The 201,433-nt window shown below is 73.0% G+C and carries 188 protein-coding genes, 1 tRNA gene, 1 pseudogene and 1 riboswitch (1 of these 191 cut by a window edge); of the genes and pseudogenes, 109 read left to right on the top strand and 81 right to left on the bottom strand.

From position 1 onward, the window contains the following. Together ACIO5E_RS30695 and ACIO5E_RS30690 are read right to left on the bottom strand one after the other, a co-directional pair. Positions 1–210, bottom strand: a pseudogene (locus tag ACIO5E_RS30695) (N-acetylglucosamine-6-phosphate deacetylase); the annotation flags it as partial. Then, the gene (locus ACIO5E_RS30690) at positions 207–1,154 is read right to left on the bottom strand and encodes an ROK family protein (protein WP_400674091.1); all 948 of its coding nucleotides are present in this window, start codon (positions 1,152–1,154) and stop codon (positions 207–209) included. The gene ACIO5E_RS30690 and the pseudogene ACIO5E_RS30695, both read right to left, overlap by 4 nt. A gap of 291 nt (positions 1,155–1,445) precedes the next feature. Between ACIO5E_RS30690 and ACIO5E_RS30685 the strand changes: the two genes are divergently transcribed. Beyond that, the gene (locus ACIO5E_RS30685; protein WP_400674089.1) at positions 1,446–2,726 is read left to right on the top strand and encodes an extracellular solute-binding protein; all 1,281 of its coding nucleotides are present in this window, start codon (positions 1,446–1,448) and stop codon (positions 2,724–2,726) included. A 52-nt stretch (positions 2,727–2,778) separates the two neighbouring features. On the opposite strand, the gene ACIO5E_RS30680 is transcribed toward ACIO5E_RS30685, so the two are convergent. Then, the gene (locus tag ACIO5E_RS30680) at positions 2,779–3,129 is read right to left on the bottom strand and encodes a cupin domain-containing protein (protein WP_400674087.1); all 351 of its coding nucleotides are present in this window, start codon (positions 3,127–3,129) and stop codon (positions 2,779–2,781) included. A gap of 67 nt (positions 3,130–3,196) precedes the next feature. Between ACIO5E_RS30680 and ACIO5E_RS30675 the strand changes: the two genes are divergently transcribed. Further along, on the top strand, positions 3,197–3,457 hold the full coding sequence (locus ACIO5E_RS30675; protein ID WP_400674084.1) for a DUF3263 domain-containing protein: 261 nt from the start codon (positions 3,197–3,199) through the stop codon (positions 3,455–3,457). A gap of 31 nt (positions 3,458–3,488) precedes the next feature. After that, positions 3,489–4,328 (top strand): trehalose-phosphatase, encoded by an 840-nt coding sequence (otsB, locus tag ACIO5E_RS30670; RefSeq protein ID WP_400674082.1) that lies wholly within the window; start codon positions 3,489–3,491, stop codon positions 4,326–4,328. Positions 4,329–4,434: 106 nt separating this feature from the next. Here the strand turns inward: otsB and ACIO5E_RS30665 are convergent, their stop codons facing one another. Both ACIO5E_RS30665 and ACIO5E_RS30660 read right to left on the bottom strand, forming a co-directional pair. Then, positions 4,435–5,901 (bottom strand): trehalose-6-phosphate synthase, encoded by a 1,467-nt coding sequence (locus ACIO5E_RS30665; RefSeq protein ID WP_400674080.1) that lies wholly within the window; start codon positions 5,899–5,901, stop codon positions 4,435–4,437. 50 nt (positions 5,902–5,951) lie between these two features. Beyond that, entirely contained in the window at positions 5,952–6,953 is a 1,002-nt protein-coding gene (locus ACIO5E_RS30660) for a glucosyl-3-phosphoglycerate synthase (RefSeq protein ID WP_400674122.1), read from the bottom strand. A 172-nt stretch (positions 6,954–7,125) separates the two neighbouring features. Next, a riboswitch (SAM riboswitch) is annotated at positions 7,126–7,263 on the top strand. A 17-nt stretch (positions 7,264–7,280) separates the two neighbouring features. Between ACIO5E_RS30660 and thrC the strand changes: the two genes are divergently transcribed. From thrC to ACIO5E_RS30635, 5 genes are all read left to right on the top strand, one after another. After that, positions 7,281–8,561 carry a threonine synthase gene (thrC, locus tag ACIO5E_RS30655; protein ID WP_400674078.1) on the top strand — a complete coding sequence of 427 codons (1,281 nt, stop codon included), beginning with the start codon at positions 7,281–7,283 and terminating at the stop codon, positions 8,559–8,561. Positions 8,562–8,599: 38 nt separating this feature from the next. After that, positions 8,600–8,878, top strand: a complete 279-nt coding sequence (locus ACIO5E_RS30650) for a MoaD/ThiS family protein (RefSeq protein ID WP_400674076.1) — start codon at positions 8,600–8,602, stop codon at positions 8,876–8,878. Between the two features lie 616 nt (positions 8,879–9,494). Next, positions 9,495–9,698 (top strand): cold-shock protein, encoded by a 204-nt coding sequence (locus ACIO5E_RS30645; RefSeq protein ID WP_030289665.1) that lies wholly within the window; start codon positions 9,495–9,497, stop codon positions 9,696–9,698. Positions 9,699–10,044: 346 nt separating this feature from the next. Continuing rightward, positions 10,045–11,667, top strand: a complete 1,623-nt coding sequence (groL, locus tag ACIO5E_RS30640; RefSeq protein ID WP_280678804.1) for a chaperonin GroEL — start codon at positions 10,045–10,047, stop codon at positions 11,665–11,667. A gap of 125 nt (positions 11,668–11,792) precedes the next feature. Next, on the top strand, positions 11,793–12,149 hold the full coding sequence (locus tag ACIO5E_RS30635) for a hypothetical protein (protein WP_400674073.1): 357 nt from the start codon (positions 11,793–11,795) through the stop codon (positions 12,147–12,149). Between the two features lie 12 nt (positions 12,150–12,161). On the opposite strand, the gene ACIO5E_RS30630 is transcribed toward ACIO5E_RS30635, so the two are convergent. After that, the gene (locus ACIO5E_RS30630) at positions 12,162–13,133 is read right to left on the bottom strand and encodes a DUF5996 family protein (RefSeq protein ID WP_400674070.1); all 972 of its coding nucleotides are present in this window, start codon (positions 13,131–13,133) and stop codon (positions 12,162–12,164) included. A gap of 242 nt (positions 13,134–13,375) precedes the next feature. Beyond that, positions 13,376–14,071 carry a hypothetical protein gene (locus ACIO5E_RS30625; RefSeq protein WP_400674067.1) on the bottom strand — a complete coding sequence of 232 codons (696 nt, stop codon included), beginning with the start codon at positions 14,069–14,071 and terminating at the stop codon, positions 13,376–13,378. 66 nt (positions 14,072–14,137) lie between these two features. Between ACIO5E_RS30625 and ACIO5E_RS30620 the strand changes: the two genes are divergently transcribed. From ACIO5E_RS30620 to ACIO5E_RS30610, 3 genes are read left to right on the top strand one after another with little or no spacing between them, the layout of a single operon-like run. Next, positions 14,138–14,515 carry a PadR family transcriptional regulator gene (locus ACIO5E_RS30620; RefSeq protein WP_400674065.1) on the top strand — a complete coding sequence of 126 codons (378 nt, stop codon included), beginning with the start codon at positions 14,138–14,140 and terminating at the stop codon, positions 14,513–14,515. Further along, positions 14,512–15,525, top strand: a complete 1,014-nt coding sequence (locus tag ACIO5E_RS30615) for a hypothetical protein (RefSeq protein WP_400674062.1) — start codon at positions 14,512–14,514, stop codon at positions 15,523–15,525. The genes ACIO5E_RS30620 and ACIO5E_RS30615 overlap by 4 nt, the downstream gene beginning before the upstream one ends. A gap of 55 nt (positions 15,526–15,580) precedes the next feature. Beyond that, entirely contained in the window at positions 15,581–16,267 is a 687-nt protein-coding gene (locus ACIO5E_RS30610) for a copper homeostasis protein CutC (protein ID WP_400674060.1), read from the top strand. A 49-nt stretch (positions 16,268–16,316) separates the two neighbouring features. On the opposite strand, the gene ACIO5E_RS30605 is transcribed toward ACIO5E_RS30610, so the two are convergent. Next, the gene (locus ACIO5E_RS30605) at positions 16,317–18,344 is read right to left on the bottom strand and encodes a HelD family protein (protein ID WP_400674120.1); all 2,028 of its coding nucleotides are present in this window, start codon (positions 18,342–18,344) and stop codon (positions 16,317–16,319) included. Between the two features lie 368 nt (positions 18,345–18,712). Here ACIO5E_RS30605 and ACIO5E_RS30600 point away from each other — a divergent pair, with 368 nt between their 5' ends. Continuing rightward, positions 18,713–18,916, top strand: coding sequence for a hypothetical protein (locus tag ACIO5E_RS30600; protein ID WP_400674057.1), 204 nt, complete (start codon positions 18,713–18,715; stop codon positions 18,914–18,916). 37 nt (positions 18,917–18,953) lie between these two features. Here the strand turns inward: ACIO5E_RS30600 and ACIO5E_RS30595 are convergent, their stop codons facing one another. Both ACIO5E_RS30595 and ACIO5E_RS30590 read right to left on the bottom strand, forming a co-directional pair. Further along, a complete protein-coding gene (locus tag ACIO5E_RS30595) occupies positions 18,954–20,591 on the bottom strand; it encodes a DNA repair helicase XPB (protein WP_400674054.1) in 1,638 nt (545 codons plus the stop codon). A 232-nt stretch (positions 20,592–20,823) separates the two neighbouring features. After that, positions 20,824–21,888: a tetratricopeptide repeat protein gene (locus ACIO5E_RS30590; protein WP_400674051.1), complete on the bottom strand. Its 1,065-nt coding sequence runs from the start codon at positions 21,886–21,888 to the stop codon at positions 20,824–20,826. A gap of 28 nt (positions 21,889–21,916) precedes the next feature. Between ACIO5E_RS30590 and ACIO5E_RS30585 the strand changes: the two genes are divergently transcribed. Together ACIO5E_RS30585 and ACIO5E_RS30580 are read left to right on the top strand one after the other, a co-directional pair. Continuing rightward, the gene (locus ACIO5E_RS30585; RefSeq protein ID WP_400674048.1) at positions 21,917–22,429 is read left to right on the top strand and encodes a hypothetical protein; all 513 of its coding nucleotides are present in this window, start codon (positions 21,917–21,919) and stop codon (positions 22,427–22,429) included. Beyond that, complete coding sequence (locus tag ACIO5E_RS30580) at positions 22,426–22,677, top strand: hypothetical protein (protein ID WP_280678786.1); 252 nt, start codon at positions 22,426–22,428, stop codon at positions 22,675–22,677. Before ACIO5E_RS30585 ends, ACIO5E_RS30580 begins: the two co-directional genes overlap by 4 nt. Positions 22,678–22,697: 20 nt before the next feature. Here ACIO5E_RS30580 and ACIO5E_RS30575 read toward each other — a convergent pair whose 3' ends face one another. Next, positions 22,698–25,199, bottom strand: coding sequence for a helicase-associated domain-containing protein (locus ACIO5E_RS30575; RefSeq protein ID WP_400674045.1), 2,502 nt, complete (start codon positions 25,197–25,199; stop codon positions 22,698–22,700). Between the two features lie 635 nt (positions 25,200–25,834). Between ACIO5E_RS30575 and ACIO5E_RS30570 the strand changes: the two genes are divergently transcribed. Next, positions 25,835–26,485 (top strand): hypothetical protein, encoded by a 651-nt coding sequence (locus tag ACIO5E_RS30570; protein ID WP_400674042.1) that lies wholly within the window; start codon positions 25,835–25,837, stop codon positions 26,483–26,485. Between the two features lie 36 nt (positions 26,486–26,521). On the opposite strand, the gene ACIO5E_RS30565 is transcribed toward ACIO5E_RS30570, so the two are convergent. After that, on the bottom strand, positions 26,522–27,172 hold the full coding sequence (locus ACIO5E_RS30565; RefSeq protein ID WP_400674040.1) for a TetR/AcrR family transcriptional regulator: 651 nt from the start codon (positions 27,170–27,172) through the stop codon (positions 26,522–26,524). Positions 27,173–27,278: 106 nt separating this feature from the next. On the opposite strand from ACIO5E_RS30565, the gene ACIO5E_RS30560 reads away from it, so the two are divergent. Next, entirely contained in the window at positions 27,279–27,947 is a 669-nt protein-coding gene (locus ACIO5E_RS30560) for a hypothetical protein (protein WP_400674038.1), read from the top strand. A 222-nt stretch (positions 27,948–28,169) separates the two neighbouring features. After that, positions 28,170–28,667 carry a hypothetical protein gene (locus tag ACIO5E_RS30555; protein ID WP_400674036.1) on the top strand — a complete coding sequence of 166 codons (498 nt, stop codon included), beginning with the start codon at positions 28,170–28,172 and terminating at the stop codon, positions 28,665–28,667. Between the two features lie 57 nt (positions 28,668–28,724). Here the strand turns inward: ACIO5E_RS30555 and ACIO5E_RS30550 are convergent, their stop codons facing one another. Further along, the gene (locus ACIO5E_RS30550; protein ID WP_400674034.1) at positions 28,725–29,441 is read right to left on the bottom strand and encodes an antibiotic biosynthesis monooxygenase; all 717 of its coding nucleotides are present in this window, start codon (positions 29,439–29,441) and stop codon (positions 28,725–28,727) included. 250 nt (positions 29,442–29,691) lie between these two features. On the opposite strand from ACIO5E_RS30550, the gene ACIO5E_RS30545 reads away from it, so the two are divergent. Further along, positions 29,692–30,648, top strand: a complete 957-nt coding sequence (locus ACIO5E_RS30545) for a phosphatidylinositol-specific phospholipase C (RefSeq protein ID WP_400674031.1) — start codon at positions 29,692–29,694, stop codon at positions 30,646–30,648. 204 nt (positions 30,649–30,852) lie between these two features. On the opposite strand, the gene ACIO5E_RS30540 is transcribed toward ACIO5E_RS30545, so the two are convergent. Next, positions 30,853–31,212 carry a nuclear transport factor 2 family protein gene (locus ACIO5E_RS30540; RefSeq protein WP_400674028.1) on the bottom strand — a complete coding sequence of 120 codons (360 nt, stop codon included), beginning with the start codon at positions 31,210–31,212 and terminating at the stop codon, positions 30,853–30,855. A 71-nt stretch (positions 31,213–31,283) separates the two neighbouring features. On the opposite strand from ACIO5E_RS30540, the gene ACIO5E_RS30535 reads away from it, so the two are divergent. Beyond that, positions 31,284–32,162, top strand: a complete 879-nt coding sequence (locus ACIO5E_RS30535; RefSeq protein WP_400674026.1) for a LysR family transcriptional regulator — start codon at positions 31,284–31,286, stop codon at positions 32,160–32,162. Positions 32,163–32,166: 4 nt separating this feature from the next. On the opposite strand, the gene ACIO5E_RS30530 is transcribed toward ACIO5E_RS30535, so the two are convergent. Continuing rightward, the gene (locus ACIO5E_RS30530) at positions 32,167–32,754 is read right to left on the bottom strand and encodes a TIGR03086 family metal-binding protein (RefSeq protein ID WP_400674023.1); all 588 of its coding nucleotides are present in this window, start codon (positions 32,752–32,754) and stop codon (positions 32,167–32,169) included. Between the two features lie 72 nt (positions 32,755–32,826). Here ACIO5E_RS30530 and ACIO5E_RS30525 point away from each other — a divergent pair, with 72 nt between their 5' ends. Continuing rightward, positions 32,827–33,669 carry a DUF6597 domain-containing transcriptional factor gene (locus ACIO5E_RS30525; protein ID WP_400674021.1) on the top strand — a complete coding sequence of 281 codons (843 nt, stop codon included), beginning with the start codon at positions 32,827–32,829 and terminating at the stop codon, positions 33,667–33,669. On the opposite strand, the gene ACIO5E_RS30520 is transcribed toward ACIO5E_RS30525, so the two are convergent. From ACIO5E_RS30520 to ACIO5E_RS30505, 4 genes are all read right to left on the bottom strand, one after another. Continuing rightward, complete coding sequence (locus ACIO5E_RS30520) at positions 33,632–34,603, bottom strand: ABC transporter substrate-binding protein (protein ID WP_400674018.1); 972 nt, start codon at positions 34,601–34,603, stop codon at positions 33,632–33,634. The two genes, ACIO5E_RS30525 and ACIO5E_RS30520, sit on opposite strands and share 38 nt — an antisense overlap. 68 nt (positions 34,604–34,671) lie before the next feature. Then, positions 34,672–35,478, bottom strand: a complete 807-nt coding sequence (locus ACIO5E_RS30515) for an ABC transporter ATP-binding protein (protein WP_400674015.1) — start codon at positions 35,476–35,478, stop codon at positions 34,672–34,674. Continuing rightward, positions 35,478–36,545 carry a FecCD family ABC transporter permease gene (locus tag ACIO5E_RS30510; protein ID WP_400674013.1) on the bottom strand — a complete coding sequence of 356 codons (1,068 nt, stop codon included), beginning with the start codon at positions 36,543–36,545 and terminating at the stop codon, positions 35,478–35,480. Before ACIO5E_RS30510 ends, ACIO5E_RS30515 begins: the two co-directional genes overlap by 1 nt. Continuing rightward, entirely contained in the window at positions 36,542–37,573 is a 1,032-nt protein-coding gene (locus tag ACIO5E_RS30505) for a FecCD family ABC transporter permease (protein ID WP_400674011.1), read from the bottom strand. The genes ACIO5E_RS30510 and ACIO5E_RS30505 overlap by 4 nt, the downstream gene beginning before the upstream one ends. A 99-nt stretch (positions 37,574–37,672) precedes the next feature. Between ACIO5E_RS30505 and ACIO5E_RS30500 the strand changes: the two genes are divergently transcribed. Next, on the top strand, positions 37,673–38,299 hold the full coding sequence (locus tag ACIO5E_RS30500) for an HAD family hydrolase (protein ID WP_400674008.1): 627 nt from the start codon (positions 37,673–37,675) through the stop codon (positions 38,297–38,299). 83 nt (positions 38,300–38,382) lie between these two features. Here the strand turns inward: ACIO5E_RS30500 and ACIO5E_RS30495 are convergent, their stop codons facing one another. After that, a complete protein-coding gene (locus ACIO5E_RS30495; protein ID WP_400674006.1) occupies positions 38,383–38,619 on the bottom strand; it encodes a hypothetical protein in 237 nt (78 codons plus the stop codon). Between the two features lie 472 nt (positions 38,620–39,091). On the opposite strand from ACIO5E_RS30495, the gene ACIO5E_RS30490 reads away from it, so the two are divergent. Beyond that, complete coding sequence (locus tag ACIO5E_RS30490) at positions 39,092–39,475, top strand: cold-shock protein (protein WP_280678754.1); 384 nt, start codon at positions 39,092–39,094, stop codon at positions 39,473–39,475. A 23-nt stretch (positions 39,476–39,498) separates the two neighbouring features. Here the strand turns inward: ACIO5E_RS30490 and ACIO5E_RS30485 are convergent, their stop codons facing one another. The 4 genes from ACIO5E_RS30485 to ACIO5E_RS30470 all read right to left on the bottom strand — a co-directional run bounded on the left by ACIO5E_RS30485 (position 39,499) and on the right by ACIO5E_RS30470 (position 43,148). After that, the gene (locus ACIO5E_RS30485; RefSeq protein ID WP_400674003.1) at positions 39,499–40,350 is read right to left on the bottom strand and encodes a 1,4-dihydroxy-6-naphthoate synthase; all 852 of its coding nucleotides are present in this window, start codon (positions 40,348–40,350) and stop codon (positions 39,499–39,501) included. Continuing rightward, the gene (locus ACIO5E_RS30480; protein ID WP_400674001.1) at positions 40,343–41,107 is read right to left on the bottom strand and encodes a futalosine hydrolase; all 765 of its coding nucleotides are present in this window, start codon (positions 41,105–41,107) and stop codon (positions 40,343–40,345) included. Before ACIO5E_RS30480 ends, ACIO5E_RS30485 begins: the two co-directional genes overlap by 8 nt. A 10-nt stretch (positions 41,108–41,117) precedes the next feature. Further along, complete coding sequence (locus tag ACIO5E_RS30475; protein ID WP_280678748.1) at positions 41,118–41,648, bottom strand: hypothetical protein; 531 nt, start codon at positions 41,646–41,648, stop codon at positions 41,118–41,120. 72 nt (positions 41,649–41,720) lie between these two features. Further along, complete coding sequence (locus ACIO5E_RS30470; protein WP_400674118.1) at positions 41,721–43,148, bottom strand: MFS transporter; 1,428 nt, start codon at positions 43,146–43,148, stop codon at positions 41,721–41,723. A gap of 457 nt (positions 43,149–43,605) precedes the next feature. Between ACIO5E_RS30470 and ACIO5E_RS30465 the strand changes: the two genes are divergently transcribed. Both ACIO5E_RS30465 and ACIO5E_RS30460 read left to right on the top strand, forming a co-directional pair. After that, positions 43,606–44,487 carry a DUF3027 domain-containing protein gene (locus ACIO5E_RS30465; RefSeq protein WP_400674115.1) on the top strand — a complete coding sequence of 294 codons (882 nt, stop codon included), beginning with the start codon at positions 43,606–43,608 and terminating at the stop codon, positions 44,485–44,487. A 157-nt stretch (positions 44,488–44,644) separates the two neighbouring features. Further along, a complete protein-coding gene (locus tag ACIO5E_RS30460) occupies positions 44,645–47,941 on the top strand; it encodes a sacsin N-terminal ATP-binding-like domain-containing protein (RefSeq protein WP_400673999.1) in 3,297 nt (1,098 codons plus the stop codon). 4 nt (positions 47,942–47,945) lie between these two features. Here ACIO5E_RS30460 and ACIO5E_RS30455 read toward each other — a convergent pair whose 3' ends face one another. From ACIO5E_RS30455 to ACIO5E_RS30445, 3 genes are read right to left on the bottom strand one after another with little or no spacing between them, the layout of a single operon-like run. Beyond that, entirely contained in the window at positions 47,946–48,203 is a 258-nt protein-coding gene (locus tag ACIO5E_RS30455; RefSeq protein WP_400673996.1) for a DUF6332 family protein, read from the bottom strand. 57 nt (positions 48,204–48,260) lie between these two features. After that, positions 48,261–50,753: an HAD-IC family P-type ATPase gene (locus ACIO5E_RS30450; protein WP_400673993.1), complete on the bottom strand. Its 2,493-nt coding sequence runs from the start codon at positions 50,751–50,753 to the stop codon at positions 48,261–48,263. A 52-nt stretch (positions 50,754–50,805) separates the two neighbouring features. Then, positions 50,806–51,129 carry a DUF2530 domain-containing protein gene (locus tag ACIO5E_RS30445; protein ID WP_400673990.1) on the bottom strand — a complete coding sequence of 108 codons (324 nt, stop codon included), beginning with the start codon at positions 51,127–51,129 and terminating at the stop codon, positions 50,806–50,808. Positions 51,130–51,290: 161 nt separating this feature from the next. On the opposite strand from ACIO5E_RS30445, the gene ACIO5E_RS30440 reads away from it, so the two are divergent. Then, a complete protein-coding gene (locus tag ACIO5E_RS30440) occupies positions 51,291–52,751 on the top strand; it encodes an NCS2 family permease (protein WP_400673987.1) in 1,461 nt (486 codons plus the stop codon). A gap of 75 nt (positions 52,752–52,826) precedes the next feature. Here the strand turns inward: ACIO5E_RS30440 and ACIO5E_RS30435 are convergent, their stop codons facing one another. Continuing rightward, positions 52,827–53,276, bottom strand: a complete 450-nt coding sequence (locus ACIO5E_RS30435) for a VOC family protein (RefSeq protein ID WP_400673984.1) — start codon at positions 53,274–53,276, stop codon at positions 52,827–52,829. A gap of 131 nt (positions 53,277–53,407) precedes the next feature. Between ACIO5E_RS30435 and ACIO5E_RS30430 the strand changes: the two genes are divergently transcribed. Both ACIO5E_RS30430 and ACIO5E_RS30425 read left to right on the top strand, forming a co-directional pair. Then, the gene (locus ACIO5E_RS30430) at positions 53,408–54,331 is read left to right on the top strand and encodes a DUF4231 domain-containing protein (RefSeq protein ID WP_280678735.1); all 924 of its coding nucleotides are present in this window, start codon (positions 53,408–53,410) and stop codon (positions 54,329–54,331) included. A gap of 241 nt (positions 54,332–54,572) precedes the next feature. After that, positions 54,573–56,285: a hydrogenase maturation protein gene (locus tag ACIO5E_RS30425; protein WP_400673981.1), complete on the top strand. Its 1,713-nt coding sequence runs from the start codon at positions 54,573–54,575 to the stop codon at positions 56,283–56,285. Between the two features lie 359 nt (positions 56,286–56,644). Here ACIO5E_RS30425 and ACIO5E_RS30420 read toward each other — a convergent pair whose 3' ends face one another. Together ACIO5E_RS30420 and ACIO5E_RS30415 are read right to left on the bottom strand one after the other, a co-directional pair. Next, on the bottom strand, positions 56,645–57,451 hold the full coding sequence (locus ACIO5E_RS30420) for an MHYT domain-containing protein (RefSeq protein WP_400673978.1): 807 nt from the start codon (positions 57,449–57,451) through the stop codon (positions 56,645–56,647). Between the two features lie 279 nt (positions 57,452–57,730). After that, positions 57,731–58,126, bottom strand: coding sequence for a VOC family protein (locus ACIO5E_RS30415; protein WP_280678729.1), 396 nt, complete (start codon positions 58,124–58,126; stop codon positions 57,731–57,733). Positions 58,127–58,421: 295 nt separating this feature from the next. On the opposite strand from ACIO5E_RS30415, the gene ACIO5E_RS30410 reads away from it, so the two are divergent. Together ACIO5E_RS30410 and ACIO5E_RS30405 are read left to right on the top strand one after the other, a co-directional pair. Continuing rightward, the gene (locus ACIO5E_RS30410) at positions 58,422–58,856 is read left to right on the top strand and encodes a MarR family transcriptional regulator (protein ID WP_280678727.1); all 435 of its coding nucleotides are present in this window, start codon (positions 58,422–58,424) and stop codon (positions 58,854–58,856) included. Between the two features lie 392 nt (positions 58,857–59,248). Then, complete coding sequence (locus ACIO5E_RS30405; protein WP_400674113.1) at positions 59,249–60,538, top strand: MFS transporter; 1,290 nt, start codon at positions 59,249–59,251, stop codon at positions 60,536–60,538. A 67-nt stretch (positions 60,539–60,605) separates the two neighbouring features. Here the strand turns inward: ACIO5E_RS30405 and ACIO5E_RS30400 are convergent, their stop codons facing one another. Beyond that, entirely contained in the window at positions 60,606–61,142 is a 537-nt protein-coding gene (locus tag ACIO5E_RS30400) for a GNAT family N-acetyltransferase (protein ID WP_400673973.1), read from the bottom strand. Between the two features lie 45 nt (positions 61,143–61,187). Here ACIO5E_RS30400 and thpR point away from each other — a divergent pair, with 45 nt between their 5' ends. After that, positions 61,188–61,775, top strand: a complete 588-nt coding sequence (thpR, locus tag ACIO5E_RS30395; protein ID WP_400673970.1) for an RNA 2',3'-cyclic phosphodiesterase — start codon at positions 61,188–61,190, stop codon at positions 61,773–61,775. Between the two features lie 268 nt (positions 61,776–62,043). Here the strand turns inward: thpR and serC are convergent, their stop codons facing one another. Together serC and ACIO5E_RS30385 are read right to left on the bottom strand one after the other, a co-directional pair. Then, positions 62,044–63,162 (bottom strand): phosphoserine transaminase, encoded by a 1,119-nt coding sequence (serC, locus tag ACIO5E_RS30390; RefSeq protein WP_400673968.1) that lies wholly within the window; start codon positions 63,160–63,162, stop codon positions 62,044–62,046. 137 nt (positions 63,163–63,299) lie between these two features. Beyond that, positions 63,300–64,400: a citrate synthase 2 gene (locus ACIO5E_RS30385; RefSeq protein ID WP_280678719.1), complete on the bottom strand. Its 1,101-nt coding sequence runs from the start codon at positions 64,398–64,400 to the stop codon at positions 63,300–63,302. 416 nt (positions 64,401–64,816) lie between these two features. On the opposite strand from ACIO5E_RS30385, the gene pdxH reads away from it, so the two are divergent. The 9 genes from pdxH to ACIO5E_RS30340 all read left to right on the top strand — a co-directional run bounded on the left by pdxH (position 64,817) and on the right by ACIO5E_RS30340 (position 77,734). Continuing rightward, on the top strand, positions 64,817–65,449 hold the full coding sequence (gene pdxH, locus ACIO5E_RS30380) for a pyridoxamine 5'-phosphate oxidase (RefSeq protein WP_400674110.1): 633 nt from the start codon (positions 64,817–64,819) through the stop codon (positions 65,447–65,449). Between the two features lie 200 nt (positions 65,450–65,649). Next, positions 65,650–65,841, top strand: coding sequence for an FxSxx-COOH cyclophane-containing RiPP peptide (gene fxsA, locus ACIO5E_RS30375; protein WP_280678717.1), 192 nt, complete (start codon positions 65,650–65,652; stop codon positions 65,839–65,841). A 161-nt stretch (positions 65,842–66,002) separates the two neighbouring features. After that, positions 66,003–67,415 (top strand): TIR-like protein FxsC, encoded by a 1,413-nt coding sequence (locus tag ACIO5E_RS30370; RefSeq protein ID WP_400673963.1) that lies wholly within the window; start codon positions 66,003–66,005, stop codon positions 67,413–67,415. Further along, the gene (fxsT, locus tag ACIO5E_RS30365) at positions 67,405–71,418 is read left to right on the top strand and encodes an FxSxx-COOH system tetratricopeptide repeat protein (protein WP_400673960.1); all 4,014 of its coding nucleotides are present in this window, start codon (positions 67,405–67,407) and stop codon (positions 71,416–71,418) included. Before ACIO5E_RS30370 ends, fxsT (ACIO5E_RS30365) begins: the two co-directional genes overlap by 11 nt. Before the next feature lie 140 nt (positions 71,419–71,558). Further along, a complete protein-coding gene (locus ACIO5E_RS30360) occupies positions 71,559–72,785 on the top strand; it encodes an FxsB family cyclophane-forming radical SAM/SPASM peptide maturase (RefSeq protein WP_400673957.1) in 1,227 nt (408 codons plus the stop codon). Between the two features lie 3 nt (positions 72,786–72,788). Further along, positions 72,789–73,889 (top strand): aKG-HExxH-type peptide beta-hydroxylase, encoded by a 1,101-nt coding sequence (locus ACIO5E_RS30355; protein WP_400673954.1) that lies wholly within the window; start codon positions 72,789–72,791, stop codon positions 73,887–73,889. A gap of 359 nt (positions 73,890–74,248) precedes the next feature. Further along, positions 74,249–74,434 carry a hypothetical protein gene (locus ACIO5E_RS30350; RefSeq protein ID WP_280678708.1) on the top strand — a complete coding sequence of 62 codons (186 nt, stop codon included), beginning with the start codon at positions 74,249–74,251 and terminating at the stop codon, positions 74,432–74,434. Positions 74,435–74,490: 56 nt separating this feature from the next. Next, positions 74,491–76,875 carry an FxsB family cyclophane-forming radical SAM/SPASM peptide maturase gene (locus ACIO5E_RS30345; RefSeq protein ID WP_400673951.1) on the top strand — a complete coding sequence of 795 codons (2,385 nt, stop codon included), beginning with the start codon at positions 74,491–74,493 and terminating at the stop codon, positions 76,873–76,875. A 151-nt stretch (positions 76,876–77,026) separates the two neighbouring features. Further along, a complete protein-coding gene (locus ACIO5E_RS30340) occupies positions 77,027–77,734 on the top strand; it encodes an aminoglycoside N(3)-acetyltransferase (protein ID WP_400673948.1) in 708 nt (235 codons plus the stop codon). A 95-nt stretch (positions 77,735–77,829) separates the two neighbouring features. Here the strand turns inward: ACIO5E_RS30340 and ACIO5E_RS30335 are convergent, their stop codons facing one another. Beyond that, positions 77,830–78,348, bottom strand: a complete 519-nt coding sequence (locus ACIO5E_RS30335; protein ID WP_400673945.1) for a pyridoxamine 5'-phosphate oxidase family protein — start codon at positions 78,346–78,348, stop codon at positions 77,830–77,832. A gap of 157 nt (positions 78,349–78,505) precedes the next feature. On the opposite strand from ACIO5E_RS30335, the gene ACIO5E_RS30330 reads away from it, so the two are divergent. The 5 genes from ACIO5E_RS30330 to ACIO5E_RS30310 all read left to right on the top strand — a co-directional run bounded on the left by ACIO5E_RS30330 (position 78,506) and on the right by ACIO5E_RS30310 (position 81,950). Next, positions 78,506–78,832: a PadR family transcriptional regulator gene (locus ACIO5E_RS30330; RefSeq protein ID WP_400673942.1), complete on the top strand. Its 327-nt coding sequence runs from the start codon at positions 78,506–78,508 to the stop codon at positions 78,830–78,832. After that, the gene (locus ACIO5E_RS30325) at positions 78,829–79,185 is read left to right on the top strand and encodes a DUF1048 domain-containing protein (RefSeq protein ID WP_400673939.1); all 357 of its coding nucleotides are present in this window, start codon (positions 78,829–78,831) and stop codon (positions 79,183–79,185) included. Before ACIO5E_RS30330 ends, ACIO5E_RS30325 begins: the two co-directional genes overlap by 4 nt. Position 79,186: 1 nt before the next feature. After that, positions 79,187–79,513 (top strand): DUF1048 domain-containing protein, encoded by a 327-nt coding sequence (locus ACIO5E_RS30320; RefSeq protein WP_400673936.1) that lies wholly within the window; start codon positions 79,187–79,189, stop codon positions 79,511–79,513. Positions 79,514–79,628: 115 nt separating this feature from the next. Further along, entirely contained in the window at positions 79,629–80,375 is a 747-nt protein-coding gene (locus ACIO5E_RS30315; RefSeq protein WP_400673933.1) for a phosphotransferase family protein, read from the top strand. A 339-nt stretch (positions 80,376–80,714) separates the two neighbouring features. Next, positions 80,715–81,950, top strand: coding sequence for a cytochrome P450 (locus tag ACIO5E_RS30310; protein WP_400673931.1), 1,236 nt, complete (start codon positions 80,715–80,717; stop codon positions 81,948–81,950). Positions 81,951–82,015: 65 nt separating this feature from the next. Here the strand turns inward: ACIO5E_RS30310 and ACIO5E_RS30305 are convergent, their stop codons facing one another. The 5 genes from ACIO5E_RS30305 to ACIO5E_RS30285 all read right to left on the bottom strand — a co-directional run bounded on the left by ACIO5E_RS30305 (position 82,016) and on the right by ACIO5E_RS30285 (position 85,271). Then, complete coding sequence (locus ACIO5E_RS30305) at positions 82,016–82,138, bottom strand: hypothetical protein (RefSeq protein ID WP_400673928.1); 123 nt, start codon at positions 82,136–82,138, stop codon at positions 82,016–82,018. A gap of 75 nt (positions 82,139–82,213) precedes the next feature. Continuing rightward, on the bottom strand, positions 82,214–82,672 hold the full coding sequence (locus ACIO5E_RS30300) for a hypothetical protein (protein WP_400673925.1): 459 nt from the start codon (positions 82,670–82,672) through the stop codon (positions 82,214–82,216). Between the two features lie 364 nt (positions 82,673–83,036). Continuing rightward, positions 83,037–83,933, bottom strand: a complete 897-nt coding sequence (locus ACIO5E_RS30295) for an aldo/keto reductase (protein ID WP_400673923.1) — start codon at positions 83,931–83,933, stop codon at positions 83,037–83,039. Beyond that, a complete protein-coding gene (locus ACIO5E_RS30290; RefSeq protein WP_400673920.1) occupies positions 83,930–85,117 on the bottom strand; it encodes a cupin domain-containing protein in 1,188 nt (395 codons plus the stop codon). Before ACIO5E_RS30290 ends, ACIO5E_RS30295 begins: the two co-directional genes overlap by 4 nt. A 13-nt stretch (positions 85,118–85,130) precedes the next feature. Next, the gene (locus ACIO5E_RS30285) at positions 85,131–85,271 is read right to left on the bottom strand and encodes a hypothetical protein (RefSeq protein ID WP_400673918.1); all 141 of its coding nucleotides are present in this window, start codon (positions 85,269–85,271) and stop codon (positions 85,131–85,133) included. 122 nt (positions 85,272–85,393) lie between these two features. Here ACIO5E_RS30285 and ACIO5E_RS30280 point away from each other — a divergent pair, with 122 nt between their 5' ends. Beyond that, positions 85,394–86,875 carry a helix-turn-helix transcriptional regulator gene (locus ACIO5E_RS30280; RefSeq protein ID WP_400673915.1) on the top strand — a complete coding sequence of 494 codons (1,482 nt, stop codon included), beginning with the start codon at positions 85,394–85,396 and terminating at the stop codon, positions 86,873–86,875. Positions 86,876–86,938: 63 nt separating this feature from the next. Here the strand turns inward: ACIO5E_RS30280 and ACIO5E_RS30275 are convergent, their stop codons facing one another. From ACIO5E_RS30275 to ACIO5E_RS30265, 3 genes are read right to left on the bottom strand one after another with little or no spacing between them, the layout of a single operon-like run. Further along, positions 86,939–87,133: a DUF397 domain-containing protein gene (locus tag ACIO5E_RS30275; RefSeq protein ID WP_400673913.1), complete on the bottom strand. Its 195-nt coding sequence runs from the start codon at positions 87,131–87,133 to the stop codon at positions 86,939–86,941. Between the two features lie 60 nt (positions 87,134–87,193). Further along, positions 87,194–87,388: a DUF397 domain-containing protein gene (locus ACIO5E_RS30270; protein ID WP_400673911.1), complete on the bottom strand. Its 195-nt coding sequence runs from the start codon at positions 87,386–87,388 to the stop codon at positions 87,194–87,196. A 2-nt stretch (positions 87,389–87,390) separates the two neighbouring features. Then, positions 87,391–88,260, bottom strand: a complete 870-nt coding sequence (locus ACIO5E_RS30265; protein WP_400673908.1) for a helix-turn-helix domain-containing protein — start codon at positions 88,258–88,260, stop codon at positions 87,391–87,393. A gap of 165 nt (positions 88,261–88,425) precedes the next feature. On the opposite strand from ACIO5E_RS30265, the gene ACIO5E_RS30260 reads away from it, so the two are divergent. The 5 genes from ACIO5E_RS30260 to ACIO5E_RS30240 all read left to right on the top strand — a co-directional run bounded on the left by ACIO5E_RS30260 (position 88,426) and on the right by ACIO5E_RS30240 (position 95,824). After that, positions 88,426–88,794, top strand: a complete 369-nt coding sequence (locus ACIO5E_RS30260; RefSeq protein WP_280678682.1) for an ATP-binding protein — start codon at positions 88,426–88,428, stop codon at positions 88,792–88,794. Continuing rightward, positions 88,791–89,042, top strand: coding sequence for a hypothetical protein (locus ACIO5E_RS30255; RefSeq protein ID WP_400673905.1), 252 nt, complete (start codon positions 88,791–88,793; stop codon positions 89,040–89,042). Before ACIO5E_RS30260 ends, ACIO5E_RS30255 begins: the two co-directional genes overlap by 4 nt. A 301-nt stretch (positions 89,043–89,343) precedes the next feature. Further along, a complete protein-coding gene (locus tag ACIO5E_RS30250) occupies positions 89,344–90,711 on the top strand; it encodes a TIR-like protein FxsC (RefSeq protein ID WP_400673903.1) in 1,368 nt (455 codons plus the stop codon). Beyond that, the gene (gene fxsT, locus ACIO5E_RS30245; RefSeq protein ID WP_400673901.1) at positions 90,708–94,715 is read left to right on the top strand and encodes an FxSxx-COOH system tetratricopeptide repeat protein; all 4,008 of its coding nucleotides are present in this window, start codon (positions 90,708–90,710) and stop codon (positions 94,713–94,715) included. Before ACIO5E_RS30250 ends, fxsT (ACIO5E_RS30245) begins: the two co-directional genes overlap by 4 nt. A gap of 116 nt (positions 94,716–94,831) precedes the next feature. Then, positions 94,832–95,824 (top strand): 2-hydroxyacid dehydrogenase, encoded by a 993-nt coding sequence (locus ACIO5E_RS30240; protein WP_400673899.1) that lies wholly within the window; start codon positions 94,832–94,834, stop codon positions 95,822–95,824. Positions 95,825–95,873: 49 nt separating this feature from the next. On the opposite strand, the gene ACIO5E_RS30235 is transcribed toward ACIO5E_RS30240, so the two are convergent. From ACIO5E_RS30235 to ACIO5E_RS30225, 3 genes are all read right to left on the bottom strand, one after another. Beyond that, a complete protein-coding gene (locus ACIO5E_RS30235) occupies positions 95,874–96,728 on the bottom strand; it encodes an alpha/beta fold hydrolase (protein ID WP_400674108.1) in 855 nt (284 codons plus the stop codon). A 23-nt stretch (positions 96,729–96,751) separates the two neighbouring features. After that, a complete protein-coding gene (locus ACIO5E_RS30230; RefSeq protein ID WP_400673896.1) occupies positions 96,752–97,651 on the bottom strand; it encodes a DUF4231 domain-containing protein in 900 nt (299 codons plus the stop codon). Positions 97,652–97,871: 220 nt separating this feature from the next. Beyond that, complete coding sequence (locus ACIO5E_RS30225) at positions 97,872–98,636, bottom strand: sugar isomerase domain-containing protein (RefSeq protein WP_400673894.1); 765 nt, start codon at positions 98,634–98,636, stop codon at positions 97,872–97,874. Between the two features lie 221 nt (positions 98,637–98,857). Between ACIO5E_RS30225 and ACIO5E_RS30220 the strand changes: the two genes are divergently transcribed. After that, positions 98,858–99,556 (top strand): metal-dependent transcriptional regulator, encoded by a 699-nt coding sequence (locus ACIO5E_RS30220; RefSeq protein ID WP_400673892.1) that lies wholly within the window; start codon positions 98,858–98,860, stop codon positions 99,554–99,556. Positions 99,557–99,994: 438 nt separating this feature from the next. On the opposite strand, the gene ACIO5E_RS30215 is transcribed toward ACIO5E_RS30220, so the two are convergent. Next, positions 99,995–100,705, bottom strand: a complete 711-nt coding sequence (locus ACIO5E_RS30215; RefSeq protein WP_400673890.1) for a bifunctional DNA primase/polymerase — start codon at positions 100,703–100,705, stop codon at positions 99,995–99,997. A 306-nt stretch (positions 100,706–101,011) separates the two neighbouring features. On the opposite strand from ACIO5E_RS30215, the gene ACIO5E_RS30210 reads away from it, so the two are divergent. Together ACIO5E_RS30210 and ACIO5E_RS30205 are read left to right on the top strand one after the other, a co-directional pair. Next, positions 101,012–102,388 carry a transcriptional regulator gene (locus ACIO5E_RS30210; protein WP_400673888.1) on the top strand — a complete coding sequence of 459 codons (1,377 nt, stop codon included), beginning with the start codon at positions 101,012–101,014 and terminating at the stop codon, positions 102,386–102,388. 172 nt (positions 102,389–102,560) lie between these two features. After that, complete coding sequence (locus ACIO5E_RS30205; RefSeq protein WP_400673886.1) at positions 102,561–103,739, top strand: hypothetical protein; 1,179 nt, start codon at positions 102,561–102,563, stop codon at positions 103,737–103,739. A gap of 50 nt (positions 103,740–103,789) precedes the next feature. On the opposite strand, the gene ACIO5E_RS30200 is transcribed toward ACIO5E_RS30205, so the two are convergent. Then, positions 103,790–105,088, bottom strand: a complete 1,299-nt coding sequence (locus ACIO5E_RS30200; RefSeq protein ID WP_400673884.1) for an ABC transporter substrate-binding protein — start codon at positions 105,086–105,088, stop codon at positions 103,790–103,792. Between the two features lie 174 nt (positions 105,089–105,262). Between ACIO5E_RS30200 and ACIO5E_RS30195 the strand changes: the two genes are divergently transcribed. Beyond that, the gene (locus ACIO5E_RS30195) at positions 105,263–105,778 is read left to right on the top strand and encodes a hypothetical protein (RefSeq protein ID WP_400673881.1); all 516 of its coding nucleotides are present in this window, start codon (positions 105,263–105,265) and stop codon (positions 105,776–105,778) included. Positions 105,779–105,930: 152 nt separating this feature from the next. Next, complete coding sequence (gene purU, locus ACIO5E_RS30190) at positions 105,931–106,797, top strand: formyltetrahydrofolate deformylase (RefSeq protein WP_400673879.1); 867 nt, start codon at positions 105,931–105,933, stop codon at positions 106,795–106,797. A gap of 27 nt (positions 106,798–106,824) precedes the next feature. Here purU and ACIO5E_RS30185 read toward each other — a convergent pair whose 3' ends face one another. Together ACIO5E_RS30185 and ACIO5E_RS30180 are read right to left on the bottom strand one after the other, a co-directional pair. After that, on the bottom strand, positions 106,825–108,021 hold the full coding sequence (locus tag ACIO5E_RS30185) for a zf-HC2 domain-containing protein (RefSeq protein WP_400673877.1): 1,197 nt from the start codon (positions 108,019–108,021) through the stop codon (positions 106,825–106,827). After that, complete coding sequence (locus ACIO5E_RS30180; RefSeq protein WP_400673875.1) at positions 108,018–108,722, bottom strand: sigma-70 family RNA polymerase sigma factor; 705 nt, start codon at positions 108,720–108,722, stop codon at positions 108,018–108,020. The genes ACIO5E_RS30185 and ACIO5E_RS30180 overlap by 4 nt, the downstream gene beginning before the upstream one ends. A 611-nt stretch (positions 108,723–109,333) precedes the next feature. Here ACIO5E_RS30180 and ACIO5E_RS30175 point away from each other — a divergent pair. Further along, positions 109,334–109,807 carry an ATP-binding protein gene (locus tag ACIO5E_RS30175; protein WP_400673873.1) on the top strand — a complete coding sequence of 158 codons (474 nt, stop codon included), beginning with the start codon at positions 109,334–109,336 and terminating at the stop codon, positions 109,805–109,807. Positions 109,808–110,313: 506 nt separating this feature from the next. Here ACIO5E_RS30175 and ACIO5E_RS30170 read toward each other — a convergent pair. Then, positions 110,314–111,285, bottom strand: a complete 972-nt coding sequence (locus tag ACIO5E_RS30170) for a GlxA family transcriptional regulator (protein WP_400673871.1) — start codon at positions 111,283–111,285, stop codon at positions 110,314–110,316. Between the two features lie 123 nt (positions 111,286–111,408). Here ACIO5E_RS30170 and ACIO5E_RS30165 point away from each other — a divergent pair, with 123 nt between their 5' ends. The 4 genes from ACIO5E_RS30165 (at position 111,409) to ACIO5E_RS30150 (ending at position 115,073) form a co-directional block, all read left to right on the top strand. Further along, the gene (locus tag ACIO5E_RS30165) at positions 111,409–112,725 is read left to right on the top strand and encodes an MFS transporter (RefSeq protein WP_400673869.1); all 1,317 of its coding nucleotides are present in this window, start codon (positions 111,409–111,411) and stop codon (positions 112,723–112,725) included. Between the two features lie 116 nt (positions 112,726–112,841). Next, a complete protein-coding gene (locus ACIO5E_RS30160; protein ID WP_400673867.1) occupies positions 112,842–113,369 on the top strand; it encodes a GNAT family N-acetyltransferase in 528 nt (175 codons plus the stop codon). A 121-nt stretch (positions 113,370–113,490) separates the two neighbouring features. Beyond that, positions 113,491–113,835 carry a DUF4229 domain-containing protein gene (locus ACIO5E_RS30155; protein ID WP_400673864.1) on the top strand — a complete coding sequence of 115 codons (345 nt, stop codon included), beginning with the start codon at positions 113,491–113,493 and terminating at the stop codon, positions 113,833–113,835. Positions 113,836–114,092: 257 nt separating this feature from the next. Continuing rightward, positions 114,093–115,073: a LacI family DNA-binding transcriptional regulator gene (locus ACIO5E_RS30150; RefSeq protein ID WP_400673862.1), complete on the top strand. Its 981-nt coding sequence runs from the start codon at positions 114,093–114,095 to the stop codon at positions 115,071–115,073. 101 nt (positions 115,074–115,174) lie between these two features. Here the strand turns inward: ACIO5E_RS30150 and ACIO5E_RS30145 are convergent, their stop codons facing one another. After that, entirely contained in the window at positions 115,175–116,383 is a 1,209-nt protein-coding gene (locus tag ACIO5E_RS30145) for an MFS transporter (RefSeq protein ID WP_400673859.1), read from the bottom strand. A gap of 423 nt (positions 116,384–116,806) precedes the next feature. Between ACIO5E_RS30145 and ACIO5E_RS30140 the strand changes: the two genes are divergently transcribed. Beyond that, complete coding sequence (locus ACIO5E_RS30140) at positions 116,807–118,153, top strand: dicarboxylate/amino acid:cation symporter (protein ID WP_400673857.1); 1,347 nt, start codon at positions 116,807–116,809, stop codon at positions 118,151–118,153. A 183-nt stretch (positions 118,154–118,336) separates the two neighbouring features. Continuing rightward, positions 118,337–118,876, top strand: coding sequence for an RICIN domain-containing protein (locus ACIO5E_RS30135; RefSeq protein WP_400673854.1), 540 nt, complete (start codon positions 118,337–118,339; stop codon positions 118,874–118,876). A 242-nt stretch (positions 118,877–119,118) separates the two neighbouring features. Here ACIO5E_RS30135 and ACIO5E_RS30130 read toward each other — a convergent pair whose 3' ends face one another. Next, positions 119,119–119,322 carry a cold-shock protein gene (locus ACIO5E_RS30130; protein ID WP_031063656.1) on the bottom strand — a complete coding sequence of 68 codons (204 nt, stop codon included), beginning with the start codon at positions 119,320–119,322 and terminating at the stop codon, positions 119,119–119,121. Between the two features lie 346 nt (positions 119,323–119,668). Here ACIO5E_RS30130 and ACIO5E_RS30125 point away from each other — a divergent pair, with 346 nt between their 5' ends. From ACIO5E_RS30125 to ACIO5E_RS30095, 7 genes are all read left to right on the top strand, one after another. Then, positions 119,669–120,643 (top strand): menaquinone biosynthetic enzyme MqnA/MqnD family protein, encoded by a 975-nt coding sequence (locus tag ACIO5E_RS30125; RefSeq protein WP_400673851.1) that lies wholly within the window; start codon positions 119,669–119,671, stop codon positions 120,641–120,643. A gap of 130 nt (positions 120,644–120,773) precedes the next feature. Continuing rightward, on the top strand, positions 120,774–122,528 hold the full coding sequence (locus ACIO5E_RS30120; RefSeq protein WP_400673849.1) for a serine/threonine-protein kinase: 1,755 nt from the start codon (positions 120,774–120,776) through the stop codon (positions 122,526–122,528). A gap of 112 nt (positions 122,529–122,640) precedes the next feature. Then, positions 122,641–123,861, top strand: a complete 1,221-nt coding sequence (mqnC, locus tag ACIO5E_RS30115; RefSeq protein ID WP_400673846.1) for a cyclic dehypoxanthinyl futalosine synthase — start codon at positions 122,641–122,643, stop codon at positions 123,859–123,861. 16 nt (positions 123,862–123,877) lie between these two features. Then, entirely contained in the window at positions 123,878–124,537 is a 660-nt protein-coding gene (locus ACIO5E_RS30110; protein ID WP_400673844.1) for an imidazolonepropionase-like domain-containing protein, read from the top strand. Positions 124,538–124,785: 248 nt separating this feature from the next. Then, on the top strand, positions 124,786–125,373 hold the full coding sequence (locus ACIO5E_RS30105; protein WP_400673842.1) for a hypothetical protein: 588 nt from the start codon (positions 124,786–124,788) through the stop codon (positions 125,371–125,373). A 160-nt stretch (positions 125,374–125,533) separates the two neighbouring features. Further along, positions 125,534–126,229 (top strand): demethylmenaquinone methyltransferase, encoded by a 696-nt coding sequence (locus ACIO5E_RS30100; RefSeq protein ID WP_400673840.1) that lies wholly within the window; start codon positions 125,534–125,536, stop codon positions 126,227–126,229. A gap of 187 nt (positions 126,230–126,416) precedes the next feature. Beyond that, positions 126,417–127,706, top strand: a complete 1,290-nt coding sequence (locus ACIO5E_RS30095) for a geranylgeranyl reductase family protein (RefSeq protein WP_400674106.1) — start codon at positions 126,417–126,419, stop codon at positions 127,704–127,706. On the opposite strand, the gene ACIO5E_RS30090 is transcribed toward ACIO5E_RS30095, so the two are convergent. The 3 genes from ACIO5E_RS30090 to ACIO5E_RS30080 form a co-directional block, all read right to left on the bottom strand. After that, a complete protein-coding gene (locus tag ACIO5E_RS30090) occupies positions 127,703–128,092 on the bottom strand; it encodes a MazG-like family protein (protein ID WP_400673838.1) in 390 nt (129 codons plus the stop codon). The genes ACIO5E_RS30095 and ACIO5E_RS30090 overlap by 4 nt on opposite strands. Positions 128,093–128,259: 167 nt before the next feature. Next, positions 128,260–128,919 (bottom strand): peptidylprolyl isomerase, encoded by a 660-nt coding sequence (locus ACIO5E_RS30085; protein ID WP_400673837.1) that lies wholly within the window; start codon positions 128,917–128,919, stop codon positions 128,260–128,262. A gap of 126 nt (positions 128,920–129,045) precedes the next feature. Next, positions 129,046–129,792 (bottom strand): TetR/AcrR family transcriptional regulator, encoded by a 747-nt coding sequence (locus ACIO5E_RS30080; RefSeq protein ID WP_400673835.1) that lies wholly within the window; start codon positions 129,790–129,792, stop codon positions 129,046–129,048. 94 nt (positions 129,793–129,886) lie between these two features. On the opposite strand from ACIO5E_RS30080, the gene ACIO5E_RS30075 reads away from it, so the two are divergent. Further along, entirely contained in the window at positions 129,887–130,552 is a 666-nt protein-coding gene (locus tag ACIO5E_RS30075) for a CatB-related O-acetyltransferase (protein ID WP_400673833.1), read from the top strand. Between the two features lie 174 nt (positions 130,553–130,726). Beyond that, positions 130,727–131,680: a DMT family transporter gene (locus tag ACIO5E_RS30070; RefSeq protein ID WP_400673831.1), complete on the top strand. Its 954-nt coding sequence runs from the start codon at positions 130,727–130,729 to the stop codon at positions 131,678–131,680. A gap of 13 nt (positions 131,681–131,693) precedes the next feature. Here the strand turns inward: ACIO5E_RS30070 and ACIO5E_RS30065 are convergent, their stop codons facing one another. Continuing rightward, positions 131,694–132,266 carry a hypothetical protein gene (locus tag ACIO5E_RS30065; RefSeq protein ID WP_400673829.1) on the bottom strand — a complete coding sequence of 191 codons (573 nt, stop codon included), beginning with the start codon at positions 132,264–132,266 and terminating at the stop codon, positions 131,694–131,696. Positions 132,267–132,460: 194 nt separating this feature from the next. On the opposite strand from ACIO5E_RS30065, the gene ACIO5E_RS30060 reads away from it, so the two are divergent. The 20 genes from ACIO5E_RS30060 (at position 132,461) to ACIO5E_RS29965 (ending at position 156,467) form a co-directional block, all read left to right on the top strand. Beyond that, positions 132,461–133,597 carry a sensor histidine kinase gene (locus ACIO5E_RS30060; RefSeq protein WP_400673827.1) on the top strand — a complete coding sequence of 379 codons (1,137 nt, stop codon included), beginning with the start codon at positions 132,461–132,463 and terminating at the stop codon, positions 133,595–133,597. A 25-nt stretch (positions 133,598–133,622) separates the two neighbouring features. Further along, positions 133,623–134,312, top strand: coding sequence for a response regulator (locus ACIO5E_RS30055; RefSeq protein ID WP_400673825.1), 690 nt, complete (start codon positions 133,623–133,625; stop codon positions 134,310–134,312). Positions 134,313–134,909: 597 nt separating this feature from the next. Continuing rightward, positions 134,910–135,269, top strand: coding sequence for an NADH-quinone oxidoreductase subunit A (locus ACIO5E_RS30050; RefSeq protein ID WP_030060100.1), 360 nt, complete (start codon positions 134,910–134,912; stop codon positions 135,267–135,269). 101 nt (positions 135,270–135,370) lie between these two features. Then, entirely contained in the window at positions 135,371–135,925 is a 555-nt protein-coding gene (locus ACIO5E_RS30045) for an NADH-quinone oxidoreductase subunit B family protein (protein WP_280678608.1), read from the top strand. Beyond that, a complete protein-coding gene (locus ACIO5E_RS30040) occupies positions 135,922–136,650 on the top strand; it encodes an NADH-quinone oxidoreductase subunit C (RefSeq protein ID WP_400673821.1) in 729 nt (242 codons plus the stop codon). Before ACIO5E_RS30045 ends, ACIO5E_RS30040 begins: the two co-directional genes overlap by 4 nt. After that, positions 136,650–138,050 carry an NADH-quinone oxidoreductase subunit D gene (locus ACIO5E_RS30035; protein WP_400673819.1) on the top strand — a complete coding sequence of 467 codons (1,401 nt, stop codon included), beginning with the start codon at positions 136,650–136,652 and terminating at the stop codon, positions 138,048–138,050. Before ACIO5E_RS30040 ends, ACIO5E_RS30035 begins: the two co-directional genes overlap by 1 nt. Before the next feature lie 17 nt (positions 138,051–138,067). Continuing rightward, positions 138,068–138,802, top strand: coding sequence for an NADH-quinone oxidoreductase subunit NuoE (nuoE, locus tag ACIO5E_RS30030; RefSeq protein WP_400674103.1), 735 nt, complete (start codon positions 138,068–138,070; stop codon positions 138,800–138,802). Continuing rightward, complete coding sequence (nuoF, locus tag ACIO5E_RS30025; RefSeq protein ID WP_400673817.1) at positions 138,802–140,163, top strand: NADH-quinone oxidoreductase subunit NuoF; 1,362 nt, start codon at positions 138,802–138,804, stop codon at positions 140,161–140,163. Before nuoE ends, nuoF begins: the two co-directional genes overlap by 1 nt. Next, positions 140,160–142,742 carry an NADH-quinone oxidoreductase subunit G gene (locus ACIO5E_RS30020; protein WP_400673815.1) on the top strand — a complete coding sequence of 861 codons (2,583 nt, stop codon included), beginning with the start codon at positions 140,160–140,162 and terminating at the stop codon, positions 142,740–142,742. The genes nuoF and ACIO5E_RS30020 overlap by 4 nt, the downstream gene beginning before the upstream one ends. Next, the gene (gene nuoH, locus ACIO5E_RS30015; RefSeq protein ID WP_400673812.1) at positions 142,739–144,067 is read left to right on the top strand and encodes an NADH-quinone oxidoreductase subunit NuoH; all 1,329 of its coding nucleotides are present in this window, start codon (positions 142,739–142,741) and stop codon (positions 144,065–144,067) included. The genes ACIO5E_RS30020 and nuoH overlap by 4 nt, the downstream gene beginning before the upstream one ends. Before the next feature lie 6 nt (positions 144,068–144,073). After that, positions 144,074–144,676, top strand: a complete 603-nt coding sequence (gene nuoI / locus ACIO5E_RS30010; RefSeq protein WP_400673810.1) for an NADH-quinone oxidoreductase subunit NuoI — start codon at positions 144,074–144,076, stop codon at positions 144,674–144,676. A gap of 5 nt (positions 144,677–144,681) precedes the next feature. Further along, on the top strand, positions 144,682–145,587 hold the full coding sequence (locus ACIO5E_RS30005; RefSeq protein ID WP_400674100.1) for an NADH-quinone oxidoreductase subunit J: 906 nt from the start codon (positions 144,682–144,684) through the stop codon (positions 145,585–145,587). Beyond that, positions 145,584–145,883 (top strand): NADH-quinone oxidoreductase subunit NuoK, encoded by a 300-nt coding sequence (nuoK, locus tag ACIO5E_RS30000; protein WP_195911268.1) that lies wholly within the window; start codon positions 145,584–145,586, stop codon positions 145,881–145,883. The genes ACIO5E_RS30005 and nuoK overlap by 4 nt, the downstream gene beginning before the upstream one ends. A gap of 13 nt (positions 145,884–145,896) precedes the next feature. Continuing rightward, positions 145,897–147,810: an NADH-quinone oxidoreductase subunit L gene (gene nuoL, locus ACIO5E_RS29995; protein WP_400673807.1), complete on the top strand. Its 1,914-nt coding sequence runs from the start codon at positions 145,897–145,899 to the stop codon at positions 147,808–147,810. A 37-nt stretch (positions 147,811–147,847) separates the two neighbouring features. Continuing rightward, the gene (locus ACIO5E_RS29990) at positions 147,848–149,467 is read left to right on the top strand and encodes an NADH-quinone oxidoreductase subunit M (RefSeq protein ID WP_400673805.1); all 1,620 of its coding nucleotides are present in this window, start codon (positions 147,848–147,850) and stop codon (positions 149,465–149,467) included. 11 nt (positions 149,468–149,478) lie between these two features. Beyond that, entirely contained in the window at positions 149,479–151,101 is a 1,623-nt protein-coding gene (nuoN, locus tag ACIO5E_RS29985) for an NADH-quinone oxidoreductase subunit NuoN (protein WP_400674098.1), read from the top strand. 303 nt (positions 151,102–151,404) lie between these two features. Beyond that, positions 151,405–152,415: a polyprenyl synthetase family protein gene (locus ACIO5E_RS29980; protein WP_400673802.1), complete on the top strand. Its 1,011-nt coding sequence runs from the start codon at positions 151,405–151,407 to the stop codon at positions 152,413–152,415. Positions 152,416–152,520: 105 nt separating this feature from the next. Continuing rightward, positions 152,521–153,183 carry a response regulator gene (locus tag ACIO5E_RS29975; protein WP_400673800.1) on the top strand — a complete coding sequence of 221 codons (663 nt, stop codon included), beginning with the start codon at positions 152,521–152,523 and terminating at the stop codon, positions 153,181–153,183. 327 nt (positions 153,184–153,510) lie between these two features. Then, the gene (locus tag ACIO5E_RS29970; protein WP_400674096.1) at positions 153,511–155,415 is read left to right on the top strand and encodes a 2-oxoacid:acceptor oxidoreductase subunit alpha; all 1,905 of its coding nucleotides are present in this window, start codon (positions 153,511–153,513) and stop codon (positions 155,413–155,415) included. Then, positions 155,412–156,467, top strand: coding sequence for a 2-oxoacid:ferredoxin oxidoreductase subunit beta (locus tag ACIO5E_RS29965; RefSeq protein WP_400673798.1), 1,056 nt, complete (start codon positions 155,412–155,414; stop codon positions 156,465–156,467). The genes ACIO5E_RS29970 and ACIO5E_RS29965 overlap by 4 nt, the downstream gene beginning before the upstream one ends. A 72-nt stretch (positions 156,468–156,539) precedes the next feature. Here the strand turns inward: ACIO5E_RS29965 and ACIO5E_RS29960 are convergent, their stop codons facing one another. The 3 genes from ACIO5E_RS29960 to ACIO5E_RS29950 form a co-directional block, all read right to left on the bottom strand. After that, positions 156,540–156,920, bottom strand: a complete 381-nt coding sequence (locus ACIO5E_RS29960) for a VOC family protein (RefSeq protein WP_400673796.1) — start codon at positions 156,918–156,920, stop codon at positions 156,540–156,542. 170 nt (positions 156,921–157,090) lie between these two features. Further along, a complete protein-coding gene (locus ACIO5E_RS29955) occupies positions 157,091–158,719 on the bottom strand; it encodes an LCP family protein (RefSeq protein ID WP_400673794.1) in 1,629 nt (542 codons plus the stop codon). Then, complete coding sequence (locus ACIO5E_RS29950) at positions 158,712–159,161, bottom strand: DUF6542 domain-containing protein (RefSeq protein ID WP_400673791.1); 450 nt, start codon at positions 159,159–159,161, stop codon at positions 158,712–158,714. Before ACIO5E_RS29950 ends, ACIO5E_RS29955 begins: the two co-directional genes overlap by 8 nt. Before the next feature lie 295 nt (positions 159,162–159,456). Between ACIO5E_RS29950 and ACIO5E_RS29945 the strand changes: the two genes are divergently transcribed. Continuing rightward, positions 159,457–160,098: a TetR/AcrR family transcriptional regulator gene (locus tag ACIO5E_RS29945; protein ID WP_400673789.1), complete on the top strand. Its 642-nt coding sequence runs from the start codon at positions 159,457–159,459 to the stop codon at positions 160,096–160,098. 27 nt (positions 160,099–160,125) lie between these two features. On the opposite strand, the gene ACIO5E_RS29940 is transcribed toward ACIO5E_RS29945, so the two are convergent. The 4 genes from ACIO5E_RS29940 to ACIO5E_RS29925 all read right to left on the bottom strand — a co-directional run bounded on the left by ACIO5E_RS29940 (position 160,126) and on the right by ACIO5E_RS29925 (position 165,335). Further along, complete coding sequence (locus tag ACIO5E_RS29940) at positions 160,126–160,656, bottom strand: GNAT family N-acetyltransferase (RefSeq protein WP_400673786.1); 531 nt, start codon at positions 160,654–160,656, stop codon at positions 160,126–160,128. 141 nt (positions 160,657–160,797) lie between these two features. Beyond that, positions 160,798–161,487, bottom strand: coding sequence for a hypothetical protein (locus tag ACIO5E_RS29935; protein WP_400673783.1), 690 nt, complete (start codon positions 161,485–161,487; stop codon positions 160,798–160,800). 236 nt (positions 161,488–161,723) lie between these two features. Next, positions 161,724–162,275: an RICIN domain-containing protein gene (locus ACIO5E_RS29930; RefSeq protein WP_400673781.1), complete on the bottom strand. Its 552-nt coding sequence runs from the start codon at positions 162,273–162,275 to the stop codon at positions 161,724–161,726. 111 nt (positions 162,276–162,386) lie between these two features. Beyond that, positions 162,387–165,335, bottom strand: a complete 2,949-nt coding sequence (locus ACIO5E_RS29925) for an AfsR/SARP family transcriptional regulator (RefSeq protein ID WP_400673778.1) — start codon at positions 165,333–165,335, stop codon at positions 162,387–162,389. Between the two features lie 131 nt (positions 165,336–165,466). On the opposite strand from ACIO5E_RS29925, the gene ACIO5E_RS29920 reads away from it, so the two are divergent. Beyond that, a complete protein-coding gene (locus ACIO5E_RS29920) occupies positions 165,467–166,924 on the top strand; it encodes a BTAD domain-containing putative transcriptional regulator (protein ID WP_400673775.1) in 1,458 nt (485 codons plus the stop codon). A 104-nt stretch (positions 166,925–167,028) separates the two neighbouring features. Here the strand turns inward: ACIO5E_RS29920 and ACIO5E_RS29915 are convergent, their stop codons facing one another. Together ACIO5E_RS29915 and ACIO5E_RS29910 are read right to left on the bottom strand one after the other, a co-directional pair. After that, the gene (locus ACIO5E_RS29915) at positions 167,029–167,511 is read right to left on the bottom strand and encodes a hypothetical protein (RefSeq protein WP_400673772.1); all 483 of its coding nucleotides are present in this window, start codon (positions 167,509–167,511) and stop codon (positions 167,029–167,031) included. A gap of 295 nt (positions 167,512–167,806) precedes the next feature. Next, entirely contained in the window at positions 167,807–168,007 is a 201-nt protein-coding gene (locus ACIO5E_RS29910) for a DUF397 domain-containing protein (protein ID WP_400673770.1), read from the bottom strand. A gap of 131 nt (positions 168,008–168,138) precedes the next feature. Between ACIO5E_RS29910 and ACIO5E_RS29905 the strand changes: the two genes are divergently transcribed. Both ACIO5E_RS29905 and ACIO5E_RS29900 read left to right on the top strand, forming a co-directional pair. Further along, entirely contained in the window at positions 168,139–168,339 is a 201-nt protein-coding gene (locus tag ACIO5E_RS29905; RefSeq protein ID WP_400673767.1) for a hypothetical protein, read from the top strand. Between the two features lie 102 nt (positions 168,340–168,441). Then, the gene (locus ACIO5E_RS29900; RefSeq protein WP_400673764.1) at positions 168,442–168,846 is read left to right on the top strand and encodes a DUF3052 domain-containing protein; all 405 of its coding nucleotides are present in this window, start codon (positions 168,442–168,444) and stop codon (positions 168,844–168,846) included. Between the two features lie 100 nt (positions 168,847–168,946). Here the strand turns inward: ACIO5E_RS29900 and ACIO5E_RS29895 are convergent, their stop codons facing one another. Both ACIO5E_RS29895 and ACIO5E_RS29890 read right to left on the bottom strand, forming a co-directional pair. Next, positions 168,947–169,600 (bottom strand): CatB-related O-acetyltransferase, encoded by a 654-nt coding sequence (locus tag ACIO5E_RS29895; protein WP_400673761.1) that lies wholly within the window; start codon positions 169,598–169,600, stop codon positions 168,947–168,949. A gap of 264 nt (positions 169,601–169,864) precedes the next feature. Next, complete coding sequence (locus ACIO5E_RS29890) at positions 169,865–170,581, bottom strand: chitinase (protein WP_400673758.1); 717 nt, start codon at positions 170,579–170,581, stop codon at positions 169,865–169,867. A 257-nt stretch (positions 170,582–170,838) separates the two neighbouring features. Here ACIO5E_RS29890 and ACIO5E_RS29885 point away from each other — a divergent pair, with 257 nt between their 5' ends. Then, positions 170,839–172,773 (top strand): tetratricopeptide repeat protein, encoded by a 1,935-nt coding sequence (locus tag ACIO5E_RS29885; RefSeq protein WP_400673755.1) that lies wholly within the window; start codon positions 170,839–170,841, stop codon positions 172,771–172,773. Here the strand turns inward: ACIO5E_RS29885 and ACIO5E_RS29880 are convergent. Next, the gene (locus ACIO5E_RS29880) at positions 172,770–172,994 is read right to left on the bottom strand and encodes a DUF6011 domain-containing protein (protein ID WP_280678541.1); all 225 of its coding nucleotides are present in this window, start codon (positions 172,992–172,994) and stop codon (positions 172,770–172,772) included. The genes ACIO5E_RS29885 and ACIO5E_RS29880 overlap by 4 nt on opposite strands. A gap of 40 nt (positions 172,995–173,034) precedes the next feature. On the opposite strand from ACIO5E_RS29880, the gene ACIO5E_RS29875 reads away from it, so the two are divergent. Further along, positions 173,035–173,808 carry a TetR/AcrR family transcriptional regulator C-terminal domain-containing protein gene (locus ACIO5E_RS29875; RefSeq protein ID WP_400673752.1) on the top strand — a complete coding sequence of 258 codons (774 nt, stop codon included), beginning with the start codon at positions 173,035–173,037 and terminating at the stop codon, positions 173,806–173,808. Between the two features lie 39 nt (positions 173,809–173,847). On the opposite strand, the gene ACIO5E_RS29870 is transcribed toward ACIO5E_RS29875, so the two are convergent. Beyond that, positions 173,848–174,243 (bottom strand): winged helix-turn-helix transcriptional regulator, encoded by a 396-nt coding sequence (locus ACIO5E_RS29870; RefSeq protein ID WP_400674093.1) that lies wholly within the window; start codon positions 174,241–174,243, stop codon positions 173,848–173,850. A 160-nt stretch (positions 174,244–174,403) separates the two neighbouring features. Between ACIO5E_RS29870 and rarD the strand changes: the two genes are divergently transcribed. Further along, entirely contained in the window at positions 174,404–175,372 is a 969-nt protein-coding gene (gene rarD, locus ACIO5E_RS29865; RefSeq protein ID WP_400673749.1) for an EamA family transporter RarD, read from the top strand. Here the strand turns inward: rarD and ACIO5E_RS29860 are convergent. From ACIO5E_RS29860 to ACIO5E_RS29850, 3 genes are read right to left on the bottom strand one after another with little or no spacing between them, the layout of a single operon-like run. Next, the gene (locus ACIO5E_RS29860) at positions 175,362–176,252 is read right to left on the bottom strand and encodes an ABC transporter permease (protein WP_400673746.1); all 891 of its coding nucleotides are present in this window, start codon (positions 176,250–176,252) and stop codon (positions 175,362–175,364) included. The two genes, rarD and ACIO5E_RS29860, sit on opposite strands and share 11 nt — an antisense overlap. Then, entirely contained in the window at positions 176,239–177,345 is a 1,107-nt protein-coding gene (locus ACIO5E_RS29855; RefSeq protein ID WP_400673743.1) for an ABC transporter ATP-binding protein, read from the bottom strand. Before ACIO5E_RS29855 ends, ACIO5E_RS29860 begins: the two co-directional genes overlap by 14 nt. Positions 177,346–177,348: 3 nt before the next feature. Then, positions 177,349–178,647 (bottom strand): outer membrane lipoprotein carrier protein LolA, encoded by a 1,299-nt coding sequence (locus ACIO5E_RS29850; protein ID WP_400673740.1) that lies wholly within the window; start codon positions 178,645–178,647, stop codon positions 177,349–177,351. A 197-nt stretch (positions 178,648–178,844) separates the two neighbouring features. Between ACIO5E_RS29850 and ACIO5E_RS29845 the strand changes: the two genes are divergently transcribed. Further along, positions 178,845–181,418, top strand: a complete 2,574-nt coding sequence (locus ACIO5E_RS29845) for a bifunctional FO biosynthesis protein CofGH (protein WP_400673738.1) — start codon at positions 178,845–178,847, stop codon at positions 181,416–181,418. Positions 181,419–181,592: 174 nt separating this feature from the next. After that, the gene (locus ACIO5E_RS29840; protein WP_400673735.1) at positions 181,593–182,708 is read left to right on the top strand and encodes an ADP-ribosylglycohydrolase family protein; all 1,116 of its coding nucleotides are present in this window, start codon (positions 181,593–181,595) and stop codon (positions 182,706–182,708) included. 153 nt (positions 182,709–182,861) lie between these two features. Here ACIO5E_RS29840 and ACIO5E_RS29835 read toward each other — a convergent pair whose 3' ends face one another. The 3 genes from ACIO5E_RS29835 to ACIO5E_RS29825 form a co-directional block, all read right to left on the bottom strand. Continuing rightward, entirely contained in the window at positions 182,862–183,071 is a 210-nt protein-coding gene (locus ACIO5E_RS29835; RefSeq protein ID WP_400673733.1) for a DUF397 domain-containing protein, read from the bottom strand. Continuing rightward, complete coding sequence (locus ACIO5E_RS29830; protein WP_280678519.1) at positions 183,071–183,931, bottom strand: helix-turn-helix transcriptional regulator; 861 nt, start codon at positions 183,929–183,931, stop codon at positions 183,071–183,073. The genes ACIO5E_RS29835 and ACIO5E_RS29830 overlap by 1 nt, the downstream gene beginning before the upstream one ends. Positions 183,932–184,523: 592 nt before the next feature. After that, entirely contained in the window at positions 184,524–185,270 is a 747-nt protein-coding gene (locus ACIO5E_RS29825; protein ID WP_400673730.1) for a GPP34 family phosphoprotein, read from the bottom strand. Between the two features lie 298 nt (positions 185,271–185,568). Between ACIO5E_RS29825 and ACIO5E_RS29820 the strand changes: the two genes are divergently transcribed. After that, a complete protein-coding gene (locus tag ACIO5E_RS29820; protein ID WP_400673728.1) occupies positions 185,569–187,920 on the top strand; it encodes a hypothetical protein in 2,352 nt (783 codons plus the stop codon). A gap of 89 nt (positions 187,921–188,009) precedes the next feature. Here ACIO5E_RS29820 and ACIO5E_RS29815 read toward each other — a convergent pair whose 3' ends face one another. Beyond that, a complete protein-coding gene (locus ACIO5E_RS29815) occupies positions 188,010–189,542 on the bottom strand; it encodes a glycosyltransferase family 39 protein (protein WP_400673725.1) in 1,533 nt (510 codons plus the stop codon). A 330-nt stretch (positions 189,543–189,872) separates the two neighbouring features. Here ACIO5E_RS29815 and ACIO5E_RS29810 point away from each other — a divergent pair, with 330 nt between their 5' ends. The 6 genes from ACIO5E_RS29810 (at position 189,873) to ACIO5E_RS29785 (ending at position 196,222) form a co-directional block, all read left to right on the top strand. After that, positions 189,873–190,007 carry a hypothetical protein gene (locus ACIO5E_RS29810; protein WP_400673722.1) on the top strand — a complete coding sequence of 45 codons (135 nt, stop codon included), beginning with the start codon at positions 189,873–189,875 and terminating at the stop codon, positions 190,005–190,007. A gap of 302 nt (positions 190,008–190,309) precedes the next feature. After that, positions 190,310–191,755 (top strand): hypothetical protein, encoded by a 1,446-nt coding sequence (locus ACIO5E_RS29805; RefSeq protein ID WP_400673720.1) that lies wholly within the window; start codon positions 190,310–190,312, stop codon positions 191,753–191,755. Between the two features lie 126 nt (positions 191,756–191,881). Further along, positions 191,882–193,171: a transglycosylase family protein gene (locus ACIO5E_RS29800; RefSeq protein WP_400673717.1), complete on the top strand. Its 1,290-nt coding sequence runs from the start codon at positions 191,882–191,884 to the stop codon at positions 193,169–193,171. A gap of 350 nt (positions 193,172–193,521) precedes the next feature. Further along, positions 193,522–193,594, top strand: a tRNA-Arg gene (locus ACIO5E_RS29795). Between the two features lie 1,014 nt (positions 193,595–194,608). Continuing rightward, positions 194,609–195,178, top strand: a complete 570-nt coding sequence (locus tag ACIO5E_RS29790) for a hypothetical protein (RefSeq protein ID WP_400673714.1) — start codon at positions 194,609–194,611, stop codon at positions 195,176–195,178. Positions 195,179–195,694: 516 nt separating this feature from the next. Next, on the top strand, positions 195,695–196,222 hold the full coding sequence (locus tag ACIO5E_RS29785; protein ID WP_400673712.1) for a hypothetical protein: 528 nt from the start codon (positions 195,695–195,697) through the stop codon (positions 196,220–196,222). A 40-nt stretch (positions 196,223–196,262) separates the two neighbouring features. Here ACIO5E_RS29785 and ACIO5E_RS29780 read toward each other — a convergent pair whose 3' ends face one another. The 3 genes from ACIO5E_RS29780 to ACIO5E_RS29770 form a co-directional block, all read right to left on the bottom strand. Continuing rightward, positions 196,263–197,129, bottom strand: coding sequence for an arylamine N-acetyltransferase (locus tag ACIO5E_RS29780; protein WP_400673709.1), 867 nt, complete (start codon positions 197,127–197,129; stop codon positions 196,263–196,265). 178 nt (positions 197,130–197,307) lie between these two features. Continuing rightward, positions 197,308–198,177 (bottom strand): carbon-nitrogen hydrolase family protein, encoded by an 870-nt coding sequence (locus tag ACIO5E_RS29775; RefSeq protein WP_400673706.1) that lies wholly within the window; start codon positions 198,175–198,177, stop codon positions 197,308–197,310. Between the two features lie 43 nt (positions 198,178–198,220). Then, the gene (locus ACIO5E_RS29770) at positions 198,221–199,033 is read right to left on the bottom strand and encodes a phosphatase PAP2 family protein (protein WP_400673703.1); all 813 of its coding nucleotides are present in this window, start codon (positions 199,031–199,033) and stop codon (positions 198,221–198,223) included. Between the two features lie 427 nt (positions 199,034–199,460). Here ACIO5E_RS29770 and ACIO5E_RS29765 point away from each other — a divergent pair, with 427 nt between their 5' ends. Together ACIO5E_RS29765 and ACIO5E_RS29760 are read left to right on the top strand one after the other, a co-directional pair. Beyond that, positions 199,461–200,432, top strand: a complete 972-nt coding sequence (locus ACIO5E_RS29765; protein ID WP_280678498.1) for a sigma-70 family RNA polymerase sigma factor — start codon at positions 199,461–199,463, stop codon at positions 200,430–200,432. 189 nt (positions 200,433–200,621) lie between these two features. Then, positions 200,622–200,858, top strand: coding sequence for a hypothetical protein (locus tag ACIO5E_RS29760; RefSeq protein ID WP_400673699.1), 237 nt, complete (start codon positions 200,622–200,624; stop codon positions 200,856–200,858). A gap of 12 nt (positions 200,859–200,870) precedes the next feature. Here ACIO5E_RS29760 and mscL read toward each other — a convergent pair whose 3' ends face one another. Then, complete coding sequence (gene mscL, locus ACIO5E_RS29755; RefSeq protein WP_400673696.1) at positions 200,871–201,290, bottom strand: large conductance mechanosensitive channel protein MscL; 420 nt, start codon at positions 201,288–201,290, stop codon at positions 200,871–200,873. 30 nt (positions 201,291–201,320) lie between these two features. Beyond that, positions 201,321–201,433: the final stretch of a hypothetical protein gene (locus ACIO5E_RS29750; RefSeq protein ID WP_400673693.1), read on the bottom strand. The gene runs 151 nt beyond the window's last position; 113 of the gene's 264 nt are visible here — the last part of the coding sequence; its start codon lies off the right edge, out of view — the gene reads right to left on this strand; it ends in the stop codon at positions 201,321–201,323.

Below are 201,433 nucleotides of genomic sequence, written 5' to 3'. Positions count from 1 at the left end.
GGAGGCGCCGCCGCCGCCGTGGACGTGCAGGTCGACGAAGCCGGGGACGACGGTGTAACCGGTCAGGTCGAGGTCGCCGGGTTCGCTCTCGCCGCGGAGGCCAGCGATGCGGTCGCCCTCGACGGCCAGGCGGTCGCCCTCGACGACGGCGCCGGGCAGGACCAGCCGGGCCCCGGTCAGCGCGGTACGGTCACGGTCCGCGGTGGTCACGCGGTCACCTCCATGGAGAGCAGATCCCAGGCGAGCAGGCCCGCGCCCAGGGACGCGGCGGTGTCTTTGAGCATGGCGGGTACGACCTTCGGGGGCATCTGGAAGGTCAGGCGCTCGGTGACCGCCGTGCGCAGCGGAGCGAAGAGCGTGTCGCCGGCCTCGGCCAGCCCGCCGCCGACGATCACCGTGGACGGGTCGAGCAGGCTCTGGGCGAGCACGATCCCGTCGGCCAGGGCGTCGACGGCGCCTTGCCAGACCGCGAGCGCGCGGTCGTCCCCGGCGTCCACCGCGGCGGCGCAGGATGCCGCGTCGGCGTCGGGGTCGCCGCTGGCCGCGGCCCAGGCGCGGGACACGGCGGAGGCGGAGGCGAGCGTCTCCAGGCAGCCGCGGGCGCCGCAGCCGCACTGCGGTCCGCCCGGGCGGACCACGACGTGGCCGATCTCGCCGCCGTAGCCGTGGGCGCCGGCCTCGATCCGGCCGCTGATGCCGATGGCGCCGGCGATGCCGGTGCCCAGCGCGACGAACAGAAAGCGGTCGACGCCCCGGCCGGCGCCGAGCCGGCCCTCGGCCAGGCCGCCCGAGCGCACGTCGTGGCCGAGCGCGACGGGGATGGCGGTGTCGTCGGGGCCGGCCAGGCGCTCGCCCAGCAGCTTGCGCAGCGGGAGGTCCCGCCAGCCGAGGTTGGCCGAGTAGACCGCGATGCCGTTCCTCTCGTCGATCGTGCCCGGGACGGCCACGCCGGCCGCGAGCGGAGCGACGCCGAAGCGGCTTCGGCCCTCGTCCGCCAGGCCGGCGGCGAAGTCGAGGATGGCGGCGACCACGGCGTCCGTGCCGTGCTCCCGCCCGGTCGGTCGGCGTGCTTCGAACAGCACGGAGCCGTCCTGGGCGAGCAGCGCGGCCTTCATGCCGGTGCCGCCTACATCGAGTGCGATGACGTGCTTCACGGAGGACAGTTTCCCTTGGTCGGGTAGAAGAGGTCTAGTCCAGTTGTCGGATTGGTCTGGTCCAAACGAGGTGAGCTTTGTCGCAGATGAGTGCGGTGTGCGGGGCTTTGTGCCGGACGCCGGACGTTCACTTTCTGTTGCGCATCGTGCAATGACCTCCGCACTTCGATAACTACTCGGCGGGTGCGGCGGAGTGGTGTGGACCACTGCCCGGTGGATTTGGCAGTGTTGCGCGTCCCCCTCCCGGATTTCCCCGTCCGGACGCAGTTCTCCCTGAAGGCGGTACCCGCGTTGAACAGGCGCGCCCACGTTCCCACCCGCGTCCTCGGTGCCGCGCTGGCCGGAGCACTGGTGCTCACCGCCGTCAGCGCGTGCGGCGGGCAGGACGGCGGGCCGGTCACCCTCAAGCTGGTCGCCGCCGACTACGGGGAGAGCGCCGAGACCAGCTCCAAGCTGTACTGGGACGAGGTCGTGCGCGGCTTCGAGGCCGCCAACCCCGGCATCAAGGTCGACGTCGAGGTGGACAGCTGGACCGACATCGGCAAGAAGGTCGACGACATGATCGCGGCCGGCAAGTCCCCCGACCTGCTGCAGACCGGCGGCTTCGCCGACCAGGTCGCCGCGGACCGGCTGTACCCGGCCGCCGACGTGCTCTCGATGGACACCCAGGCCAAGTTCCTGGACACCTTCGCGCACGCCGGCCAGGTGATCGGCACCCAGTACGGCATCCCGTTCGTGTCCTCCTCCCGGGTGCTCTTCTACAACAAGGCGATCTTCCGCCAGGCCGGCATCACCCAGCCGCCGACCACCTGGAACGAGCTGCGCCAGGACGCCGAGAAGATCAAGGCCAAGGTGCCGGGCGTGACCCCGTACGGGCTGCCGCTCGGGCCGGAGGAGGCCCCGGCCGAGTCCATGCTGTGGACGCTGAGCGGCGGCGGCAGCCTCTCCGACGACGTCGGCAACTACACCATCGACAGCGCCCAGAACCAGGCCACCTTCGGCTGGCTGAAGAACAACCTGGTGAGCACCGGGCTGACCTATCCGGACCCGGGCAAGATGAACCGCACCCCGGTGTTCCAGGACTTCGCGGCCGGGAAGGTCGCGATGCTGAACGGGCACCCGACGCTGCTGCGGATGGCCACCGCCGGGAAGATCGACTTCGGGACGGCGGCGATCCCGAAGAAGGACGGCGTGGGCAAGACCGGCAGCCTCGGCGTCGCGGACTGGATGATGGCGTTCAAGGCCAACGGGCACAAGAACGAGATCAAGAAGTTCCTGTCCTTCGTCTACACCCGCGACTACCAGCTGAAGTTCGACGAGCAGTACAACCTGCTGCCGGTCACCCAGGACGCGTTCACCCAGATGACCTCGGACCCGAAGCACGAGGACCTCAAGCAGTTCGCGGTCGGGCTCACCAACGCCAGCTTCTACCCGTTCGGGGACCCGGCCTGGGGCGAGGTCAGCAACCGGATCAAGGCCGGGATCGGCGAGTCCGTCACCGGGGACCCGAAGCAGGTGCTCACCGGGCTGCAGGACGCGGCGGTCAAGGAGGCGGCCCGGGTCCGCAAGTGAACCCGGGCCGGGGGGCTGAGGCGGCTGAGGCGTCCGAGGGGTTTCGGGGCTCTCAGGGGAGGGTGATGGCGTAGGCCTTGCGGAGCGTCTCGTGGACGGTCCAGGTGGTCCGGTCGCCCTCGCGCAGCACGGCGCAGTCGCCCGGGCCGACCTCCAGGGTCGGGCCGCCCTCGATCTCGATGGTGGCCCGGCCGCTGAGCACCACGAACATCTCGTCCGCCTCGGTGTCGGTGACCACGCCCGGGGTGATCTGCCAGATGCCGCGCAGCTGGCGGCCGTCGGGGGACTCGGACAGGACCCGGCCGGAGACCTCCGGGGTGCCGGAGACGATCTGGGCCGGGTCGAGCGGGTCGGGTTCGAGGTCGGCGGTGGGGATGTGCACGGCGAAGCTGGGCGTGGTCATACCGCCGACGCTAGCCGGGGCGGCCGGGCGCCGGGGGGCGCAGAGTGTGTCGGGCTCACGCGCGAGAATGACACTCCGTAGTGACGGCGGAGGTGGCCTGGTGGGCGAGCTGAGTGAGCGGGACCTGGCGGTGCTGGCCCTGGAGGGGCGGCAGTGGCGGACGGCCGGGGCCAAGGAGCGGGCGATCCGGGAGGAGCTGGGGCTCTCCTCCACCCGGTACTACCAGCTGCTGAACGCGCTGCTGGACCGGCCGGAGGCGCTGGCGCACGCCCCGGTGCTGGTGAACCGGCTCCGGCGGATCCGGGAGGCCCGGCGGGCCGCGCGGTAGCGGGCCGGGGCCACGGGGTATGGGCTCGGGCATGGGCTTCGAGGAGATGGTGACGCCGACCACCGACGCCGGCCGGGACGGCCTCCGGGCGATCCTGGCCGGGCCGGATGACGCGGTGATCGCGCTGGACTTCGACGGGACGCTGGCGCCGATCGTCCCCGATCCGGACCGGGCCAGGGCGCATCCGGGGGCGGCGGCCGCGCTGCGGGCGCTGGTGCCGCTGGTGCGGGCCGTGGTGGTGGTGACCGGGCGGCCGGCCGCGCTGGCGGCGGAGTACGGCGCCTTGGCCGGGCTGCCCGGGGTCGTGGTGCTCGGGCACTACGGCGCCGAGCGCTGGGAGGGCGGCGAGGTGACCGCGCCGCCGGTGCACCCCGGGGTGGCCGGGGCACGGGCGGCGCTGCCGGGCCTCCTGGCGGCGGCGGGGGCGCCCGAGGGGACGTGGGTGGAGGACAAGGGGCGCTCGCTGGCGGTGCACACCCGGCGTACGGCGGCACCGGAGGAGGCGCTGGAGCTGCTGCGGGCGCCGGTCGGCGAGCTGGCGGCCGGGCACGGGCTGGTGGTGGAGCCCGGGCGGCTGGTGCTGGAGCTGCGGCCGCCGGGGGTGGACAAGGGCGCGGCGCTGACCGGCTTCCTGCGCGAGCGCGGGGCCCGTTCGGTGCTGTACGCGGGGGACGACCTCGGGGACGTGGCGGCCTTCGCGGCGGTGGAGAAGCTGCGCGGTGAGGGGGTGGCGGGGCTGCTGGTGTGCAGTGGAGCGGTGGGGGACGCGCCGGTGCGCGAACTCGCCGACCGGGCGGACCTGGTGGTCCCGGGCCCGGCCGGCGTGGTGGGGCTGCTGGCGGCGCTGGGGGAGGCCCTCAGCTCGGGTTGAGCCGGGTCACCGCACGTCGAATCGGGTCACGGCGCGTCGGGCCGGGTCACCGCACGTCGAGCCGGGTCACCGCACGTCGAGCCGGGTCACCGCGCGTCGAGCTGGTTCACAGTGCGTTGAGCTGGTCGAGGAACCACTGCTGCGGGGGCAGCGCGGTGGCCGCCGCGGCGAGCCGCTTGGTGCGGTCGGCGCGCTCCTCCGCCGGCATGGTGAGGCCCGCGTGCAGGGCGTCGGCGGTGGCGATGACGTCGTACGGGTTGACGGTGAGCGCGTCCTCGGCGAGTTCGGCGTACGCGCCGGCCTCCCGGGAGAGCACCAGGGCGCAGCCGTGGTCGGAGACCACCGGGACCTCCTTGGCGACCAGGTTCATGCCGTCCCGGATCGGGTTGACCAGGGCCACGTCGGCGAGCCGGTAGGCGGCCAGGGAGCGCGGGAAGTCGTCGTCGACGTGCAGGATCAGCGGCTGCCAGCCGGGGGTGGCGAACTCCTCGTCGATCTCCCGGGCGAGCCGGCGCACCTCGTCGGTGTAGGCGCGGTACTCGGCGAGGTCGGTGCGGGAGGGGTAGGCGAAGGCGATGTGCACCACCCGGTCGTGCCACTCGGGGCGGGTGCGCAGCAGGTGCCGGTAGGCCTGGAGGCCGCGGACGATGTTCTTGCTCAGCTCGGTGCGGTCGACCCGGACGATGGTGCGGCGTCCGCCGACGGCCTCGCGGAGGGTGGCGAGACGCTCGTCGACGTCCGGGCGGTGGGAGCGTTCGCGCAGGAAGTCGGCGTCGGCGCCGAGCGCGTGGACGCCGAGGTGGGTGGTGCGGCCGGCGTGGGTGACGGTCATCGCCTCGTGGTCGACCTCGGCGCCGAGCAGGTCGGCGCAGCAGTCGGCGAAGGCCAGGGCCCAGCGGCGGGTGAGGAAGCCGGCCCGGTCGGCGCCGAGGATGCCGGTGAGGACGGCCTCGGCGACGTCGTCGGGCAGCAGCCGGAAGTACGCGGGCGGGGCCCACGGGGTGTGCGAGAAGTGGCCGATCCGCAGGTCGGGGCGGAGGGCGCGGAGCAGGGCCGGGGTCAGCGAGAGGTGGTAGTCCTGGACCAGCACGGCGGCCCCGGGTGCGGCCTCGGCGGCCAGCGCCTCGGCGAAGGCGGTGTTGTAGGCGCGGTAGGCGGCCCACTCGGTGCGGAACCCGGCGTCGAAGACGGGGGCGGTGGGGGTGGCGTAGAGCAGGTGGTGGACGAACCAGAGCGTGGAGTTGGCGACGCCGTTGTAGGCGCGGGCGAAGGTTTCGGGGTCGATGTCCAGCATGCGGACGGCCTGGCCGCCGACGTCGTGCCCGGCGAGGTCGAGCCGGCCGTGCGGGGCCTGTCCGGCGGCCTGCCGGTCGGCGGCGCCGAGGGCGGCGCAGACCCAGACGGCGTCGGGGTCGTCGATGGCGGAGAGGCCCGAGACCAGGCCTCCGCCGCCGCGTCGGAGGGTCAGCGTGCCGTCGTCCGAGGTGCTGAACGACACCGGTCCCCGATTGGATGCCACCAGGACGGGGGCGGTGCCGGTCGCACTCGAACGTTCGGTCGTGAGATCGCCCATGGTTGGTACGTTGCCGTGGCTCCGGTGTGGCAAACCCTTTCGGCGGGCGTTCAGTGCCGGGTCGCGTACTCGGGCACGGTGTGCATCGGGGGGCGTTCGAGGGCGGTCACCGGGTGGGTGTGGGCGGTGAACTCCCGGGTCTGCGGGTCGCGGGTGAACTGGGTGAGCAACGGGTGGACCAGGTCGGCGGAGGCCTTCAGCCGGTGGGTGCGGTCGAGGCGCTCCAGGGCGGTGCGGTAGATGGTCGCCGCCATCCGGCCGAGGGCCTGGCCGTCCTGGTGCCGGTGGTGCCGGACGCCGACGTCCACCTGGGCCAGGGCGTCCAGCCCGACCGTCTCCAACGCGTCGACCAGCAGGCCGAGTTCGACGCCGTAGCCGGTGGGGAAGGGGAGTCGTTCGAGCAGCGCGCGGCGGGCCGCGTACTCGCCGCCGAGCGGCTGGACGAAACCGGCGAGTTCCGGCCAGTGCAGGTTGAGCAGCGGGCGGGCCACCAGTTCGGTGACCCGGCCGCCGCCGGACGGGACGACCGCGCCGTCGCCCGCGCCGGAGCCGCCGACCGACACTTCGAGCGGCCGGTCGTACATGGCCTTGACCAGCTGGATGTCCGGTTCGGTGAGCAGCGGGCCGAGGATGCCGGAGACGAAGGTCGGGTCGAACTCGCGCAGGTCGGCGTCGACGAAGCAGACGATGTCGCCGCGGGTGACCAGCAGCGAGCGCCAGAGCACCTCGCCCTTGCCCGGGGCGGCGGGCAGCCGGGGCAGGATCGCGTCGCGGTGCTCCACCCGGGCGCCGGCCCCGGCGGCGACGGCGGCGGTGGCGTCGGCCGAGCCGGAGTCGACCACGACGAGTTCGTCGACCAGCGGGAGGCGCTCCATCAGCTCGCGGCGGATGGTGCGGACGATGTCGCCGACGGTGGCCTCCTCGTCCAGCGCGGGCAGCACCACGCTGACCGTCTGGCCGGTCCGGCGCTTGGCCTCCAGGAGGGCGTGCACCGGCCGGTCGGCCGCGCTCCACGAGCGGCGGCGCAGCCAGGACGCCGCCTGGGGGAGCAGCGCGGGGGTCGGTTCGGCGGGCACGGGACTCTCCTCGGCGGGGTCGGGTGGGACGCGCCATCTCGCGTGGCGGACGATCCCTTTCGGGGTTGACGCCTTCGGATACAGTCTTCGTACAGCGGTCGGACCTTTGCACATCGGGGTCGCCGTTCAGCGCCACCACAACTTCACAAGCTCATCCAGAGGGACTGAGGGAACGGCCCGTTGACGTCCCGGCAACCTTCTCGCGCGGCTGTCCGTCGACAGGCCCCCCGCGGGACAGGTGCCAATTCCGGCCTGTGGCGCGACCGTGCCACGGGGAAGATGAGGAGAGAGGCCTCCGCCATCATGGCTATCGACACCGTCGCACCCGCTTCCGTTGACCTCGGCCCCGCCGCCGCGCTGTCCTGTCGCGAGTGCGGCACCCGCTTCCCGCTCGGTCCGAGCTTCGCCTGCCTGGAGTGCTTCGGCCCGCTGGAGATCGCGTACGAGTTCGGTGGCGAGGACGCCGAGGCGCTGCGCCGGCGGATCGAGGCCGGTCCGTCCTCGATCTGGCGCTACGCGCCGCTGCTGCCCGTCCCGGCCGACGTCGCCACCAAGCCGAACCTGAACCCGGGTTGGACCCCGCTGGTCAAGGCGGACAACCTGGGCCGCGAGCTCGGCTTCACCGCCCAGCTGCACATCAAGGACGACTCGGGCAACCCGACCCACTCGTTCAAGGACCGCGTGGTGGCCTGCGCCATCGAGGCCGCGCGGGCGTTCGACTTCACGACGCTCTCCTGCTCCTCCACCGGCAACCTGGCCGGCGCGGTCGGCGCGGCGGCCGCCCGGGCCGGTTTCAAGTCCTGCGTGTTCATCCCGCACGACCTGGAGCAGGGCAAGGTCGTCATGGCCGGGGTGTACGGCGGCGAGCTGGTCGGCATCGAGGGCAACTACGACGACGTGAACCGCTTCTGCTCGGAGCTGATCGGCGACCCGGCCGGCGAGGGCTGGGGCTTCGTCAACGTCAACCTGCGCCCGTACTACGGCGAGGGCTCCAAGACGCTGGCCTACGAGATCTGCGAGCAGCTCGGCTGGCGGCTGCCGGAGCAGATCGTCATCCCGATCGCCTCCGGCTCCCAGCTGACCAAGATCGACAAGGGGCTGCAGGAGCTGATCAAGCTCGGCCTGGTCGAGGACCGGCCGTACAAGGTCTTCGGCGCCCAGGCGGCGGGGTGCTCGCCGGTGTCGGCCGCCTTCAAGGCCGGCCAGGACGTGATCCGCCCGGTCAAGCCGGACACCATCGCCAAGTCGCTGGCGATCGGCAACCCGGCGGACGGCCCGTACGTGCTGGACATCGCCCGGCGCACCGGCGGCGCGGTCGAGGACGTCACCGACGCCGAGGTGGTGGACGCGATCCGGCTGCTGGCCCGGACCGAGGGCATCTTCGCCGAGACCGCGGGCGGGGTGACCGTCGGTGTGCTGAAGAAGCTGGTCGAGACCGGCCAGCTGGATCCGGCCAAGGAGACCGTCGCGATCAACACCGGCGACGGCCTGAAGACCCTGGACGCCGTGGCCGACTCCGGGATGACCGCCGTGATCCGCCCGACGCTGGCGTCCTTCCGCGACGCCGGTCTCGCGTCCGCCTGAACCCCCCACCCCGCTGGGTCGCACCCGCTAGGAGAGCCATGAGCGCCAACGTCCGTATCCCCACCATCCTGCGCACCTACACCGGCGGCGCCGCCGAGGTGGCCGCCGAGGGCGCCACCCTGGGCGAGGTCATCGCCGACCTGGAGAAGAACCACGCGGGCATCTCGGCCCGCATCCTGGACGACGCCGGCAAGCTGCGCCGCTTCGTCAACGTCTACGTGAACGACGACGACGTGCGCTTCGCCGAGGGCCTCGCGACCGGCATCACGGACGGCGCCAGCGTCTCGATCATCCCGGCGGTGGCCGGCGGCTGCTGAGCCGCGACCCCCGCCCCGGCGGCGCCCGCCCGCGCCGACCGGACAGGCCCTGGTTTCGACCGGCCGTCCCGCGTACGGAATTGCGTTCTCCGTGCGCGCGGGCGGCCGGTCGCATTTCGGCGGGAATATTTCGGGGTCGAGTCGGAGTAGAGTGTGGCTCGGTTGGGAACAGGGCTTCCCCTCATCCCCGCCCGTGAATCGCCGGAGTTCGTCCGGCTGCTGGGACCGGCTGCTGGGACCGGCCGTTGAGACCGACCGGGTGCGGGACCGTGAAACATGTCAGGCAGATGTCAGAATTCCCGCGGGGATTTGTTGTAATCCGTCCGCTATGTCCGGCGTGAAATGCCGAATTCCTCCCGGTTTGGCCCGTCCTGTCCTTTGGTGTGGTGCCGGAATTCCCCGCAGCTGACCCTGTTGCAGAGGGCGTCGATCCGGATACATTCAGCCGCGGTCGACGTAATCACCCGCTCACGGGGCGCCGTCAGGCGCCCTCGCGGAGGATTGCGGCGTGCACGGCTGCGCCCAGGGGGGGTTCCCCGGGCCGGCCTTCAAACCAGACCCGGGCCCGCGACCTGCGGGCGCGTGAAGGGCCAGCACAGCACTAGGGGAGTTCGGAATGGCTCAGGGCACCGTCAAGTGGTTCAACGCGGAGAAGGGCTACGGCTTCATCGCGGTCGACGGTGGTGCGGACGTCTTCGTCCACTACAGCGCGATCCAGATGGACGGCTACCGCACCCTCGAGGAGGGCCAGCGGGTCGAGTTCGAGATCTCCCAGGGACAGAAGGGCCCGCAGGCGGACATGGTCCGCGCGGCGGTCTGACCTTCCTTCTCCTCCAGGAGCTCGGCACGGCCCACGGCTGGTGACCACTCGCTTCTCGGCGGGCCCGTACGACACGCGTCGTACGGGCCCGTCGGCGTTCCCCGGCGGGGAGTTGCGGGGCCCGGCGGGGGCGTGCCCGGCGGCTCGCGGGATCGCGATTGGGCTTGCACTCGACCACCCGGAGTGCTAATCATTGGCGTTAGCACTCACAGCGTGAGAGTGACAGCGGACCGGGTCGGTGAGGCCCCCGGGAGCGGTAGGGGAAAGGACCCCCGCACACCAGGGCCGTCCGTCGCGGGCACCCCTTGGTCCGAGCAGTCGACCGTGTCCCGGAGGACCACTTCTGATGGCCAAGATCATCGCCTTTGATGAGGAAGCTCGCCGCGGCCTTGAGCGTGGCATGAACCAGCTCGCCGACGCAGTGAAGGTCACGCTCGGCCCCAAGGGTCGCAACGTCGTGCTGGAGAAGAAGTGGGGCGCCCCCACGATCACCAACGACGGTGTCTCCATCGCCAAGGAGATCGAGCTCGAGGACCCCTACGAGAAGATCGGCGCGGAGCTCGTCAAGGAGGTCGCCAAGAAGACCGACGACGTCGCGGGTGACGGCACCACCACCGCCACCGTGCTGGCCCAGGCCCTGGTTCGCGAGGGTCTGCGCAACGTCGCCGCCGGCGCCAACCCGATGGCCCTGAAGCGCGGCATCGAGAAGGCCGTCGCCGCCGTCTCCGACCAGCTGCTGGCCCAGGCCAAGGACGTGGAGACCAAGGAGCAGATCGCCTCCACCGCCTCCATCTCGGCCGCCGACACCCAGATCGGCGAGCTCATCGCCGAGGCCATGGACAAGGTCGGCAAGGAAGGCGTCATCACCGTCGAGGAGAGCAACACCTTCGGCCTGGAGCTTGAGCTCACCGAGGGCATGCGCTTCGACAAGGGCTACATCTCCGCCTACTTCGCCACCGACCTGGAGCGGATGGAGGCGTCCTTCGAGGACCCGTACATCCTCATCGCCAACTCCAAGATCGGCTCGGTCAAGGACCTGCTGCCGCTGCTGGAGAAGGTCATGCAGAGCGGCAAGTCGCTGGTCATCATCGCCGAGGACGTCGAGGGCGAGGCCCTGTCGACCCTGGTCGTGAACAAGATCCGCGGCACGTTCAAGTCCGTCGCCGTCAAGGCCCCGGGCTTCGGCGACCGCCGCAAGGCCATGCTCGGCGACATCGCCATCCTCACCGGTGGCACCGTGATCTCCGAGGAGGTCGGCCTCAAGCTGGAGAACGCCGGCATCGACCTGCTGGGCCGCGCCCGCAAGGTGGTCATCACCAAGGACGAGACCACCATCATCGATGGTGCCGGTGACGCCGACCAGGTCGCCGGTCGCGTGAACCAGATCCGCGCCGAGATCGAGAACAGCGACTCGGACTACGACCGCGAGAAGCTCCAGGAGCGCCTCGCCAAGCTGGCCGGCGGCGTGGCCGTCATCAAGGCCGGCGCGGCCACCGAGGTGGAGCTCAAGGAGCGCAAGCACCGCATCGAGGACGCCGTCCGCAACGCCAAGGCCGCCGTCGAGGAGGGCATCGTCGCCGGTGGTGGCGTCGCGCTGCTGCAGGCCGGTGTCGCCTTCGACAAGCTGGAGCTGGACGGCGACGAGGCCACCGGTGCCAACATCGTCAAGGTCGCGCTGGAGGCCCCGATCAAGCAGATCGCGACCAACGCCGGCCTGGAGGGTGGCGTCGTGGTGGAGAAGGTGCGCAACCTCCCCGCCGGTCACGGCCTGAACGCCGCCACCAACGAGTACGTCGACCTGGTCGCCGCGGGCATCATCGACCCGGCCAAGGTCACCCGCTCCGCGCTGCAGAACGCCGCCTCCATCGCGGCGCTGTTCCTCACCACCGAGGCCGTCATCGCCGACAAGCCGGAGAAGGCCGCCGCGGCCGCCGGCGGCGGCATGCCGGGCGGTGACATGGACTTCTGATCCCGCTGGGATCGGACGGTTCGGATCGTTCGCGAGGGCGGTCTCCCCGACGGGGAGGCCGCCCTCGCGGCGTTCGGGAGCCTTCGCGCGTTCGGGAGCCTTCGTGTGTTTGGGAGAATGGACGGATGGCTGCTGACGACATCGAGACCGCTCTGCACAACGCCCGGGCACTGATCCTGGCCGACCTGACCGCCCGGGACGTGGCGGAGGCCACCGTGGTGTCGCTGGTGGAGCAGGCCGTGACGCACCGGCGCTGGTGGCTGGAGCAGTGGCCGGACGGCACCGACTACGTGCTCGGGCTCGTCGCCCAGGACGTCCAGGACGCGCTGCTGGAGGCGTACGGGCGCTGGCCGCTGTGCGCCGAGTGCGCGGCCGACGGTGACCCGCACGCGCTGAGCGTGGAGCCGGAGCTGGGGCCGGAGCCGCACTGGGTGTGCGGCAAGCAGGGCGCGGTGGTGGCGCCGGTGGGGAAGCTGGCCTAGTAGTCCTCCGAGTCAGGAATCCCGACCTGAGTCGGCCGTGCTGGTACCGGACGAGCGCGGGCGGGTTTTGCTCATGTACCAACCCTCGACGCGGGGGCCTACGAGGTCGGACGGCCAGCCCGCCGTCTCGACGGCGGCATCGTAGACGGCGTCACCGAACGCCACAATGCCCTGGTGCGGGTCCGCTGTCTCCCTGAGCTTGGCCCACGGCAGACGAACCAGACCGGCGTCGGGATGCCAGGCGGCGCCCTCAACACCCCAGGACCGGCCCCCGAGACCGTCCGGCTGGGGCCAGATGTACGCGTACATGCCGACGTCCGGCGCCTGGGCATCCCCGAAGGAGAATCCCACCGACACGTACGCGTCGAGCTGGGCGTTCTGCATGAACGGCGGCTGGTGGGGCGTCGGCACGGTGGGCTGCGCCCGGTAACGCGTGGCGGACAGGTCGAAGCCGCCCCACATCACACCGACCCGGGGGCGGTATCCCAGGAAGGGGGCCTGCCACGCCTCGAGCCCGTCAGCGGCGAGGTTCAACGCTGTCCAGATCAGCCGGGCCGCGTCGCCGTCCCAGGTGCGTTCGACGTGATCGTCCTCGAAGTGCGGCGGGGCATCCGGAATCTCGCAGATCAACGAGCTGCGCGGTCGGTGTATGCCGAGCTCGTCCGCCGCATCGCAGAAGGACGCATAGAACATGGCGACTGATCCCTTGGACAACGGGACCGTCCGCGAGCCATTGTCGGACTCGATGACCACGCCACCGTCGAGCAGGCTGTAGTGCACCGAGAAGGTCACGCCTCGCTGCCGAAGGGTTGGCGTACTGAGCCCCCGGGGGGTGACATCGAGGACGATGTTTCCCCAGCCGACTTCGAAGGGCTCGTCGAGGGTGTACTTGCCTGCGACCTGCACCACCCGGTTCACGTAGTCGACCATGGGCGCCAGATCCTCATGGACCAGCATCGGCCACGTACTGACACGTTCGCTCACGGAGAGCCTCCCAGCGTGTCGATGGGATCAGCGGGAGGGGACGTCAGGTGCCGCGCCCGCTCCCCCGTGCAGCGTCGGGCGGGCCTCGGACACCGAACTGCGATCCAGTACCCAATTCTCACACGCAGGTCAGGGTCCTGCCCGGTCGGTGTCGCCGGGCGTCCGACCGACATGCTGGGCCAGCAGCCGGGATGCGGTGGTCGACCGAAGAGTTCGGTCCGCCTCGGCCCGGGCGCGCTGCATCACGAAACCCAGGCGGGTTGCAGGTTACCGAGACACGCTCCCTGGAGGCCGTCGAGTTCGGTCGCCAGGTTGGCGCGGGCGGGGGCGTCGAAGCGCGCGTGGGCGGCCGGGGTGCGGTAGAGCGCGGGGAGCGCGAGCAGCTGTCGCAGGATCGCCGAGCGCCCGGCGCGGAAGTCCGGTTCCGGGACGAACGCGTACTCCGCGCGGACGGCGGCCGCGTACGCCGCGTACGCCTCGGGGGTGCCGCCGAGGACGGCGAGGTCCGCGTCGCAGAGCACCTCGCCGTCGCGGTCGCCCGGCTCGGGGTGGTGGTCGACGGTGAGCAGGACCAGCCGCTCGACCTCGGCCACCCGGGCGGCGGGCAGGCCGGCGGCGGTCAGCGCGCGGACGGCCAGGGCGGCGCTGCGCTCCTCGTTCTCGGAGCGGTCGGGCCGGTAGACGGCGTCGTGGAACCAGGCGGCGAGCCGGACGGTGTCCGGGTCGTCGGCGTGCCCGGCGAGGTCGTCGACGTGTCGCAGGACCGCGTGCAGGTGCTCGGGGGTGTGGTAGCGCCGCTGGGGCTCCGACCAGCGGCGCAGCAGCTCGCGGCCGTACGGCTCGGGGTCGGTCGTGGCGGCGCGGCGGTGCAGCAGCGCCGTCCACTCGGCGAGCAGTCCGGGGAGCGGTCCGGCGGTGAGGTCCTCGGTGGTGGGCATGGGGGACATTGTGGCGGGCGGGCCGGGCACTGGACCTATAGGTAGGTTGACGATATATGTAGTCGTATGACAGAACGCTCGATGCAGGAGCCGACGCTACTGCTGCTCACCGCGCTGGCGGACGCCCCCAGACACGGCTACGCCCTCATCCAGGAGATCGCCGCGATTTCCGACGGTCGCGTCAAGATGCGCACCGGCACCCTGTACGGCGCCCTCGACCGACTGCTCCAGCAGGGGCTGATCGAGGTCGCCGCCGAGGAGGTCGTGGACGGGCGGGCGCGGCGCAGCTACGCGCTGACCGACGCCGGCCGGACCGCGCTGGCCACCGAGGCGGAGCGGCTGCGGGCCGTCGCCACCGAGGCCGAACGCCGGCTCGCCAACGTCCGGTTGGCGATGCAGGCGGGGCCGAAGGGCCTGTTCACGAGGAGGGGGTTCTTCGCATGACCACGCCGACGATGGGGACACCGGCCGCCGCGCTGCGGGCCGTGCTGCAGCTCTACCCGGAGTACTACCGGCGGGAGCGGGGCGAGGAGATGGCCGCGGTGTTCGCCGACACCACGGCGGAGGCGAACCGGTCGACCGTCGCCCGCGAGGTGTTCGACCTGGCCCTGTACGGGCTGCGGGTGCGGCTCGGGCTGACCGGCTCCTCGATGAGCGGGCGGGTGCTCGCGCTGGCCGCGCCGATGGCCGCCGGGGCGCTGGCCGGCGCGGGGCTGCTGCCGTGGGTCGCCGATCCGGACCAGGCCGCCTGGCGGCTGACCTGGGACCACTCGTACAACACGTACGCCATGACCATCGCGCCGCCGGTGATCGCGCTGCTGCTCGGGGTCGCCGCCCTGCTGGGGCGCTGGACGGCGGTGCGGGTCATCGCGGGGATCCAGGCCCTCTTCGCGCTGGCCACCCTGGCGAAGGCCGCCGTGGCGCCGGGCTTCGTCGACGTCTGGTGGGTGGGGTTCACCGGCATGACCACCCTGCCCGCCGTAGCCGCCGCGCTGTTGCTGTTCGCGGCGCCGACGGAGTTGCTGCCCAGGGCCGGTTGGCGTGCCGCGGGGCTGGTGCTGGCCTCGGTGGTCGGCGGCGGGGCGCTGGTGGCGCTCCTGCGCTGGGACGACTCCAGCTTCCCGCTGGACGTCCAGTGGTTCGCGGTGCTGCTGATCGTGCCGGTGCTGCTGACCTTCAGCGCGCGGCGCGGGCGGGTGGCGCCGGCGGCCGTGGGGGTCGCGATGCTGTCGCTGACGACCTTCGCCGGCCTGTTCAACGTCTGGCGCACGTCCGGCGGGATCTCGATGACGCTGCTGATGTCGGTGCCGGTGGTGCTGCTCCTGGTGGCGGCCGCGAAGGCCGTGCGCCGGATCGGGACCGGCGGCGGGGTCGGCGGGGGGACCGGCGGAGGTGTCGGCGGAGTCGGCGGAGACGCTGACGGGGGCTCTGGGAACGGGCGCAGCCTGGCGTGACCGGAAGACGACGCAGGGCTCGCCGGGGCCGGTCGGATGTGGCAGGCTGTCTGATATGTCTAGACCAATTTTCGAAGTCATCGCGTTGACGCCCCAGGATGCCCGGGCCGCCGAGTCGGGCGGCGCCGACCGGCTCGAACTGGTCACCGACATGGCCTCGGACGGGCTCACCCCGTCCGTCGAGGACTTCGCCCGGATCAGGGCCGCCGTCGGCATCCCGCTGCGCGTCATGCTCCGGATCCGGGACGGCTTCGCCCCCGGCGACCTGGACGACCTGGCGGCCCGCGCCGCCGTGCTGCGGGCCGAGGGTGCCGAGGAGTTCGTCCTCGGCTTCCTCGGCGCCGACGGCGCGGTCGACCTGGCCGCCACCACCGCCGTCGCCGAGGCGGTGGCCGGCTGCCGCTGGACCTTCCACCGGGCGATCGACCACAGCGCCGACCGGGCCGCCCTGCGGGCCGCCGTCGGCGCGCTGCCCGGGCTGGACACCTTCCTCACCTCGGGCGCGGCCGCCGGGGTCGACGCCGGGCGCGAGGTGCTGCTGGCGGAGCTGGCCCGTGCGGGCGAGCCCGGGTACGGGCAGCGGATCCTGATCGGCGGCGGCCTGCGGGCCGAACACCTGAAGGGGCTGCGGGCCGAGGGCTTCGACGCCTTCCACGTCGGCGGCGCGGTGCGGGCCGACGGCTGGCGGACGTCGGTGGACGCGGCCAAGGTGGCCGAGTGGCGGGCGCTGATCGACGCCTGAGCGCGTCCCGGGAGGGGCCGGTCCCGTTCGCGGGGCCGGCCCCCGCCGTCTACCGGCGCAGCTGCTCGGGCAGCGGTTCGCCGTGCAGCACCGTCAGGCCGGAGACGGCCCGGGTGAGCGCCACGTACAGCCGCCGCAGGCCGGTCCGCTCGTCCGGTTCGCCGGCGATCACCGCGGCCGGCTCGTCCAGCACCACGTAGTCGTACTCCAGACCCTTGGCCAGCGAGGCCGGGACGAGCGTCAGCCGGGCCTCGGCGCTGGTCTCGGTGCCGGGGGACAGGTACGGCAGGCCGGCCTCGGCCAGCGCCTCGGCGAGCACCGGGATCCGGGCGTCGGCGGCGATCAGCCCGGTCGAGCCCTCGTGCTCCAGCGCCTCCTGGCAGGCCGCGAGGACGGCGGCCACGGACTCCCCGTCCGCGACGGGGCGGATCGTCAGCGAGCCCGGGGCGTCGCGGACCGAGGTCGCCGGGGCCAGGCCCGGGGCGATCGCCGGGAGCAGCCGGGAGGCGTACGCGATGACCTCCTCCGGCACCCGGAAGCCCTTGGTCAGCTCCTCGACGTGGGCGTCCGGCTTGCCCAGGTGGTGCAGCGCGTCCGGCCAACTCGCCGTCGCCCACGGGGTGGTGCCCTGGGCGAGGTCGCCGAGGACGGTCGCCGAGCCGGTGGTGCAGCGGCGGCCGACCGCGCGGTACTGCATCGGGGAGAGATCCTGCGCCTCGTCCAGCACCACGTGCCCGAGCGAGGGGGTGCGTTGCACCAGGTCCGTCACCTCGTCGACCAGGACGGCGTCGGCCTGCGTCCAGCGGGCCGTCTTCACCGAGCGCCCCGGCTTGGGCCAGCGCACCGCCTGCTGCTCGTCCGCGGTCAGCACGCCCTCCGCGCAGGCGGCCAGGAACTCCGGATCGGAGAGCAGCCGCAGCACCAGCTTGGCCGGATCGACCGCCGGCCAGCACTCCTTGACCATGGCCTTGACCGCGGCGTTGCGGGCCACCGCGTCCTGCACCCGGTCGTCCGGGGCCTCGCCGCCCTGCTCCATCTTCAGCAGCACGGCGTGCGCGATCCGCTGCGGCAGGGCGTCCCTGGCGGCGCCGTAGCGGATCTCGCGGCCCTTCAACTCCTCGATGATCTCCACGAGTTCGTACACCGGAACACGCCAGCGGCGGGAGCCGCGGACCACCACGCAGGGCTCGGTGGGCAGCGCGATGCCCGCCCGCACCGCCCGGCGCAGCACCTCGGCCATCCGCGCGTCGCCCTTCAGCCGGGCCGCCTGCGGGTCGTCCTCGCCGCGCACCTCGACGTGCCCGACCAGCTGCTGCACGGTGGCCTGGGCGACGTCCAACTCGCCCAGGGCCGGGAGCACCTGCTCGATGTAGGAGAGGAAGGCGTTGTTCGGCCCGATCACCAGCGTGCCGGTCCGGGCCAGCCGCTCGCGGTGCGCGTACAGCAGGTACGCGACGCGGTGCAGGCCCACGGCCGTCTTCCCGGTGCCGGGGGCGCCCTGGACGCAGATGGTGCCCGTCACGTCGGAGCGGACGATCTCGTCCTGCTCGGGCTGGATGGTGGCGACGATGTCGCGCATCGGGCCGACGCGGGGCTTCTCGATCTCGGCGGCGAGCAGGGCGGAGGCGGTGTCCGTCTCCGCCGGGTCGCTGAGGTGCTCGTCCTCGTAGGCGGTGAGCTCACCGCCGGTGTAGCCGAAGCGGCGGCGGCGCTCGACGTCCAGCGGTTCGGTGCGGCTGGCCCGGTAGAACGGCTGGGAGACCGGCGCGCGCCAGTCGATCACCATCGGGTCGCCGTCGGCGTCGTGGACGTGCCGGCGGCCGATGTAGAAGCTCTCGCCCCCGCCCGCCCGTCGCCCGCCACCGCCCTTGCCCGGCGCGCTTCGCGCGGCACCTTCCCTTTCGCTCAGCTCCTCGCTGATCGCGTGCAGGTAGTCCAGGCGGCCGAAGAACAGCGGGGTGTGCGAGAGGTCGGCGAGGGCGGCGATCCGGGCCTCGATCTGGTTCTGGAGGACGGCGGCGGACACCCAGGTGCCGGTCACGTCGCGCAGGTCCAGCGACTGGACGTCCTCGCGCATCGCCCGCAGCGCGGACCGGGAGGCGGCCAGGTGGTCGCGTTCGCGCTGGAGGGGGTCGGTGGTGGGGGTGGCGGGCACAGCGAACCTTCCCGGCTGCCCCGGAACCGGGCGCAGCGGATCGATGGAGCTCACAGTGGGTACAGCCGACCGGTTGCCGTGCGGTCGGCGCCTCCCCCGGCTGCCTGCGCGACTTCAGCAGGTACCACGGTTCGGGAGGGGGCAGACGGACGATCTTAGACCCGCGTGCCTCAGGGTTCCAGCCCCGCAGGTCTCGGGGTTCTCCGTACACCGGGAGGACGACCTCCGGCTCGGCGGGTACGGCCTTTGGGGTGATGTGTCCGGCGTGTCCGGTACCTACTGTGGGAGACATGAGCACCGTACACGCGGCGCCGCGAGTGCCGACCCAGAAGTCCGTCCCGACCGTCCCGACCGCCCCCGCCGGCTCCACCGCCGTCACCGCGCCCGGTGGCCGCCGCCGGGGCCCCCTGGTCACCGCCGTCCGCAACCTCGGCATCGCCCTGGACACCGCCGCGCGCGTGGTCTTCCTCGGGCGCGACGGTGTCCGGTACTGAGCCTGCTCACCGGCCTGCCGGCGGATGGTGAGCCCGACTACAGCACGTCGTCCGCGTCGATGATGCGGTACGCGTAGCCCTGCTCCGCCAGGAAGCGCTGCCGGTGGGCGGCGAAGTCCTGGTCTACGGTGTCCCGGGCGACCACCGAGTAGAAGTGCGCCGAGTGGCCGTCCGCCTTGGGGCGCAGGACGCGGCCCAGGCGCTGGGCCTCCTCCTGGCGGGAGCCGAACGTCCCGGAGACCTGGATGGCCACGGTGGCCTCGGGCAGGTCGATCGAGAAGTTCGCGACCTTGGAGACCACCAGGACGCCGATCTCCTTGTTGCGGAACGCGTCGAACAGCTTCTCGCGCTGGGCGTTGCTGGTCTCGCCCTTGATCACGGGCGCGTCCAGTACCTCGCCGAGCTCGTCCAGCTGGTCGATGTACTGGCCGATGATCAGCGTCTGGTCCTTCTCGTGCTTCTTCACCAGCGCCTCCACCACCCGCCGCTTGGTCGCCGTCGTGGCGCAGAAGCGGTAGCGCTCCTCGGGCTCGGCGGTGGCGTAGGACAGGCGCTCCGAGTCGGTCAGGGTGACCCGCACCTCGCAGCAGTCGGCGGGCGCGATGTAGCCCTGCGCCTCGATCTCCTTCCACGGCGCGTCGAAGCGCTTGGGCCCGATCAGGCTGAACACGTCGCCCTCGCGGCCGTCCTCGCGCACCAGCGTCGCGGTCAGGCCCAGGCGGCGGCGGGCCTGCAGGTCGGCGGTGAACTTGAACACCGGCGCCGGCAGCAGGTGTACCTCGTCGTAGACCACCAGGCCCCAGTTGCGGGCGTCGAACAGCTCCAGGTGCGCGTAGACGCCCTTCCGCTTGGTGGTCATCACCTGGTAGGTGGCGATGGTGACCGGGCGGATCTCCTTGCGCGTCCCGCTGTACTCGCCGATCTCGTCCTCGGTGAGCGAGGTGCGTTTGACCAGCTCGTGCTTCCACTGGCGGGCCGAGACGGTGTTGGTGACCAGGATCAGCGTCGTCGACTTGGCGTGCGCCATCGCGGCCGCGCCGACCAGCGTCTTGCCGGCGCCGCAGGGCAGCACCACGACGCCCGAGCCGCCGTGCCAGAAGCCCTCGACGGCCTGTGCCTGGTACGGGCGCAGCCGCCAGCCGTCCTCGTCCAGCTCGATCGGGTGCGCCTCGCCGTCCACGTACCCGGCGAAGTCCTCGGCCGGCCAGCCGAGCTTGAGCAGCACCTGCTTGATCTGGCCGCGCTCGGAGGGGTGCACCACCACCGTGTCCGGATCCACCCGGGCGCCGACCAGCGGGACGATCTTCTTGGAGCGCAGCACCTCCTCCAGCACCGGCCGGTCGGTGGTGGTGAGCACCAGCCCGTGCGTCGGGTGCTTGAGCAGCTGGAGCCGCCCGTACCGGCCCATGGTGTCGGCCACGTCCACCAGCAGCGCGTGCGGCACCGGGTAGCGCGAGTACGTCACCAGGGCGTCCACCACCTGCTCGGCGTCGTGCCCCGCCGCCCGCGCGTTCCACAGCCCGAGCGGCGTCACCCGGTACGTGTGCACGTGCTCGGGCGCGCGCTCCAACTCGGCGAACGGCGCGATGGCGCGACGGCAGTCGGCGGCCTTGGGGTGATCGATCTCCAGAAGAAGAGTTTTGTCGCTCTGGACGATGAGCGGTCCGTCGTTCACACGCGTCCCTTTTCGGCGGGTTTGCTTGGGCCCGGATGCGGTCGCCCAAACCTCCAGTCTGCCGCATCGGAACCGATGCCGTGCCGGCCTTGAGCGCCAAGGCCATCGGCTCCTGCCCCGGTGGTGCGTTCGCCCGGTCTTGTGTCGAAGACGCGTGACACGAGTGAGGGAATCCTCGTCGCCGACCTCTTGGAAGACTGGTCTTCCCGACCCCGGGCGACCCGGGTGGACGTCATTCTCCCTTGGTCCTGATCAGGATTCTTCTGGTCTCCTCTGCGACGAGCAGGTTCTCCTCGTCGTTGGTTTCCTGGAGGACGGCTTCGGCGACGGTGACGGCTTCCAGGGCCCTCTCGACCTGACCGGCATCCCCGAGTGCCTGGGCAAGGGCGCAACGTGCGACGGCTTCGCCGTGCCGGTCGCCGCTGGCCCGGTAGCACTCGACCGCGTTCTCGCCGGCGGCGATCGCTTCGTGCGGCCGCTGCATTCCCCGCAGAGCAGTGGCCAGATTGGCGAGTGCCATGCCCTCCTCCGGTCGGCTGCCGAGAGCGCGGAATCCTTGAACGGCGAGCTCAAGCGAGGTAGCGGCGTCAGCGAACCGGTCGGCGTGGATGAGCGCGAGGCCGAGGTTGTTCCGGGCCAGCGCCTCGCTGTGGGGGGCACGCGTCCGGCGGAGGGTTTCGATGGCGCCCTCGTGCGCATCGATCGAGGCGTCCAAGCGGTCCATCCGGCGCAGAACGAGGCCGAGGTTGGTGAGTGCCATACCCTCGCCGTGGTGATCGCCGACCGCTCGCAGAATGGCCACCGCCCGGGTGAGCACGACCGCTGCGTCGTCGTGGAGCCGGAGTTCCATGAGCACCAGCCCGAGATCGACCAGCGTTCCGCCTTCGCTGCCGACATCTCCGAGCAGCCGGTAACGGGCGACAGCCTGTTCAAGGGCGTCGCGAGCCTCCCCGAATCGTCGCAACCCGGTGTACGGAACACCCAGATACCTCAGAGCATCCGTCTCGGCGGTTGATGATCCGGCCGCACGGGCGGCATCCAGGGCGGCGAGGCCGATGGTGATCCAGTCTTCGAAATACCGATGGTGATGGAGGTATCCGCTCAGCGACAGGAGCAGGTCCCAGGGGGCTGACCGGTGCCCCAGGTCCCATGCGTTCCTGGCCGCGGCAACGAGGTTGTTGCGTTCGTCGTCGAGCCAGCCGTGCGCTTCGCCGACGGTGGTGAAACGAGGAGTGAGCGGGGGCAGCGAGGCCAGCCACCTGCCCGCCGCCCTGGATGTCTCCACGTAGTGGTTCAACAGTCGGTCCACAGCTGCTGCCCGTGCGTTGCGGGAGATCGGCGAGCAGCGCGGAAACGATGCGCAGGGCCAGGGGGAGGAAGCCGCAGAGCCGCACCAGCTCGGTGGCATCGTCGGGTGCGCGGTCGACCCGTTTGTCGTCCGTTCCGCGAGACGTTTGAAGGGCTCTGCCGAGGAGCTGCACGGCGTCACCCTCGGTGAGCACGGAAAGGTCGTACAGCCGGGCGTCGAGACCAGCCAGAATGTGCCGGGACGTGACGAGAGCAGGGATGCGGCTGTCGGCGGGCAGCAGCGGTTCGACCTGTTCCGCAGTGTCGGCGTTGTCCAGCACCAGCAGGACGCGGCGGCCCTGGTCCGCATACGACGCCAGTACCGAACGGTAGAGACGGGTCCGACCCTGCACGTCGGAGGGCACGTGCTCATCGGGAATGCCGAGGGCCCGCAGAAGGAAGCCCACGGCGCTGTGCGGGGTGATCCGGCGTGCGGTCCGGCAGCTGCTGTGAGTGACCGTGGTGCGGGTCGCTCGTTGAGCCGGGCATGAAGAAGTCGAAGCGCGTTCTCACCGCTCTCGCCCTGATGGGCACGGCCTTCGCGGCCACCGCCTCGTCCGCCGGTTCCGCGCACGCCCTCGCGGGGATCGGGGAGGGGCCCGGCGGGCTGCTCGCGGCGCCCGGATTCCTGATCGCCGACCAGGTCGGTGGCGGCTCGCTGCCGGTCGGGCAGGGGGAGATCGGCAGCCTGGCGGACAAGGCGGTCAAGGAGAAGATGAAGGAGTCGCAGGGGCACTGAGCCCGGTCCTGCCGCCGGGGTTACTCGTCGAGCTCCGCGACGCCGGTGATGCGGTGGAGGGCGAAGGTGCGGAGCTCGTCGGCGTGGTGGTCGAAGGCGGTGACGAAGCCGCCTTCGACCTTGACCGGGTCGATGATGCGCTGGCTGGCGATGCCCTCGGCGTTGAGGTAGCCGATCCACATGCGTTCGCCGAGCAGGACGGCGGTCTGCAGGGCCGCCAGGGTCTCGGCGGCGGCGGTGCGGGGGAGTTGGCGCGGGTCGGGGGCGGGGTCGCGGCGGCTGGCGGTGGCGGCGCGGTCGCCGGCCCGGATGGCCTTGATGGCGGCGGCGAGCAGGGTGTCGTCGGGGGTGGGCGGGCCGTCCGGGACGGGCGTGGGAGCCGTGCGGGGCGGGGTGCGGTGGCTGTCCGGGCGGGTGATCAGGACGTCGCCCTCGGCGGACTCGGCGGCCGGGGCGTAGCCCATGGTGCGCAGGGCGGCGAGCAGGACGTCCGGGGCGGCCTGGGCGGCGAGGACGGTGGGGGCGAGCAGCCGCAGTCGCAGGTCGGCGGAGCGGCGGTCGGCGAGGACCTCGTTCAGCAGGGCCGGGTCGTCGCAGCGCAGGTAGGAGGAGGCGGCGCCGACCCGCAGGATGCCGTGCCGGCGGGCGACGTCGTCGATCAGGTAGGCGAGCGGCTGCGGGACGGGCGTACGGGAGTGCTGCTCCAGGAAGGTCCGCAGGTCGGCGGCGGTGCGTCCGGCGTCCAGGGCGCGGCGGACGGACACCGGGGTGAAGCGGTAGACGGTGGCGCCGCCCTTGGACTCGATGTCGGCGCACAGGGCGAGGGCCTGGGCGAGCGGGGTGAGCAGCGGGCCGGGGGCGATCGCGGTGAGGTCCGGCTGGAGGATCACGTGGTCGAGCGGCTGCGGCAGCAGCGGGGCGAGCACCTCGGCCGGGTCGGACTCGGCGGTGAGCAGGGCGCGGGCGGGGGCGGCGAGGGCGCCGCGGCCGGTGACGCCGAGGAGTTCGGCCTCGGCGAGGGTCCAGGTGGTGAGGTCGTCGCGCAGCTCGTGGCCGTCCGGGCCGGTCGGCCCGCCGCGCAGCGGGCGCTGCCAGCGCAGGGTGGGCAGGAGTTCGGCGGCGGTGGCCGGGGTGCCGGGCGGGAGCTCGGCGAGCAGCGCGAGGGTGGCGCGGCGGACGGACGGGGCCAGGGTGCGGTCGAGTTCGGGGCCGAGGGCGGCGCGCGGCTTGCCCTTGCCGTCCGGGGTGCCGGTGAGGGCGGGGACGCGGGTGGCGGCGAGCCAGGCGCGGGCGAGGGCGGACCAGCGCTCGGCGGTGTCCTGCTGGAGCCAGGTGTCGTAGGCCGGGGTCGGGGCCCAGCGTTCGTCGGCCTCGCCGTCGGGGGCCAGTAGCCCGGCGGCGTAGGCGAGTTCGAGCCAGAAGGCGGCCTGCTGCTCGGTGGTCTCCAGGGCCTGGGCGGTGCGCTTGAGGTCGCGGACGCCGAGGCCGCCGGCGCGCAGGGTGAGCGGCGGGGTGAGGCCCCAGAGGTCGAGGAGTTCCTCGACGGTCTTGACGGCGGTGTGGGCCTGGCCGGCCGCCGCGCCGTCCACAGCCTGTGGATCGCGCGGGGCGGCGGCCGGGGCGGGCTCGGGCTGGACGGGTTCGACGGTGCGGTGGGTACGGCCGCCGCGCAGGTGCAGGGCGAGTTCGCGGGGCAGGACGACGCTGCCCGGCCCGCTGGGCAGCAGCAGGCCGCGGGCGAGCAGCCACTCGACCGGGCTCTGCGCGTCCTCGGCGGTGACCGGGCGGGTGGCGTCCGGGACGGTGCCGGTGGGCGGGCCCCAGACCAGCCGCTCCAGCAGCCGCAGCGCGGCCTCGGGGGCGGTGTCGAGCAGCGCCGTGCAGCGGGCGCGGTCGTTCAGCAGGGCGGTGAGCGCGGCGACGGCGGTGACCGGGTCCGGTGTGGCGGGCTGCCCGGCGGAGGTGAGCAGCTGCTGCAGCCGGGCCGGGGACATGCCGATGGTCGCGTCGGCGAGGGTCGGGCCGAGGCCGGTGCGGCCGGGGTTCGCGGCCGTCGGGGCGAGTGCCTCGCGGACGGCGAGGACCAGCCGCAGGCCGTTGTCCGGGCCCCAGACCAGCGCCCGGTCCCGCAGGGTGGCGATCGCCCGGGGGAGGGCGGCGGTGACGGCGGCGCGGTCGGCGGGCGTCAGCGGGGTCGCGCCGGGGTGCGGCTTGACCTTGGCCGGACCGGTCAGCAGGGTGCGGACGGTGGCGATGCCGGTGCCGTCCGGGGTGGTGGCCAGGGCCTCGGCGACCTGGAGGGTGAAGCGGTCCAGGCGCTCCAGGGCGCGCAGCGCCGAGGCGCGGGAGGAGAGCCGGGCGGACAGCTGGGTGAGGTCGCCGGGGACGGGGTTGAGCAGGTCGGGGCGGGAGCGGAGCAGGGCGGCGAGCGCGTCGTCGGGGCGCGCGCGCAGCTCCTCGGCGAGGGTGCGGGGGCCGGCGGCGGACCTGCCCTGGCGTTGAGGGCCCTGCTGTGTGGTCATTCGACCTAGGTTAGTCGGGTGTGCGGACGGTGGGGTGTCCGTCCGGCGGCGTGCGGTGGTGTGCGCGTGGGGTCCGTCGTCTAAACCCCCGCCTGCGCGCCGACGCTCCCCCAGCCTTCGGCCGGGAGGTGCCCCCGTCCTCCTCCGCGCGATTCGCGCGCCCCGACGCCGGCCCGCCCGTCCTCCGGGCGGACGACGGGGGTTCGAAGACGGGTCCTGGACTCGCGTGGGCGGGGGCGGGGTGGGTAGCGTCACGGCCGAGGGTGGTTCGGTGGGCCGGGGTTCGGGCGCGAGGCGGGGTGTCGGTGATGACGGACGGCGAGTGGTGGCGCAAGAGCGGGCCGTGGAGCGACCGTTCGGGGGGTGGGTCGGGTTCGTCGGGCGGGTCCGCCGGGCGGCCTGGCGCGTCCGGTGACGGCGGCGGCTCCGGTGCTTCCGCTCCTTCTGGTGCCTCCGACGCGGACAGCGTGTACGACTCGGCCCCGCCGGCCGGTGGGACTCCCTCCGTACCGCTGGACCCGCCCCGGCCGACGCGCGCCCCTACGGCCGGCGCTCCGCCCGTAGCGCTGGACAAGCCGCCCGTCGGCGGGCCGATCGGCGGGGTCGAGGACGATCGCCCGCTTCCGCCGCCGCAGGTGTACAGCTCGGGTGCGAACGGCTGGGACCTGGTGCTGCTCAACTTCTCCGACTCGCCGCAGGCCCCGCCGAAGCAGATCCCCGAGCAGCGCGCCGGGGATGGGGCGGCGGCCGGGGCGGAGGGCGCGAAGGCCGCCGGGCCGGCGGGGGCGGCGCCCCCGGGGAAGGGCAGAAAGCAGCGGAAGGCCAAGGCGCAGGCGGCCGCCGCCGGGAAGGCCAAGGCGCAGCCGTCCGCCCCGGCCGCCCAGGCGGGTGCGGGCGCCGGTACGGGTGCGGGCGCCGGAGCCGGTGCCCGCAGGCCGTCCCTGCTGGTCCTGCTCTCCTGTGCCCTGCTGGTCGGCGGCGCCGCGATGAGCTTCTTCCCGGCCATGCTGATCGGCTGGGGCCTCGGCTATCTTTCCCGCCAACTCTCCGACCTGATGCGCAAGTTCGCCATCCTCGGGGTCCCGCTGATCACGATGAGCGCGGCCACCCTGCACGCCATGCAGGCCAAGCCGGGCGCCCAGGGCGGCGCCGGCGTGCAGGCCGGCGCGCAGCTGACCCAGATCAGCTGGTCGGCGGCCCCGGGCGTGCTGCGCCTGTCGGCGGTGCTGTCGGCCGTGGTCCTGCTGCTGCTGAGCCTGCGCCGCCAGCCGCCGCCGAAGGGCTGAGGCCCGGGCGGCGGCAGGCAGCGGCCGAAGGCCGGCCTACCGCTCCGCGCTCGGCTCACCGCCCGGGATGAGGGCGGCGAAGCCGGTGCAGAGCAGGCGGATGCTCTGCGCGTACTTCTCGTCCTGGTCGAGTCTGGGGATCAACCCGCCCATGATCAGCGGGAACTGGGTGCACAGCTCGGCGTAGAGCTCGGCGGAGACCGCCGGCGTCGGCGGCTGGTTCTGTTCCTGGAGCACGAAGCCGGTGGCGTGGCTGAGCAGGGTGTCGGCGGCGGTGCCGCAGTGGGCGGCGGGCAGACCGGCGTCGAGGAGGGTGCGCAGGAGGCGTTCCATCAGGGAGAGGCCGCCGGGGCTGAGGACTCCGGGGCTCTCGGCGAGCAGCAGGGCTCCGCCGGGGTGCTGGCGGATGCTGTGGCGCAGGGTGGCGGCCTGGACGTCGATCCGGTCCTGCCAGGTGGCGGTGGGTGGGAGGGCGGCGAGGGCTTCGGTGCCGGCGTCGTAGGCCTGGCGGCAGACCCGGTCGGCCATCAGCGTGAGCAGCTCGTCCTTGCCGCGCACGTGGTAGTACAGGCTGCCGGCGTGGGCGTCGAGGCGGTCAGCGACCTGGCGCATGGACAGGTTGTGGTACCCGACCTGGGCGAACACGGCCATGCCCGCGTCCACGATGCGCTCCTTGGTGAGCTTCATGGCCACCACCGTACAACGTTTTCCAACACCGTTCGAAAACTGTGCTAGCTTTGCTTCGCCGGGTTTTCGAACGGCGTTGGAATACTCGGATGGGGGAGGGGCAGTCATGGGGGCGATCCTGTTCAACGTGACCACGGCCGCGCTGATGGTCATGATGGTCAACTGCGGGCTCGGCGTGGTCGGCCGGGACACCCTGCGCGGGCGGCCGATCCCGTGGGCGGCCGTCGCGCTGACCGCGATCGCCGTCGGCGGCGTCCTGCTCCAGCTGCTCTGGTCCGGCGCGATGGACGCGCTCGACGCCGACCCCGCCAAGTCCGGCTGGTGGCGCGAGTTCACCTCGGTGTTCATGCAGAACGGCGGCCTCGGCGGCGGCCTGTGGAACCTCGCCACCCTCGCGGCCGTCGCCGCGCTCGCCCAGTGGTACTGGGGCGGCCCGCTCACCCTCGGCTTCTTCCTCGCCGGCATCCTGCTGCCGGGCCGGATCGACAGCCTGCTGGGCTTCGGCGACGGCCCCAGCACCGACCCCCGCAACTTCGCCGGCAGCTCCGGCGCCACCTACTTCCTCGGCGCCACCCTGGCCATCGCCTTCCTCACCCGCACCCGCCTCCCCAAGGAGCTCGCCCTGGCGATCGGCGTCCCGGTGCTGGGCCTGGCCATGTGGCTCACCCAGGACAACGGCCACGGCCTGGTGGCGGTGTACGGCTTCGCCCTCGGTGCGGTGGCCTGGGCGGCCCGCCGCCGGCTGACCCGTCCGGCGGCCGAGCAGACGGCCTGACGGCTCGACGGCCTGACACCGCTCACCGTAGGTGCCCCGGCCCCGGGCGCCGCCACGACCTGGACGACCAGGCGGTGGCGGCGCCCGGGGCCGTTTCGCATGAGACGACGGCATCGCCCGGCGCCCGGCGCCCGGCGCCCGTGCGGGACAAACCCTCGGCGCCGCAGTGTCGTTGGCGCGGTGTGTACTGGTTCCCGACCCGCCCGCGACCCGGAGGTGCCGATGGCCCGCCTGTACGTCCGTCCCGGCCTCGACCCCGACGAGCCGGACGCGCCCGTGGCCGTCCTGCTGGTCGACCCGGACGGCACCCCCGGGGAGCGCGCCATGGAGCGGCTCGGCGCGTACTGCTACGAGGGCGACGGGGTGTTCTACCTGGTGCAGACCGACGGTTGGGCCGAGCACGCACGCCAGGGCGGCCGGCTGGCGGTCGACATCGCCGTCTACCCGGCCGCGCTGAAGGCGGTGGACGTCGACCCGGCCGACTTCCCACTCCGCTCGACCGTCGACCCACGGGCCGTCCTGGTCCTGCACGCCGAGACGACCGTCGACCCGGAGTCGGACGTCCAACTCTCCGAGGGCACGGCCGTCTTCACCTGCGCACGGCCCGGTGCCACGCTCGACGACGTCCTCGCCTCGTCGGAGGACTGGCCGATCGTCCTCGCGCCGCCGCCCGAGGAGCTCCAGGAGGACGACCCGGAGGACGACCCGGACGACGAGTGAGAGCGCGGCGCGAGGCCTCAGGGCTCCAGGCGGCGCGGCGCCGCGAGGATCCGGCGGTCAGGGCCGGTCGGCCGGCCGGCTCCCGCGCGTGACGCTGCCCTCGAAGGTGTAGCGCCTGAGGCCCAGGGGCTCGATGCCAGGCGTGTTCCGGACGCGGTCCCAGGCCGGACCGCGGCCGATGCTGCCGCCCCCGGCCGCCACGGACTCGCGGTGGGACTCCTCGTCCACCCACTCCGCGTAGTTGAGGATCCGGGTGCCGTCCGTGCTGATGTGGAAGTGGCCGGAGATCCCGCCGGGGTGAAGCCGCTCGCCGCTCTCCTCCAGCGCGTCGAAGACGGTGTCGACCCAGGCGCGGGCCCGGTCGGGTCCGTCCGCCCCGATGCTGACGGCGACGATGCACCCGGGCGCCCGGTGCTCGCCGCCGCCGATGCCGCCGCTGCGGTACAGCCGGTAGCGGACCAGCCCGGGACGCTCGATGCCGGGCAGTTCGTCGTCGATCGCCCGGACCAGGCCCGGACGGTGGGCGCGGGCGAACTCCAGGTGGGCTTCGTCGGAGGTCCACTGCGCGTAGAAGAGCACGCTGTCGCCGTCGGTGCCGGCGTACGCGTTGAGCGACAGGAAGGCCTCCGGCACCGGCAGGTTCCGCCAGGCGTCGAGGGTGGCCCTGATGACGGCCCGCTGGCGCTCGGGCGTACCGACCAGCCACTCGCTGACCAGGATCGTGCCGGCGTCGGGTCGGGTGAGCTCGGGGTAGGTGCTCGTCGAAGAGGTCATCTGCTCACTGTGATTCCTCGAGCGAACTTGAGGTCAAGGCCCTTGGGGCGGCGGCGCTCCCGGCGGACGTGGGTCGGCGCGCTGAGGGCGGCTTTCGGCCAGCCCAACCGTCTCTCCTGAGACATCGGGAGCGGGAAGTCGGATTCGCCGACCTCCCACTCCTAACATGGTGAACCCACCGACGCCGCAGGCGCGTTCGAGGAGTTACAGCGCAAGTTGCAGCCGATCGGAAGACCTAAGGGGCCACGCCATGGGCATCGCACGTCGTGATCTTCTCAAGTTCGGAGTCGGCGGCGCGGCTGCCGTCGGGGGCCTGCTCGGCCTGCCGTCCACCGGCTGGGCGGCCGCAGGCTCCGCGACCACCCCGCGCGGGCTGCCGACGGACAGTTGGATGAGCTACCTGGACGCGAACCAGTCCCTGCTCAACCTCACCATCCCGGGCACCCACGACTCGTGCTGCGAGAACCCCGCGTACGGCACCGAGTGGTCGCACACACAGAACTGGGGCATCCCGCAGCAGTTGCAGCAGGGCGCCCGCTTCCTCGACATCCGGTGCAACGGCCTGCAGGGAGCGCCCAACGAGCTCGGGATCTACCACGCCGACAACTACCAGTACATCCGGCTCCAGGACGTGCTCGACCAGTGCCGGTCCTTCCTCCAGGCGCATCCCGCCGAGACCGTCGTCATGCGCCTCAGGAACGAGCGCGCCGGCGGTCAGGCGCTCGACGACGTGGAGTTCCAGCGGCGGATCAACTACTACCTGAACGACCTCGGCTACCGGAGCCTGTTCCACTTCTACGGCTGGCCCACGGTGGGCGCGGCCCGGGGGAAGATCGTCCTGCTCGCCGACTTCGCCAACCCGTGGGGCCTGATCAACTGGTCCAGCGGCCAGAACGACTACTTCGACACGCAGGACGCCTGGGAGATCGGAGGAAGTGACCCCCTGGGTGCGAAGGGGAAGCTCATCGTCGCCCAGTTCGACAAGGCCTTCCTCAACCCGAACTACGCGAAGATGTTCGTGAACTTCCTCAGCTACGCCGGCGGGTACTGGCCCAAGACCAGCTCGCAGTCCCTCATGGACAACTCCATCTACCCGTACCTGAACGCCCGCACCCAGCAGCGCGCCAGGTTCGGCATCGTCCCGATGGACTTCCCGGACTTCCACGTGAACGTGCTGCAGATGCTCATCGACAAGAACTTCGTCTAGGCCCTCGGCCCGTACCGGCGCTCCGGCCGCAGCCCCTCCGTGCGGAGGCCCGCCCGACGAGGACGCCTGACCGCACAAGCCGAGGAGGGCCGTCACCGCCCCTGGCGATCACGGCCCTCCTGCTCCCTGCGAACGCATAAGACCGACCGGCACATGGTGGGCGTCGCGACGCCGCCCACCATGTGCCGGTCGGTCCAAGCCTGCTCAGCGGCCGAACCCCGCCAGCAGCCCGCGCGGGTCGAAGGTCACCCGGATCCGAGCGATCTTCCCGTTCTCCACGTGCATCCAGTTCGCCGTCGGCGCCGGCGGCGCGATGCTGGTGCACAGGTCGAACCAGGTGATCACCTCGTCGCCCTCGGCGACCCGGACCTTCACCTCGATCCTCTCCAGCACCTGCCCGAGCCCCTTCAGCCCGGCCAGCGCCTCCTCCACCCCCGAGGCCGTACCCATGGCCCCGACGAAGTCGACGTCCTCGGCCAGCAGCCCCCGCATGGTCTCGAAGTCGCCCGCCTCCCAGGCCTTGAAGTACGTCTCGGCAATCTCACGCGCGGTGTTCGTCGTCATGCCTCCATCCTCCCGGCGACCTCTCCCATCCGTCTAACACATAGATCGGATGCCAGCTATCATCCTGAGCTATGGAGATGCACCAGCTGCGCTACTTCGCCGCCGTCGTCGACGAGGGCTCCTTCACCGCCGCCGCAGCCCGGCTGCACGTCAGCCAGTCCGGCATCAGCACCCAGGTCGCCAAGCTCGAACGGGAGTTGGGCCAGCAGCTCCTCGACCGCTCCGGCCGCCGCGTCCAGCTCACCCCCGCCGGCGAGGCCATCCTGCCGCTCGCCAAGGACGCCCTCGCCACCCTCGAAGCCATCCAGCACACCGCCGCCGAGTTCGCCGACGCCGTCCGTGGCCGCGTCCGGCTCGGCATGATCATGGGCTGCTCGATCCCGCCCTTCCTCGACGTCGTCGCCGACCTCGGCCGCACGCACCCCGGCATCGAGCTGAGCCTGCACGAGGGCGATTCCGACCTCCTCCAGTCGCAGATCGTCTCGGGTTCCCTCGACCTGGCCCTGATCGGCTTCACCGGCGAGCCCGGCCCCGGCCTGGACGTCACGCTCGTCGTCGACGAGCCGATCGCCGCCGTCGTCCCCGCCGGACACCCCCTCGACCGGCCGTCGCTCCAGCTCGCCGACCTCCGCTCGTCGAAGATCCTCTGTCTCTCCCCGGGCACCGGCATCCGCGCCGCCTACGACCGCTCCTGCCTCCAACTCGGCCTCGACCCGCGCGTGGACATCGACGCCAGCTCCCCGGCCACCCTCCTCCGCCTCGCCGAACGCGGCGCGGGCGTCGCCGTCCTCAGCCCGTCCTCCGCCGCCGGGGAGGGCCTGCGGGCCGTCCCGATCAGCGACGCGCCCGCCCGCGCCCGCCTCGGCCTGGTCGCCCGCCCCGACCAGCACTCGCCCGCCGTACGCCTGCTCCGCTCACGCCTGCGGACGTCCCTGCTCGGCGCCCGCTGACCGCTCAGCCGCCCCAGCGCGGATCGCGCCCCGAGGCGGCCAGCGCACGGTCCAACGCGGGTGCGCCCTCCGGTACCGCCACCGCCTCGGCGAAGCCCCCGTACCGGCGGTACAGCTCGGCGTTCTCCTCGACGATCGCCAGCACCAGCAGGGCGAGCTCCTCGTCGACGTCGATCCGCCCGCCGACCGCCCGGGCGACGTCCCAGCCGTGCAGCACGAGCTCCGCGATCAGCATCCGGGCGATGCCCACCGCCGGGACCGGGGAGCCGCCGAGGTCGACGTCCCCCTCCCAGGCGGCCGGGTCGGCCCAGGCCGCGACCGCCCGGTCCAGCTGCGCCGCGTAGTCGGCGGCCCAGCCGGGGTCGGCGGCGAAGTCGTGGTCGACCAGCTCCTCGGGCAGTTCGGTGCGGCGGGCCCGGCGCTCCAGGCCGTGCGAGGTGTAGAGCACCCAGTGGTTGACCAGCGCGCGGGTGTCGAACTCCGGGCAGGGCGTCGGACCGTCCAGCGGCCTTTCCGCCGGAACAGCGTCGGCGACGCGGGCGGCGGCCGTCGTGGCGCGGAGCAGGAAGGGCAGCATCGGGTGATCGTTCATGCCCCGATCCTGCGCCGGGCGCCGTCACCCGGTCTTGAACAAACGCGACGGCCCGCGCCCTAACCTGGCCGTATGGACTCTCCCGACCTCGGCCGCGGCGTGCTCCACCCCGCCCGCGCGGCGGAGGTCATCACCGTCGACCGGCTCGAACCCGCGCCCGCCGTGGCGCGCTTCGTCGAGTTCTACTGGCTGGTCCGCTGGGACCGGCGCGGCCTCCCCCCGCACGAGCAGAAGGTGCTCGCCCACCCGAACGTCCACCTGGTCTTCGAGGCCCCGCAGGCCCGCGTCCACGGGGTCGACCGCTCGCTCTTCGTCCGCCGCCTGGAGGGTGCGGGGTTCGCGCTGGGCGTGAAGTTCCGGCCGGGCGCGTTCCGCCCCTTCGCCGGGCACCCGGTGGCCGCGATCGCCGACCGGGCGGTGCCCGCCGCCGAGTACTTCGGCCCCGGGGCGGACCGGCTCAACGAGCAGCTGCACCGCTCACCCGAGGGCCCCGCCGCCCGCGTGGACGCCTTCCTGCTGCCCCGGCTGCCCGCGCCCGATCCGCTCGCGGAGGAGGTCGCCGCCATGGTGGAGCGCATCACCGGCACCCCCGACCTGTGCCGGGTCGACGACCTGGCCCGGGAGCTGGGCCTGACCGTCCGCCGGCTCCAGCGACTGTTCGCCGAGTACGTCGGCGCCTCCCCGAAGTGGGTGCTGCGCCGCGCCCGGCTCCACGAGGCCGCCGAACGCGCCGACACCGGAGGCGGGTTGGACCTGGCCGCGCTCGCCGCCGAACTCGGCTACGCGGACCAGGCCCACCTCACCCGCGACTTCACGGCCGCCGTCGGCACCTCCCCGGCCCGCTACGCCGGCGCCGCGCGCCGGGTCAGGCCCGCGGTCACGCCCCCAGGAAGCGCTGCAGTTCGTCCAGCATGAAGTTGGCACCCGTGTACCCGATCCCCTGGAACCACAGCTGGTCGTCCACCGGGAACGCCCGGTGCGCCCTGACCGCCCCCAGTGCCTGCCAGCCCGGGCTCGCCAGCGCCGCGTCGGTGCCGGCCCGGCCGGGGTCGCCGTAGGTGGCGTACAGCAGCAGGTCGCCGTCCGCCTTCGCGATCTGGTCCAGCGGGATCTCGACGTCGGACTGGTCGACGTTCTGCGCGTCCGGCCGCCCCACCTGGGCGTCCGACAGCACGATCCCGGGGAAGCTCTGCTTGCCGAACATCCGGATCCCGCCGCCCTCCACGAACCGCACCAGGCTGACCTTCCGGCCCGACAGCTTCGCCGCCGACAGCGCCTGCGCCACCTGGTTGGCGTGCTTCTGGTACGCGCCGAGGAAGGCCACCCCCGCGTCCACCCGGCTCAGGGCCTGGGCGTGCAGCTGGAAGTTCGCCTTCCACGGCGCCCCGCTGGTCTGGGCGAGCACGGTCGGCGCGATCGCCCGCAGCTGGTCGTAGCGGTCGCCGTCGCGCGTCTGGTTGGAGAGGATCAGATCCGGCCGCAGCGCCCGGACCGAGGCCAGGTCCGGCGCGCCGGCCTGGCCGACCCTGCTGATCCCGACCACCCGGGAGGCCGGCCAGTACTCCGGGAACCGGGTGTCGAGGGCCGGGAGCGCGGCGCCGATCGGGGTGATGCCGAGGGTCAGTGCCGAGTCCAGCACGTCCGTGTCCAGGACGATCACCCGCAGCGGCGCGCCCGGCACCAGCACCGGCCCGACGGCCGTGTTCACCGTGACCGGCGGCGCCGGGGTGGGCGAGGCGGAGGCGCCCAGGCCGTCCGCGGTCGACGGCTCCGGCCCGCGCGTCGTACAGGCCGTGAGCGCGGCCCCGCCGAGACCGGCGAGGAACGAACGGCGGGCGATCCGGTGCATCGGCGGTCCTCAGGCGATGAGGCTTCAGGGGTTCGTCGATTATGTCCGGTTTGGTGACGGAATCGCCGTCAGGCGTCCACGACCGCCGCCCACGGAGCGCCCGGAACGACCAACGGCGTGCCCGTCACCGGATCCGGCACCACCACCGACTCCAGCCCGAACACCTCCCGCACCAGCTCCGCCGTCACGACCTCCTCCGGCGGGCCCTGCGCCACCACCCGGCCGTCCCGCATGGCCACCAGGTGGTCCGCGTACCGCGCCGCCTGGTTGAGGTCGTGCAGCACCGCCACCACCGTCCGGCCGCGCTCGACGTTCAGCCGCCGGACCAGGTCCAGCACCTCCACCTGGTGCGCGATGTCCAGGTACGTGGTCGGCTCGTCCAGCAGCAGGATGTCGGTGCCCTGCGCCAGCGCCATCGCGATCCACGCGCGCTGGCGCTGGCCGCCCGACAGCTCGTCCATGCTGCGCTCGGCCAGCTCCGCCGTGGACGTCCGCTCCAGCGCCTCCGCGACGGCCTTCTCGTCCTCCGGTGACCACTGCTGCCACCAGCTCTGGTGCGGCTGGCGGCCCCGCGAGACCAGGTCCGCCACCGAGATGCCCTCCGGGGCCGTCGGCGACTGCGGCAGCAGGCCCAGCCGCTGGGCGATCCGCTTCGTCGGGATCCGCGCCAGCTCCTCGCCGTCCAGCAGCACCGCGCCCCGGACCGGCTTCAGCAGGCGGCCCAGCGCCCGCTGCAGCGTCGACTTGCCGCAGGCGTTCGGGCCGACGATCACCGTCACCCGCCCGTCCGGGATGCCGACGTCCAGGCCCTCGACGACCGTGCGCGCCTCGTACGCCAGGGTGAGGCCCCGGGCCTCCAGCCGGTGTGCGGACATCAGGAACCTCCACGACGGGAACGAATCAGCAGCCACATCAAGTACGGCGCGCCGACCAGGCCGGTCACCACGCCCACCGGCAGCTCGGTCGGCGCCAGCAGCCGCCGGGCGATCAGATCGGCCAGCACGACCACCAGCGCGCCCGTCAACGCCGAGCAGAACAACGGGACCTGCGCCGAGCGGGCCAGCCGCAGCGCGATCTGCGGGGCCATCAGCGCCACGAAGTCCACCGGCCCGGCGGCGCCCGCCGCGCACGAGGCCAGCACGATGCCCAGCAGCGCCATGCCCAGCCGGATCCGGTCCAGCCGCAGGCCCAGGCCGACGGCCGTCGCGTCGTCGAAGGAGATCGAGCGCTGCGCCCGCGCCGCCCACAGGACGACGGGCACGGCGGCCAGCAGCACCCAGGCCAGCCAGCCGGCCTGGTCGTAGCCGGCGCCGTTCAGGCTGCCCGTCATCCAGACCTTCGCGGCCTGCGCCTGGAAGCCGTCGCCCTTGGTCAGGAACACCGAGGTGAGCGAGGACAGGGCCACGCTGATCCCGATCCCGATCAGCACGAAGCGCTGCGCGTGCAGGCCGCGCCGCCACGCCAGCGCGTACACCAGCAGCCCGGCCACCAGCCCGCCCGCCACCGCCGCGGACGGCGCCTGACCGGTCGAGCCGACCACGCCGTACGCCGTCAGGCCGACGACGGTGGCGGTCGCGCCCCAGGTCACGCCCACCACGTCGGGGCTGGCCAGCGGATTGCGGGCGACGGTCTGGATCAGCGCGCCGGCCAGCCCCAGCGCCGTGCCGACCAGCAGGCCCACGACCACCCGGGGCAGCCGGAACTCGCCGACCACCAGCTCGTGCGGACTGGGCTGCCCCAGCACCACCTTCACCACCTCGACCGGCGACACGGCCGACTCGCCCAGGCACAGCGAGGCGACGACCGTTCCGGCCAGCACGACCAGCAGGCCCAGCGCCACCGCGGCCGACCGGCGGTGCAGCAGTACGGACGCCCGCCCGGCCCGCAGCACGGTGTACCCGCGCAGGGAGACGGCGCCCCGCTCGACGACGAGCTCACTCATGCCGCGACCACCTTCCGGCGGCGGACCAGGGCGACCAGCACCGGGACGCCGACCAGCGCGGTCATCACGCCCGCCGGGACCTCCGAGGGCGGGAAGAGGACCCGCCCCAGGGTGTCGGCGAGCAGCAGCAGGGCCGGGCCGAGGACGGCGGAGAAGGCGAGGATCCAGCGGTGGTCCGCCCCCGCGACGGCCCGCGCCGCGTGCGGGACGGCGAGGCCGACGAAGGCGATCGGCCCGGCGGCCGCGACGGCCGAGCCGGTCAGCACCGTCGCGCCGAGCGCGCCGACGGCCCGGACCAGGCCGGTCCTGGCGCCGAGGCCCTTGGCGGTGTCCTCGCCGAGCGCGAGCGCGTCCAGGCCGCGCGCCACCGCGACCACCGACACCGTGCCGACCGCGAGGAACGGCAGCAGCTGCCAGGCCACGTCCGAGGTCCGGCCGGAGAGCGAGCCGACGTGCCAGAAGCGGAACTGGTCCATGGTGGCCGCGTCGGTCGTCAGCACCAGGGTGTTGAGCGAGGCGATGAACGCGGACATCGCCGAGCCGGCCAGCGCCAGCTTGATCGGCGTGGCCCCGCCCCGGCCGCGCCCGGCGAGGCCGTACACGAGCACGGTGGCGATCACGGCGCCCACGAAGCCGAACCAGACGTAGCCGGTCAGGGTGGAGACGCCGAAGCCGGAGATCGCGACGACCACGCCGGCCGCCGCGCCCTGCGAGACGCCGAGGATGCCGGGGTCGGCGATCGGGTTGCGGGTGAGGCCCTGCATGACGGCGCCGGCCAGGCCGAGGGCCGCGCCGACGGCCAGGCCGACGACGGTGCGCGGCACCCGCAGCTCGCGGACGACGACGGCGTTGGCGCCGTCGCCGCCGTGCAGCAGGGCGTTCAGGGTGTCGCCGAAGGGGATGGTGCGGCTGCCGACCGCCAGGCTCAGCAGCACCGCGACGGCCAGCACGGCCAGTGCGGCGGCGAGCCACGCTATTCGGTGGCGCGGTGTCCGTCTCGCGCCGGGCGGCGCGGTGGTGTCGGTCATGAGCCCTCTCCGCAGACAACTCAGGTCAACCTAAGTTCCCGCCGGAAGCCGGGGCAAATTGCCCCGGTGCCCGTACCGCTCGTTGGATAACCTGGCGGTATGCCCGCGACCTCCCCCGCCCCGCTCACCGTCGGCTTCGACCTCGACATGACGCTGCTGGACACCCGGCCGGGTATCCGCGCCACCTACCTGGCGCTCTCGGCCGAGACCGGCGCCCACATCGACGTCGACCTGGTCGTGACCCGGCTCGGCCCGCCGCTGCTGGACGAGATCCGCAACTGGTTCCCGGAGGACGAGGTGGAGCGGGTCGCCACCCGCTACCGCGAGCTCTACCGCGACCACGCCTTCGCCCCGACCGTCCCCCTCCCCGGCGCGCACGACGCCATCGAGGCCGTCCGCAGCCACGGCGGCCGGGTCGCGGTGATCACCGGCAAGTACGAGCCGAACGCCCGCCTCCACCTGGAGCACGCCGGGCTGCACGCGGACGCGCTGGTCGGCGACCTGTGGGCGGAGACCAAGGGCGACGCGCTGCGCGAGCACGGCGCGAGCGTCTACGTCGGCGACCACCTCGGCGACGTCCGGGGCGCCCGGCACGCGGACGCCGTCGCCGTGGGCGTGGCCACCGGCCCGTACGGCGCGGACGAGCTGCGCGCGGCCGGGGCCGACGTGGTGCTCGCGGACCTCACCGAGTTCCCGGCCTGGCTCGCCGCCCACCTGGCGGGCTGAGCCCGGGGCCGATCCGGGCGCACTGCCAGACGGGCGCCCAACGCCGCGGGCTGATCCGGCAAGATCGACCGGACAGGCCCTAGCTAGGGCTGGGACTCCACCCGGCGGCGCTGGGCCCGGGCGTTGCGCAGCAGCCCGACCAGCGCGGCCAGGAAGCCCGCCGGCATCAGCATGCTCAGCCAGTACGCGGCCGTCGGCAGCGGCGTCAGGTGCAGGAACAGCGGGACGAAGGTCACCAGGGTGGCGAGCGCGCCCAGACCGAAGACGACCGTTCCGGCCTTGACGTACACGTCGCCGGGATCGGCGCTCTGGCTGCTCACGACTGCTCGCTCCTCGGGGCTGTCCGGCGGTCCCCCCAGTCTGGCAGAGCGGCCGCCGGGCCCCGTCACCGGAGCGGTTCGGTCACGTTGCGCAGTTTCTCGGAAGCTGAACGTTTTGATCCCTGCTGGGCGGGGGTATGCAGGGGGTGCCGAGGGGTGCGACAGGTGCGCCCCGTGTCCTCAGATCCGGGGGTGTGAGCCGATGGACCGCGCCGAGTCGCGTCCCGGTCGTGCCAGTACCGGGTCGCTCCGGACCGCGAGAACGCCGCGCCCGTACCGCCCCCAACGGGCCCTGGAACGCGGATCTTTCGCGGAACGCGGATGAGGCAGTGACGGACCGTTAGTCTGCTCCTGACAGCGTGCTGACCATGAGCGCCCGCGGGCGCCGAGCCGAGGTCGGCCGCCTTTCCCACCACCCAGTGATCCCCGGCCAGGGCCGGGATCCCTCACACCCATTCGAGGACTGTTCGAGATGCCCACCGGCCAGGTCAAGTGGTTCAACGAGACGAAGGGCTTCGGCTTCCTGTCGCGCGACGACGGCGGCGACGTCTTCGTCCACACCAAGGCGCTGCCCGCCGGTGTCACCGTGCTGAAGCCGGGCCAGCGGGTCGAGTTCGGCGTGGTCGCCGGCCACCGCGGCGACCAGGCGATGGCCGTGCAGCTGCTGGACGCACTGCCGTCGGTGGCCGCCGCCCAGCGCAAGAGCGCCGACGACATGGCGCCGATCGTCCAGGACCTGATCACCACGCTGGACGCGGTGCTGCCGGGCCTCCAGCACGGCCGCTACCCGGCCAAGGCGACCGGTCAGAAGCTGGCCGGCCTGCTGCGCGCGGTGGCCGACCAGTTCGACATCTGAGGTCCGGAAGGGTCCGGAAGGGTCTAGAAGTCGAGCGCACCCGGGTCGAGCGGGGGCACCAGCCCCTCCGCGGCGGCCCGGGTGAGCAGCGCGCGGACGGCCGCGTAGCCCTCCTCGCCGAGGTCCGCGGTGAACTCGTTCACGTACAGGCCGATGTGCTGGTCCGCGACGGCGGGGTCCATCTCCTGGGCGTGCGCCAGCACGTACTCCCGGCTGGCCGCGGGGTCCGCCCAGGCCTGCCGGACGGAGGCGCGGACGGCGTCGGTCAGCGCGCGCAGCCGCTCGGCGCCGAGCGAACGCCGGGCGACGATCGCGCCGAGCGGGATCGGCAGGCCGGTCTCGCGCTCCCAGGCCTCGCCCATGTCGGCCAGGCTGTGCAGGCCGTACTGCCGGTAGGTGAACCGGGCCTCGTGGATCACCAGGCCGGCGTCCACCCGGCCGTCCCGCACGGCGGGCATGATCTCGTGGAACGGCAGCACGACGATCTCGCCGAAGCCGCCCGGCACCGCCTTCGCCGCCCAGAGCCGGAACAGCAGGTAGGCGGTGGAGCGCTCGGACGGCACCGCGACCGTCTTGCCGGTGAGGTCCGCGGGGGCCTCCGTGCCGGGCCGGGTGAGCACCAGCGGGCCGCAGCCGCGCCCGAGCGCGCCGCCGCAGGGCAGCAGGGTGTACTCGTCCAGGACCCAGGGCAGCGCGCCGTAGCTGACCTTCAGGACGTCCAGCTCGCCGCGCTCGGCCAGGCCGTTGGTGACGTCGATGTCCGCGAAGGTCACCTCGGGGGCGCCCGCCCCGGGCACCAGGCCGTGCGCCCAGGCGTGGAAGACGAAGGTGTCGTTCGGGCAGGGCGAGTACGCGATGCTCAGCCGTTCAGCCACGGCCGGCCTCCTCGATCAGTTCGGGGACGGGCAGCGCGGCGAAGGCCCGCGCCAGGGCGGTCAGTGCCTCGCCGATCCGCCAGGCGGCCCGGTCGCGCGGGCCCACCGGGTTGGAGACGGTCCGCAGTTCCAGCACCGGCACGCCGTACCGGGCGGCGGCCTCGGCCACGCCGAAGCCCTCCATCGCCTCGGCCAGCGCGCCCGGGTGGCGGGCGGCCAGCGCGGCGGCCCGCTCGGCGCTGCCGGTGACGGTGGAGACGGTCAGCACCGGGCCGGTGACGGCCCCCACGGCCTCGGCGGCCAGGGCGACGGCGGCCGGGGGAGGGGTGTGCCGGACGGTGCCGAAGCCCAGCTCGGTGACGTCGGCGAAGCCCTCCGGGGTCTCGGCGCCGAGGTCGGCGGTGACGATCGCGTCGGCCAGCACGGTGGCGCCGACCGGGGCGTGCGGGGCGAACCCGCCGGCGATCCCGGCCGAGACGACCAGGCCGTAGCGCTCCCCCCGGGCCCCCGACGCGCCGAGCGCGGCGGAGGTGGCGGCCGCCGCGGCGGCCGGGCCGACCCCGCCCGCCAGGACGTCCACCGGGACGTGCTCGGCGCGGTGCAGCCCACCGCCGGGCAGCGGCAGCACGGCGGCCGGGCCCGGCAGGCCGCGCAGGACCGCCTCGGCCTCGGCGGGCACCGCGACGACGACGAGCAGCCGGGCCCGGTCGGGGCCCGACTGCTCGTTCCGCCCGGCGGAGACGGCGTGCGCGGTCATCGCAGGACCGTCAGTTGTCCTGGGTGTTCAGCTGGAAGTACCAGACGGCGACCGGGTTGTCCGAGTTCTTGTCGCCCTCGACCACGGTGAGCAGGGTCTTGCCGGAGGCGTTCAGCAGCTTGCTCGCCGACTGGGAGCCGGAGTAGCTCGGGCCCTTGGCGTAGGAGAACAGGCTGTAGCGCCCGCCCTGCCCCTGCGAGCCGCCGTTGGTGAAGGCCCACCAGCCCTTGTCGGCCACGTTCGGGCTGACGCCGACGCCGACCTGGTCGCTCACCACGACGTCCGAGGTCGGCAGGGTGCCGTCCTTGAGGGCCTGGGTGGCCTTGTCCTGGCACTCCTGCTGCAGGTCCTCGGTGATCGGGCTGCCGCCGTTGAAGCACAGCGGGTCCGCGACGATCGAGGAGTTGCCGACCGTGAGGGTCGCCCGGTGGGAGCTGTGCTCGGTCTGGCCGCTCGCGATGGCGACGGACGTGCCGACCGTGGCGACACCGACCACGACGACGGCGCCGAGGGCGGCGATGGCACGGGTATTGAGGCTCATGCGTCAGAATCTACCGGGCTTCGCCGATCACGCTACGCGGGGGTCGGCCACCGCGTGTTGCCCGTCGCCCGCTCACGCCACCCGGGGCGCCGCCGTGCGCCGCCGCCAACCCACCCGGAACAGCGTGCGGACCGTCCACAGCAGCATCAGGCCCACCACCGCGGCGGCCACCGACAGCCCCAGCACCCCGTTCAGCGGCAGCAGGATGCCGACCGCGCCGCCGGCCACCCAGGACAGCTGGAGCAGCGTCTCGGAGCGGGCGAACGCCGACGTCCGCACCGCCTCCGGGACGTCCCGCTGGATCAGCGCGTCCAGCGCCAGCTTGCCCAGCGAGGCCGCCACCCCGGCCACGCCCGCGACCAGAACCACCGTCACCACGCCGTACCAGAGCGCCGCGGCCGCCGTCACGCCCGTCGCCAGCAGCAGCATCGCGGTGACCGTCGCCTCCGGGCCCCGGGTGCGCAGCCAGGAGCCCAGCACCGAACCCAGCGCGTTGCCCGTCCCCGCCGCCAGCGCCACCAGGCCCAGCGCCAGCGTCGGCCGCAGGCCCCCGATCGGCTCGTCCCGCAGCAGGAACGCCAGGAACATCACCAGGAAGCCGACCAGCCAGCGCAGCGCCGACATCGCCCGCAGCGCCAGGATCACCGACGGGCCGACCGTGCGCAGCGAGGCCTTCGGCACCTTGGCGCCCTCCAGCGCCGGCCCGCCGGACACCTCGGCGTGCAGGACGGCCCGCTGCTCGCCCTTCGCGGAGTCCACCGCGTGCGGCAGGTGGAAGGCCATCAGGGTGCCGATCACGAAGACCAGGAACGCGCCGCGCAGCGGCCAGCCAGGCCCGATCAGGTGCAGCAGGCCGCCCACCCCGGCCGCCACCCCGGTGGCCAGCAGCCCGGCCAGGGTGACCCGCGAGTTCGCCTTCACCAGCGACAGCCGGCTCGGCAGCAGCCGCGGCACCACCACGCTGCGCACCACCCCGTACGCCTTGGACGCCACCAGCACGCCCAGCGCCTCCGGGTAGAGCGCCAGGCCGCCGCCCGAGATCACCCCGGCCATCGTCCAGGCCAGCACCGCCCGGGCCAGCATCGACATCGCCATCGCCGCCCGGCGACCGTGCGGCAGGCGGTCCAGCAGCGGGCCGATGACCGGGGCCAGGAGGGCGAACGGGGCCATCGTGATCAGCAGGTAGAGCGACACCCGGCCGCGGGCCTCGCCGGTGGGCACGGAGAAGAAGATGGTCGAGGCCAGCGCGATGGTGATCAGCATGTCGCCGAAGGAGTTCAGCGCGTGCAGCTCGATCAGCTTCGCCAGGCCGGACTCGCCCGCGCCCTCCGCGGAGGTGGCCCTGCGGATCCGGCGGCCGGTGCCGTGCACCACCCGGCCGGTCCGGGCGCCGGCGGCGGAGGCGGTGCGGACCAGGAGGTTGCGGCTCGGCTCGGAGGGCTCCTCGGCGAGGTCCTCGTCGCCCTCGGCCAGGAGGCCGGGCCCGGGGCCGGCTTTCATGAGGCTCACCGCGGAGGCGGGCGGCCCGGGATCGCCCACCGGCTGCGGTTCGCCCGCAGCGGGGACCGGAGACTGCTGTCGCGGCGCGGCATCCGCCTCGTCGGGGCTGCCGGCCTGCGAGGGGCGCAGTGCGTGCTGCGACGGGTTCTCGTCCGCCACATGCCCATCCTGCCCCAGAATCGCCACAGTGACGCGGGATTCGACCCCGCTCGGCGCGGCCCTGGAACGGCCGCTGCCGCCCCGGACTGTGCCGGGGCGCCGACCGGCGGGTAGCCTGCCCGGAGACCGCGCGCCGAGCGCCGGGGCGCCGGGCAGGCCCGGACGAGCGGCGCGGCCGGTATCCGCGACGGCCCCCGGTCGCGCAGAATGGACAAGGGACTACCGATCCGCGACGGAACAGGCAACACGCCGTGGGCGACAGAAGAACTGGGAGAGAATCGACGCCGTGAGTGCTGCGATGCGAAGCCGTACCCCTGATCGGCTCTGTGCCGAGGCCGTCGAACTCGCCCGGCAAGCGGCCGAGGAGGCCGTCGGGCCGGAGACCGTCGGTCCACATCTCGGTGCCCAGGCGGACGCCGACCGCGTCGTCACCCACACCTTCGAGTGCCTGGACGCCGCCTACCGCGGCTGGCACTGGGCGGTCACCGTCGCCCGCGCCCCGCGCGCCAAGAACGTCACCCTCGACGAGGTCGTCCTGCTGCCCGGCCCCGACGCCGTCCTCGCCCCCGAGTGGGTGCCGTGGAGCGAGCGGCTGCGCCCCGGCGACATGGGCCCCGGCGACCTGCTGCCCACCGGCGCCGACGACGAGCGCCTGGAGCCCGGCTGGAGCGGCGACGACGAGCCCGCCCCGAACTCCGCGGTCGCCCTCGCCGCCGAGGAGGACGTGGTCGTCTCCGACCCGGGCGTCCAGCCCGCCCCGGCCCGCGCCCAGATCAACGCCGTCGCCGAGGAACTCGGCATGGGCCGCAGCCGGGTGCTCTCCAGGCTCGGCCTGCACCTGGCCGCCGACCGCTGGGAGAAGGCCCACGGCCCGCAGACCCCGATGGCGCAGGCCGCGCCCGCCGCGTGCGGCAGCTGCGGCTTCCTGATCCCGATCGGCGGCTCGCTCGGGCAGGCCTTCGGCGTGTGCGGCAACGAGTTCGGCCCGGCGGACGGGCAGATCGTCTCCTTCGCGTACGGCTGCGGGGGGCACTCCGAGGCGGCCGTCATCCCGGCCCCGCCGGCGCCGTCCGAGCTGATCCTGGACGAGCTGGTGGTCGAGCCGCTGCAGCTGCACCCCGACCGCACCTCCGGCTCGGTCGAGCCGGACGCCCCGGCCGAGGAGCTCGGCCACTCCTGATCGTTCAGGCCCGCGGCCCGCTCCACCGAACCGGTGGGGCGGGCCGCGGCGTTCGTGCAGACGGACCCCAGGACGGGGGCGCGGTCCGGAGCAGCGGTCGGGGCGGGGGAGAATGCCCACCGTACGAAGTACAGGGCGGCGGAAGGCGGCAGGTCCAGTGGAACCTCGGATCATCGGCAGCGGCACGGACGAGCACCTCGCGGACCCCTTCGGGAGCGCCGCGCTGCGCCGGCGGGTGCTCGACGCCTGGGCCGCCTCGCCGGCCCGGTTCCGGGAGGACGCCAACGCCGAGGAGGAACTCGCGCTCGGCGGCTACCGCGACCGCCTGGTCGTCGAGTTGGCGCAGAACGCGGCCGACGCGGCGGTCCGGGCCGGCCACGGGCCCGGGCGGCTGCGGCTCACCCTCGCCGACGGCGTCCTCGCCGCCGCCAACACCGGCGCCCCGTTGGACGCGGCCGCCGTCGAGTCGCTGTCCACCCTGCGCGCCTCCTCCAAGCGCGGTGAGACGCCCGCCGTCGGCCGGTTCGGCGTCGGCTTCGCCGCCGTCCTCGCCGTCACCGACGAGCCCGCCGTGCTCGGCGCCGCCGGCGGGGTGCGCTGGTCACTCGGCGAGGCCCGCTCGCTGGCCGCCGCGCAGCCCGCGCTGGCCGAGGAACTGCGCCGCCGGGACGGCCACGTGCCGCTGCTGCGGCTGCCGTTCGCCGCCGAGGGCCCGGCCCCCGCCGGCTACGACACGGTGGTCGTGCTGCCGCTGCGGGACGCCGCCGCCGAGGACCTGACCCGCCGTCTGCTGGCCGGCATCGACGACGCGCTGCTGCTCACCCTGCCCGGCCTCGCCGAGGTCGTGGTGGAGACCCCGGAGGGCACCCGGACGCTCACCCGCGCCGCCGCCGAGCCCCGCCCGGACGGCGTCACCGAGGTCGCCGTCACCGACGACGCGGACGGGCATCCGCGGCGGACCGTCTGGCAGACCGCGGGTGCCACCGGCACCCTGGACGCCGACCTGCTCGCCGACCGCCCCACCGAGGAGCGCGCCCGCCCGTACTGGACCGTCACCTGGGCCGTCCCGGTCGCCGCCGACGGCGCCCCGCAGCCGCCCGGCATCGCCCCCGTGCTGCACGCGCCCACCCCCAGCGACGAGCCGATCGGGCTGCCCGCGCTGCTCATCGCCTCCTACCCGCTGGACTCCACCCGCCGGCACGTCGCCCCCGGCGCGCTCGCCGACTTCCTCACCGAGCGCGCCGCCGACAGCTACGCCGACCTGCTGCGGGCCCGCGGCGCCGACCTCGGCTCGCTCGGGCTCGTCCCCGGACCGCTCGGCCAGGGCGCGCTCGACAACGCCCTGCGCGCGGCCGTGCTCTCCCGGCTGCCCGGCACGCCGTTCCTGCCGCACCCGGCGCCGGTCGAGGAGGGCACGCCCGCGCTGCGGCCCCGGGACGCCACCCTGCTGGAGGGCGCCGACGGCTCGGTGGTCGAGGCGCTCGCGCCGATCTTCCCCGGGCTGCTGCCGGCCGGCCTGGAACGCCGCACCGAGTTGCGGGTGCTGAACGTGCGCCGGGTGCCGCTGGCCGAGGTCGTCGACCAGCTCGGCGGCCTCGACCGCGAACCCGCCTGGTGGCGCAACCTGTACGCGGCGCTCGGCGCCGCCGACCCGGAGGCGCTCGGCGCGCTGCCCGTCCCGCTCGCCGACGGCCGGACCGTCACCGGGCCCCGGCGCGTCCTGCTGCCCTCCGCGGACGCCGACTGGGCGGCCTTCCCCGGCTACCCCGAGTCGCTGGCCGACGCGCTCGCCGCCCTCGACCTGCGGCTCGCCCACCCCGAGGCCGCCCACCCGCTGCTCGCCAAGCTCGGCGCCGGCACCGCCACCCCGGCCGGGGTGCTCGACACCCCCGAGGCGCGGGCCGCCGTCGCCCGCTCCTACGAGGTGGCCGAGGACGACCCGGACGCCGCGCTCGAACTGGCCGATGCCGTCCTGGCGTTGGTCAAGGCCGCCGCCCCGGCCGTCGGCGAGCACCCGTGGCTGGCCCGGCTGGCCCTGCTCGACGACGAGGGCGAGCCCGCCCGCGCCGGCGAACTCCTGCTCCCCGGCAGCCCGCTCGCGGCCCTCGCCCGCGAGGAGGACGCCGGCTGGGTGGACGACGAACTGCTGGAGCGCTGGGGCCCCGACGTGCTCACCGCGGTCGGCGTGCTCGCCGACTTCGTCCTCGTCCGCGCCGAGGACGTGGTGCTCGACCCGGACGACCTGGAACGGCTCGACCCCACCGCGCCCGCCGACCGCGCGGCCGGCGGCCTCCCCACCGGCCTGCTCGACGAGGCGCCCGACGGCCTCGCCGAATGGGCCGAGGACGCGCTCGAAACCCTGCACGCCGACGACGTTTCGGGCGTCCCGCCGGTGGCCGCCGAACTGCTGGCCGTCCGCGACCTCGACCTGGTCGACGACGACGCCTGGCCGGAGGCGCTGGCCGCGCTCGCCCGCCCGCCGTACCGGGACGCCGTGGTCAACCCCGTCCGCACCCTGCTGCCGGACGGCTCCTACGCCGACCTGCCGCCGTACACCGCCTGGTGGCTGCGCGACCACCCGGTGCTGGACGGCCGCGAGCCCGCCGGGCTGCGCGCCGCCGGGGCCGACCCGCTGCTGCGCGGCCTCTACGACGAGGCCCGGACGACCCTGGACGAGCAGTTCCTGCACGCGCTCGGGGTGCGCACCACGCTGGCCGCGCTGCTCGCCGAACCGCACGGCCCGGACGAGGTGCTGGACCGGCTCACCGACCCGGCCTCCGAGATCGGCCACCGCCAACTGCACGGCGTCCACAGCGCGTTGGCCCGGGTCGAGATCGAGCGGATCGAACCGCTCGACGTGGTGCGGGCGCTGCCGCCGCTCGACCCGGACACCGGCCGCCGGCCGGCCCACACGGTGATCGTCGACGCCACCGAGGCGGTCGTCGCCGACGCCCCCGACCTGGTCCAGCTGTTGCACCCGTACCCGCTGCTGCCGGTCGCCCCGGCGCTCGCCGCCGACCTCGCCGAGCGGCTGCACGTCTCGCTCGCCAGCGAGGTGGCCGGCGGGCGGGTGCTCTCCGAGGGCGTGCTGCACCGGGTCCCCGCGGTGGTCAGGGAACTGCTGCCCGGTTGCCCGGTCGCCTACGAGGAGCACGAGGAGCTGCTCGTGGTCGGTCCGGACGGCGGCGAGGCCGCGGTGGACTGGCGGTGGGACGTCGAGGCGGACGCCCCGGAGGCGCCCTACGACCCGGACGCGGCCGAAGCCGCCGACGAGGACGACGAGTTCGAGCTCCCGCCGGTGCCCGGGCTGCTGCACGCCGCCACCCCGGAGGGCCTGGCGGCCGGGCTCGCCTGGTCGGTCGGGCAGTGGCACCGGCGGTTCGAGGTGCTGGCCGCGCTCAGCGAGCCGGACCGGGCGTACGAGCTGTCCGCGGCGCGGGACTTCGAGGGCTGAGCCCTCAGCGGTCCCGCCCACGGCGCTTGAGCCGCAGGTAGACGCCGACGGTGGTGGCCAGCCAGACGGCCGCCACCAGGGCCTTCAGGGCCGTCGGCGTCCGCGGCAGCGCCGGGGCGGTCATCCCGTCGGCGTTCATCAGCCAGCGGCCGCCCACCAGGGCCAGGACCGTCAGCCCGGCCGCCAGCAGGCCGGTCAGGAAGGCGGCGAACGCCTCCACCTGTCCGGTCTCGCGCTCGGCTTCCCCACCCGTGCGGGCCATGTCGGCACCCCCTCTCGGGATCCATCATCCAGCCTGCGGGCCGGGGGTGCCAGGGCCTCACTCCATCCCGCGGCGCTTCATGAAGCGCCAGGCGACCTCCAGGGCCAGACCGCAGATCACCGCGATGCCGACGCCGACCCAGGGATCGCGGATGCCGACCAGGCGGAGCTGGAAGAAGTCCGACAGCCAGGGCACCAGCAGGACCAGGGCGAAGGCGCCGCCCATGGTGCCGATCAGCAGCAGGCGCCACCAGTTGTACGGGCGGGCGACGATGGCGAGCACCCAGATGGCGATCAGGAAGAGCGTCAGGGTGGCCACGCTGGTGTCGGCCTTGAGGTCGGTGACGTGGTCGGCGCGGGCCAGTGCGTAGGCCACGAACGTCCCCGTGCCGGCGATGACGCCGCCCGGGACGGCGAGCCGCAGGACGCGCTTCACGAAGCCGGTGCGGGCCCGCTCGTTGTTGGGGGCGAGGGCGAGGAAGAAGGCCGGCACGCCGATGGTGAGGGTGGAGAGCACGGTGGAGTGCCGGGGCAGGAACGGGTACGGCGAGTGGGTGAAGATCACCAGCAGCGCGAGCAGAACCGAGTAGACCGTCTTCACCAGGAACAGCCCGGCGACCCGTTCGATGTTGCCGATCACCCGGCGGCCCTCGGCGACCACCGAGGGCAGGGTGGCGAAGGAGTCGTTCAGCAGCACGATCTGGGCGACCGCCTTGGTGGCGTCGCTGCCGGTGCCCATCGCCACGCCGATGTCGGCGTCCTTGAGCGCGAGCACGTCGTTGACACCGTCGCCGGTCATCGCCACGGTGTGCCCGCGGGACTGCAGGGCGGCGACCAGCTGGCGCTTCTGCTGCGGGGTGACCCGGCCGAAGACGGTGGTCCGCTCGGCCGTGTCGGCGAGGGCGTCCGGTTCGGCGGGCAGGGTCCGGGCGTCCAGCGGGTGGTCGGCGCCGGGCAGGCCGAGGTGGCCGGCGACCGCGCCGACCGAGACCGCGGCGTCGCCGGAGATGACCTTGGCCTGCACCTGCTGGCCCTCGAAGTAGCGCAGGGTCTCGGCGGCGTCGTGGCGCAGCCGCTGCTGGAGCACCACCAGGGCGAGCGGGGTGAGCCCGGCCGCCGGGTCGGGGGAGTCCAGCGGGACGGGAGTGCGGCCGAGTAGCAGCACCCGCAGGCCCTTGGCGCCCAGCTCGTCGACCTCGGCGAGCGCCGGGTGCCCGGCCGGCAGCAGCACGTCGGGGGCGCCGAGCAGCCAGCTGGCCTCGCCGCCCTGCGGCTCCAGCAGCTGCACGCCGCTCCACTTGCGGGCGGAGGAGAAGGGCATCGCCTCGATCACCCGCCAGCCGTTGCCGCCGGCGCCGCCCCGGGGGCTGCTCCCGTCGCCGGTGGAGCCGTCGCCCGGGGAGCCGTCGCCGTACGCGGCGATGACGGCCTGCATGGAGGGGTTGGGGCGGGCGTCGGCGCCGGCCATCACGCCGAGCGCGTGCCTGATGGTGTCCGGGGTGACGGCGCCGGGCTCACCGTCGGACAGGACGCGCAGGTCGACGACGTCCATGCCGCCCTCGGTGAGGGTGCCGGTCTTGTCCAGGCAGACGGTGTCGACCCGGGCCAGGCCCTCGATCGCCGGGAGCTCCTGGACCAGGCACTGCTTGCGGCCCAGCCGGATCACGCCGATCGCGAAGGCGACCGAGGTCAGCAGGACCAGCCCCTCGGGGACCATCGGCACGATGCCGGCCACCATGCGGCGCACGGCCTCGCGCCAGTCGCGGCCCTCGACGGCCAGCTGGCTGATGATCAGGCCGAGGGCGGTGGGGATCAGCAGGTAGGTGATGAAGCGCAGGATGCTGTTGATGCCGCTGCGCAGTTCCGACTTCACCAGGGTGAACCGGCTGGCCTCCTCGGCGAGCTGCGCCGCGTACGCCTCGCGGCCGACCCTGGTGGCGGTGAACGCGCCCGCGCCGGCCACCACGAAGCTGCCGGACATCACCTGGTCGCCGGGCTGCTTGAGGACGGGGTCGGGCTCGCCGGTGAGCAGCGACTCGTCGATCTCCAGGCCGTCCGCCTCGGTGACCTCGCCGTCGACGATCACCTTGTCGCCGATGCCGAGCAGCACCGTGTCGTCCAGCACGATCTCGGCGACGGCGATCGCCTCGACGCTGCCGTCCCGGCGGACCTGCGGCCGGGCCTCGCCGATCAGGGCCAGGCTGTCCAGGGTCTTCTTGGCGCGCAGCTCCTGGATGATGCCGATCGCGGTGTTGGCGACGATGACCAGGCCGAACAGGCCGTCCTGGATCGGGCCGACGATCAGGATGATCCCGAACATCACGCCGATGATCGCGTTGAAGCGGGTGAAGACGTTGGCCCGGACGATCTCCTTGGCGGAGCGGCTGGACCGTACCGGGACGTCGTTGACCTGCCCGTTCGCGACCCGCTCGGCCACCTCGGCGGCGGTCAGTCCGCCGCGTCGGCCGGGCAGCAGCCCGAGGGGGTGCGCACCGTCGGGGCGGTCGCCGTTGCCGGGCTGCTCTTCCGCGGGGTGGGCAGGCTGCGTCATGGCACCGACTCTACGGTCGCCTTATGTCCGATGCGTGCTACTAAAGGACTATTCAGTCCGACCGGGTGGCCGGGCCCTGGCCGTCGTCGCCGGGTGCCCGCTGGGCGTCGTCGGCCGTCCGGTTCGCGGCCTCGGCGGCGCGGTCGCGGGCGATGGCGTCCCGCCGGGCGCGGCAGTACCAGAGGCCGATCAGGCCGAGCAGGCCGCCGGAGAGGCAGATCCACGGCCAGGTGCCGTGGCCGTGGTCGGAGAGGGTGCCCTGGAAGGGGAGCAGGGCCAGGAAGGCGACGAACCACAGCACCGTGCCGCCGCCGACGATGGCGACGTCGTTGGCCTCCAGCGGAGGGGGCGAGGGGTGCAGCGGGGTCTTGGGCATGGGGCCTAGCGTACGGTGCGGCAGGTGGCCCGTAGGGGCCCACGGGGTTCTACGCGCGAAGATAGCGCGTGTGCGATCGGGAAACCATACTGAAAACCCCCCGCCCGGCCACTGTAGCCCTGGGCGTCCCCCTCCTCAGCTCCCCCACAGAGGACGCACGCATGCCTGTGGTCCAGCCGACCACCGAGTCGCCCGAACCCGCCTCCAGCGCACCCAAGCCCCCCACCGGTGCCCTGGACCGCTACTTCCGGATCAGCGAGCGCGGCTCCAGCCTGCCGCGCGAGATCCGCGGCGGCATCGCCACCTTCTTCACCATGGCCTACATCCTGGTGCTGAACCCGATCATCCTGGCCAGCGGCACGGACATGACCGGGGCCCACCTGGACAGCGCCCAGCTGGTCACCGCCACCGCCCTCACCGCCGGTCTCACCACCCTGCTGATGGGCGTCATCGGCAACGTCCCGATCGGCCTGGCCGCGGGCCTCGGCGTCAACACCATCGTGTCGCTCCAGCTCGCCCCGAAGATGACCTGGCCGGACGCCATGGGCATGGTCGTGCTGGCCGGCTTCGCGATCATGCTGCTGGTCGCCACCGGCCTGCGCGAGCGGGTCATGAACGCCGTGCCGCTCGGCCTGCGCAAGGCCATCGCGATCGGGATCGGCCTGTTCATCTGCCTCGTCGGCCTGGTCGACTCCGGCTTCGTCAGCCGCATGCCGGACGCCGCGCACACCACCGTCCCGCTGCAGCTCGGCGGCAGCGGGCACCTGCTCGGCTGGCCGGTGCTGATCTTCGTGTTCGGCCTGGTGCTCACCCTGGTCCTGGTGATCCGCAAGGTGCCCGGGGCGATCCTGATCAGCATCGCGGCCAGCACCGCGCTCGCCGTGGTGGTCGACAAGTTCGTCGACATCCCGGCGCTCAAGTGGGGCCTGACCGTCCCGGCCTGGCCGGGCAACCCGGTCGCCGCCCCGGACTTCGGCCTGGTCGGCAAGGTCAGCCTGTTCGGCGGCTTCGAGAAGGTCGGCGTGCTGACCGGCGTGCTGTTCGTCTTCACCGTGCTGATGTCCTGCTTCTTCGACGCGATGGGCACCATCCTCGGCGTCGCCGACGAGGCGCACCTGCTGGACGAGAACGGCGACCTTCCCGGCATCAACAAGATCCTGATGGTCGACGGCATCGCCACCGCGGCCGGCGGCGCCACCTCCGCCTCCGCGAACACCTGCTTCGTCGAGTCGACCGCCGGCGTCGGCGAGGGCGCCCGTACCGGCTTCGCCTCGATCGTCACCGGCCTGCTCTTCGTGGTGGCGCTCTTCCTCACCCCGCTCGCCACCATGGTCCCGGCCCAGGCGGCCACCCCGGCCCTGGTCACCGTCGGCTTCCTGATCCTGGCCGGCTCGATCAAGGAGATCGACTGGGCGGACCACACCATCGCGATCCCGGCCTTCCTGACCATCGTGATGATGCCGTTCACCTACAGCATCACCAACGGCATCGGCTTCGGCTTCATCGCCTTCTGCATCCTGCGGCTGGCCGCCGGGCGCGGGCGCAGCGTGCCGATCCCGCTGTACGCGGTGGCGGCGGTGTTCGCCTTCTACTACCTGATGCCGGCCCTCGGTCTGCTCTGACCCCCGGCCCGGCCACGACGGCGGCCCCGCACTCCTCCTCGGAGCGCGGGGCCGCCGTCGTTTTCCGGCCGCCGGTCAGTGGACGCAGAACTCGTTGCCCTCGGGGTCGGCCATGATCGTCCACGCGCCGCCCGGCTCCTTGACGTCGCGCAGGACGGTGGCGCCGAGGGTCCGGAGGCGGGCGACGGTCGACTCCCGCTCGCCCGGGCCCGGGTGCACGTCGAGGTGGAGGCGGTTCTTGTCGGGCTTCGGCTCGGGGACGGCCTGGAAGAGCAGGCGGCGGCCGAGGCCGGTGCCGGTGGCGGGGTCGTACGGGTCCTCGGGGTGGCGGACGGTGGCGAGGGTGCGCCAGGCGGGGCGGCCGTCGACCTCGGTGACGGCGTCCGGGGTGACGGCGCCGGCGTCGAGCAGGCGGGTGATCAGGGCGCCGTGCTCCTCCAGGGTGTAGTCGAGGGCGGCGGCCCAGAAGGCGGCCTGGCGGTTCGGGTCGGCGCAGTCGATGACGAGCTTCCAGTGCAGCGGCATGTAACCGGTTATAGCGGTTTCCGGAGAGCAGGGGCAATCATCGTCGGCTGGAAGATGTCAAAAATGGGTCTGTGTAGGGCAGTTGGCGGAGGGAATACTGCCTGGACGGACACGGGGAGGGGGCTCGACCGATGGTGCAACAGGATCCGCCCGGGGGGGACGAGGCGAAGCTGCTGCCGGAGCTGTTCTGGACGGCGGACAAGGCCTCGTTGGACGGCCAGCGCGAGACGCTGCGCTGGTACCGCGGACTGATCGCGATGCTGGTGATCGCCGCCCTGATCGGCTCGTTCCCCGGGCCGGACAAGCGCGGCGCCTTCGACACCACGCCGCTGTACTCGGTGGCCGCCTTCCTGATCGCCGGCTACTTCTGGTCCCGGCTGCGCCGCAGCAACCCGCAGGGCCGTTGGTACGAGGCCCGGGCGGCGGCCGAGTCGGTCAAGACGCTGGCCTGGAAGTACACCGTCCGGGCCCGGCCGTTCGACGGCGAGGCCGAGTCCGCGGACGTGGACCGCGGCTACCTGCTCCAGGTCGAGGACGTGCTGCGGGCCTTCGAGGACCCGGAGATCGTGCCGCCCGGCACCGTCCCCGAGATCACCCCGGAGATGCGGCGGATGCGGGCCGGCAGCCTGACCGCCCGCCGCACGCTCTACCTGCGCACCCGCGTCGAGGGGCAGCGCACCTGGTACCGCGCCCGGGCCGAGGCCTGCGAGACGCAGGGGGTGTCCTGGGGGCTCGGCATCGCGGCGATGATCATCATCGGCGCGGCGGCGGCCATCGCGCAGGCGACGGGCGCCCTGCAGGTGCACGTCTTCGGGGCCAGCTCGGCCGCGGCCGCCGCCATCATCGCCTGGACCCAGCTCAAGCAGCTGCGCCCGCTGGCCGCCGCCTACCAGCTGGCCGCGCGCGAGCTGGAGAACGTCGGCAACCAGCTCTCCGACCTCGACCTCAAGGCGCCGGACGCCGAGGCGCGGTGGGCCCGGCTGGCCGCCGAGGCGGAGGACGCCGTGTCCCGCGAGCACACCACCTGGCGGGCCCGCCGGGCGTTCCCGAGGTAGCCCGCCCGCGCCAGGGCCGATCCGGCCGATCCGGCCGGACGCGCCCTAGCGGACGAAGGCGAGCGCCGTACATCAACTCCGGGGAGACGCTGGGGAGATCCGGCGCGTGCGGGCCACTCCGGGGACACAGGTGTGCGGGATGCGTGAGGGTCGGGCGGGAAGGCGTAAAACGTAATCATTGCGTGTCCATGCCCTGGTTTCATCGCCTGCGCGCGACCCCAGTCCCTTGCCGGAGGCCCCCTTGCGCATTCTTCTGATCGCCAGCGCGTTCAACAGCCTGACCCAGCGCGTCCACACCGAGCTGCGCGAGCGCGGCCACCAGGTCGCCGTCCAACTCGCCCTCGGTGACGAGCCGATGAGGGCGGCGGTGGCCCGTACCGACCCCGAACTGATCATCTGCCCGATGCTCACCAAGGCCGTCCCGGAGGACATCTGGTCCACCCGAACCGTCCTGATCGTGCACCCCGGCCCCAAGGGCGACCGCGGGCCCTCCTCGCTCGACTGGGCGATCACCGAGGGGGCGGAGCGCTGGGGCGTGACCGTCCTGCAGGCCGTCGAGGAGATGGACGCCGGCGACATCTGGGCGTCCGTCGAGTTCCCCGTCGCCGACTGCGGCAAGAGCGAGCTGTACCGGGGCGAGGTCGCCGACGCCGCCGTCGAGGCCGTCCTGCTCGCCGTCCAGCGCTACGAGGGTGGCCTGTTCACCCCCGAACCGCTCGACTACGACCGGCCGGACGTCCACGGCAGGCTCCGCCCGCTCCTGCGGCAGGAGGCGCGCCGGATCGACTGGGCCGCCGACGACACCGCCACCGTGCTCCGCAAGCTCCGCGCCGCCGACTCCCAACCCGGCGTGCTCGACGAGCTGTTCGGGCGCGAGTACTTCCTGCACGGCGGCCACCCCGAGGACGAGCTGCGCGGCCCGGTGCCCGGCGCCGTGCTCGCCACCCGTGACGGCGCGATCTGCCGGGCCACCGTGGACGGCGCGGTCTGGATTCCGCAACTGCGCCCGCGCCGCACCCCGGGCGGGCCGGCCACCTACAAGCTCCCCGCCGCGACGGTGCTCGCCGACCGGCTGCACCGGGTCCGCGAAGTGCCGGTGACACCGGCCTCGGCGGCCCGCCGGGACACCTGGTCGGAGCTGCGCTACCGCGAGGACGGCGACGTCGGCTACCTCGAATTCGCCTACGCCGGCGGGGCGATGAGCACCGGGCAGTGCCGCCGGCTGCTCGCCGCCTACCGTCAGGCCGCCGACCGGCCCACCTCGGTGCTGGTGCTCGGGGCGCCCCGGGACTTCTACTCCAACGGGATCCACCTCAACGTCATCGAGGGCACGGCCTTCCCGGCGCTGGAGTCCTGGGAGAACATCAACGCGATGGACGACCTCGTCCACGCGATCCTCACCACGACCGACAAGCTCACCGTCGCCGCGCTGGCGGGGAACGCGGCGGCCGGCGGCCTGATGCTGGCGCTCGCCGCGGACGAGGTGTGGTGCCGGGAGTCGGCGGTGCTCAACCCGCACTACCGGCTGATGGGCCTGTACGGCTCCGAGTACTGGACGTACACCCTGCCGCGCCGGGTCGGTGCCGAGCAGGCCGAGCGGCTGACCACCGAGGCGCTGCCGGTCGGCGCCGAACACGCGCGCCGGATCGGCCTGGTGGACCGCACCTTCGGCGGGGACGCGGCAGCCTTCCGCCGCCGGGTGGCCCGGGAGGCCGCCGGGCTCGGCGCCTCACCCGAGCTCACCGGCCGACTGGTCGACAAGAAGCGCCGCCGGTCCGCCGACGAGGAGGCGCAGCCGCTGGCCGAGTACCGGGCGGAGGAACTGCGGCGGATGCACGCCAACTTCTACCGGGTGGGCGAGCCGTACCACGCGCTGCGGCGGGACTTCGTGCACAAGGTCTGCCCGGTGGACACGCCCGCGCACCTGACCGGGCTGCTCGGGCGGCCGGAGTAAGACCGACCGGGGCACATGGTGGGCGGCGGCCGGTGCGAGCGGGGCGGCCGGTGCGAGCGGGGGCGTCCCGGGTGAGCTGAGGGTGTGCGGAACGAGCCGGAGGCGTGGGGGCGGGGGGGGGGGGCCCCCCCCCCCCCCCCCCCCCCAACGGGTGGGGGGGCCCCCCCCCCCCCCCCCCCCGGGGCGGGGCCCCCCCCCCCCCCCCCCCCCCCCGGGCGCCCCCCCACGGGGGGGGGGGGGGGGGGGGGGGGGGGGGGGGGGGGGGGGGGGGGGGGGGGGGGGGGGGGGGGCCGGGGGGGGGGGGGGGGGGGGGGGGGGGGGCCCCCCCCCCCACGCCTCCGGAGCATCGGTCGGCCGGCTCAGCGCCTGGCGCCGGCCTGGTTCAGCGGCCGCCGCGGCCGCGGGACCAGCGGGGCCGCCGGGCCGACCAGCAGCGGCTGAGAGCTCGCGCGGCTCGGCGAGACGGCGAAGGCCAGCGAGCCGAAGAAGACGTAGCAGCCGAGTCCGACCCCGAGCGGGAAGATGAACTGCAGGGCCATCACCCCGCCTTGAGTGGAGTGGGAGAAGTCGAGCTGCACCGAGAGCGCCGCCATGCCGGTGTAGTGCATCGCGCAGACCGCCACGCCCATCACCGGCGCCGCCGCGAGGACGGCGAGCGTGCCGCGGATGTTCAGCGTGGCCCAGAGCGCGGCCGTCGCCGCGAACACCGCGATGGCGACGGACAGCCCCACCGTGACGTGGTCGTACCGGAGGTGGCCGGGCAGGACCATCGCGGCCATGCCGAGGTAGTGCATCGCCGCGACCCCGAGGCCGGTGGTCAGCCCGCCGACCAGCAGCGACAGGACCGGGCGGCGGCTGTACCCGACGGTGAACAGGCCGATCCCGACCACGGCGACGGCGACCAGCAGGCTGAGCACGGTCAGCCAGGGCTGGTAGCTGATCTCGACCCCGGAGACGGAGAAGCCGAGCATCGCGATGAAGTGCATGGACCAGATCCCGGCGCCGAGCGAGGTCGAGGCGAAGAGGAGCCAGACCACCCGGGTGCGGCCCTGGGAGACGAGGGCCCAGCGGGCGCTGCGCAGGGCGACGAAGGCGCCGAGGCAGGCGACGAAGTACGAGACCGCCGGTGTCACCCAGCCGTGGTCGGCATGATGGATCTCACCCAAGAGAGCTCCCTGGAGGGATGCGGGGATAAGGGCGCCAGGACTCGGGCGGACGTGGGTGGCCGAGGAGGGGAAGGCCGGGGGAACGCGTGCGGAGGTGGGCACGGGAGAATGGTCCCGCCGAAGGGAGACCTGGCGTGGTGGTGCCCCTGACAACCGGGACAGTATCCACTACCCGGCAGTCGCACAATGTTCGTGCTTTTCGTGAAATCCCAGGTCAGGATGGGCATTTACGGGGCCTACATGATCTTGGCACCAATCCCTGACAACGCCTGCGCAGGGCTACTCCAACGGAGCTAGCCCGAACGGGTGGCCGGCCGGGTCGATCAGCACCTTGAGCGTCCGGCCGTGCTGGTACGTCGGCTCGGTCGCGCCGAGCGCGAGCGCCTTCGCGATGGCCTCGTCCAGGTCGTCCACGTAGAAGTCCAGGTGGAAGTGCTTGCCGCCGTCCGGCTCCGTCCACGCCTCCGGCCGGTAGCCGGTGACCCGGCCGAAGCCCAGCGGGCTGCCGCCCTCCGGGTTGTCCAGGATCGCGAACTGCTCGTCCGTGTGACGGGTCTCCCAGCCCAGCAGCTCGCCGTAGAAGCCGGCCAGCGCGACCGGGTCGGCGCAGTCGATGGTGACCATGGCGAGGCGGGCGAAGCCGGTGTCGTTCTGCTCGGCGGCGAGGTCGGACATGTGTGGTCGGCCCTTCTGGGAGTGGTGTCGGCCCTTCTGGAAGGGGGAGCGGGCGCCCGGCGGCGCGTCGGATCGAGGCCTACGACCAGCATCGCACCGGGCCGATCTTCCGGCGCGGTGGTGCCGGAGCGGCCGGTGCGGTGCTGGCGGACGGGCCGGTGCGGTGGTGCCGGAGGGCTGGTCGGGCTAACGGGGTGGCGGGTGGACGGGCGGGCGGGGCGAGGGTCGGTGAGGCTGATGGGGCGCGAAGCGAACGCATTTTCCTTAGGGAGAGTAATGACGTAAGCTAAAGAACATGCCCGAGATGTCCGAGCAGGACCTCGCAGCGGTCAATCAGCTGCGGTCGTCCGTGATGCGCCTCTCCCGTCGACTCAAACACCAGAGGGTCGAGGAGTCGCTGAGCCCCACCGAGATGGGGGTGCTCGGCACCCTCGCCCGATGCGGAAAGGCCACACCGGGTGAGCTCGCCCGGAAGGAGCACGTGCAGCCTCCCTCCATGACCAGGATCGTCGCGATGCTGGAGGAGAAGGGGCTGGTGCGGCGGGAGCCGCACCCCGAGGACCGCCGCCAGGTGGTCGTCAGCAGCACCGAGCAGGCCGAGGCGATCCTCGCGGAGAGCCGTCGGCGTCGCAACGTCTGGCTCGCCGAGCTCGCCGAGGGGCTCGACGAGGAGGAATGGGCCGTCCTCCGGGAGGCCGCGCCCGTGCTCTACAAGCTCGCACACCTCTAGGCACACCGACCCCGGCCGGCCGCCGGGAGAAGAAGGAGTACCGCATCACCGCAGGACCGACCACCGAAACCAGGAGCGCGACGGCCTTCGTCCGGGCCGTCGCGCCGCGAGGGGAGACCACCGTGACACCGCCGGCCGCAGCCAGCGCCGCCGCCATCCGTACCGACGACCAGACCGCCGACCCCACCGTGGCAGGCGCCGCGGCCGCCGACCTCCAGGCACCCGCCCCCACGGGGCTGCCCGGCAGCGGCGACGACGACCCCGACGAACGCACCGCGGCGGACGACCCCGCCGCTCCCGGCCGAACCCACTCGGCCACGCCGTCGTCCGCCACCGGCTCGTCGTCCAGCGGCTCGTCCGCCACCGGCGCCCGCTTCACCCGGCCCGGAGGGATGTTCTCCTCCCTGCGCGTTCGCAACTACCGCTACTACTTCGCCGGCCAGGTGGTGTCCAACACCGGCACCTGGATGCAGCGGATCGCCCAGGACTGGCTGGTGCTCAGCCTCACCGGCAGCCCGCTCGCGGTCGGCATCACCACCGCCATGCAGTTCCTGCCGATGCTCCTGCTCGGCCTGTTCGGCGGCGTGCTCGCCGACCGGATGCCCAAGCGCCGGCTGCTGGTCTACACCCAGGGCGCGATGGGCCTGCTGGCCGCCGGCCTGGCCGCCCTGACCTTCGGCGGCGTGGTGACGCCGTACTACGTGTACGCCTTCGCGCTGCTGCTCGGCCTGGTCACCGTGGTCGACAACCCGACCCGGCAGGCCTTCGTGTCCGAGATGGTCGGGCCCAAGGACCTCGCCAACGCGGTCAGCCTGAACGCCGCCAACTTCCAGACCGCCCGGCTGGTCGGCCCCGCCGTCGCGGGCCTGCTGATCGCCGCGGTCGGCAGCGGCTGGGCGTTCGCGGTCAACGCGCTGTCCTTCGTCGCCGTCATCGGCGGGCTGCTCGCCATGCGGGAGAGCGAACTGCGCCCGACCGAGCCGATCGCCCGCGAGAAGGGCCAGCTGCGGGAGGGCCTGCGGTACGTGAAGGAGCGGCCCGAACTGCTCTGGCCGATGGTCCTGGCCGGGTTCATCGGCACCTTCGGCTTCAACTTCCCGACGCTGCTCTCCGGTTTCGCCTACGACACCTTCAAGGTCGGCGCCGGGCAGTACGGCCTGCTGAACACCGCGATGGCGGTCGGTTCGCTGGCCGGCGCGCTGCTCGCGGCCCGCCGGGGCGTGCCCAGGCTGCGCCGGCTCGTGGGGGCGGCGCTGGCCTTCGGCGCGCTGGAGGTGGTGGCCGCGTTCGCGCCCGACTACTGGACCTTCGCGGTGCTGCTGATGCTGGTCGGGGTGTTCGGACTCAGCTTCAACACCTCCGTCAACGCCTCGCTGCAGCTGGCCACCGACCCCGCGATGCGCGGGCGCGTGATGGGCCTGCTGGTGCTGGTCTTCACCGGCGGCACGCCGATCGGCGCCCCGGTCGTCGGCTGGGTGACCGCCTCGTACGGGCCCCGGCTGGGCCTGCTGGCCTGCGGGCTGGTGTCCGCGCTGGCGGCCGGCGTGGTCGGCCTGGTGCTGGCCCGCAGCGCGGACCTGCGGGTGCGGTTCGACCTGCACCCGGGCCGTGGCGGCCGGGTGGTGGCCTTCGTGCCGCGCGCCGTCGCCACCGCCAAGTCGGGGCTGGCGCCAGCCTGCTGACGGCACGTCAAACCCCGGGGGCGGTGGCCGCCCCCGGGGGGTGTGACGCAGGGGTGGGGCAGAGGTGTCAGAGGCGGATGGCGAGGACCTGGCCGGGCCAGATCCCACTCGGCTGCTCGACCTCGAACGACTCCGTCTCGGTGAACCCGAGCGCCCGGTACTGGCTGACCAGCTTGCGGTCGGCGCCCCCGTAGCAGTCCACCCGCAGCAGGCCGATGCCGCGCCGACGGGCCTCCTCGACCGCGTCGGCGATCAGTGCGGCGCCGATCCCCGAGCCCTTGCGGCTGCGGTCGGTGACCAGGTTGCGGATGAACAGCTCGCGCTCGTCCACTGCGGGGATGTACTTCCCCCGCTGCTCGGACAGCACGCAGGAGCCGACCGCGCGGCCCTCGTCGTCCTCGGCGAGGCGGATCAGGAACGGCTCGGTGCCGTACTGGGCGATCTGCTCGACCCTGGCCGGGATGCTGCTGAACGACTGATCGCCCCACTGGCCGGTGCGGCCCTGGCCGGCCAGCCAGCCCACGGCGCCGTCGAGCAGGGCGAGGATGGCGGGAACGTCCTCGGGACCACCGGTGCGGATCTTGATGTTGCTTGAACGAATCACAGGGGCCGTTCTAGCCCAAACCGACGTTCGAGGGAAGATGGCGGTGTGAGGCTCTTCGTGGCGGTCCTCCCGCCGGTCCACGTGCTGCAGGGCTTGTCCGATGCCGTGGCGCCGGTGCGCGGGCTGCCCGGGGCCGACCGGCTGCGCTGGACCACCGTCGAGGGCTGGCACCTGACGCTGGCCTTCCTCGGCGAGGTGGCGCCCGAGCGGCTGCCGGAGCTGGAGGCGGACCTGGCCGCCGTCGCCGAGGTCCATCCGGCGCACCGGCTGCGGGTGTCCGGCGCCGGCCGGTTCGGCGACCGGGTGCTCTGGGCCGGGCTGGAGGGGCAGACCTGGGCGCTGCGCCGGCTCGCCGAGGCCGTCGGCGACGCCACCGCCGAGCTGACCGGGGAACTCGACAGCTTCACCTTCCACCCGCACCTCACCCTGGCCCGGGCCGGCTCCTCCCGCGGCCGCCGGCGGGCCGCCCAGCGCGTCGCGGCGGCCGAACTGGAGGCCCTGGCGGCCGCACTGGCCGAATACCGGGGGCCGATGTGGGAGGCCACCGAACTGCACCTGATGCGGAGCGAGCCGGACGGCGTCTCCGCGCACTACGCCTCGCTGCACGCCTGGCCGCTGGCCCACTGGAGCTGACGCCCGGGGCGCGGGTCCCGGGGGCGGGGCGGGACTCGGCGTCGGGGCGGGCCTCGGCGTTCGGTCGGGGGTGAGGCGGAGGTACGCTCGTTGACCGTGGATCCCAAGACTCGTATGCGTATCGTGACCGGCACCCTGGTGCTGCTGCTGGTCGTCGTGCTGATCAGCTCGATGGTCGGCAAGTAGGCCCGAAAGGGCGGATGGGCCGGAACGGCGCGAGGGCCACCGCCCGGAGGCGGTGGCCCTCAGCCGTGCGTGGGGTCGGTGCTCAGAGCTGCTCGACCACGTGGTCGATGCAGTGGGTGAGCGCCTCGACGTCCGCCGGGTCGATCGCCGGGAACATCGCGATGCGCAGCTGGTTGCGGCCCAGCTTGCGGTACGGCTCGGTGTCGACGATGCCGTTGGCACGCAGTGCCTTGGCGACCGCGGCGGCGTCCACCGACTCGTCGAAGTCGATGGTGCCGACCACCTGGGAGCGCTCGGCCGGGTTCGCCACGAAGGGGGTGGCGTAGGCGGACTTCTCGGCCCACGCGTACAGCCGGGACGAGGAGTCAGCCGTACGGGCGACGGCCCAGTCGAGCCCGCCGTTGCCGTTCAGCCACTCCAGCTGGTCGGCCAGCAGGAACAGGGTGGCGATCGACGGGGTGTTGTACGTCTGGTCCTTCGACGAGTTGTCGATGGCCGTCGGCAGGTCGAAGAACGGCGGGATGTAGCGGCCGGAGCCGGCGATCTCGGCGGCGCGCTCCAGGGCGGCCGGGGAGAACGCGGCCAGCCACAGGCCGCCCTCGGAGGCGAAGGACTTCTGCGGGGCGAAGTAGTAGACGTCGGTCTCGGTGATGTCCACCGGCAGGCCGCCGGCGCCCGAGGTGGCGTCCACCAGGACCAGCGAGCCCTCGTCCGTGCCCACCGGGCGCTTGATCGGCATCGCGACGCCGGTCGAGGTCTCGTTGTGGGTGAGCCCGTAGACGTCCACGCCGGCCTCGGCGACCGGCAGCGGGTGGGTGCCCGGGGCGGTCTTGATCACGGTCGGCTCGGCGAGCCACGGCGCGGCCTTGACCGAGGAGGCGAACTTGGAGGAGAACTCGCCGAAGTCCAGGTGCTGGGACTTCTCCCGCACCAGGCCGAAGGCGGCGATGTCCCAGAAGGCGGTGGAGCCGCCGTTGCCGAGGACGACCTGGTAGCCCTCGGGGAGCGAGAAGAGGCTGCTCACGCCCTCGCGTACGCGCTTGACCAGGTTCTTGACCGGGGCCTGGCGGTGCGAGGTGCCGAGCAGGGAGGTCTGGGTGGCGGCGAGGGCACTCAGGGCCTCGGGGCGCACCTTGGACGGTCCGCAGCCGAAACGGCCGTCTGCGGGCTTGATGTCAGCGGGGATCTGGATCTGAGCCACGCGCGCAGCCTACCGGCCGCGGACCCGCCCGGGGTACGGTCGTCCGCTCGCTGAGATGTGATCTTCACGGCTCCCAGCTGCGGAAACAGCGGGCCCGGACGAGGCCGGACCCGCTGCTCAGGACGGCACCGGGGTCGTCAGTGGGCGATGGCTTCCCAGCCCTCGATCTCCTCGGGGCGGCGCGGGCCCGGGCCGATGTAGCGCGCGGCCGGGCGCACGAGCCGGCCCGTGCGCTTCTGCTCCAGGATGTGCGCCGACCAGCCGGCCGTGCGCGCGCAGGTGAACATCGAGGTGAACATGTGCGCCGGCACCTCGGCGAAGTCCAGCATGATGGCGGCCCAGAACTCGACGTTGGTGGCCAGCACGCGGTCGGGGCGGCGGTTGTGCAGCTCCTCCAGCGCGGCCTTCTCCAGCGCCTCGGCGACCTCGAAGCGCGGCGCGCCGAGCTCCTTGGCGGTGCGGCGCAGCACCCGGGCGCGCGGGTCCTCGGCGCGGTAGACGCGGTGGCCGAAGCCCATCAGGCGCTCGCCCTTGTCCAGCGCGTTCTTGACCCAGGCGGTGGCGTCGCCGGTGCGCTCGATCTCCTCGATCATGCCGAGCACGCGGGACGGCGCGCCGCCGTGCAGCGGGCCGGACATCGCGCCGACCGCGCCGGAGAGCGCGGCCGCCACGTCGGCGCCGGTGGAGGCGATGACGCGGGCGGTGAAGGTGGAGGCGTTCATGCCGTGCTCGGCGGCGGAGGTCCAGTAGGCGTCGATGGCCTTGACGTGCTTCGGGTCCGGCTCGCCGCGCCAGCGGATCATGAACCGCTCGACGACTGTCTCGGCCTTGTCGATCTCGCTCTGCGGGACCATCGGCAGGCCCTGGCCGCGGGCCGACTGGGCCACGTAGGACAGCGCCATCACGGCGGCGCGGGCGAGGTCGTCGCGGGCCTGCTCGGCGGAGATGTCCAGCAGCGGCTTGAGGCCCCAGACCGGGGCGAGCATGGCGAGCGCGGACTGCACGTCGACCCGGATGTCACCGGAGTGCACCGGGATCGGGAACGGCTCGGCGGCCGGCAGGCCGGGGTTGAACTTGCCGTCCACCAGCAGGCCCCACACGTGGCCGAAGGAGACCTTCCCCACCAGGTCGTCGATGTCGACACCGCGGTACCGCAGCGCGCCGCCTTCACGGTCGGGTTCGGCGATCTCGCTCTCGAACGCGACGACTCCCTCAAGCCCGGGTACGAAGTCGGACATACGACGGCTCCTTCAGTTCTGCGATCGGCGCTGCGCCGTGGTGGGGCGGCGCGCCAGTGACCGAATGGTGGTTGGCACTCGGTGCCAGAGTGACAGGCACGGGGTGCATTACGCCATACACCACCGCGGTGATGTTGCCCCTGGGCCCGCTTGACTTTTTCGCCGAGGGTCGGTCGTGCCCGGGAATCTCCGGAGCCAAACGCCGTGTTCCGGACAATTCACCGTACGGCGGGTGGCCGAGCGGTGGCGAGACACCTTAACTCCCACCGGGGTTTGTCCGGAGGTAGCGGTGCCGGTTGCTTGTCGTACGGGATGATGTTGACGTGCAGACCCCGGAACGCGCCCAGTCGACGCCCCTGAGCCCCGCCACCCGGAACCTGGCCGACGAGGCCCGGCCCGGACCGGACCTCACCGTGATGCGCAAGCACTACAGCCATGAGGGCCTGGTCGAGGAGCAGCTCGCGCCCGAGCCGATCGGCCAGTTCACCCGCTGGTTCCACGAGGCGGCCGACGCCGGCGTGGTCGAGCCCAACGCGATGGTGCTCTCCACCGCCGACGCCCAGGGGCGGCCCAGCTCGCGCACCGTCCTGCTCAAGGGCTACGACACGCGCGGCTTCGTGTTCTTCACCAACTACGGCTCCCGCAAGGGCTCCGAGCTCGCCGTCAACCCGTACGCCGCACTGCTGTTCCCGTGGATCGAGCTGGCCCGCCAGGTGATCGTCCAGGGCCGGGTGGAGAAGGTCGGCCGGGACGAGACCGCCGCCTACTTCCGCACCCGGCCGCACGGCTCCCAGCTCGGCGCCTGGGCCAGCGAGCAGTCCAGCCCGGTCGGCGGGCGGGCCGTCCTCGAACAGCGCTACGCCGAACTGGAACGCCGCTACCCGGAGGGCGAGGGCGTGCCCGTGCCGCCGTTCTGGGGCGGGTACCGGGTGATCCCGGAGAGCGTCGAGTTCTGGCAGGGGCGGGAGAACCGGCTGCACGACCGGCTCCGCTACCTCGCCGAGCCGGCCGACCCCACCGGGTGGCGGGTGGAGCGGCTCTGCCCGTAGCCGTTCGGCGCCGTCGTCCGTCTCGGTGTCGGCGCCGTCGTCGGGGTCGGTGTCGGTCTCGGGAACGGCCCGGGCGCGGCGAGCGCGCGAAGCTGACGCCCCGTCACCGTCCAGGTGTAGGATGCTGCCCGTCGCGGACCCTGGGTCGAGTCTCTTCCGGCCAGTGACCCGCTGTGCCGGCACGATCGAGTGAGGGACTGATGGGCGTCACCGGTACGGAAACCCCTGCTGGACTCGGCTCCGACCTGGTCGATGTCGCCGCCCTGCCGCTCGACGAGCTCGACGCCCTGCCCGACACCGTCCTCGGCGATCTGCTGCGCCGGGTGGTCGCGGACGCCCTGGCCCCCGGCGCGGAGCCGCTCGCCGCCTTCCAGTCCGCACTCGACCGCTGACCCGCCGCTCGACGGCCGGCCCTCGACCGGGCGGCTGACCGCCGGTTAAACCCCCGGGCCGCCGTCAAACTCGGCAACTTCCCGCGCGGTTGGTGGAGTTCACGACATGCTGGGTATGAAACCGGCGCCGTCGCGGCACCGTCGGGCTCGGGGGGACACAGGTGTTGGAGCATCAACAGGACCAGCGCAAGCCCTACTTCTTCTTCAGCTACGCGCGTCGGGACTACGAGGCCGAGGACGCCTTCGTGGACCAGTTCTTCAACGACCTGAGGGACGAGCTCGGCCGGATCGAGCCGGCCGCCCGCGCCGACGAGATCGCCTACCGGGACACCGAGCAGCTGCGCCTCGGCGACGAGTGGGCCGAGCAGCTGGCCAGGATGCTGGGCCGCAGCCGGACCATGGTCGCGCTCTACTCGCCCGCCTACTTCGCCAGCCTCTACTGCGGCAAGGAGTGGACGGCCTTCCGCGGCCGGGTCCGGCGCCACCAGGAGGACCAGGGCGAGCTCATCCCGGCCCTGGTCCCGGTGCTCTGGGAGCCCGTCGTGCCGGGCGAGCTGGCCGAGGAGGTCACCAAGATCCAGTGGGCCCAGCCGGACATGGGCGAGGCCTACGCCCGCTACGGCCTGCGTGCCCTGCTGCGCACCGGACCGCAGGGCGAGGCCTACCTGCAGGTCGTCCGGGTGGTCGCCGAGCGGGTCCGGGACGCGGCCGCCCGCCGGCTCACCGAGCTGGCCGACTTCGACCTCGGCGCGGTGCGCGGCTACTTCCCGGGGCCGGCGGCCATGGAGCCCCCGCGCGCCGCGGGGATGGTCCGGCTGTTCATCGCGGCGGGCAAGGCCTCCGACGCCGCCGCGGCGGGAGGCTCGCAGGCCGGCGGCTGGTACGGGGCCAAGCCGTGGCACTGGGCGCCCTACCATCCGCCGACCCAGCCGTCCCTGGCGGTGCGCGCCCAGCAGGTGATCACCGCCGCCGGGCACACCACCACGCTGGAGGAGGTCGGCACCGGCCTCGGCGAGAAGCTCGACCAGGCCCGCGAGGACAGCCAGGTCAGCGTCCTGCTGGTGGACCCGTGGATGGCCGGCACCGACCGCTACCGGTCCGCGCTGCGCGAGTACGACGACCACAACCACCCGGTCACCGGCGTCATGGTCCCCGACGGGAGCGGTGATCCGGCCCACGGACCGGAGCGCGACGCGCTGTGGGCCGGCGTGCGCGGTGTGTTCCGGCGCAACTGGCTGCGCCGGAGCGATCCGGAGCACTTGTTCCGGGTCAAAGTGAACCGGGAGAGCTTCGACTCCGATCTCACCATCATGGTGACGGTCGCTCAGAACAAGCTCATGGACGACAACTTCGATTGGGGGGACGATGGCGGCGGTGCCGCGTTCGGCTTCGGCCTCGACGGCGCGAACGGCCCGGCGATGCCCGGGCTGGCCATCCCGGCCGGACCGCCGGGCCCGCGCCGCAGCCCGTCCACGCGGCCCGATCCGGAACCGGGCCCGGAAGACGTGCCCAATCCGCGCCACAGCCAGGACGACACGGCGCCGCTGAGGGGAGACCAGGACGATGATCACTGAGTCCGGCGCAGAGCCGGGGCGCGGCGGACCGGGATCGGTCGTCACGTTCTACTCGTTCAAGGGCGGTACCGGCCGGACCATGGCGCTCGCCAACGTCGGCTGGATCCTCGCCAGCCGGGGCCTGCGCGTGCTGGTGGTCGACTGGGACCTGGAGGCGCCCGGCCTGCACCGCTACTACCACCCGCTGCTGGTCGACCCCGAACTGCACTCCACCGAGGGCCTGATCGACCTGCTGCGCTCCTACGTCCGGCAGGCGCTGCCCTCCGCCGTCGGACCGGACGGCCTGCCCCCGGCCGCCTGGCTGGACCAGCCCGGGCGACTCGACGGCTACATCTGCGGCCTCGCCCTCGACCTGCCCCCGGGCGGCCGGCTCGACTTCCTGCCCGCCGGCCGGCAGAACGCCGCCTACGCCGCCGCCGTCACCAGCTTCAACTGGCGCAGCTTCTACCACGGCCGGGACATCCGCGGCGGCGAGTTCCTGCGCGAACTGCGCGAACGCTGGGCGCGCGCCTACGACTACGTGCTCATCGACAGCCGCACCGGCGTCAGCGACACCTCCGGCATCTGCACCGTCCTGATGCCCGACACCGTCGTCGACTGCTTCACCTTCAGCGCCCAGAACATCCGCGGCGGCGTCGACGCGGCCCGGGCCATCGCCGAGGCCGAGGAGCGGGCCATCCGGGTCCTGCCGGTGCCGATGCGGGTCGAGGACGCCGAGCAGGAGCGCCTCGAAGCCGGCCGCGACTACGCCCGCGAGTCCTTCGCGCCCTACCTCGGCCGCTGGCTGGCCGCCGAGCGGCGGGCCGGCTACTGGGCCGACGTCGAGGTGCCGTACAAGCCGTTCTACGCCTACGAGGAGGTGCCCGCCACCGTCGCCGACCGGCCGCAGGAGGCCCGCAGCCTGCTCAACGCCTTCGAGCGGCTGGCCGGGTGGATCACCGACGGGCAGGTCCGCACCCTGCGCCCGCTCAGCGCCGAGACCCGCCGCCGGCTCTACGGCGCCTACCTGCGCTCCGCCCGCGCGGTGCCCCGCCAGGTCTTCGTCAGCTACGCGCCCGAGGACCGGATGTGGGCCGAGTGGGCGGCCGGCACCCTCACCCGCTTCGGCTACCAGGCCTCCCTGCACAACGCGGCCGAGCCCTACAGCGGCAGCCGCCCGCCGGAGGTCGTCGGGCCGCTCGACGGGCAGGGCCGACTGCTCGCGCTGCTCTCGCCCGAGTACACCGCGCTGCCCCGCGCCACCGAGGTCTGGCAGCTCCTGAACGGGCGCGAACTCGCCTCCGGCTCTCCGGCGCTGGTCGCCCTGCGGCTGCAGGACTCGGACGAGCCGGTGCCCCGTCCCTTCGTCGGCCGGGCCGCGCCCGACCTGGTCCGCTCCTCGGCGGTGGCCGCCGAGTCCCAGCTGTACGGCGAGCTCGGCCCGCCGCCCGGCGGCAACCGCCAGAGCGACTCCGACAGCGGTGAGTTCGCCGCCCCGGCACGCTTCCCCGGCACCGCCCCGCAGGTCCAGGAGGCGCCCTCGCGCAACGCCTCCTTCATCGGCCGCGGCAAGCTGCTCGAACTGCTCCGCAACCGTTTCACCGGCGGGCCCGCCGCGGTGCTCAGCCAGGTCCTCTACGGCTTCGGCGGCGCCGGCAAGTCGCAGATAGCCGCTGAGTACGCGCACCGTTTCAAGGCTGCCTACGACGTGGTCTGGTGGGTCCCCGCCGAGGAGCCCGCCAACATCCCGCAGAAGCTCGCCGAACTCGCCCCCCGGCTCGGCGTACCGAGCAGCGACGACGTCGCGCACACCGCCGCCGCGGTGCTCGACGCGCTGCGCCGCGGTCAGCCGTACCGCCGCTGGCTGCTGGTCTTCGACAACGCCGGCACCCCCGAGGAACTCGCCCCCTGGCAGCCGGCCGGCTCCTCCGGCGGGCACGTGCTGATCACCTCCCGCAACCAGGGCTGGGCCCGGCACGCCGGCCTCGTCGAGGTCGACGTCTTCCTCCGCGAGGAGAGCGTCCGGCTGCTGCGCCGCTTCAACAGCGGCCTCTCCCCGGAGGACGCCGATCAGGTCGCGCACCGGCTCGGCGACCTGCCGCTCGCCGTCGGCCAGGCCGCGGTCTGGCTCCAGGAGACGTCGATGCCGATCGCCACCTACCTCGAACTGCTCGACGAAGAGCTCACCGAGATGCTGGAGCGCACCCGGCTGCGCACCGCCGACTACCCGCACTCGGCCGCCGCGACCTGGCGCATCTCGGTCGAGGAACTGCGCCGGATGAACGCTCCGGCCGCCCAGATCCTGGAGATCTGCGCCTTCTTCGGGCCCGACGCCATCCCGATGCGGCTGCTCTACAGCCGGGCCGTCACCCGCGCCCTGCGGCTGCCCCCGCGCGCGCCCCGCGACAAGCTCGCGATCGGCGAGTTCCTGCGCGCCATCAACCGGTTCGGGCTCGCCCGCACCGACCAGGGCAGCGAGACGATCACCGTGCACCGGCTGGTCCAGGCCGTGCTCCGGGACCAGGTCGAGGAGGAGCGGCGGGCCGAACTGCGCGCCGTCGTGCACGCCGCGCTCGCCACCGCCAACCCCGGCGACCCGGACATCCCCGCCAACTGGTCCGAGTACGCCGAACTCCTGCCCCACCTCTGGCCGTCCGGCGCCGTGGACAGCGCCGACGAGGACGTCCGGCAGTGGATCATCGACTCGGTCCGCTACCAGTGGAAGCGCAGCCTGCACGAGTCCGGCCGGGAACTCGCCGAGCGCACCCTGGAGCACTGGCGCCAGGACGGCTACGGCGGGCCCGACTTCGACGTCGACAACGACGCCCAGACCCTCATGCTGCGGACCCAGCTGAGCAACATCCGCCGCTCCCAGGGCGCCCTCCAGGAGGCGTACGAGATGGACCGGGACATCCTGGAGCGGTTCACCGCCACCCTCGGCCCCGAGCACTCGCACACCCTCGCCGTCGCCAACAGCCTCGGCGCGGACCTGCGCTTCCTCGGCCGCTACGACGAGGCCCGGGCGCTGGACCGGCGGACCCTGGACGCCGCCCGGCGCACCCTCGGCCCGGACCACCCGCGCACCCTGATGATCACCAACAACCTGGCCGTCTCCGACTACCTGGCCGGCGACCGGCAGGCCGCCCTCGAACGGCACCGCAGCAACTACCTCCAGCAGCGCGACGCGCTCGGCGCGCACAGCCTCTACGCGCTCTCCTCCGCCTCCAACTACGCCCGCGACCTGCGCGAGACCGGGCGGCTGCGGGAGGCGCTGGACCTGTTGGAGGAGACCGTCCGGATCTACCAGCAGACCATCGGCGACGGCCACACCGACACCCTGCGCGCCCGCAAGAACCTCGCCGTGGCGCTGCGCCGGGCCGGCCGGTACAACGAGGCACTGGAGATCGACGAGGACATCTACCAGCGCTACCTGGACATCAACGGGGCCGAGCACCCCGACACCCTGGCCGCCGCCACCAACCTCGCCAGCGACCTCAACGCCCTCGGCGACACCGAGCGGGCGATCCCGCTCGCCGACCGGGCGCTCCGCCGCTACCGCGACTACCTGGGCGAGAACCACCCGGTGACGCTGGCCGGCGCCAACAACCTCTCGGTCTACCTGCGGTTGGCCGGCCGGGCCACGGAGGCGCGCGAACTGTCCGGGCGGACGCTGGCGCAGTTCCGGACCGTCCTCGGCGACCACCACCTCTACATCCCGATCGCGATGATGAACCACGCCAACGACCTCGCCCTGGCCGGGGAGGCGCAGGCGGCGCTCGCGCTGGAGCTGGAGGCGGCGCCGCTGATGACGGCGACCCTCGGCCCGGACCACTACGACTCCATCGGCATCAACTCCAACCTCTCGCTGTCGCTGGCCACGGCGGGGGAGACCGAGCGGGCCGCCGAGTTGAGGGCGGACTGCATCCGCCGGGCCCGGGTGACCCTGGGGGAGGAGCACCCGACGACGGTGGCGGTGAAGGCCGGCCAGCGGCTGGACTCCGACGTCGAGCCGCCGCACGTGTGACGGTGGGGCGGTGCGGCCGCGCGGGTGCCGACGGGCGGCGGTGGTCGCAGGTGTGACGGCCGGCGGCGGCTTGCCCGGGTGACGGCGGGGCGCGGGGCGGGGAGGGCCCGGTCCGGGCGGACGGCGCTAGGCTCGCGCGCATGGTGCCGTTCCGGCAGTTCCTGCTGAAGATCCACAGCCGGTGCAACCTGGCCTGCGACTACTGCTACATGTACGAGGGCGCGGACCAGAGTTGGCGCGACCGGCCGCGGCTGATGGCGCTGCCGACGGCCGGCCGGACCGCCCGGCGGATCGCCGAGCACGCGGCCGAGCACCGGCTCGACGAGGTGGCCGTCGTGCTCCACGGCGGCGAGCCGCTGCTCGTCGGTGCGGCCCACCTGGACGCGTTGCTGGGCGAGTTGGCCTCGGCCGGCCCGCGGATCCGGTTCAGCCTGCAGACCAACGGGCTGCGGCTGCTGGACGAACCCGCTCTGCTCGACGTGCTGCACCGGTACCGGGTCGCGGTCGGGGTGTCGCTGGACGGCGCGCGGGCCGACCACGACCGGCACCGGCTGCTGCCCTCCGGCGCGGGCAGCTGGGCGCGGGCGGCCGAGGCCGTACGGCTGCTCGGCTCGGCCGAGCACCGCGACCTGTTCGCCGGGCTGCTCTGCGTCGTCGACCTGCGGGCGGACCCGGTGGCCACCTACGAGGCACTGCTGGAGTTCGCCCCGCCCCGGCTCGACCTGCTGCTGCCGCACGCGACCTGGCAGACCCAGCCGGCCGGGGTGCGGCGGACGGTGCCCCTCGCGCCTCCCCGCGGCGGGGAGCCCGCGCCGTACGGGGAATGGCTGATCGCCGCCTTCGACCGCTGGTACGACGCCCCCCGGCGGGAGACCGGCGTGCGGCTGTTCGAGGAGCTGGCCGTCCTGCTGCTCGGCGGCCGGGCGGCCAGCGAGGCGGTCGGCCTGGCGCCGGTCGACCTGGTCGTGGTCGAGGCGGACGGCACGATCGAACAGGCGGACAGCCTCAAGGTGGCCTTCGATGGCGCCGCCGGGACCGGTCTGGACGTCTGGCGGCACGGCTTCGCCGAGGCCGCCGCGCACCCGGCCTTCCGGGCCCGCCAGCGCGGCCTCGGCGGGCTCGGGCCGGTCTGCGCGGCCTGCCCGCTGGCCCGGGTCTGCGGCGGTGGGCTCTACGCGCACCGGTACGCGGCGGGGGGTGCTGGCGGGGGTGTCGCCGGGGGTGCCGCTGAGGGCTTCGCCGGGGCCTTCGCTCACCCGTCCGTGTACTGCGCGGACCTGGACCGGCTGATCCGCCACATCGCGGGGAGACTGCGGGCGGACGTGACCGGACTGGCCGGTGTGACCGGCTCTGGGCGAGGAGGATGACCGGTGGCAGGTACGGGCGAAGTGGTGGCGGCCGGGGTGCCCGGCGCGCGCGGTGCGGACGGACTGCCCCGGCACGGGGTGGACCGGGCGACCTTCCGGGCGATCGCGGGCGCACGCGGCGGACCGGAGGCCGTCCGGCTGCTGCGCGCCGGGCAGTTGAGCAAACGGGTGCTGCTGCTGCTGGCGCTGCGGCGGGCGGCCCCGGACGACGAGGGCTACCGCGCGGCGTGCGCCGAGGTGTGGGCGCTGCACCGGGCGGACCGGGCGCGGTGGGAAGAGGTGCTGCTGCGGCCGGAGTTGGACGCCTGGGCGGCCGACTGCCTGCGGGGCCTCGCGGCCGGCGAGACCGTTCCGCTGGGCGGGCTGGGCGAGTTCGTGCGGGCCGGGGCCGGGGCCGGGGCCGGGTTCGGACCGGCGCTCGCGCTCGAGTGCGACGGGCTGCGGTGGGGGCCGGTGATCGACCACCTCGGGCCGCGCCGGGTGGACTACGGGAGACCCCCGGCAGGGCCGCTCGATCCCGTCGAACTCGGCCGGTGGGAGGAGCGTTTGGCGCAGGCGTGGCAGATCCTGGTGCGCCGCCACCGGCGGCACGCGGAGGCGGTCGCGGCCTGCGTCACCACCGTCGTCCCGCTGCGGCCCGCCCCGGGCGGGGAGGCCGTCAGCGCCGCCGCCCGCCGGGCGTACGGCGGGGTGGCGGCCTCGCTGCCGGGCGATCCGGTGCTGCTGGCGCTGGCCCTGGTGCACGAGTTCCTGCACGTCCAACTGGGCGCCCTGCTCGACCTCGTGCCGTTGCACCGGCCCAACGGTGCCGCCGTCTACCACGCCCCCTGGCGGCCCGACCTGCGCCCGGTCGGCGCGCTGTTGCAGGGGACGTACGCGCACCTGGGCGTCGCGGACTTCTGGCGGGCCGAGGCGGCCGCCGGCGAGGGCGACCGGGCCCGGGCGGAGCGGGAGTTCGCGCGCTGGCGGGCGCACACCGGCGCGGCGTCCGGAACGCTGCTGGCGAGCGGTGAACTCACGGGCGCGGGGATGGAGTTCACACGGGAGCTGGATCGGGCCGTGCGCGGACTGGGCGAGCCGGGGCGAGGTCCGGGCGGCGCCTGAGGGCGGCCGTGGTTCGGCAGGCCGGTCGGGGCGTGTGCTCGTGGGGCCTGCGGCCGTGCGGCGTGTGCGTGCGGGGCCGCCGGTCGCGGGAGACCCCGTCGCGGTGGCGCCGGTCGCGCCGGTCGCGCCCCGGCCTGGCGTCCACGCTTCGGCGTGCGCCAGGGCGAAGCGCGCGACCGCTGAACGGGTGAATTTTTGGGGCTGCGGCCGCCGTTGCACGGCTTCGACCGGCAAGGGGCGCCAAGTCGAGACCGCAAGCCGTCTTGCAAAGGCCCGGCTGGGTCTATCGTGGTCGCAGTCTTGAACTTGGGTGGCTTTCCCACCCTCGACCGGTCCTAACCGCGCCTAAGGAAACGAAGATGACACCGGTAACCAGCACCCGGCCGACCACCGACCTGACAGAGCCTCAGGACGCCTCGGATCGCCTCTCCCTCGCCGATCTGGCCGCACTGGGCGCGGAGGAGCTCGCGGACCGTCTGCAGCGCGCGCTCCCCGGCGCGGAATCCGGCCTCGTGCCGGTCGCGGCCTTCAACTCCTCGATCTGACACGCTCCGTCACCCCGAACGGAATCCCCAGGCCGAGCCCCAACCCCATCAGATCCATGACGACGCGAATTCCGCTGCCTCTCACGCAATTCGTGGTCAAGATGCACAGCCGGTGTGATCTCGCCTGCGACCACTGCTACGTCTACGAGCACGCGGACAGCAGCTGGCGCGCCCGGCCGAAAGTCATCGGCGACGAGATCCTGACCAGGGCCGCCGAACGCCTCGGCGAGCACGCGGTCGCCCACCGGCTGACCGCCATCCGGGTCGTCCTGCACGGGGGAGAACCCCTGCTCGCCGGCCCGGACCGGCTGCGCCGTGCCGCGCGGACGCTCCGGGCGGCCCTCCCGTCCGGCTGCGCCCTCGACCTGCGCATCCACACCAACGGCGTGCTGTTGAGCCGCGCCTTCTGCGACCTGTTCGCCGAGACGGGCATCAAGGTCGGCATCTCGCTCGACGGCGACAAGGCCGCCAACGACCGCCACCGGCGCTACGCCGACGGGCGCAGCAGTCATCCGCAGGTCCTGCGGGCGGTGGCGCTGCTGCGCGAGCCCGCGTACCGGCACCTGTACGCCGGGCTGCTGTGCACCATCGACGTCGAGAACGATCCGGTCCGGGTGTACCGGGCGCTGGCCGAACTCGACCCCCCCGCGGTCGACTTCCTGCTCCCGCACGCCACCTGGGACGAGCCGCCGAAACGTCCCGCCGGGCAGGGTGACACCCCGTACGCGGACTGGCTGCTCGCCGTCCACGGGCTGTGGGAAGCGGACGGCCGGCCGTTCGCCGTGCGGACCTTCGAATCCGTCCACCGGACCCTGCGCGGGTTCTCCAGCCTCACCGAGTCGCTCGGACTGGAACCCTCCGACCTCGCGGTGCTGGAGACGGACGGGACCTTCGAGCAGGCGGACAGCCTGAAGACCGCGTACGACGGCGCGCCCGCCACCGGTCTGAACGTCTTCGACCACAGCCTCGACGACCTCGCCCGCCACCCGGGCATCGCCGCCCGCCAGTCGGGCCTGCCGGGGCTCAGCCCCACCTGCCGGTCCTGCCCCGTCGTGCGCTCCTGCGGAGGCGGCCTGTACGCCCACCGCTATCGGAGCGACGATGGGGGAGGCGGCTTCGACCACCCCTCCGTCTACTGCGGGGACCTCATGACGCTCATCAACGGCATTGCGGCACACGGCAGTCCGGTGGTGGTGCCCGCACAGGGCGGCGAACCGGTGGTGCCCGCCGCACTCACCCCGCCCCAACTCGACGAGCTCGCCCGGGGGTACGGCGGCGCGGACACCGTCCGAGCCCTCACCCGCTCCCAACTCGCGCTCACCCGGGCGATGCTGGCCGCCGCCTGGGACGCCTCCGGGCAGGGTCGGGCCGAAGCGTGGTCGCTGCTCGCGGAGCTCGACGTCGCAGCGCCGGCCGCCGTCGACGCCGTCCTCGCCCACCCGTACGCGCGGGCCTGGGCCGCCCGCCGCCTGGCCGGGGACCTCGGCACCGACCTCGGGCCGCTGGCCGCCCTCGCCGCGGCCGCGGCGGTGCGGGCCGGGCGGGGGGACGCGGTGGCGGTGCCGGTGCGCGGCGGGTGGCTGCACCTGCCGACGCTCGGGCGGATCGCCGCACCCGCCGGGGAGGCGGTCGTCACGGGCCTGGCGGGCGGGTTCAGCGTGCGGGCGGCCGACGGTTCGGTCCGCACGACCCTGGACGAGCCGCTGCGCCGGATCCGGCTCGCCCCGGGGTGGACGGTCTCCCTGGAGGACGTCGACCCGCTGCGGGACAGCCACGACCACGCCGTGTCCGAGCGGCTGTCCACCGGCGAACTGCTCGACTGGACGGGCGCGCTGCGCGAAGCCGGGGAACTGCTCGGGCGGGACCTGCCCGGGTACGCGGACGGGATGCGGGCCGGCCTCACGACGGTGACCCCGTTGCGGCCGGGCCCGGCGGGCCGGGACATCAGCTCGGCCGCGCGCCAGGCCTTCGGCGCGGTCGGCATCGCCCGACCCGCCACGGCGCCGACCCTGGCGCTGCTGCTGGCCCACGAGTTCCAGCACGTGAAGCTCGGCGCCGTACTGGACCTGCTGGACCTGTACGACCGGAGCGACGACACGCTCTACCTCGCCCCCTGGCGGCCCGACCCCCGGCCGCTCGAAGGGCTGCTCCAAGGCACCTACGCCCACCTGGCCGTCACCGAGTACTGGGGAACCCGCAGCCTCGCGTACGACGGCCTGCCGGGCGAGGCCGCCGACCGGGCGCGGCGGGAGTTCGCGCTCTGGCGGCAGTACACCGCCGAAGCGGTCGAACGGCTGGCCGAATCCGGTTCGCTGACCTCGGCCGGCTTGCGCTTCGCCGACGGCATGCGTGAGACCGTCACCCCGTGGCTCGCCGTGCCCCTGCCCCCCGCCGCCGAACAGGCCGCCGCCCGGGCCCGGCAGGAACGCGCCATGGCCTGACCTCATTCACCCGGCCTCGGGACACCCTCACCCGGGGCCCCAACTCCGGGGAACCGTCATCCTCACCGAATCCCGCGCCGGCAGCGTCGCCACGGCGCTCTCCCCCCGTCAACTCGTCCATGACCTCGCAGAGCTCGGCGTCCGTCCGGGCATGGTGCTGCACGTCCAGGCGTCCCTGCGCGCCCTCGGCCCGGTGGCCGGGGGCGCCGCCGGCGTCGTCGACGCGCTGCTCGAAGTCCTCGGCCCGGACGGCACCCTGGTCGCCTACACCGCCACCCCCGAGAACTCGGCCACCTCGCGCATCCACCAGACCGCCACCGCCGGCCTGTCACCGGCGGAGGTGACCGCGTACCAGTCCCGGATGCCGCTCTTCGACCCGGCCACCACGCCCTGCTCGCCGACCATGGGCGCGCTCTCCGAGGAGATCCGCACCCGACCCGGCGCGCTGCGCAGTCGCCACCCCCAGACCTCCTGGGCCGCGCTGGGCCGCCGGGCGGCGGAGATCACCGCCCACCACCCGCTCACCTCCCACCTGGGCCCGGAGTCGCCGCTCGGGCGCCTCTACGACCTCGACGCCCGGGTGCTGATGCTCGGCGTCCCGATGGCCCGTTTCACCGCCTTCCACCTCGCCGACCTGCGCCAGCCGGACGTCCGGGTGCGCGAGTACCGCTGTGCCGGGCCCGACGGCTGGCTCACCTTCCAGGCGCCGGACCTGGACGACCTCCACTTCGCCGAGCTCGGCACCCGGGTCCTGGCCGCCGCCACCGGCGTCACCTCCACCCACCTCGGCACCGCCGGCTGCCGTCTCGTCCCGGTACGGGAGGCCGTCGACCTCGCCACCCGACTCCTACGCCCCTGACCGCCCGCCACCCGGCCCCCCGGTTGCCTTCGTCGCCGCTTGGGCCGCTGTGCGTGGGAAGTCGGAAGCGCCGACTTCCCACGCACGGCGGGGGGTTACTGCTCCAGCCGTGGATCGTGATCCGAGAGCGGCGCGTCGGCGAGGGACGGCCGCTGTTCCAGCCACATCCCGTCGCGCATGATGACTCTCCCGCGTAGTTCCGGCTCTCCGCGCCAAGCGCGCACAGTCCTCGGGACCACGCGTACGTACAGGAAGGAACCCTCTTCCGCGCGTGGATCCCACCCGAACTTGCCGGCGAACGCCTCCGCGGCGTCTCCGGGCACCTCCTGGTCCGGGAAGCACTCCGCCTCACCCTGGAGGAGCACCACGTCGAAGGTGTCCGGTAACGACAGGCGCACCCGCGGCTCTTCGCGGACGTTTCGCGCGGTCACGGACGTGGCGCCGGTGCACATCCACACTGCTCGCCCGTCCCACAGGAACCACAGCGGCACCTGGTGCGGCCCGTGCTCGGGGTGAGCCGTCGACACCCAGACATCCCGCTCGGTGACGAGCCGCTCCAGAGTGTCGCGCATGCGCTCCGCCGTCCGGCGACGAACGATTCCGGTGCTCTCCATGACGGCCGACCCTAGCCAAGCGGGCGCGGAGCGCGCCTGCGGCGCAGGACCTACTCCTAGCGACCGACGAACCCCTCGACTTGCGGGCTACTCGGTGATACTGTGTAGTGGTACTCGGTGATACGAGGTACTGGGAGGGTCGAAGAGGAGGTCCGCGATGGACGACCTGACGGAGATGTTGAAGGGCACGCTCGAGGGTTGCGTGCTCGAGATCATCGGCGGCGAGGAGACCTACGGGTACGCCATCACGCGCCGGCTGAACGAACTCGGCTTCGCCGACGTCGTCGAGGGGACCGTCTACACCATCTTGCTGCGGCTGGAGAGGAACGGGCTCGTCCAGGTGACGAAGCGACCGTCCGGGATGGGTCCGCCGCGCAAGTTCTATGCGCTCAACGACGCGGGGCGCGAAGAACTCGGGAGGTTCTGGGCGAAATGGGAGTACCTCTCGTCACGAATCGACAAGCTCAGGGAGGGTGGGAGATGAACTTCTGGGAGAGCATGACCGGCAGCGACCTCACCAGGGAATGGAAGGCGTTCGAAGCCCGGGCCGCGGCATTGCCGCCCGACCACCGGGCGGCGTGGGAGCAGATCAAGGTTCACCTCTCTCCCTACTCGGGCTTCACGGGTCGCAACCTGATGCCGATCCTCGACGGCGCCCTGGGGCTGCTCGAAGAGACGGCGGCGGACGGGCAGAGCGTCCACGACGTGCTGGGCGACGACGTCGAGGGCTTCTGCGCGGCGCTGGCCGGCGGGGAAGGGGCCCGGAGCTATCGCGACCGGTGGCGCGAGCAGTTGAACAGGAACGTCGCAAGGAAGTTGGGCCAGCTAGGAGGCTGACATGGGCATCCAGGACATCATCGAGGGCAAGAAGCAGTGGCGAGCGCACACGGCGCGGGTCAAGGCGCTCCCGCCGGACTATCGGATCGTCTACAAGGAGATGCAGAAGTACTTCTTCAAGATCGGACCGATCGACCTGGCTGACGGGACCCTGCTCTCAGGGATCGTCGATTTCTTCGAGGAGGGCGTCGCGGCCGGCAAGGGAGTCCTGGAGCTCATCGGCAACGACGTCGCCGCCTTCTGCGACGACCTGGTCAAGGACTCGCGCACCTACGCGGACGTCTATCAGGAGTCCGTCAGCGGGAAACCCGGTACGGCCGAGCAGTAGGACCGAGCGGCAGGTCGGTCACGTGGGGCGGTGCGTGGCGGGCCGGCTGCGACGCCCCCGCCGCGCCCGCGAAGACCCCGGCGACAGCGGCGGTCGCCCCTCGATACTGGGCGACATGGATGAGGTCGAGGTCGTCGTCGCCCATTCCGAGCGCGCGACCCTGCGCGTCGGCGACGTGTTCCTGAAGGTGGACGCCGATCAGGCGCGCATCGACGTCGAGGTCGAGGCGATGGCGATGGCGCCGATCCCGACGCCGGCGGTCCTGTGGCGCAAGCCACCCGTGCTCGCGCTCGCCGCCCTCCCGGGGACGACGCTCGGCCGCCTCGGCGGGCCGTCGACCGCCTCGCCGGCGGCGTGGGCCGCGGCGGGCGCCGCCATCCGGAAGCTGCACGACGCGCCGCTGCCGCCGTGGCCTGGCCGGGCCGGCCGGAGCATCGTCGCGCTGGCGGCCGAACTCGACGACGAGTGCGAGCTGCTCGTGGCGAACGGCCTCCTGCCCGCTGACCTGGTCACCCGCAACCGTCAGGTCGCCGAGGCCGCGCTCCGGCCGTGGACTCCGGCGTTCACGCACGGCGACCTGCAGATCGCGCACGTGTTCGTCGACGGCGACGAGGTCACCGGCGTCATCGACTGGTCCGAGGCGGGCCAGGGTGATGCCCTGTACGACCTCGCCACCTTCACGCTCGGACATGAGGAGCACCTCGACGACGTCATCGCCGGCTACGGCACCGACATCGACCTCGACGTGATCCACGCGTGGTGGTCGTTGCGAAGCCTGCTGGTGGTTCGCTGGCTGATCGAGCACGGCTTCGACCCGTTCGCGCCGGGCTGCGAGGTCGACGTGTTGAGGTCCCGGATGTGAGGCTGCGCGAGAGGACGGCGCAGCCCGGGGTGGGGAAGGTTTCGTGGAGGCGCCGCGGCGGCCGACCCGGCGTTCGGCGCTGATCAGCAGGTGGTGGCTCCCGCTCTGACGCTCCGAGGAACTGTCGAACGAGAGCGGGGGTGCTCGCCGGTGGCGGGTGGAAGCGGGGAGGCCGGGCCTCTGCCGGTTCGACCTGAGCATCGGCACAGACGGTGCACGGTGCGTCTGGCCGGATGATCCTGGTACCACCGTCGCGACCCGTTGACGACCGCACCGGGCCCCTCTACAACGGAGCACAGACACCGGGGCACCCCCCGAGAGATCCTGAGGAGCAATGCCATGGCTCCAGACGACAGCGGCTGCCCGGTGCTGGACATGACCGCCCGGGCCCCACACCAGCAGAACGCGGAGCTCCGCTCCGCCGGGCCCGCCGTGCGGGTCGAACTCCCCGGCGGCATCATCGCCTGGTCCGTGACCCGCAGTTCGGTGATCCGCGCCCTGACCGGCGATCCGCGGGTCTCCCGCGACGCGTGCAAGCACTGGCCCGGCCTGGCCTCGGTGCCCGAGGGATGGCCGATGGGGCCGATCGCGTTCCAGCAGAACTTCTTCAACCGCTACGGCGGCGAACACCGCTCGGCACGACGACGGATGGCACCCTCGTTCTCGCCCCGCCGGGTGTCCGCGCTGCGGCCCGGGATCGAGGCGACGACCGCCGCCCTGGTCGGCGCGTTCCGTGACCTCGCCCCCGGCGAGGCCGTGGACATCCGCCGGGCCCTCTCGCTCCCGCTCACCATGACGGTGATCTGCGACCTCTTCGGCGTACCCGCCGACATGCGGCCGCAGATCGGCCGGTCGATGGACACCCTGCTGACGACGACGGCGACGACCGAGCAGATGACGGTCTCACGGGCGGAGATCAACGTGGTGCTGGCCGAACTGCTGGAGCTCAAACGACGCGACCCCGGCCCCGACCTCGCCAGCGACGTGGCCGCCGTCAGCACCGGCGGCGAGACGGGCCGCACCGAGGAGGAGTCCCGCGACGAGCTCTTCCTGATGCTCGGCGCCGGGTACGAGACCGCGGTCAACCTCATCACCAGCGCCGTCCAGGCGCTCCTCACCCACCCCCGCTACCTGGCCCAGGTCCGCGAGGGCACGCTCGGCTGGGAGGACGTCATCGAGGAGACCCTGCGCCACGAGAGCCCGGTGATGCACGTCCCGCTCCGCTACCCCCTGGAGGACATCGACCTCGGCGAGGGCGTGGTCATCCGGCAGGGCGAGCCGATCCTGCTCGGATTCGGCGCGGCCGGCCGGGACCCGGAGGTCCACCCGGACCGGCCGGACGACTTCGACCCGACCCGCCCCGACAAGGAGCACCTGTCCTTCGGCTACGGCCCGCACTTCTGCCTCGGCGCACCCCTGGCCCGGCTGGAGGCCGAAGTGGCCCTGGACGGCCTCTTCGGCGCCTACCCCGGCAGCGTCCTGGACCCGGCCAGCCCGGCGCCGGCCCGGCTGGAGTCCGTCATCGTCAGCGGCCCGTCCGAGCTCTGGATCGTCCCGACGCCCGCCCCGGAGTGACGGCGGCGCCCGGGGAAAGGGCGGCTCCCGCGCACTCGCGGGAGCTGCCCTTCTGTTCTGTGCGGTCAGGCGGTGAAGTGGTCGAACTCGCCGGCCTTGGCGCCCACCCCCCACCCCTTCTCCCGCCCGGTTTCTCCCGTCGCCGCTTCGGCGGTGCCGAAGCGGCGACGGCCCGCGTCCCAGGACACCTGGGACGCGGGCCAAAACGGGTACGGGTGTTGCGCAGGAAGTCGGTGGGGTCGACTTCCTGCGCAACAGGGAGATCAGAAGCGGTCGATGAGGTGCCTGAGACGTGAGCGGAGCGGGGCTTCGAGGTCGAGGTTCTCGCCTCGGGTTGTGGTCTGGAGGAGTTCGGTGATGACGACGAGCTCGGCGAAGCACCCGGAGGGGGAGTCGAGGATGTGCCCGAGTCGGAGTCGGATCTCTGCTGCAGTGGTGGGGACGAGCAGGCTGTACGCGTGGAGCAGGGCCGCGTCGTAGCCGGCGGGTGCGGTGCCCCAGCCTTCCCAGTCGAGGACGGAGAGCGTCGGCCCGGTGAGGTTGGCCCAGTGCAGGTCGCCGTGGGCGGTCGTCCAGACGGGGACGGTGGTGTCGACGGGGAAGCCCAGGAACTGCGGCATCGCCCGGTCCAGGTACTCCTGGCGTACGGCCACCCGGCTGCTGGGCACGATGGCGATGGCGCCGAGGGCGTCGGCGAGGCTGTCCCACCAGGCGTCATCCAAGCGTGGCTCCGCGCGTAGGACGGGTTCGCGCGTGGTAATGGTGGCGGCGGTGACCCGGTCGTACAGCTCGGCGAGGTAGCCGAATTCACCGTCGACCCAGGTCCGTTGCCCGAGCAAGCGGGGGCGAGGGACCGCAGGAGGCATGCAACGCTCTGCCTCCTGCGGTCCCTCCCAGAGCTTGCCCCCAGCCTTGCCAGCCTGCGCGGACACCAACCGCAGCCAGCCTTCACCGGAGCCCGTAGTCACCGCCCGGCCGAGCGTGCGGCCGCGCCACCCCCACGCCTCGCGCGAGTCGATCGGGGAGGCGTTCAGTCGGGCCGCAGCCACCATGTGCATCGCACGCATCCGCTCGGCGATACCCGGCTCAGGTTCCGAGTACATCAACAACCTTCCGTAGAACATCCGGAGACAAGGGGGGCCGGCCGAGGGCATCGGCCGCTTGCCTCCAGTGTTCCGCGCTGCTGGTCGAGAGGAGGACGCGTCGCACCCCTGGTGCCGAGGCGACGAGGGAGAGGGCGGCCTGCGCTGGCGTTGCACCAGGGCTGATCAGCTCTGCGAGTTCGTGGGTCACGATGTCGGGAATCTCGCCGCCGTGGAGGGGAGCAGATGCGAAGACGTCCAGACCTGCTGCGCTTGCTTCGATCAGTACGCCACGTCCATCGATAGCTTCGGCAACCGGTGCCAGGTGAACGAGGGAGACAGGGAGTTGGATGGCGCGAAGGTGATGCCCCGATCCGCCAGCCGCCGCCGCGAGTTGGAGTAGCGTGGACACATTGAGAAGCTTGCTGCTGAATCCTCTCCACGTTGCCACTCCGTAGGCGCCGATGGCCCGTCGGCTGCACGCCTCTTCCAGAGCGGCGAACGCGGAGTACAACCGGCCCGCGATGTCGCGCTCCTGGCAGTCGTGCTCCGGGTTGTGGAGGAAGACAATGTCGGGCATGCGGCCCAGTAGGCGTCTGCTCCGTGCTGTCTGCCATGTGATGTAGTCCGGGGTGAGACAGTGTCCGCGGCTGGCGCTCTCGGCAGACAACACGCCTGAGTGAACGCCGAGCCGGCCAGCACTGGGCGGGATGAACCCCACCTTGGTCGAGACGCGCAGATCCGGGTACGAGGTAAGGACGGGCCTGAGAAGCGCCTCGGCGCAGCCGCTTCCGTAGTTGGGAGCGGTATCCACCCAGTTGGCTCCGTGGACAACAGCCATCAGCGCGGCTTCGGTCGTGTCTGGACAACGGTAGGTACCAAGGCCCAGAAGAGCGGTCACTTCGCACCTGCGACCGTGACAGCTTGGCCATCGACCAGCTCTGTCACAAGACCGGCGGCCTGCGTGAGGCTGATGCCAGCGGCCAGGGCGAGTTCTGCCAAGGTGTGGTTTTCCCCGTCAGCAAGGAGAACAAGCATTGCTTGGGTTTTGGCCGCGAACGTCCACTCCTCGCCGCCGGCAGTCAGACGAATGGTGTTCCCCGGCCCGGTGGAGAATGCTGGACGGGCCGTGACCAGCCGAACTCGTAGGGCGCCGTCGGGTGGAGCTGCGGCGACGTACGGCAACGACGGTGCCAACCGGGCGCGCTCCATGGCGTCTCGGGCGGCGGAGAAGCGGGTGATCAGGTCAGTGCGTTCCAACTCGGCTGCGACGAGCTTGCCGATCGTTTCGAGGAATCTGCACTGCTCTTCCGTCGTGTCGAATCGAGGGAGGTCCGCCCTGACGGCCTCGTGTGTTCGCAGGATCTCCGAAAGCCAGGTGAGTAGATCGGCACCGGTAGCGCTCTGCAGCCCACAGGTGATGTGAAGCGAGTGCACGCCCTCGGACGCGGCGACGGCGTGCCACCATCCCCGGGGTAGATAGAGCACATCCCCGGCGGTGAGGACCAGATCGACGATGGGCTCACCCGGCGGCGACTCCGGCATCTCCGTGTCGCGGTGCATCGGTACCGCGCGGGTTGGCCCGTAGACGCGCCAGCGTTTGGCACCGTCGAGTTGGACGACGACCACGTCGTGGTCGTCCCAGTGGACACCGAAGCCCTCGGTGCCGGTCCACGAAGCGTACAGGTTGACTTGCACTCCGGTCCGTAGCCAGCGTTCCAACTGGGCGGCAAGGAGGCTGATTTGTGGGTGGATCTCATCGACGGCGTCGAGAACCAGGGTGGCGCCCTCGGCGAGCCGCTTGTGCAGCTCGGAGGGTTGGAGCTGGTGCCAGACGGTGCTTCGCCGGGTGACGATCGGACGCGAGTACGTGTGTGCTGGTAGCTGCTCCCCGTTGGCGGCCAGACGCAGACGAGGGGGTTCGAAGCGGTGGTGGGTCAGGATGTCGTTGAGATCGTCCCAGTTCATCAGTCCGCTGGGGGGCGCGGCCTCGCCGCGTACGACCTTGAAGCTACGGCCGAGTGTCTGGGCGAGGAAGTCCTTCCCGCCCAGACGCTCAACCACCGAGAACCGCTCGGCGGTCATTGCAGTGAGTCCGTCAGTCGTTCGTGTCGGTGCGTCCGGTGGAGCCACCGTCGGACGGCTGCTCGCCGCGCGAACGGGCCGCCGCGACCTTCGAGCGGGCGACGAAGAGGCCGTCGCTCTCCGGTTCGGCGCCGTCGGTCAGGTTCTCAGTCATGGAGATCTCCTTCTAGGTCCGTTGGGGGCGGGGAGCGCCGGGAAGTGCTCCCGACGTGCCTCCAGAGAACCGTCTCTAAAGGGGCTGTACCAGAGCAGAATTGGAGCAGAAGAGCGGCATCGATGCGGCAAGTCCAGGCCCGACCTGGATCGTTGGGAATACTGACGGACCAGAGCATCTGGAGGTCTGAGATGGCACCGCGGCGACATCAGTTCGTTCAACGCAGGGAGGCGGTCGGCCACACGCAGGAGTCTCTTGCTGAAGCCGTCCAAGTCGACCGCACGACGGTTGGGCGATGGGAGAGCGGCAGGTGCACACCGCAACCGTGGATGCGTCCGAAGCTCGCTCGCGTCCTCAGGATCTCCGTCGACCAGCTGGCCGAGCTTCTCGGAGCCGCCGGCTCATCTTCGCGGCCTCGTGCCACCGCATCCGCGTCGGCCTTCACGAAACCCGGCCGAGAGGGGTTCCAGGAGACCCGGAGAATCGCAGAAGTGGTTGCCGCCGACTCGGCAGAGTCTGCCCGTTTCCTTCAGTTCGCCAGTGCCTCCAACGTGGACGGCACGTTCTTGGAGCAGATCGACTTCGACATCGTCCGCTTAGCGGCCGACTACGTCTGCAAGCCCGTATCCGAGCTCTTCCACGAGATCGGAGCACTCCGCCGAGTCGTCTTTGAGCTACTCCGCGGTCGTCAACGCCCCGATGAGGCAAGCCATCTGTATGTGCAGGCGGGCCGTCTCTGTGGGCTTTCCGCTCATGTGGCACTCGACCTCGGGCAGTACCTGGCCGCCGCCACCCAGTCGCGAACGGCGTGGCGATGCGCCGAGTTGGCTGGCCATGACGGCTTGCGCGCCTGGATCAGGTCGCTCCAGTCCCTGATCGCCTACTGGAGGCAGGACTACTCCCGGGCGGCGGAGCTGGCCAGATCGGGCTTGCAGTACCCGGATGGCGGGACCGTCTCAACGCGTCTGTTCAGCCTTGAAGCCAGGGCAGCTGCCGCGCTGGGTGACCGGTCGACTGCCGCACGGGCCGTCGAGTCGGCTCATACGGCGCGGTGTGATTCGCCCGTTGCAGTGGACGTTCCCGGTATTTTCACGTTCCCCGAAGCCAAGCAGTGGGCCTATGCCGGCACTGCGCTTCTTGCCCTGGGCGGTCGAGGGAACGTGGGTCGCGCCATCGAAGCGTCCTCCCAGGCCATCACCTTGTACGAGTCCGGCCCGCAGCGTGAGCGGTCCTCCGGTGACCTGCTGGCCGCACGCCTTGACCTGGCCAATGCCCATCTGGCCGACGGCGATCTCGATGGCGTGCAAGAGAAAGTGCTGCTCGTTCTCGACGCTGCCCCGGAGCGGCGAACTGCGAAGGCACCGGCCCACCTCGAAGCGGCGTTCAGGGAGGTCCGAACCAGAGAGCTGCCTGGCAGCATCGTGGTCACCGACCCCGCTCCCGTCGTTTCCCACCTCGCCTCATACGAGGCTTGGGCTGACCAGTGCGGAGTCCCCTTCCAGGAGACGGTCGCAAGGGCGGCTGAGATTGCGGGATCGCTGATCGAAGCCGAGGGAGCCTTCGAGATCACTTGCCTCGGCGGGCTTCTCACGTGCCGGGTGTAGACGGTGATGACGTTGCCGCTCCCGGCCCGTGCCCCGGCATGACCGGGGCACGGGCCGTGGAGTTCAGGCGGTGAAGTGGTCGAACTCGCCGGCCTTGGCGCCGCGGATCCAGGCGTCGAGCTTGGTGCGGGTGGTGGTGACGACGTGGGCGGGGTCGTCGGATTCGCGGATGTAGACCAGTTCGCCGTCGGAAGCGATTTCGACGCAGTCGGCCCTGTCACCGCTGAAGCTCGACTTCTGCCAGTTGAGCTGGCTCATGACTACCTACCTTGAACCTCGTAGTGGTGGCCGCGAAGGTTGTGCTGGCCGGGGCGTGGGTCAGGCGGTGAAGTGGTCGAACTCGCCGGCCTTGGCGCCGCGGATCCAGGCATGGAGCTTGGTGCGGGTGGTGGTGACGATGTGGGCGGGGTCGTCGGACTCGCGGATGTAGACCAGCTCGCCTGCAGAAGCGATCTCCACGCAGTTGGCGTTTGTGCCACTGAAGCTCGACTTCTGCCAGTTGAGTTGGTGCATGGCTACCTACCTTGGACCTTGTAGCGGACGTGCTGGATCAAGCCCAGCGAGTCGCGGAATGCCGACGACGGCGTGGGCTTGGCGGTGTCCAGGGGAGGTAGGGACAAGCTTCTGATCTGGTCGAACTTCCGCCGGAACACCGCCACTCCTTCAGGATCGCTCATGAAGGATGAACCGTGCGGATGTTCTAGCAGGACAGTATCCAGCCGTGGGTGTCGGCCGGCGATCAGCATGAACGGCGTATCGGTCTCCGCAAACACGGTGCAGTCGAACGGAAGGATCTGAAGCGTCACGTGAGGGAGCTGTCCGACCTCGATGAGGTGGGTCAGCTGGTCCCTCATGATGGTCGGCCCGCCGTACATCATGTGCAGCGCCGCTTCGTGGAGCACCACCCGGATTGGCGGCGCGTTTTCGACATCCAGGACTTGCTGGCGCTTTCGGCGGAACTCGATCTTCTTTTCGGCGTATTCGAGGATGATCTCGCTGTAGGCCCTGGTCTGGAGAAGGCCTGGGATCAGGAAGGTCTCGTAGTTGTCCAGCGCTGTGGCATCCGCCTCGGCTTCTGCGAGGTCGAGCGCGGCGTGCTTGACGAGCCCTCTGTAGCTCGTCCACCAGCCCTTTCCTGTGCTCTCGCTCATGGCGATCAGAGCGGAGCGGTAGCCAGGGTCGGTGACGTGGCAGGCGTCGAGCCAGATGTGCAGGCGGTCGAGGTTGAGGCTCAGCCTGCCAGCCTCGGTGTGGCTGACGGCAGGTCCCTTCATGCCCAGCATCGCGCCTATCTCCGGCGCTGATACGCCCGCGGCGTCACGTAGACGACGCAGCTCCTCGCCGAAGTGTCGCTGTCGTCCGCTGACCTCGGTCCTGAGTCCCACGTACCTGCCTCCTTGCACGGCAACCCTACTCGCAGTGTAGGGGAAATTACAGATTGTGTTGCATCATTGGCCCTTGAGACCTTACAGTCCAATCACATGCCGCGCATCGGACGGATCGTCAGTAACGTTCATGTGCGCCCCTTCTGCACCACTGGGAGATTCCCCATGTGTGACCCCAACCTCAACTCCCCCTCCCTCACCGTGTCCCGCGAGGCGTTGTGCGACGCCATGGCGCGCGCCGGGTACGCGCACTCTGCGATCGTGGACGCCGAACTCGCGCTCGTGGAGCTGATCGTGAACGCCTGGCGGCACGGGGCGACCGCCGCGCCGATGGTCCTGGTCGTCATCGCTGACGGCACCCTCCGCGTCACCGTCGCCGACCGGAGCTCGGTGCTGCCCGAGCAGTGCAAGCCCAATGCCCTCGCCCAGTCCGGCCGCGGGCTCCAGCTGGTCGAGGGGCTCACCCACCGCTGGGGTGCGGAGCCGCAGAAGCTCGGCAAGCGGGTCTGGTTCGAGCTGGACGGCGCCGCGTGAACGCCCTCCACCCCATCCGTCCGGCCGACCCGGCGATCCGCCACCTCACCGGCCGGCAGATCTCCGGTCTGATCGTCGAACTCCGCTCCGAAGGTCGCGAGTTCGGCCTCCTCTGGCCCTCCGCCGATCCCGGCGAGGTCATCCTGGACGGCCGCTTCCTCGTCAACATCGGCAACATCCCGGCGAGTACCCTGATCAACCTCCTCGCGCTGATCCGCGAGTTCAAGCGCCACCGGGGCCGGCCGTGACGGGCCTGCTGGTCCTCGTCCTGGTGGCTGCCGCCGTCGGTGGCGTCTGCCAGGCCCGTTCCGAGCGGCTGCGTGACCCGCGGGACCGTCGCGACCGGACGTAGGTGCCATGCATGGCACACGGGCCCCGTCCGGTGATCGGGGCCCGTGCCTGTCCGGCCTTCGTGGTCGTCGTTTCGGTCATGTCAATTCGTGCGACCCGTTGTGCTATTCCCCTGGGGCGTCAGTCGTTCCTACACTGAAGCCCCGCCGCACGGGGGCTGCGGGAACCAGGTTGCCGACGGGCCCGGGGGAGGCACGTGTGAACGACCGTGGCTGGGACGAGGACGACGCCCGGCCGTACTTCTTCCTCTCCTACGCGCACACCCCGAAGGCCGGTGCACGGGGCGCCGGCGATCCGAACCACTGGGTTCGGCAGCTGTACCGGGACCTCTGCGAAGCGGTGCTGCAGCTGACCACGGTGCCGGCCGGGGTGCCGGTCGGATTCATGGACGAGTCCATGCACCAGGGCGAGTTGTGGGCCGATCGGCTGTCCGAGGAGCTGGCGAGCTGCCGGGTGTTCGTACCGCTGTACTCGCCGCGCTACTTCAACAGCGTGCCGTGCGGTCAGGAGTGGCACGCCTTCACCCGCCGACCGGTCTACCCGGCGACCATCGACGCGGAGCGCACCAGCGGCATCGTGCCGGTGCTCTGGGCGCCGATGAGCCGCTACCGGCTGCCCGCCGTGGCCAGTGAACTGCAGTTCAACCACGCGAGTTTCGGGCCGGACTACGCCACCGAGGGCCTGTACGCGCTGATGAAGCTGACCTACTTCCGCTCCGCCTACGAGCTGGCCGTGCACCGGCTGGCGGCGCGGATCGTGCAGGTCGCGGAGGAGACGGTGATCCCGGTCGGGCGGCGGCTGGACTTCAACGGGCTGCCCAGCGCCTTCAACGTGAGCGCGCCGACCAAGCAGCTGCGGATCTCGGTGCTCTCGTACCACCAGGGCGAGTTGCCGGCGGACCGCAACCCCGACTTCTACGGCACCCGGCGCACCGACTGGCACCCGTACCGCCCGGCCGGCTCGCCGATCGCGCAGCACGCGGTGCGGCTGGCCCGGCAGTTGGGGTTCCAGCCGACCGTGCACGAGTTCGACGACGAGGTCGACTCGATCATCGACGGCAATGCCGAGGCCCCCGGCCTGCTGCTGCTCGACCGGTGGGCGCTGCGCGACCCGGACCGCCGCGAACTCGTCCGCCGCTTCGACCGCTCCGACGCCACCTGGGTGAGCGTCCTGGAACCGTGGAACACCGACGACCCGGAGTGCGAGGAACGCGCCGGCGAACTCGGCGAGTTGAGTGACCAGGCACTGCGCAAGACCCGGCGGGCGAGCCGTCCCAGCTTCCTCGGCGTGACCGGCCCGACCGGGCTGAACACCCTGGAGGACTTCGACGACGCGCTGCCCCGGGCCGCGATGAAGGCCAAGTACGCCTTCGAGGGCCGCACCAGGGCCGAGCCGGAGGACCCGTCGCCGCCCCGGCCGAACCTGCGGGACGCGTTCCGGCGCGGACCGGGCGGCTTCGGCGCGGACGGGAGCAGACCAGACCCCTTCGGCCACGACGACCACCCAGACCGCGACGACGGCGATGACCCCGATGGCCGGATGGCGCCCGTAGGAGGACCCAGATGAGCGAGAACCGCACCAGGAACCTCCGCATCGGGGGCCTCACCGCGGCCGAACTGACCGCCCAGCGCGATGCCGAGCGGCGCTCCGCGGAGCAGGACCGCAACGGCCGGATCATCACGTTCTACTCCTACAAGGGCGGCACCGGGCGCACCATGGCGCTCGCCAACACCGCCTGGATCCTGGCCGCCAACGGCTTCCGGGTGCTCACCGTGGACTGGGACCTGGAGGCGCCGGGCCTGGCCAAGTTCTTCCACCCCTTCCTCGATCCGGCCTCGCTGGCCGGCACGACCGGGATGATGGACCTGATCGCCGAGTACCGCGAGGAGGCGCTGCGCCCGGTCGAGCACGCCGAGGGCTGGCACCTGGACTTCGCCCGGGTGCACCCGCACGCGCTCTCGCTGTCCTGGCCGCTGTTCCCGGCCGGCGGCAGCCTGGACTTCCTGTCCGCCGGCCAGTTCAACCGGGACTACTCCGAGGCCGTCACCCACCTGGACTGGGACATCTTCTACGACCGCTTCGACGGCGGGCAGTTCTTCGACGCCCTCAAGGCCGACATGAGCAAGCGGTACGACTACGTGCTCATCGACTCGCGCACCGGCCTGTCCGACATCGCCGAGATCTGCACCGTCCAGATGCCCGACGACCTGGTGGTCTGCTTCACCCTGAGCGACCAGTCGATCGACGGAGCCTCCCGGATCGCCCAGCACATCCACGACCGCTACCGCGAGCGCGGCATCCGGATCCTGCCCGTCCCGATGCGCATCGACGAAGGCGAGAAGGAGAAGGCGGACGCCGGCCGGGCGCTCGCCCGGGTCCGCTTCGACGGGCTGCCGTCCGGCCTGAACGGCGACGAACTCGCCCAGTACTGGGGCTCGGTGGAGATCCCGTACCGGCCGTTCTACGCCTACGAGGAGATCCTGGCCACCTTCGGCGACCAGACCGGCACCCCCACCTCGATGCTGGCCGCCTGCGAGCGGCTCACCTCGATGATCACCGAGGGCAGGGTCGCCTCGCTGCCGCCGCTGGACGAGGAACTGCGGCTGCGCTACGTGGACGCGTTCACCCGCCGCCGCCCGTCCGTCCCCGCCGACCTCTACCTCTCCTACGTGCCCGAGGACCGGATGTGGGCCGACTGGATCGAGGCCGTGCTCACCCGGGCCGGCTTCCGGGTGCTGCCCCGCGACCTCAGCGCCGGCACCGACCCGCGCGAGGAGACCGAGCGCGGCATCGACGCCGCCTACCGGACCGTCGCCGTCCTCTCGCCCGCCTACCAGCGCTCCCCGCAGGCCCGGGCGCTGTGGGAGTCGGTGGTCAGCTCCGACCCGTCCGGCACCCGGCGCCAGCTCGTCCCCGTCCGGGTCGGGGACGTGCGGCTCACCGCGCCGTTCAGCAACCGCAACCCGGTCGACCTGGTCGGCCGCGACGAGGTGCAGTCCGTACAGACCCTGCTGCGTGCCCTCGGCCGCGGCGACGTCGTGCTGACCGAGGCCAACGGCGGCGGACCGCGCTTTCCCGGCAGCAAGCCGGCGGTCTGGGACGTGCCGCCGCGCAACCCCTCCTTCACCGGCCGCGCCGCCGTCCTGGAGCAGCTGCGCAACCAGCTGCGCGGCGGCATGGCGGCCGTCCTGCCCACCCCGCAGACGCTGTACGGGCTCGGCGGCGTCGGCAAGACGCAGGTGGCGCTGGAGTACGCGCACCGCTTCATGTCCGACTACGACCTGGTCTGGTGGATCGACGCCGAGCAGACCGAACTGGTCGCCCCGGCGCTGGCCGACCTGGCCCGCCGACTCGGCCTGCGGGTCGGCGACTCGGTGACCGAGGCCGCCGAGGCCGCCCGGGAGGCACTGCGCCGCGGCGTGCCGACCCAGCGCTGGCTGCTGATCTTCGACAACGCCGACGAACCGGCCGAGATCCGCCGCTTCTTCCCCGGCGGCTCCGGCCACATCCTGGTCACCTCCCGCAACCAGGCCTGGACCGGGCACGCCGAGGCGCTGGAGGTGGACGTCTTCACCCGCGGCGAGAGCGTCGAGCACCTGTGCCGGCGGGCCCGCGGCCTGTCCCGCCCGGACGCCGACCGGGTCGCCGAGGCGGTCGGCGACCTGCCGCTCGCCGTCGAGGTCGCGGCCGCCTGGCTGGACACCACCGGCACCCCGGTGGAGACCTACGTCGCCCAGCTGCACGCCGAGGCGGCCCGCGCGCTGGCCGTCTCCCGCCCCGCCGACTACCCGACCCCGGTCGGTGCCACCTGGAACGTCTCGATCGGCCGGCTGCGCCAGCAGTCCCCGGCGGCCGTACGGCTGTTGCAGCTGTGCGCGTTCTTCGCGCCCGAGCCGATCTCGATGAACCTGTTCTACAGCGACCAGATGATCCGGGCGCTGGTGAAGTACGACGCCGACCTCAGCGACAAGTTCATGCTGGGCAAGGTGATCCAGGCGATCGGCCGGTACGCGCTGGCGAAGGTGGACGCGGGCAGCAACAGCTTCCAGGTGCACCGCCTCGTCCAGGCGGTGATCCGGGCCGAGATGACCGAGGACGAGCAGGAGGTCGCCGTCCACGAGGTGCATCGCATCCTCACCGGCGCCCGGCCCGTCCTCGGCGACACCGACGACCCCGCCAACTGGCCCGCCTTCGACGAGATCTGGCCGCACCTGTCGCCCTCCAAGGCGCACAACTGCGACGAGGCGGACACCCGCCAGCTGCTCATCGACCGCGTCCGCTACCTCTGGAAGCGCGGCGAACTCGACCGCGCCCGGGACCTCGGCCACGCCCTGGACGCCGAGTGGACCGGCAAGCTCGGCGAGGACGACCGGCAGACCCTGCTGCTGCGCTTCCAGCTCGCCAACGTGCTGCGCTCGCAGGGAAGTTACGCCGAGGCGCTGGCCCTGGACGAGGACACCCTGGAGCGCCAGCGGGCGCTGCTCGGCGAGCACCACCCGTACACCCTGATGACGGCCGGCTCCCTCGGCGCCGACCGCCGGGCGCTCGGCCGGTTCCAGGCCGCGCTCGACCTGGATCGCGAAATCCTCGACCAGTTCCGGGAGTTGTTCGGGGACGACAACCCGCGCACGCTCTCCATGGCGAACAACCTGGCGATCGACTACCGGCTGGTCGGCGAGAGCGAGGCCGCCCGCGAACTCGACCAGGAGACCCTGGACCGGCGCATCGCCGTGCTCGGCCCCAAGCACCCGTACACCCTCATCACCAAGTCCGCCCTCGCCCGGGACCTGCGCGAACTCGGCGACTACAGCGGCTCGGCGGACCTGCTCCGGGAAGTCACCACGGACTTCGGCGACGGGCTGGACCCGGGGCTTCCGGAGAGCCTGCGCAACGCCAAGTCGCTGGCCGTCTCGCTGCGCCGGATGGGCCAACTCGCCGAGGCCCGCCGGATCACCAAGGAGACCTACGAGCGCTACCTGGAACGGTACGGCGCCGATGCCCCCGACGCGCTCGCCTGCGCGCTCAACCTGGCCGCCGACCACAGCGCCTCGGGCGACAAGGAGGCCGCTCGGGACCTCTGCTCCACCGTCTTCGAAGGCCACCGGCGGCTGTTCGGCGACGAGCACCCCTTCACCCTGGCCTGCGCCAACAACCTCGGCATCTACCTGCGCGGCAGCGGCGACATCCAGGGCGCCATCGACCGCGGCCGGGCCACCGTCGAGGGGCTGACCGGCTCGGTCGGACCGGAGCACCCGTACACCCTCAACGCGATGATCAACCTGGCCAACGCCTACGGCGACGACGGCCAGATCGGCCTCGCCGAGGAACTCGGCCGGACCGCCTACCAGGGCCTGTGCGACCGCTACACGCCCCGGCACCCGGACGCCGTCGCCTGTGAGGCCAACCTGGCGATCACCCTGCGCTCGGCCGGCCGGCACACCCAGGCCGCCGAGCTGCGGGCGCGCGCGATCGGCGAGCTGATCCGGCAGTTCGGGGAGGAGCACCCCAACACGGTGGCGGCGCGCGGCTGGAAGCGGATCAACCGGGACCTGGAGCCGCAGCCGGTGTAGCCGCGCGGCCGGGCGGGGGCGGGGGCGGGCACGGCGGAGTCGGGTACGGCGGGGGCGCGTACGGCGAAGGGGACGGTACGGCGGGGGCGCGACGGGGGCGGGTACGCTGCGGGCTCATGAGCACCCCGCCCCCGGCTCCGTCCCCGTCCCCGGCCCAGCCCCCGGTGCTGGTCACCCGACGCCTCGCGCCCGGGGTGATCGAGCGGCTCACCGCGCACCACGCCGTCACCCGCCACGACTCCGACCAGGCGATGGACCGGGCCGACCTGCTGGCCGCCGTCCGCGGCCGCCGGGCCGTGCTCACCACCCTGGACGACCGGGTGGACGGCGAGTTCCTGGACGCGGCCGGCCCCGGCCTCGCCATCGTCGCCAACCACGCGGTGGGGCACCACAACATCGACCTGGCCGCCTGCGCCGAGCGCGGCGTGCTGGTCTCCAACACCCCCGGCGTGCTCACCACCGCCACCGCCGACATGGCCTGGGCACTGCTGCTGGCCGCCACCCGCCGACTCGGCGAGGGCGAGCGGCTGCTGCGCTCCGGCCGCCCCTGGACCTGGGCGCCGAACTTCCTGCTCGGCCTGGAGCTGGCCGGCACCCCGCTCGGCGTGCTCGGCATGGGCCGGATCGGGCAGGCGGTGGCCCGCCGGGCCCGCGCCTTCGACATGCCGGTCAGCTACCACAACCGCCGCGAGCTGGCGCCCGAGCAGGCCGACGGCGCCACCTGGCGGCCGCTGGAGGAACTGCTCGCCACCTCCACGGTGCTGGTCGTCACCGCCCCGCTCAGCGCCGCCACCCGGCACCTGCTGGACGCCCGCCGGCTCGCCCTGCTGCCGCGCGGGGCGGTGGTGGTCAGCATGACCGCCGGGGTGGTGGACGAGGAGGCGCTGGCCGCCGCGCTGGAGTCCGGCGCGCTGTTCGCCGCCGCCGTGGACAACTTCGAGCGCGAGCCGGCCGTCCCGGCCGCGCTGCTCGCCCAGGAACGCGCGGTGCTGGCCCCGCACCTGGGCAGCGCCACCGTCCGCACCCGGCAGGCGATGGGCGGGCTGGCGGTGGACAACATCATGGCCGTGCTGGGCGGGGGAGCGCCGGTCACCCCGGTGACGGCCTGACCGGGGCGCCGGTGACCCGGGGGAGCTCCTGGGGCCTGTCAGGCAAGCCCTAACCCGCCGCCCAGGCCAGGGCGGTGGTCAGCACCCGGAACGCCCCGAAGTGCGCGGCGCCGGGCTCCAGGAAGAGCTCGGCGCCGGGGATGTGGTCGGCCAGCCAGCGGGAGTGCTCGACCGGGGAGAACTGGTCGTCGGCGCCGTGCCAGAGCCAGCTCGGCACCGCGATGTCCTCGACCCGGAACCCCCAGTCGGCGGTGAACGCCAGCACGTCGTCGATCCAGCCGTCCGCGCCGTGCCGGAACGCCTCCCGGTAGTTGCTCTGCAGCATCCGCCGCAGTCCGCTGTCGGCCACCACCTCCCGGTCGGCGGGCGACAGTTCGGGCCGCAGCCCGTTCAGCAGCCGGACCGGGTCGTCCTTGATCTGCAGGGAACGGAACTCCATCGCGTCGGCGATCCGGCCGTGCCCGCGCTCCGCCTCCTGGTAGGCGTGCACGTTGGACGGGGTCATCCCGGCGTACCAGTCGAGGCCGGCCGCGTCGCGCGGCGCCAGGCCGACCAGCACCGCCACCCGGCTGACCCGCTGCGGCAGCAGCGCCGCGCAGGCCAGCGCGTGCGGGCCGCCGCCGGAACGGCCGAGCACCGCGAAGCCGTCCAGCCCCAGGTCGTCCGCGATGGTCCGGACGTCGGCCGCCGCCGCGCTCACCCGGCGGCCGAACTGCCTGGTCGAGTCGCCGTAGCCGGGCCGGTCGTAGGAGATCAGCCGCACCCCCAGCCGGTACAGGACGGTGCTGCGCGGGTGCGGGCCCACCCGGCTGCCGGGCATGCCGTGCAGCAGGAACACCGGCCGGCCGCGCGGGTCGCCCAGGGACTCGACGGCGAGGGCCCGGCCGTCCGCGGCCTTGACCATCCGTAACGACACCTGCGGCCTCCTCAGTGGTCCCGGTCGGTGGTGGTGCGGATCTCCCGGCGGGCCTGCCAGGTGGTGTGCTCGCGCGAGACCGCGTCCTCGGCGTCCCGGGCCAACCGGGCCCAGAGCTCCTCGGCGTCCGCCGACTCCAGGTCCAGCCGGGCCAGTTGGCGCCGGATGAGCTCCAGCTCGTCGGCGGCCAGCCCGTACGCGGCGGCCAGCGGGCGGTACTGGCGCAGCTGCGCCCAGGCGGTGACCGAGGCGGCCACCGCCGAGACCGTGCCCAGCGCGTCGTAGCTGAACGCGCCGAGCGCCCGCAGCACCGCCAGCACCAGCCCGAGCGCCGGCAGCACCACGCCCAGCACCCCGGCCAGGTCGCCCGCCCGGGCGCAGTGGCGGGACTTGGCGCGGTACCAGTCGTGCTGCACCTGGATCCGCTCCCGCAGGTACACCTCGCGCCGCACCGCGAGCGGCTGCTCGCGCAGGTCGCGCATCGCCGCGGTGATCTCCACCCCGGTGCCCGGCGCGACCACCCGGCCGCCCGGGAAGGCGCCCAGCACCCCGCCGAGCTGGAAGCGGTACAGGCCCTCGGCGTCCGGCAGGGTGCGCGGCGGCGGCTGGTAGGCGTCCGCCCGGACGGCGAACTTCCAGGCCAGCGTCTTGACCGACTCGGCGGCGGCCCGGCCCTCGTACCAGAGGCCCTGCGGGTTCTGCCGGCTGATCACCACCGCGAGGGCGATCGCGCCGAGGTAGGCGGCGGCCGCCGCCCAGGCCCACGGCTCGCCGTCGGCCGAGCCGGTCGCGGCGGCGAGCACCAGCAGCAGCAGTTCCCAGGCGGACAGGAGCACCGAGCGCCGCTGGCCGCGCAGCGAGGCCGCGTCGGCGGTCCAGAAGAACTCCGGCAGCAGGTCCCGCTCGCGCACCCACCCCGTCCGTCCAGTCCCAGACGCCATGGTCGGCCCCCACCCGTCGCTCCGGTCGCACCGCTCTCCTGCCCCGGGCGGCTCCCCGGTACGCCTGGCCCGCCCCGGGGTCGCCCGCAATGGCCGGGATGCCCCGGTGGATTGTCCGGGCCGGGTACTTTCGGTGGGCGGTCCGGCACCGTGCGTGGCCCCCGGGGGCTTCGGCGGACGGGTGGGGGCTTCAGTAGGTGTAGAGGATCCGGTCGGCGTTGTCGGCCATCTGCTTGGCGTTCCACTCGGTGCCGCCGGGGACGTTGCCGGAGCGGAACAGCGGCGGGGCCGCGGCGGTGCCCGCGGCCGCCGCGTCGGCCAGCCGGCCGACCGCCGAGGCGACCACGGCCTGCATCAGCGCGCTGGTCACGATGGTGGAGACCGGGCCGAAGGTGGTCTCGGCGGCCGGGTGGGTCAGCTCGCCGTCCCCGACCGCGATCTTGCTGTCCAGCACCACGTCGCAGTGGTCCTTCAGGTACGTGCCGGACGGGTGCGCCGAGGGCACCTCGTCCGGGTAGGCGAGCGAGGTCACGCCGATCACCTTCAGGCCGCGGTCCCGGGCGTACCGGGCCAGCTCGACCGGCATGACCTGACGGCCGGACAGCGAGATCAGGAACAGCAGGTCCCCGGCGGTGGCCGGGGTCAGGTCCAGGGTGGTGGTGGCCAGGCCGGAGACCCGCTCCAGCGCGCTGGCCAGCGGCGCGGGCATCACCGTCACCCCGGCCATCCCGGGGACGTTCAGCAGGTTCATCGGGACCAACCCGCCGGCCCGGTAGACCACGTCCTGGGCCGGCAGCGCGGAGTGTCCGGCACCGAAGGTGAACACCCGGCGTCCCTCGGTGATCGCCTCGGCGAGCAGCGTCGCAGCGGCCTCGATGGTGTCGGCCTCCTCCTCCCGGACCCGCTGGAGGTGGGCGATCGCGGCGTCGAAGTACCGGCCGACCAGGTCGTTCATCTGTTGCCTTCGCTCTCTGCCGGTGGGGGAGCCGGCCGGGTGGGGTGGTCCGGGTGGTCCAGACCGCCAGTGGAGAAAGCTACGGCGAGCACGGTGGCGCCCCGGCGGCACCGCTGTCAACAGGAACGAAAACCGGCCCCCCGGGCCCCTGCGCGGGCCCGGTTGTCTGCGCAGTACGTCAGAATTGGCGGTGAGGACACCGAAGAACGGAGCCAGCGGCGATGTCTGGGCTGATCGACACCACTGAGATGTACCTTCGCACCATCCTGGAGCTGGAGGAGGAAGGCATCGTCCCGATGCGCGCCCGGATCGCCGAGCGACTGGAGCAGAGCGGCCCCACGGTCAGCCAGACGGTCGGCCGGATGGAGCGCGACGGGCTGTTGCAGGTCGCGGGGGACCGCCACCTCGAACTCACCGACGACGGGCGCCGGCTGGCGGTGCGCGTCATGCGCAAGCACCGCATCGCCGAGTGCCTGCTGGTCGACGTGATCGGGCTGGAGTGGGAGCAGGTCCACGAGGAGGCCTGCCGCTGGGAGCACGTGATGAGCGAGACGGTCGAGCGCAAGGTGCTCGCCATGCTCGGCCACCCGACCCAGTCCCCGTACGGCAACCCGATCCCGGGCCTGGACGAGCTGGGCGACGCCAAGGCGGAGGGCGAGGGCTTCGACGCCGCGCTCGTCCCGCTGGACACCGTCAGGCCGGGCGACGGCGGCGCCAGCGTGGTGGTCCGCCGGATCGGCGAGCCGATCCAGACCGACGGCGAGCTGATGCGCACGCTGCGCCGGGCCGGGATCCGGCCGGGCTCCACCGTGCAGGTGAGCGCCGGCGCCGGCGTCGGCGGCGTGCTGGTCGGCAGCGGGGAGAACGCGGCGGAGCTGGGCAAGGACATCGCCCAGCACGTCTTCGTCGCCCAGGCCTGAGCGGGCGGCCACCGGGGTCTCCCCGGAACGACGAGAAGGGCCCGCTGCTTCCCGTGCAGCGGGCCCTTTCGCCTCCCCGTACCCTCCCCGTTCCCCCTCTTCCCTCCCGTCCCTCCCGGTCCCCTCCGTTCCCTCCCGGTCCCCTCCACCGCCTCGCCCGGCTTCCCCGTCCGAGCGCTCCCTCCGGCGTCCCCTCGCACCGCAATTCCTCCCCTCGGCCGATCATGGCAATCCTTGAGCGTTGTCACTCGTCCGAGGGGCTTTCGCCCATGATCAGCGGGTAGACCGAGGCCTTATCAGCACATGCGTGTGACGGGCCCCGTCTCCGGTGGGAGACAAGGCCCGTCAGTCGCGCGCAGGGGTGTCGCGCGTCGCGCGCCCTCACCCGATCGGTCCAGGGCGGCCTCGTGCGGGGCGGTGAATCGCCGCCGCGCCCGTTCAGCGCACCGCCGCCGGCTGCGCGGGCTCGGGGCGGACGGCGGCGGGCGCCTCGCGTCCGCACGCGTAGGCGAGCGGGCTGATCAGCTCGGCGGCGTCGGGCAGCCAGCGGTTGAGCGCCGAGGGGGAGCGGGCCCACTGGGCGTAGCCGGTGCCGCCGATCCGGGACGGCGGGGCGACCGTCCAGTCCCCCTCGCCGCGGGCGACCAGGTCCAGCCGGCCGGGCGGCCAGCCGAGCTTGCGGAGCATCTCCGGCAGCTTGGCCGCCACCCCGGGCAGCACCAGGAAGTGCAGTCGCCGGCCGACCCGCCCGGGCGAGGCGGGCAGCACCGCGACGGGGCCCAGCTGGAGGTCCATCCGCTCCATCCGGGCCAGCGCCAGGCATCCGGCCGTCTCCGGGACGTCCAGGACGTCGAAGGACCGGCCGGTGGGCAGCAGGATCGAGGCCTGCGGCCGCTCGGTCCACCAGCGCCGTACCGCCCCCGGCCCGGCGCTCGCCTTGCGGGCCCAGTCCGCGTCGAGCGGGTGGGCCCCCGGCAGCAGGCAGCGCGGGTCGCCGCAGGAGCAGCGAGCGGGCCCGTCGCCGTCGATCAGCCAGGCACCGGGAGCGACCTCCCAGTGGCGGTTCTCGGCGTAGCCGACGGCTTCGACGAGCAGCGGGGGCAGTCCGGCGTTCTTGCCCTGGTCGGGGGAGTCGGGGGTGTCTTCCACGCGCTGCTCAACTACCGTGTGTGAGGCTGGTTACGGCCCGGCGGGGGCCGGTTGGACGCAGTGCGGCAATGTCACCCGATCCAGTTACTCAAGCGAGTTGAGGCGGGCGGAGGCAGGCGCAGTGGGGGCGCACGGGAGCATTTCCCAGGGCGCGTGGGGGGTGCGGTTCGTCACCGTGGGTATCCCGCTGGCGTTGCTGATCGCTAACCTGGTGTCAGATTCCTTGGACGGTCGGACAGTCGGCAACAGATCAGCAGAATCGTCGCCCGCCGGCCGGGACCGGAGGGTGTGGGGAGGCGAAGCCCAATGGCCGCGAGACCACTCGTCGCACGACAGCCCAACGAGCGTCTGCAGCAACTGATCCAGGAGGCCAGCTGCTCCAACGCCGGCCTGGCCCGGAGGGTCAACCTCTGCGGCGCCGAGCACGGTCTGGACCTGCGGTACGACAAGACCTCCGTCGCCCGCTGGCTGCGCGGTCAGCAGCCGCGCGGACAAGCGCCGGCCGTGATCGCCGAGGCCCTCGGCCGCAAGCTCGGCCGCAGCGTGTCGGTCGAGGAGATCGGCATGGCCGACGGCAAGAACCTCAGCTCCGGCATCGGGCTGCAGTTCGCGCCGACCCTGAACGCCGCCCTGGAGCAGGTCTGCGAGCTCTGGCGCAGCGACGTCGGCCGGCGGGACTTCCTGACCGGGGCCACGGTCGCGGCCTCGGCGCTGGTGGAGCCCAGTCGGGACTGGCTGATCACCCCGCCCGACCCGGTGGTGGCACGCACCGGCGGCCCCCGGGTCGGCCCGACCGACGTGGCCGCGATCAGGGCCACCACCACGATGCTGGTGGACCTGGACCACCGCTTCGGCAGCGGCCACGTGCGCCCGGTGGTCGTGCACTACCTCAACTCGGTGGTCTCCAGCCTGCTCGGCGGGGCGTACCGGGAGGAGACCGGGCGTCAACTCTTCGCCGCGGTGGCCCGGTTGACCGAACTGGCCGGCTACATGGCGGTGGACACCGGCCAACCCGGCCTGGCCCAGCGCTACTACATCCAGGCGCTCCGGCTCGCCCAGGCCGCCGACGACCGCGGTTACGGCGGCTACGTGCTGGCGGCCTCGATGAGCCACCTGGCGGCGACGCTCGGCAACCCGCGGGAGATCGCCCAGCTCGCCCGCGCGGCGCAGGAGGGCGCCCGGACGGTCGCCACCCCGACGGCGATGGCGATGTTCTACGCCGCCGAGGCCCGCGGACACGCCCTGCTCGGGGACGCCCGCTCCTGCGAGGCGGTGGCGGCCAAGGCGCTGGAGATGATGGAGGAGCGCCACCCGGAGGACGACCCGGACTGGATCGTCCACTTCGACGACGCCTACCTGGCGGACGAGCTGGCCCACTGTCACCGCGACCTGGAACAGGCCGGTCAGGCCGAGCACTACGCCCGCCGGGCGCTCGACCTGCACCCGCCGACCCGGGTCCGCCGCCGCGCGGTGGACCTCGTCCTGCTCGCCACCGCCCAGCTGCAACAGCGGGACCTCGAACGCGCCTGTGAGACGGGCGCGCAGGCGGTCCGGCTGCTGAGCGGGCTGCGGTCCAACCGCGGCGTGGAGTACCTGGACGAGTTCCGGCGCCGGCTGGAGCCGTACCGGGAGCAGCGGGTGGTCCGCGAGTTCCACGCCAGGGCGGATGCGGAGGCAGCCTGAGTCCGGGCGGGCGGTGTGAGGGGAGCGTGAGGGATGTTGTCCCGCCCACGTGGTCACCCGGTTCGGTGAACCGGTAGCGTGGGCGCGACGTCCAAGGAACTGTGATGCTCCCAAGAAACGACGAGATGTGGTCCGCCGTCAGCGCGCGGTCGTGCACAGGTGAGGAATCGCGTTGAGCCAGCGCCGCTCGTATCCCAACTCGGGTGACTTCAACCTGGACGACCTGTTCCGCCCCGAGCCCGGCCAGCCCCAGGGCGCGCCGGGCCACCAGCAGGGCCAGGCGGCCGTGCCGCCGGTGGGACAGCCGTCCGGGCAGCCGGAGTACCTCGGCGAGGGCGGGCACGCGCTGCCGACCCAGGCCATGCCGGCCCAGCCCGCCCCGTGGGCCGGTGCGCCGCAGCCCGGCTACGGCGTCCCGCAGCACGACCCGGCCCCGGAGACGCAGCACCTGCCGCCGTACCCGGCCGGGGACCCGCACGCGGGCGGCTACCCCGCGGCCCAGGCCCGGCCCGGGTACCCGCAGCAGCCCGGCCCGGCCGGCTACCAGGGGTACCCGCAGGCCACGCAGCCGCAGCCGTCCTACCCCGGTCAGGACTACGGGCAGAACCCCGGCCAGCCCGGCCAGGACTACGGCCAGAGCTACGGCCAGGGCTTCGACAACACCCAGGTGACCGCGCCGGAGCGCGCCCGCGGCGGCCGCCCCTCCAACAAGCTGGTCATCGGCGGCGTGGTGGCCGGCGTCGCGGCGGCCGGCATCCTGGTCGCGGTCCTGATGAACGGGGACGACGCCACCTCCGGCGACGACCGGAAGACCACCCCGGTGGCCGCCACCGGCAGCGCCGCCGCCACCGGCACCGGCCCGGCGAGCGCGAGCGGCTCGGCGGCCGCCGTCGACCCGGCGGTCAAGGCCCAGGCCCAGCCGCTGTCGGACCTGATCGGCACCGCGAGCGACAGCCGCTCGGCGGTGGTCGGCGCGGTCTCCGCGGTGCAGAAGTGCGACAAGCTGCCCGAGTCGCAGCAGGCGCTCACCGGCGCGGCCGGCAAGCGGCGCGAACTGCAGGCCAAGCTCGGCCAGCTGAAGACGGACAAGCTGCCCGGCGGCCCGCAGCTGGTCGAGCAGCTCAACGCGGCGTGGACCGCCTCCGCGCAGGCCGACGACGAGTACGCGGCCTGGGCCTCGGACTCCCAGGCCCCGGGCGCCTGCGACCCGAAGAAGCTGGACAACCAGCACTACAAGAACGCCGTCCAGGCCAGCGGCGCGGCGACCACCGCGAAGAAGCAGGCCGCCACCCTCTGGAACGCGATCGCCGCCCAGACCGGCCTGCCCAACCGCAGCGACGGCGACCTCTAGGAAGGCGAAGGGGCGGGCACCTGGCCCGCCCCTTCGCCGGGTCCGTGCGGTCACGCCGGCGGGCGGCTCCCGGTGAGCACCCAGCGGACGTCCACGAAGCCCGGCTGCTGCAGGGTCAGTCGGCCGCCCTTGACCACCTGGTAGGTGACCCAGGTGTTCACCAGTCGCGGGGACTCGGTGCTGGGCAGCATGTTGGTGGTGCCCCAGCTCAGCGGCGGGGTGAGGCCGACGTCGATGCCCTCGCCGCTGTCCAGCAGCCCGGTGACGGTCTTCGCGGTGACCGGCCGGCCGGCCGCCGCCACCTTCTCGGCGGCCTGGCGGAACACCTCGTACGCGACCCAGGTGGTCTGCACACCGGGGTCGGAGACGTCGATGCTCCGGCCGCCGGCGGCGTCGGAGTGGGCCACGGCGCGCAGCCCGTCCCAGACCTTGGCCGACTCCGGCGGGTACCAGCTGGTGACGTAGGCGCCGGCCAGCGGGCCGGAGTCGCCGCCGGTGGAGTCGACCACCGACTGCTGCACGCTGCCGATCACCGAGGCGATCCGGGTGTTCTTCGGGTTCAGCCGGCGGTAGGAGTCCAGCAGGTTGCCGGTCGGCTCGGCGGCGAGGGCGCTGGTGAGGCAGTTCGCCGGCTCGTCCTTGCCGATCGCCTTGCGGGCCACCGCCGTGTAGTCGGAGGACTGCTCGGGCGCCTTGACGTCGAGCAGCTTGATCCCGGCCGGCTTGAGCGCGTTGGCCAGGTACCCGAGCAGGTTGTCGCCGGCCGGGGTGTCCGGGCGGACCAGTGCGACGGCCTTGCAGCCGGCCTCGACCAGCTGGCGGCCGCTGCCGCCGATCAGCGCGGGCATGCCGCCGTCCACCGGGTACGACAGCGGGCTGCTGAACTCCGGCTGGGAGAGCCCGTAGCCGCCGATTAAGGGGATGCCGGCGCGCTCCAGGACCGGCATGAAGTCGTCGCCGTACTGGCTGTAGGAGCCGATCACGGCGACCGCCTTGGCGTCCACCGCCTGCTGGGCGCAGGTCTTGGCGCCCTCGGCGGTGTTGTGCTCGTTGCAGGTGAGGACGTTCAGCCGGCGGCCGTTCAGTCCGCCCTTGAGGTTGGCGCCCCGGCCGATCGCCTCGGCGAGCGCGGTCATGCCGGGCCGGTCGGCGGAGCCGGTACCGGACGGGGCCCAGGTCATCACGGTGAGGTCGCCGCCGTTGGTGGAGGCATCGGCCGGTCCGCCGCACGCGGAGGCCGAGAAGAGGGTGGGGAGCAGGGCCGCGGCGGTGGCGGCCGCGGCGATCGGGCGGCGGCGGCGCATCGCGAGCTGGTGCCGGGCCTGGAGCGAGTCCCTTCGGCGGGTCATCGGTCTTCCCTCTCTGGGGCGCCATCCGGCGCACCGGAGCAAGCCAAGCCCCGGTGTCACACGTCGAGAGGGCCGAAGTGCGAACGGTCGGAAAACGTGAGCCGAACTCCGGGGCGGTACGCGTGTAGATCGGGAGTGGAGCACGAACGGACGGGGAACGTACGATCGTTCTTCATGTCCGCCAGCACAGATTCTTCGCACCGGTCTGCCCGAAACCCTTCTCGTCCGGGCCACCGCTCCAGCACGATGGGCGGCATGCCGCTCAACGACCTGCCCTGGTGGCGCTGGCGAGCCCGACTGCGCTCGGCGCTGCACATGCTGTCCGACCCCGGCTTCCAGCAGGAGACCTGGCTGATCGGCCGGGAGGGGTACGGCGACGTCACCGACGCCGTCTACCGGCTGGTCGAGGACACCTGGCTGGACCGCTGGTCGGCCGAGAAGTACGTGGGCACGATCTTCCGCGACTCCACCGAGGCCGCCCTGGTCGACGTGGCGGTGCTGCGGGTGGTCCAGCTGCTGCACGAGGTCGGCGCGGACGCCCCGGCCTCCGCCTACCTCGGCCACCCCGGGTGGCCGGAGGCGGTCCGGGCCGCGCGCGAGGCGCACGTCGCGCTGGCGGTGAACGACGGGGACGACCCGGACGCGGCGCCCAAGTCGCTGGACGTGCTGCGCATCCTCACCCAGGTCTGAGCCGGGGCGCCCGGCCGGACGGTCGGTCGGGCACCTGGTCACAGCGCTGAGCAGCGCCGTCCCGCAGTACGGGCAGCGGGGCGGCGACCGTCCAGGATGTGACACGCTGGACCATCCAGAAACGCCACGACCTCAGGACGGGATACCCCCCAGTGGACCAGCAGCCGGCCAGCGCCCAGTACGTCCTCACGCTGTCCTGCCCCGACAAGCAGGGCATCGTCCACGCCGTCTCCAGCTACCTCTTCATGACCGGCTGCAACATCATCGACAGCCAGCAGTTCGGGGACGGCGACAGCGGGCTGTTCTTCATGCGGGTGCACTTCTCCGCCAGCGAGCCGGTCACCGCCGACAAGCTGCGGGCCAGCTTCGCCGCGATCGGCGCCTCGTTCGGGATGGACTGGCAGATCCACCCGACCGAGCAGCGGATGCGGATCGTCCTCATGGTCAGCAAGTTCGGGCACTGCCTGAACGACCTGCTCTACCGCACCCGGATCGGCGCCCTGCCGGTGGAGATCGCCGCGGTGGTGTCCAACCACACCGACCTGCGCGACCTGACCGAGAGCTACGGCGTCCCGTTCCACCACATCCCGGTCACCCGGGACACCAAGGCCGACGCCGAGCAGCAGCTGCTGGACCTGGTCGCCAAGGAGGACGTCGAACTGGTCGTGCTGGCCCGCTACATGCAGGTGCTCTCGGACCAGCTGTGCACCGCGTTGTCCGGCCGGGTGATCAACATCCACCACTCCTTCCTGCCGAGCTTCAAGGGCGCCAAGCCCTACCACCAGGCGCACGCCCGGGGTGTGAAGCTGATCGGTGCCACCGCGCACTACGTCACCGCCGACCTCGACGAGGGCCCGATCATCGAGCAGGAGGTGGCCCGGGTGACCCACGACATCACCCCGGACCAGCTGGTCGCGCTCGGCCGGGACGTCGAGTGCCAGGCGCTGGCCCGCGCGGTGAAGTGGCACAGCGAGCACCGGGTGCTGCTGAACGGCACCCGCACGGTGGTCTTCGGCTAGGTCCCGAGGGTGCGCAGGCCCTCGGGCCTAAGGCCGCGAGAGCAGCGGCAGGGCGTGCAGCACCTCGCGGATCGCGGCCCGGTCGCCGTGCTCGCCGACCGGCAGCCGGTCCGGGTCGCGGTGCGCGGCGGCCAACTGGCAGAGCTCCAGGCCGTCCAGCACCATCGAGGCCACCGGCTCGCCGCCGGACGGCCCCGACTCCGGCCCGTCCAGCGGTATCAGCCACTCGCCGCTCGCCGGGCCGTCGATCACCAGCCGCAGCCGTCGGCAGCCCTGCCCCGTACCGGGCGGGAGGGCCGGCGCCCCGGCGGGCGCGGCGGCGGCGCGGGCGGCGCGCAGCTCGGCCAGTGCCCGCGGGAGCATCCGGACCGCCAGATCCACCATCTGCCGCAGGTGCTGCGGCGCCGGCGGGGAGTACGGGTAGGCGACCGCGCGGGCCACGTCCTCGCCGTGCACGTAGCACTCGAAGGCGCGGTCCACGAAGGCGTCGCGCAGCGGCAGCACGGCGAAGCCGTAGTCGACGGGGGTGTTGCCCTGCGGGGCGAGCGCGGCGCTGCGTACCAGGTCGTGGGTCTGCCGCCGCCAGCGGGCGCGTACCGACTGCGGTGGGAGCTCGGCCTGGTCGGCGGTCAGCCGGGCGGTGCGCGCGGTGATCCCGGCGTACGGTCCGCCCTGCGGCGGGACCCGGGGCGTCGGTGGGTGCGCGGCCGGCTCCTGCGGCGGCACCCGCCGCTCGCCCGGGGCGGGCGTGGCGCCCGGGCCGGCCGGCACCGGGTCGGGCAGGCCGAGGGCGAGCGCCAGGTAGCCGTCCACGGCGGCGAGATGGCACAGCACCTCGGCCGGGCGCAGGTGCCCGGTGCCGCCGTGCCACGGCAGGTCGGCCACCTCCTGCCACTCCTCCGGGCCGAGGTCGCGCAGCAGCGCGTCGAGCTTGGCGGTCTCCGCGGTGTACGGCACGCCCCAGGCGGGGACGGGCAGTTCGGCCGGGCGGCGGGCCAGGCACCAGTCGAGCACCTGCTGGCGCAGCGAGCCGGGCTGGTCGAGCGGCTCGTCCAGGGCGAGCCAGCCGGCCGCCTCGCGCAGCCGGGCGGCCTCCTCGGCGCACTCCGGGCAGGCGCGCAGATGCCGTTCGAACTCGGCGGCCTCGCGGCTCGGGCAGGCGCCGAGGGCCCAGGCGCCGAGCAGGGAGCGCAGGGCGTCGTGCCGCTCCTCGGTGGTGCTCACGTGCCCCCGTCCCCGTCGTCGTGCCGATTGCCGTGCGGGTCGTCGTGCCGATTGTCGTGCCGGTCGCCGTGCGGGTCGTCGGGCCGCTCGTCGTGTCGGGCGCGCTCGTCGGCCAGTTCGGTGGCCAGCAGTTCCAGGCCGAGCCGCATCCGCTGCTTGGCGGCCTGCTCGCTGATGCCGAGCAGCCGGGCCGTCTCCTGGTAGGTGCGGCCGTCGTAGTACGTCACCGCGATGGTCTCACGCAGGGGTTGGGGCAGGGAGTCGACCACGTACTGCATGCGCGCGGCGGTGGCCACGGCGCGGATCTCCGCCTCGGCCGCGCCCTCGCCGCCGTCCCGTCCTCCGCCCAGGCCGGCGCCGAGGCCGCTGCCCGGGCCGCCGCTCGGGCCGCCGCCCGGTGCCCGCTCGGCGGCCCGCCGCACCCGCAGCCGCTCGACCGCGCGGCGGTGGGTGAGCGCGCCGAGCCAGGAGCGCAGCGAGCCCTGGGCGGGGTCGAAGTCCTCGGGGTGCTCCCAGACGTGGGCGAATATCTCCCGGGTGAGCTGGGCGGCGGCGGCCTGGTCGGCGAGTATCCGCCCGGCCAGGCCGTGCACCATCGGCGCGAGCTGGTCGTAGAGTTCGCCGAGCGCGGTCTCCTCGCCGCGGGCGAGGCGGCGTTGGAGCTGCTCGTCCCAGCGCGGCGCGCCGTCGGGGGTGGCCATCGGGAACCACCCTCCTGCCCGGGTTCGCTGGCGTACCCAACGGTATCTTGCGGCCGGTCGGCGGCGGGACGATTCCCCGAAGAACGGAACCCGGGCTTGCGGATCGTCACGTGGTTCGACCGGTTCGACCGGTTCGACCGGTTCGGCGGTCCGCCGGTGGGACGGTCCGCTCGTGGGACGGTCCGTCGATGATGATGTTCGAAGGCCGTTGGACATATGTCGCACGGGTGGTTCGCGAGTGGCGGGCCGGGCGTCCGGGGCGTCCGGCGGTAGGTTCGCCACGGCGGGACCGGCCGGTCGGCCCGGGCCGGACGAGTGCCGGTACGAGGCTCGCGAGAGTGAGCGGGACAGTATGCACTGCCCTGTCCCCCGATCGCTGGAATATGCCCGAAGCGCTTGCTGCGGCCCGTCCGCCCACTCATCCTGAGGCGTATTCGAGTCGAGGCCAGGGTGCGACGGACGAGCCGGCTCGGGCGGGACAGGCCGGGTGAGCGCCGCTCGGGAGCCCGGGTGAGGGCTCGGGTGGCACCGGGCGACGTGCGGGGCCCGCCGGCTGGACGATCCGGCCCGATCGGGACGATGGCCGAACTGCGAGTGCGGGTGGTGGAGCGGTGCAGGTTCTTCAGGTACAGCTGGCGGTGCAGGCTGACCCCGCAGAGGTCGGCCGGGCCCGCCGGTGGGTGCTCTCGCGGCTGCTGAACCACGGGCTGGACCCGGATGCGCCGGTCGCCGAGACGGTGGTGCTGGTGGTCTCCGAGCTGGTGACCAACGCCGTGGTGCACACCGGGTGTCCGGCCGTGCTGCGGCTCTGCCTGCCGGTGGAGGAGGACCCGGCGGCCGGTGAGCCACCGGGCCCGTTGCGGGTGGAGGTCGCCGACGCGAGTCAGGCGGCCCCCGCCCCGCGACACGCCGGGGCGGACGAGGACGCGACCAACGGGCGCGGCCTGGAGCTGGTCGAGCTGCTCTGCGAGCGCTGGGGCTGGTACCCGGACGGCTCGGGCAAGCGGGTGTGGTGCGAGATCGGGGCCGAGGCCCGGTCGGCGGACCCGCTGGCGGGCGTGGACTGGGCGGCGCTGGCGCAGTAGTGGTGGGTCCGGGGCTGCTCCCGCGGCCGGTCCCGACCGGGCCCGGCTGATTCCGCCGGTGATCGATGGTGGAGACCGCCGGCGGAGATCACCGGCCGAAAGTTGACGCAACCATTCCGAATTTCGGACTACCCATTGACGTGACGTATCCGACTGATCACGCTTGGGTGCGGCTCTCCGTTGTGAGGGGACGCCGAGGGGACGCCCGAACGCCGCCGCGGTGCTGTTGTCCAGGGGGACCGCGTCAGCAGGGGGGCCGTGGACGCCGGTTGCGGGCGCTCCTTGGCGAGTACGGAGTGCGCGGCGCGGGTTCAGGGCCCGCGCGTCGCGATTGGATGGCGGCCTGCCGCGCCGTGCTCGGGGTGCGCGCGGCTCGCCGCCATCCGATCCGCCGCCGTACTGCGGCACTTTCCGGCCACTTGGCCGAGGATCGCCGGGAGTTCACCCGGGAGTCGTCCGGAACCGCCGGGGAACCGCTCGGGAGCCACTCGGGAGTCGTCCGGACGTCACCCGGGAACCGCGCGGAAGGTGCGCCGGTAGGCGCTGGGTGCGACGTCCAGCCGGCCGCGCAGCTGGAGCCGGAGCGAGGCGGCGGTGCCGAATCCGGACTCCCGGGCCACCTGGTCGATCGTCAGGTCGGTGCGCTCCAGCAACTGGCGGGCCCGCTCGGTGCGCTGCACGGTGAGCCACTGGCCGGGGCTGGCCCCGGTCTCCTCGCGGAAGCGCCGGGTGAAGGTCCGCACGCTCATGCCCGCCCGGTCGGCGAGCTGGCGCAGCGCCAGCGGCTGGTCCAGGCGTTCCAGCGCCCAGGCGCGGACGGCGGCGGTGCCGTGGCCGCTCGGGTCCACCGGGCTCGGGGCCTCGACGTACTGCTTCTGCCCGCCCTCGCGCCACGGCGGCACCAGGCAGTTGCGGGCCACCGCGTTGGCCACCGCGCTGCCGTGGTCGCGGCGGACCACGTGCAGGCACAGGTCCACCCCGGCGGCCACCCCGCCGGAGGTGAGGACGTCGCCGTCGTCGGTGTAGAGCACGTCGGGGTCGAGGCGCACCTTCGGGTACAGCTCGGCGAAGCGCCGGGTGTAGCGCCAGTGGGTGGTGGCCGGGCGGCCGTCCAGCAGCCCGGCGGCGGCCAGCAGGAAGGAGCCGGTGCAGATCGACATCAGCCGGGTGCCGGGCCGGATCCGGGCCAGCGCGGCGGCCAGGGCGGGGGTGAAGGAGGCGTCGACGGTGGCCGGGCTGGAGTCGGCGGAGGCCGGGATCACCACCGTGTCGGCCCGCTCCAGGAGTTCGGGGCCGTGGTCGACGGCGATCCGGAAATCGGCGCTGGTGGCGATCGGCCGGCCGTCCAGCGTGCAGGTGGCGACCTCGTAGAGCGGCCGGCCGACCGGGTCCTTGGCGCCGCCGAAGATGCGGGCGGGGATGCCGAGTTCGAAGGCGATCACGCCGTCGAGGGCGAGTACCGCGACCAGGTGTGCCATGACGTTCCCCTCCGGTGCTGTTGGCGGTCCGGGCCAGGGTATGCCGGGCCATGGCCCGATTCTTGCGAAAGCTGTCATTCAGGCCACTCGTCGCGGTCCCGGCGCCCCGGGACACTCGTCCGTGTGACCGAACGCAACGCCCTCGCCCCCACACCCACGTCCGACGGACCCGCCCCCACCAGGCGCCCCCGGGTGCACTACGCCTGGGTGGTGGCCGGCGTCTCGCTGCTGGTCCTGCTCGGCTCGGCCGGCTTCCGGTCCACGCCCAGCCTGATGATGGACGCCCTGCACAACGAGTTCGGCTGGTCGCTCGGGACGATATCCAGCGCCACCTCCGTCAACCTGACCCTCTACGGCCTCACCGCCCCCTTCGCCGCCGCCCTGATGGACCGTTTCGGCGTGCGCCTGGTGGTGGTCTGCGCGCTGCTGACCATCTCGGTCGGCTCCGGGCTCACCATGCTGATGCGCGAGCCCTGGCAACTGGTGCTCTGCTGGGGCGTGTTGGTGGGCCTGGGCAGCGGCTCGATGGCCGGCGCCTTCGCCACCACCATCACCGGCCGCTGGTTCCAGGCCCGCCAGGGCCTGGTCACCGGCGTGCTGACGGCCGCCGGGGCGGCGGGAAACCTGGTCTTCCTGCCGGTCGGCGCCTGGCTGGTCGAGCACCACGGCTGGCGCTCGGCGGTGGTCGTGGTCTCGCTCGCGGCCAGCGCGGTCGCCGTCCCGGTCCTGCTGCTGATGCGCGAACGGCCCGCCGACCTCGGCCTGTTCCCGTACGGCGCGACCGAGGAGCCTCCGGCCCCCGCCGCCGACACCCGCGCGCTGGCCCGCTCGCTGCGGGTGCTGCGGGACGCCGCCCGCAGCCGGGCGTTCTGGCTGCTGGCCGGCTCCTTCGCGATCTGCGGCGCCACCACCGCAGGCCTGGTCGGCACCCACTTCATCCCGGCCGCGCACGACCACGGCATGCCGGTGACCACGGCGGCCAGCCTGCTCGCCCTGATCGGCCTGTTCGACGTGGCCGGCACCATCTTCAGCGGCTGGCTCACCGACCGGGTCGACTCCCGGCTCCTGCTGGTCGTCTACTACGGGCTGCGCGGACTCTCGCTGCTCCTGCTGCCGCAGCTGCTCGCCGGCTCGCTGGAGCCGCCGATCCTGGCCTTCGTCATCTTCTACGGCCTGGACTGGGTGGCCACCGTGCCGCCGACCGTCGCGCTGTGCCGCCGGCACTTCGGCGAGGACGCCCCGATCGTCTTCGGCTGGGTGCTGGCCAGCCACCAGATCGGCGCGGCCGTCGTCGCCGGGCTGGCGGGCCTGGCCCGCGACGCGCTCGGGAACTACGACCTCACCTGGTACGGCGCCGGCGCGCTGTGCGCGATCGCGGTCGGGCTCTGCCTGGCGCTGCGCACCGGGCGGACGGACCGGGCGGTCCCGGCGCTGTCGTAGGTCAGCCGGTGGCCGGGGTGCCGGGTCCGCCGGCGGCCGGGGTGGCAGGCCCGTCGGCGGACCGGGTGCCGGACCGGACGCCCCGGTGCCGTAGCGGAAAGCCAGGCTCCGCAACCATGGCGCTCACCTTCACCCTTGACCCGAAGCCCGACCCCGACCTGCGCACCGCCGTCGTCCGGCTGTGGGCCGACGTCACCAACGCCGGCGGCGCGGTCGGCTTCGTGGCGCCGGTCACCGAGGACGAGGTCTGGGACACCGCCGATCACCAGTTCGCCGGGGTTCACCCGGACGGTCCGGACCGGCTGCTGGTCGCCCACGAGAGCGAGACCGGCCGACCGGTCGGCGTGCTCTTCTTCGAGTCGATGCGCTTCGACCTCATGGAGCACTGGCGGATGCTCAAGCGGGTCATGGTGCACCCCGACCGCCAGGGCCGGGGCTACGGCGTCCGGCTGCTCGCCGAGGCCGAGCGGATCGCCCGGGAGTGGGGGCTGGAGGGCCTGCGGCTGACGGCGCGCGGCGGCCAGGGCCTGGAGCGCTTCTACGCCCGCTGCGGCTACCGGGAGGTCGGCCGGGTGCCGGCCGCGATCCGGGTGGCGCCCGGGGACGACCGCGACGACATCACCATGTGGCTCGACCTGCGTTGATCCGGACACCGGGTGGGCGGCGGTGGGCGGGGGACCGGCGACCCCTTCCCCACGCCGCCCGTCAGGCATGCTTCACTGGGAGACCGGCCCCCACCCAGACCAGTGAGAAGGACGTGTCCCCGTGAGCAGCACCGGCCCGGAGAAGTCGCACGCCACGCTTCGCTACACCTCCCTGCGGGTCAGCATCTTCCTCGGCTGCCTGCTGGTCGCCCTGCTGCTCGGGCACTTCGGGATCATCCCGGTCAGCGGCCAGGTCGGCGTCATCTTCCTGTTCCTGCTGGCCGCGATCGCCTCCGCGCCGCTCAGCTACGTGCTGCTGAGCCGGCAGCGCGACGAGATGTCCGCCCAGATCACCACCAAGGTCTCCGGCCTGCGCAGCCGTACCGCCGAGCGGATCGCCGCGCAGAACGCCGAGGAGGACGCCGCCGACGAGGCCGCCCGGACGGCCACCGCCGGGCAGAGCTGACCCCGGCCGGACCCGCGACCGCAGCCGCCGTGCCCGCATCCGCCGCCGCCGACTCCGCCGCTTCGGCCTCCGGTTCCGGAGCGCCCGGGTCGCCCGGGGCGTCCGGCCCGTCGCCTGAGTCGCCTGAGTCGCCTGAGTCGCCTGAGTCGCCTGAGTCGCCTGGGCCGTCCGGCCTGTCTCCCGAGTCGCCCGAGACGCCCGCCGAGCGCGCGGCCGGCACCTGGCCGGCCCCGGTCCGCCGGCCCACCGGCCGGGACGTGGCCAGGCTCGCCGGGGTCTCCCAAGCCACCGTCTCGCTGGTCTTCTCCGGCGCCGAGGCCGGCCGCCGGGTCTCCGACGCCACCCGGGAACGGGTCCGGGAGGCCGCCCGCAGCCTCGGCTACCGCCCGCAGGCGGCCGGCCGGCAACTGCGGCTCGGCCGCAGCGGGATGATCCTGCTCGCGGTGCCGAACATCCTCGGCCCGTTCTTCGGCCGGGTACTGGAGGGCGTCCACGAGGAGGCCGGCCGGCACGGCCTGGCGGTCGTGGTCAGCTCCGGCTGGGGCAGTGCCACCCTGGCCGAGGCCGCCACCACCAGCCGTTTCGACGGCCTGCTGATCTGCTCCCCGGACGACAGCCAGCTCGGCGAGCTGCCCGCCGACACCCCCGCCGTCTTCCTGGACGCCGACCCGGGCACCGACCGGGCCCGGCCGACCGTCGAGCTCGACGTGGCGGGTGGGATGCGCGCCGCCGTCGAGCACCTGGCCGGGCTCGGCCACCGCCGGATCGGGCGTCTGCGCTCCACCCACTCCGCGTACACGTTCCGGGTCCGGCAGGCCGCGTTCGAGCAGGCTGCCGCCGAACTCGGCCTGGACGTCGTGGAGTTGGGCGTCAGCCTGAACGAGGGCCAGCCGGCCGCGCGGAGCGTGGCGCACCGCCTGCTGGAGCGTGCGGACCACCCGCGCGCGGTGATCTGCGACGACGACGTGGTCGCCTCCGGGGTCTACCAGGCCGCCGCCGAGCTGGGGTTGCGGGTGCCGGCCGACCTGTCCGTGGTCGGCATGGACAACGTCCCGGTGGCGGCGCTGCTGGCCCCGCCGCTGACCACCGTCGACCTGCCCGGCGAGGAGCTGGGCCGGGCCGGCGTGGCGGCCCTGGCGGGCCTGCTGCGCGGGGAGCGGGTGTCGCCGGTCCCGCCGCTGGCCACCTCGCTGGTGCTGCGTTCCTCCACGGCGCCGGCGGCCGGGGTGCCGCAGTAGCGGGAGCGGCACGCGTAGCCGGAGCCGCGGAGTAGCAGGGGAATGCGAAAGGACCGCGCCCACCGGCCAGACCCCGGTGGGCGCGGTCGTCCGTGGGGGCCTCAGCCCACCGGGACCGGCTGCGCCATCGGCGCGATCGGCGCCGCCCGGAACCAGCGCCGGGAGCCGAACAGCAGCAGGCCGCCGAGCGCGATCCCGCCCGCCGCGCACAGCGCCACCGGTCGCAGCGAGTTCTCGGCGAGGTTGCCGGATACCGCGTAGCCGAGCGAGTTGCCGGTCGCGAACAGCGTCACCAGCCAGGCGAACGCCTCGGTCACCGTCCCGGTCGGCGCCAGCTCGGCGACCAGCACGAACGCCGCGGCCAGCAGCGGCGCCAGCACGATCCCGGACAGGAAGGCCAGCGCGGCCATCGGGTACGGCCCGGGCAGCAGCACCAGCGGCAGGTAGGAGGCGGCCATCGCGAGCGCCATCACCCAGGTGCGGGTGGCCGTACTGCTGCGCCACTTCACCGCACCGTAGGCGAGCGCGCCGAGCAGGCCGCCGAGCGCCGCCAGCGCCAGCAGGGTGCCCGCGCCGCCCGGCAGGGCGCCGGCGTGGTGCTCGGCGTAGGCGATGAACAGCACGTTCTGCGCGCCGACCGCCCAGCCGGCCCCGGCCAGCCCGACCAGCAGCAGCACCAGGCCGGGAGAGCGCAGCGGTCCGAGCAGTCCGGCGGAGTGCGCCCGGGCCGGGGCGCGCCAGGCCCGGGCCGGGGCGGTGGTGGCGACGATCAGCGCGCCGGCCAGCCCCAGCCCGGCGGCCACCCAGAGCGCGGCGACCGGGCTGAACAGGCCCGCGATCCCGGCCACGGCCAGCGGCCCGGCGACGTAGAGGATCTGCTGGGAGGCGGAGTCGAAGGCGTAGGCCGTGTCGAGCTGCTCCTCCTCGACCACGTCCGGCCAGAGCGAGCGCAGGCAGGGTTCGAGCGGGGGCATGGCGAGCCCGGCGATCGCGGCGCCGAGCGGGGCGGCGAGCACGGAGCCGGGGGCGAGGGCGAGCAGCGCGTACCCGCCGCCGGCCAGCACGGCGGAGGCGAGCAGGACGCGCGGCTGCCCGGTGCGGTCCACGATCCGCCCGAGCACCGGCCCGCCGACGGCGGCGGCGATCGCGTACGCGGCGGTGGCCAGCCCGATCCGCCCGTACGGCGCGCCGGCCTCGCGCAGGGTGAGGGCGATCACCAGGGCGGTCATGCCGGCGGGCAGGCGGCCGAGCAGGGTGCCGAGGAGCAGGCGGCTGACGTGGGGGGCGCGGAGCAGGGCGAGATAGCCCATCGGCGTCGTCTCCGGTCTGGGCAGGCGGGGGCGGGGACGACGCCTAAGTTATACGTATAACCGTTGAGTGGTCAATCGGGCCTATCGGGGCGAACTGATGGTGTGTCAGCTTCGTTCGTGTCCGGATCTCGCCTCAACCTCAAACAACTACTTTGAACATCTCAAACCTTTGCTGCTAATGTGTCGGCCATGACCACCTCAGACGCATCGCGGAAGCACGGCCGGGGCTCGCTGCCCGGCGCCGCCCGCCCGTGCGCTCTGACCGGTGCTGTGGACAGCCCGCGCCGTTGTCGCGCCATGAGCTGTATCCCGGCGGCACGCCCCTGACCGGGGGCCGGGACCTCCCCGCCCGGCCCGCGCGCCGTGCCGCCTCCTCCGCCACACCCCACCGTCAGCAACACCCTCCCCCGGAGCCGCACCGTCATGTCCACAGCGCCCGAGGCGATCCCGTCGCCGTCCGTGCTCGCGAGAATCCGCAAGACCCCGTTCTGGGTCCAGATCGTCGCCGGTCTGCTGCTCGGCGTCGGCCTCGGCTACCTGGCCCGCGCCGCCGACATCTCCTGGCTGGCCACCACCCTGGAGACCATCGGCAAGATCTTCGTCCAGCTGCTCAAGCTGGCCGTCCCGCCGCTGGTGTTCACCGCGATCGTGGTGAGCGTCGCCAACCTGCGCAACGTCACCAACGCGGCCCGCCTGGCCACCCGCACGCTGCTCTGGTTCATGGTCACCTCGCTGATCGCGGTCGCCGTCGGTCTGGGCCTCGGCCTGCTGACCAACCCGGGCCGGGGCACCAACCTCAAGACCGAGGGGCTCAAGGCGCTCGACTCCAAGGGCACCTGGATCGACTTCCTGACCGGGATCTTCCCGACCAACATCGTCGACGCCTTCGCCAAGGTGAACGTGCTGCAGATCGTCTTCATGGCGGTCGTGGTCGGCGCGGCGATCATCAAGCTCGGCAGCAAGGCCGAGCCGGTGCTCAAGCTCAGCGAGTCCGTCCTGGAGCTGACCCAGACCGCTCTGTGGTGGGTCATCCGGCTCTCCCCGCTCGGCACCCTCGGCCTGATCGGCAAGTCCGTCGCCAAGTACGGCTGGGACCTGCTCAAGCCCTTCGCCACGCTGACCCTCGACATCTACGTCGGCTGCGCGCTGGTCCTGTTCGTGGTCTACTCGCTGCTGCTCAAGTTCGCCGCCGGCCTCAACCCGGTGAACTTCTTCAAGGGCGCCTGGCCCGCCATCCAGCTGGCCTTCGTCTCGCGCTCCTCGGTCGGCACCCTGCCGGTCACCCGTCGCGTCACCGAGCGCCTCGGGGTCCCCAGCGAGTACGCGTCCTTCTCCGTCCCGTTCGGCGCCACCACCAAGATGGACGGCTGCGCCTCGATCTACCCCGCGATCGCCGCGATCTTCGTCGCCCAGGTCTACAACATCGACCTCGGTATCCGGGACTACCTGCTGATCGCCTTCGTCTCGGTCGTCGGCTCGGCCGCCACCGCGGGCCTCACCGGCGCGATCATCATGCTGACGCTCACCCTCTCCACCCTGGGCCTGCCCCTGGAGGGCGTCGGCCTGCTGCTCGCCATCGACCCGATCCTCGACATGATGCGCACCGCGACCAACGTCGCGGGCCAGGTGCTGGTGCCGGTCCTGGTGGCCTCGCGGGAGAAGATCCTCGACGTCGCCGCCTACAACCGCCCCTCCGGCGACCTGTACGACGACGCCCCGTCGGCCGTCATCCCGGCGCAGGCCTCCGCGAAGGCCGCGGCCGCCGCCTGACGCACGTAAGCGAACGGGCCTTCTCCCCGGCCGGGGAGAAGGCCCGTTCGCTTGTTCCCGGTGATCCGGCGGGGTCGGCGGCGCTAAGGTGTCCGCTGCGCCCCGCCGGATGATCTTCGTCCGGGTGGGGCGGCCGGTCCACGGATCGGCATGAGCCCCTCCTCCTGACTGGACGTCACCAGCATGGCTGTCAGAGCCCGCATACTCGCCGGCGCCCTCGGCGCCGCTCTCCTCTTCTCGGTCGGCGCGCCCAGCGCGGGCGCCGCGTTCGTGCAGACCATCCCGAGCACGGTCACCTGGGGCGTCGCGTACGGCCCCAAGTGTCTGGAGATCGCCGATTGGCGCACCGACAACGGCGCCCCGGCCCGTCAGTGGGGCTGCTCCGGTGGCACCAGCCAGCAGTGGAACGCCCAGGGGGTCCGGACGTCCGGTGGGACGGGGAGCCTCGCCAACGCGTACAGCGGCAAGTGCCTGGAGATCGCGGACTGGCGCACCGACAACGGCGCCCCGGTCCGCCAGTGGGACTGCACCGGCGGAGCCAACCAGAGCTGGACCTGGACCTGGGTGCCCGCCGTCGGCTTCACCCTGGTGAACGCGTACAGCGGCAAGTGCCTGGAGATCGCGGACTGGCGCACCGACGACGGCGCCCCGGCGCGCCAGTGGGACTGCACCGGCGGGGACAACCAGCACTGGTTCCCCTTCGCCGCGGGGACCGTCCGCTAGGGCCTGTCCGGCCCCGGGAGCAGTGACGGTTCAGGAGCAGTGACGGGTCGCACCCCTCGGGCGACCCGCGGGGGAGGTCCCCGGCGACGGCTCGCACCCCGTCACGGGAAACGGGAAAAGGCAGGGGGCCCGCCGGTCGGGCGGGCCCCCTTGGGTGTTGCTCTTGTGCTCGTGGGTGACGGCCGTCGGGGGCCGTCGACGGACCCGGTGGGGTCCCGAGCGATCAGAACATCAGAAGATGGTCAGATAGCGACGACGTTCTCCGCCTGCGGGCCCTTCGGGCCCTGGGTGACGTCAAAGCTCACCGCCTGGTTCTCCTCCAGCGAGCGGAAGCCGCTCGCGTTGATGGCGGAGTAGTGGACGAAGACGTCGGGGCCGCCGCCCTCCTGGGCGATGAAGCCGAAGCCCTTCTCAGCGTTGAACCACTTGACGGTTCCCGTGGCCATGCCGTTCTCCTTGCGAGGGACGTATCGGGGCCACACCGTGTGGCACCCGGTCCGCTGCGCTGATCGCCCTGCCTCCGGACGAGTCCGAAGTTTTTCGATATTGCTGAAAAACTACAAAAAGCCTGCGGTTACATGCTCCGCAGGCTTCAAGTACTGCAAGGGGAATCAAACTGCAACTGAGGGCAACGCTAGCATGCGGTCGCTGTGACGACCAGGGGTGAACTGCGGCCCGGACGGCGCGTGTCGCAAGGGCCCGGACCCGCGTGTCAGGTGCCCGGTGCGGGCCTTTCCGGGCACCGGGCATACGCTGCGGGAAGGCGCACGAACGGCACGAGGGAGCGGCGCAGTGGCAGCAGCGGACGGACAAACGCGGGAGCCCCAGGAGGCCGCCCCGGTCAGGCCGCGGGTCGGCCACATTCAGTTCCTGAACTGCGTCCCCCTCTATTGGGGCCTCGCCAGGACCGGCAATCTGCTGGATCTCGACCTCACCAAGGACACCCCGGAGAAGCTGAGCGACCAGCTCGTCGACGGCTCGCTGGACATCGGGCCGATCACCTGCGTGGAGTACCTGCGCAACGCCGACGACCTGCTGGTCCTGCCCGACATCGCGGTCGGCAGCGACGGCCCGGTGATGTCCTGCCTCATCGTCAGCAAGGTGCCGCTCGCCGAGCTGGACGGCCGCCGGGTCGCCCTCGGCTCCACCAGCCGCACCTCCGTCCGGCTCGCCCGGCTGCTGCTGGAGGAGCGTGAGGGCGTCCGCCCGGACTACTTCAGCTGCCCGCCCGACCTGAGCTCGATGCTCGCCGAGGCCGACGCCGCCGTCCTGATCGGCGACCCGGCGCTGCGCGCCTACCTCGGGCAGGCCGCCGACCTCGGGCTGACCGTCCACGACCTCGGCGAGATGTGGAAGGAGTGGACCGGCCTGCCGTTCGTCTTCGCCGTCTGGGCCGTGCGCCGCGAGTTCGCCGAGCGCCGGCCGGACCTGACGGCGGCCGTACACCGGGCCTTCCTGGAGTCCCGCGACCTGTCGCTGGTCGAGGCCGCCAAGGTCGCCGAGCAGGCCGCCCGCTGGGAGGCCTTCGGGGCGGACGTGCTGGAGCGGTACTTCAGCGAGGCCCTCGACTTCTCGCTCGGCGAGCGGCAGCTGGCCGGCGTCGCCGAGTTCGCCCGGCGGGTGGCGCACGACAGCGGCTTCGCGCCCGACGTCGCGGTGCGGCTGCTGGAGTCGGCGGCGCCGGGGTCGGTCGTGCCGGGGTCGGTCGTGCCGGGGTCGCCGGGGCCGGAGCCGGTGCTGGAGCCGGCGGTGCTGCCGGTCGGCTGAGCGCGGGGCGGCCCCCGCCCGGTACGGTCTGCTCCCGGGCACGTCGTGCGGGCCGACCGCCGGACGCGCCCGGGGCGGCGGACGCGGCCGGACGGCCGCGCGCCCACGGCGCGAGGGGAGCGTGGCGGGCATGCGGGCACTGGGGTCGGACGACCCGCGGCAAGTGGGCGCCTACCGGCTGCTGCGGCGGCTCGGCGCGGGCGGCATGGGCCGCGTCTACCTCGGCCGGACGGCGGGCGGGCGCACCGTGGCCGTCAAGGTGGTGCGCGGCGAACTCGCGGACGACGCCGAATTCCGCGCCCGCTTCCGGCAGGAGGTGGCCGCCGCCCGGCAGGTCGGCGGCGCCTGGACCGCGCCTGTCCTGGACGCGGACACCGAGGGCGAGCACCCCTGGGTCGCCACCGGTTACGTGGCCGGTCCGGCGCTCGGCGACGCCGTCCGGGACTTCGGGCCGCTGCCCGAGCCGGCCGTGCGCGCCCTCGGCGTCGGGCTCGCCGAGGCGCTCGCCCACGTCCACGGGCTCGGCCTGGTGCACCGCGACGTCAAACCGTCCAACGTGCTGCTGACCCTGGACGGTCCGCGGCTGATCGACTTCGGGATCGCCCGCGCGCTCGACGCGACCAGCGGCTTCACCCGGTCCGGGTACGTGGTCGGCTCGCCCGGCTTCATGCCGCCCGAGCAGGCGAACGGGCAGACCGTCGGGCCGGCCGGCGACGTCTTCTCGCTCGGCGCCGTCCTCGCCTTCGCCGCCACCGGGGTGCACCCCTTCGGCGAGGGGGTGAGCGCCGCCGTCCTGCTCTACCGGGTGCTGCACGAGGAACCGGACGTCGCCGACCTGGCCGGGCCGCTGCGCACGCTCGTCCTCGACTGCCTGGCCAAGGACCCGGCCGCTCGCCCCACCCCGGGTGCGCTCCGGGCCGCGCTGGACCCGGACGGCACGGCCACCGCCCGGCTGGGGCAGGGCGGTTGGCTGCCGCCGGCTCTCGCGGCGGCGGTGGGGCGCAGTGCGGTGGGGCTGCTGGATCTGGAGGGGGACGGGGCTTCGCCGGTGGGCGGGGTTCCGGCGGTGGGGGTTCCGGTGGTGGGCGGGGCTTCGCCGGTGGTCGGGGCACAGCCGCTGATCGGGGCACAGCCGCTGATCGGGGCGGCGGCCGAGGAGCCGCCGGTGGTGCGGATGCCGACGCTGGTGCCGGGTGTGGCTGCGGGCACGGGCGGGGGTACGGGCGAGGCTACGAAGCCCGGGCGGCGGCGGCCGGGGCGGGCCGGGCTCGCGGTGACGGTGGTGCTCGCGCTGCTGGCGCTCGGGGGCGGCGGGTACGGGGTGTACGCGTGGCTGCACCGGGCGGATCCGGGGCCGGGGGCGGTCGCCGGGCCGACGGCGCCCACGGGGGACGGCGGTTCCGGGAGCGCGGGGCCGAGGCCGGCGCCGTCCCCGACCGCCGCCGACCGCACCTCCGCCGCCCCGTCGCCCGGGACGGGCAGTGGGACGGGCAGCGGGACGGGCGGGCCGAGCGTGGTGCCGGCCGGGTTCCTGGGCGCCTGGCGCGGGGACATGGTCACGGACAAGGGCGTGCCCGCCGGCACCACCACGCTCACCATCGGTCCGGCCGCGATCGGCCAGGAGAACACCACCAGCCGCAACGTCCTCACCGGCCTGATCCCGCTGAGCTGCGAGGGCGCCTGGACGCTCAGGTCGGTGTCCGACACCAAGCTCGTGTTCGCCTCCCGGCTGGTCCGCTCCTCGCTGCCCGGCGCCTGCACCGGCGGCGCGAACGCGGAGACGCTCACCCTGCAGGGCGACGGCACGATCCGCTTCAGCTCCGCCGACCCGGCGGCCGGGAACCCGGTCGGCACCCTGCGCAAGGTCGACGGGGCAGCGGGCTGACGCGGACGCCGGAAAGGCCTGGCGTAGGCTGGTTCGGCCGTACCCGGGCGCCCGTCGTCCGGGGTCCGGCAGCGCCGAGAACAGCAGTATCCGAGAGAGAGAAGGCCGCCAGGTGACCGAGCTCGCAGCGACCACCCTCGATGCGCCCAGCACCGACCTGCAGGCCGTGCTCGACCGGGCCGCCGGCGGTGGCCGGATCACCCCGGAGGAGGCGCTGGAGCTGTACCGCTCGGCGCCGCTGCACGCGCTCGGTTCCGCCGCCGACGCGGTGCGCCGCCGTCGCTACGCCGGTACCGAGCACATCGCGACGTACATCATCGAGCGCAACATCAACTACACCAACGTGTGCGTGACGGCGTGCAAGTTCTGCGCCTTCTACGTGCCGCCGAAGAGCGACAAGGGCTGGTCCCGCGAGCTCGACGAGATCCTGCGCCGCTGCGCCGAGACCGTCGAACTGGGCGGCACCCAGATCATGTTCCAGGGCGGCCACCACCCGGACTACGGCGTGGAGTACTACGAGCGCGCGTTCTCGGCGATCAAGTCGGAGTTCCCGCAGCTGGTGATCCACTCCCTGGGCGCCTCCGAGGTCGAGCACATGTCCCGGATCTCGGGCGTCTCGATCGAGGAGGCCATCACCCGGATCCACCGGGCCGGCCTGGACTCCTTCGCCGGCGCCGGCGCCGAACTGCTGCCCGAGCGGCCGCGCAAGGCGATCGCCCCGCTCAAGGAGTCCGGCGAGCGCTGGCTGGAGATCATGGAGGTCTCGCACGGCCTCGGCGTGGAGTCCACCTCCACCATGCTGATGGGCACCGGCGAGACCAACGCCGAGCGGATCGAGCACCTGCGGATGATCCGCGACGTGCAGGACCGCACCGGCGGCTTCCGGGCCTTCATCCCGTACACCTACCAGCCGCAGAACAACCACCTGAAGGGCTCGACGCAGGCCACCGTCTTCGAGTACCTGCGGATGATCGCGATCGCCCGCCTGTTCCTCGACAACGTCGCCCACATCCAGGGCTCCTGGCTCACCACCGGCAAGGAGGCCGGCCAGCTGTCGCTGCACTACGGTGCGGACGACCTCGGCTCGGTCATGCTGGAGGAGAACGTGGTCTCGGCGGCCGGCGCCAAGCACCGCTCCAACCTCACCGAGCTGATCCACCTCATCCGGGCCGCCGACCGCGTCCCGGCGCAGCGCTCGACCACGTACGAGCACCTGCGGGTGCTGGACGACCCGGCGAACGACCCGGTGGACCCGCGGGTCGCCTCGCACATCGCCTCCACCGCGATCGAGGGCGGCACCGCGCACCCCGAGCTGAAGATCCTGGACAACTGAGGCCAGGGCCACCGCCGTGCTGACCCTGCACCGGGCGGCCCTGGTGCTGCCCGACCCGGCCGATCCCGCCGCCCCGTCCCTCCCGGACGGGGCGGTGCTGGTGCGCGGCGACCGGATCGAGGCCGTCGGGCCGTACCGGGAGCTGGCCGCCGCGCACCCGCCGGCGCGGCTGCGGGACTGGGGCGCCGCCGTGCTCACCCCCGGGCTGCGCAACCCGTACGGGCACCGGCTGCTGGAGCGCGACTACCACCCGGACCCGCGCGAGGAGGTCGGCGTCGAGCCGGTGGCGGACGGGCTGGTCGGCTCAGTCGATGACGCCCGGTGCGGGGCGAGCGCCCGGCGCGGGCTGCAGCGGATGCTCGGCTTCGGGGTGACGGCGGTGGCCGGGCCGTTCGAGCGGGCAGCGGTGCGGACGGCGGTGGCGCGCTCCGGGCTGGTCGTGCTGCCGGGCGCCCTGGACGCGGGGGGCGCGGGGGGCGCGGGAGACGCGGGGGGCGGTCCGCTGGACCCGTTGGCGGTGCTGCCGCTCGCGGCGGCCGTGCACGGGCGGGTGGCGGCGGGCGGCCGGGCCGACTTCGTGGTGTTCCCCGCTGTTGGGGAGGGCTTCGCCGCGCCGCTGCCGGGCGGCTGCCTGGCCGCCGTGCTGGGCGGGCGGTTGGTGTACCGGCGGCGCTGAGCGGGACCGGCGCGGGTGCGGCGTACTCGCCGGTAGCCGGACTTCCTTGCGGCGTACGCGACTTCCTTCGTGTGCCGCCGAACTCCGGTGTCCACCCGGCGGGGTGATTCCCCCTTCGCCGTGACCTGAGGGCCCGCCAGCGGATACGATCCCGGACAGCTCACTCCGTACCCTCACCACATCACCGCCCGTGCCCGCGGGTGGCGGGGCCACGTCCCAGGCCCCGACGGCAAGCCAGGACAGGAACCATGCGATCCGCGACCGTTCCCCCGCCGCGATCCCCGCGGATGGGCCGTGGTTGGTACCTCGCCGCCGTGCTCAGCGCCGTGCTGGCCGTCGGCATGTGCCTGCTCGGTTGGCGCCAGGCCGACCAGGCCGACCGGATCGGCGCCCACCCGGTGAGAGCCGAGGGCGTCGTCACCCAGCTCCCCACCGGCGGCGGCTCCTACAGCGCCGTCAGCTACCGGGCCGGCGGCCAGTCCCACACCGCCGCCGCGCTGCCGCTCGCCGACGGCGCCAAGATCGGCGACCCGATCTGCCTGGAGCACGCCGCCGACGACCCGGGCGCGGTGCGGATCTGCGGCGACACCTACCCGCAGCCGGTCGGTATCGGCCTGGCCCGCTTCAGCGTGCCGGTCGCGGTCGGGATGTTCGTGATCTGTGTGCTGCGGATCCGGCGGCACCGGCGGGCCCTGGCGGTCCGCGCCGGGCAGGGCCGGCTGGCCACCACCGTCGCGCTGGCGACCGGGGCGCTGGCCGACGGGATGCCCGCGATAACCCACGGCAAGCGCTCCCGGCGCCGACGGCGCGCGGGCGGTCGGCGCGCGCAGCACTGACGGGGGCGGCCGGCGCGCAGCACTGACGGGGGCGGCCGGGTTGACGGGCCCGTTCGGATCGGTGGGCTCACCCGGGCCGGACGTCCCGTCCGGCGGGTGCCGGACGTCCCCGGCGTGCCCCCTTGGTCCGGGCGCCGGCGCGAGGGTGAACAATGGGGGCGTGACCCGAGCCTCTCTGGACAAGCAGCCGCACGAAGTCGCCGCCATGTTCGACGACGTCGCGGCCAAGTACGACCGCACCAACGACGTGCTGTCCCTCGGCCAGGCCCGTGCCTGGCGCCGGGCGGTGGCCGAGGCGGTGGCCGCCGGACCGGGGGACCTCGTGCTCGACCTCGGGGCCGGTACCGGCACCTCCTCGCTGCCCTTCGCCGAGGCCGGCGCGCAGGTCGTCCCGTGCGACTTCTCCGTCGGCATGCTCGTCGAGGGCAAGAGCCGCCACCCCGAACTGGCGCTCACCGCCGGCGACGCCACCCGGCTGCCGTTCGCGGACGACACCTTCGACTCGGTGACGATCTCCTTCGCGCTGCGCAACGTCCAGGACACCGACGAGGCGCTGCGCGAGATGCAGCGGGTCACCAAGCCCGGCGGCAAGCTGGTGATCTGCGAGTTCTCCACCCCGACCTGGACGCCGTTCCGGACGGTCTACACCGAGTACCTGATGCGCGCCCTGCCGCCGGTCGCCACCGCGGTCAGCAGCAACCCGGACGCGTACGTGTACCTCGCCGAGTCCATCCGGGCCTGGCCCGACCAGGCCGCGCTGGCCGCCCGGCTGCAGGAGAGCGGCTGGTCCAAGGTCGCCTGGCGCAACCTCACCGGCGGCATCGTCGCGCTGCACCGGGCGTACAAGCTCGGGTAGCGGGCGGACAGGCCCGGGCGGCGGGTGCGCGGGTGCGGCCGGTGCGCGGGTGCGGTGGGGGACCGGTGGGGTGGGGGCGCGGTCGTTTCCGGCGGCGGGGACGGAACTAGACTGCCGGAGACAAAAGCCGCCGTCCCCCAGCCGCAGCTCCAGGAGAGTGTCCACCGTGTCCGAGACCGCAGCCGATCTGACGAAGCCGGACAGCCCGATCGAGAGCACGGCCGACGTCATCGTGGTCGGCGCGGGCCCGGCCGGGTCCACCACCGCGTACTACCTCGCCCAGGCCGGGCTGGACGTGCTGCTGCTGGAGAAGACCGCGTTCCCGCGCGAGAAGGTCTGCGGCGACGGCCTGACCCCGCGCGCCACCAAGCAGCTGGTGGACATGGGCATCGACGTCTCCACCGAGAACGGCTGGCTGCACAACAAGGGCCTGCGCATCATCGGCGGCGGCGTCCGGCTGGAGCTGGACTGGCCCGAGCTGTCCGCCTTCCCCGACTACGGCCTGGTCCGCAAGCGCGCCGACTTCGACGAGCTGCTGGCCCGTCAGGCCGAGAAGGCCGGCGCCCGGCTCTACGAGCGCTGCAACGTCAGCGGGCCGGTCCTGGACGACCGCACCGGCCGCATCGTCGGCGTCACCGCCAAGCTCGGTGACGAGAAGCGGCCGGTCACCTTCCGCGCCCCGCTGGTGGTCGCCGCCGACGGCAACTCCACCCGGCTCTCCCTCGCCATGGGCCTGCACCGCCGCGAGGACCGCCCGATGGGCGTCGCCTACCGGACGTACTTCACCTCGCCGCGCCACGACGACGACTACCTGGAGTCCTGGCTGGAGCTGTGGGACACCCGCGGTGGCCAGCGCAAGCAGCTGCCCGGGTACGGCTGGGTCTTCGGCATGGGCGACGGCACCTCCAACGTCGGCCTCGGCATCCTCAACTCCTCGCCCGCGTTCGGCGAACTCGACTGGCGCGAGGTGCTCAAGGCCTGGTGCGCCGGCATGCCGGAGGAGTGGGGCTACACCCCCGAGAACATGACCGACCCGATCCGCGGCGCCGCGCTGCCGATGGCCTTCAACCGGCAGCCGCACTACACCCGCGGCCTGCTGCTCGTCGGCGACGCGGGCGGCATGGTCAACCCGTTCAACGGCGAGGGCATCGCCTACGCGATGGAATCCGGCCAGATCGCCGCCGGCGTCATCGTCCAGGCCCACGCCCGGGTCACCGCGACCGGACGCGAGCGCGCCCTGCAGGGCTACCCGCGCATCCTCAAGGACGTCTACGGCGGCTACTACACGATGGGCCGCGCCTTCGTGAAGCTCATCGGCAACCCCAAGGTGATGCAGCTCGCCACCCAGCGCGGCCTCACCCACCCGATGCTGATGCGCTTCACCCTCAAGATGCTCGCCAACCTCACCGACCCGCAGGGCGGCGACGCGATGGACCGCATCATCAACGGCCTCGCGAAGGTCGCGCCGAACGCCTAGGGCTTCCTCTCCGTCTCCTCCGTCTCCTCCTGTTCCTCCGCCGTCTTCCGCTCCCGGTCCGCCGGGTGGCGGGAGGCGGCGGAGCGCTGTTCGACGTAGGCGAGGCGGTCGGCGAAGACCCGGGCCGCGTCGGGGGTGAGCGTCCGGAGGGCCACGAGGGCGGAGAAGACGACGTCGCAGAGCTCGTGCTGGACGTCCTCCCAGCTGTGGGTGACGCCCTTGCGCGGGTTCTGGCCGGTGGCGCCGATCACCGCGGCGCCGACCTCGCCGATCTCCTCGGAGAGCTTGAGGATCCGCAGCAGGCGTTCCTCCCGGGGCGACTGCGTGCTCTCCTCGTCGAGCCACGCGACCACGTGGTCGACGCTCTCCCAGATCCGGCTGTCCATGTGCGCTGCTCCCGTGCGGTGTCGTTGGTGCTGTCACCGTACGGGAGCGGCGGCGGGCGGCGGTCGGTCGGCCAGCGGGTGGAGGACTGTCGGTAGCGGTAGCGGTAGCGGGTGCGGGTGCGGGTGCGGGTGCGGGTGCCCGGCCGGCCGGCGGGGTGGGCCTTCGGTCAGTGGGTGCCGATCTTCACGTGGCGGATGTTCACGGGGAGGTTGGGGAAGCCGTCGCCGGGGTTGTTCTGGTCGTCCTCGCCGCCGGCGGCGATCTTCTGCAGCACGTCCAGGCCCGCCGTGACCCGGCCGAACGGGGTGTAGGCAGGGGAGAGCTTGGTGTCCTTCCAGACGAAGAAGAACTGGCTGCCGTTGGTGTTCGGACCGGCGTTGGCCATCGCCACGGTCCCGGCCGGGTAGGTGGCGCCGGTCAGGTTCTCGTCCGGGAAGGAGTAGCCGGGGCCACCGCTGCCGGTGCCGGTCGGGTCGCCGCACTGCAGGACGTAGAGCCGCTGGGTGGTGAGGCGGTGGCAGTGGCTGCGGTCGAAGTAGTCGTGCTCGGCGAGGAAGCGGAACGAGAAGGTGGTACAGGGTGCCTTGTCGGTCAACGCCTGGAAGGTGATCGCGCCCTGGCTGGTGCGCAGGGTGGCGCGGTAGGGCTGGGCGGCCTTCTTGGCGTCGAAGACCGGGATGCCCTTGAAGTTGTCGGCCGGCACCGCGGCGGTGTAGGTGCAGGCGGGCACGGGGGGCGGGGTGTCCGCGACGGCGGTGCCGGCGCTCGCCGTGAGCGGGAGGACGGTGGCGACGGCGAGCAGGGCCGCCCAGGGTGCGCGCTTCACGTGACTTGCCTTCCGAGGGATGGTGGACGGCGGGGTTGGCATGGCGCCATCATCCACGCCGGGGCGGCGATCCGGTAGGGGGCGGTGGGGGTCGGGTTCCATCGGGCGGGCGAAGGGGCGGGAGCGTCAGGAGGCTTGCCGGGAGCCGGGGTTGGCGGTCGGTGCGAGGTTGGCGGTCGGTGCGGGGTTGGCGGTCGGTGCGGGGTTGGCGGGTGGCGTGGTGGTGAAGAGTCCGGCGCGGGCGGCCAGCGCGGCGGCGTCGGCGGCCCGTTCGGCGGCGTGGGCGTCCAGCGGCTCGCCGGTGACGAACAGTCGGTAGTACAGCGGGGCGGTGGCGGCCCGGACCACCTCGGCGCCGTCCGTCCCGGCGGGCAACTCGCCGCGGGCGACCGCTCGTTCGGCCACCTCGGAGGCCTGGCGGTGGCGGGCGGTGAAGAAGGCGCGCAGGGCGGCCGCGCCGGCGTCGGAGCGCTGGGCGGCGAAGATCAGCGCGGTGGGGGTGGCGCCCAGGTCGGGATCGGTGAAGACGGTGAACACCTCCCGGGTGATCCGGCGTAGGTCCTCGCGGAGGTCGCCGGTGTCGGGCAGCGGCCAGGACTGGTCGGCCGAGGCGGTCAGGGCGTCCGCGACCAGGCCGTCCACCCCGGTCCACCGCCGGTACAACGTCGCCTTGTGGACGCCGGAGCGGGTCGCGACCGCCTCGACGGTGAGGCCGTCGTACCCCTTCTCGGCGACCTCGGCGAGGGTGGCGGCGACCACCTCCGCCCTGACCCGGGCGCTGCGGCCGCCGGGGCGCGGGGTCGGGGTGCGGGGTTCGGGGTGGGGGTTTTCGGGGGTGTGCGGGGGGGTGCTCTCGGAGGTGTTCCCGTTCAAAGTCGACTCCAGTCGCATTAATGCTTGCTGTGGCGAGGCGGTCGTGCCATGCTCATCGTAATGCGACTTGAGTCGCGTTATGAGAGGAGCCTGCATGACCGCCATTGCCATTCCCGATCCCACGGCCCTGCACCCGCTCGCCGGCCACGACCGGGTGGTCCTGCTGCGCCCGCTCGTCACCGACCCGGGGATCGAGGTCGGCGCCTACACCTACTTCGACGACCCCGACGGGGCCACCCGCTTCGAGCAGCGCAACGTCCTCTACGCCTACGGGCCAGAGCGGCTGGTGATCGGCAAGTACTGCGCGATCGCCACCGGGACCCGCTTCCTGATGGCCGGCGCCGCCCACCCGAGCATCGGTGTGTCCACCTTCCCGTTCACGATGTTCGGCGGCGACTGGACCGAGCGGACCCTCGACATCGCCACGGGCCTGCCCAGCCGGGGCGACACCGTGATCGGCAACGACGTCTGGTTCGGCTACGGTGCCACCGTCCTGCCCGGTGTCCGGATCGGCGACGGCGCGATCATCGCGGCCGGCGCGATGGTCACCGCCGACGTCGATCCGTACACCATCGTCGGTGGCAACCCTGCCCGCCCGATCCGGCGCCGCTTCGAGGACGCCGACGTCGAGCGACTGCTCCGCGCGGCCTGGTGGGACTGGCCGGTGGAGCTCGTCACCGAGCACGTCCGCGCCATCATGTCCGGGACCCCGGCGGACATCGAGGAGATCGCTGCGGCGAACGGCCTGCTCGTCGGCTGATCGCCGGACCCGGAAGGGCATTGATCGCGGACGGGCCGGTGCGCGAGGATGGCGCCCTCCTGCTCCACGCCCCCGCCCCGTCGACAGCCGGGCCTTCCGCCCGGTTCCAGGGTCCGTCCGACGCCGTACGGTACTCGCGCCCGCCGGTTCCGTACGCTCGGAGGGATCTGACCCATGCGTGCCCCGTTGTCCATGTCCTCGTCCTCCTCGGTCCTTCGCGATCTGCCGGTCCTGCTCGTGGCGGTGGTGTGGGGGTCGAGCTTCCTCGCCGTCCAGCGGGTGGCAGGGCCCGGGACGGCCGTGGCGATGCTGGTACTGCGGTTCGGGCTGGTGCTGCCGCTGCTGGGGGCGGTCGCCTGGCCGGCGCTCCGGCGGCTGAGCCGTGCCGAGTGGCTCGGCGGCGGCGCGCTGGGGCTGGTACTCAGCGGGATCTTCCTGCTGGAGACCTACGGCGCCGTGCACACCTCCGCCACCAACGCGGGGCTGATCATCAGCCTGGCGATGGTGCTCACACCGCTCGGTGAGAGCGCCCTCGGCCGGACGGCGCCGCCGCGGGCCTTCCTCGCGGCCGCCGGGCTGGCCGTGCTCGGCGTCGCCCTGCTCACCGGGGACGGCGGGCTGCGTCCTCCTTCCCTCGGGGACCTGCTGGTCCTGGGTGCCGCCCTGGTCCGCTCGGCCTTCGTCCTGGCGACGGCCCGCGTCCGGGCCGTCCGCGACACCGACATGCTTGCTCTGACCTGGGTCCAACTCGCGGTTGCCACAGCCGTGTTCGCGGTCGTCGCGGTGGTCGTGGGGCCGTCGCCGTGGACCCTCGCCAGCTCGTACGGGCCCGACCAGTGGGCCTGGCTGCTGCATCTGTCCCTGTTCTGCACGCTGTTCGCCTTCTTCATCCAGATGTGGGCCGTCCGCGCCACCTCGCCGTCCCGGGTGAGCCTGCTGCTCGGCACCGAGCCGCTGTGGGCTGCCGTCTTCGGCATCACCATCGCCGGGAACCGGATGGGCCCGCTCGCCCTGGTCGGCGGAGCCCTGGTGCTGGTCGCGACCGAGTGGGGCCGCCGCACCGCCCCGGCTCCGCGCCAGGCCGAGGCCGAAGCCGCGGACCGGGAGTCGGAGCCCGCCCCGGCGTGACACGTCACGGTGGTCACCTGCGCCGCAGGGTGCGTCGGGCGTAGTCGACGGTGACCACGCCGAGCAGCGGACCCCAGGCGACCAGCGGCAGGTAGGCGAGGGTCATCACCAGGCCGGCGATGCCGTGCGGGGAGTCCGCCTCCGCCATGTTCCGGCTCCAGCCGCCGGTCAGCGCGGCTATCCCGAGCGTGGTCAGAATCGCCGAGCCCAGTGCGGCCGGAACGATCGCCGCGAGCGGCCGGACCGCCCGGCCGCCGATCAGCGGGATCCAGCGAGGCGCCACCCGCCCCCAGGGCCGGACCAGCCCGACGGTCAGGAAGGCCAACGCCTCGGCCAGGGCGCTCAGCACCACGACGTAGACCGTGCCCCAGCCCGGCTGGTGCTCGGCGTACCGCGCGGCCGTGGCGCCAGTGAAACCGACCGGGACGCCGAAGCCGAACGCGATCCGCCACAGCCCCGAGGGCACGGTCGTCAGGACGGTGGCCCTGGCGGCGAGCTCGGCCCATCGCGGCGCGGGCGGGACGGCCGGGACGGCCGAGGGGGTCGAACGAGTGGCGGTCCGGGCCTTGATCATGATCTTCGACATGGGGGTGAACTCCCTTCGCGGTCGGCCCATCCGGCCGCTTCGATGGCTCAAGCCTGACCGCTGCGGCCGGTCCGCGACAGCTGCCGATCGGGCTGTTCTCCCTGCTCAACAGGCCTCTGAAATATGCCGATCGGCACAAGCGGGCAGCCGGCGACCCGTCGTAACGTAACGGCAGTCGAAAGGAGGAGATGGCGATGAGTCAGCTGCTGGCGGTGGTCGTTCCGGCCACCCTCCTGCTGGTGCCCATGGCGCGCAGGCGCCGAGGGGCCGCGGTCGCGACCGCGGCGGTCGGGGCGATGTCGTCGGCGGTCACGATCGCCGTCTGGCTCGCCGGCCGCTGGACGGAGTCGGACCGGTGGCCCGGGGTGCTCGGCCTGGCCGAACTGGCCGCGCTGCTGCTGGCGGTGGTCCTCCTGCTGCGCGCGGAGGACGGCCCGCGGTGCGCGGCGGCGGCCTGGACGGCCTGTGGTGCGGTCGCGCTCTGGCCGTCCCGCTTCCAGGCGATTGACGGGCCCGGAGACGTACTCACCCTCTTCGGTTTCGGGTCGATGCTGGCCCTGCCGGCCGTTCTGATCGGGCTTTATCTGCGCGGCCTGGACGCGGGGCGGCACAGGGCGGTCGCCGAGGCACGGCGTGCCCAGCGGCTCGAACTGGCCCACGACCTGCACGACTTCGTGGCGCATGACGTCAGCGGCATGGTCGCCCAGGCCCAGGCCGGGGCCTATCTCGCAGCCATCGACCCGGCCCGGGCGGTCGAGATGTTCGAGCGGATAGAGCAGGCCGGGCAGCGGGCCCTGGCCTCGCTGGACCGGACGGTTCAACTGCTGCGCACAGAGGAGGGGACTGGGCGCGGACCGCAGCAGGGGCTGGCCGAACTCGTCGAGTTGGTCGAGCGGTTCACCGCCTCGGGCGCCGCCGAGGTCCGGCTGGAGCTCCCGGAGGAGCCAGTACCTCGGGAGGTGGAGGGCACGGTTCACCGGGTCGTTGTCGAGGCCCTGACCAACGTCCGGCGTCACGCCCCGGGCGTACGGCAGGTCGAGGTCAGGGCACGCTGCACCGGTGGGTGGCTGGAGTTGCTGGTGGTGAATGACGGCCTCGCCCCTGGTGCAGGTGGGCGCCCGCGCCGGGGCGGCGGCAGCGGACTACCGGGGCTGGCGGCCCGGGTGGAGGCGCTCGGGGGCACGTTGGCAGCGGGTGCGGACGGCCGGGATGCCTGGCAGGTGACGGTGAGGCTGCCGTTGGAGCGGCAGGAGGGAAACGAGACGCGAGAAGCGCAGCGGGTGGAGGAGTCAGGGGAGGAACGGGAGATGCAGGGGAGACCGGTCCGGTGAGGACCAGCACAGAGGAAGGGTGGAGATGAGGGGCAGCACGGGCCCGATTCGGATCCTGGTCGCCGACGACCAGGCGGATGTCCGCAGCGCGTTCCGGATGATCTTGGACGTCCAGCCGGATATGGCCGTGGTGGCGGAGGCAGCGGACGGAGTCGCGGCGGTGGAGGAGGCCCGACGGCTTCGACCGGACGTCGTGCTCGCGGACATCCGGATGCCAAGGCTCGACGGTCTGGAGGTCACAAGACAGTTGGCCGGGGAGTGCAAGGTGATCGTGGTGACCACCTTCGACCTGGACGAGTACGTGCACACGGCCCTGCGGCACGGTGCGGCCGGGTTCCTGCTGAAGCGTTCTGGGCCAGTGCTGCTGGTCGAGGCGGTCCGCGCGGCGATGGCGGGGGACGCGTTGATCAGCCCGCAGATCACCGTCAGGTTGCTGCGGCACATGGCGGCGCCGGCGGGCGACCGGAGGGCCGGCGCCGGGCCTGTGGCACCGGTGCCGCTGAAGGCTGGCCCGGTTGAGGAACTGACCGCGAGAGAAAGGGAGATCGCCGCACTGGTGGCGGACGGCGCGACGAACGCAGAGATCGGAGCGGGGCTGTTCATCTCACCGGGGACGGTGAAGAACCACCTCGCCAACGTCCAGCGCAAGCTCGGTGCCCGTAACCGGGTGGGCATCGCGGCCTGGGTCTGGGAGAAGGCGGCTGGTAGCCGGTAGCCAGCCCCAGCGCACGGAGATCGGGGAGCCCCGCCCTGGGTCAGGCATGACCCAGCACCGGAGAAGGTCGGGCGGGCGGCGGGCGGCGGGCGGCGGGCGGCGGGCGGCGGGCGGCGGGCGGGGTGGGGGGAGGGGAGGGGAGGGGGAGACCCCCTCCAAGCAGCACCTCGCGCGCTTGTGAACGAAGGGTCAAGCGGACGTTCGGAACCGCGCCACCCCTCAGAGTGAGCCGCTATAACACGTCAACATGACGCCAGAAAATTTGCTCCCGGCGAAGCATAGTTGATATAGGAGCGCGGCTCTGACCAGCCGCTTCACAAGTAAATGCGACCGGTTGTGACCATTTGACTTCTTTGCGTTGACAATTCTGGGCATGTTCATATTCGACACGATTCCCATCGTGTCGTAGATCACAAAGATGACGTTGAACTGCGTGTCGCAGATCACAAGCTGACGGGCATAGGATGCGCTCGTTCCAGGCTTTGTGAACTGCCTCACATGAGGTGGATCCCGGGAACCGGAACGCGGGTTCACCTCAGCGTGACCCGCCGGTTCCGATCTGCAGTCAAGGACGACTGGACGGAGGGAGCGGGGGCTATGAATGCCTACGCGCCGATCCTCGTACTCGGTGCCATCGCGGCGGCGTTCGCGGTCGGCTCCGTCGTGATGGCCTCACTCACCGGCCCCAAGCGCTACAACCGGGCCAAGCTGGAGGCGTACGAGTGCGGCATCGAGCCGACCCCGCAGCCCGTGGGCGGCGGTCGGTTCCCGATCAAGTACTACCTGACGGCGATGCTCTTCATCGTCTTCGACATCGAGATCGTCTTTCTCTACCCCTGGGCGGTGACCTTCGACGCCCTGGGGATCTTCGGGTTGGTCGAGATGCTCCTGTTCATCGCCACCGTCTTCGTCGCGTACGCCTACGTGTGGCGCCGCGGCGGTCTGGAGTGGGACTGAGCGCGGGGTGGCCGCCGCCTTTGTGAACGAGCGGACAAGCCCGAACGGGCCGGCCGTACCACAGGACTTGAAGGCTTCTTGAGGGCATTGAGAGGGATCTGATGGGAATCGAGGAGAAGCTGCCGAGCGGCTTTCTGCTCACGACCGTGGAGACGGCCGCCGGCTGGGTGCGCAAGGCGTCACTCTTCCCGGCCACCTTCGGTCTGGCCTGCTGCGCGATCGAGATGATGACCACCGGCGCCGGCCGCTACGACCTGGCCCGGTTCGGCATGGAGGTGTTCCGGGGCTCCCCCCGGCAGGCCGATCTGATGATCGTGGCGGGGCGGGTGAGCCAGAAGATGGCCCCGGTGCTGCGCCAGGTGTACGACCAGATGGCCAACCCGAAGTGGGTCATCTCGATGGGCGTCTGCGCCTCCTCGGGCGGGATGTTCAACAACTACGCGATCGTGCAGGGCGTCGACCACATCGTCCCGGTGGACATCTACCTGCCCGGCTGCCCGCCCCGCCCGGAGATGCTGATGGACGCCATCCTGAAGCTGCACGACAAGATCCAGCACGAGCCGCTGGGCGCGAACCGGCGCCGGGCCGAGGAGCTCGGAGAGGCGCTCGCCCTCCGGGCCACCCCGGTCAGCGAGATGCGGGGGCAGCTGCGATGAGCGAACAGCTACCCGAGACCCGCGGCGAGAAGTCGGTCCGCGAGCGGCCGGTCCGCGAGATCCCGGTCGAGGTGGTCGGCCGCCGACAGGGCATGTTCGGCGCCCAGGGCAGCGGCGACACCTCCGGCTTCGGCGGCCTGGCCGCGCCGATCGTGCTGCCCGGCCCGAGCGCCCGGCCGTACGGCGGCTGGTTCGACGAGGTCGCCGACGAACTGGAGGGCGCCCTGGAGGAACAGGGCCTGGACCCGGCCGAGGTGATCGAGAAGACCGTCGTCGACCGCGGCGAGCTCACCTTCCACATCGACCGCGCCCACCTGCTCAGGACCGCCCGCACCCTGCGCGACGACCCGGCGCTGCGCTTCGAGCTGTGCCTGGGCGTGAGCGGCGTGCACTACCCCGCCGACCAGGGCCGCGAGCTGCACGCGGTCTACCACCTGCGCTCGATCACCCACGGACGGCTGATCCGGGTGGAGGTCACCGCGCCGGACGCCGACCCGCGGATCCCCTCGGTGGTGAGCGTCTACCCGACCAACGACTGGCACGAGCGCGAGGCCTACGACTTCTTCGGCCTGGTCTTCGACGGCCACCCGGCGCTCACCCGGATCATGATGCCGGACGACTGGCTGGGCCACCCGCAGCGCAAGGACTACCCGCTCGGCGGCATCCCCGTCGAGTACAAGGGCGCCCAGATCCCGGCACCCGACCAGCGGAGGTCGTACAGCTGATGACTACTCAGCATCACGAAGAGACCGAGCGGACAGGCACCGAGCGGACAGACGCCGAGCGGACAGGGGCCGAGCAGGCGGACGCCGAGCGGGCGGAGGCCCGGGACACCACCGAGGGCCGGGTCTTCACGGTCACCGGCGGCGACTGGGGCGAGGTGGTCGAGGCGGTCGGCCGGGCCGACGACGAGCGCATCATCGTCAACATGGGCCCCCAGCACCCGTCCACCCACGGCGTGCTGCGGCTGATCCTGGAGATCGACGGCGAGACGGTGAAGGAGGCCCGCTGCGGCATCGGCTACCTCCACACCGGCATCGAGAAGAACATGGAGTTCCGCAACTGGGTCCAGGGCACCACCTTCGTGACCCGGATGGACTACCTGACCCCGCTGTTCAACGAGACCGCGTACTGCCTGGCCGTGGAGAAGCTGCTCGGCATCACCGGCGACGTCCCGGACCGGGCCAACGTCATCCGGGTGTTGATGATGGAGCTCAACCGGATCGCCTCGCACCTGGTCTGCCTGGCCACCGGTGGCATGGAGATCGGCTCCACCACCCTGATGATCTACGGCTTCCGCGACCGCGAGCTGATCCTGGACGTCTTCGAGCTGGTCACCGGCCTGCGCATGAACCACGCGTACGTGCGCCCCGGCGGACTCGCCCAGGACCTTCCGCCCGGCGCCGTCGACCAGATCCGCGAGTGCGTGAAGGTGCTCCGCTCCCGGATGCACGAGTACGACAAACTCGCCACCGGCAACCCGGTGTTCAAGGCCCGCCTGGTCGACGTCGGCTTCCTCGACCTGCCCGGCTGCCTGGCCCTCGGCGCCACCGGCCCGATCCTGCGCGCCACCGGCCTGCCGCACGACCTGCGCAAGACCGACCCGTACTGCGGCTACGAGGACTACGACTTCGAGGTCGCGACCGCCGACAGCGCCGACTCCTACGGCCGCTTCCTGATCCGCCTGGAGGAGATGCGGCAGTCGCTGCGGATCGTCGAGCAGTGCCTGGACCGGCTGCGCCCGGGCCCGGTCATGGTGGCCGACAAGAAGATCGCCTGGCCCGCCCAACTCTCCGTCGGCCCCGACGGGATGGGCAACTCGCTCGACCACATCCGCAAGATCATGGGCACCTCGATGGAGGCCCTGATCCACCACTTCAAGCTGGTCACCGAGGGCTTCCGGGTCCCGGTCGGCCAGGCGTACGCGGCGGTCGAGTCGCCCAAGGGCGAGCTGGGCGTGCACGTGGTCAGCGACGGCGGGACACGCCCGTACCGGGTCCACTTCCGGGATCCGTCGTTCACCAATCTGCAGACGATGGCGGCGATGTGCGAGGGCGGCCAGGTCGCCGACGTGATCGTCGCGGTGGCCGGGATCGACCCGGTGATGGGAGGCGTGGACCGGTGACAGACGTCCAGTTGGGGATGCCGGCGCTGCCGGCCACACCGTACCCCGAGGAGGTGCACGCCCGGCTGGCCGCCGACGCCGCCGAGCTGATCTCCCGCTACCCGCAGGCCCGGTCGGCGCTGCTGCCGCTGCTGCACCTGGTGCAGGCCGAGGAGGGCTTCGTCAGCCCGACCGGCATCCGGTTCTGCGCCGAGCAGTTGGACCTCACCACCGCCGAGGTCACCGCGGTCGCCACCTTCTACACCATGTACCGGCGGCGCCCGGCCGGTAAGTACCACGTCGGGGTCTGCACCAACACCCTGTGCGCGGTCCTCGGCGGCGACCAGATCTTCGCCGAGCTCCAGCAGCACCTCGGCGTGCGCAACAACGAGACCACCGAGGACGGCGAGATCTCGGTCGAGCACATCGAGTGCAACGCGGCCTGCGACTACGCCCCCGTGGTGATGGTCAACTGGGAGTTCTTCGACGACCAGACCCCGGACAGCGCCCGGCAGCTGGTGGACGACCTGCGGGCCGGCCGCGAGGTCCGGCCGACCCGCGGCGCCCGGCTGTGCGACTTCAAGGAGACCGCCCGGATCCTGGCCGGCTTCCCCGACGAGCGCCCGGGCGCCAACGACGAGTCCGGCGCCGGCGGCGCGCCCTCGCTGGCCGGCCTGCGGCTGGCCAAGGGCGAGGCGCTGCCCGGCACCGGCGGCACCCGGGTCGTCGCTCCCCGCCACGAGGGCACCGGTCACGAAGGGACCGAAGCGTGATGACCTCCGTCGAGCCGGCCGAGAAGCTGCTCACCCCCGTCCTGTCGGCCTCCTGGGACGACACCCGCCCCTGGACGCTCGCCACCTACCGCCGCCACCAGGGCTACGAGGGCCTCAAGGCGGCCCTGGCCATGCCACCGGACGACGTGATCGCCCTGGTCAAGGACGCCGGGCTGCGCGGCCGCGGCGGCGCCGGCTTCCCCACCGGGATGAAGTGGCAGTTCATCCCGCAGAACGACGGCAAGCCGCACTACCTGGTGGTCAACGCGGACGAGTCCGAGCCGGGCACCTGCAAGGACATCCCGCTGCTGTTCGCCAACCCGCACGCGCTGATCGAGGGCATGATCATCGCCTCCTACGCGATCCGCTGCGACCACGCGTTCATCTACCTGCGCGGCGAGGTCGTCCCGGTGCTGCGCCGCCTGCACGCGGCCGTCGCCGAGGCGTACCAGGCCGGGCTGCTGGGCCGGGACGTCCTCGGCTCGGGCGTGAACCTCGACATCACCGTGCACGCCGGCGCCGGCGCCTACATCTGCGGCGAGGAGACGGCGCTGCTGGACTCGCTGGAGGGCCGCCGGGGCCAGCCCCGGCTGCGCCCGCCGTTCCCGGCGATCGCCGGCCTGTACGCGTGCCCGACGGTGGTCAACAACGTGGAGTCGATCGCCTCGGTGCCGCCGATCCTGGCCCGCGGCAAGGAGTGGTTCAAGGGCCTGGGCACCGAGAAGTCCCCCGGCTTCACGCTCTACTCGCTCTCCGGCCACGTCACCAACCCCGGCCAGTACGAGGCGCCGCTGGGCATCACGCTGCGCCAGCTGCTGGACATGAGCGGCGGCGTCCGGCCCGGCCACCGGCTGAAGTTCTGGACCCCGGGCGGATCGTCCACCCCGATGTTCACCGACGAGCACCTGGACGTCCCGCTGGACTACGAGGGTGTCGGCGCGGCCGGCTCGATGCTCGGCACCAAGGCGCTGCAGGTCTTCGACGAGACCACCTGCGTGGTGCGGGCGGTCACCCGCTGGACGGAGTTCTACGCCCACGAGTCCTGCGGCAAGTGCACCCCCTGCCGCGAGGGCACCTACTGGCTGGTCCAGCTGCTCAAGCGGATCGAGGCGGGCGAGGGCGTCGAGGGGGACCTGGAGAAACTCCTCGACATCGCCGACAACATCAACGGCAAGTCCTTCTGCGCACTGGGCGACGGCGCCGCCAGCCCGATCGTCTCCTCCCTCCAGTACTTCCGGGCCGAGTACGAGCAGCACCTGGCCGAGCGCCGCTGCCCGTTCGACCCGGCCGCCTCCACCGTCTGGGCCGACGGCCCCCGCCCCGGCCACCAGTCCGCCACCGAAAGGGAGGTGCACGCGTGACGATCACAGAGCCATCCACCTCCACGGGCGACAAGGCCGCGGTCGAACTGGTCACGCTCACCATCGACGGCGTCGAAGTGCAGGTCCCCAAGGGGACGTTGGTGATCCGGGCCGCCGAACAGATCGGCACCCAGATCCCGCGCTTCTGCGACCACCCGCTGCTCGACCCGGCCGGCGCCTGCCGGCAGTGCATCGTCGAGATCGAGGGGCAGCGCAAGCCCGTCGCCTCGTGCACCATCCCGGTCGCCGAGGGCATGGTGGTGCGCACGCAGGTGAGCTCGCCGGTGGCCGAGAAGGCGCAGCGCGGCGTGATGGAGCTGCTGCTGATCAACCACCCGCTGGACTGCCCGGTCTGCGACAAGGGCGGTGAGTGCCCGCTGCAGAACCAGGCGATGTCCACCGGCGACGCCGACAGCCGCTTCGAGGGGATGAAGCGCACCTACGAGAAGCCGATCCCGCTCAGCACCCAGGTGCTGCTGGACCGGGAGCGCTGCGTGCTGTGCGCGCGCTGCACCCGCTTCTCGCAGCAGATCGCCGGGGACCCGTTCATCGACCTGCTGGAGCGCGGGGCGCTCCAGCAGGTCGGCATCGGGGACGCCGAGCCGCTCGACTCGTACTTCTCCGGGAACACCATCCAGATCTGCCCGGTGGGTGCGCTGACGTCGGCTGCTTATCGTTTCCGCTCGCGCCCGTTCGACCTGGTCTCCTCGCCCAGCGTGTGCGAGCACTGCTCCGCCGGCTGTGCCCAGCGCACCGACCACCGGCGCGGCAAGGTGCTGCGTCGGCTGGCGGGTGAGGACCCGGCGGTCAACGAGGAGTGGAACTGCGACAAGGGGCGGTTCGCGTTCCGCTACGCCCAGCAGCGGGACCGGATCACCACCCCGCTGGTGCGGGTGGACGGCGAACTGGTGCCCGCCTCCTGGCCGGAGGCGCTGGCCCGGGCGGCCGAGGGCCTGCGCGGCGCCCGGACCGGGGTGCTGCCCGGTGGACGGGTGACCGTCGAGGACGCCTACGCGTACGCCAAGTTCGCGCGGGTGGTGCTCGGCACCAACGACGTGGACTTCCGGGCCCGCCCGCACAGCGGCGAGGAGGCGGACTTCCTGGCCGCGGCCGTCGCCGGGCGCGGGGTGGACGTGGACGGCGAGGGCCTGACCTACGAGCAGCTGGAGCAGGCGCCGGCGGTGCTGCTGGCGGGCTTCGAGCCGGAGGAGGAGTCGCCGATCGTCTTCCTGCGGCTGCGCAAGGCCGCCCGCGACCGGGGCCTGAAGGTGTTCTCGGTGGCGGCGTTCGCCTCCCGGGGCCTGGCCAAGCTGAACGGCGCGCTGCTGCCGGCCGCCCCGGGCACGGAGGCGGAGTGGTTCGCCGCGCTGGCCGCCGACGAGCCGCTGAACGACGAGGCCGGGCGGGCCGCGGAGCTGCTGCGCAGCCCGGGCGCGGTGATCCTGGCGGGCGAGCGGCTGGCCGCCACCCCGGGCGCGCTGACGGCGCTGCTGCGGCTGGCGCACGCGACCGGCGCGCGGCCGGCCTGGGTGCCGCGCCGGGCCGGTGAGCGGGGCGCGGTCGAGGCGGGTGCGCTGCCGGGGCTGCTGCCCGGCGGCCGTCCGGTGGCGGCCCCGGCGGCACGGGCGGAGACCGCCGCGGTGTGGGGCGTGGCGGAGCTGCCGTCCCGGTCGGGCCGGGACACCGACCGGATCCTCGCGGCGGCCGCGCACGGCGACCTGGACGCGCTGCTGGTCGGCGGCGTCGACCCGGACGACCTGCCGGATCCGGCGCTGGCCGACGAGGCGCTGGCGGCGGTGCCGTTCGTGGTGTCGCTGGAGCTGCGGCCCTCCGCGGTGACGGCGCGCGCCGACGTGGTGCTGCCGGTGGCGGCGGTGGCGGAGAAGGCCGGCACCTTCCTGGACTGGGAAGGCCGGGTACGGATGTTCGAGGCGGCGCTCAAGCCCGACCAGCAGATGGGCCGCCACCTGTACTCGGACCTGCGGGTGCTGACCATGCTGGCGGACGCGCTGGGCCAGCAGCTCGGCCTGCCGGACGTCCGGGCGGCCCGGCTGGAGCTGGACCACTTCACCCCGTGGACGGGTGACCGGTCCGCCGACCCGGCCGTGCACCCCGGCCTGCTGCCCCGCCCGGCCACCGGCCAGGCGGTGCTGGCGGGTTGGCGCCTGCTGCTGGACAACGGCACGCTGCAGCAGGGCGATCCGCACCTGGCGGGCACCCGGCACCGGGCGGTGGCCCGGGTCTCGCCGGTCACCGCGAAGGAGATCGGTGCCGGGCAGGCCGGCGGCGAGGCGGGTGCGGCGCTGCGGCTGACCGGCCCGGCGGGCTCGCTGACCCTGCCGCTGGAGGTCACCGACTCGATCCCGGACCGCACGGTCTGGATCCCGCTCAACTCCACACCGGGCGGCGCCCAGCGCGCGCTCGGCACCACCGTCGGCCACCTGGTCACGATCGCCGCGGCGACGGCCGAACCGCCCGCCAAGACCTCGGACAAGACCTCGGACAAAGCCGGGGCCCAGACCGGGGCCAAGACCGGGGCCCGGGCCGACGACGCGGGCAGCGAAGGGGAGGACCGATGACTCCGCAGCCGTACGAGACGCTCCACTTCTTCGGCCAGGACCCGTGGTGGCTGGTGCTGCTGAAGGCGGTGTTCTGCTTCGGCTTCCTGGTCCTGACGGTGCTGATCGCGATCGTCTGGGAGCGCAAGGTGGTGGCCTGGATGCAGTTGCGCATCGGGCCGAACCGGCACGGCCCCTGGGGGATGCTGCAGTCCCTGGCGGACGGCGTGAAGCTGGCGCTCAAGGAAGACCTGGTGGTCAAGGGCTCGGACAAGGTGGTCTACATCCTGGCCCCGATCGTCTGCGCCATCCCGGCGTTCATGGCCTTCGCGGTGATCCCGTTCGGCCCGGCCGGCAACGAGGTGTCGATCTTCGGCACCCGGACGGCGATGCAGCTGACCGACTTCCCGGTGGCGCTGCTGTACATCCTGGCGACGGCCTCGATCGGCATCTACGGCATCGTGCTGGCCGGCTGGTCGTCCGGTTCGACGTACCCGCTGCTGGGCGGGGTGCGCTCGGCCGCGCAGATGATCAGCTACGAGATCGCGATGGGCCTGTCGTTCGCGGCGGTGTTCATCTACTCGGGGTCGATGTCGACCTCGGAGATCGTGGCGCACCAGCAGCCGACCTGGTTCGCGGCGCTGCTGCCGGTGTCGTTCATCGTCTACATCATCGCGATGGTCGGCGAGACCAACCGGGCGCCGTTCGACCTCCCGGAGGCCGAGGGCGAGCTGGTCGGCGGCTTCAACACCGAGTACTCCTCGCTGAAGTTCGCGATGTTCATGCTGGCCGAGTACGTCAACATGGTGACCGTCTCGGCCGTCGCCTCCACCCTGTTCCTGGGCGGCTGGCGGGCCCCGTGGCCGGTGTCGACCTTCTGGGCGGGCGCCAACCACGGCTGGTGGCCGATGCTGTGGATCACGCTGAAGATCCAGCTGCTGCTGTTCTTCTTCATCTGGCTGCGCGGCACGCTGCCCCGGTTCCGCTACGACCAGTTCATGAAGTTGGGCTGGAAGGTGCTGATCCCGGTCTCGCTGGTGTGGCTGGTGCTGATCGCCAGCGTGCGGGCGCTGCGCAACGAGGGCTACGGCTTCGGCGAGGTGGTGCTGTACGTCGGTGCCCCGGTCGGGGTGATCCTGCTGCTCGCCCTGCTGCGGGACTTCCTGAAGAAGGCCCCCGAGCCCGAACCCGAGTCTCCCGAGGGCGGGTTCGACCCGATGGCGGGCGGCTACCCGGTGCCGCCGCTGCCCGGCCAGGAGCTCCCGCCGGTGCCGCGCCGGCGCAGCCGCGCCCCGAAACAACTCCAGGACGCCCTCAACGGGGCCGACCATTCCGAAGGGAGCTGAACCGAGATGTCGTCCGACCAGACGGACCGGGCCGAGCGGCCCGACAAACCGTCGATCCTCGGCCCGGCCGCCGGCTTCGGCGTGACCTTCAAGGCCATGTTCAAGAAGCGGCTCACCGAGCAGTACCCGGAGCAGAAGAAGCCCACCGCTCCGCGCTTCCACGGCCGCCACCAGCTGAACCGGCACCCGGACGGCCTGGAGAAGTGCGTCGGCTGCGAGCTGTGCGCGTGGGCCTGTCCGGCCGACGCCATCTACGTGGAGGGCGCCGACAACCGGGACGAGGAGCGCTACTCGCCCGGCGAGCGCTACGGCGCGGTCTACCAGATCAACTACGCCCGCTGCATCCTGTGCGGGCTGTGCATCGAGGCCTGCCCGACCCGCGCGCTCACCATGACCAACGAGTACGAGCTGGCCGACTCCTCGCGCAAGGACCTGATCTTCACCAAGGAGCAACTGCTGGTGGGCCTGTCCGAGGGCATGGTGGACTCCCCGCACGCGATCTTCCCGGGCGCCGACGAGGGCGCGTACTACCGGGGCGAGATCACCGCGGCGGCGCCCGGGACGGTCCAGCAGGAGCGCACCGACCGGGAGAAGGAGGTCCAGCAGTGACTGCCCTGAACCTGGCCGCCACCGGGACGACCTCCCTCGGGGAGGCCGTCCAGTTCTGGGTGCTCGCGGTGGTCGCGGTCGGCGGCGCGCTCGGCATGGTGCTGATGCGCAAGGCCGTGCACAGCGCGCTGTGCCTGGCCGCCACGATGCTGGCGCTGGCGGTCTGTTACATGGCCCAGGGCGCGGTGTTCCTGGGCGTGGTGCAGATCGTCGTCTACACCGGCGCGATCATGATGCTCTTCCTGTTCGTGGTGATGCTGGTCGGCGTCACCAGCGAGGACTCCTTGAAGGAGCAGCTGAAGGGCCAGCGGTTCGCCGCGGTGCTGTGCGGGCTGGGCTTCGGCGTGCTGCTGATCGCCGGGATCGCCGACGCCAGGCTGAACCACTTCACCGGCCTGTCCGAGGCGAACGCCGAGGGCAACGTGCCGGGTCTGGCCCGGCTGCTCTTCACCCGGTACGTGTGGGCCTTCGAGGTCACCGGCGCGCTGCTGATCACCGCGGCGATCGGCGCGATGGTGCTGACCCACCGCGAGCACGTGAAGGCCCCGAAGACGCAGCGCGAGCTGGCCGCGCAGCGGGTCAAGGACAACATCCAGCTGCCGCCGCTGCCGGCGCCGGGCGTGTACGCGCGGCACAACGCGGTGGACATTCCGGCGCTGCTGCCGGACGGCACGATCGCCGAGGACTCGGTGATGGAGACGCTGCGCGAGCGCGGCCAGATCCGGGACGTCAGTCAGGAGATGCTGCGGCGGATGGCCGAGCTGGAGAACACCACGGCCGACTGGCTGGGCCGGCCGTCGTCCGAGCGGCCGACGGTCGCCGGGCCGCGCAAGTCCCTGGAGCCGGTGCCGGCCCAACCGGCGGACGCGCAGGCGGACGTTCCGAAGGCCGACCAGGAGGGCGCGGAGTGAACCCGGTCAACTACCTGTACCTCTCGGCCCTGTTGTTCACCATCGGGGCCGCCGGGGTGCTCATCCGGCGCAACGCGATCGTGCTGTTCATGTGCGTGGAGCTGATGCTGAACGCCTCGAACCTCGCCCTGGTGACCTTCTCCCGGCTGCACGGCACCCTGGACGGCCAGATCATCGCGTTCTTCACGATGGTGGTCGCGGCGGCCGAGGTCGTGGTCGGCCTCGCCATCATCGTCTCCATCTTCCGGACCAGGCACTCCGCTTCGGTCGACGACAGCAATCTGATGAAGCTGTAGGCGGAGGGCCTCGGTGAACTCTCTCATTCCGCTGCTGGTGGCGGCCCCGCTGGCCGGCGCCGCCCTGCTCCTGCTCGGCGGCCGGGCACTGGACCGCTTCGGCCACTGGCTGGCCACCGCCCTCGCGGCGCTCTCGTTCGGCTTCGGCCTGGCGCTGTTCTCGGACATGCTGGGCCGCGAGGCCGAGCACCGGGCCATCACCAAGCACCTGTTCAGCTGGATCCCGGTGAACGGCTTCCAGGCCGACATCTCGTTCCGGCTCGACCAGTTGTCGATGACCTTCGTCCTGCTGATCACCGGCGTCGGCACGCTGATCCACCTGTACTCGGTGGGCTACATGGCGCACGACGAGCGCCGACGCCGCTTCTTCGCGTACCTGAACCTGTTCCTGGCCGCCATGCTGCTGCTGGTGGTCGCCGACAACTACCTGCTGCTGTACTTCGGTTGGGAGGGCGTGGGCCTCGCCTCGTACCTGCTGATCGGCTTCTGGCAGCACAAGCCGAGCGCGGCGACGGCGGCGAAGAAGGCCTTCATCGTCAACCGGGTCGGCGACATGGGCCTGTCGATCGCGATCATGCTGATGTTCGTCGAGTTCGGCTCCTTCGCCTTCGATCCCGTCCTCGGTTCGGCGGGCACGGTCGGCGGGGCGGCCCAGGCGAGCGAGGGCAAGCTGACGGCGATCGGCCTGATGCTGCTGCTGGCGGCCTGCGGCAAGTCCGCGCAGGTGCCGCTGCAGTCCTGGCTCGGCGACGCCATGGAGGGCCCGACCCCGGTGTCGGCGCTGATCCACGCGGCCACCATGGTGACCGCCGGCGTCTACCTGATCACCCGCTCGTCCGCGATCTTCGACCTGGCGCCGGACGCGCAGACCGCCGTGGTGGTGGTCGGCGCGGTCACGCTGCTGTTCGGTGCGATCGTCGGTTGCGCCAAGGACGACATCAAGAAGGCGCTGGCCGGGTCGACCATGTCGCAGATCGGCTACATGGTGCTGGCCGCCGGGCTCGGCCCGATCGGCTACGCCTTCGCGATCATGCACCTGGTGACGCACGGCTTCTTCAAGGCCGGGCTGTTCCTCGGCGCCGGGTCGGTCATGCACGGCATGAACGACGAGGTGGACATGCGTCACTACGGTGGCCTGCGCAAGTACATGCCGGTCACCTTCGTCACCTTCGGCCTCGGCTACCTGGCGATCATCGGCTTCCCCGGCCTGTCCGGCTTCTTCTCCAAGGACAAGATCATCGAGGCGGCCTTCGCCAAGGGCGGCACCGAGGGCTGGATCCTCGGCCTGTGCGCGCTGGTCGGCGCCGCCGTCACCGCGTTCTACATGACCCGGGTGATGCTGCTGACCTTCTTCGGCGAGAAGCGCTGGCAGCCCGACGCCGACGGCAACGCGCCGCACCCGCACGAGTCGCCGAAGACCATGACGATCCCGATGGTCCTGCTGGCCTTCGGCTCGGTCTTCGCGGGCGGGCTGTTCGCCTACAACGACTCGTTCCTGACCTGGCTGGAGCCGGTCACCGGCCACTCCGAGGGCGACTCGCCGCTCTCCCCGCTGGTGGTCACCCTGCTCACCACGGCCTGCATGCTGGCCGGCGTCGCCGTCTCGTACCTGATGTACGGGCGCTCCGCCGTCCCCGTGGTGCCGCCGGTCGGCTCCCCGCTCACCCGGGCCGCCCGCCGCGACCTGCTCCAGGACGACTTCAACCACGCCGTCCTGGTCCGCCCGGGCTCGGCGCTCACCGCGACGCTGGTCTACTTCGACAGCCGCGGCCTGGACGGCTTCGTCAACGGTCTGGCCGCCACCATCGGCGGCATCTCCGGTCGGCTGCGCCGGATCCAGAACGGATTCGTCCGCTCGTACGCGCTCTCCATGTTCGGCGGCACGCTGGTGCTGGTCGCCACGACTCTCCTGATGAGGTCCGTCTGATGGATAGGGATCACGAAATCCGTCGGGGAGGTCTGGCATGAGTGCGCTGCTGACCGTGACCTGTGCCGTCCCGGCGGCCGGTGCGGTGCTGACCGCCGCCCTGCCCGCCGGGTCGACCGAGGCCCGGCGCTCGACCACCAAGGCCGTCGCCCTGGGCGTCTCGGCCGTCACCCTGGTGCTGGCCGCCGTGGTGGCGACGCGGTTCGACCCGCACGGCGCCCGCTACCAGCTGACCGAGTCGTACAGCTGGATCCGCTCCTTCGGCATCACCTTCTCGCTCGGCGTGGACGGCATCGGCGCCGTCCTCGCCCTGCTCACCGCCGTCCTGGTGCCGGTGGTGATGCTGGCCTCCTGGCACGACGCCGACCCGGCCCCGGTCGCGCCCGACGGGACGTTCGAGAACCGGCGCCGCACCCAGGGCTTCTTCGCCCTGATCCTGGCGGTGGAGGCGATGGTGATCGTCTCCTTCTACGCCACCGACGTCTTCCTGTTCTACGTGTTCTTCGAAGCCATGCTGATCCCGATGTACTTCCTGATCGGCGGCTTCGGCGACCGGGCCGGCGGCCCCGAGGCGGCGCGCCAGCGCTCGTACGCGGCCGTGAAGTTCCTGCTCTACAACCTGCTCGGCGGCCTGGTGATGCTGGCCGCCGTGATCGGCCTGTACGTGATCGCGCAGGACCAGGGCCTGGGCACCTTCGACCTGCAGACCCTCACCTCGGCGATCGCCGACGGCAAGCTGCAGCTGACCGGCATCGCCGAGAAGGCGCTGTTCCTGGGCTTCTTCTTCGCCTTCGCGGTGAAGGCCCCGCTGTGGCCGCTGCACACCTGGCTGCCGAACGCGATGGGCGAGGCCACCGCCGGCACCGCCGTGCTGATCACCGCCGTGGTGGACAAGGTCGGCACCTTCGCGATGCTGCGCTTCTGCCTCGGCCTGTTCCCGGACGCCTCGAAGACCTTCGCCCCGGCGATCCTGGTCCTCTCGGTGATCGGGATCATCTACGGCGCGCTGCTGGCGGTCGGTCAGAAGGACATCAAGCGGCTGGTCGCCTACGCCTCGATCTCGCACTTCGGCTTCATCATCATGGGCATCTTCGCGCTGACCAGCCAGGGCCAGAGCGGTGCCACCCTCTACATGGTCAACCACGGCATCTCCACCGCGGCGTGGATGCTGGTGGCGGGCTTCCTGATCTCCCGTCGCGGCTCGCGGCTGATCGCCGACTACGGCGGCGTGCAGAAGGTCGCCCCGGTGCTCGCCGGGACGTTCCTGGTCGGTGGCCTGGCCACCCTGTCGCTGCCGGGGCTGGCGCCGTTCGTCAGCGAGTTCCTGGTGCTGGTGGGCACGTTCACCCGCTACCCGGCGATCGGCATCGTGGCGACCTTCGGCATCGTGCTGGCCGCGCTGTACGCCCTGCTGCTGTACCAGCGCACCATGACCGGCCCGGTGAAGGCCGAGGTCAGCACGATGCCCGACCTCAAGGTCCGCGAACTCGCCGTGGTCGCCCCGCTGGTGGCGCTGACCATCCTGCTCGGCGTCTACCCCAAGCCGCTCACCGACCTGGTCAACCCCTCGGTGAACGCGACGCTCTCGCAGGTCCACGAGACCGACCCGGCGCCGGCCCACCCGGTCGCCGCCACCTCAGGAGGTGAGCAGAAGTGAGCACCACCGGCATGCTCGCCGCCGCCGGCGGCAGCACCCCCAGCATCCCGGCGCCGCACATCGAGTACGGCCAGCTCTCCCCGATGCTGGTGGTGTTCGGCGCCGCCGTGGCCGGCATCCTGGTGGAGGCCTTCGTGCCCCGCCGGTACCGGCACCGGACCCAGGTGTGGCTCGCCCTGGCCGGGCTGATCGGCTCCTTCGTCGCCGTGGTGGTGCTGGCCGCGCAGGGCTACGGTTCCACCAAGGTCGACCTGCTGGCCATGGAGTCGGTCGCGCTGGACGGCCCGGCGCTGTTCCTGCAGGGCGTGATCCTGCTGGCCGCCGTGGTGGCCGTGCTCACCTACGCCGAGCGGAAGCTGGAGCCCAAGGCGGGCGGCCTGCCGGCCGACGCGTTCGCCGCCCAGGCCGCCGCCACCCCCGGCGGCGAGCAGGAGCGGGCCGCGCTCCGGGCCGGCTTCGCCACCAGCGAGGTCTTCCCGCTCACCATGTTCGCGGTCGGCGGCATGCTGCTGTTCCCCGCCGCCAACGACCTGCTGACCATGTTCGTGGCGCTGGAGGTCTTCTCCCTCCCGCTGTACCTGCTCTGCGCCCTGGCCCGGCGCCGCCGGCTGCTCTCCCAGGAGGCGGCGGTCAAGTACTTCCTGCTGGGCGCCTTCGCCTCGGCGTTCTTCCTGTTCGGCACGGCGCTGCTGTACGGCTACGCGGGCAGCGTGAAGCTCGGTGACATCTCGGACGTGATCTCCGGCAAGGCGATGACCACCCCGGCGCTGCTGAGCACCACCCAGAACGACGCGCTGCTGCTGATCGGCCTGGCGATGCTCGCGGTCGGCCTGCTGTTCAAGGTCGGCGCGGTGCCCTTCCACTCCTGGACCCCGGACGTGTACCAGGGCGCGCCGACCCCGGTGACGGGCTTCATGGCGGCGGCGACGAAGGTCGCGGCGTTCGGGGCGTTCCTGCGGCTGTTCTACGTGGCCTTCCCGGGCCTGCGACTGGACTGGCGGCCGGTGCTGTGGGGGGTGGCGATCCTCACCATGGTGGTGGGCGCGGTGCTGGCGGTGACCCAGCAGGACGTGAAGCGGCTGCTGGCCTACTCCTCGATCGCGCACGCCGGGTTCATCCTCACCGGGGTGATCGCCACCAACAAGCAGGGCCTGTCCTCGGTGCTGTTCTACCTGCTGGCGTACTCCTTCGTGACGCTCGGCGCCTTCGCCGTGGTCACCCTGGTGCGCGACTCCAAGGGCGAGGCGACCCACCTGTCCAGCTGGGCCGGGCTGGGCCGGCGCTCGCCGCTGGTGGCGGCGGTGTTCGCGCTGTTCCTGCTGGCCTTCGCCGGGATCCCGCTGACCTCCGGGTTCACCGGGAAGTTCGCGGTGTTCCAGGCGGCGGCGGCCGGCGGGGCCACGCCGCTGGTGGTGGTCGGTGTGCTGAGCTCGGCGGTGGCCGCGTTCTTCTACATCCGGGTCATCGTGCTGATGTTCTTCTCCGACCCGAAGCCGGGCGGCCCGACGGTGGCGATCCCGAGCGCCTTCACGGCGACCGCGATCGGGGTGGGGGTGCTGGTCACGCTGGGTCTCGGCCTGCTGCCGCAGTACTTCCTGGACCTGGCGTCGAAGGCCGCGCTGTTCGTCCGCTGACCGCCGCCGGGGCGGCGCCGCCGCCCCGGAACCGTCCGGGCCGCGCCCCCCGCGCGCGGCCCGGACGCGCGTTTGCCGCCGACCGGTCGGCGGGCCGGCTTCGGCCCTTGTTTCACCGATGAATTCGCCCCCACCGCAGTACTGCCCCCACAGCCACCCTGACCAGGGCATCCGGCCCGATCATGACAGGATCCGCACGCCCGTGCAGTGATCCACTCGTGACCGGATACCCTGCCTGTATGGCCAGCGGCGGCACTCAGGGACCAGGCCGCTAGATCGACCAGGGACAGAGGAGTGGTCTTCGTGACCGTCGTGGGACCCTTCGGGCTCAGCGTGCAGGACCGCGACCTGACCCGGGACGTCCAGGCCGGACTGGACGCGGTGGAGACGGCACTCGCCGAGGCCGTCAAGAGCGACGTCCCGTTCATCACCATCACCGCCAGTCACCTCATCGAGGCCGGCGGCAAGCGCTTCCGCCCGCTGCTCCTGCTGCTGGCCGCCCAGTTCGGCGACCCGGGCGCACCCGGCGTGGTGCCGGCGGCCGTCGTCGTCGAGCTGACCCACCTGGCCACCCTGTACCACGACGACGTCATGGACGAGGCCATGGTGCGCCGCGGCGCCCCCAGCGCCAACTCCCGCTGGGACAACTCGGTGGCCATCCTCACCGGCGACTTCCTGTTCTCCCGCGCCTCCCAGGTGCTCGCCGACCTCGGCCCCGAGGCGGTCCGGATGCAGGCCGACGCCTTCGAGCGGCTGGTCACCGGTCAGATCCTGGAGACCCGTGGCCCCGGCCCGGACGGCGACCCGCTGCTGCACTACCTCGACGTGCTGTCCGGCAAGACCGGCTCGCTGATCGCCGTCTCCTGCCGGATAGGAGCGCAGATGGCCGGCGCCGAGCCGTGGATGGTGGAGACCCTCAGCGAGTTCGGCGAGCGGATCGGCATCGCCTTCCAGCTGGCCGACGACGTGCTGGACATCGCCAGCGACGGCCACGAGTCCGGCAAGACCCCCGGCACCGACCTGCGCGAGGGCGTGCCGACGCTGCCGACCCTGCTGCTCCAGCAGATGCCGGCCGACCCCGCCGATCCGGCCGACACCCGGCTGCGCGAACTGCTCACCCAGGACCTCGCCGACGACGAGCTGCACGCCGAGGCGCTGCACCTGCTGCGCCGCCACCCGGCGCTGGAGCGCGCCCGCCGCGAGACCCTGCGCCAGGGCGAGGACGCCCGGGCGCTGCTCGCCCCGCTGCCGGACTGCCCGGCGAAGGCGGCCCTGGAGGCGCTCTGCGACTCGGTGGCGATGCGGACCATGTGACCGGGGCGGCGCGGTGACCGGGGCGCGGGAGCCGCGAACCCCCGGCGGGCGGCCGCGCGGATGGGGGAGACTGGCCGTGTCAGCTCACCTGCCGGGAAGGTCACCATGCGCCGCGTCGTCATCGCCGAGGACTCCGTACTGCTGCGGGAGGGCCTGACCCGGCTGCTCACCGACCGGGGCCTGGAGGTCGTCGCGGGGGTCGGGGACGGCGCGGCACTGCTGAAGACCATCCACGACCTGGCCGCGGCCGGCGAGCTGCCGGACGTCGTGGTCTCCGACGTGCGGATGCCGCCCACCCACACCGACGAGGGGCTGCGCGCCTGCGTCGAGCTGCGCGGCCACTACCCGGACCTGGGTGTGCTGGTGCTGTCGCAGTTCGTGGAGGAGCGGTACGCCTCCGAGCTGCTGGCCGGCTCCACCCGGGGCGTCGGCTACCTGCTGAAGGACCGGGTCGCCGAGGTGCGCGAGTTCGCGGACGCGGTGGTCCGGGTCGCCGAGGGCGGCACCGCGCTGGACCCCGAGGTGGTGCAGCAGCTGCTCAGCCGCAGCCGCAAGGGCGACGTGCTGGCCAACCTCACGCCGCGGGAGCGGGAGGTGCTCGGGCTGATGGCGGAGGGCCGTACCAACAGCGCGGTGGCCAAGCAACTGGTGGTCTCGGACGGCGCGGTGGAGAAGCACGTCAGCAACATCTTCCTGAAGCTGGGCCTGGCGCAGAGCCCGGAGGACCACCGCCGGGTGCTCGCGGTGCTCACCTACCTCAACTCGTAGCCCCGACCCGTCGTCGGGCGAAGACCCGTCGGATCGAGGCCGGCCGCCGGACGCGGAATGATCTCCGGCGGCCGGACGTTGTACCTGCTGTGCGGCCCGGGCGCGGACCGGTGAGATTCGTGCGCCACTTCCATCCGGGGTCGAGTTCACCCGCATAGGATGCGGGAGGTGCACCAAGCGGACGGGGCACGGGGCCGCGCCCGCGGTGGTGTGCCCACGAGGAGGTCCGCGGCAGTGACCAGTCAGGTCGATCAGTCAGAGGCAGTGGACGGCCCGGACGGCGACGAGAGTCGTCCCGGGAGCGGTGACGGACGCCCCGGCGCGGCCGTGCCCGCCGGCCCCGCCGCCCCGGGCGACTCACCACCGAGGCGGAGCAAGCCCATTCGCCGACTCGACCGGGTGATCATCCGTTTCGCCGGCGACTCGGGTGACGGGATGCAGCTCACCGGTGACCGGTTCACCTCGGAGACGGCGTCGTTCGGCAACGACCTCTCCACGCTGCCGAACTTCCCGGCCGAGATCCGGGCGCCCGCCGGGACGCTGCCGGGGGTGTCGAGCTTCCAACTGCACTTCGCGGACCACGACATCCTCACCCCGGGGGACGCGCCGAACGTGCTGGTGGCGATGAACCCGGCGGCGCTGAAGGCGAATCTGGCGGATCTGCCGCGCGGCGCGGAGATCATCGTGAACACGGACGAGTTCACCAAGCGGGCGCTGGCGAAGGTCGGGTACGCGGCGGATCCGCTGGCGGACGGCTCGTTGGAGGCCTACCACCTGCACAAGGTGCCGCTGACGACGCTGACCCTGGAGGCGCTGAAGGACAGCGGGCTGGCGCGCAAGGACGCCGAGCGGGCCAAGAACATGTTCGCCCTGGGGCTGCTGTCCTGGATGTACCACCGCCCCACCCACGGGACGGAGACCTTCCTGCGCAGCAAGTTCGCGAAGAAGCCGCAGATCGCGGAGGCGAACATCAGCGCGTTCAAGGCGGGCTGGAACTTCGGGGAGACGACGGAGACCTTCGCGGTCTCCTACGAGGTGCCGCCGGCCAAGCTCCCGGCCGGGCGCTACCGCAACATCTCGGGGAACCTGGCGCTCTCCTACGGCCTGATCGCCGCCGCGCAGCGCTCCGGACTGCCGCTGTACCTGGGCTCGTACCCGATCACGCCGGCCTCGGACATCCTGCACGAGCTGAGCCGGCACAAGAACTTCGGGGTGCGCACCTTCCAGGCGGAGGACGAGATCGCCGGGATCGGCGCCGCACTGGGCGCGGCCTTCGGCGGCGCGCTCGGGGTGACCACGACCTCGGGCCCCGGGGTGGCGCTGAAGAGCGAGACGATCGGCCTGGCGGTGTCGCTGGAACTGCCGCTGCTGGTCGTGGACATCCAGCGCGGCGGCCCGTCCACCGGACTGCCGACCAAGACGGAGCAGGCGGACCTGCTGCAGGCGATGTTCGGGCGCAACGGCGAGGCGCCGGTGCCGATCGTCGCCCCGGCGACACCGGCGGAGTGCTTCGACGCGGCGCTGGAGGCGGCCCGGATCGCGGTGACGTACCGGACACCGGTGTTCCTGCTCTCGGACGGCTACCTGGCGAACGGTTCGGAGCCGTGGCGGATCCCCGAGGTGGACGAACTCCCGGAGATCGAGCCGGACTTCGCGACCGGCCCGAACCGCGAGGACGGCGCGTTCTGGCCGTACCTGCGGGATCCGAAGACCCTGGCCAGGCCGTGGGCGCTGCCCGGCACGCCCGGGCTGGAGCACCGGATCGGCGGGATCGAGAAGCAGGACGGGACGGGGAACATCTCCTACGACCCGGCGAACCACGACTTCATGGTCCGCACCCGGCAGGCGAAGGTGGACGGGATCGCCGTCCCCGAGGTCGAGGTCGACGACCCGAGCGGCGAGGCGCGGGTCCTGGTGCTCGGCTGGGGCTCGACGTACGGGCCGATCACCGCGGCCGTGCGGCGGGTCCGGGCGGACGGCGGGGAGGTCGCCCAGGCGCACCTGCGCAACCTGAACCCCTTCCCGGCCAACCTGGGCGCGGTGCTCAGGAGCTACGAGAAGGTCGTCGTGCCCGAGATGAACCTCGGCCAGCTCGCGCTGCTGCTGCGGGCGAAGTACCTGGTGGACGCGGAGTCCTACAACCAGGTGCGCGGACTGCCGTTCAAGGCGGCACAGTTGGCGGACGTGTTGTCGGCGGCGATCGGCACCCTGGACGAGGAGGACCACCGATGAGCGAGAGCGGCTTCCCGTCCCTGCACCTGGTGCCCAAGGCCGAAGGGCCGCAGAGCGCACGGGACTTCAAGACCGACCAGGAGGTGCGCTGGTGCCCCGGCTGCGGGGACTACGCGGTCCTGGCGGCGGTGCAGGGCTTCATGCCGGAGCTCGGCATCAAGCGCGAGAACACCGTGTTCGTCTCCGGGATCGGCTGCTCCTCGCGCTTCCCGTACTACATGAACACCTACGGGGTGCACTCGATCCACGGGCGGGCGCCGGCGATCGCGACCGGCCTGGCCTCCGCGCGGCAGGACCTGAGCGTGTGGGTGGTGACCGGGGACGGCGACGCGCTGTCCATCGGCGGCAACCACCTGATCCACGCGCTGCGGCGCAACGTCAACCTGAAGATCCTGCTGTTCAACAACCGGATCTACGGCCTGACCAAGGGCCAGTACTCGCCGACCAGCGAGCTGGGGAAGATCACCAAGTCGACGCCGATGGGCTCGCTGGACGCGCCGTTCAACCCGCTGTCGCTGGCGATCGGCGCCGAGGCGTCCTTCGTCGCCCGGACGATCGACTCGGACCGCCAGCACCTGCAGTCGGTGCTGCGGGCGGCGGCCGCGCACGAGGGCACCGCGCTGGTGGAGATCTACCAGAACTGCAACATCTTCAACGACGGCGCGTTCGAGGCGTTGAAGGAGCCCGGCACCCGGGACGAGGCGCTGATCCGGCTGGAGCACGGGCAGCCGATCCGCTACGGCACCGACCTCGCCGGCGGCGTCTTCCGCGGCCCGGACGGCGAGCTGTTCACCGCCCCGGTGACGGCGGACAACGAGGCGGACGTGCTGGTCCACGACGCCCACGCGGCCAGCCCGGCGACGGCCTTCGCGCTCTCCCGGATCGCCGACGCCGACACCCTGCACCACACCCCGATCGGTGTCCTGCGCGACGTGCGGCGGCCCGTCTACGACGAGCTGATGGCGAGCCAGCTGGCCACCGCCACCGCGCACCGCGGGCCGGGCGACCTGGCCACGCTGCTCGCGGGCAACGACACCTGGACGGTGGACTGACCGGCCCGGTCCGGTACGTGTGGCGCCCCCCTCGGCCATCGGCCGAGGGGGCGCCGCCGATTGGCCGCCCGGCTACTGCTTGACCCACTCGACCAGCTCGATCACGACCCCGTTCGGGTCGGTGACCTGGAACAGCTTCTCCCCCCACGGCTCCTCGCGCAGCGGCAGGGTGGCCTCGACCCCTTCGCCGCGCAGCCGCCGCTCCTCGCCGGCGACGTCCTCGACGACGAACGCCAGGATCACCCCGTCCGCGATCCGGTCGCGGTGGCTCTCGGGCAGCACCTCGATGCCGCGCCGCAGGTAGACGACGCCGACCCCGGCGCCCGGGTGCTTGAGCGAGACGAAGCCGTCGGCGGACATCTCCTCGGTGTAGCCGAAGTGCCGCTGGAGGAAGGCGGCGGAGGCGGTGACGTCCTCGACGGTCAGGGAGACGGCGGAGGCGGTGATCTGCATGGTGGGGTCCTCTCGGCGGCCGGCGCGCACGGTTATCCCGTACGCAGTACACTATACACAGTACGGAGAATCTTCCCAGGGGTCGTCCCGGGGCCGAGGGGCCGGTGCGGGAAAGGCGTGAGGGAGGCCCCCGGACGGGAGCCTCCCTCACGCGGTGGTGCGGGGGTGCGTCAGTAGACGCAGGGGATGCCGCCGTCGCTCTGGGCGTCGACCGAGGGGCCCTGCACGGGCAGGTTGGCGGTCGGGCCGGCCGGGCCCTGGGTGGCGCCGGTGCTCGGGGCGGCGGTCTTGCCGTCGGCGGGCCCGGTGAAGGCGGTGCCGAGGGTGACGATCACGCGGTCGGCGGCGGCCGAGGCGGACTCGGTGGCGGTGACGCCGTAGCGGGCGGCGATCTGGTCGGCCGCGTCCTTGGCGCCCTTGCCGTAGATCACCGTGCTGGTCTTCGACTTGGAGGCGGAGCCGCCGGTCCGGCCGGCCTTGAAGCCCATCGCGACCAGGGCCTTGGACTCGGCGGTGGAGGAGACCCCGGCGGCGGTGGAGGCGTTGTAGACGTCCACCGTGGCGGGGGCGGCGGTCGGGGTCGGGGTGGGGGTGGCGGCCGGCGGGGTGGTCGGGTCGCCCGCCGCGTCGGGGGTGGCCGGGGCGGAGTCGGCGTAGCCGAAGATCTGCTTGACGACCTTCTGGACCTTCGCCGGGGTGACGAGGTTGACGTCCTGGCCGTTGCGCTTGCCGAAGTCGTCGAAGGTCAGGGTGTTGAACTCGACGTTGCCGCCGGTCAGGTTCGGGGCCTGCTGGGCGAAGTCGAGGACGTTCCACTCGTTGTCGATGACGAGGTCCTTCTGGACGACGCCGAACAGCTTCTGCAGCTTGCCGAGGTCGCTGATGATGCCGTCCTGCTTGAGCTTGTGCACGACGGAGGAGATGAAGGCCTGCTGGCGGTGGGTGCGGGCGAAGTCGCCGCTGTTGCCGTCCGGGCCGTCCAGGTTGTGGCGCTGGCGGACGAAGGCGAGCGCCTGGGAGGCGTTGAGCTTGTTGACGCCCTTGTGGAAGTCGGCGCCGGAGCCCTGGCCCTCCATGGCCGGGTCCTTGGTGTCGTGGGTGAGGCAGACCTCGATCGGCTCGACCGCCTTGGCGATGTCGTAGAAGCCCATGAGGTTGACCTCGGCTATGTGGTCGATGGGCTGGTCGAGGAACTTCTGCACGGTCTGGATGGTGGCCGCGCGGCCGGCGTCGCGGCCGGCCTTCTCCAGGTCCGCGCCCTTGAGTCCCTTGGCCTGGAGGGCCGGGGTGGCCTTGTCCTTGGCCTCGCCGTAGGCCTCCTTGATCTTGCGCATGCCGGCCTGCTTGCCGTCGGCGCCGTACGTCATGACGTAGTCGTCGCGGGGGATGGAGACGGCCTGCACCTTGCCGCCACCGGCGGGTATGTGCAGCAGGATCAGGGAGTTGGTGTTGTAGCCGCCGATGTCGGAGCTGTGCCCGGCGTGCAGCTCGTCCTGGACGAACTCCGGCGGCAGGTCGGTGCCGTCCATGTTCTTGCGGCTGTCGAGGCCGATCAGCAGCAGGTTGACCGAGTTGTCCAGGTGCTTGGGCGCGTCCTTCTTCGTCTCGGCGATGACGTTGGACGTGGTCATCCCGTCGGTGAGGGTCCGGTACTCGTACCAGACCACCCCGCTGGCGACGAACACCGCGAACGCGACCGAGCAGGCGACCGTGCGGCCCGCGATCAGCAGCGGGGAGCGCCTGCGGGCCGCCGTGGCGGCGGCGCGGCCGGCCTTGCGGGTCTCCGGGTTCTCAGCCATGGTCCCTCCTCCGGTCCCGGACCAGCCGGACCACGATCACCAGCGCGGCCACTGCGGCGGCCGCGGCCATCACGGGAAAGCCGTGGACCACCCACTTCGCGGAGCCGGTGGCCAGGCTCTTGCCCTGGTAGGCGCCGCCGTTGGCCAGCAGTTCGGCGCCGGCCGTCACCCCCAGGACCAGCAGTGGCGAGGCGGCTACGACCCACCACCAGCCGTTGCGGCTGCTGAGGGCGGCCGACAGGCCCGTTCCGAACACCGCGCCCACCGCGAAGGCCAGCCCCATGCCGGGGCCGGAGAGCTCGTCTATGCCGGCGCCCACCGCGGGCAGTCCGACGGCCAGTGCTGCGGGCAGGGCCGCTCCGCCGGGGAGGGTCCGCGCGGGGGGCTTGTTCGCCCGCCGTCGTGTCTCCTGTTCGGACGTCCGTCCTCGCCGCCCCGCCATGCACTCACCCCCGGTGTTCCCGTGCTTGCGCGCCACTGTGGCGCCCGCGCCCGGTCGTCGTGTGAAGAGCGGATGCGCTGCCACTACTGGACGCTGCTGTTCGGCCGGCCGGTTCCCGCGCGCGGCATCGGCTTTCCGGCCGGGGGCAGGCGTGCTGTTGACTTCCCTCTACACGGGTGTAGAGGTTGTAGGCAGCATAGAGCACCCTTGTTCGATGGCAAGCTCGGGTTCGACGGGCCCGGGATAGACTACACCGGGTAGTTTTCGACGGTTTCAGCAGATGGGAAGTGGCGCCGTGGCGACGACGGGCGGAGCGGGGCGGCCGGAGAAGCGCAAGGCGATCACGCGGGCCGCGACGGCGGTGTTCGGGCGCGAGGGTTACGTCCGGGCCAGCATGGACGCGATCGCCGCGGAGGCCGGGGTGTCCAAGCGGACGGTCTACAACCACTTCGCCGACAAGGAGACCCTCTTCCTCTCCGTCGCGCTCCTGAACTCGGCCGAACTGACCGGGACCATAAGAGAGTTGATGGCCAAGTACCTCGACCGGGTGGTGGACCTGCGCCAGGACCTCACCGACTTCGCGGTCGAACGGGCCCGGGCCGTGCTGTCGGCGGGGGATCACGGCGCGCTCGGCCGGGCCATCCGCGCCGAGGTGGCCAACATCCCGGCCGACGTCCTGGAGGCGTGGCTGGAGGCCGGCCCGATCGCCTCCCACCGCGACCTCGCGGAGCACTTCGAGGCGATCGCGGGCCGGGGGCTGCTGGCCGTCGACGACCCCGGGCAGGCCGCCGAGCGGTTCACCCTGCTGACCTTCCACGGCGTCGCCGAGCGCTCGTTCTGGGGTGCGCTCCCGGTGGCGGACGAGGACGTCGTGCGGATCGCGCAGGAAGGCGTCGACGCCTTCCTGCGGATCTACCGGGCGCCGGCGGCCGGGTGAACCCGGACGCCGGGGAGGTCGGCCGGGTCAGGGCGTCCATTCGTGGGCGAGCAGGCCGAGGACGGTCTGGTCCGCGAAGCCCCCGTCGGTCCAGTGGCAGGCGCGCAGGGTGCCCTCGACGGTGAAGCCGGCGCGGCGGGCGGCGCCCAGCATCGGCGCGTTGTCGGCGAGCGTCTCCAGTTGGAGCCGCTGGAGGCCGAGGGTCCGGAAGCCGTAGCGGCAGAGGGTGCGCAGGGTGTCGGTGGCGAGGCCGCGGCCGCGGTGCGCGGGGAGCAGTGCGAGGCCGAGGTGGGCGCAGCGGTTGTGGGTGTCGATGCCCCAGAGCAGCGCCTCGCCCGCGAGTTCGCCGGTGGCCTGGTCGGTGACGGAGAAGCAGGCGGCGTCGTCGGTCGGTGCGGTGGCGGTGTAGGGGGAGTTCGGGGAGTCGGGCGGGAGGGGGCGCCACGGCCGGTTGTCGGCGCGGGTGCGGGTGGCGACGTCGTCGTACAGCTCGGCCTGGAGGACGGGGACGTCGTCCTGTCGCCGGGCGCGGAGGGTGATGAGGGAGCCCTGTAGCATGTCACATTGTCTATCAGGGTGAGGGCGGTCCGCGCCTCCGATTTTCGGGTGCGCGAGGGCCGGTGGCGGCGGCCGGGTGGACCCGGACGCCGGGCGGGAAGGGCGGCCGCACGCCGCCTGCCCGCCCGGCGTCCGTGCGGATCACTTCCAGTCGATGCCCTTGCCGATGGTGTACGGCTCGCCCCAGTACTCGGCGCCCGCGACCTTCGAGGCCGCCGGGGAGAGCGCCACCGCGCAGGCGGTGGCGGACTGGCCGTTGGTGAAGCCCGTCGGCAGCGAGCTGCTCGGGCACTTGGCGAAGCTGCCGATGATCAGCAGGTCCTGCGCCTCGGTGCCGTCCGCGAGCAGGCCCTTCATGTGGCCGACGCTGGTGTACGACAGGTCGGTGGTGCCGGCGTTGGTGATCTTGTAGTGGATGTAGTACGGCACCAGGCCCTTCGCCTTGTCACCGAGCTTGAGGGCGGTGAGGTCGCCCGGGTCGCCCTGCTCGATCGAGGTGACGGCCAGTGAGATGGTGCCCTTGGTGCTGCCCGAGGTGAACGGCAGCTGGACGGCCTCGCCGAGCTTGACGGTCGTCCCGGGCGCCGCGGTCGCCCCGCCGCCGGCCGCCGGGGTGGTGGCCGGGGCGGCGGGGGTGGTGGGCGCGGCCGGGGTGGTGGCCGGGCTGGTCGGCGCGGCGGCCGGAGTGGTGGGCGCGGTGGTCGCCGGCGGCGGGGTCTTCGCCGTGTCGGACGACGCCGCGTCGTCGTTGCAGGCGGTCAGGGTGAGCGCGCCGACCGCGACCAGTCCGGCCAGTACCGCCGCGTTCTTGCTTGTGCCGATGAGCTTCATGTGGTGTCCCCCGTATCTTCGGGCCGCCGGACGGGCGGCCCTTCCGAGGGATGTTCATAGCGTAGGGCGGGGGTCCGGCACCACTTCTTTGGCGGCCTCCTGACCCTGCCGTGACGAGTCCCACGTGCCGCCGTGACGACGGATGCGGGACTGTGACACAGCGTCGGGGGCGCGGCCGGGGGAGGGCCGGTCCGCTCGTCGGCGCCGACGAGCGGACCGGGGTCAGGGGCCGTGGATCAGCCGAGCCGCCAGCGCTGGGTCGGGTCGTTGCCGTCGCAGCCGGTCACCGAGGTGTACTGGGCGACGCCGTTGGACTTGAGGCACTGGCCGGTGGCCGCGTTCTGGATCAGGTACCAGCCGCGGTCCTCGGCGGTCCGGCGCCACTTCTGGTTGGCCGGCATCCAGTCGCCGGCCGGGCGGTTGAGGCCGTCGATGCCGCCGGGGGTGTCCCAGAGCTGGACGGCGCCCGAGCCGGTGTCGAGGTCGATGACCTTGCTCCCGTGGGAGATGGCGGTGGTGCCGTCGCAGTAGCCCCAGAAGGACCAGGTCTGTGCGGGGCTCTGGTTGGCGGTGTAGACGCCGACCCGCCGGCCGTTGGCCTCGTCGTCGGACGGCAGGTCGAGGGCGCCGGCGGCGCCGTTGTAGACGGAGGTGAAGGTCGCCACGTTCGGCGGCAGCTCGCAGCCGGCGGCGTGCGCGGCCGGGGCGACGACCACGACCGCCCCCGCGACGGCCGTGGCGGCGCCGAGTCCGGCGAGGATCCTGCGGGTACGGGTGAGGGCTCTCATCTGGGTTCTCCTTCGCACGGCCGCGGTTCGCGACCTGACGAGAGGGAAGGTCGCGGACCGCGGTAGACAAGCTGTCAACGCCTGGTGCACGGCTGGCCCGGAACGACGGCGTCAGGGCTGCGGCAGGGCCTCCAGCAGCGTCCTGGTCCGGTCGGCGTCCTCGCCGAGTCCGAGCCGCTCGTACACCTCCAGCGCGTCGGCCAGGCAGGCCCGGGCCTGGCGGGGGCGGCCGAGGCCGGTGAGCGCGGTGCCCAGGGTGCGCAGCAGTGCGGCCTCCAGGACGGCGCTGGTGCGGCGGGCGAGTGGCAGCGCCGCCTCGGCGGCGTCGGCGGCGAGCAGCCAGCGGCCGGCCTCGGCGTGGATCCGGGCGGCGAGGTCGCCGGCCGCCGCCTCGAACACCGTCACCTGGAGGGCGGCGAACTCGTCCCGGGCGCCGATCGCGTGGGTGAGGCCCGCCTCCGGGTCGCCGCACAACCGCAGCACCCGGGCCAGGTAGTAGCGGCCGGTGGCGGCGGACACCGGGCCGGAGCCGCTCATCAGGCGGGCGCAGCGCTCGGCGGCGTCCCGGGCCTCGGCGAGTCGGCCGGTGTGGGCGCAGCTGAACGCGAACTCGCCGAGCGCGCTGCCCTCGGAGCGTTCGGCGCCGAGGCGGTGGAACAGGTCGGCGGCGCGGCCGGCGTGCTCGGCGGCGTCGGCGTAGCGGCCGCGGATGCGGGCGTTGCCGCCGAGGGTGAGCAGGGCCTTGGCGAGGACACGCAGGGTGGGGCCCCCGCCGCCGGTGGCGTCGTCGTCGCACAGGGCCACCGCCTGGCGGATCTCCTGCTCGGACTCGGCGTAGCGGCTGATGTGCCAGAGCATGCTGCCGCGTACGTAGCGGGCGAGAGCGAGCGGGCCGTGGTCGTCCCGGGCGGCGGCCTCCCGGGCGATGCGGTCGGCGAGGTCGGCGATGTCGCTGGTCTGGGTGCGTTCGGCGAGCACCGCGCTCATCCGGTCGGCGAGTTCGGCCGCCCGGTCGAGCGGCAGCGCCGGGTCCGCGCAGCTCAGGGCGATGGCGGCGGCGTGCACGCCGGCCTGTTCGCGCATCCAGCGCACCGCGGCCGGCCCGTCCGGCAGCGTCCGGCCCGGGGAGCGGACGGTCGCGCCGAGCAGGCTGAGCTCGACCGGGTCGGCCTTGCGGGCGGCGAGGTCGGCGTTGCGGGCGGTGGCCAGGCAGTAGTCGACCAGCCGGTCGGCGGCGGCGGTGCGCTCGGCGGCGGGCTCCTCGGCGGCGAGCCGGCCGCGCGCGTAGTCGCGGACCAGGTCGTGGAAGCCGTAGCGGCCGAAGCCGGGGGAGTGCAGCAGGTTGAGGTCGACGAGGGCTTCGAGGAGTTCGTCGGCCTCGGTCTCGGTGCGGCCGAGCAGAGCGGCCGCGCAGGGCAGCGGGATGTCGGGGGCGTCGGGCAGGGACAGCAGGCGGAAGGCGCGGGCCGCCTCGGCGTCGAGGCGGTGGTAGGAGAGGGCGAAGGTGGCCTCCACCGTCCGTTCGCCGTCGCTCAGTTCGGCCAGCCGGTGCTCCCGGCGCAGCCCCTCGGCGAGCGCCGCCAGGGTGAGCGCGGGGTCGGCGGTCAGCCGTGAGGCGGCGATCCGGACCGCGAGCGGCAGCAGCCCGCAGGCCCGGACGACCTCCTCGGCGGCCGCGGGTTCGGCGGCGACGCGCTCGGCGCCGACGATCCGGGTCAGCAGTTCCAGTGCCTGCCCGGGCGGCAGGGTGTCCAGGCGCAGGTGGTGCGCCCCGGCGAGGCCGGCCAGCCGGACGCGGCTGGTGACGAGGACGGCGCAGCCGGACGAGCCGGGCAGCAGCGGCTCGACCTGGTCGAGGGTGGCGGCGTTGTCGAGGACGACGAGGACCCGCCGCCCGGCCAGCGCCGAGCGGTAGAGGGCGGAGCGCTCCCCGGTGTCCGGCGGGATCTCCTCGGCGGCCACGCCGAGGGCGCGCAGGAAGCCGGCGAGTACCGCGCCCGGGGCCGAGGGCGTCCGGTCGGCGCCGCGCAGGTCCGCGAAGAGCCGCCCGTCGGGGTAGCGCTCGGGCACCTGCCGGGCGACGTGCACGGCCAGCGTGGTCTTGCCGACCCCGCCCATGCCGTCCAGCGCGGAGACCACCACGGCCCGCCCGCCGGCGCCGGCGAGGCGGTCCACGAGCGTCTCGACCTCCTTGGTGCGGCCGGTGAAGTCGGCCAGACCGGAGGGCAGTTGGTCGGGCGGCTGCCAGGCGGCGGCGGGTTCGGCGCGGGTGGCGGTGGTGGCGGCGGGCAGCAGCGCCGGGTCCTCGCGCAGGATCCGCAGCTGCAGTGCGGCCGGGCCGTCCTCGCCCGGCGGCAGCCAGCGGCGGGCGTCCTCGTACACGGCGAGCGCCTCGGCCTTGCGGCCCGCCTGGTAGAGGGCGCGCATCAGGACGGCGGTCAGCCGGGGCCGGCCGGGGTGCTCCAGGGCCAGCGCGGCGGCCTCCGCCGTCAGGCCGGTGCGGTCGCCGATCTCCGCGTCCAGCTCCAGCTGCGCCTCCTTGGCGGAAAGTCGCTGTCCGACGAGGTGGGAGCGGACGGCCTCGGCGTGCGGCCCGGGCAGCCCGGCCAGCGGCTCGCCGACCCACAGCCGCTGCGCCGCCTGCAGCACCTCCCGGACCTCCTCCGGGGGCGCCTGCCGGTCGCGCAGCCGTCCGGCCTCGGCCAGCAGCGCCTCCCAGCGGGCCGAGTCCACCTCCGCCCCCGGCACAAGCAGCGCGTACCCGTCGCCGACCCGCACCAGCGGCATCCGCTCCGGATCCGGCCCCGTGTGCGGCTTGAACGCCACCCGCAGCCGGGAGACGGCCACCTGGACGGCCTTGCGCGGGTCGGCCGGCGCGGCCCCGCCCCACACCCCTTCCACCAGCACCGACGTCGCCACCGTCCGTCCGGCGGCGCTCAGCAGCACCGCCAGGACGGCCCGCTGCTGCGGTCGGCCCAGCTCGATCTCCCGCTCCCCGTACCAGGCCCGCAGTGGTCCCAGCAGTCCGAACCGCAGCCCGGAGTCCCCCATGTCAACCATGTCCCGTCCCCGAATGTCGCCGTGTGTCCGGATCACGCCACTTCCGTACGGACGGTGACGCCCCCACGATCCGGACACCTATGATCTGCCACAGATTGTGTACTGAAACTCATGGCTTCGGGGATGGGGACATGGGGCTCGACTTCCGTGTGTTGGGAGCGCTGCGCGCCTCGTGCGACGGCCACGAGATCGACCTGGGCCGGCCGCAGCAGCGCGCCGTCCTCGCCGCCCTGCTGCTCGCCCCCGGCCAACTCGTGCCCACGGAGCGACTGGTCGAGGGCCTGTGGGGCGAGGACGACAGCCGTTGGCCCAAGGATCCGACGGGTCAGATCGGCACCCACGTCCACCGGCTGCGCCGCGTCCTCGCTGCTCCGGGGCTGCTGGTCGCCACGGCCGGCGGCTACCGGCTGGAGGTGCAGCGCGCCGCCGTCGACCTGTTCCGCTACGAGGCCGGGGTGGGCGAGGCGGCCACGCTGCGCCACGACGACCCGGCGCGGGCCCGTGAACTGCTCGCTGGGGCGCTCGCGGTGTGGCGGGGGCGTGCGCTGGACGGTGTGCCCGGCGGCTTCGCCGAGCGCGCCCGGGAGCGGCTCGCCGCCGGGCGCCACGCGGCGGTGAAGGTGCTGCACGACCTCGACCTCGCGCTCGGCCGGCACGCCGAGGCGCTGGACGCGCTGGACGCGCTGGCCGCCGAGCACCCGCGCGACGAGGAGGTGCAGCGCCTGCACCTGCTGGCCCTGCACCGCTGCGGGCGGACGGCCGAGGCGCTGGCCGCCTTCGAGGCGCTGCGCGCACGGCTGGACCGGGAGCTGGGGCTCGAACCGGCGCCGGCGGTGGTGGACCTGCACGCCCGCATCCGGCGGGGGGACGCCTCGCTGGCGGCGCCGGCCGTCCCGGTGCCGCCGCGCCGGCCGCCCCGGCCCTGCCAGCTGCCGCCGGACATCCCCGACCTGGTGGGGCGCTCGGCGCAGCTGCGGCAGGCCGAGCGGGTGCTGCGGGAGCCGGGGGTCGGGGGCGTCGCACCGGTGCTGGGGCTGTCCGGTCCGGCCGGCAGCGGCACTTCGGCGCTCGCGGTGCATGTGGCGCATGCCGTTCAGGACGCCTTTCCGGACGGGCAGCTGTACGCGGCGGGAGGGGCGGCGGACCCGGGTGTCGCGCTGGCGGCGTTCCTGCGGGCGCTGGGGGAGCGGCCCCCGTGCGGGGCGACGGTCGAGGAGCTGTCCGCGCGCTACCGGTCCGCGCTGGACGGGCGGCGGGTGCTGGTCGTGCTCGACGGGGTCGGCGAGGTGGCGCCGCTGCTGCCGGCGGTGGCGGGCTGCGCGGCCGTCGTCGCGGGGGCGGAGCCGGGGGTCCTGCCGGGGGACGCGGTGCGGGTGGCGCTGGGGCCGCTGGAGCAGCACGATGCGCAGGAGCTGCTGGCCCGGATCGTCGGCGCCGACCGGATCTGCCGGGAGCCGGGCCCGGCGGCCGAGCTGGCCGAGATCTGCGGCTACCTGCCCGTCCTGCTGCGGACGGCGGCGACGCGGCTCGCGGCCCGGCCGCAGTGGTCGGTGGACGACCTGGTCAGGTGGCTCGCCGAGCGGGGGTGAGGGGTGGGCACGGGGGTACGGGCGCGCGCGTGCGGCCCCGGCCGGCGGAGAACCGCCGGCCGGGGCCACGATGTGCGAGGTCACGCCGGAGCGGGCGGTGCCCGTCAGTACAGGTCCGAGCTGCGGGTCTTGATCGTCGGCTGCCAGTTGGCGTTGTCGTTGGTGAACTCGACCCAGAGCCCGCCGAGCCCGGTGACCTTGAGCTGGGCGGTCTGGTTGGAGCTGGACTTGAAGGTGTTGCTGGACCAGCAGACGCCGTTGGCGCTGTTGTAGAGGACGAAGTTTCCGTCGCCCTGCATGATCGCCTTGTAGCCGCAGCCGTAGGCCCCCGGGGCCGACCACACCGGGTGGACCAGACTGGGGTCCTGGTAGGCCCGGTAGAGCACGAGGTTGCCGTCGTACTGCAGGATCAGCCGGGTGTCGCCGGCGTCCAGGTGCCAGCCCGGGAGGAGCATCCCGGGCTCCCTCATGGTCACGCTCTCCGCGTCGGCGGCCGCGGTGCCCGCCGTCGCCATCGTCCCGGCCAGGGCCAGTGCCCCGGTTGCCGCGGCCAGTGCGATGTGCCGCAGGGTCTTCGTTGCCTTCATCCCCGTGTGCCTTCCTCGTGCATGTTCGCGCCCGTGAATGTTCGGGGCGCCCCGTGCAACCGATCGTGGACGACGGCGGTAGACAAACGATGAACGCCCCCGTTGATCCGCCGTCCCGCCCACCGTGCCGGTCACGCCGTCCGTGCGAAACCGCCCACTGCACCCCGCGATGCTTCGGCGTCTCGACGATCTCCCGCGCATCGGGGACCGCACGCACCCGGCTCAGCTCACGGGCGGACGAGGCGGCAGCGCTCCGCCCGCTCGTTGGGCTCCAACGAGCGGGCGGGGAGGGGGTTCAGAGGAGGTGGTCGAACTCGCCGGCCTTGGCGCCGAGGATGAAGGCGCGGAGCTTGGCAGCGGTGGTGGTGATGGTGATGGAGGGGTCGTCGGACTCGCGGAGGTGGCGGGTGTCGTCGGCGCCGAGGGCCAGTTCAAGGCAGCTGCCGCCCTCGTTCGAGCCGCTGAACGATGACTTCTGCCAACGGAGGTCGGACATCGGACGCCTGCACGCCCTCGGCGGTGTTCACCCGTGGGGGTGGCGCCCGGTGAATGCCGTCGGCCGGGGCCCGCGCGGACCCTAACGTGGGCAGGGCCGAACGCCAGCCATCCCAGGGGAGGGGATCCGACGTGTCCGACGTCGCCGAATACCTGATGCTCTACGTGGAGAACGGCACCGTCGTGGCCCACGACGCCGACCTCCGCCCGCACGCCTTCACGCTGCCGCCCGGCGACCTGGGTGCCACCGTCGCCCGGGCCGACGCCACCGGCTGCACACAACTCCTGCTCACCGTCAGCGCCTCCACGGTCGTCTCCTGCCGCGAGGTCTGACCTGCGTCAACGGCCGGGCGTGTTCCGGCTCGCCACCGTACGTGTCTGATTGGCTACCCGTGAGCGAGGCGGCAGGCGCCTCCGACCCAAGGGAAGACCGCCATGACGACAGAGCGCACCAACCCGGCGGCCCGGCTCGGGTTCGAGCCCGGCCAGGTCGTCCAGGAGATCGGCTACGACGACGATGTCGACCAGGACCTTCGCGAGGGCATCGAGTCGGTCATCGGTCAGGACCTCGTCGACGAGGACTACGACGACGTGGCCGACGTCGTCCTGCTCTGGTTCCGCGAGGAGGACGGCGACCTCACCGACGCCCTGGTCGACGCCATCGGCCTCCTCGAAGACGGTGGCACGATCTGGCTGCTCACCCCGAAGTCCGGCCGGGACGGCTACATCGAGCCCAGCGACACCAGCGACGCCGCCCAGACCGCCGGCCTCTCCCCGACCAAGTCGGTCAGCGTCGCCAAGGACTGGTCCGGCACCCGCCTCGCCGCCCCCAAGCGCTGAGACCCCGGTGGCGCAGGAAGTCGGCCCATCCGACTTCCTGCGCCTCGCCGCCGCGCGGCTCGGCTCGGAGTCCCGCCGCCCGGCGGCGGGTCCTGGGGCGCTACTCCGCTGCCTGGGCGGCCGCCGCCTTCTCCAGGTCGTCGACGCTGCCGGACATGATCGTGCGGACGTGTTCGGTGATCCGCTGGAGCGGCCAGTCCCACCAGGCCAGGGCCAGGAGGCGGTCGACGTCCGCATCGCCGTAGCGGCGGCGGATGAGACGGGCCGGGTTGCCGCCCACGATGCCGTAGTCGGGGACGTCGTCGACGACGACGGAGCCGGAGGCGATGATCGCCCCGTGACCGATGCGGACGCCGGGCATCACCATGGCCCCGTGGCCGAACCAGACGTCGTTGCCCACCACCGTGTCGCCCCGTCCGGTCAGGCCGGTGATGAGGTCGAAGTGCTCGGCCCAGGAGCCGCCCATGATCGGGAACGGGAACGTCGAGGGGCCGTCCATGCGGTGGTTGGCGCCGTTCATGATGAACCGCACGCCCGTGCCCAGCGCGCAGAACTTCCCGATGACCAGCTTCTCCGGCCCGTAGTGGTACAGCACGTTGCGGGTCTCGAAGGCGGTCGGGTCATCGGGATCGTCGTAGTAGGAGAACGCTCCGACCTCGATCAGCGGCGAGGTGACCAGCGGCTTCAGCAGCACCACCCGCGGCTGCTCGGGCATCGGATGCACCAGGGTCGGGTCGGCGGGCACAGGTGACATCGCGAAGTGCTTCCCTTGGTAACGAGGAGATCTGACGGTTCGTCGAGCGAGTGCCCGACCCGGAGATTCTGCGGCACGGCCGGGGTCTTGCCGCAAGCCCCCCCACCGGGTCATATGGTGATCACGGCGAAGGGTGACGCCCTCCCCTCAGCCCACGCCATCCGCCGCACACTCATCGCCGACACCCCCCGCCGAAGCGGCGGCCCCGCCACACAGCTGTGCGCAGAAACGGCCCGGCCGACGTCCTGCGCACCGTCGGACGGGTCAGCAGGAGATGTTGCCGCCGCCGACGTCGGTGCCGAGGACGCCGACGAACTTCTTGTACAGGTTGATGCGGTCGTTGCGCTCGTCCGGGTTCTTGCCGTCGCACTCCAGCGCGCCGTTGATGCTGCGGATGGTCTCGCCGAAGCCCTTGTTGTTGACGATGGCGTCGTGCGGCGTCATCGACCCGGCGCCGCTCTGGGTGTCCCAGAACCAGAGGGCGGTCTTCCAGGAGACGGCGGAGTTCCGCTCGACCTGGTAGGGGTCGTGCAGCAGGTCGATGTGCAGGGCGTCGCCGGCGGCCTTGTAGTTGAAGTTCCAGCTGATCTGCAGCGGCCCGCGCCCGTAGTAGGCGGCCTGGCCGGCCGGACAGCCGTACGGCTGGGAGGCGTCGCAGTAGTGCGGGTAGTTGGCGGTGTTCTGCTCGACGACGTACTTCAGCCCGCCGGTCTCGTGGCTGACGTTGGCGAGGAACGCCGCCGCCTCGCGCTTGCGGGTGGCGTCGTTGCCGGTGGTGGTGAACTTCGGGTAGGCGCCGAGGGCGTCGACCAGGCCCTGGTAGGTGTAGAAGGCGTTCCGGCTCGGGAACATCTGGTTGAACTGGGACTCGCTGACCACGAACGAGCCGGCGGCGGTCGCCGGCGTGGCCTGCCCGGTCAGGGCGATGGTGCTCAGGACGGCGGCCGAGGCCACTGCGGACAGGGTGCGGGAGAGCTTCATCGTCACTACTCACTTGGAATCGGGGCGGGTTGCTTCGGGAGCGAAGCGCCGGGTCCATCGTGGTGGGCGCATTTCAGAGCAAGCGGTTCGTCGGCGCCCAAACCACTCGTTCAGGTCGTATCCGATCGAGGAGGTGAGAGGGATTCAGGCCATCTCCAGCTCGCCCGACACACCGACAGGGTGATCATCCGGTCGTCGTATACGCGGGATAGCCTCATCCGCGCACATCGGAGACACCGCGAGCGGGGGACGAACACATGGGCCAGGCCGACGACGAAGGCGACGAGCGGCTCGCGGCGGAGGGCGAGGTGGCGGTGGCCCGGCTGGCGATCGACTCCGGGGACCTGCCGCACGCCGCCGACCACCTGGCCGACGCGATCCTCGCCGACCCGCAGCTCCCCGAACTGCACGAGGCGCTGGCCGAGTTGTGCGCCGCTGCCGGAGGACCGGCCGCGGCCCGCGAGCTGTTCCCGCTGGACGGCCAGGTCTACCTGGGCACCGTCGCCTGCCGGGCCCACGTCGAGGCCGCCGCCGGGGACTGGGACACGGCCGTCGGCCTGCTCGCCTCCGCGATCCAGTACGAGCCCGCGAGACCCTGGGCGCACACCGCCTGGCTCGCCCGCGAGGACCTGCCCGCCCTCGTCGACCCGGACGCCGTCGCCCAGGCGGTGGCCCGGGCGACCGGTGGGCTGCCCGACCCGCTACCGGCCGAACTCGCCGCCGCCGTCGAACCGTTCGACGGCTTCGTGCAGGCCGTGGTGGCCCGCCACGGCGACCACGCGCTGCTCCTGGCGATGGCCTCCGGCCTCACCCGCCGCCTCGGCGCCACCGCCCGCGCCGTCGAACTCGCCGAACTGGCCCACCGCCTGGCCCCCGGCTACATGCCCTCCGTGATGCTCGGCAACGCCCTGCGCGCCCACGGCCGGCCCGAACGGGCGCTCGCCGTCTGGGAGGCCGAACTGGCCCGGGTCGAACCGGAGCGGGACAACACCAGCAGCTACCTCGCCGTCGACGTCGCCGAGCTGTACGGCACCCTCGGCCGCCCCGCCGACGGCCTGCCCTGGCTGGACCGCGTGCTCGCCACCGAACCCGACCACCCCAAGGCGGCCCCCGCCCGGTACGGCCTGCGCCACGCCGTCGACGGCGACCTCGCCCACCTGCTCGCCCTGGCCGACCACCACCGTGCCCACCCCGACCACGAGTACGCCCAGGACCTGCTGGAGCGGCTCAGCCACCGGGAGCCCTGGCTCGGCATGGTCTCCGGCGCCACCGAGGCGACCGTCAACGTGCTGCACCAGGTGCTCGCCGCCCCCGGCACCACCCGCGACAGCGAGATCGGGTGCAGCGCCTCCGCCGTCGAGCCGCCCAGCTCGCTGCTGGCCGTCCGCCTCGCGCTGCCGCTCGCCACCGTCGACTACCAGTCGGTCGCCGAGCCCGACCCCCGGCTTCCGCTGGTCGAACCCACCACCCGGATCTGGGCCTGGGACGGCACCGACCCGCGCCCGGCCGTCGCCCCGCCCGCGCCGGAGAGCGCCGAACTCGTCCGGTCCACCGCCGAGATCGTCTGGCCGACCGTCCCCGCCGCCTACGACCACGCCGTCCGGCTGGCCGGGCTGCCGCTGGACGACCTGCTCGGCACGCTCGTCCACCCGCCGATGCCTCGGGAGGACGAGCTCGGCCGGGCCCTGCTCGCCCACCAGCCCGAACTGTGGGTGCGGGCCGTCCAGGTCTTCGCCTGCCTCGGCATCGCGCACCACCGCACCGACCAGCCGTGGGAGGACTCCGACCGCCGCCGCGTGCTGGTCGACCTGCTGCTCGGGCCCGAGGACTGGGTGGTCGAGGCGGCCGGCTTCGCCCTCGTCGCGATCGGCTGGACGCACCCCGAGACCCGCGCCGACATCGCCGAGCGGCTCCGGCAGCGCCTGCACTACAGCGCCCGGGCGCGCCGCACCCGGGTGGTGACCGTCCTGCGGTCGCTGGCCGCGCTGGCGCTCGCCGCACCCTGGCTGCCCGAGGGCGACGCCGACCTGGCCCGGCGGCTGATCGAGGGGGTCAAGGCCCAGGAGACCCGGGAGGCCGCGGGGGCGGAGGAGGCCGAGGAGCGTGAAGAACCGGTCGAATCGACCGAGGCGCAGCCGGAACCCCGCCCCGGCTTCCTCCGCCGCCTCTTCGGGCGCCGCCCTGCGTCCTAGCCGACGCCCGGCAGCGGATCCTGGTCGACGTCGAAGCGTGCGACCCGCTCCGCCGGATCGCGGCACTCCGGGCCGAGCCGGAGGATCCGCGACTCCGGGTCGTGCAGCGGGCGGTGGCAGCGGCGGCAGGTGACACGGGGTCGGACGGCCTCGCGGGTGTCGGTGCCCGGGAGCGGCACGGGTCCGGCCGGGTCCGGGCTGCTGGTCGGGGCGCTGGTCATGGGGAGACGGTAGCCGGGCGGCCCGTGAAAAGATCCCCCCATGGCCACGGACCGCAGCAGCGCAGGAGACCCGGCGAGCACCCTCGCCCTGCTCTGGGGGCTGACCGCCGAGGAGAAGCCCGGGCGGCGCGGCCCGAAGCAGGCCCGGTCGACCGGCGAGATCGCCGCCGCGGCCATCGCCCTCGCCGACGCCGAGGGCGTGGAGGCCGTCACCATGCGCCGGGTGGCGCAGGAGCTGGGGCTGTCCCCGATGGCGCTGTACACCTACGTCCCCGGCAAGGCCGAACTGCTCGACCTGATGCTGGACACGGCCTACGCGGCGATGCCCCGCAGCACCCCCGCCGACGACGGCTGGCGGGCCAGGGTCACCGCCGTCGCCGACGACAACCGGGCGCTCTACCGCGCCCACCCCTGGGTCGCGGCCGTCTCCACCAGCCGCCCGCCGCTCGGCCCGGGCCTGATGGCCAAGTACGAGTACGAGCTGCGCGCCTTCGAGGGCACCGGCCTGCCCGACGTCGAGCTGGACGCCGCGCTCACCCACCTGCTCGGCTTCGTCCAGACCTGCGCCCGGATGGCCGCCGACGAGCGCGCCGCCCGGCAGGACAGCGCGATGACCGACGCGCAGTGGTGGGCCGCCAACGCCGACCTGCTCGCCAAGGTCTTCGACGCCGAGCGCTACCCGGTCGCCGCCCGGGTGGGCGCCGCCGCCGGCGAGGCGCACGGCGGCGCGTACGACCCGGACCACGCGTACGCCTTCGGCCTGGCCCGCGTCCTGGACGGCCTGGCGGCGCTGGTCACGCGCGGGCAGGGCTGATGGAGCCGGTCCCGTGCGGGCGCCGCTGACCACGCGCGGTCAGCGCGCGTCGTACTCCTCGCGGGCGGCGGTGACGGCGGGCACCCGCTGCTCGGACCAGTGCGCGAGGGCGGCGACCAGCTCGGCGGCCTCGCGGCCGAGCGGGGTGAGGCTGTAGTCGACCCGGGGCGGGATCACCGGGTGGGCCTCGCGGAGCACGAAGCCGTCGCGCTCCAGCGTCTGCAGGGTCTGCGCGAGCATCTTCTCGCTGACGCCGGAGACCCGGCGGCGCAGTTCGCTGAAGCGGTACCCGCGCTCGTGCAGCGCGCCGAGGACGAGCACACCCCAGCGGCTGGTGACGTGCTCCAGCACGCCCCGGGACGGACACATCCGGTCGAATACGTCGGCCGGCGGCAGCCCCCGCACCGGGACCGGAACCGCCGCGACCTCCTTCATCACCTTCATGCCGGCCCCGGACGCCTCGGGGCCCGACGCCCGGGGCCGGACGTTTCCGCAGGTCAGCACTGTCATGACCAAAATGCGGAAACGGAGATGACAGCCTGCCCTCCCGCCCGCTACCGTCACCTCGACACACGCGCGCGGAGGGCAGGCGGCCATGCCAGAGACAACCCAGCAGGACAGCGGCCGAGGCCTCTGGTACGGGTTCGCGGCCTACGGCATCTGGGGCCTCTTCCCGCTGTTCTGGCCACTGCTGGAGCCCGGCGCCGCCGACGACATCCTGGCCAACCGGATGGTCTGGTCCCTGGTCGCCGTGGTGCTGCTGCTGGTCGCCCAGCGGCACTGGGGCTGGATACGCCCGCTGCTGCGCCAGCCCCGCCGGGTCGCCATGCTGGCCGGCGCGGCCGTGGTGATCTCGATCAACTGGGGCGTCTACATCTGGGGCGTCAACGCCGGGCACGTGGTCGAGACCAGCCTCGGCTACTTCATCAACCCGCTGGTCACCATCGCCTTCGGCGTCCTGATGCTCAAGGAACGGCTGCGCGTGGCGCAGTGGACGGCGGTCGGCATCGGCGCGGCCGCCGTCGCGGTGCTGAGCGTCGCGTACGGGCGGCTGCCGTGGATCGCGCTCACCCTGGCGCTGTCCTTCGCCACGTACGGCCTGCTGAAGAAGAAGGTCGGGCTGAGCGGGCTGGAGAGCCTGGCGGCGGAGAGCGCCTTCATGTTCCCGTTCGCGCTCGGCTACCTGGTCTACCTGGAGGTCAGCGGGCGCGGCACCTTCGGGCACACGGTGGCCGGCTCGTACGGCTGGGGGCACTCCGGGCTGCTGATGATCAGCGGGGTGGTCACGGCGATCCCGCTGCTGTTCTTCGGCGCGGCGGCCGTGCGGGTGCCGCTGACCGTGCTCGGGCTGCTGCAGTACCTGGCGCCGGTGTTCCAGTTCCTGATCGGCGTGGCGGTGTTCCACGAGTCGATGCCGCCCGCCCGCTGGGCCGGGTTCGCCCTGGTCTGGGCGGCCCTCGTGGTGCTCACCTGGGACGCGCTGCGCCAGCTGCGGGCCGACCGCGCGGGGCGGGCCGCGGCCGTGCCGCAGCCCGCCCCCGCCGAGGCGGCGGTCAGGCGCTGATGTCCCGGCTGGCGAAGCGGGACCAGGCCGCCGCGCCGAACACGGCGACGTAGGCGGCCTGCAGGCCGAGGTCCTTCCACACGCCGTCCCAGTACATCGGCTGGCGCAGCAGGTCCGCGAAGCTGAGCCAGTAGTGGGTGAACAGGAACGGCCGGACGGCGTCCAGCTGCGGGAAGGCGTCCAGGATCTGCACGGTGATCACCAGCCCGACGGTCGCGGCCATCGCCGCGATGCCGCTGCCGGTGAGCGTGGAGACGAACAGCCCGATGGCCACCAGCCCGGCCAGCGAGGCCGCCACCACCCCGGCCACCAGGACCGCCCGCAACAGCGCGTCGCCGAAGCCGATGGTGTCCCCGGAGATCAGCGTCACCTCGCCGAGCGGGAACAGCGCGGCGCCGGTGGCCAGCGCCGCCGCCGCGACCGCCGCGGTGGCGGCCAGGCAGAACACCAGACCGGCGGTGAACTTGGCGGCCAGCAGCCTGGTCCGCCCGGCCGGCGCGACCAGCAGGTAGCGCAGCGTCCCGGTGGCCGCCTCGCCGGCGACCGAGTCCCCGGCGACCACGCCGACCGTCATCGGCAGGAACACCGGCAGCGCGACCGCGAGCGCGGTGAACACCAGGAACAGGCCGTTCTGGGTGGTCTGCGCGATGAAGTTCACGCCGCCGCCGCCCTCGTGCGGGCTGTCCGTGTTGAGCTTGACGACCACGCCGATCAGGATCGGCAGCACCGCCAGGATCCCCAGCAGCACCTTGGTGCGCATCCGGCGGAAGGTCAGGTGCAGCTCGTTGCGGAACAGTGCCAGGAACCCGGCCGCCGTCTGCGGCCGGCGCCCGATCCGGACGGGCGGTGCCGCGGCCCCAGCCGTCTCAGCCTGCGACATCGAAGCCCTCCCCGGTCAGCGCCACGAAGGCGTCCTCCAACGTGCCCCGCTCCAGCCCGAACCCGTGCACCCGCACGCCGGCCTCGACCAGCGCCGCGCACAGCTTCGGCAGCGCCTCCTCGGCCGACGTGCCGCCCGTCGTGCCGGCCGACGACCCGAGTGCGCCGAGCTCGCCGTCCACCCGCCCGTCGCCGGGCAGCAGCGAACCGACCTGGTGGGCCGCCAGCACCTCCACGGCCTGGGCGACGTCCGGTGTGCGGACCACCAGCCGGCCCTGCGCCCGGGCGGCCAGCTCGGCGACGGTGCCCTGCACCACCAGCCGGCCCCGGGACATCACCGCCGCGTGCGAGCAGACCTGCTCGATCTCGTCCAGCAGGTGCGAGGAGAGGAACACCGTGGTGCCCTCCGCCGCGACCTCCCGCACCAGCGCCCGGATCTCGCGCATGCCCTGCGGGTCCAGCCCGTTGGTGGGCTCGTCCAGCACCAGCAGCTCGCGCGGCTGCAGCAGCGCCGAGGCCAGACCGAGCCGCTGCTTCATGCCCAGCGAGTAGGCGCGGGCCTTCTTTCCCGCCGCCGCGCTCAGCCCGACCCGCTCCAGCGCCGTCTCGACGCGGTGGCGCCGGGTGCGGGGGTCGGCGGTCGGGTCGGCGGCGTCGAACCGGATCAGGTTGTCCCGCCCGGAGAGGAAGCCGTACAGCGCCGGGCCCTCGATCAGCGCGCCCACCCGGGGCAGCACGCCGGCGACGGACTGCGGCATCGGCTCGCCGAGGACGGTGGCCACGCCGGAGGTGGGGGAGATCAGGCCCATCAGCATCCGGATGGTGGTGGTCTTGCCGGAGCCGTTCGGGCCGAGGAAGCCGAAGACGGAGCCGCGCGGCACGCTCAGGTCCAGGCCGTCCACGGCGAGCTGGCCGCCCCGGAAGCGCTTGGTCAGGCCGCGGGTCCTGATCACGTCGTCGGTGCCGGAAACGACGGAGACAGGGGAGGTGGAGGAGGGGGAGGAGGTGGTGGAAGGCGCGGGGGCCGGGCGCTGCTCGGCGCCCGGACCCCCGGCCGACTCCGTAACGTCCCCCGTTACGGGAGCCTTGGTCATCCGTCAGTTCACCCCGGCGGCGTGCTGCAGCACCGGCAGGGTCACCGCGCCGGCGAAGACCCGTCCGTCGTCGGTGACCAGGACGTTCACCACCTTGGTGCTGATCAGCGTGCCGCCGCCGACCGGCTTGCCGAGCGACTTCAGCAGCGCCTGCGGGTTCAGCGCCTGGCCCCGGCCACCGTGCTTGCCGCTCTTCCCGCCGTCCTGCGGTGCGCTGACGGTGCCGGCGGGCAGCTGCGCCGAGACCACGGTCGTCCAGCCCTCGCCGATCACGTTCACGCCGCCGTGGTCCTGGCCGTCCGCGCCCTTGCCCGCCTGGCCCTTGCCCGGTGCGCCCTGGCCGGCCGCGTCCTGCCCCGCCGCGTCGTGCCGTCCCGCGGCGCCGTCCGCCTTCTGCTCCGTCACCTTGGCGCCCTTGGGCACGGTGAAGTCGAAGGTCTTGCCGGCCGGCTTGGCGAAGGACACGTCGGTGAAGTGCACGTCCAGGACGGTGGAACCGTCGACGCCCTTGACCACGACCGAGAGCGGCACTCCGTTGTCGGCGGCGACCGCGATCCGGACCTCGGCGACGGTCGAACCGGACTGGGTGGGCTTGACGCTCAGCTGGTACGCCTTCTGCCCGGCCACGTTGGCGGTGCCCGCCACGGTGACCGAGGTGGTGCCCGCGCTCGCGTCCAGGAACTGCCGGGCGGCCTCCTGCGGGGTCGTCGGTACCCCGGTCAGCGGAGCGCCCGGGTGCTTGCCGGTGTGCTGGGCGGCGGCCGCCGCCGGGCCGGTCAGGCGCACGGCGGTGTTGGTCGAGCTGTCCCAGGCCCAGGCCTGGTCGCCGTTGTGGACGACGGTGTAGCCGGCCATGTTCTCCAGCAGGTCCACCCGCTGGCGGTCCGGGCCGTCCACCGCGACCCGCAGGGTCTGGTCGCCGCCGAGCAGGCCGAGCAGCTTGGACTGCGGGTCCGCCGCCGAGGAGGCGCCGCCCTGGCCCCCGCCGCGGCCGGCCGCCGCGCCGAGCCCGCCGGCCGCGGCGCCGAGCAGCTGGCTGGGCAGGCCGAGGTCGGTGGAGACGGACACCGTGCCGGAGAGGCTCTGCGCGTCGGAGCCGAGCGCCTTGGCCACCACCTGCTCGGCCGTCAGGGTCGGAAGGTCGGGCGGGAAGTCGGCCGCCAGTGCGGGCACCAGCCCGATCCCGGTGGCGATCACCGCGGCCACCGCCAGCGGCACCCCGGCCCGTACCAGGGTGCGCCGGCGCGAACGGTACGGCACACCGCCGTCCACGTTGTCCCCCGCCGCCGTGTCAATGGTCATGGCGTCCTCAACTCCTCTGTGAACACGAGCGATTGGCTGTGCCCCTCCATTAGAGGCCGGCCGGCCGCCCCCGTCATCGCCCTGCAGGGCCAGTTCGGGGTAAACCTCCCGGGTACACCGACCCTGAGAAGGCCTCAGGGTTGACTCCTCCGAACGTACGACACCTGGCGTAGGGTCGCGCCATGGACGGAACCGCCATGGACGCAAGCACCCCCCCGACCGCTAACGCGATGCGGCGCGCCCTGCGCCGCGCCCGGGACGGCGTCGCCCTCGACGTGACCGAGGCCGCCGTCCTGCTCCAGGCCAGAGGCGAGGACCTGAGCGACCTCTGTGCCAGCGCCGCCCGGGTCCGCGACGCCGGGCTGGCGGCGGCCGGGCGGCCCGGTGTCATCACCTACTCCAAGAGCGTCTTCATCCCGCTCACCCGGCTCTGCCGAGACAAGTGCCACTACTGCACCTTCGTCACCGTCCCCGGCAAGCTGCGCCGGGCCGGCCACGGGATGTTCATGTCCCCCGACGAGGTGCTGGACGTCGCCCGGCGCGGCGCCGAACTCGGCTGCAAGGAAGCCCTGATCACCCTCGGCGACAAGCCGGAGGACCGCTGGCCCGAGGCCCGCGAGTGGCTCGACGCGCACGGCTACGACGACACCATCGCCTATGTGCGGGCGATGTCGATCCGGATCCTGGAGGAGACCGGCCTGCTCCCGCACCTCAACCCCGGGGTGCTGAGCTGGACGGACTTCCAGCGGCTCAAGCCCGTCTCCGCCTCGATGGGCATGATGCTGGAGACCACCGCCACCCGGCTGTGGAGCGAGCCCGGCGGCCCGCACTTCGGCTCGCCGGACAAGGAGCCGGCCGTCCGGCTGCGGGTGCTGGAGGACGCCGGGCGCAGCTCCGTCCCGTTCACCAGCGGCCTGCTGATCGGCATCGGCGAGACCTACCAGGAGCGCGCCGAGTCGCTGTTCGCGCTGCGCAAGGTCTCCCGGGCCTACCACGGCGTCCAGGAGCTGATCCTGCAGAACTTCCGTGCCAAGCCGGACACGGCGATGCGCGGCATGCCCGACGCCGAACTGGACGAGCTGGTCGCCACCGTGGCGGTGGCCCGGCACCTGATGGGCCCGGCCGCCTGCCTGCAGGCGCCGCCGAACCTGGTGGACGGCGAGTACGGGCGACTGATCGCGGCCGGGGTCGACGACTGGGGCGGCGTCTCCCCGCTGACCCCCGACCACGTCAACCCCGAGCGCCCGTGGCCGCAGATCGAGCGGCTCGCCGAGCGCTCCGCGGCGGCCGGCTTCGAGCTGCGCGAGCGCCTGGCCGTCTACCCCGAGTACGTGCGGCGCGGCGAGCCCTGGCTGGACCCGCGGGTGCTGCCGCACGTGCGCGCCCTGGCCGACCCGCAGACCGGGCTGGCGAACCCGGACGCGGTGGTCCGCGGCCTGCCCTGGCAGGAGCCCGAGGACCTGCCCGACGCGTACGGGCGGACCGACCTGCACGCCACCATCGACACCGAGGGGCGCACCGGCGACCGCCGGGCCGACTTCGAGGACGTCTACGGCGACTGGGAGGTGCTGCGCGAGCAGGTGCTCGCCGCCGGCGCGCCGGAGCGGCTGGCGGGCGACCTGCGCGAGGCCCTGGCGGTGGCCGCCGACGACCCGACGCGGCTGACCGACGACCAGGCGCTGGCGCTGTTCCACGCGGACGGCCCGGCCCTGGACGCGCTCTGCCGGATCGCCGACGACGTCCGCCGGGACGCCGTCGGGGAGGACGTCACCTACTGCGTCACCCGGAACATCAACTTCACCAACGTCTGCTACACCGGCTGCCGCTTCTGCGCCTTCGCCCAGCGCCGCACCGACGCTGACGCCTACACCCTGTCGCTGCAGCAGGTCGCCGACCGGGCCGCGCAGGCCTGGGAGGTGGGCGCCACCGAGGTCTGCATGCAGGGCGGAATCCACCCGGACCTGCCCGGCACCGCCTACTTCGACATCGCCCGCGCGGTGAAGGAGCGGGTGCCCGGCATCCACGTGCACGCCTTCTCCCCGATGGAGGTGGTCAACGGCGCGACCCGCACCGGCCTGTCCATCCGCGACTGGCTCCAGCGGGCCAAGGAGAACGGCCTGGACAGCATCCCGGGCACCGCCGCCGAGATCCTGGACGACGAGGTCCGCTGGGTGCTCACCAAGGGCAAGCTGCCGGCCGCCACCTGGGTCGAGGTGGTCACCACCGCGCACGAGCTGGGCATCCGCTCCTCGTCCACGATGATGTACGGGCACGTGGACACCCCGGCGCACTGGCTCGGGCACCTGCGGCTGCTCGCCGGGATCCAGCAGCGCACCGGTGGCTTCACCGAGTTCGTGACCCTGCCGTTCATCCACACCAACGCGCCGGTCTACCTGGCCGGTATCGCCCGGCCCGGCCCGACCGCCCGGGACAACCGCGCGGTGGTCGCGATGGCCCGGCTGCTGCTGCACCCGCACATCCCCAACATCCAGACCAGCTGGGTCAAGCTGGGCGCGGAGGGCGCCGCCGAGATGCTCCGCTCGGGCGCCAACGACCTGGGCGGCACGCTGATGGAGGAGACCATCTCGCGGATGGCCGGTTCGGCGTACGGGAGTTACAAGTCGGTGCGGGACCTCCAGGCGATCGCCGAGGCGGCGGGCCGCCCGCACCGCCAGCGCACCACCACCTACGGCGAGGTGCCGGCCGAGCGCCGGGCGGCGGCGCTGGCCTCGGACGGGCACCTGCCGGAGCTGCTGCCGGTCCTGGACTGATCCCGGCGGCGTGGCCGCCCGGGGCGCCGGACGGCGGGGTTGGCAACAGTTTGTTGAAATGCTGGTGTTCGAGGTGGACCGTCGATACGTTCGAACCTTCGAATACAGTGCCAGGGCGCGCGACCGGCCGAGCGTCGCGCGGCCCCCTACCCCGAGGAAAGGCGCCCCGTCGTGATGCCACTGTGGTCACGCGCCCAGCAGCAGGACTTCCGCAGCCGGGTGCGGGGCTGTCTGCTCGGCGGTGCCATCGGCGACGCGCTCGGCGCCGGCGTCGAGTTCGAGCCGCTGGAGAAGATCCGCGCCCAGCACGGCCCGCAGGGCGTCACCGGGTACGTCCCCGCGTACGGGCGCACCGGCGCCGTCACCGACGACACCCAGCTCACCCTGTTCACCGTCGACGGCCTGATACGCGCCCACATCCGGCGCGACACCGGCAGCTGGCACCCGCCCACCGACCTGCACCTGGCCTACCTGCGCTGGGCCGCCAGCCAGCGCGACTGGGGCCCCGACGAGCGCCGCCCCGACCTCGGCTGGCTCGGCCGCGAGGAGTGGCTGTACGCCCAGCGCGCCCCCGGCCAGGGCTGCCTGTCCGGCCTCTCCGGGGCCGAGGGCGAGCGTCTCGGCACCCTGGAGCGGCCCAAGAACCCGCACTCCAAGGCCTGCGGCACGGTGGTGCGGGCGGCGCCGTTCGGGCTGCTCACCACCTGGGAGCCGGGCCTGGTGTTCCAACTCGCGGTGGAGTGCGCGGTGCTCACCCACGGCCACCCCACCGGCTACCTCGCGGCCGGCGCGTTCGCGGTGATCGTCCACAGCGTGGCCCGCGGCGGCACCCTGGAGGAGGGCGTCCACCTCGCCCTGGCCCTGCTCTCCGAGCGGCCGGCGCACGAGGAGACCACCGCCGCGCTGCGGGCCGCGCTGGACGCCGTCCGGGCCGGCGAGCCGTCCGCCGACCGGGTCGAGGCGCTGGGGGAGGGCTGGGTCGCCGAGGAGGCGCTGGCGATCGGGGTCTACTGCGCACTCGTCGCGCACGACGTGCGCTCGGGCCTGCTGCTCGCGGTCAACCACTCCGGGGACAGCGACTCCACCGGCGCGATCTGCGGGAACCTGCTCGGGGTGCTGCACGGTGACACCGCGCTGCCGTCCGGGCTGGTGGCCGGGCTGGAGGGGCGCGGCGCGATCCTCGAACTGGCCGACGACTTCGTGCTGGAGCTGATGCACGGCACCGAACTGCACGACCCGCAGACCCCGGAGGGGCTGATCTGGTCCGGCCGGTACCCGGTGGTGCGCTGAACGAGAGCGGTGAGAACGACAGTTGCCCGTAGCGTCGGCCGCTGCCGGAGAGGGCGACGGCCACCGCTACGGGCAACCGGACCGAGCACGGAGTCGGATCGGGGTCCCGCGGCCTTGATGAGGGGCCGGGCCGGGGCCTGATGGGGGGCCGGATCAGGGGCCGCCGAACGCCCCCGCGGCCGTGGCGCTCGCGAACGCGTTCCAGGCTTCGGCGGAGAAATGGAGCTGCGGTCCCTGAGGGTCCTTCGAGTCCCGTACCGCCACCGCCCCGGCGGCCGGCCTGGCGATCTCCACACAAGCGCCGTTGCCGCCGCTGTGGCTGCTCTTGCGCCAGCGGGTTCCGTGCTCGGAGGTGGTGCTCATCAGTGGTATCCCTCTTCAATCTCAGCTATCAGTGTCCGGCTCTCCGCCACGCCGAGCGCCGCCGCCCTCAGGTAGTCGTACAGACCGGTATAGCGGCGCACGTCCGCGTCCTTCTCCAGGTAGAGATCGCTCGTCACCCCTTCGAAGTAGACAACCGTGGAATCGGCTGACTCGGGGAACTCCAGCAGGGAGAATGTCCCGGTCATACCGGGGTGGGCACCGGCCGAGAACGGGATCACCTGGATGGTGATGTTCGGCCGCTGGCTCAGCTCCATCATGTGCTTCAGCTGTTGGGCCATCACCTCGCGGCTGCCGACCTCGCGGCGCAGCACCGCCTCGTCTATGACGGTCCACAGGCTGCCCAGCTGGTTCTCGCCCTGGATGCGGTCCTGGCGCTTCATCCGGACCTGCACCCGGCGCTGCACGGCGAGCGCGTCGGTGTCCGGCTGGGTGCCCTCGACGACGGCCTGCGCGTACTGCTCGGTCTGCAGCAGGCCCGGGACGAACGAGGACTCGTACGCGCGGATCGAGGAGGCCTCGGCCTCCAGCCCGATGTAGACGCTGTACGGGGTCGGCATGTCGTTGAAGTCGTGCCACCAGCCGCGCTGGCGCGACTCCTTGGCCATCTCCATGAGGCTGGCGCGCAGCTGCTCGTCGTTCACGAGGTAGACGTCGCAGAGGTCGCGCACGTCGCGCTGGCTGATGCTGCGGCGGCCGTTCTCCAGTCGGCTGATCTTCGACTGGGAGACCATCAGCCGGCCGGCCACCTCCTCCGCGGTCATCCCGAGGCCTTCGCGGAGCTTGCGCAGCTCCGAGCCGAGGCGCCGGCGGCGCACGGTGGGATTGATGTTGGCGGACACGTCGACCTCCGGCCGGACCTCTGGTGATCGTTGGAACGGCAGCCCTCGGAACACTTCGGACATTGGGACCAACCCCCCTGACTTGGAGCAGCATGTCATCTTGGGCCAGGTCGGCGTCAGGGATTCACAGGAGCGCAGTAGAACAGATCGTCGGAAAAGCACTTCTGTGAGACGCCGAAGGTCCCCAGGTGGTAATGCGGCTCAGCGGCTCGTACCGGTACGTGCTGTGAGTGTGCTCCCCGGCGGTGCAGGTGCCGGTGGCACATGCGAGGACAGGGTCCGCCGGGCTCCCCGGGAGGGCCTCGGCGGGTCCTCGGGGACGGCAGAGGGGCGGTCGCCGGGCGACTTCCGTCGCGGGGCGACCGCCCCTCCGTGCTTCTGGTGGTGCGGGTGGTGCATGTCGTGCCGGGTGGTGCGTTGGTGGTGCGTCGGGTCGCTCAGCGCCGTCGGGCGGCGTGAGCGAGGTGGCGCGCGCCGTCGGGCGTGTCGCCAGGCGTGCCGTGCAGGCCGTGCGCGTCGTGCCGGCCGTGCGTGCCGTACGGCGGTCGGTACGGGGTTCGGGACGGCGTTCCGTGCGCCGGGGCGGCCCCGGTCAGCGGACGCCGACCCGTGAGGCGGTGACCCGCCCGGAACCCCGGCCCGCCGCACGGGCGCCGGAGCGGCCGGCGCCGGCGGTGCCGGTCGCGGACCCCTGGGGCGAACGGTTCTGCTGCGCCGGCAGGCCGTTCTGCACGTCCATCACGGCGTGCGCGACCATCCCGCCCAGCGGGTCGTACCGGATCAGGTCGCGCAACCGCGACCGTGAGGACCGGCCCTCGTTGCCCGGGTACAGGTGCTTGCCCAGGCCCACCGAGTGGGCCAGGGCCGCCAGTGCCGCCGTCCGCGGGTCCGGCGGCACGCCGGTGCGGATGGCGGTGTCCAGCCGCTGTTTGATCGCGGCGTTGGTGCAGTCGTCCGACGCCTGGTAGCGGGTCGTCGGCAGCACCCCGCACACCTGGCCCGGCACGGCCGTGACCATGCCGCAGCGCTCCAGGTGCGCCAGGTAGGTCTGCCGCAGCCCCAGGCGGGGCCCGCCGATCCAGTGCGCCGCGCGGACCGGACTGCCGCGTCGGCGCAGCAGTTCCAGTGCGTGGTCCAGAGTCGGGTCGCCGGTCGGCCGTGCGAGCACGACAGCGATCCGGTCTCCCTCCGGTACGATCCGTCCGGCCAGGGACAGCTCGACGAGCTGCGCCCCGGCGAGTCCGAGGTCGAGGGTCTGCGGCTGCGCCGTGGTACCCGTGGTCGGGTCCAAAGCGAGCAGCAAGAGTTCCTCGGGAACAGTTCTGCGGCTCTTGCCCATCCAAGCCTCCCCGCGTGGATGAGAGACAGGGTGACGCCTCTCACACGGGCTTGTCGAGTACGCCTCCGAATCGTGACCTTGCGGTGAAGGCGGGGAACCAGGGGCGGTGGGCCGGGCGTCTGACCGGTGAACGGGCCGCAGCGCGGCCGTACGACGGCAATAAGCGCCGGTCGGGCGGGGTGTGCGCGGCCGGATCGGCCGTCGGTGGCGGAGACTGTACAGGTACACGGGGCGGGGCGTCGGCTTCCCGAAATCGGGTCTGCCGGTGCCCCGCCGGGCGTTGAGGAGGCTGGGATACGTGGGCGAGTCCCCCGACAGGGTGCTGAGGGACGGCGAGCGGGCGCAGGAGCGCGAACGCGAACGGACCGGGACGGCCGCCGGTGCCGGTGCGGACCCCGACGGCACCGCGGGCCCGGAGGCCGACGCCGCCCCCGGCGACGCGCCGGAGAAGGGGGCCAGGCGCGGCTCGACCGTACAGCTCCGTGTCCGGGATGTGGACAGCAAGACCACGATGCTGCGGCTGCCGGTGGACAGTGCGACCACCGCGCTGCGGCTGCCCGAGGAGCTGACGAAGCCCGCCGCTGCCGGGAATTCCGAGGGTGAAGGGGAGGTCGCGGAGACCGCGGAGGCTTCCGCCGCCGCGGACGCGGTGCCCGAGCGGCCCGTCGGCGCCGACCCGCGTCTCGCCATGCGGACGGCCGCGGAGGGCGCGGCAGCCGCGGGGAAGGGTGCGGCGGGGAGCACGGCGGCGGCCGGTGGGAAGACCGCGGCCGAGGGCGACACGCCGGGGGCGTCCGCGCCCGCCGAGGGCGACGCACACGAGGCGGGTGTGCCCGAGTCCGACGAGCCCGAGTCCGACGAGCCCGGGGCGGATGTGCCGGAGGCTGACGCGCTCGGGACTGACGCACCGAAGACTGACGCGCCGAAGGAGGCCGCGACCGAGTCCGCCGCCCCCGTCGCCCCCGCCGGGTCCGCCGGGCCGGCTGAGGCGGATTCGCCCGCCGAGGACCCCGCGCCGGTGAAGCCGGTGAAGTCGGTCGGGTCCGAGAAGCTGGAGAAGCTCAGGCCGCTGCGCGCCCCCGCCGCTCCCGCGGCCGGTACCGTTCCCGAGCCCCCGGCGCCGAGCCCGGTGCCCGAGCCGTCCCCCGTCCCGGATCCGGTGCCCGAGCCGCACCCGGCGCCCAAGCCCGTCCCCGAACCCGAGCCGCAGCCGGGCCCGGAGCCGCTGCCGAAGCCGGCCCCCGTGCCCGAGCCCGGCCCCGCCCCGGCCCCCGAGCCGCTGCCCACCCCCGACCCGCGGCCGGTGCCGCCCGTCCCGCCGCTGCCGAAGCCCGAGCCGCTGCCCGCCCCGGAGCCGCTGACCTCGCCGGAGAACACCTCCGAGGCGATGGAGGTCCTGGCGACCCTCAACGCCCGCCCGGTCTCGCCGCTGCGCCGCGCGCTCAAGCGGGTCACCATCTGGACGGTCTTCCTGGCCGTGGTGCTCGGCGCGGCGGTGGTGGCCCAGCTGCTGCGCCCGCTGCCGGACGCCAAGGTGCGGCTGACCGCCGCGAGCGGCTTCAGCTTCGGCGGTGACCAGCTCGACCTCGCCTGGCCGGCCAAGGGCCAGTCCGCCGCCGAGGTGGTCGGCGTGGGCAGCCTGGGCAGCTCCGGCCCGGAGACGCCGGCCTCGATCGCCAGCGTCACCAAGGTGATGAACGCCTACCTGATCCTGCAGAAGTTCCCGCTGAAGAAGGGGGAGAGCGGCCCGAAGATCACCGTCGACAAGCAGGCCGCGCAGGAGTCCGGCAACGTCGACGAGTCGAAGGTGCCGCTCACCGAGGGCCAGGTGCTCACCGAGTACCAGGCGCTGGAGATGCTGATGCTGCCGTCGGCCAACAACGTGGCCCGGCTGCTCGCCCGCTTCCACTCCGGCTCCGAGGAGGCGTTCGTCAAGCTGATGAACGAGACCGCGACCAAGTTCGGGATGGGCAACACCACGTACGCGGACCCGGCCGGCTTCAACGCGGACACCAAGAGCACCGCCAAGGACCAGCTGAAGCTGGCCGAGCAGGTCATGCAGGACGAGATCTTCCGCCAGATCGTCTCCACCCCGGACACCACCCTCGGCACCCAGAAGGTCTTCAACACCAACACCCTGATCAACCCGAAGGCCGGGATCATCGGGGTCAAGACCGGCTCCAGCACTCCGGCCGGCGGCTGCCTGATGTGGGCCGCCTACAAGGAGATCGGCGGTGTGAAGCGGCTGATCCTGGGTGTCACCCTGGGGCAGCAGGCCACCTCCTCGGCCCCCGCCGACGGCATCCTCCCGACGGTGCTGAAGGTCAGCGGCAAGCAGATCCAGGCCGCGCAGAACGGCCTGACCGGCCAGACCCTCGCCAAGCAGGGCGACGTCGTCGGCTCCGTCGAGGACGGTCTCGGCGGCAAGGTCCCGGTCGTCGCGACCAAGGACCTCGTGGTGGCCGGCTTCCCCGGCGTCACCGGCACGCTCAGCCTGGACGCGGCGAAGCTCGGCCACACCGCGAAGGCCGGCCAGGAGGTCGGCACGCTGTGGGTGGGCGAGGGCGAGGACCGGACGGCGGTCCCGGTGGCCCTCCAGTCCGACCTGAACCCGCCGTCCATCCAGTCCCGGCTGACCCGCACGCTCTGAACCCGCGACGACGGAGGGGGAGCCGGTTCGCCCGGCTCCCCCTCCGTCGTTCTCCGGGCCCGTCCGTCGCCGTTCTCCGGGCCCCCGCGTCAGTTGTCGCGGTCGAGCAGCGCGACCGTGAGCCCGCCGAGCGGCGTCACCTGGTCGGGCGTCCCGTACCGCGTGCGGAGCGCCTGCGCCTGCTCCTCCGGCACGGCGGTCAGCGGGTCCTCGATGTCCCCGAGGACCAGCAGCCAGATCCGTTCCCCCTGCCCCAGACAGGACTCCGGCTGAGGGCACGGCGCCGGTGACAGGTCCTCCGCGTCATCGGCACTCCGCGCGACGAAGACCGGGTACGGGCGGACGTCCGCCGGCAGGTAGTAGCTGACGCCCGGCCACACCATCGCCCAGGCCTGGTTGCCCAGCGGGGCCGCCATCCCGTCCCCGGACCGGTAGCCGGCCGCGATCACCCCGGCCGCCGCCCGGAACGGCTCCTCCGAGCCGTTGTGCGAGCCCACGTAGCGCACCGCGGGCTGCTCCGGCAGCGCCGCCACGGCCGGGACGGCGAGCAGCCCCAGCGCCAGCAGTCCCGCTGCCGCCCGGGCCCGTCCCGAGGCCCGGAAACGTTTCGCCCAGGCCGCCGCCACGCCGTACACCGCGCCGACCCCGCCCCCGGCCAGCACCGCCCACGCGGGCACCGTGAACAGCAGGTACCGCTCTATGAAGTACGAGGTGCCGCCCTGCGACACCACCCACACGCCCACCACCGGCAGCTCCGCGAGCAGCAGCGCCTGCCAGGCCTGCACCCGCCGACCCGGCAGCAGCAGCGCCGGCAGCGCCAGCAGGGCGAAGGCGTGGAAGGCCTGATCCGAGCCGAACAGGTGCTCGCCGAAGTGCCTCAGGTCCCAGAGGGACGGCGTATCGATCCAGCCCAGCTGTCGGTCCGACTGCCGGCTGCCCAGCAGCACCACCGGCAGCACCGGCAGTGCCGCCACCCCCACCGCCACCGGGTACTGCCACAGCAGCCGCCGCTCCACCGCCCCGCGCGTGCGCCACAGGTGCAGCAGCACCAGCGGGACCTGCCCGGCCACCGTGCTGAACGAGATCAGGTGCCCGGCGCCGGCCACCGCCATCGCCGCGCAGTACGGCGCCCACCGCCGCCACGTCGGCCGCTCCAGCGCCCGCAGCAGGAACCAGGTGGCCGCCGCGATCGCGCAGGTCACCAGCGCGTACGCGCGCGCCTCCTGCGCGTACCGGGACACCTCCGGCGGCACCGCGAACAGCAGCCCCGCGCCGACCGCCGCCACCCGGTTGCCGAACAGCCGCTCGGCGGTCAGCGCCACGAACGCGGCCGCCCCCGCCATCGCCAGCACGGACGGTATTCGCAGCGCCACCACGGAGTCGCCGAACACCGCGGTCCAGCCGTGCATCAGCAGGTAGTACGCGCCGTTGCTGGCGTCTATGTGCTGCAGCAGGCTCAGCAGGTCGCCCAGCGACCGGGTGGCCGCCGTCCAGGTCGCCATCTCGTCCCGCCACAGCTCCGGCGTCCCCAGCCGGTACCCGCCCACCGCCAGCATCACCACCGCGGGCCACACCCACACCTGCCCCAGCAGTCGCACCACCGGGTGCCCAGCAGGTCTCATCGGGTCCTTCGTCTCCTTCGCACGGCGGGACAGGGCGGGTCGAACACTTCCCGGCAGGCTACTGGACCTCCCCTGACCCCCCGTCGGCACCCGCACCCCGGACCGCCACCCTCGCCCCCTCCGAGCGTCCGCCGGGGTCCCGGGTGCTCCTGGCCGGAACGGTCCAGGACCTCTTTCGGCCAGCTGAGGACCCTTCCGCTGCCGCTGAGCTGCGACGAAGCTGGTGATCGCCGCCAGGGAGCACCGCTCCGGGAGGCACCGGAGAGCGCGTCACCGCGGGACGCGACAGCCGGATCCCACCGCCACGTCGCAGCAGTAGAGGACGCCGCCATGCTCCGCACCGTCACCGCCAGGGCCATCGCGGTCGCCGCCCTCGCCGTCGCCGGCCAGGCCACGGCCGCCGCGCAGGCCGCCCCCGCCCGGTCGGCCGCCGCCGCGGCCGCTCGCGACATGATCCGGGGCTGACGGCCCCACCGCCTTCGCCCCGGTCGTACCGGGCCCCCGCCGACCGGCTGCTCCTGCAGGGCAGCCGTCCCGCCGGGTCCACTCCCGCGGGCAGGCCGATCCGAGCGCCGCGCCCCGGCACCGCCGACGGACGCGCGCTGCGGCTCGCAACGACGCGTCGAAGCGTCACCGAGCCGGCCGTTCCCGCAGGGCGGCCGACCGGAAGTCCGTGCCTCGCGCACGTCGCCCAGCACCGTCGGGCCCCGAGTTCCTCGCAGCCGGGCCCAGCCGCCAACCCCGTCCACCCGTTCCGGAGGTCCGCCATGTCCGTCAACCGTTCGAAGCTCACCAACGTCGCCCTGGCCGGGGCCCTCGCCCTCGGCGCGGTCGTCTCCACCGTCTCGCTGACCGCACCGGCGCAGGCCGTCGGAACCTCCTCGGTCAACGGCCAGATCAGCCGCGACGAGATCATCGCCCGGGCCCAGAACTGGGTCGACCAGGCGGTGCCGTACAGCCAGCAGCTGTGGCACAGCGACAGCAACGGCTCCTACCGGCAGGACTGCTCGGGTCTGGTCTCGATGGCCTGGCACCTCGGCTCCAGCCGGGTCACCTCCACCCTTGACGACGTGTCCACCCAGCTCGGCAGCCTCGACGACCTCCAGCCGGGCGACATGATCGACAACATCACCACGCACGTCGTGCTGTTCGCCGGCTGGACCGACGGCAGCCACAACACCGCCGTGGTCTACGAGGAGCCGCGGCCCGGCCTGACCGCCCGCAAGATCAACTACTCGCGCAGCTCCCTGATCAGCGGCGGCTTCAAGCCCTTCCGCTACGACAAGACCATCGACAGCGCCCCGCTGCCGCCGAAGCAGGCGGCCGTGGGCTGGGGCGCCCAGGTCGCGGTGAACGGCGGCGGCAACGTCTTCCACACCACCCGGTCCTCCAACGGGACCTGGACCGCCTTCGGGAACGTGGAGAGCGTCGCGGGCGACATCGGCGGCGTCCAGTCCATCGCGGACGCCGGTATCAACGGCGACACCCACCTGCTCGCCGTCGGTGGCGACGGGAACATCTACCACACCATCCGTCACGCCGGCGGCAGCTGGGACCGCTTCAGCGACATCGGCCCGCAGACCAACCGGCTGGGCAACGTCACCAAGGTCTCCGCGGTCTCGATCGGTGGCGACCTGCACGTCGTCGCCGTCGCCGACGGCAAGCTCTTCCACACCGCCCGGCTCGCGAACGGCACCTGGCTGCGGTTCGGCGAGATCACCCCGGCGGGCGGCGCCGTGACCAGCGCCTCGGCCGCGAGCGTCAACGGTGAACTCCAGGTCGTGGCGGTCTCGGGCGGCACGGTCTACCACACCATCCGCGCCGCCAGCGGTTCCTGGTCGGGCTGGGGCAACGTGTACGACGCCGCCGGGAACGTCGGTCCCGCTCAGGACGTGGCGGTCGCCGGCACCGGTGCCGACGCGCAGATCGTCGTGGTGAACGACAACGGCCAGCAGTTCCACGGCGCCCGCTACGGCAACGGCTCGTGGCAGTCGTTCAACGAGCTCGCCCCCGTGATCGGCTCGTTCACCGCCAACCGGGTCAGCGCCGCCAACGTCGACGGCGAGTTCCAGGCCGTCTTCATCACCAACGACGACCGGATCATGCACACCATCCGCGACGGCTCCGGCAGCTGGGACCCGGCGGCCCCGATCCAGCTGAACGGCGTGAGCGGCAACCACTACGCCGTCTCCATCGGCGGCACCTACAACTGACCGCCCCGGCCCGCCGGCCCGCCGCCCTGCCGCGGTGGGCCGGCCCTGTGCCGCCGCTCCCCCCTCCTGCCTCCCACCTCCGGCTCCGCCCGGCGTGAGCCGTACCCCGTCCGAGAAGAGGTCTCGATGTCCCGCGCCTCCCGTCGACCCCGCGCAGCCGCCCTCACGATCACCGCCCTGGCCGCCCTGAGCCTGTCCACGGTGGCCGCCGGGTCCGCCCAGGCGGCCTCGGTGGCCACCTGGGACCGGGTGGCGCAGTGCGAGAGCAGCGGCAACTGGAGCTACTACAACGCCGGCCGGCCGTACTACGGAGGCCTGCAGATCATGAAGAACACCTGGGAGGCGTACGGCGGTACCCAGTACGCACCGCTGCCCCACCAGGCCACCAAGCAGCAGCAGATCCTGACGGCGGAGCGGATCCTGGCCGGCCAGGGCGCCGGCGCCTGGCCGTCGTGCAACGCCGGCCTGAGCACCGACCACGCCGACCCGTACCCGTCGCCGACCGCGCCGGTGAGCAAGGCCGGCGACCTCTTCCACGCGACGCGCCTGGTGGACGGGAACTGGACGTCCTTCAGCCCGCTGAACGGCTACGCCGGCTCGGCCTTCTTCAACGGCTCGCAGGATGCGATCACGGCGACGCCGGACGGGTCGACCCAGACGCTGGCCACCGGCGCCGACGGCAACCTCTACCACACGGCGCGCTACCCGAACGGGACCTGGACGGGCTGGGCTCCGCTGGACGGCTACGCCGGCTCGGCGCGGTTCGCGGCCCAGGCCGAGGCGATCGCAGGCATGCCGAACGGCGACGCCCAGCTCATGGCGATCGGCAAGGACGGGAAGATCTACCACAACGCCCGCTACGCCGCGGGCACCTGGCAGGGCTGGGTGCCGGTCGGCGACTGGGGCGCGCAGAAGATCGCGGCCGCAGGGCTGCCGGACGGCAGCCTGCAGGTGCTGATCACCGGCTACGACGGCAACGTCTACCACAACGTCCGTTCCGCGAGTGGCGCCTGGCAGGGGTGGAACGCCGTGGCGGGCTTCGGTGCGCCGACCTTCCAGGCGAAGGACGTCGCGATCGCCGGCATGCCGAACGGCGACACGCAACTGCTGGCGACCGGCAGTGACGGGAAGCTCTACCACAGCGCCCGGTTCGCGAGCGGCTCCTGGCAGGACTGGAACGTGGTGGACGGCTACGGCGGCGCGGCGGGCTTCCAGACCGGGAGCTTCGCGATCACCGGCATGCCGAACGGTGACGCGCAGCTCATAGCGGTGGGCAACGATGGCATGGTGTACCACAACGCCCGTTATGCCTCCGGAAGTTGGCAGGGATGGTGGAACACCTCCTTCGGCGGGCAGAAGGTCGCCATCGCCGGCATGAAGGACGGCGGCGCCCAGATGGTCGTCTCCCGCAGCTGACCGCGGCCTCCGTCGGCCGCACTCGCGGTGAACGGCGAGTGCGGCGCGACCGCTGCCCGCACGGACCGATCCCGAGCCGCCCGGCGTCTCGGGGTCGGGCCGCCCGCCCATGGACGAGCTCGCCGCGTTACCGCCCACCGGCTGACCGGCCCGGATCGGCCGGCCTCGCAACCTCAGCGCCCGCCAGATCCCCGATCCGGTACTCTGTGGATCGAGCGTCCAGGCGGGCGTCTCGGTACGCCCAACGGGCGAACGCAGACCTCCCCGCCGTCCCGATGCTCGCCGCCTTGTCGGCAGCCTTGCGCCCGGCTCGCTCACGCGGGTTCCGTGCGGGGTTTCGGACAAGCCCCGCCTCAGTAGCTCAGGGGATAGAGCACGGCTCTCCTAAAGCCGGTGTCGCAGGTTCGAATCCTGCCTGGGGCACAGAGAACCCGCAGGTCAGGGGCCCCTCGCCGGAGTCGGCGAGGGGCCCCTGCGGCTTCCGGCACGGATTCGGCGGGGGTCGGGCCGCCGTGGGCAGGTCGGCGTGCTCCGGTGCGGCCGGCCGGGCAGGGGCAGCCGCCCGTGCACGAGCCGACGACCCGCCGCCGGGCGGATCACCTGCCCGTCCCCGGTGGCCGGTGGCACCCTCGTCGGCGCCGACGGCATCGGCCGGGTCTCTGCGGCGGCGGCCGAGGCGACGAGCCCGGCGTCGGATGTTCACTGACCGGCACCGCGCAGCGACCGCCACTGCCTCGCGGCAGGGCGCGAGGCGCCTGGGGTCGGTCTCCCGGCTGGGTGTCATCGGCCCCGGGTATCCCAACCGCCGTGCCTCGATGCGGTGTTCACGCCGAAGACGGCCTGCGGGGTCGAGCGGCGCAGGCCGGGGCCGACGGTCGGTGATCCCCGTAGTGGATCAGGCCGGCCCGGCACGGTGCGCCCGGCCGCGTGCCTCGTCCGGCGAGGTTCCGGCGGCGCGGCGGGCTTCGTCACCCCGGCCGACAAGGCCGGCCCGATGGCGGGCGCGCTCCCGTCGGCCTCGCCGGTCGTAGGTCGCGCCCACCGGTCCCCGCCCTCCTCGACCCCGCCGGGCCGGGCCGAGCCGGGCGGGCGACACGGCGCTCGAAGGCCGCTTCCGTGGCTGCCGGCGCGGCGGCGGCCTGGTCGTGGACGGGGTCGACCCGTCTCGTCGCGTCGGCGGCGCCGGGCGTCCTGCCGCCAAAGGGATGGGCCCGCGTCAGATAATCACACTAATGGCCCCAGTGTTCGTCAACTAGCCTTTTTTTCACGTGACTTGATGGAGCTGAGGCCCGGTCCGGGGGGCGATGTGACGGGTCGATGCACCCCGTTTGGCCCTCTTTCGATATGCCCGAAATGACACCGATTGGGGCGGTAAGTACGTTCAATCTCGGGTCGGCTGCTCAGTCGACACATCACCTGAAATGTAGGAGAAGTTCCATGAAGATCAACCGCGTTGCCGCCACCGCCGCCGCCGTCGGAGTCGCGGCCCTGGCCGTGACCGGCGTGACGTACGCGTCGGCTGCCTCCGAGCCGATGGCCCCGCAGGCTTCCGTGCGGCAGGTGGCTGCCGCTCCCCAGGTGGCTGCCGCTCCCGCCCAGCTCCCCGCCGGTGGTGGGCAGCAGGTCGCTGCTCCGGCCGAGCTGCCCGCCGACGGCGGCGCCGCCGGCGGGAAGGGCAACGAGGGGCGCAACGAGGGACGCAACGAGGGGCACGGCGAGAAGCGCCACGAGGAGGGCCGCATCCACATCAACGAGCGGACCTACTCCGCGCACTCGGGCGGCTGCATCACCGTGGTCAGCGGCCTGGGTGCCAAGACCCTGAACATCCGCAACGACAGCCACAAGACCGTCGAGGTGTTCCGCGGTGCGGTCTGCGACAACGGCGCCCCCATCGCCACCGTCGGGCCGCGCAGCACCAGCGACGGCGTGAAGGTCCACCACACCAAGGGCATCCGGGTCAAGGACGGTGTCGTGGGCAGCTTCCGCGTGGTCGAGCACTACCGCTGAGTCGACTGGCCAGCTGCGTCGACTGAATGACGTGGAGCCCCGAGGGGTCAGCTCGGGGCTCCAGTCCGGCCCCCGCCACCGGGCGGGGCGCCCTCCCGACCAGTATCCGATAGATCCAACACGATGCGCAGACGCTGCCAGGGCTCCGGTCACCGGGCCCTGGTAGGTCTTTTCCCGGCCGGCCCGCAGCTCGCGCTCCCCGGAGCGGCTGCGGGCCCGATGCGTGCGATCCGCCGCAGGGCCGGTGCGGGAGCGGTCCGCCGGGGGCCGAAGGAGTGAGGATATGTCAGATGATCACCCTTAAGGGCTAGTCGGACCGTCAACCTGCCCACGGTTCACCTATCGTGGTCATTCGCCACCCCTCCGAGTCCGACGGCACGCGGGTGTGGCGGGTACCCCGTTCGGCTCTTTGAAGCCAATCATTCGATATGTCTGCCATGGAAGTCGCGGGGGCGGTCAGTACGTTCAGTCGTGCGCCGGCTGCCCGGTCGGCCTCTCCGAGACGGGAGAAGTTGCATGACGATGACCTGCTCCGCGGCGGTCACCGCGGCCATCGCGGCGGCCGCGGCCCTGGCCGCGACCGGCATCACCTACGCCTCGGCGGCGGCCTCCCGGCCGATGGCTCAACCGGCTTCGGCACAGCAGCCGGACGCTTTGGTCGAGGCGCTCTCCGACGGCATCCTCGGATGGGATGACAAGGGCGACGGGTACGAGAGCAGGGGTGACGGGGGCCGAAGGTTCCCCGAGCAGGGCAGGGTCCGCATCAACGAGAGGTCGTACTCCGCCTACCCGGGCGACTGCATCACCGTGATCAGCGGCCTGGGCGCCAAGAGCCTGAACATCCGCAACGACAGCCGCCGCACCGTCGAGCTCTACCCCGGTGCGGTCTGTGACAGCGGCGCCCCCATCGCCACCGTCGGGCCGGGCGGGTCCAGCGACGGCGTGATCCCGCCGCCCATCGAGGGCATCTCGGTGCTCCACGGCGTGGTGGGCAGCTTCCGGGTGGTCGGCCCCCTCAAGGGTCTTGCGCGGCCGCCGAGATAGCCGGACCGCCGACGCTCCGACGCAGTCGGACGCCCGGCCATCACGTCGAGCCTGCACGCCCGCTCGCCGGATCGTGCAACACCCCTGAGTGCGGAAGCCCCATCTCCGCCACGAGGATCTGCTGGATCTCGTCGTCGGCGAGGGTGCGCGTGACGGTGGTGCCGTCCGCGCGGGTCACGGTCAGCTCCTCGCCGCTGAGCGACCGGTGCGCGTCGGGGCTGGTGCGCTGGACCTGGATGCGGCTGCGGAAGGGGGAGTTGGGGGAGGTGGCGATGTACCAGTTCGCCACGGTGATGTCGGAGTGCTCGGCCGGTTCGGTGGTGAAGGCGTACTGGGAGGCCCAGCCGTCGGGGCCGTGCGCTTGCAGGGTCCAGGTCTCCAGTCGCCCGGCCCGGTCGTCGCCGGTGCGCAGCAGGCGGTGGCCGCGGTTGTCGGCCCAGTGCTCCGCGTCGGGGGTGAGCGGGATGGGCCGGGTGAGCGCGCCGATCGCGCCGAAGCCGACGTCGGCGAGGTAGGGGGCGGGACGGCCGGGCACGTCCACCAGGAGGGCCATGTGCGTGCGGGGGCGGGTCGCGGGATCGCCGGTGCCCAGGACGACCCGGCCGGTCAGGTAGCGCAGCGTCAGGCCGGTCGCCCGCAGGGCGGCGGCCAGCAGGAGGTTCTGCTCGTAGCAGTAGCCGCCCCGGCGGTCCTCGACGAGCTTCTTCTGGAGGTCGTCGAGGGCCAGGGACGGCACGATGCCGCGCACCGGGTCGAGGTTCTCGAACGGGATCGACATGACATGGGCCCGGTGCACGCTGCACAGCGTCTCGAGGTCGGCACCGACCGGTCCCGGATGCCCGATGCGCGCGAGATACGCGTCGAGGCGGAATCCGGGGGCGTCGGTCTGCTGTGTGTGGGCCTTCATCCGTCCACTCTTCTCCGGTGTCAAGCGGCTCGGCCGCTGCCTGGTCGGTCCGGTGCGTCGCGGGCCGTGTGCCACCGCTGGTAGGCGGCCGAGATCCGGCCCACCGGCCCCGGCCGTGGGGACGCCGCCTGCGCGGGCGGGTCCGTGGACGGGGCGGCCGGGCCGGAGGTCGAATGGTTCAGCCCAGGGTGAAGCGCGTGCGCGGGGCGACCGGGCGGGCGCCGGCCTCGGCCAGGTCGGCGAGCAGGGTCTCGGTCTCCCGGGCGGTGCGCAGCACGGCCGGGTCGAGGTCGACGACGACGAGTTCGCGCCGGTCCTCGCCCGCCTCGGCGAGCAGGCGTCCGTCCGGGGCCCACACCGCGCTGCCGCCACAGGTGTGCCAACCGCCGGTGTGGCCGATGTGGTTGGCGAGCACCGTGTAGAGGGTGTTGTCGAGCGCGCGGGCCGGGAACCAGGTGCGGGACTCGTGGTGGCCGTGGCCCGTGCTGAACAGCGCGCCGACCAGGTAGGCGTGGCAGCCGTCGAGTGCGGCGGCGCGGGCGTGCTCGGGGAAACCCGAGTCGTAGCAGATACCGAGGCCGAGCCGCCAGCCGTCCAGCTCCAGGGTGCAACCGGCCGTCCCGGGGCGGTAGTAGGCGCGTTCGGTCTTGAACAGGTACTGCTTGTCGTAGCGGGTGACGAGGCCGCCGTCCGGGCCGAGGACGAGGGCGGAGACGCGCAGGTCGTCGCCGTCCTGGACGGCGGCGCCGACGATCGCGGCGGTGCCGGTCTCGCGGCAGGCCTCGGCGATCGGTGCCAGGCGCGGATCGCCGGGCTGGACGGCGCACTTGAGCGGGTCGGTGCGGATCAGCTCGGGCTCGTAGCCGGAGAGGAACTTCTCGGCGAACAGCACCAGGCGGGCGTCGGCCTCGGCGGCCTCACGGATCAACTCTGCGGCCTGGGCGGCGTTGGCGGCCACGTCGCCGGCCACGGCCTGGGCCTGGACGGTGGCGATCCGCAGCGGGCGCTCGGGGTAACGGGCAGCGGCGGGAACCGTGGTGAGAGGCATGGCCGTCACGCTATCGGACGGCTCCCGGCGGCCGCGGAGGACCTCAGTGGACGGCCTCGTCCGGGTGGTCGGTGGCGGTGTCGCCCAGCGGATCGGTGCCGCGCGACGACCGGACGGACGGCACGGTGATCCGCTGAACCCTGGGCCTGGTGCGCCAGTTGACCCGCCGTACGTCACGGGCCAGCGCGCCCGGCCGCCAGAGTTCGACGACGGCGGTGACGGCGCCCAGCACCATCCCGGCGGCCAGCCAGCCGGCGAGCACGTCGCTCGGCCAGTGGACCCCGAGGGCGATCCGGGTCCAACCGATGGTCAGCACCGTCGCCGTGGCCACCGCGCAGGCGGCGATCCGGCCGCGTCGGTGGACCCGGTACCAGACCAGGCCGACCAGCACCGCGCAGGTGATCGCCGAGGCCATGGCGTGCCCGGAGGGGAAGGCCGGGCCGCCGGCGTGCGAGACCGGGTCGGTGAAGGAGGGGCGCTGGCGGCCGATGGCCAGCTTCAGCGCCCACAGAGCGCCCCAGCCGACCAGGGTCTGGGCGGCCACCCAGCCGGCCAGCACCCGGGCGCCGATCAGCCAGAGCCAGACGGCCGCGATGCCGAGCAGTGTACGCATCGTGACCGTGCCGCCGATGTCGGAGAGCGTCTGCACCGAGGCGGTCCAGATCCGGTGCTGCCGGGCGAAGGTGTGCAGTTCGCCGATCCAGCTCTGGTCGAGCTGTTCCAGCGGGCGCCAGTGCCGGGTCACCAGTGCGGCCAGGAGGCCGAACAGCGCGGCACAGACCACCGCGAGCGCCGAATCCCGCAGAAGGCGGCGGTGACGCGCAGTGATGGAGGGCGAGCTGTTGGTCAGGTGCATGGCTGACACCTTCCCAGTGTCCCGGGTCGATCGGGAGCTGGAGTGATAGCGATTCGGCATCGTTTGTGGGGAGAACCTGCGTGCGCCGGGGCACGGGCGCGGGCGGGCGCCGGGGGCGCGCGGGAACGCGCGCGTTCGTTCGCGGGTTCATCCAGTACGACGGCGGACGCGTGTGCGGCAAGTGAAGGAAGCGCTCCGAAGTGGTCGGGGAATTGGCACTGAAAGTGCTCGACTGATCACCCAGTGTCCATATCCGGAGTGAAAACCGGCAGGATACTGCATATCCGGGAAGAATCTGAGTGACTTGGGAATGTTGTCCGGATTCTGTTCGTTGGATCGTTACGTGTGAGCCCCGAGGGGCCCGCACTTCTTGCCCTCTCGGGGGGCAGGCAGGCAGACCTCGGCAATTCCAGCAAAGGGAGCAAGCATGGCCACCCGTGCCGTCGTTCGCGACAGGGCCGACCGGACTCGCGCGGCCCGCCCGACCAACTTCGAGGCCGACCGTGACCTGGTCGGCATGTACCTCGACGAGATCGCCAGGACACCCCTGCTCGATGCCGCCGAGGAGGTCGAGCTCTCGCTGCGGATCGAGGCCGGCGTGTACGCCCAGCACCTGCTGGCGGAGGGCGAGTTCCCCGACGGTGTCACCCGCGAGGAACTGGAGGCGATAGCCGAGGACGCCGAGCGCGCCAAGGACGTCTTCATCCGCTCCAACCTCCGGCTCGTGGTGGCGGTCGCCCGCCGGTACCCGCGCAGTGGCCTCCCGCTCCTGGACCTCATCCAGGAGGGCAACGCGGGCCTGGTGCGCGCCGTCGAGAAGTTCGACTACGCCAAGGGTTTCAAGTTCTCCACCTATGCCACCTGGTGGATCCGGCAGGCGATCACCCGGTCGATCGCCGACCAGTCCCGCACCATCCGGCTGCCCGTGCACCTGGTCGAGGAGCTGGGGCGGATCCGGCGGGTGCAGCGGGAGAAGTCCAAGGAGCTGGGCCGCGAGGCCGAGCCGGCCGAGATCGCGGCCGAGTTGGACACCACCGAGGCCCGGATCAAGGACGTGCTGGACTGGGCCCGGGATCCGGTCAGCCTCAACATGGCGGTCGACGACGAGGGCGAGACCCAGTTCGGCGACCTGGTCGAGGACACCGGGGCGACGTCCCCCGAGGACGCCGTGATGGTCATGCTCCGCCGTGAGGAGCTGGACGACCTGATCGGGCGGCTGGACGACCGTACGGCCTCGATCATCCGCTCCCGCTACGGGATGGAGGACGGCCGCGAGCGCACCCTCACCGAGGTGGGCAAGCAGCACGGCCTCACCCGCGAGCGGATCCGCCAGATCGAGAAGCACGCGCTGGCCGAGCTGAAGAAGATCGCCGACCACGCGGGCTTCGAGGCCGCCTGAGAGGGGAGTGCCTGCGGGCCTGCGAGGCGCTCCGGACGGCCGCTCGTGAGGTGGCGTCACGGCCGGCCGCTTGAGGCCGTCACCCGGGCCCTGATGCGGAGCGCTCCGCACCGGGGCTCGTGGTGCGCCACGGGGCTCATAGGCTGGAGGGGGGACAGGACGATCCGGGCGAACAGCGGAGTGAGCAGGGTGAGCGAGCAGGGACAGGGCCGGGAGCGGCCGCAGGCGCGGCAGCAGGAACAGCAGCAGGGGCAGGAGGAGCAGCCGGCGGCGCCGAAGGCCCGGCTGGTCTTCCGGGACCCGCTGGACCAGCAGTCCCGGGACGACACCGACACCGGCTGGGGCGAGCGCCCCGGAGCGGGGGAGGGCGGTGGGCGGGGGCTGGACTGGTACCTGAGCCAGCGCCCGCCGCACCACGGGGACTGAACGGAAACGTGCTCAGCGCTGCGGCGTGAGCAGCGCGTCGCGGATCTCGGTGAGTAGTTGGACCTCCTTGGCCTCGGCCTCCGCCGCCTCTTCGAGGGCGCTCTTCCTTCTGGCGGCCAGCTTGTTCATGGGCACGATCAGGACGAAGTAGACGACGGCCGCGGTGATCAGGAACTGCAGGGCGGCACTGAGCACCGATCCCCACAGGATGAGGATTCCGGACGTGACCTCGCCGGTGGCGCTCACCTCGCAGGGCCCCTTGAGGCAGGAACTGTAGGACGCCAGGTCCTTCGTCCCGAAGACACCGACGATCGGGTTGATCACGCCCTTGACGAAGGCGTTGACGATGGTGGTGAAGGCCGCGCCGATGACGACCGCGACGGCGAGTTCGACGACGTTTCCACGCAGCAGGAATTCCTTGAAGCCTTTCATGCCGCCGTGAACGACGAAGTCGTTTCCTGGTCACGGGTGATCTTCGATTGAGCCGGATTGACAACCCGTCCGGCCCATCGCGCCGCCCGAGGGCGGCGGCAGTCCGGCCCGCGCGGGCCCGACCGCGAGCGCTGCGGCCACCG

It is taken from the genome of Kitasatospora sp. NPDC087314 (assembly GCF_044744365.1).
Taxonomy (GTDB): domain Bacteria; phylum Actinomycetota; class Actinomycetes; order Streptomycetales; family Streptomycetaceae; genus Kitasatospora.
This window is presented reverse-complemented; position numbering and strand designations above follow the sequence as displayed.

What these genes read in the sequence shown, in the direction of transcription:
- ACIO5E_RS29960 (WP_400673796.1), bottom strand. Translation starts at nt 156,920, where the DNA reads ATGCAGATCACCGCCTCCGCCGTCTCCCTGACCGTCGAGGACGTCACC.
- ACIO5E_RS29885 (WP_400673755.1), top strand. Translation starts at nt 170,839, where the DNA reads ATGGGCCAGGCCGACGACGAAGGCGACGAGCGGCTCGCGGCGGAGGGC.
- ACIO5E_RS29965 (WP_400673798.1), top strand. Translation starts at nt 155,412, where the DNA reads ATGAGCGAGAGCGGCTTCCCGTCCCTGCACCTGGTGCCCAAGGCCGAA.
- ACIO5E_RS30315 (WP_400673933.1), top strand. Translation starts at nt 79,629, where the DNA reads ATGGATGAGGTCGAGGTCGTCGTCGCCCATTCCGAGCGCGCGACCCTG.
- ACIO5E_RS29990 (WP_400673805.1), top strand. Translation starts at nt 147,848, where the DNA reads ATGAGTGCGCTGCTGACCGTGACCTGTGCCGTCCCGGCGGCCGGTGCG.
- ACIO5E_RS30575 (WP_400674045.1), bottom strand. Translation starts at nt 25,199, where the DNA reads ATGACCACACAGCAGGGCCCTCAACGCCAGGGCAGGTCCGCCGCCGGC.
- ACIO5E_RS29790 (WP_400673714.1), top strand. Translation starts at nt 194,609, where the DNA reads ATGAAGATCAACCGCGTTGCCGCCACCGCCGCCGCCGTCGGAGTCGCG.
- ACIO5E_RS29920 (WP_400673775.1), top strand. Translation starts at nt 165,467, where the DNA reads ATGGGGCTCGACTTCCGTGTGTTGGGAGCGCTGCGCGCCTCGTGCGAC.
- ACIO5E_RS29925 (WP_400673778.1), bottom strand. Translation starts at nt 165,335, where the DNA reads ATGGTTGACATGGGGGACTCCGGGCTGCGGTTCGGACTGCTGGGACCA.
- ACIO5E_RS30090 (WP_400673838.1), bottom strand. Translation starts at nt 128,092, where the DNA reads ATGGACAGCCGGATCTGGGAGAGCGTCGACCACGTGGTCGCGTGGCTC.
- ACIO5E_RS29840 (WP_400673735.1), top strand. Translation starts at nt 181,593, where the DNA reads ATGCCACTGTGGTCACGCGCCCAGCAGCAGGACTTCCGCAGCCGGGTG.
- ACIO5E_RS30445 (WP_400673990.1), bottom strand. Translation starts at nt 51,129, where the DNA reads ATGCCCAAGACCCCGCTGCACCCCTCGCCCCCTCCGCTGGAGGCCAAC.
- ACIO5E_RS30035 (WP_400673819.1), top strand. Translation starts at nt 136,650, where the DNA reads ATGACTACTCAGCATCACGAAGAGACCGAGCGGACAGGCACCGAGCGG.
- ACIO5E_RS30070 (WP_400673831.1), top strand. Translation starts at nt 130,727, where the DNA reads ATGCGTGCCCCGTTGTCCATGTCCTCGTCCTCCTCGGTCCTTCGCGAT.
- ACIO5E_RS30520 (WP_400674018.1), bottom strand. Translation starts at nt 34,603, where the DNA reads ATGCACCGGATCGCCCGCCGTTCGTTCCTCGCCGGTCTCGGCGGGGCC.
- nuoN (WP_400674098.1), top strand. Translation starts at nt 149,479, where the DNA reads ATGCTCGCCGCCGCCGGCGGCAGCACCCCCAGCATCCCGGCGCCGCAC.
- ACIO5E_RS30635 (WP_400674073.1), top strand. Translation starts at nt 11,793, where the DNA reads ATGGCTGCTGACGACATCGAGACCGCTCTGCACAACGCCCGGGCACTG.
- ACIO5E_RS29915 (WP_400673772.1), bottom strand. Translation starts at nt 167,511, where the DNA reads ATGAAGGCAACGAAGACCCTGCGGCACATCGCACTGGCCGCGGCAACC.
- ACIO5E_RS30580 (WP_280678786.1), top strand. Translation starts at nt 22,426, where the DNA reads ATGAAGAAGTCGAAGCGCGTTCTCACCGCTCTCGCCCTGATGGGCACG.
- ACIO5E_RS30450 (WP_400673993.1), bottom strand. Translation starts at nt 50,753, where the DNA reads ATGACGCAGCCTGCCCACCCCGCGGAAGAGCAGCCCGGCAACGGCGAC.
- ACIO5E_RS30270 (WP_400673911.1), bottom strand. Translation starts at nt 87,388, where the DNA reads ATGCACCAACTCAACTGGCAGAAGTCGAGCTTCAGTGGCACAAACGCC.
- ACIO5E_RS29900 (WP_400673764.1), top strand. Translation starts at nt 168,442, where the DNA reads ATGACGACAGAGCGCACCAACCCGGCGGCCCGGCTCGGGTTCGAGCCC.
- ACIO5E_RS30140 (WP_400673857.1), top strand. Translation starts at nt 116,807, where the DNA reads ATGTCCACAGCGCCCGAGGCGATCCCGTCGCCGTCCGTGCTCGCGAGA.
- ACIO5E_RS30065 (WP_400673829.1), bottom strand. Translation starts at nt 132,266, where the DNA reads ATGTCGAAGATCATGATCAAGGCCCGGACCGCCACTCGTTCGACCCCC.
- ACIO5E_RS30075 (WP_400673833.1), top strand. Translation starts at nt 129,887, where the DNA reads ATGACCGCCATTGCCATTCCCGATCCCACGGCCCTGCACCCGCTCGCC.
- ACIO5E_RS30145 (WP_400673859.1), bottom strand. Translation starts at nt 116,383, where the DNA reads ATGGGCTATCTCGCCCTGCTCCGCGCCCCCCACGTCAGCCGCCTGCTC.
- ACIO5E_RS29765 (WP_280678498.1), top strand. Translation starts at nt 199,461, where the DNA reads ATGGCCACCCGTGCCGTCGTTCGCGACAGGGCCGACCGGACTCGCGCG.
- ACIO5E_RS30525 (WP_400674021.1), top strand. Translation starts at nt 32,827, where the DNA reads ATGGACTCTCCCGACCTCGGCCGCGGCGTGCTCCACCCCGCCCGCGCG.
- ACIO5E_RS30275 (WP_400673913.1), bottom strand. Translation starts at nt 87,133, where the DNA reads ATGAGCCAGCTCAACTGGCAGAAGTCGAGCTTCAGCGGTGACAGGGCC.
- otsB (WP_400674082.1), top strand. Translation starts at nt 3,489, where the DNA reads ATGGGCTTCGAGGAGATGGTGACGCCGACCACCGACGCCGGCCGGGAC.
- ACIO5E_RS30430 (WP_280678735.1), top strand. Translation starts at nt 53,408, where the DNA reads ATGGTGCAACAGGATCCGCCCGGGGGGGACGAGGCGAAGCTGCTGCCG.
- ACIO5E_RS30530 (WP_400674023.1), bottom strand. Translation starts at nt 32,754, where the DNA reads ATGAACGATCACCCGATGCTGCCCTTCCTGCTCCGCGCCACGACGGCC.
- ACIO5E_RS30610 (WP_400674060.1), top strand. Translation starts at nt 15,581, where the DNA reads ATGTCTAGACCAATTTTCGAAGTCATCGCGTTGACGCCCCAGGATGCC.
- nuoH (WP_400673812.1), top strand. Translation starts at nt 142,739, where the DNA reads ATGACTCCGCAGCCGTACGAGACGCTCCACTTCTTCGGCCAGGACCCG.
- ACIO5E_RS29845 (WP_400673738.1), top strand. Translation starts at nt 178,845, where the DNA reads ATGGACGCAAGCACCCCCCCGACCGCTAACGCGATGCGGCGCGCCCTG.
- ACIO5E_RS30675 (WP_400674084.1), top strand. Translation starts at nt 3,197, where the DNA reads ATGACACTCCGTAGTGACGGCGGAGGTGGCCTGGTGGGCGAGCTGAGT.
- ACIO5E_RS29890 (WP_400673758.1), bottom strand. Translation starts at nt 170,581, where the DNA reads ATGAAGCTCTCCCGCACCCTGTCCGCAGTGGCCTCGGCCGCCGTCCTG.
- ACIO5E_RS30335 (WP_400673945.1), bottom strand. Translation starts at nt 78,348, where the DNA reads ATGGAGAGCACCGGAATCGTTCGTCGCCGGACGGCGGAGCGCATGCGC.
- ACIO5E_RS30505 (WP_400674011.1), bottom strand. Translation starts at nt 37,573, where the DNA reads ATGACCGACACCACCGCGCCGCCCGGCGCGAGACGGACACCGCGCCAC.
- ACIO5E_RS30440 (WP_400673987.1), top strand. Translation starts at nt 51,291, where the DNA reads ATGCCTGTGGTCCAGCCGACCACCGAGTCGCCCGAACCCGCCTCCAGC.
- ACIO5E_RS30565 (WP_400674040.1), bottom strand. Translation starts at nt 27,172, where the DNA reads ATGAAGCTCACCAAGGAGCGCATCGTGGACGCGGGCATGGCCGTGTTC.
- rarD (WP_400673749.1), top strand. Translation starts at nt 174,404, where the DNA reads ATGCCAGAGACAACCCAGCAGGACAGCGGCCGAGGCCTCTGGTACGGG.
- ACIO5E_RS30290 (WP_400673920.1), bottom strand. Translation starts at nt 85,117, where the DNA reads ATGACCGCCGAGCGGTTCTCGGTGGTTGAGCGTCTGGGCGGGAAGGAC.
- ACIO5E_RS29835 (WP_400673733.1), bottom strand. Translation starts at nt 183,071, where the DNA reads ATGAGCACCACCTCCGAGCACGGAACCCGCTGGCGCAAGAGCAGCCAC.
- ACIO5E_RS30605 (WP_400674120.1), bottom strand. Translation starts at nt 18,344, where the DNA reads ATGCGCGAGGACGTCCAGTCGCTGGACCTGCGCGACGTGACCGGCACC.
- fxsT (WP_400673901.1), top strand. Translation starts at nt 90,708, where the DNA reads ATGAGCGAGAACCGCACCAGGAACCTCCGCATCGGGGGCCTCACCGCG.
- ACIO5E_RS30470 (WP_400674118.1), bottom strand. Translation starts at nt 43,148, where the DNA reads ATGAAAGCCGGCCCCGGGCCCGGCCTCCTGGCCGAGGGCGACGAGGAC.
- fxsA (WP_280678717.1), top strand. Translation starts at nt 65,650, where the DNA reads ATGGGCGTCACCGGTACGGAAACCCCTGCTGGACTCGGCTCCGACCTG.
- ACIO5E_RS30560 (WP_400674038.1), top strand. Translation starts at nt 27,279, where the DNA reads ATGGGGGCGATCCTGTTCAACGTGACCACGGCCGCGCTGATGGTCATG.
- ACIO5E_RS30220 (WP_400673892.1), top strand. Translation starts at nt 98,858, where the DNA reads ATGTCTGGGCTGATCGACACCACTGAGATGTACCTTCGCACCATCCTG.
- ACIO5E_RS29955 (WP_400673794.1), bottom strand. Translation starts at nt 158,719, where the DNA reads ATGGCTGAGAACCCGGAGACCCGCAAGGCCGGCCGCGCCGCCGCCACG.
- ACIO5E_RS29775 (WP_400673706.1), bottom strand. Translation starts at nt 198,177, where the DNA reads ATGCCTCTCACCACGGTTCCCGCCGCTGCCCGTTACCCCGAGCGCCCG.
- ACIO5E_RS29850 (WP_400673740.1), bottom strand. Translation starts at nt 178,647, where the DNA reads ATGACCATTGACACGGCGGCGGGGGACAACGTGGACGGCGGTGTGCCG.
- ACIO5E_RS30360 (WP_400673957.1), top strand. Translation starts at nt 71,559, where the DNA reads ATGGTGCCGTTCCGGCAGTTCCTGCTGAAGATCCACAGCCGGTGCAAC.
- ACIO5E_RS30455 (WP_400673996.1), bottom strand. Translation starts at nt 48,203, where the DNA reads ATGGCCCGCACGGGTGGGGAAGCCGAGCGCGAGACCGGACAGGTGGAG.
- nuoI (WP_400673810.1), top strand. Translation starts at nt 144,074, where the DNA reads ATGTCGTCCGACCAGACGGACCGGGCCGAGCGGCCCGACAAACCGTCG.
- ACIO5E_RS29810 (WP_400673722.1), top strand. Translation starts at nt 189,873, where the DNA reads ATGCTCCGCACCGTCACCGCCAGGGCCATCGCGGTCGCCGCCCTCGCC.
- ACIO5E_RS30285 (WP_400673918.1), bottom strand. Translation starts at nt 85,271, where the DNA reads ATGACTGAGAACCTGACCGACGGCGCCGAACCGGAGAGCGACGGCCTC.
- ACIO5E_RS30680 (WP_400674087.1), bottom strand. Translation starts at nt 3,129, where the DNA reads ATGACCACGCCCAGCTTCGCCGTGCACATCCCCACCGCCGACCTCGAA.
- ACIO5E_RS30650 (WP_400674076.1), top strand. Translation starts at nt 8,600, where the DNA reads ATGAGCGCCAACGTCCGTATCCCCACCATCCTGCGCACCTACACCGGC.
- ACIO5E_RS29975 (WP_400673800.1), top strand. Translation starts at nt 152,521, where the DNA reads ATGCGCCGCGTCGTCATCGCCGAGGACTCCGTACTGCTGCGGGAGGGC.
- ACIO5E_RS30200 (WP_400673884.1), bottom strand. Translation starts at nt 105,088, where the DNA reads ATGACCCGCCGAAGGGACTCGCTCCAGGCCCGGCACCAGCTCGCGATG.
- ACIO5E_RS29930 (WP_400673781.1), bottom strand. Translation starts at nt 162,275, where the DNA reads ATGAGAGCCCTCACCCGTACCCGCAGGATCCTCGCCGGACTCGGCGCC.
- ACIO5E_RS29875 (WP_400673752.1), top strand. Translation starts at nt 173,035, where the DNA reads ATGGCCACGGACCGCAGCAGCGCAGGAGACCCGGCGAGCACCCTCGCC.
- ACIO5E_RS29950 (WP_400673791.1), bottom strand. Translation starts at nt 159,161, where the DNA reads ATGGCGGGGCGGCGAGGACGGACGTCCGAACAGGAGACACGACGGCGG.
- ACIO5E_RS29855 (WP_400673743.1), bottom strand. Translation starts at nt 177,345, where the DNA reads ATGACCAAGGCTCCCGTAACGGGGGACGTTACGGAGTCGGCCGGGGGT.
- ACIO5E_RS29815 (WP_400673725.1), bottom strand. Translation starts at nt 189,542, where the DNA reads ATGAGACCTGCTGGGCACCCGGTGGTGCGACTGCTGGGGCAGGTGTGG.
- ACIO5E_RS30510 (WP_400674013.1), bottom strand. Translation starts at nt 36,545, where the DNA reads ATGAGTGAGCTCGTCGTCGAGCGGGGCGCCGTCTCCCTGCGCGGGTAC.
- fxsT (WP_400673960.1), top strand. Translation starts at nt 67,405, where the DNA reads ATGATCACTGAGTCCGGCGCAGAGCCGGGGCGCGGCGGACCGGGATCG.
- ACIO5E_RS29910 (WP_400673770.1), bottom strand. Translation starts at nt 168,007, where the DNA reads ATGTCCGACCTCCGTTGGCAGAAGTCATCGTTCAGCGGCTCGAACGAG.
- thrC (WP_400674078.1), top strand. Translation starts at nt 7,281, where the DNA reads ATGGCTATCGACACCGTCGCACCCGCTTCCGTTGACCTCGGCCCCGCC.
- ACIO5E_RS29940 (WP_400673786.1), bottom strand. Translation starts at nt 160,656, where the DNA reads ATGCTACAGGGCTCCCTCATCACCCTCCGCGCCCGGCGACAGGACGAC.
- ACIO5E_RS29895 (WP_400673761.1), bottom strand. Translation starts at nt 169,600, where the DNA reads ATGTCACCTGTGCCCGCCGACCCGACCCTGGTGCATCCGATGCCCGAG.
- ACIO5E_RS30410 (WP_280678727.1), top strand. Translation starts at nt 58,422, where the DNA reads ATGCCCGAGATGTCCGAGCAGGACCTCGCAGCGGTCAATCAGCTGCGG.
- ACIO5E_RS30135 (WP_400673854.1), top strand. Translation starts at nt 118,337, where the DNA reads ATGGCTGTCAGAGCCCGCATACTCGCCGGCGCCCTCGGCGCCGCTCTC.
- ACIO5E_RS30170 (WP_400673871.1), bottom strand. Translation starts at nt 111,285, where the DNA reads ATGGCACACCTGGTCGCGGTACTCGCCCTCGACGGCGTGATCGCCTTC.
- ACIO5E_RS30500 (WP_400674008.1), top strand. Translation starts at nt 37,673, where the DNA reads ATGCCCGCGACCTCCCCCGCCCCGCTCACCGTCGGCTTCGACCTCGAC.
- ACIO5E_RS30480 (WP_400674001.1), bottom strand. Translation starts at nt 41,107, where the DNA reads ATGACCGCGCACGCCGTCTCCGCCGGGCGGAACGAGCAGTCGGGCCCC.
- ACIO5E_RS30555 (WP_400674036.1), top strand. Translation starts at nt 28,170, where the DNA reads ATGGCCCGCCTGTACGTCCGTCCCGGCCTCGACCCCGACGAGCCGGAC.
- pdxH (WP_400674110.1), top strand. Translation starts at nt 64,817, where the DNA reads ATGCGCAAGCACTACAGCCATGAGGGCCTGGTCGAGGAGCAGCTCGCG.
- nuoF (WP_400673817.1), top strand. Translation starts at nt 138,802, where the DNA reads ATGACCTCCGTCGAGCCGGCCGAGAAGCTGCTCACCCCCGTCCTGTCG.
- ACIO5E_RS30320 (WP_400673936.1), top strand. Translation starts at nt 79,187, where the DNA reads ATGGGCATCCAGGACATCATCGAGGGCAAGAAGCAGTGGCGAGCGCAC.
- ACIO5E_RS30225 (WP_400673894.1), bottom strand. Translation starts at nt 98,636, where the DNA reads ATGAACGACCTGGTCGGCCGGTACTTCGACGCCGCGATCGCCCACCTC.
- ACIO5E_RS29785 (WP_400673712.1), top strand. Translation starts at nt 195,695, where the DNA reads ATGACGATGACCTGCTCCGCGGCGGTCACCGCGGCCATCGCGGCGGCC.
- ACIO5E_RS30120 (WP_400673849.1), top strand. Translation starts at nt 120,774, where the DNA reads ATGCGGGCACTGGGGTCGGACGACCCGCGGCAAGTGGGCGCCTACCGG.
- ACIO5E_RS30040 (WP_400673821.1), top strand. Translation starts at nt 135,922, where the DNA reads ATGAGCGAACAGCTACCCGAGACCCGCGGCGAGAAGTCGGTCCGCGAG.
- ACIO5E_RS30045 (WP_280678608.1), top strand. Translation starts at nt 135,371, where the DNA reads ATGGGAATCGAGGAGAAGCTGCCGAGCGGCTTTCTGCTCACGACCGTG.
- ACIO5E_RS30195 (WP_400673881.1), top strand. Translation starts at nt 105,263, where the DNA reads ATGTCCGCCAGCACAGATTCTTCGCACCGGTCTGCCCGAAACCCTTCT.
- ACIO5E_RS30405 (WP_400674113.1), top strand. Translation starts at nt 59,249, where the DNA reads ATGTTCTCCTCCCTGCGCGTTCGCAACTACCGCTACTACTTCGCCGGC.
- ACIO5E_RS30330 (WP_400673942.1), top strand. Translation starts at nt 78,506, where the DNA reads ATGGACGACCTGACGGAGATGTTGAAGGGCACGCTCGAGGGTTGCGTG.
- ACIO5E_RS30545 (WP_400674031.1), top strand. Translation starts at nt 29,692, where the DNA reads ATGGGCATCGCACGTCGTGATCTTCTCAAGTTCGGAGTCGGCGGCGCG.
- ACIO5E_RS29800 (WP_400673717.1), top strand. Translation starts at nt 191,882, where the DNA reads ATGTCCCGCGCCTCCCGTCGACCCCGCGCAGCCGCCCTCACGATCACC.
- ACIO5E_RS29770 (WP_400673703.1), bottom strand. Translation starts at nt 199,033, where the DNA reads ATGCACCTGACCAACAGCTCGCCCTCCATCACTGCGCGTCACCGCCGC.
- ACIO5E_RS30260 (WP_280678682.1), top strand. Translation starts at nt 88,426, where the DNA reads ATGTGTGACCCCAACCTCAACTCCCCCTCCCTCACCGTGTCCCGCGAG.
- ACIO5E_RS30345 (WP_400673951.1), top strand. Translation starts at nt 74,491, where the DNA reads ATGACGACGCGAATTCCGCTGCCTCTCACGCAATTCGTGGTCAAGATG.
- ACIO5E_RS30385 (WP_280678719.1), bottom strand. Translation starts at nt 64,400, where the DNA reads ATGTCCGACTTCGTACCCGGGCTTGAGGGAGTCGTCGCGTTCGAGAGC.
- ACIO5E_RS29860 (WP_400673746.1), bottom strand. Translation starts at nt 176,252, where the DNA reads ATGTCGCAGGCTGAGACGGCTGGGGCCGCGGCACCGCCCGTCCGGATC.
- ACIO5E_RS30240 (WP_400673899.1), top strand. Translation starts at nt 94,832, where the DNA reads ATGAGCACCCCGCCCCCGGCTCCGTCCCCGTCCCCGGCCCAGCCCCCG.
- ACIO5E_RS29870 (WP_400674093.1), bottom strand. Translation starts at nt 174,243, where the DNA reads ATGAAGGAGGTCGCGGCGGTTCCGGTCCCGGTGCGGGGGCTGCCGCCG.
- ACIO5E_RS30060 (WP_400673827.1), top strand. Translation starts at nt 132,461, where the DNA reads ATGAGTCAGCTGCTGGCGGTGGTCGTTCCGGCCACCCTCCTGCTGGTG.
- ACIO5E_RS29935 (WP_400673783.1), bottom strand. Translation starts at nt 161,487, where the DNA reads ATGAAGCTCATCGGCACAAGCAAGAACGCGGCGGTACTGGCCGGACTG.
- ACIO5E_RS30280 (WP_400673915.1), top strand. Translation starts at nt 85,394, where the DNA reads ATGCGGCAAGTCCAGGCCCGACCTGGATCGTTGGGAATACTGACGGAC.
- ACIO5E_RS30325 (WP_400673939.1), top strand. Translation starts at nt 78,829, where the DNA reads ATGAACTTCTGGGAGAGCATGACCGGCAGCGACCTCACCAGGGAATGG.
- ACIO5E_RS30055 (WP_400673825.1), top strand. Translation starts at nt 133,623, where the DNA reads ATGAGGGGCAGCACGGGCCCGATTCGGATCCTGGTCGCCGACGACCAG.
- ACIO5E_RS29880 (WP_280678541.1), bottom strand. Translation starts at nt 172,994, where the DNA reads ATGACCAGCGCCCCGACCAGCAGCCCGGACCCGGCCGGACCCGTGCCG.
- mscL (WP_400673696.1), bottom strand. Translation starts at nt 201,290, where the DNA reads ATGAAAGGCTTCAAGGAATTCCTGCTGCGTGGAAACGTCGTCGAACTC.
- ACIO5E_RS30105 (WP_400673842.1), top strand. Translation starts at nt 124,786, where the DNA reads ATGCGATCCGCGACCGTTCCCCCGCCGCGATCCCCGCGGATGGGCCGT.
- ACIO5E_RS30130 (WP_031063656.1), bottom strand. Translation starts at nt 119,322, where the DNA reads ATGGCCACGGGAACCGTCAAGTGGTTCAACGCTGAGAAGGGCTTCGGC.
- ACIO5E_RS30600 (WP_400674057.1), top strand. Translation starts at nt 18,713, where the DNA reads ATGAGCACCGTACACGCGGCGCCGCGAGTGCCGACCCAGAAGTCCGTC.
- ACIO5E_RS30210 (WP_400673888.1), top strand. Translation starts at nt 101,012, where the DNA reads ATGGCCGCGAGACCACTCGTCGCACGACAGCCCAACGAGCGTCTGCAG.
- ACIO5E_RS30475 (WP_280678748.1), bottom strand. Translation starts at nt 41,648, where the DNA reads ATGAGCCTCAATACCCGTGCCATCGCCGCCCTCGGCGCCGTCGTCGTG.
- ACIO5E_RS29780 (WP_400673709.1), bottom strand. Translation starts at nt 197,129, where the DNA reads ATGAAGGCCCACACACAGCAGACCGACGCCCCCGGATTCCGCCTCGAC.
- ACIO5E_RS30340 (WP_400673948.1), top strand. Translation starts at nt 77,027, where the DNA reads ATGGTGCTGCACGTCCAGGCGTCCCTGCGCGCCCTCGGCCCGGTGGCC.
- ACIO5E_RS30665 (WP_400674080.1), bottom strand. Translation starts at nt 5,901, where the DNA reads ATGGGCGATCTCACGACCGAACGTTCGAGTGCGACCGGCACCGCCCCC.
- ACIO5E_RS30620 (WP_400674065.1), top strand. Translation starts at nt 14,138, where the DNA reads ATGACAGAACGCTCGATGCAGGAGCCGACGCTACTGCTGCTCACCGCG.
- ACIO5E_RS30465 (WP_400674115.1), top strand. Translation starts at nt 43,606, where the DNA reads ATGCGAAGCCGTACCCCTGATCGGCTCTGTGCCGAGGCCGTCGAACTC.
- ACIO5E_RS29825 (WP_400673730.1), bottom strand. Translation starts at nt 185,270, where the DNA reads ATGGGCAAGAGCCGCAGAACTGTTCCCGAGGAACTCTTGCTGCTCGCT.
- ACIO5E_RS29805 (WP_400673720.1), top strand. Translation starts at nt 190,310, where the DNA reads ATGTCCGTCAACCGTTCGAAGCTCACCAACGTCGCCCTGGCCGGGGCC.
- ACIO5E_RS30515 (WP_400674015.1), bottom strand. Translation starts at nt 35,478, where the DNA reads ATGTCCGCACACCGGCTGGAGGCCCGGGGCCTCACCCTGGCGTACGAG.
- ACIO5E_RS30490 (WP_280678754.1), top strand. Translation starts at nt 39,092, where the DNA reads ATGCCCACCGGCCAGGTCAAGTGGTTCAACGAGACGAAGGGCTTCGGC.
- ACIO5E_RS30160 (WP_400673867.1), top strand. Translation starts at nt 112,842, where the DNA reads ATGGCGCTCACCTTCACCCTTGACCCGAAGCCCGACCCCGACCTGCGC.
- ACIO5E_RS30310 (WP_400673931.1), top strand. Translation starts at nt 80,715, where the DNA reads ATGGCTCCAGACGACAGCGGCTGCCCGGTGCTGGACATGACCGCCCGG.
- ACIO5E_RS30645 (WP_030289665.1), top strand. Translation starts at nt 9,495, where the DNA reads ATGGCTCAGGGCACCGTCAAGTGGTTCAACGCGGAGAAGGGCTACGGC.
- ACIO5E_RS30435 (WP_400673984.1), bottom strand. Translation starts at nt 53,276, where the DNA reads ATGCCGCTGCACTGGAAGCTCGTCATCGACTGCGCCGACCCGAACCGC.
- ACIO5E_RS30050 (WP_030060100.1), top strand. Translation starts at nt 134,910, where the DNA reads ATGAATGCCTACGCGCCGATCCTCGTACTCGGTGCCATCGCGGCGGCG.
- ACIO5E_RS30235 (WP_400674108.1), bottom strand. Translation starts at nt 96,728, where the DNA reads ATGGTCAAGGCCGCGGACGGCCGGGCCCTCGCCGTCGAGTCCCTGGGC.
- ACIO5E_RS30615 (WP_400674062.1), top strand. Translation starts at nt 14,512, where the DNA reads ATGACCACGCCGACGATGGGGACACCGGCCGCCGCGCTGCGGGCCGTG.
- ACIO5E_RS30415 (WP_280678729.1), bottom strand. Translation starts at nt 58,126, where the DNA reads ATGTCCGACCTCGCCGCCGAGCAGAACGACACCGGCTTCGCCCGCCTC.
- ACIO5E_RS30550 (WP_400674034.1), bottom strand. Translation starts at nt 29,441, where the DNA reads ATGACCTCTTCGACGAGCACCTACCCCGAGCTCACCCGACCCGACGCC.
- ACIO5E_RS30535 (WP_400674026.1), top strand. Translation starts at nt 31,284, where the DNA reads ATGGAGATGCACCAGCTGCGCTACTTCGCCGCCGTCGTCGACGAGGGC.
- ACIO5E_RS30350 (WP_280678708.1), top strand. Translation starts at nt 74,249, where the DNA reads ATGACACCGGTAACCAGCACCCGGCCGACCACCGACCTGACAGAGCCT.
- ACIO5E_RS30180 (WP_400673875.1), bottom strand. Translation starts at nt 108,722, where the DNA reads ATGGCCACCCCCGACGGCGCGCCGCGCTGGGACGAGCAGCTCCAACGC.
- groL (WP_280678804.1), top strand. Translation starts at nt 10,045, where the DNA reads ATGGCCAAGATCATCGCCTTTGATGAGGAAGCTCGCCGCGGCCTTGAG.
- nuoE (WP_400674103.1), top strand. Translation starts at nt 138,068, where the DNA reads ATGCCGGCGCTGCCGGCCACACCGTACCCCGAGGAGGTGCACGCCCGG.
- ACIO5E_RS30540 (WP_400674028.1), bottom strand. Translation starts at nt 31,212, where the DNA reads ATGACGACGAACACCGCGCGTGAGATTGCCGAGACGTACTTCAAGGCC.
- ACIO5E_RS30625 (WP_400674067.1), bottom strand. Translation starts at nt 14,071, where the DNA reads ATGCCCACCACCGAGGACCTCACCGCCGGACCGCTCCCCGGACTGCTC.